The sequence below is a fragment of the Polynucleobacter brandtiae genome (genome assembly GCF_002797575.1).
GTDB classification, from domain to species: Bacteria; Pseudomonadota; Gammaproteobacteria; order Burkholderiales; family Burkholderiaceae; genus Polynucleobacter; species Polynucleobacter brandtiae.
Map to the genome: position 1 here is coordinate 458,178 of NZ_PGTX01000001.1, position 230,686 is coordinate 688,863.

Genomic DNA, 230,686 nt, shown 5'->3' on the forward strand with positions numbered 1-230,686 from the left:
CAGCACCGCCTGGCAATGAAGAGCTTGCCCCACAAGCAACATCCACATCGATACCACTACTTTTTGAAACAACTAAACGATCGCCCGTGTAGCAGTCATTTGAAGTAATGTGCAGGGCATCTGAAGTCCAAGTTGTTAAACCAATCAAACGCTTCAACGTCTCGTAATATTTACTCTCACTAGCCTGATTGCGGGAAGCCATTGCCGCTCTACCGATAGCTTGGATAATTTGAGGTTTTGCATCTCTAGCTCTTAAAGCAAAGGCCTCTGCACGTAATTGACTGGGATTCTTTTTAACTTCTGGAACCAAAGCGGCAAATATTTTTGGGAAATCTTTAAAGAAGTCCATAACATCAGTAAGACGCCATAAATTACCACTAGCTAACATCGAACCGAAGATCGATCCAGCAGAAGTTCCAACAATCACATCTGCATTACTTAAATCCAAGCCTTTTTTGCGAAGCGCATGAAAGTAGCCCGTATACCAAGAAATCAAAATAACTCCACCGCCGCCAAACGCGATTCCACGAGCTTTACCAATCCCAGGGGCTGGCATATAAGGAATGGGGTGGGCCAATCCATCATTCCATCTCACAGTTGATTCCTTAGCTAATTTAGCTTCATAAGCACCGACTGACTCAATCGTAGCTACAGAAGGCGTTGAAGATTGCGCAAGGGTAGCAGTGCTAGCTACCGCAGCAGCAGAAACAACAGCGGAGGTCTTTAAGAAAGTGCGGCGGGATGATGTAGTCATACTAGCTTTCAGTATTTTTGATTATTAAAGAGTGGATGTATTAATGTTTATAGCTATGATGCTTTTCTTTGATCCATGCGCCCAAGGCAATCGTCGCTAAAAGGCATAGACAAATTGACGGCAATGAGACTCGCTGAATCAGGGTCTCAAAAAAGTTCATATTGTTATGGCTTTAATTTAATACTGAATGACTAGAATAATATTAAAAATTTGCTGCTTATGCAGCAGGCGCTCATTTTCAATTGCTCGATTTTCCGCGAATCATCCTAAAGCTGCAGGCCCCCTCCGGAACCAAAATTCATGCCTTGAGCTGATATTTATCGGCATTTCTTACTTTTTTGGGGCTCAAATACTGCTCCAGCGGACTAAGTGCTTTAATGAGGACAAGCGTAATTAAGGAGCCTAACTATGACGGACCAATCCAATGTAGAGCACTCAGGAAAAGTAGAGCCTGAAAAATCATCTTGTACATCAGACGATACTGCTGGGGCCAAATCTGAGAAGCATACGACTAATCGCCCCCAAAATATCGCCAAGAGTAAGCGTGAAATCATGGAAGACCTTAGTCGTGAGCGGTTTCCCTGGGAAGAGTAAGTTCTGGGACGCTCAATAAATCTTTTACTGTGCATTGAGATCACTTTGTACTACGCACACCATACACACCATACACATCATTACCTTGGTTGATCTAGCTTGCCTCTCGATGCCATAAGCGCTTGCTATCTTGCCGCCACAATTGAAGTTCCATTTGTTTCGGGTTTGATTTGGATGGAAATTGCCACGTTTGAGCACCAGTAGCAGGAGTTTGATAGAACGGAATATTCATGCTTTGGTATCGGGCTATAACCGTTGGGTGTGGATGCCCATAGCGATTACGATACCCATTTTGCGCAAATGCCACGTCGGGACTTAGTGCCATTAAGAGTGCTTGGGATGACGATGTTTTACTGCCGTGATGAGGTGCCATGAAAATCACCCTTTTATCCCTTAAGCCATTGAGCGCTGCTTGAGTTAAGCGCTCCGTTATTTCTGCCTCACCCTGCTTTTCTACATCACCCGTTAACCAGAGCGAGCTTGTTTGGTTACGCACCTCAAGAACGCAACTAACTTCATTGGGCTTTCTAGGATGCTGATCTTCAAAAACTGCATCCTTGTTTGGATGCCAAATATGAAAGTCCACTCCATCCCACGACCATTGTTGACCAAAGCGACAGGGGATCGCAGTGATATTTTTGTCTTTTAAATTTGCAAGCAAAGGATTTGTACTCGGCAAGGATCCCATCATTGAGTCAAAAGTAATGTCTTTCAGTACAGAAGCGGCGCCTCCAATATGGTCGCTATCACTATGGCTAATCACCATGCGATCAATATGATCAATACCCCTGCCCCTTAAATATGGCAGGATGATTCTTTGGCCCGCATTATCTTTTCCCTGAATGGGTCCAGTGTCATAGAGCAATCGCTTCGTTTTGGTTTCAATGAGGACGGCAGTGCCTTGACCAATATCGAAGACCGTGGCTCGAAAATCTCCGCGGGCTAGATTCAGATTGTCTGCCGGCTGAATACCTAAGCTAAGACACAAAGCGATTCCAGCGCCTCTAGAATTCATGCTACCTTGGATCGCTCCTGGACGAATCGCAATAACAATACCGATAGCTGACAGCATCATTGCCCACCACGCAGGTTGAGTAGACCAAGCTACTGCCCATTTCCAATGAGCCATCCAGGCAAGCATGATGGCCAAGTACTCCATAGTCATATGAGCTGGCATCAATAACCATTTACCAATGATGTCCGGTAGTAATGCGCCGGCGATCGCTAGTGGTGTCACGATATAACTCACCACCGGGATCGCAATCGCATTGGCCAACGGAGAAACGATGGATACTTGGTAAAACCAATACAAGGTTAGCGGCAAGAGTGCAATAGTGACAACTGCCTGTACACGACAAGCCTCTCTTATGGCTTGAGTCATTCTATGACACCAATTGAGCTCTAACTCTCTGCCGGTAGGTAAGCCTAACAAGCCATCCGAATCCTGCATGGCATACAAAATGGCTGCTACTGCGCCAAATGAAAGCCAAAAACCCGGTGTATATGGTGCCATCGGGTCAATTAATAGAACAAATGCTAGCGCCCACCACCAAATATCAAATGACCTGGGGTTTCTGCCCGTCCAAAGAGCGAAGGCAACAACACCCACCATATACATGGTTCGTTGTGCTGGAATCTGAAAGCCTGCCAACCAGGCATAGACAAATGCGGTTAAAAACCCAACGGCAGCAGCAACCTTTCCAACTGGGATTAGTAGTGGCAACGTTCGGCGACGCCACAAAAATGCCGCCACCATCGCCCCAAATCCAGCTAGCATCGTTACATGTAATCCAGAGATAGAAATCAGGTGCCCAATTCCGGTGGCATTAAATACCCGCCAGTCGTCTTGTTCAATAGCATTTTGATCGCCCATTACCAAGGCAGAAATCACACCGCTATAACGAGCATCTTTAGGTAATAGACGTTTAATTTTTTGTCTCAGCCTCCAACGTTGATACTCCATCGCTAGAGAGAATTCGGTGAAGCCAATGTCCTTAGCCATTGTCAGATCGCCCGAGCGCACTGAACCACTCGCACCAAAGTCTTGATGAAAAGCCCAGCGCTCAAAGTCAAAGGTATAGGGATTTAAGCTGCCATAAGGGCGCTTGATCTTGACCTTAAAGCTCCAGCGCTGGCCAGGGATCAGCTCTGGGATATCCTGAGGATTTCGCCAGGCAGGCTGCCAACTCAGATAAATCTGCCTCGGGAAAGAGGCTACCACTTCGCGACCTAAAGCCGCCCTATCGACCTCAAAAGAAAACTTAGCGCCGAGCACACTACTTTGAGGGAGGGCATTTACTCGCCCCTCTATATTCAAATCCTTGCCCTCAAGCTCAATGGAAAGAATATTGTTCAAGCGATTCTGCGCATACTGAGCATTCCAAGCAAAGCCCAGAGTGACAAAAAGAATAATGCCAATCACTTTCTTTATTTTGATAAGCTTGCTGAATAACAGCGTAGTTACACAAATTAAAGCAATACATCCACACAACGCAGGCCAGCCATCAGGTACTGCAGATAAAAATAGTAGTAGCGATCCCCCGGCAATGAACGCCGTAATATAGATGCGCAAGTACTTAAGAGGCTATTGAAATATTGGGGATATTACTGCTAGCTGGATGATTTTTCATCAGCATCGACCAACGCGGTAATGCTTGCATAGCATTTCCCCAGACTGCCGCTGAAAATGCCGGTTCACTTATTCCACGTATCTCTGCTAATTGCTGAGCAATTCTGGGTAGTAAGGCGGGCTCATTAAGGCTGCCGCCCTCTTCACGTAACCATGCTGGTGGAATATCCGGTGCATCTGTTTCAGTAACAATACTTTCCAGCGGCAATTCTGCCAAGAGTCTTCGAATTTGCAAAGCACGCTCGTAGGTTGCGGCCCCTCCAAATCCGAGCTTAAATCCAAGCTCGATGAATTGCTCTGCCTGTTGATGGCTGCCGTTAAAGGCATGCGCGATTCCGCCAGGTACTTTCCTTTTACGCAAGGCTTTTAAAATGGCGTCTTGCGAGCGACGCACATGCAGAACGACTGGCAACTGAAATGCCTGCGCTAAGTCTAATTGCTCATGAAAAAAATACTCTTGTCGCTGAGGGTCAAGACCCGCTACAAAGTAATCGAGCCCAATTTCTCCGATACCTACAAATCGAGGGTCTGCCATCGATTGCTCAATGTGTGATTTGAGCAAGGAAATATCACTCTCGTGAGCTTGCCCAATATATAAAGGGTGAATACCTAAGGTAAAAACCAAACCAGGAATTTGATTGCCGTAGTCCTTAGCCAATTGCCGGTTGTGATTGCAATCAGATACTTGAACCGTCGGCACTAACAGTGCTTTCACTCCTTTTTCCGCAGCGCTAGCGATGATCTGAGGGATCCTGTCTTTAAACTCAGGCGCATCTAGGTGGCAGTGGGTATCTACCCAAGAGAGGGCATCGCTCATTGCGAGAATGGCTTGAGTACTCCACGCTCTAAATGCAAAATCCGATCGCACCGTTTCGCACGCACTGGATCGTGCGTCACTATGACAAAGGCAGTCCCTTGCTCTCTGGCAATATCCAACATTAAATCAAATACGCCATCGGCAGTTTCAGTATCCAGATTGCCGGTCGGCTCATCCGCCAAAACACAGGACGGATTGCCCACTAAAGCTCTAGCAACCGCTACCCGCTGACGCTCTCCACCTGAGAGTTCGCCAGGGGTATGTTGTACCCTTTTTGCCAAACCTACTGCAAGCAGCATTCGATTTGCACGCTCCATCGATTCGTCGTTGCTCAGTCCACGTATCCGCAAAGGCAGTGCAACATTCTCTACTGCGCTAAATTCATCTAAGAGATGATGAAATTGATAAATAAACCCTAAGCTTTGATTGCGTAAGGTATCCATTTTTTTAATGGATAAATTCTGTAAATTTTCTCCAGCCAAAAAAACCAATCCAGCACTCGGTGCGTCTAAGCCACCTAACAAATGCAATAAAGTACTTTTGCCAGAACCAGATGAGCCCACAATAGCTACCTTCTCAGAGGCCCTTACCTCTAAGTCAATATCTTTGAGCACCTCTACTGCAGTAGCGCCTTTGCCATAAATCTTCGCCAATCCTTGGGCATGGAGAACCGATTTGCTGACCTGATTGGTTTTATTTGTAGGGCTATTCATAACGCAAAGCCTCCGCAGGCTGAACTTGAGCAGCTCTTCGGCTGGGGTACAAAGTAGCTAAAACTGAGAGGCCAAATGCCATTAAGCCGACTGTCACCACATCGGATAAGCGCACATCAGATGGTAGTTCACTAATAAAGTACACATCGCGCGGTAAAAAACGAACTCTAAAGATGGCTTCGATTGCAGGTACGATGACATCAATATTGAGGGCAATCAATAAGCCTAGTCCTACACCCGCCAAAGAGCCTAGAAGACCAATCGCTAAACCCTGCACTAAGAAGATACGCTGAATGAGTCCTGGGCTCGCACCCATCGTTCTCAAAATGGCGATATCTGCCTGCTTCTCGTTAACCGTCATGACTAGAGTCGAAACTAGGTTAAATGCAGCCACGGCAATTATCAAAGTCAAAATGATAAACATCATTTTTCGCTCGGTTTGAACAGCTGCAAACCAATTGCGGTTTGACCTGGACCAATCCGTTACCCACAATGCCTGAGGAACCACTTGAGCCAAATCAGAGGCTACCTGCGGGGCTAGCTGCATATCATCAATCTTTACCCGCAAACCAGAAGGATCTTGGAGCCGCAACAAAGCCGCAGCGTCTTTCCAATGCAGGATGGCTAATGAACTATCGTATTCATAATGACCGCTATCGACAATGCCCACTACTTGCAACGTTCTCATTCTAGGCATAGCACCTGCAGGGGTTAAATCACTTTCAGGAACGATGAGATTAATGCGATCGCCTTTATGTGCACCAACCATATTGGCTAGCTGTGCCCCTAGCACTACACCAAAGGCGCCAGGCTTAAGATCATCAATACTGCCCACAACAAATTGCTTAGGCAAATCAGACACCTTACCCTCTTCACTCGGAAGCACGCCCCGAATGGATACACCACGCATGACGCTATCACGACTTAATAAACCTTGAGAGCTCACCATCGGAGCTACCCCAATTACATGTGGCTGGGATGCGACTTTTAGCGCCAAAGGCTCCCAATCATGAAGGCCATCAGGCGCTGAAATTTCTACATGAGAAAGCACTGACAGCATGCGATCTCGCACTTCTTTCTGAAACCCATTCATCACAGAAAGAACCACAATCAAGGCGGCAACCCCCAGGGCAATGCCTGCAGTTGATATTCCAGAAATAAAAGATAGGAAGCCATCACGCTTACCCACGCTCTTACGACGCTTAGATCGGGTGTAACGAAGGCCTATTTCCAGCTCAATGGGGAGTCTCAACATAGCTACAGTTTAGACAATCAAATGGTTAAATGGATGGATTCTGTAAATGCCACCTAAAATCAAGGGAATGACTGCGAATATCCCTCCAAATCCCAACCCCTTAAAGCAGGCAAAACGTCGCTTTACCCTCATGATTTCCGGAGAGGATGGCTCTGATTCGGGTATTGAACCCAAACAGCATCAGGACAGCCCGCCTGCTGGACTTCCCCAAGAGCGCTTTTTATTAGGAGATAAGCTGGCGATTGCCCCCGTTTTACTGTTGGGGCAAAGCAACTTAACCCTAGATCCTGATCAGATCATCGCTTGTTTACAGCCAGTACACCTTCATGCCACGCGTGATCATTTGATTTTGATGGCTCAAAGTCAGATAGATCTGACACCGGATGAATCTGCTGCGCTCCTAAAAGAAGCCTTATCCTTGATTGAAGCAGATTTTCAGGCGGCAGTCTTGTTTCAAGGGCAGCATGCTTGGTTCATTCCAGCCGGGCCATTCGCCAGCTTAGCCACCCACTCGATTGATCAGGCCCATGGTCGGAATATTGACTGGTGGATGCCGCGAGATACCCATGAATCAGGAATTGCTAAGCTATGGCGAAAACTCCAAAATGAAATTCAGATGCTATGGCACATAGGCTCAGTGAATGAAGAGCGAACGCAAAAGGGATTACCCAGCATCAATTCCTTGTGGATCAGTGGCATTGGGAAATTACAAGACGTTACCGCACCCGATTGTCTACAACATGCCTCATCCCTTTATGGCGATCATCCACTCCTGGCCGGTCTAGCCAAACACCTGGGTATTCCTCATGAATCGAATGGGCATTTCTCTAGGTTAGTAAATTTAGAGAGTGCCGGAAATATATTTGCATGGGTTAATAAACCGCAAGAGCTTTGGCATGACTTAAGTGATGCATTATTAAATCAAAACCTATTCGAAGTAGAGATCATTGACTTTCCTACCGGTAAACCTAGACAACGAATCATTACCGCACGAGATCTTCATCAAAAGACTTGGGCCTTTTGGAAAAAGCGGACACCGTTGAGTTGGCAGGCAATCGTTTCAGGACAAACATCATGAGTCTATTTTCTCAGCGCCCTTTTTCTGATCGTACCTCGACTTGGTTATCACAAAGTGGATTACACCCCTTGGTTGCCCGATTATTTGCAGCTCGTGGTGTAGAAAAGCCAGAAGAGCTATCCCTCGATCTCAAGCAATTACTCTCACCAGTTGAACTTCAAAACTGCATCAGCACTGCAACCCTATTAGCCGATATTCTGGAGCGAAAAGAACCTATGCTGGTAGTAGCTGATTATGACTGTGATGGGGCTACTGCCTGTGCTGTTGCGGTACGAGGCTTAAGGATGCTGGGTGGCAGTAATACCGCCATTCAGTTTCTAGTACCGAACCGTTTTACGATGGGTTATGGCTTAACCCCTGAAGTTGTTGACTTGGCAGCTTTACAAAACCCCAAACCCAAATACCTCATTACCGTTGATAACGGTATTGCCAGCGAAGCCGGGGTAGATCGGGCCCGTGAACTTGGTATGGAAGTCATTGTGACAGACCACCATCTACCTGGTGATCGCTTACCCAAAGCCATTGCAATCGTCAACCCCAATCAACCAGGCTGTACATTCCCAAGTAAGGCACTTGCCGGTGTGGGCGTGATGTTTTATTTACTCGTGGCATTGCGAGCAGAATTACGCAAACGAGGTCAATTTACAGTTGAGACTCAACCCAAGATTGAAAATTTATTAGATCTAGTTGCGCTAGGTACAGTGGCCGATGTTGCCCAATTAGATCGCAATAATCGCATCTTAGTTTCTAATGGATTAAAGCGCATTCGCGCCGGTGCATCACAGCCTGGAATTGCTGCACTCTTTCAGGCGGCAGTGCGCGATCCCCGAAAGGCTGGGGCATTTGATCTAGGGTTCGCAATCGGTCCTAGACTGAATGCTGCAGGACGGCTAGCAGATATGACTTTGGGTATTCGCTTACTACTGAGCGACAGTCAAGACGAATCCATCAGCCTTGCCCAAGAGTTAGATCGCATTAATCGCGAGCGTCGTGTTATTGAATCCGGCATGCAAGAAGCGGCATTAGCACACCTAGCAGAAGACCAGATTGCTGGCACGATGGCTGATCGCAACAGTATCTGCCTTTGGAATCCGCAATGGCATCAAGGTGTTGTAGGTATTGTGGCCTCCCGCCTAAAAGAGCGATTTAATCGCCCCGCTCTCATATTTGCCCCAGCCGATGGTGCCGCGGGCGAGGAATTGCGGGGTTCTTGCAGATCGATTAACGGTTTTCATCTGCGAGATGCGCTAGATATTGTTTCAAAGCGTGAGCCAGGGCTTATTCTCAAATTTGGCGGTCATGCGATGGCAGCGGGTCTCAGTATTCGAAAGGCTGATTTTGAGCGGTTTGACACTGCATTTCAGAAGGTTGCCATTGAGCTGCTCAGTGATGAGTTACTTGAGCGTCGCTATATTCATGATGGAGCCCTAGATCCATCGGAATTTACTACTGAAATAGGAGATCTTCTCGCCGAAGAAATCTGGGGTCAAGGCTTCCCCCAACCCATTTTTTATGGCCAATTCGAGATCGTCCAGCAAAGCCTGATGAAAGAAAAGCATCTGCGTCTTCAACTACGTCCCATCGGCGATGTTCAGTCAACCAGCAAGCCCTTTACTGGTGTCTGGTTCAATCACACGGCACCCCTGCCAGCGCAAGCAAGGCTAGCTTACCGCCTAGTAACTGATCGCTTTCAAGGTCAAGCTCGGGTGCAACTCATGATTGAGGCTCATGACGAAGGCTAGGTAACAATAACGCCCTTATAATTGAGGCATGGAAGCCGAACAACTCAATAGTATTTCAAATACCCTCTCTGATCTGCTCACGCGTGAGCAAGCACTTCGGGGGTATCTTTGACTTCGAAGTAAAGTCACGCCGACTTACTGAAGTCAATTCCATCCTGGAAGATCCCACGATCTGGGATGACCAAAAAAAAGCGCAAGCCCTCGGTAAGGAAAAAAAATTACTAGATGGCGTAGTTTCCACACTTACTACCTTAAATAGCAATATCACTGGCGCCATTGAATTATTCGACATGGCTAAAGAAGAAAGTGATTTCGATACCATTGGTGCAATCGAGACCGACGTTCACAGCTACAGCAAAATTGTTGGTGACTTGGAGTTCCGCCGAATGTTCCACAATGAGATGGACCCTTGCAGCTGCTTTATCGATATTCAAGCTGGTGCAGGTGGAACCGAAGCCTGTGATTGGGCCAGCATGCTATTTCGCCAATACTTAAAGTATTGCGAGCGCAAGGGCTACAAAACCGAAATCCTAGAAGAGTCAGATGGCGATGTTGCCGGCATCAAAAGCGCCACGATCAAAGTCGATGGTGAGTATGCATATGGGCACCTGCGCTCAGAAACTGGCGTACATCGCTTAGTTCGTAAATCGCCCTTTGATTCCTCCAATGGTCGTCACACCTCCTTTGCCAGTATTTATGTCTACCCTGAAGTGGATGATTCGATTGAGATTGATGTCAACCCAGCTGATATCCGTACCGATACCTATCGCGCCTCTGGCGCTGGTGGTCAGCATATTAATAAAACCGATTCCGCCGTTCGCTTGACTCATCTACCAACCGGAATTGTGGTGCAGTGCCAAAACGACCGTAGTCAGCATCGTAATAGAGCAGAAGCAATGACAATGCTGAAGTCACGTCTTTATGAGCATGAAATGCAAAAGCGCCGCGTTGAGCAAGATAAACTCGAAGCCAATAAAACAGATGTAGGTTGGGGTCATCAGATCCGCTCATATGTTTTAGACCAAAGTCGCATTAAAGACTTGCGCACCAACGTTGAGATCTCGAATACTCAAAAAGTATTGGATGGTGATCTTGATGCTTTTATTGAAGCCAGCCTGAAACAAGGCGTTTAATTTATTTCCTGCTACTAATGACCAATATGAACGACCAAGTCACCCCTAATACCTCGCCTGAACCAGCAGATGAAAACCATATTATTGCCGAGCGCCGTGAGAAGTTAGCAAAGCTTCGTGAAGGTGGCATTGCTTTTCCAAATGATTTTGTGCCGAGCCATTTGGCTGCAGATCTTCATGCTCAATTTGACAGCCTTACTAAAGAAGAGTTGGCTGAAAAAGGGATACACGTCAAAGTTGCTGGCCGCATGGTTCTTAAGCGCGTCATGGGAAAAGCCAGCTTTGCAACGATTCAGGATCGCAGTGGGCAGATACAGTTCTATATTAGTGATGAGATCAGCGGTACGGATGTTCATGGCGCTTTTAAGCACTGGGATATGGGTGACTTTATTGCCGCTGAGGGCAACCTTTTTAAAACCAATAAAGGCGAACTTTCAATTCAATCTAGTAATCTACGCCTACTCAGCAAATCTTTGAGACCTCTACCGGATAAGTTCCATGGCCTATCGGATTTAGAGACTAAGTATCGTCAACGCTACGTTGATTTAATCGTCAACCCAGAAAGTCGCAATACCTTTAGAGCACGCAGTAATACGATTGCATCATTGCGCCGTCATATGCTGGACGCTGATTTCATGGAAGTAGAAACTCCTATGTTGCACCCAATACCTGGGGGAGCAACAGCCAAACCATTTATTACTCACCACAATGCTTTGGATATGCAGATGTACTTACGTATTGCGCCCGAACTCTATCTGAAGCGCTTGGTTGTTGGTGGTTTTGAGCGCGTCTTTGAAATTAATCGAAACTTCCGCAATGAAGGCGTTAGCCCACGTCACAATCCTGAGTTCACCATGATGGAGTTTTATGCGGCTTATACAGAGTACCGCTGGCTCATGGATTTCACGGAGAACTTGATTCGCTCAGCAGCAATAGATGCGCAAGGCACTGCCGTATTGACTCACCAAGGTCGCGAACTTGATTTGAGCAAGCCCTTTCAACGCCTCACTATTACTGAGGCTATCCTCAAATATTGCCCACTTTCCAATAAGTCGTATGAAGCTGTCCAACTTGAGGATATGGCATTTATTCGTAATGAATTGAAAAAGGGAGGCGAAAATCCAGATAGCCCAACGCTTAAAAACGCAGGTATCGGCGCACTCCAATTAGCCCTTTTTGAATTGGTTGCTGAGTCTCATCTCTGGGAACCTACTTATATTGTTGATTACCCGATCGAAGTGAGTCCACTAGCACGTGAGTCAGATACACGCCCTGGTGTTACAGAGCGCTTTGAGTTATTTATTACCGGCCGTGAAATTGCCAATGGCTTCTCAGAATTAAATGATGCCGAAGATCAAGCAAATCGTTTTCGCAAACAAGTTGCTCAAAAAGAAGCTGGTGACGAAGAAGCAATGTACTTTGACCATGACTTTATTCGCGCACTAGAGTACGGCATGCCCCCAACTGGTGGTTGTGGCATCGGCATCGATCGCTTAGTAATGCTTTTAGCTGATGTGCCCAATATTCGTGATGTGATTTTATTTCCGCATTTACGTCGCGAGGAAGAATAAAGGCAATCATCACAGTACCGTTTCTCAAAACTACAGTGCAAGAGACCGTACAAAAAAAGCCGCACAATATGCGGCTTTTTTGTTTACTTTATTAACTGACTAGTTAAAGTACTGGGTACAGTTTTTGATCATCACTGTCAATGACCGTCACGTTGACCGGAATGCCAAGATTCACACTAGACGAGACGGTACAGAAATCTTGAAACTGCGCTAACACGCGATCAAGGTTTTCCAGGGCTGTACCAGGCACCCCGATACGAATTTCTACATCAATCGCCAATATACGAAGGCGATTTTGATCGTTTCGTCCAATATCACAACGGGCCTTGGTTTCAATCGGCTCAGGATTTTGTTTGAATTTTCGCAAGGCAAATAACAAAGAATCCGATAAGCAATTGGCCACACCAGCTAATAAGAATTGTGATGGCGTTGCCCCCTGAGATTTTCCTAAAGGGGGTGGCTCATCCCCATAAATAGGGCTCTGCTCCTCATCGAAATAGATCGCAAACTGATAATCACTTTGCTGCACTAGTCGCACTGATGGCGTGTCACTCATAAAAACTCCAGTCGTAAAAATGTCTCAATAAAGATACGGAATCAGTTTTTTAGTACTTGCTTTGTAGCTCGCGTATGCAGGAAATCGATCTATCAACCAAAGCTCTTCCCGCCTCGCTTTTATGTCAAATAACACTCCTAGTCCGATGACATACGCTAAGATAAAAATATTGGGAAATAAGCAAAGCCAGGCCACCGCTGCTAGGATCACCCCAAAATATAATGGATGTCGAACAAAACGATATAAGCCGGACTGAACGAACTGAGCATCGTCCCTAGGGCAAGGTAATGGAGTAAGGTTCTTCCCTAAATTAATAGCAGCAATCGGCATAATGACAAGGGAGAGTAGCGCGACCCCAATCCCCACAGAATATAGGGCCAGTAAGGCAGTCTGATTTTCGATCAACAAAAATCCGCGAGGACCAAAGAGTATGAGGCCAATTAAGATAACTTGAATAATGACATACCAAGCACCTCGCTCAAATATGGATTGAGAGCCTACTAAATTCATGAATACCACCTGAAAAGAGAATGTCTCAGTCTAGACTGTTTTTAATAAGGCAGGGCAGTATCGAAGCTTTCGTCAAAATTGCTGTCGCCTTGCGATAGAACATGCTGAGCAATCAAGAAGATTCCAGAAAGGAAGCTCAAGCACACTAGCAAGCCAAAAGCATGATATTCGTTCAGACCACTCTCATTGAGGGCCTCTAGATACCTGCCGCCATCTAAAGCCAGGTGAGTGGATAGGCTAATTAACGCCAAACCTAGAAATAATTGGGCTATGGTGAAAAAGAGGGGCTTTGGAGTAGCAGGTTTTGTAATCATCAAAATTCCTTAAGTGCGTTCATTTAAGTGCGTTTATGCATTCATCATAGGGAATGAACGCCACCCTGTAAAAGACTCCTTTTTTATAAGCTCAATTCTTTTATATCTAAAGAAATTTGCCAAGAATGAGGATAATTAGATCTTTGTCACCACCGATCATCACTTATGGCTGCCTATCACTCCGAATCCGTTCTTACTGTAAATCATTGGAACGACACACTTTTTAGCTTCACTACCACCAGAAACAAGGGCTTACGCTTTCGTAGCGGCCATTTTCTGATGATTGGCCTGGAAGTAGAAGGTAGACCATTGGTTCGCGCTTACAGCGTAGCTAGCCCGAATTATGAAGAGCATTTAGAGTTTTTGAGTATTAAGGTTCAGGATGGTCCCCTTACCTCACGCCTGCAAAAAATTCAGGTGGGCGACCCCATTTTGGTGAGCGAGAAATCGGTTGGCACCCTAGTGATCGATGACTTGAATCCCGGAAAGCATCTCTATCTTTTTAGTACGGGCACTGGTTTAGCGCCATTTATGAGCATTATTCGTGACCCAGACACCTATGAAAAATTTGAGAAGGTGGTACTGATTCATGGAGTACGCTTGGTAAGTGAGTTGGCATATGCTGATTACATTAAGCATGAACTCACTCAAGATGAGTACTTGGGCGAGCTCATCCGTGAAAAACTCATCTACTATCCGACAGTGACTCGAGAGGCATTCACCCATACGGGTCGCCTAACTACCGCCATCGAATCAGGTCAACTGTTTAAGGATATCGGCTTGCCACCCCTAGACCCAGCGGTAGATCGAGCCATGATTTGCGGTAGCCCCTCTATGCTCAAAGAAACCGCTGCAATGTTAGATACAAAGGGTTTCAAGGTATCGCCAAGCTTGGGGCATTTGGGGGACTATGTCTTCGAACGTGCTTTTGTGGAAAAATAACTTTCTCTATCCGCCAGCCTTTTCCTCAATATAACTAACGGTAATGAAGTTATATTTTTATAATCCTTGCGAATGTAGACAGTACTTGATAAATTGTTACTAATGTTATTTTTATCGAGGAAGTGAGATGTCCCCAGTTCGCGAGCATTACAACCCGCTCATTACTAAGCTTCTGCGCGAACATGATAGCCTCCCGCATGATCAAGTGATTGAGCGAAAAAGCTTTCAGCGACGTATTTTGTTTCTGATGAATACAATTAAGATGCAAGAATTGGAAGATTCGTATGCCTAACACCAATTTTTTTACTCAGATTAGTTCTCAGCCGAAATAAATCCACTACGATTTGGCATCCTCACAAGTGGTAATGAGTGAGCGTCGATCACTTCATCTTTGGTGATAATCTGATTCATATACAAAATATAAGCGGTAGCCTCATAAACTTGCGTATTACTCAATGATTGCGGTGCTTGATGTGGCATGGCCCTTCTGACATAATCAAAAATAGTTGTTGAATAAGGCCAAAAACTACCAACGGTCTTAATTGGCGTATTTGTGTTTAACCCACCCCCGCCAACCAGCCGATTTGCTGGACCGCCCTGACCTTTATCGCCGTGACAGGACGCACATTTTTGCTGATAAAGCTTCTCACCAGATTTAGCAGTTCCTGAACCAGGCGGAAGACCGGCTCCAGTTGGGCTGATATCAATATTCCATGCTTGAATTTGATTCTCAGAAATTGTCTTTCCAAGACCTGTCGACTTTCCTTGATAGTAAGAATTGTTTCCGCAAGCTATTACTAGGCTTATTATAAAAATTACCAAAGCACTACGAATCATTGAATTAGCGGCCATTTGTGATTTCCCCGCTTGCAGCTACGCGCCAAGGTTGAATCGCGTTATTGTGGTAAAAAGTGTTGGGGCTTTTATCTTTTAATAAAGCTTCCATAGATGGCTGGATATCGCCATTAGAGTCAAATGCACGGCTCATCAATACCCCCGGAGTGCCATCCCAAATCCAAGGATAACGAAAGCGCACTAAAGACTTATCCAAAACCGGCTCTTGCAATGTGGCAACATCCCAAGATTTCCCACCATTCGTTGAAACCTCTACTTTTTTTATTCCGCCTTTACCGGACCAAGCAATCCCTGAAATTTCATAAAATCCTTTAGACTTTAATTTCATCATTCCCGATGGCTGAGTGATGACAGACTTTACATCCATCGCAAAGGTAAATTGAAGTGCCTTACCATCCGCCCTTAAATCAGTATATGCAGAAGTTTCCTCCCGGGTTTGCCAAGGCTCGGCGCCTAATTTGATTCTTCGGAGCCACTTAATGCTCATATTTCCCTCATACCCTGGCAAGAAGAGCCTCAAGGGATAACCTTGTTCCGCCCGCAGCATTTCACCATTCTGAGCATAAACGAGTAAGGCATCATCCATCATTTTTTTCATGGGAATGCTTCGGGTCATCGCTGCACCATCAGCACCCTCAGCTAAAGCCCATAAAGCGCCCGGCTGAATACCGGACTCTTGAAAAATAGTGGATAAGCGAACACCAGTCCATTCGCAACAAGATAGCAGCCCATGAATTTCTTGTGCAGTTTTCCCGCTAGCCTTCTTAAGCTCAGCCGCACTATTACCAGAACACTCTAGAAAATAAATTCGTGACTCCGATGGAAATCGAACAATATCCTCCATCGTTAAAATTAGAGGTTTATCAACCATCCCATGAATCACTAATTGATGATGATCCGGATTGATATCAGGAACACCTGCATGATGCCTCTCAAATACTAAGCCATTAGGCGTTATGATTCCATGTAAGTTTTGCAATGGTGTTCTGGAGCCAGTTAAGAATGTGGGTGCAGGCGACGGAAGCACACGAACCACACTTTTTTCATACCTTGATGGCAACCCATATGGGGGATTAATGAAGGTCGAGCCTTGCGTCTTTGTCCATGGGTCAACCTCTAAAAATTCAGCCTTCGTATTTTGAGCTAAAGATGTTTTAGCTGTTAACGTAGCGCCCACTCCAGCAGTAATAGCAATAGAATTTTTTAAGAAGTTGCGGCGATTAGAAAAATCTCTCTGACCAGACATAAGCGATCCATCCCTCACTATTGATTTAATTTACTCTAAATCTATTACTAACAGCATAGCGTTAAAGTCCTGCCAATAAGTTGTTTTATATTATGTTCAGAACAAAAAATAAGCCAATTGCAGCAATAAATAGGGTTTCCACTAGCAACATTACTACTGGCTGCCAACCTAATTGGGCAAGCTCCTGAAAGTTAGTTTTCAGCCCCGCTGCTGCAATTGCAATTACCAGCATCCAGCGCGAGACTCCGCCAATAGAATGCGTAATAGAGGTTGGCAAAATTTGCATAGACGCTACTATTGATAGAGCGACAAATCCTAGCAAAAATGTGGGGATCAAACGTAGACTTCCCCAGCCCAGTGTATTGGTTGATTTTTGCGTTCCAAAGAATATTGAAATCACTAATACGACAGGTAGTAATAAAGCGACGCGAAATAGCTTCACTACGGTTGCAACATCTCCAGCCTCTGGGCCAAATAACATTCCTGCAATCATAACTCTAAACAGATTCGAAGTATTGCCAAGCTTGAAGCACTTAAATGACTGTGTACTTAAATGCGCTTCTGTGAAGGAATGGTAAGGCACTTGGGTAGAGCCCAAGCATTATTACTCGGCTACCGGTCTTTTTCCCGATAAAAATTGGGGGCACTAAAACTCTGCTGTACAGGCATTACCTCCAATTTATTAATACTAACGTGAGTAGGTAAATTTGCAGCCCAGAAAATAGTTTCGGCCATGTCTTCGGCAGATAGCGCCTTAATACCGTCATATACCTTTGCCGCCCTCTCATCATCCTTCAGTCTCACATTAGAAAACTCTGTACCTGAGATCATTCCGGGCTCTATAGATGAAACACGCAGTGCAGTATTAGCTAATCCAGCACGCAAATCTGAGCTGTATTCGTGAACGAATGCCTTGGTACTGCCATAAACATTTCCACCTGGGTAAGGATAGGTCCCGGCAACAGAACCGACATTAAAAATGTGGCCATGATTTCGTTCAATCATCCCTGGCAATACTTCATTGGTAATATTTATTAAGCCCTTAATATTGGTATCAATCATCTGAAACCATTCAAGCAGCTCAGCCTTATATGCAGGCTCCAGTCCAAGTGCAAGCCCTGCATTATTCACTAGAATCTGAATGCTCTTAAACTCAGCAGGAAGATGCGCAAGAAATTCTGCTACTGATAAATAGTTCGTAACATCCAACTCAGCTATAAGAAGATTAGACTTCTGATCCTCAGGAGTGGCATCGCGAAGCTCAATGAGTCGCTCGAAACGACGTCCAGTGGCAATAACTTTATAACCCTCGGCAAGAAAACGAGAGGCTACTGCCTTTCCTATACCAGAACTTGCTCCTGTAACTAAGACTACTGAATCTCTTTCCATGGATAAATTAACTTTGTAAAAGATATATACGTTACTAAAAAGTCTCGCCTAGTTTATGGACGGAAGCCAGGTAGCTAATTGTGGAAAAATTAACAGCAGAATAACCGCAAAGACCTGCAACAACATAAATTGTGACATCCCAGCATAAATATCAGTTATTTTCCAAGTTGGGGCAACGCCTTTTAAAAAATAAGCCGAGAGTGCGACCGGGGGTGAAAGCCATGCAGTTTGAAGCGTAACAGCCACAAGCGTACTAAACCAAATTAAATCAATACCAGCAGCTTTAATAATTGGCAGAAATATAGGGACTACGATCAAGACAATTGGAACCCATTCCAGTGGCCATCCTAGCAGAAAAATTAAAAGTAAAATCAAAATGAGCATCGCCATCGGTGGAAGCGGCAAAGAGGCGAGAAAATTGGCAATCATGTCAGCACTACCAAGCCTAGAAAATACTGCGCCAAATAAATTTGAGGTAGTAACTAGTAACAAAATCATACTTGAGACCTGCAATGACTGCATCACACAGTTTTTGATCTTAGCAATAGACATTCTTCCGGACAGTGTGGTCAGGAGAAACGTTGCCACACATCCAACTGCACCTGCATCAGTTGGAGTGGCTATACCTGCAAGAATGACGCCAAGTGTCGCAAGTAAGACAACGATTACTGGTGCAATTCCAATCATCAAATCAATCAAAACTGGCTTTAGTGATACTGCCCTCATCTCTAATGGTAGCGCAGGTCCCAGAGCGGGATTAATCCAGCAGCGAACCATACAGTAAGCAGCAAAAAGAAATGCCAAAAGTAATCCAGGAAGAACCGCTGCAGCAAAAAGATCTGTAGCTGGTACGCCCACTACCGGACCCATAACAATCAGCATCACTGATGGAGGAATCAAAATACCAAGTGTTCCACCTGCTGTGATTGCTCCTGCTGACATGCGCGTGTCATAACCGCTTTTAATCATTGACGGTGCAGCCATTACTCCTAGCAAGACAACGGATGAACCTACAATACCCGTTGCAGCAGCAAATATAGTGGCAGTAACAATTACTGCCAAATAAAGAGAGCCCCTCAGACCCCCAAAAAGTTGCTGAATCGAGTAGAAAAGGCGCTCCATAATTCCAGATTGCTCCAGCAAAAACCCCATAAAAAGAAAAAATGGGATCGCTGCTAAAACGCTGTCCTGCATTACTGATAAAGTTTGTAAGATTGCAAGATCGAATACAACTGGTCCAAGAGCTATAAACCCCATTACTATACTAACTGCGCCGAGAGTAAAGGCTATTGGAAACCCTATGAATATGGCGCAAAGTAATACGCCAAGACCAATAATTCCCAAAATTTGCTGGTCCATTTATTAACTTTCCTGTTTCGTGGCTAAAGGCCATTGATTTAATTTAATTGCCACAATACATTTACAGACTTCCGATATTCCTTGGATGCTCAGTAAAAAACCTGTTAATGGAAGAGTCATCATAAATGGCCAAGTAATAGCCATCCAAGGGCTTGAAACAAATCGTTCGTCATTAATAAATGCCTGATAAAAATACTCCCATCCCACTAGCGTGAAAATAAGCGTAAAGGGGAAAAAGAGGAATGCATAACACGCTAAATCAACCATTGCCTGAGTTTTATGGCTCCAGGCGTCGTAAAACATATCAGTACGTATATGCCCTTTATTTTTTAGCGTGTAACTTGATCCCAGCATAAAAAAAGCGCCATAGAGCATGAATGTCATGTCGTAAGCCCAAATAGTAGGGGCTCCAAAAATATATCTAGCTACGACTTCATATGCCAAACTCAGCACCATAGGAATAATCATCCATCCGACGATATTCCCCGAAATTGTCGTAATGTAATCTATCTTTTTTGATACAGCAATTAAATTAAGGTTAATGTCAGACACTTATCAGCTCCATTTAAAAAAGGTGGAAATATCCACCTTTTTTTTAAGTCATAAAAAACTTACTACTTCTTGCCGCCTACAACCGTCGAGCCAATGTTGTAGTAGAGACCATTGATTTGGGTCCAGTAAGGGACCACTATCCCGGCAAATTTTTTCTGAGAGTCTAAGACCTCTTTGAAAAAAGCATTTTTCTCTGATTCACGGGCATACACAACAGTTGTTGCTGTTTGAAAAGCGGTGAAGAACTCCTTAGGAGTGTCATGAACTTTTACCCCATGGTCTTTTTTTAGTTTTTCAAGTGCAATAGCATTGCGGTATACGTTGAATGTATATGTTTCAGCTATGGTTGCTGAAACTGCAGTTTCAACAATTACCTTTAAATCGGCCGGTAATTTATCCCAGAAGGTTCTATTGATTAAAAGCTCTGCAACGTCTGTTGATTGATGCAAGCCCTGGAGATAGTAGTGCTTAAATACATTTTGGAAACCTAAAATCATATCGTCTGCAGGTCCAATCCACTCAGCTGCATCGATTACCCCTCTTTGCGCCGCAGGAACAATTTCAGCACCAGGCATAGAAACAGTTGTCAAACCCATTTCTTTAAATATCTCCGCAGTCAATCCTGGAGGGGATCGGTATTTCATGGGCTTCATATCAGCAATTGAATTAATTGGCTGCTTAAACCAGCCAAATGGGTCTGGACCCATGGGCTGAATCATGAAGGGCTTAATATTCTTTTTAAGAACCTCAGTAAAGAGTCTATCGTAGAGCTGATCACCGCCGCCATTTTTAAGCCAAGACATGTGTGAAACTTGATCCAAGCCCACGCCTGATCCGGATGCTGGGTTAGAGAAAAGTGCAGCAGCTGAGTTTTTTCCAGACCAGTAGTGGGTCCAAGCAAAACCACCATCTACAACCCCCTTATCAACGGCATCGAGAATTCCAAAGGCTCCAACTACAGCCCCATCTGGTAGGACCTCAACCTTAAGGCGACCGTTTGACATCTTGTCGACACGATCCCCAAAATTTTTCATTAGCTCATAGTAGATGCTGGCAGATGGAACGCCAGCTTGAATTTTCATTTTTATTGGGGATGACTGTGCAAATGGGGCCCCACAAAACATACTGGAAAGGACTGCGACTGCTGCCACACGTTTTATAAATTTCATCATCACTTCAAACTCCTTTTTTATTTAAGCCAACACACTTATTTACGGCAAAGAAAGAACATTTAGAAAGTAGAGCAGGCTAATTAATTTTCTTTTTGTAGACTTACACGAAATATAAATTAACACACAAATTGGAATATAAAGTATCATCTGATGAAATGATTTAAGTGTTTACCCTTAAAAAGCATTCAATATCAAAATAACGTCACTCAATGCCACAAAAGCTCTCCCGCATAAGCCCTCCCTCGGAAATATTTGAGGATTCGACTAAATCTAGCATGGCTGAGAAAGTCCTCTTAATCTTGGAAACCATCGCCCAATCTGAGTTCCCGCTTACCCTAGAGGCTATTTCTACCAGCAATGGCTTGGCTAAACCAACTGCTTTTAGGTTGTTAAATACACTGGTGGCACAAGGTTTTATAGAGCGTGACCCCAATGGAAGACGCTTTCAGCCCAGTGCAAAGTTGAGATTGATTGGAATTAATATTTTGTCAGTCGACTCTATCCGATCCCAACGTGTAGCGGTCATGAGGCGCCTTGTAGAGGAAATAGGTGAAACCTGTAATTTTAATATTCTCGATGGCAATAAAGTGATGTACCTAGATCGAGTTGAGACTAGCGCACCTATTCGCCTTCATATCGATGTGGGTACCCGAGTTCCTCTTCACTGCACTGCGAGTGGAAAATTATTTCTCTCTGGAATGACAGATCTACAAGTGAGAAGCTCCCTGGGAAATGAGCCATTTCAAAGGCATACTCAGAAAACACTGACTAGCTATGAGGGGCTATTTCGCGAATTAGAAAAAATTCGCATAGATGGTTATGCTCTTGATGAATCAGAATTCTTGGACGGATTTATTGGGATAGCGGTGCCCATTACTAATTTAAAAAATAAAACCTTTGCCACAATTACTGCGCATGGACCGGCACCACGTATTCAATTAAACCCTATTGATTTTTATGTCGCGCCTTTAAAACAAGCTGCTGATGATATTCAAAATACTTTATCTGAATCCAACGTCTAACCTATCCAGAGGATCTATAAAATTTCTAATCCCGTCATCATTACCGTAGCAATGACTGGCGCAATCCCCCGCAAAAAGGACTGTCCCGGCCCACTAGTAAAAACCTCAGAACAAATTGAAGAAATCCATAAATCTTTTGAGGCTGGCGCTTCCTTAGCGCACATTCACGTTCGAAATCCTGATGAAAGCCCTAGCTCGGATCCGGATCTGTATGCAATTGTGCAAGCAGGTATTCAAAAGCACTGCCCTGGAATAATTGTGCAATTCTTAACACGAGGACGCGGACGTGATCAAGCGGCACGAGGCGGAATGCTTTTTCATAGGCCAGACATGGCCTCACTAGCAACGGGTTCAGTCAATTTTCCAAATGGAATTTATGAGAATCCGCCAGATTTTGTTGATGGGCTGGCTAGTGAAATGTTGAAATATGAAACTAAGCCCGAAATTGAAATCTTTGACTTAGCGATGCTTTATAACGCAGCGAATTTAGTTGAGAGGGGCCTTCTAAAGGCGCCTGTTCACATTCAATTTGTTATGGGTATACCAAACGCAATGCCTGCCAGATGCTCCATTCTAGAGTTCTTGATTTCAGAGTTAAAAACAGTGATGCCAGACGCTACATGGACAGCTGCTGACGTAGCTCGCCATCAATTAACAGTCAATGAGTGGACTCTTGAGCTAGGAGGTCACATCAGAACTGGTCTTGAAGACAATATGCGTTTTAATAAAACGCGCTTGGCAAGGGACAATACTGAGCATGGAGCCCACGCTGCCTCCTTGGCTCCCACATATGGGCGTACGGTTGCAAGTGCAGCGCAGGCACGTGAAATTCTTGGACTTAGAAAGCATTAAAATCGAATGAAAAATCAATCCTTCAATTACATCATCGTAGGTGGAGGCTCTTCTGGCTGCGTTCTAGCAAATCGTCTATCAGAAGACCCTAAAAATTCAGTATGTCTTATTGAAGCCGGACCTAAAGATCGCTCACCATGGATTCATTTGCCAATCGGTTACGCAAAAACCATGTGGGATCCGAAGCTAAATTGGAAATTCCAAACTGAACCAGATCCCGGAATGAATAATCGCCAAATTTATTGGCCCAGAGGAAAAACATTAGGTGGATCAAGTTCTATTAATGGTTTAATTTTTATTCGCGGTCAAAAGGAAGACTATGATGGCTGGCGCGACCTTGGTAATCCGGGCTGGGGATGGGATGATGTGCTGCCCTACTTTAAAAAGGCTGAAGGTAATGATCGCTTAGGTGAACCACTGCATTCTCAAGCAGGTCCTCTAAAAGCCTCATCTATACCGAAAAAACACCCCCTTGTAGAGGCATTCAAAAAAACTGCCAACCTCATGGGCATACCCAGTACAGATGACTTTAATAATCTCACGCAAGAGGGGGTGGGTTACTATCAACTTACCACTAGCAAAGGATTTCGTTGTAGTACTGCGGTGGCCTATCTTAAGCCTGCTAAGACACGTCCAAACCTAACGATTCTGACAAATAGCCAAGCATGTAGAGTTCTTTTTGAAAATAAAAAAGCGATTGGCATTGAAATAGTTTGCAAAGGAATTAAACAAATCATTCATGCGAGCCATGAAGTAATTCTGAGTGCTGGAGCGATTCAAAGTCCACAAATTCTACAACTATCCGGAATTGGTCCATCTAAACTTTTAAATCAATTTAATATTCCAGTAATTCAGGATCTTCCTGGTGTCGGTGAAAATCTACAAGACCATCTTCAATACCGCTTAATTTATGAGCTTAACCAACGTATTTCCACCAATGACCAGCTGTCATCTTGGTTTGGACAATTAAAGATGGGTCTAGATTGGTTATTATTTCGCGGCGGCCCTCTCTCAATCGGCATCAATCAGGGCGGCCTCTTCACTCGCGTAATGGCCGATTCTAAAACTCCTGATATTCAATTCCACTTAGCCACTTTATCGGCAGAAATGGCAGGGGGTAAGGTACACCCTTTCTCTGGGTTTACTATGTCGGTATGTCAATTGAGACCAGAATCTAGAGGGCATATTCGAATTCAGTCCGCAGACCCCCTAGTACCGCCAAAAATGCTTGCTAACTATCTCGAAACGCAATATGACCGAGATACCAGTATTGCCGCAATCAAATTCGCTAGAAAATTAGCGCAATCTGAACCTCTTCGCTCTCTCATTACTAGGGAAGTAAAGCCTGCTAATGTTGAATCGGATGCAGAAATTTTAGAATTCTGTCGAAATAGTGGTGCCACAATATTTCATCCAACTGGCACCTGCCAAATGGGTCCAGATAGCAATCCTATGGCAGTCCTAGACGCGCACTTACGAGTACGGGGTGTTGAAGGATTACGAGTGGTTGATTGCTCAGCGATGCCCACTCTTCCTTCTGGAAACACTAATTGGCCTGCTGTAATGTTAGCTGAAAGAGCATCAGATTTAATATTAGGAAAAGTAGGTGCTAATTAATGCATTACTTCGTGTTCTCAATCATTGGAATAGCGACTGGGTTTTTAATGGCTATTTTTGGCATTGGTGGTGGTGCTTTTATCGTTCCAGCTTTAGATGTCGCATTTTTAATTGTGCCCAACTTATCACATCCACCTTTCCAGCTGATTGTCATTGGAAGTTTATGTACTATCGTGATTGGCTCGCTACCAAGGGCAATCAAAGTGGTTAGCGGGCATCAATCAGAAAGAACAACTGCTACCATTCTGATATTGAACGCGCTTCCTTTTATTTTATTAGGCAGTTTTCTGGCAACTCAACTGACAGACAACATTCTTCGCCTAGGGTTTTCAGTGACTATAGCCGCTATTGGTATATGGACACTCATTGGCAAATCACCCACTATCAAGAATTCAGAAAGTATACAAAAATATTCGCCCTGTAAACTTGTTGTAGTTGGAGCGATATCTGGAATTTCATCCGCACTATTTGGATTGGGTGGAGCAACCCTTCTAATGCCCTTGCTAACAATGTGGGTTGGCTTGCCCATCAGTCTCTGTGTAGATATATCTATTTTATTTGTATCAGTAACATCGATAGTAAGCCTAGTTACCTTAAGCTCTGCTTGGATTGGAGTTCATGGGGCAAATAGCATTACCCCTGAAATAATTACCCTTATCCTCATTCTAGGAATCAGTGCAGCAATCACGCAAATAATTGCAGCAGGAAAATTAGTTAAGATGAACAATCAACTAAGACAGAAATTACTCGGAGGCTACCTTATTATTTTGTCTTTATGGGTCATAGCTCGTGCGCTTATTTAAGTATTTTGTAAAACTAAATCCAGTAATTTTAAGCGCTGCACCTTGCCTGAGGGGCCTCTTGGTAGCTCATCCATAAATAAGATGGTTTTAGGAGTTCTAAACTTTCCTAGCTCCTGTAAGCAAAAAGTGCGCATCTCCTCTTCTGAGCAATTCATATCTGGTTTTAAGATAATACAAGCCATAATTTCTTGACCATAATTTTTATCAGGAATGCCAACCGCAGCTACATCTAATACCGCAGGATGTTTCAAAATAACTTCATCAATTTCTCGAGGAGCTATATTTTCGCCCCCTTTAATAATTAATTCTTTCAGACGCCCGGTAATAAAATAAAAACCTTGTTCATCACGCAGTCCTAAATCACCGGTTTTAAGCCAGCCCTCACTATCAAAGGCCTTAGCAGTTTCAGCCTCCGCTTTGTAATATGCATCCAAAACATTCCCGCCACGTAAGCAGATCTCGCCAACAGTATTATTTTCGAGCATCATTCCACTAGGGTCTATTACCTTTGCCTCAACTCCGCACGGTAAACCTGGGCTGCCATAACGCCTACTTTCATCATGGGGATTACAAAATACCATTGAAGCAGATTCGGTCATACCCATACCTTCAATCACAGTAATTCCGAACAAATTCTCGAACTCATGATGGTGCTCAGGTGGGAGGGGTGCAGATGCTGAACGCCCAAAACGAATGTGCTGCAGATCTTCACGAGAGGGTATCTTACCCCCACTTTTTGCAGCATTAATTAAATAGGCAATAATTGTGGGGACCATATTGATCCAAGTACAACGATATTCTATTGCGAGATTCCACCAATTTGATGCCGAGAAAGAGTGTGGCGCTACAACTGCTCCACCTGAAACAAAAGGAGTGATAGTAGAAATGACTTGACCATTGATATGGTAGATGGGCAGTGAGCTCAGAACAGTATCGGCCTGAGTTAAAGAGTGCCAAGCCGCCATTGATCGAGCGGCATGCAATAAATTAGCGTGGGTAAGCAAAACACCTTTTGGTGTTCCGGTAGTCCCAGATGTGTACATTAGTAATGCTGGTTGAGAAGATCTCACATTTGGAAGAACGCCCTCCTGACAATCCATAAATGGTCCGACTGGGGCATCAGGGTCCAACTCAACTACAACAAACTGTCTCTTAGTTTTTTCTAAGGCAGCAAATAAGCTAGTTTTTTTGTCGGGCGAGTAAAACAAGAGCTCAATATCACTGTGATCTAAGACCCAAGCCAATTGATCTATAGGTGCTAATAGGTTAAGGGGAGTAATTACTCGACCACATGACATTGCCGCAATAAATATCGTGGATGTTTGGCGACCATTTTGCATAAACAAGCCGACGTGCCCATGCTCACTAATACGTGATTGATCTAACCAAGTTGAAAAGCAGCGCGCTTCTTTTGCCAGTTGTGCATAACTTAAAGTTACCTTTGTCTCAGGAGCAAATAAAAAAGTTTTACTCCCCTGAATTTTTTCCCAATGCAGCAACACCTCACCCAAACTATGGCAAGCAATAGTCATGATCGTCTTTTTTAAATTTTAGCAATTGCTAAACAGGTAGTTATAAATAAAGAATTAAGACTGAGGAAAACGGCTGAAATACCCTTTAAGCAAATCCTCTACCTTGGGAACCTTCTCAGCAATCGGTCTAACCACCCTAGTAATATTAAGATAATGACGATAGGTCATATTGTCGGAGAAATTATTTTTCCCCCAAGTACCACACCCCATAGACAGAGAAAATGGCAGGCCATTCTCAAAACTACCCCCTGTTGCAACAGTGTGGGCTTGATTAACAATAATACGCGCGACGGGCAATTGCTGGGCGAGTGAGGCTGCACGACTCTCCATGATATCTCCAGATTGAGAGGTATGAAGTCCAACAGAGTGTCCTGCACCTTGGAAGGAGTACACATTAGAAATTAATGATTTTGCTGACTCAAAATTTTCTACTTTCCACACAGTGAGGACTGGACTAAGTTTCTCTCCAGAAAATGGCGCTGAGGGGCCAAAACCTTCTTCCTCAACCATAAAAAATTTAGCTGATTTTGCCTTAGGATTTTGTAATTGAGCTCGCTCTGCTATAACAGCTGGACTCTGGGCAGTTAGAGTAGATGTTAACTTACCGTTATAAAACATGACTTCATGCAAGCGTTTTTTATCCGCGACATCCAGCATTAGTCCACCAACAGCCTCTAAAGCAGCGATTGCTTGGTCATATACAGGGGCACAAATAACCACACCGTTTTCACTAGAGCAACTGGTTGCATTGTCAAAAGTCTTTGATATTAAGATCTTATTTGCCGCACTAGCTAACTCTGCATACTCATCGATGATAACTAAGACATTACCAGCCCCAACACCAAACGCAGGTGTACCGCAAGTGTAAGCAGCTCGAATATTTGCTTGTGAGCCCGTAGCAACCACTAGGTCTGCTAGACGCATTAATTCATTTGTAGAGTCTTTTGTAATAGGGGAAGGTAACATTTGCACTAAATCACGCGGGGCATTTACCTGATCAAGCTGGTGATGCACAAATTCTAAGAGTCGTGCACAGGTCGACATCCCCTTAGGAGAAGGTGCAACTACTACAGCATTACGACATTTCAAGGCATTCAGAATTTTATTAATAGGAGTGGCTCCCGGATTCGTGGAGGGTGTAATAGCGGCAACTACACCAACTGGGCGGCCATACTCCGTCAGTCCTGTCTTTAAATCTTCAGAAATTACCCCAACTGTCTTAGCATGACTTAAGTCCCTAACAAGACCCAGTGTTTTGCGAAAGTTTTTCTTAAACTTGTCTGCAACATCACCAAGTCCAGTATCCTTAACTGCTAACTCTGCAAGCTCTTGATTGCGCTTGGGCTCTAAAATTGCCCATGCGACTGCTTCTACTACTAAATCCACCTGCGCTTGGCTAAATTGCTCATAAACCTTCTGGGCTGCACGCCCTTTCTCAACAATGCTTTCTACTGGTGTCATGGCTTTTCTTTGTTAGGAATTTCTTTTGGGGTTGCAGTAAATTATTCGGCTTTGATGCTGGCTTCTTTAGTTACTTTTTTCCATTTAACTAGTTCTTTTGTAACTATCGTACCCAGTTGAGCTGGAGTGCTGCCTACTGCTTCTGCGCCTTGCGCAATCAGTTTTTCTTTGACGTTTGGCTCAGATAAAACTTTGATGGTAGCTTTATTCAGCCTATCGACAATAATCTGGGGGGTTTTTGCTGGCACAAACATAGCGTACCAAGAGTCCACCTCATAATCCTTAAAGCCCAATTCGGCCATTGTTGGTACTTCCGGAAAAACTGGGGAACGCTTCACTGTTGATACAGCCAGGGCACGTAACTTGCCAGTCTTAACATAATTAGCTGCTGCTGGGATTGACACCCATAACAGCGGAACCTGCCCTGCAATGACATCTGTAATTGCAGGGCCACCGCCTCGATACGGAATATGCATCATATTTACGCCTGCAGAGTTGGCCATCATTGCTCCGGCCAAGTGTCCTGGAGAGCCATTACCTACAGATGCATATGAAACTGCATCCGGTTTGGTTTTAGCCATATCAATCACTTCTTTAACTGTCTTAGCTGGAAAATCTGGGTTGGCCACTAAGATCTGCGGTAGTGAGGCCACCAAAGATACCGGCAAGAAATCTTTTTCAGTGTCAAATGCCAACTTTGGATAAATAGCCGGATTGATTGTGTGTGAAGAAAGAGTAAACAGAACTGTATAACCATCCGCTGGCGACTTTGCTGCAATGTCAGTTCCAATGGAGCCGCCTGCCCCACCCCGATTGTCAATAATAACTTGCTGCCCCAAAGCTTGACTTAAGGGCTCTTGCATAATTCGCGCAATGACATCAGTCCCACCACCAGGTGGATAAGGCACGATAAATTTTATGGGCTTAGTTGGCCAAGCCTGAGCATTAACAGCCTGAATAAAACCAAATGAGAGCACCCACACAACAGTAGCGACCAGTATATTGTTTATACGCATGACCTTATCTCCTTTTGAGTTATGTACTAGACTTATATTAGTCTTTTTTATGTACTTTACAAAGGATATTCCATCTTACTGAACGGAACAAGTTGTTTCGTATTAGTAAAAATACTTACATTTTTCCTTTTAATAACTGCTTAACTCCATTAGAATGAACAAAACGACACAATTCATGAGATCTAAAACCCATGCTTGATTTAGAAGTTAACGACCAGTTTGATGTAGCAAGAAGGGATGCTTCTAGTGAAAACTCCTCAATGCTTAAGGGGGTCGTCATTCTAGAGGCCCTAGTTGGCTTAAAACAACCGGCAACCCTAGCCCAGCTAATGGTAATTACAGGGATGCCAAAGGCCTCCCTTCATAGGACATTGGCTATTTTTGAAGAAGCAAGTTTGGTCGCCAGAGAACCCGGGGGAAGAACGTATGCCCCCGGCCAGCGTTTATCAACGCTAGCAATATCCACGCTTACCCATGATTCAGCCTCTGCAATAAGACATACCATCCTACGAAAGCTAGTGTCAGACCTCGGGGAAACTTGCAATCTCGCGGTTCTTAGGCGCGGTGAACTGTTTTACCTCGACAGAGTTGAAGCAAATTGGGCCCTACGCTTACATTTGCCTCCGGGAACAGTGCTGCCACCCCATTGCAGCGCAAGTGGAAAACTTTTACTGGCCTTCAAATCTGCGGATGAACGCTCTAGAATTCTAGAAAATTTACCTCTTGAACAATTTACTCATAGAACAATCACCGATCATCATTTGCTAGAGTCTGAGCTTGAGAGGATTGTTTCTACAGGCTATGCTGTTGATAATGAAGAATATGTTTTGGGTGTTTCCTGTGTTGCCGTTCCAGTCCGAGACTCCATGGGTGAAGTTGTAGCAGCTATTGCGGTTCATGCTGCTACAGCAAGACTCCCCCTCAATCAGGCAATGGAGCATATCCCTAAACTCAAAGAAGCTGCAGCGCAAATTTCTCGAACACTGTCTTAATTAAGTGTTGGAGCGATAACCTTCAAGGATTGAACTCAAAGTGGAATACCCCCTATTAGAAAAAATCATCGAGGAGGCTAAGGGCGATCTCCCTTTAGGAGTAGTCTATCCCCTAAGCATTCCCGCCTTAGAGACGGTTGCCGAACTCATTAAAAAGAGTTTATGTAGCCCCGTTTTAATTGGCCCAATAGGCCCCATCTTGGAACTTGCTGCGAGCGCCAAAATTTCACTTGATGGCGCACTAACGGTAGACACACCCGATGACCCAATATTGGCAACTAAAAAAGCAGTCGAAATGGTGAAAGATGGGAAAGTATTAGCCTTAATGAAAGGCTCCCTACATACCGAGGAACTCATGGGGCCGATTGTTAGTAGGGATGGATTGCGCACAGACAAGCGTATTAGTCATCTCTTTTTATTTGAACTAACTCACTACCATAAGCTAATTGGAATAAGCGATGCAGTTGTCAACATTGCGCCCAATGCTGCACTCAAACGTGAAATACTATTCAATAGCTTAAGCGCTCTCAAAAAACTGGGGATAAGTAATGCCAAGGTAGCCTTGATTGCGGCAACCGAAGTGATTAACCTGGCAATGCAATCGACTACTGATGCAAAAGAAATCGTTGACGAGCATCTAACTAATCCTATTTTTCCTGGGGCAATCATTGAAGGCCCATTTGGTTTTGATAACGCCATCTCAGCGGAATCAGCTAAGATTAAGGGAATTTCATCCCAGGTAGCTGGCGATCCAGATTTACTTTTAGTCCCCGACCTACAGGTCGGAAATATTCTTTATAAATCCTTTGTTTACATGGCGGGAGCTGAATGTGCTGGAGCAATTCTAGGCGCTCAAGTTCCTATTGTCCTGACCTCTAGGTCTGACTCTGTTTTTTCAAGAGTTGCATCTACTGCGATGGCTATTCTTCTTGCTAAAAATCTAAATTCTAAGTAAAACTATGTTCAAAATATTTTCCAATGAACCTGTACATGATCCTATTAAGAATACAGCGCCAACTACTGAAATAAAAAAGACAACTTGCTACATGTGTGCTTGCCGCTGTGGAATCAGGGCGCATCTTCGAGATGGTGAATTAGTTTATATAGATGGAAATCCTGATCACCCACTTAATCAGGGTGTCATTTGCGCTAAAGGATCTGCTGGAATTATGAAACAGAAGTCTCCGGCACGCATTACCCAGCCACTCCTAAGAAAGGCGGGTAGTGAAAGAGGTAACGGAGAATTTGAAGCAATTAGCTGGGATAAGGCATTTGAAATACTGACAGAACGGTTAGCAAAGATTCGCGCTAGCGACCCTAAAAAGTTTGCCCTCTTCACTGGCCGCGACCAAATGCAGGCGCTAACCGGTTTATTTGCCCGGCAATTTGGCACACCAAACTATGCAGCACATGGAGGATTTTGCTCGGTGAATATGGCAGCAGGCATGATCTACACAATCGGTGGTAGCTTTTGGGAATTTGGTGGGCCCGATTTAGATCAAGCAAAGTTATTTGTAATGATTGGCACTGCTGAAGACCATCACAGCAACCCAATGAAGATTGCTCTCTCTAAATTTAAAAGAGCAGGCGGCCGCTTCATTTCAATAAATCCGGTGCGTACAGGCTATTCAGCGATTGCAGATGAGTGGATTCCAATTAAACCGGGCACAGACGGCGCCTTATTCATGGCCCTCATGCATGAGTTAATCCGACTAGAAAAATATGATGCGGCTTTTTTAAAGCGCTACAGCAACTCATCCCAACTCGTATGTATGGATTCAGGGCCTGAAGAAGGGCTATTCTTGTATGACCCAGACTCAGACCCACTGAATAGCGACTTACCCCATAACAAATACATATGGGATGAAATATCTCAAAGTGCAAAACCTTGCTTCGCCAAGGAAACTTTACCTACATTGGTGGGTGAATATGTGATGGGCCCTGGTCCACATGAAGGCAAAAAAGTAGTGCCCGCATTCGAACTACTCAGAAGACAAGTTAGCGAAACAAGTCCTGAATGGGCTGCAGCTATTACCGGTATTTCAGAAGAAAGGATCCGTAAGCTTGCACTTGAAATGGCTGATACTGCTTTTGGTCAAGAGTTTGAATTGCCAATCCCTTGGACTGACTCATGGGGTGAAAAACATAACTCCGTCACGGGTAGGCCAGTAGCATTTCATGCTATGCGAGGACTATCTGCGCACTCTAATGGCTTCCAAACAACTCGAGGTCTAGCTGTATTGATGTCCTTACTTGGCACCATTGATCGCCCTGGAGGCTTTCGGCATAAAGCACCCTATCCAAGACAAGTACCTCCGAATGCAAAGCCACCCTCTTCTGAGAATGATATTAAGCCTAACACTCCTCTTGCTAAGCCACCGCTTGGCTGGCCAACTCAGCCGGAAGATCTGGCTCTAGATTCTCAAGGCAAGCCATTGCGAATTGATAAGGCCTATTCCTGGGAGCACCCATTAGCAGCCCATGGCTTAATGCATAACGTGATTACAAATGCAGTGAAGGGTGATCCCTACTCTATCGATACATTGATGATTTTCATGGCTAATATGTCCTGGAATTCCACCATGAATACGATGGAAGTTCGGGAGCATCTTAATTCTAAAAATGAAGATGGTGAATTTAAGATTCCTTTTTTAGTCGTCTGCGATGCATTTCAATCCGAAATGGTGGATTTTGCAGATTTAGTTCTGCCAGATACAACCTATCTTGAACGCCATGATGTCATGAGTATGTTAGATAGACCTATTTCAGAATTTGATGGCCCAGTGGACTCTGTACGAATTCCTGTACTAGAGCCCCTAGGAGAATGTAAGCCATTTCAAGAGGTCTTAATTGAACTGGCCTCACGTTTAAAGTTTCCGGCATTTACAACTGCTGAAGGAGCGAGAAAGTTTAAAGACTATCCGGACTTTATTACTCGCTTTCAAACTGCACCTGATTCAGGTATTGGATTTCTGGGTGGCTGGCGTGGTGAGAATGGAGACAAGCCACTAAAAGGTGAGCCCAACCCCAATCAGTGGGAAAAGTATGCTGAGAACAATTGTGTTCATCAATATCACATGCCCCCAGAGCATCAATACATGCGAAATTGGAATAAGGGATACCTTGATTTCTCCAAGGAAAATGCCCTACGACAAAAAAATGACCCCATCATGATTGCTGTCTATTCCGACATCTTACAAAGATTCAGACTAGCTGCTACTGGTAAGCGTCCAGGAGCACAACCTCCTGAGCACCTAAAGGCGCGCATCTTTAAATATTTTGATCCGCTCCCCTTTTGGTATCCCCCACTTGAAGATGAAGTAACTGACTTAAATAAATTCACTCTGAATGCCATCACGCAACGTCCGATGGCGATGTATCACTCATGGGACTCACAAAACGCCTGGTTAAGACAGATACATAGCCATAACTATTTATATGTCAATACGCAAACCGCCTTAGCAGCCGGCATTGCAGATGGGGCATGGATGTGGATTGAATCCCAATGGGGTAAGGTGAAATGTATGGCAAGACATTCAGAGGCAGTTGATCCAGGCACAGTCTGGACTTGGAATGCCATAGGTAAGGCGGAATCTGCTTGGAGTCTTAGCAGTGATGCTGATGAGTCCAAGAAGGGATTTTTATTGAATCACCTAATTACAGAAGAACTCCCTTTAGGTGGCTTTACTGTGAGTAATTCTGATCCGATCACTGGACAAGCTGGCTGGTATGACGTCAGAGTTCGATTAGCCCCTGCAGATGAAAATGAGCCTAAAGAGACATGGCCGCAAGTAAAAGCTTTTGAAGTGCCAGGAATGTCGCTTAAAAAATCCGGAGGAAATCTATGAGTGCCAATAAACAACTTGCCCTCGTCATTGATCTCAATGTCTGTGTTGGATGTCATGCCTGTGTAACGTCCTGCAAAGAGTGGAATACCTCTGGGTCAGCCGGTCCATTGACAGACCTCAATGCCTATGGCGCCAGCCCTAGTGGTACTTTTTTTAACCGCGTACAAACCTTTGAAGCTGGAACCTTCCCAAATACTCAAACTGTACATTTTCCAAAGTCTTGCTTGCATTGTGAGGAGCCGCCTTGTGTGCCAGTTTGCCCTACCGGCGCTAGCTATAAGCGCAAAGAGGATGGAATTGTATTGGTTGATTATGACAAATGCATAGGCTGCAGCTACTGCTCTTGGGCTTGCCCCTATGGTGCTAGAGAACTTGATCAAGAACGCCAAGTAATGACAAAGTGCACCCTGTGTGTGGACAGAATTTATAGCGAAACCTTACCCGAATCTGAAAGAAAGCCTGCCTGCGTGATGGCTTGCCCAACTAGTGCCCGTATTTTTGGTGATGTACATGATCCCGAGTCTGATGCAAGTAAAGCAATTAAAGAACGGGGTGGGTATGCGTTGATGCCAGAATGGGAAACCCAACCAGCAAATCACTATCTACCGCGCTCGATTATGGAAACTATTGAAGCAGCAAGGAATGACAACTAATGCGTCCACAATTTTCAATCATTATTTTTACAACCCTTGCAGGCATGGCTCAAGGCCTGCTATTTTTTTTAGCCTTATTCAGTTTGAATGCTGAACCTATTTCGAGCTCCTTTTTAACTAATCTTGCCTTACCCATTGGGCTTGGACTTCTCATTCTGGGTTTAGTAGCATCTATCTTTCATTTGGGGCGGCCTGAGCGTGCTTGGCGTTCAGCAACGATGTGGCGTACCTCCTGGCTGTCAAGAGAGGTAATAGTCTTGCCGGCATTAATGGTTATTACTTGCCTCGCTTATTTTTACGCCTACCTCAATCAAGTTCCGCAGTGGCTTTGGATCGCCCTCTTAATCTCTACGGTTATTCTTTGGATTTGTACCGCCAAAATCTATCAGTGCATACGTTTTATCCAAGAATGGTCACATCCTTCGACTATGAGTAACTTTATACTTTTGGGCATGAGCTCAGGGTTCATTTTGCTCGAACTACTCTTAGCTCTTTGGGGCGAACCTATGAACGGAATTAGTAATAGTAGTTTATCGATTCTTGCCTTTATCCTCTTATTCATATCACTTAATCTCAAGCTATGGATCTGGCGCCGCAATAAAGGCTTGAAGCCTGTCTCCACCTTGGCTTCAGCTACTGGCATCAAAGGGAATCCTATTCGTCAAACATCGATGGGATTAATGGGCGGAAGCTTTAATACTCGAGAATTTTTTCATCATCAAACGGATCGGGTCATCAGTAACATTCGTAAAGTGATTCTCTTATGCGCCTATGTTTTGCCGATGATTCTCATCGCCAGCACTATTAGCAACCCGAACACCTCACTGATTGCCCTATCCTTATTCATTAATGTTATCGGCTTACTTGCTGAAAGATGGATGTTCTTTGCTGAGGCAAATCACCCACAAAACCTCTATTACCAAAGAGTCTCATGAACAACAACTTACTATGATGAGTCAATTTGCAGAACAACTCATTCATGGTAGAACCCATGTATCCCCTAAAAGACTGGGGAGTCCAGGCCCTAATCTAGCGCAAAAAGAACAAATCTTACTAGCAGCAAATGCGGCTCCCGATCATGGAAGGATGGTTCCATGGCGCTTTGTAGAAATTGGGGAAAGTAGTCGGGCTCTTTTAGGCGAGGTATTTTATCAATGCCTACTTGAGCGAGATACTGATGCCACTTCAACTCAGTTACAAGAAGCAAGAGATAAAGCATTTCGAGGGCCACTCCTCTTACTGGCTATTGCAAACTATCAAGACTCCAATATTCAAATCAGCAAGCAAGAGAAATTAATTTCATTAGGATGCGCTATTCAGAATATCCTTTTGAGCGCTAATGCGCTAGCTTTTGGTTCTGGACTATCTAGTGGCAAAGCACTGCAGAGCCACAGAATTCGGATACTTTTTGAACTCTCTAGTGAAGAAGAACCCATCTGCTTTATTACGATCGGTACAGTGCTTAAAGAGAAGTTGGGTCGAGCTCGCCCAAGCTTAGCTGACTACTTCTCTATTTTTTAATAGATTAAATAAAAAAACCCAGCTAGGCTGGGTCTTTTAAATTCAAATAATTGAAACTTAAACGTAATCCTTATATTTATCTAAGAACCGTACAGGCTTCGACAATGCATCACGGCGGAAGGGGTCACCCAATTCACGAGTACACATAATCTCAATCACACAGGTCTTACCCTCGTTCATTTGCATATCAACCGCCTTCTTAAGTGCAGGGCCCACTTGATCAAGCTGATCAACAATAATTCCCTCAGCACCCATGGATTGGGCCATAGTAGCAAAACTTGGACTCTCTAATTCGCCAGCAACAAAGCGCCGGTTATAAAAATCAACCTGATTCTTTTTCTCTGCACCCCACTGACGATTATGGAATACAACTGCTGTTACTGGAATGTCATGACGAACTGCAGTCAAAATTTCCACCATACTCATAGCCCATGCACCATCGCCAGCATAAGCAATCGCAGGACGTTCAGGAGCGGCAGCTTTAGCACCAATCACTGTAGGCAATGCATAACCGCAATTACCAAAGCTCATCGGAGCTAAAAAGCTTCTTGGTTTTTCAAATCGCAAATAACTGTTAGCTACTGAATTGATATTACCAATATCGGTTGATACCATCACATCAGCAGGCATTGCTTTTTCAAGTTCACGCAACACTTGACGTGGATGTAAGTAAGTTCCACCAGTTGGTGTTTTTTCTTGCTTTTGCTCTTCAATCATATCCAAGCTGAAGGAATCTTTTTCATGGGTCCACTCATCTAGCTCTTTTTCCCAAGCAGCCTTCTCTGAGGCAATCGTTTTTGCACGGTCCGCTTTCGAAGAATCGCAGGCCAAAGTCTTACCATCTAAGCGTTTGGTTAAGGCAATTGCAGCGGCCTTAGCATCACCACAAATACCTACAGAAATCTTCTTAACTAAGCCTAACATTTTATTGTCAGCATCAATTTGAATAATCTTGGCATTCTTAGGCCAATAGTCCATGCCATGTTGGGGCAAAGTTCCAAAAGGCCCAAGGCGTGAGCCCAATGCAACCACCACGTCAGCCTGGGATATTAACTTCATTGCCGCTTTAGAGCCTTGGTAGCCTAGAGGGCCGCACCATAAAGGGTGACTGGCTGGGAAAGAGTCATTATGCAAGTAACTATTCACCACCGGGGCGCCAAGTCTTTCAGCCAAGGCTTTACATTCTTCAACCGCATCACCCATAACTACGCCACCACCAGAAATAATCACTGGAAATTTTGCATTAGCTAATAGCTCAGCCGCTTCATCCAAACTCTTTTCGCCACCATGACCGCGATCCAAGCGATTTGGCTGCGGAATCTCCACTTCAATTTCCCCGTAAAAGTAATCACGAGGAATATTTAACTGGGTTGGACCCATCTCTGACATAGCGCGATCAAAGCAGCGGCCCGTAAATTCAGCCATTCTTTTTGGGTTATTTACATGTCCCTGATATTTAGTGAACTCTTCAAACATCGGCAATTGATTGGCTTCTTGAAAGCCACCTAAGCCCATACCCATCGTTCCCGTTTCTGGCGTGATCATTACAACTGGGGTGTGCGCCCAATAGGCCGCCGCAATAGCTGTAACGCAATTACTAATACCAGGACCGTTCTGTGCAATCACCACACCATGACGACCACTAACGCGCGCATAGCCATCAGCCATGTGGGCACCGCCCTGCTCATGAACAACCGGAATCAAGCGAATACCTGCAGGGGCAAAGATATCCATTGCATCCATAAAAGCGGAACCCATAATTCCAAAGATATCTGTCACCTGATTAGCGGCCATTGTTTCCACAAAGGCTTCAGATGGGGTCATTTTTTGGGGGCCAACAGGTAATTTAGCGCCAGACTGGGACATAAAGCTCTCCTAAATATTCGATTAAATGGAACGATTTGTTCTACAATATTGATAATAATGGTGTTATTTTGTTAAAGTCAAGCATATAAACTCCAATCTGGAATATATTTCACAAGATATTAAGACCTCTAAAAGTAGATAAGATGACTGAAAGCCCTAGTTCACACAATTTAACTCATGCCCAGCCAGATCTCTTGGTTGGACTGCACACTATCTTCCCGGAATGTAAAAGCTACGCTGATTTTCAAATTCCGGTTTTTAGCCAGTTATCCGATCTTGTTCCACCTGTGGACCCGGCTTATCAATTAAATCCTGAAGCTACCCTAGCTATTCTGGCTGGCTTTGCCTTCAATAGGAGGGTAATGCTCCAAGGAATGCACGGTACCGGTAAATCTACTCATATAGAGCAGGTGGCTGCGCGTTTAAATTGGCCTTGTTTACGCATCAACCTCGATGGACAAATTACCCGTATGGACCTGATTGGCAAGGATACGATAATCCTCGCAGACGGAAAGCAGATTACCCGCTTTCAAGAAGGCTTAATTCCTTGGAGCTTACAGCGCCCGATTGCACTGATTTTGGATGAATATGATGCAGGTCAGCCTGATGTGATGTTTGTGATTCAACGCATGCTTGAGCGAGAAGGAAAACTCACCCTCTTAGATCAAAATAGAGTGATCGAACCGCATCCTGCATTTCGGATATTCGCCACTAGTAATACTGTTGGACTAGGGAATTGGAATGGGCTCTATCAAGGAACCCAACTACTCAATCATGGCCAAATGGATCGATGGGACATTGTTGCTGCCCTTAACTATCTTGCGCCGCAGGAGGAACAAAAGATCCTATTATCGAAAGTCCCAGAACTTTCCCCTGAACAATCGGAACAAATGATTGCTCTTGCCAATCTCACAAGGGCGGGTTTTGAGGCCGGGGACCTCTCCACTCTCATGTCCACTAGAACCCTGATCACCTGGGGCGAAAATTGGCGCATCTTTAAAGATTTTCATCTAGCATTTGCCTTAGCATTTTTAAATAAATGCGAAGCAGAGGAAAAGATATTGATTGCTGAATATTTCCAGAGGTGCTTTGCTGTAGAGCTTCATCCAGATACAACATTAAATCAATAAACTACTGATCAAGCGTGCAAACCCAAAATCATCAGGATTTCGAAGAACAAAAGCAATATGGCGCGATGATCAGGTCGTTGTCAGGTGATATGAGCGCCCAAATTAGAGACTGGAGATTATTTCATCGAGGTGCGCCATTTGATTCAATCGCGCCCCACCTCCAGCTTGAGAATTTAAAGGCTACCTGGTCATATCCACGCGGGCTTATTGATGGCATCGCTTTACGCTTACGATATTCCGACTCAGATTTACACAAATTGCTAAGTCCGACAGGAATGGTTGAGTCACTAATATTTGAAGTGCTGGAGCAGCTAAGAGTTGAAAGTATTTGCCCAAAAAGTCTTAAGGGGAGCAGGCAAAATATTCAGACTCAGTTTATGTCGTGGACACAACAATTTATCGCTACGGGTGGGGTCGAAGGCAGTATTGGACTTTTACTAATTACCGTCTTTTCAACGGTATGGATGAAGCTTAATGGCCAAGAAATGCCACATCTGATACAAGATATAGTGGAGTCTACACGTGCAGGAATAGCCGACAGCATCGGGCATTTACTCGTCGCACTCAAAAAATATCGTCAGGATCAAACGGCTTACTCAAAAGTATCTATCGAGGTAGTGAGGTTAGTTGCTCAATTTATTGAAGAGGAATATCGAGATAATCCCAGCATTCGGAGTAAGCGAAAAAAACAAAGTTCCTCACTATTACAGATCGAATGGATTCCTCCAAATACGGAAAAAAACCAAGCATATCGTGCAGTTCTTGGCCAATCCTCATATGAAAAAAATCTCTATCTAAGACAAGCCCTCAATAATTATCATGTTTATGACGATACTTATGATATTGAAATTGAAGCCCAGAAAAAAATTCGACCTGCTCAATTAGCTATTTACCAAGAAGATTTAAACAAGGCACTCAGTTCTGAAAATATTCCATGGGCAAAACTAACCCGCCACTATCAGCAGCTTTTTTCAACACGTATTTACAACAAGTGGAGGGTGACAGAAGCTGAAGGGTTAATTGATCGGAGATACCTTATTCGAGCTGCAACTTCACCATTACAGCCGATACTGCATAAGCAGCCTTACCAATACCCAAAGCCAAAGGCAAAATTTACCCTTTTGATCGACTGCTCAGGATCTATGAAGGAACAGCGTATTCAGATTGCCTGCTGTGTCGATGCTTTAGTCAGAATTCTAGATCAAGCGCATATACAAACTGAAGTTTTAGGATACAGCACTAGGGCCTGGCAAGGCGGCAGACCTTTTAAGGCGTGGAAAAAAAATGGTCAGGAAGCAAACCCAGGACGACTTAATGAACGTGCCCACTGGATCTTCAAGAATTTTCATACGAGCTGGCGGCGATCAAGATCAGGAATAGCCGCTCTATTGAGGCCTGAAATCTATACAGAGAGTGTTGATGGTGAAGCACTGCTATGGGCAGCAGAACGCTTACAAAAAAGTGATGTTGGACAAAGCTCAAATAAAAAACTTATTCTCTTTTCCGATGGCTGTCCAATGGATCGAGCCACCATTGAAGCGAATGGCGATGAGTTTCTAAAGAATCACTTATTAAAAGCCATTGCTTGGTGCGAGCAGCAGCATCTAGAATTGTGGGGATGTGGAATAGGAGAGGAATTGCGGCCCTACTTCCAAAATAGATTAAGCTGGACTAATGACGCTTTCACTTTATCGAAAACTTTACAACATTGGGCTTATGAATTCAAAACAACATCCATGGCATGAAGAATTATTGCGGATTTGGATGGTGCTGAATAAATAGTTATCCAGGAAGTGAGATATCTTCAGTTCATGAGCATCAGCGCTCGAAATTCATTAGGCTACTGCGTGAGCATAACGGCTTTAAGCAAACTGAAAGACCGACAGACCTAGTAAATTTTTTTGTATTAATCTCAGCATAAAAACTAAACAACCAGTTCACTAAAATACTCATGCTGATCGGTATTCAGGGTAGATATGCGCCATTCCAATGGTTCATCCTGAATACCAAGCGCAACACGGCGAATAACCAGCACAGGGCTATCAGGCCTAACTTCGAGCCATTCACCATACTGTTTTCCGGCCAATCCAGCCCTTAAGCGTTCATTACTTTTCACTACAGTTTGGTCAAATTTCATTTGATACATCTGGTAGATACTACCCTCACGATAAATAAAATCAGCACGTGTCAGATTCTTAAACCGATTTTTATCTAAAGTAATGTGGTCAATCATGACGCACTGCCCCTCTAAGGAGAGGCGATTAGTAATCCTCCAAACAGGTGAGCCTTCTTTGATCCGCAACTTCATAGCCTCTTCTTTACTAGCTATTGCGCTATTGAGTGAGACCAATTCAACCTGAGGATTAACTTTTTTATCTACATCATGCTTCACAACATGAAAAAAATAATACAACAGTCTTTTTAAATCGTGTTCAGCAACATAAGTACCCCTGCCTTGGCGACGAACCACAATACCCTCTGCTACCAACTCATCTACTGCTTTACGCAGAGTTCCTATCGATACATCGAGCTCTTTTGATAAATCTTTTTCAGCTGGCAAGGCCTGCCCCATCAAAAATCGACCCCTGACCAGATCTTCGGTGATCTTTTGCTTTACTTCTTGATAAGCGGTCAGGGATTTCATTTTTAACTTAAGCTGATTCGTACAAACGAGTTAATACAAACTCACGGTGACCCAGAATCTCGGAAGCCGTTAGCTCACCATCAGCAGTGCGCTGTAAGCAATCCAACAACTTGTCACCCGCCTCATCCATATTTTCTTCACGACGTAAGAGACCAGATACATCCACGTCGATATGCTCGCCCATAGTGCGAACTGTTTTAGGATTGGCACAAATCTTGATCACGGGAAGAATAGCATTGCCAATCACGTTACCCTGCCCCGTTGGGAAGAAGTGCGCTGTAAAACCAGCTGCTGCGCATAATGTCACCATCTCCGCAGCTGCTGAAGAAGAGTCCATAAAGTGTAGGCCGCTTATTTTGGGCTCTTCACCCTTTTCAAGTACGCTATCGACAATACATTTTTTACCAATTTTTTGAATATTGCCTAAAGCTTTTTCTTCGATCGTAGTTAAACCACCGGCGATATTACCTTTAGTTGGCTGTGAATCAGATAAGTCACTGGTTTTATGACGCTCAATCACATCCTGATAACGATCAAATACCTCGCGGAATTTTTTCTTTATTTCAGGAGTGCGGCAACGTGCTTCCACTAAATGCTCACCACCAGTAAGCTCAGTAGTTTCACCGAAGACTAATGTAGAACCAATTTCATACAGCTTGTCGAAGGCATCACCAACGGATGGATTTGCACCACAGCCTGAAGTAGTATCCGACTCACCACACTTAGTCGATACCCATAACTCTGACAGAGGGGCAGCAACTCGTTTTTGCTTAGAAGCGTGCTTGACCATGTTGTAAGCAGATTTGCTGGCAGAGGCAATGGTTGATGTGTCGCCATTCCCTTCAATCCAGAAACCTTCCACAGGCTTACCAGATGCCTTAATACCATCAACAACGATCTTAGTCCACTGCGGCTCAATACCAATCACAACGACAGCGGCAACGTTCGGATTGCAACCTGTACCGATCAAAGTACGGAAATGCAAATCTAAGTCGGCACCAAACTGCAAACGGCCGTAGGAATGAGGAATAGCCATAGTACCCTTGATGTTATTGGCCACTGCTTCACACGCAGCATTAGATAAGTCATCTAAGGGCAAAATTAATACATGGTTACGAATACCCATGCGGCCATTCTCACGGCGATAACCTAAGAAGGTTGCGTCTTTCAAATTATTCATTTCTTATCTTTCTCAATGAGTGGGGGATTACAAGCTTGGATTACCAACGCTTTGTTTTTACATTTTGGACATGCAGGTGCTCGCCTTTTTTAATTGGGGCTACTACCTTGCCAATATCAACGCCGTATTTGATGATCGTGTCACCAGTTTTGAAATCGTTCAGTGAAATCTTGTGGCCAATCGGAATATCACTTTCTGACTTGATGTTTAAGGTGAGGTCTCCATCCATAACCCAACCAATTAAGTCAGCCCCCGCTTTTACCCCTTCAACTACTACTACTCCTACGCCATCTGCTGGCTCATGCACGACAAAATGGATCATTTCCTTCTCCTCTTCAATCTCGTTTTTAGAAACTACCCAGTCCAAGACTGGCGGATGCCAGCCTGAATTTCCTCTACAACTACATCTGAAATGGTGATGCCCTGTTTCAAACCAGACTCTCGCTGATGAAAACGACGCTGCCCCGGTAAACGAGTTCCCGCATCCGCCGCTAATGTTTGCAAAAAATTATGCATCTTGCTAGCAAATATGCCGGGGCCTGCTAAGCCTGCATCAATCGTAAGAATTAACTGTCCGATACGAGGGCGATTTCCTTTTGCATCAAAGAATGAGTCAGCCTCATAAGAAAACTGGCTACCTGAAAGTCCAACTACTAGTAACTCAATAATGAGGGCCAGTAATGCACCTTTGTCCCCACCCATTGGTACCATCAAGCCCTTTAGCCCTTGCTGCGGATCAGTGGTTGGCTCGCCTTCAGCAGTTAATGCCCAACCCTCAGGGATTGATTCGCCCTTTTTAGCGGCAATTAATAGCTTGCCTCGAGCAACAGCAGACAAAGACATATCCACTACTAAGGGATTACCTCTCCCGGTCGGAAAAGCTGCAGCCAAAGGATTGGTGCCAAATATAGCTTTGGATCCGCCAACCATTGGCATCGCTGCTGGCGTATTGCCAAATAGTAAGGAAATATAACCAGCACGGGCTGCAGCCTCTACATAGTGGCCAGCTACACCAAAATGATGACTGTTGGTGACGGCAACTAACCCAACGCCCGATTTAGAAGCTAAATTGACAGATAAGTCCGTTGCCAAACGAAGTGCTGGAAACGCTAAGCCATCACCAGCGTCAACTAACGCTGCAGATGACTTAAAGGTTTTCACTTTAACTTTAGGGGCCAGCTCCACTCTTCCATTTTTGGCATGAGCAGCATATTGCGAAACTCTTGATAAACCATGTGAGGCCAATCCATCGAGTTCAGCTAGGGCTAAAAATTGGGCAGTTTGATGAGCGGTCTTTGCACTGATGCCTGCAGACCGCAGACCCGTTTCGGCCAATGCGAGCAATTCTGAATAAGCTAAATGCATGGTTGCAATCTTATTAAAGACACGACTCCGTAAACCCGCATAAAACACAGGGTTTCTAGGCCTTGACTTGAGGTAGCTTTAGAGGTCAAAATAGATGACATATTTGAATCATATAGATGATTTAGATAACATGCAATACCCTAGTAGCAGTAAAACTCAATTCATGATGAAATGCCACGAATACAAAGTGGCACTCATAAAAAATTGGGGGAGACAGTGTTGATGCATATACATACAACTATTCAATATAAGTAGTGCATATTTTTTGATGTTAAAGCGACTAAGATACAAAGGTCACACACCCACTGGAGACACCTATGTTTAAAACAAAGAAGCATCAACTCGGTAGACGAATTGTTTTATTAGCGGGAGCGCTTGCCCTCACAATGCCCTTCCTAGCTAATGCCCAATCATGGCCAACAAAACCCATCAAGCTGGTTATTCCATTTGCAGCTGGAGGTACCACTGATATCTTAGGGAGGCTACTGGCGCAGCAACTCACAAAAGACTTGGGGCAAAATGTTATTGTAGAAAATAAAGGGGGCGCTGGGGGTAATATCGCCGCTGAATTTGTTGCGCAATCCTCTGCAGACGGCTACACCATCATGCTGGTTTCTGGAAGCATGCTGACAGTAAACCCCAATCTATATAAGAAACTGCCAGTGAACTACAGTAAAGATTTTGTCAATATTACCAATGTCGCCAGCGGTCCTATGCTGCTATCAGTCAGTGGTAAGATTCCCGTAAAAAATCTAAGTGAGTTTATTACTTACGCAAAAACTAAAGATCTTAATTTTGGATCTGCAGGCATCGGCAGCCAGGTCCATATGGCCGGTGAAAATCTGACATATTCCGCTAATATCCCTGCAACACATGTTCCATACAAAGGTGAGTCAGCTGCAATCAATGATCTTGTTGCAGGACAAATTGACTTTATGGTTGGTAACCTTACAGCAGCAACTGGATTTGCAAAAGCAGGTCAAATTAAGCCCATTGCTGTTACTAGCGCAAAGCGAGTCAAGCAATTACCTGATGTGCCAACTGTTGCAGAAAGTGGTATTCCAGGATTCGAAACTACCGGTTGGTTTGGTTTAGTGGCTCCCGCCAACACGCCCAAAGTAATCACAGATAAGATTTATGATGCCACTGTAAAAGCAGTAAATTCAGAGGCGATGAAGAAGAGCCTGGATCTTAATGGATTAACTCCAGTAGTTAGCTCTCAAAAAGAGTTTGATGCACAGATAAAATCTGAGTCAGCGAACTGGGAAAAAGTGATTAAAGGTCGCAATATTAGCGCTCAATAATTACTTTCTTCACGAAAAATAGAAAGCGAGGATTTATCCTCGCTTTTTTTACTCAAAGAGTGTTGAAATCCTGCAAGCCCAATTAGTCAAACATCAATACATTACATCAGCTGCTTTAAAAGCAGCATCGATCCCGAGAAAAGTAAAATCATACCGACTGAACGCTTCATTGCGGTCTGGCTTAACCTTTTATGAAACCTGGTCCCCGCAGCAATCCCCAGAAATAATGGCACCATCATCGTTGCTGCCAAAACCAATACATCCCAAGTCAGAATTAAATCTACGACCAACATAAAAACTAGCCGCAAAAAAGTAAGCATAAAAATAGCAAATGCCATTGTCGCGCGGAGTACTTTAGGACTCCCAATGCGCATTCCTAAATAAGAGACATAAATAGGTCCGCCGGTCGCAAATAAAGCGGTAAAAATACCGCCAGCAATACCGAAAGGTAATGCCCACCAACGGTTAATTACTGTATGCGTCAAGGATGACTTTTGCATCAAAATACGAAAACCATTACCTGCCGCAAAGATACCCAGGGCAAGCAGTAAAGGTTCGCTTGGCGATTTAATTAAGAGAATGATTCCTAGTCCCATGCCCACTAATGTGAATGGGACTAGCCAAATCAACTCTGACTTATTTGCATCGCCAGAGACTTTCCTCCCTAAATATAAAGATGCGCAAATATCCATAATGACCATCATCGGTACAACAGTCTTTAATGGGTACAGTTGCACAAGCAGTGGCACTGCAACGATAGAAGAGCCAAACCCAGACACACCAAAAATAAAATAGGCGCTGAAAATGATCAGCACAGAAAGTACTAGCGGTAAGGGGTGTAGAATCTCAAAAATAAGATAGCACCATCATTAGGGCTGCCAACAGTTAAACAATTTCTTCTACTAATATCGTTTCGCCTGGTTTCACCATGGTAAATAACACCGGCCTTTTCTCGATACTCAGAGTACTGTCTCGTAGTTGTACTGCTGTGAAATAAGAGCGCTCTAGAGATCCAGGCTCAGGAAAATCTTCCCGATAATGCGCCCCCCGTGAATTCTCGCGAACCAATGCCGCCTCTGTCACTGTCTTGCTGACTAAAATTAAGTTACGTAGATTCATCCAGTCTTGCCACGTGAGGTTATATGCGCGATCAATATCTCCCACTCCCATCTGACCGAGTGACTGATCTAGCTCATCTAATTTCATTTGAGCACGCAATAAGCTCTCCCGTGTTCGAGAGATACCCACGTCGGTCCACATACATTCTGCAAGTTGGTCACGAATCGATTCAATATCACCTGGAGCTCTCAAAAGCGGAGCCTCATGCGCTTGGATGCTGGCAATGACTTCGCTCATGTTGCATGGGGCTAGGGATTGGTTGGTAACCCACTTTGCCATTACATCTCCAGCAATACCACCAAAAACAGTAGAATTGGCAACTCCGTTACCACCCAAGCGGTTTGCGCCATGTACGCCACCCGTATCCTCACCGGCAGCAAAGAGACCCGGCAGGTCGGTACTGCAGTCAGGGCGAAATACAACACCACCCATCATGTAATGCGCGGTAGGAACTACCTCCACCAAATCTTCAGCAAGATCAAACCCACTATCAGCGCAGCGTTCAACCATTCCTTTAAATAATTTACGGACAGTTTCTGGACCTAAATGACTCATTTGAATATAAACACCACCATTCGGCGATGATCGACCTGCACGAATTTCTGAATTAATAGAGCGCGAGACAATGTCACGGGTAGCCCGCTCATTGCGGGAATCATAATGACCCATAAAACGCTCTTGATCACCATTGAGTAAATATCCACCGGCACCACGCAGACCTTCCTCAAGAACGGTACCAGTCATTCGTGTACCAGGCCCAGCCAACAACCCTGTTGGGTGAAATTGAACCATCTCCATATCTCGCAAAACTAATCCTGCACGCAAGGCCATAGCCAAACCATCGCAACTCTTATCTCCCGATGGTGTATGGTATTTATACATTGTTGGTCCACCGCCTGTTGCAAGCAAGACGGCTTTAGCTCGCACTAAAGTAAATTGACCAGTTTGCATATCAATCATCAACACTCCAGCTAATGATTTACCATCAGCGCTATGAATTAATTCCACTGCGCGATATTCCTCAAGCCGATGAATACCTCTGGCCCAAACCTGCTCTGCCAGGCGATTAATAATTTCAATACCCGTTAGATCCCCCTTGTGGACCGTCCGATCAAAAGTTTGTCCCGCAAAGGCTTTTTGGTGAATCGTGCCATCAGGATTTCGATCAAAAAAGCACCCCAATTCATTTTCTAGCTCTCGAATACGCTCAATAGAAATATTGGCCAATGTCCAGGCAAGCTCTTGATCACATAGCCATTTCCCACCCTCAATTGTGTCCATAAAATGCCGCTCGACCGAATCACCTTCAGCAAGCGCTACGTTATAGCCACCCTGCACCATACGTGTACAACCGCATTTACCTAGCAGCCCTTTGACAGCAATCGTAATATGCAAATCAGGGTTAGTCTGATGAGCATGGAGGGCCGCAAATAGACCAGCGCCACCAGAACCCAAAATAAGAATATCTGTCTCTAAAGTCTTAATATTAGACACAGTGCTCATGATGGAATCCCCAGACTTTTAAGAACTTCAACAGCATTGCGAGCAACATCACTTTTAACTTCCTGATAAATACTTCCGCCATGACTATCCATTGCCACTAGTAATGGCCCAAAATCTTTAATCTTGAAACGCCAAAGGGACTCTGGATTAAGGTCATCCATATCTACATCCTCAATTTGCTCTATCCAAGTAGTTTCTAATGCAGCTGTACCACCGATGATTGCAAGGTAAACACCACCCAACTGCGCAAATGCATCAGCAGAAGCCTCCCGCATTCCACCCTTGCCAACAATCATACGAACACCATTTTGCGTCATGAGCGGCCTTGTAAATCGCTCCATCCGATCAGAGGTTGTTGTACCAATACAAATAGGCTGATAGCCAGCCGGAAATTCTGCACACACTTCAACTTTACGAACATTAGGCGCTGTATGAATCACTGCATGGCCCGATAAGTCAAACTTCGTCTTGCGTCCATGATCAAATAAATGAATCTGAGTTGCGTCCCGAATACCAAATAAAGTGTTTTGTAAAGTGACGGTGTCATTAATCTTCAAACGGCGAATACTAGCTTCGCTTACCGGTGTAGAGAGGTTGTAGTGAGCCATATTCTTTCCTAAAAACCGTAACTAACACCATCAGGCGTAAAGGTAGCGCGCGCGCGTCTTGCAGAGTGACATTGCATATTCACGGCAACTGGATTCATAGTGATGTGGGTTGCAGCTAACTCAACATGCACAGCGAATGCAGTACCATCACCACCGAGACCCTGAGGGCCAATACCTAAGCGATTGACCGCTGCACTGAGTTCTTGCTCTAATTTTGCACCCTCTATATCAGTGCATGCGCTACCAAGCGGTCTTGTTGCAGCTCGCTTAGCCATAGCAACACATAAATCCGATGTTCCACCCACGCCAACCCCAACAATTGTAGGCGGGCAAGTTTTTCCACCAGATGCCACTACACTCTCAATAACGAAAGCTTTCACTCCCAGAATTCCTTCAGCAGGAATAGCCATCTTCAAATAAGAATTATTTTCTGAGCCACTCCCCTTCGGAATCATTTCAATTTCAACAGACTCATCATCGTCACTAAAGTCAATATGAATTGCCGGCATATCAATACCGCAAGAAGTATGATTATTTTTGCGCGTAATGGGATGAACTACTGATGAACGCAGAGGATACTCTGTCGTGGCACGTTCACACCCTTTACGAATAGCCGCCTTTAAGGCAACACCATCAAAGTCCACATTACGACCAATCTTAACGTTATAAATAGGCAAACCCGTATCCTGGCACAGTAAGTTGTCCTCCCGCTCAGCTACGGCAATATTGGTCACCATAGTCTGTAGCACTACCTGGGCACGGCTATCCGACTCTGACTTATTCAGTCGATCAATCCCTAATTTGATATCGTCTGGGAGTATTTTGAGGGCCCGAATATACAGCTCTTTACAAGCCTCTTCGACTACTTTCATTTGTAGCTGCATCATATTTCCAATCAGTTTGCTAATGCTAAAAATAGAATTCCCGATAGAATAGACATCACAATCGCTGCCTGAGTCCATCCCTTGCGTAACCCGCGCCATGTACCAAATTCAATGATCAACAAGCGCACACCACCAATTAAATGGATCGTCAGGAGAGTGACTAATCCCCATTCACCGACTTTAATAATCCAAAAGTCAGTCAGTTTTAAATAACGATCAAATTCATCTGCGCCATATAGTGATTGTGAGAGCAAAAAGAAGTGAACGGGTAGAAAGCAAGCAAGCAGTAGCCCAGAAACACGATGTGCCATATAAATAAAATAAGACGAGTGGGACTTAGCGCGACGATCTAGGGTTGGCCTACTCCTCATTGGCCGACCCCGCCTGAAAAGACTCCCACTACTGCAGTTGTTCCCAGCGTCATGATTAGTAAAGCTAAGATCCAGGGGAAAATTTCTACTTTTGAAGAATATGGAAAATTTTCCCGCAAAATATTAGCCAAACCAATCGGAGCATGAACCAGGCAAGCCAATACAAATACCTCATAGAAAATAGCAAAAATCCAATTACCTTGAGTTCGCCCTAATATTTCACCCGCAGTAAGGCCGCCCCGAATCGCATAGAACATGATTAGTAAGTGGATGACAACGCATAGGCCTAAAACCATTGCACTGATACGCTGTGCATACCATAGCTTTGCTTGCAAAATAGTTGAGCTCATAACTTACCCCACTTACTGCCACGCACTGCAGCTCTTGCTACAAGCTTTTTTAGACCAGAAATACCAGCAGTTGGCGCCAACTGTTTTGGGCAGCGCTCCGAACAACTTCCATGGGTGTGACAAGTATGGCAACCTGCATCCCCCGCTACAGCGCGCAATCGATCTAGCTGTTGCACATCACGCACATCGTTCGTCAATGTCCAGGCACGATTGAGTGCCGCTGGCCCCAAATAATCGGTACGGCTAGCAACAACATCACATGATGCATAGCAAACTGCGCAGCCAATACATTCAATCCCGGCATTTGCCAATTGACGCTCTTCAGAATCAGGCTTGACTTGAGCAAAATCGTCAAAGCGTGTTTGCTCACCTTTAAAGAATCCCACAGCACCTTTCCATTTATTAAAAAACTCGCGCATATCAGTCGCTAAGTCTTTTATGACAGGCAGGTTGTTGAGTGGGGCAATCTCTAATGAGTCGCCCTCAACAATTTTCGCCACATGTGTTCTACAGGTCCAACGGGCAACACCATTGACTGTCATTGCGCAGGATCCACACATACCCACCCTGCATGCAAATCGGTAGCTCAGCGTTGGGTCAAGCTTCCTCTGAATATAGGTCACTACATCTAGGACGGTTTGATTGGAATTGCGCGGTACCAGGTATTCCACAAATTCACCCTGATCGGTGCCACGCCAGACATTCACTTTGAGATTGGATTCAGACATAGACAAATTATATCGATATACAGTAAAAAATAAATCGAATATAATTTTCTTTGAGATAAAGAATTTATTTATATAAAAAGAGTACCTACCCCTTTCAAGCCCATGTCCAGCATTCGAGTTCTCAAAAATTTCTTAGCGATTACCCGCCACAAAAGTGTAGCTGCAGCTGCCCGTGAGATTGGTTTGACGGCAGCAGCAGCTGGCCAGCAGCTTCAACAATTAGAGTCCGATGTTGGTGTGACGCTATTTGACCGAACAAAGCGCTCTCTTATTCTCAATCACCAAGGAAGGGCTCTGGTCGAACCCATTCAAGAAATTGTGGCTCGATATGAGTCTCTGGGGTCAAACTTCAAATCAGATTTAAGCGGCACACTGGTTCTAGGGGCGCTTGTATCTACACTGATGGGAGCCTTTGGTAGCACCTTAAATCAATTAAAAAAGCAATATCCAAATCTGGAAATCAAGCTGATTGCTGGCTTATCTAACAATTTTTTAGATCAACTCATTGAGGGAGCACTAGATGCCGCTATTGTTACCGAGTCTCCGTATACCTTACCCCAGAACATACAGTGGACCGAACTCTATACCGAGCCCATGATTCTGATTTATCCAAACTTCAAGAGCAAAGCTAGGCGCATACCTCGAGAACTATCAAGCGAATTGCCCTTTATTCGCTTTGAAAGAAACACCTGGACCGGTCACCTCGTAGATCAGACGATCAAAGCAAATAAGCTAATTATTCAAGAAAGTATGGAGCTGAACTCCGTTGAGGCGATTATCGAACTGGTTCGACAGGGTCACGGCTTCTCCGTCGTTCCAAAACTTGCCAATATTGCCTGGGAAGATGATCGCCAATTAGCAATATCACCACTTTCTGGAAAAACAATCTTCAGAAAAGTAGGTTTACTAGAGCGTAGAAAACACTCTCGTCAAAATATGACGCAAGAAATTAAAAGGCTCTTTCTAGAGCAGTTCATTGCGAAAGAGGCGCATCTTACATAGACTCAGGGGTGAGTATTCATAAAAAATTGGCATCAATACGAGTTTTAATCTACCGACATCGATATTGCTCCGAGAAAAAACGGATCAATGTTTTAGCCGCTCGCTCTTGATTAAATTGAGAATGGCTCTGGTTCCAGGTCAAAAACGCCTGCAAGATTGCTTCTCTCGTACCAGATTCTGAAGAGAGACAGATGTTCGGCTTGAGCTGAGGATTGCGATTAGCTAAGTAGGATTGATAAACACCCTCCCCAAATCCAAAACAGAAGTTTTGCGCATCAACATCATTTAGATCTTTACAAAGCGCTACTAGAGCTTGAGTGGAAGCATCATTCTTAGGTAAATTCACTTGAGAAAATACACTAGAGTAAGGAGCTATCCCTACTCCCAGCATTACTACTAGCAACATCATTCGAACTTTATTCATGGGTAATGCCTTCTTCGGTTAGCGTCTAAATCCACCCATATGACCGCCGCCAAATCCACCTCGGCCACCATATCGACTATCGGCAAAACGATCATTTCGAGCCTGAGCTCTCATGGCGTTTTCTTGTGCAGCTTCTCGATCAATGTTCGGGTTAGCTCGATCTTGCTGCTGATCATTACGCGCCTCCTGATTCAGACGATTCGCTTGCGCTTGCTCTTGGGATGTTGCATCCTTTTGAAAAGCAGTGTTGGCCTTCTGATCGGCTGACTTTAAATCTTGCCGATCCTGAGGAGTGGCATTGTTTTTCCAATCATTGAGTAAGCGTTGTTGATTCTGAATGCTACTGGGCCCAATTAAACCTCTAGAGGATCGTGCCGATGCGTTGGTGTTGTTCACGTTAATCGTGCCACTTGACCAGCTCGGTGTTGACCAAAATGACTCTCCAACAGCGAGACCCAAACCAAATGACATAGCGCCCCATGCTGGATTGTAAGCAGGGTAAGGAGGATACTCAGGATAGGGCCATGCACCATAAACTACCGTAGGGTTATAGCTTGGCACATACACAACTTGTGCATTAGCGGGAAGAATTAAGATGTTACCGCTAGCATCTACGCTAACTGTCATTTGCTGATTTGATTTTAAAGTTCCCGCTTGAACAGCGCGTTTACGTAAAATCTGAACAGCCTGCATCGTATCTGCGGCCTGTAATTTATATGCATTGCCCAGATTTTGAGTCCATTGCAATTGACTTCCCATCATATTGAAGGCCTGTGGAAAGGAAATCAACGATTTAACACTGTCGTTCCATGACTGCGCCTTCAGGGCATTTTGTAAAGCTGAGCCACTCAAACCAGAGTTACCTCTTCGCCAGTTATAGGCTTCAGCCACCTCAAGTGGATAAGTAGACGCCAGCAGCATTAACGATAGCAATGAGTCTGGGTAAAGTGCAATCGGAGAAACTAATGACTGTAATTGGGCAGAAGATATTCGTTGCGGAGTGCTGTCAAAGGCAGCGCTCTGGGTATAAGCCTGCGGAAAGGAGGCACTCTGAGAATAGGGATCACTGTTACCAGTACAGCCAACAAAAAAAGCCGTGCTAGCAATCAAAAATCCTATTTTGAGTTGAGTCTTCATAAAGAACTGGGCCCCACTATGTTCAATACTGCTGGTTAGTGATTTTCTTTAGCGTGATTGATGGAGTACTTTGGAATCTCAATCACTAAATTTTCACGGGCAACGATGGCTTGACAAGATAGGCGAGACTGTGGATTGAGGCCCCACGCACGATCTAGCAAATCCTCTTCATTTTCGTCAGGCTCATTCAGACTCCTATACCCCTCTTTAACAATGATGTGGCAAGTAGTGCAGGCACAAACCATGTCGCAAGCATGCTCAATAGGGATATTATTCTCTAGCAAAGCCTCGCAAATAGAAGTTCCCGGCGTCACCTCGAGGACTGCACCTTCAGAACAATATTCACTATGAGGTAATACAACAATTTGGGTCATGATTCTTTTCTATTAAATTTCAGTAACATTTTTACCAGCCAATGCTTTTTGAATGCTCGCATTCATACGCATCTGGGCAAACTCATCGGTAGCCTTTGCGGCATGATCGACCGCCTTGCGGACTACTGCACTATCGACCTCATTATTCAGGATATTCTGTAATGCAGCCATCTCCTGATCAATCGCTATTTGCTCTTGAACACTGAGCAAAGCACGATCACTGTTAAGCGCTGTTTGTACCGCATCCAATAAACGTTGCGCATTGACCTGCTCTTCACGCAGAGACCGAGACAAAAGATCTATCTTGGCAGAGGCAAAACCATCCTGCAACATTCGAGCAATCTCCGCATCCGTCAGGCCGTAAGATGGCTTAATATCAATCGAGGCCTGTATACCTGAGCCCTGCTCCAATGCGCTCACTGACAGCAATCCATCGGCATCAACCTGAAACGTAACTCGAATGCGAGCAGCGCCGGCGGCCATTGCCGGGATGCCTCGTAATTCAAACTTACCTAAGGATCGGCAGTCTTGCGCTAACTCACGCTCACCTTGCACTACAGCAATCGCTAGAGCAGTTTGACCATCCTTAAAAGTAGTAAAGTCTTGCGCACGCGCAACAGGAATTGGCGTGTTACGAGGAATAATTTTCTCAACCAATCCACCCATCATCTCAATACCAAGAGAAAGTGGAATGACGTCCAATAAAAGCCATTCATCATCCTTGCTTTGATTGCCGGCCAATAAATCAGCTTGCATCGCTGCTCCCAAGGCGACCACCTGATCGGGGTTTAAATTATTCAAGGGCTTTGTACCGAACAGCTCACCAACAGCGCGCTGCACCTGGGGCATGCGTGTAGCACCGCCAACCATGACAACGCCCTTCACTTCATCAACCTTCAAGCTTGCATCGCGAAGTGCTTTTTTCACTGCAACCAATGTTTTTTGAATTAAATGCTGCGTAATTTCAAAGAATTGAGCCTGACTAACGCCTACATTCACAATCGTACCGTCAGTCAATGTTTCATACACGCGCGCCAAGGGATTGTGACTTAACTGTTCTTTTGCATGCTGGCAAGACAACAACAACCTACGATGATCCTGAATCGATAGTGGTGGAAGTTTAGCTTGCTCAATCACCCAACAGTAGAGGCGATGATCAAAATCATCACCGCCCAAAGCCGAATCACCACCTGTAGAGAGCACTTCAAATATGCCTCTATTCATTCTCAAAATGGAGATATCAAATGTTCCCCCACCTAAATCATAGACCGCATAAATACCTTCCGAGGCATTATCTAGACCATAAGCAATTGCAGCGGCGGTTGGCTCATTTAGCAAGCGTAGCACTTCGATACCCGCTAATTTGGCAGCATCTTTTGTAGCCTGTCGCTGCGCATCATCGAAATAAGCCGGCACCGTGATGACGGCGCCGACAATATCATCATCAACCGAATCCTCTGCTAACTGACGCAAGCGCGCTAGTATTTCTGCGGAGACTTCAATCGGGCTTTTATCCCCGGCCACTGTTCGCAGCTTTAACATTCCAGGCTCATCTACAAAATCGTAAGGAGCACTCTCAATATGCTCGACATCGGCAATGCCGCGCCCCATCAATCTTTTTACTGAGGCAATCGTGTTCTTCGGATCGCTGACAATACTATCTAGGGCCTCGAACCCGGCCTGCGTTCTTCCGCCCGGAAGATAGCGCACTACCGAAGGCAGTAGTTCTCGGCCTTGCGCGTCTGGAAGCACCTTAGGTAAGGCGTCTCGCACAATCGCTACTAAAGAATTCGTAGTACCTAAGTCGATACCGACAGCGATTCGGCGCTGATGCGGGGCTAATGATTTACCAGGTTCGGAGATTTGTAATAAGGCCATGAAGAATTCTGTTTAAAGCTATACCAAGGCCGAGATAGCATCATCTAACTCGATGGCAAACTTATCAATAAAAAGAAGACCGCGAAGTAATTCAGCGGCATGTTCGAAGTTCTTGAAGTCATCAATCGCTTGAGTTACTTTCAAGAGGGTTATTTTTTTGGACTCCTCCACCTCAAGCATGAGTGCTTCCAATGCCGGCAAGTCTTCAGCTTGCTCATCGAGTTGCTCACGCCAGTCCATTTGCTGCATTAAAAAGGCCGCCGGCATCGCCGTATTGATCTCTAAATGGGCATCGACACCATGGAGTAAGCAAATATATAGCCCACGCTGGATAGGATTTTTGAGTGTCTGGAGAGCAGTATTGGCAAGTGTAGCCATTTGCATCGCCAGCCTCTGCTCTGTATCACTGCCACGAGCATGACGGTCAGGATGTACTTCTTTTTGGATGGCCAGATACCTCTGATCCAACGAAGCTAAATCCATCTTGAATTGCTGCGGCAGACCGAAAAAACGAAAGTAGTCGTCAGACGCGGAAAGATTCGCCACAACCACACTCATCTTTGACATTTGGGTTCTGGAACTTGAAGCCCTCGTTCAAACCCTCTCGCACAAAATCTAATTCAGTACCATCTAAATAAGCCAAACTTTTCGGGTCTACAAAAACTTGAATTCCATGAGATTCAAACATGGTGTCTTCGGGAGCAGCATCATCAACGTACTCCAACTCATAAGCTAAACCAGAGCAACCTGTAGTCCGAACGCCCAAGCGAAGACCACACCCTTTTCCGCGCTTATCCAAATTACGCTGAACGTGTTTCGCCGCTTTATCAGTAAGGGTAATAGCCATATTGAGAACCTAATTTTTACTCATTGTTTACCAAACAATTACTGAACGGGATGCTTTTCTTTGTAATCGGCAACTGCCGCCTTGATAGCATCCTCAGCCAAAATGGAGCAGTGGATTTTTACAGGGGGTAGTGCTAATTCTTCTGCAATCAGTGAGTTCTTAATCTCTAATGCCTGATCCAAGGTTTTACCCTTAACCCACTCTGTAACCAAAGAGGAGGAAGCAATTGCAGAACCACATCCGTAGGTCTTAAACTTTGCATCTTCGATGATGCCCTGATCATTAACCCGGATTTGGAGTTTCATGACATCGCCACAAGCAGGTGCGCCAACCATGCCGGTACCAATGTTGTCATCCGCCTTGGAGAATGAACCGACATTGCGGGGGTTTTCATAATGATCAATTACTTTGTCGCTATAAGCCATGATATTTCCTTATTAACTGTTCTATATTTCTATTAAAAGCCGATTAATGTGCAGCCCATTGAATGGTGCTGAGATCAATGCCATCCTTAAACATTTCCCACAACGGTGAAAGCTCTCTTAATTTGGCGATCTTCTCTTTCACCAGTTTGATTGTGAAGTCCACTTCCTCTTCCGTAGTGAAGCGCCCCAAGGTAAAGCGAATCGAACTATGCGCTAACTCATCATTACGGCCAAGCGCACGCAAGACATAGGAGGGCTCTAAGGAGGCTGAGGTACAGGCAGAGCCAGAAGAAATTGCTAAATCTTTAAGCGCCATCAACATCGACTCACCTTCAACATAGTTAAAACTAATATTGAGATTATGGGGAACACGATTATCCATATCGCCGTTGACATACACTTCTTCAATATCTTTTAAGCCAGCTAATAAACGATCCCGCAAAGCACGGATGCGTTTATTTTCTTCAGCCATTTCAATACGAGCGATACGGAAGGCTTCGCCCATACCCACAATTTGATGCACTGCCAAAGTGCCAGACCGCATACCGCGCTCATGACCGCCACCATGTATCTGAGACTCAATCCGAATGCGGGGCTTACGACGGACAAATAAAGCACCCATTCCCTTTGGACCGTAACTCTTATGGGCTGAGAAGCTCATTAGATCGACTTTGGTGTTTTCTAAATCAATCTCAACCTTACCGGTAGCCTGCGCTGCATCAACGTGCAAAATAACGCCACGCTCACGACAGAGCTCACCAATTGCAGGTATGTCTTGAATGACACCAATTTCGTTATTGACATACATTACTGAAGTCAAGATGGTTCCCGGTTTCATTGCCGCTTTGAGTTGCTCAAAGTCAATCAAACCATTGGGTAGCACGTCTAAATAGGTCACTTCGAAACCTTCGCGCTCTAGGTCGCGACAAGTGTCTAGTGTGGCTTTGTGCTCAGTCTTGACGGTAATGATGTGATTGCCGCGATCTTTGTAAAAGTGAGCAGCGCCTTTCAATGCCAAATTAATACTTTCAGTAGCGCCGCTGGTCCATACGATTTCTCGTGGATCGGCGTGTACCAATTGCGCCACTTCTGAACGCGCCCACTCAACAGCCTCTTCCGCTGCCCAGCCATAAGCATGACTCCGAGACGCTGCGTTACCAAACTGCTCGCGCAGAAAAGGCATCATCTTATCCACGACACGGGGATCGATTGGGGTGGTGGAGGAATAGTCCATGTACACAGGAAAGTGTTTTGGACTAAACATCGGTATCGATTGCTGAGGAATGTCTTGTGGTGCGTTCATGATTGGCTTATGGGTTAGATGGTTAGGGCTTTACTAGGTTTAATTGCTCAGCTTAGCCAAATTAAAAACAGAATTAATTAGGGGCCGCTTGGGAGCAAGCTCTTTCTTAACTGAATGTGCTGGGGCTGATTTTTGAGCCTTTGCACCTTCAACTTTAATTTTCTTGTGTCGCATGTCTTGAATCACTATGCCGCGACCCTCTTGCTGTTGAACAAGATCATTCAGAGATACTGAACTGAGATACTCAACCATCTTGGAGTTCAGATTCGTCCAAAGATCATGGGTCATGCAGTGGCCATGGTTTTCTTCATCAGACTGGCAATTACCCTTACCGCCGCACTGGGTGGCATCGAGCGGCTCATCGACCGCAACAATAATGTCTGCAACACTGATCTCTTCGGACTTGCGGGCTAGGGTATAACCGCCGCCAGGGCCACGGGTACTCTCGACGATGTTAAATCGGCGCAACTTTCCAAATAACTGCTCTAAGTAAGAAAGAGAAATCTTCTGTCGTTGGCTAATTCCAGCCAAAGTAACAGGTCCGTGCGCTTCACGGAGGGCTAGATCAATCATTGCGGTTACTGCAAAACGACCTTTTGTTGTAAGTCTCATATGGCACCTTGGTAATGGATTGTTATGGACAGCTAACAGCCAGGTGGGTAATACCCGACCATTCCACTCAACTTTATCATAAACCACACAAATTTGCAAGGGGTTAATATCTTTAGCCCTAGCTAGACACTATCCCTAGATCTGGCACCAAAAGCCATCTCCTTAACTTTGGTCAGGCGATCTCGAGTGCTGGCTGCCTTTTCAAACTCAAGATTTTTAGCTTCCGTGTTCATTTGCTTCTCTAAGCGCTTGATTTCACTGGAGAGATCTTTTTGGGTCATGTCCTCATAGTGCGCGCGCTCTTGCTCTACCTGCATTTCTGTACGCTTTTCTTTTACGTCATAAACACCGTCAATAATGTCCTTGATGCGCTTCTTGACCCCACGAGGCACAATGCCATTCGCTTTGTTAAAAGCCACCTGCTTTGTTCTGCGGCGGTCGGTCTCATCCATAGCCCGCTGCATAGAATTCGTAATGCGATCGGCATACAGAATTGCCTTGCCGCGAACGTTGCGCGCTGCCCGTCCAATCGTCTGAATTAAGCTGCGCTCAGAACGTAAGAAACCTTCCTTATCGGCATCCAAGATGGCGACAAGGGAAACCTCAGGAATATCTAAACCTTCTCGAAGTAAGTTAATACCCACCAAAACATCAAACACACCCAAACGTAAATCGCGCAGAATTTCTACGCGCTCGACAGTATCGATATCAGAGTGCACATAGCGCACCTTCACGCCATGATCGGATAAATAGTCTGTCAACTGCTCTGCCATCCGCTTTGTTAAGACCGTCACCAGGACCCGCTCATGCACCTTAACTCGTTCATGAATTTGACCAAGTAAATCATCTACCTGCGTACTAGCTGGTAGGACCTCAATTTGAGGGTCTACTAATCCAGTCGGTCTTGCTACTTGCTCAACTACTTGTCCAGTATGCGTATTTTCATAATCCGCTGGGGTAGCGGATACAAACATGGTCTGACGCATTTTGGTTTCAAATTCAGAAAATTTCAGTGGCCGGTTATCCATTGCTGATGGCAGCCGGAATCCAAATTCAACTAAGGTTTGTTTACGTGATTTATCACCGTTGTACATTGCATTAAGCTGCCCAATCAGAACATGGCTCTCATCTAAGAACATCAGCGCATCATTAGGCAAATAGTCTACTAACGTAGGCGGTGCCTCACCTGGCATGGCCCCTGACAGGTGACGAGAGTAATTTTCAATCCCTTTACAAAAGCCAAGTTCATTGAGCATTTCTAAATCAAAACGAGTACGCTGCTCAAGACGTTGCGCCTCTACAAGCTTGCCATCTTTCACAAACTCATCTAAACGAAGTCGTAATTCAACCTTAATTGTCTCGATAGCTTTTAAGACGGTATCGCGAGGGGTCACGTAGTGCGAACTTGGATAGACCGTAAAGCGCGGAATCTTTTGGCGAATTTTGCCTGTCAACGGATCAAAGAATTGCAAGCTTTCGATTTCATCATCAAATAACTCAACGCGAACTGCTAACTCATTATGTTCGGCTGGGAAGATATCAATCGTATCGCCGCGCACTCGAAATACACCCCGCTTAAAGTCCATTTCATTTCGATCGTATTGCATCGCAATTAAACGCATCAAAATATCACGCTGACTCATCTTGTCACCGGGACGCAATGTCATCACCATACTGTGATAGTCGCCAGGGTTGCCAATGCCGTAAATTGCCGATACGGTTGAGACAATAATGACGTCGCGTCGCTCTAATAAACTCTTTGTGGCCGAGAGTCGCATTTGCTCAATATGTTCATTGATGGACGAGTCCTTTTCAATAAATAAATCGCGCGTAGGAACGTAAGCCTCAGGCTGGTAATAATCGTAATAACTGACAAAGTACTCAACTGCATTTTTGGGAAAGAACTCCCTAAACTCACTATATAGCTGCGCAGCCAAGGTCTTATTTGGAGCAAAAATAATGGCAGGTCGACCTGTTCTGGCGATCACATTGGCCATCGTGAAGGTTTTGCCCGAGCCAGTAACACCCAATAGCGTTTGAAAGGTCAGGCCATCCTCTATTCCAGCTACCAATGCATCGATTGCGGCTGGCTGATCGCCTGCAGGCGGAAACGGTTGATAAAGATGAAAAGGGGAATCGGGGAAGGAAACGAACTTTGCAGGATCGAGGTCGTGACCTGCTTCACCTAAGGGGTCAGCCTGTATGGTGGATTGGGCTTTGGGGGCTAACGCACTTTCTGTCTCTACAGAGGATTTTTTAGGGTACTTTGGGGGCATCTCAGCTATTATTTCACTTGTGGCTTTTAGCTACAGCGAATTTTTCACAAACAATGATTTTGCCGTTTTTATGAAGAAATAGCTAAACCTGATGCCAAAATACCAAGATTGAAATAAATTCTATCGACTTCAAATCGATAAAGCATTGATTTAAATACTTATTTAACCCTGAACACCTACTTACTGACCTCCCAATGACCTTGTTTGCCTCCGTCCAGCTAGCCCCTAAAGATCCTATTTTTGGCCTTACCGAAGCCTATGTCGCCGATCAACGTGCAGATAAAGTGAACCTGGGTGTGGGTGTGTACTACACGGACGAGGGCAAAGTGCCACTTTTAAAGGCGGTAATTAAAGCGGAAGAGTCTATTGTGGCTAAGCGCTCCCCGCGCGGCTATATTCCAATTGAAGGACCAAATCCTTACAACAGTGCAGTCCAAAACCTCTTGTTTGGCGCTGAGTCTGAGCTAATTAAAGCGGGTCGTGTCGTAACTGCTGAATGCTTGGGCGGTACGGGTGCATTGCGTGTTGGCGCTGACTTTATTAAACGCCTGAACCTAAATGCGCCTTGCGCTATCAGCAACCCTACTTGGGAAAACCACCGCGGTATTTTTGAGTCCGCGGGTTTTGAGGTACTGGAGTACGCTTACTTTGACGGAGAGACTCGTGGTGTCAATTTTGATGGCATGGTCAAATCGTTAGAGTCATTTCCACAGTTCACTACTGTATTACTGCACGCCTGCTGCCATAACCCTACCGGGGCTGATATTACTGAGGCGCAGTGGCATCAAGTGATTGCTATTTGTAAAGAAAAACAGCTTATTCCTTTTCTGGATATGGCTTATCAAGGGTTTGCGGATGGCATCGAGCAGGATGGCATAGCAGTACGTTTATTTGCTGACTCTGGCATGTCTTTCTTTGTCTCTAGCTCTTTTTCTAAATCATTCTCACTCTACGGTGAGCGCGTAGGCGCCCTCTCCATCGTGACTCAAAGCAAAGATGAGTGCACTCGCGTGCTATCTCAGTTAAAACGAGTCATTCGGACGAACTATTCCAATCCCCCAACTCATGGTGCTGCTATTGTGGCGGCCGTGCTCAATTCGCCTGAGTTGCGTCAACTCTGGGAAGATGAATTAGCCCAGATGCGCGATCGTATTAAAGCAATGCGCCAAGGACTCGTTCAAAAGCTGGTTGCCGCTGGGGTAAAGCAAGATTTTGCTTTCATCGAAAAACAGCGTGGTATGTTTTCTTACTCCGGCTTAACCGCAGAGCAAGTAGAGCGTTTACAGAAGGAGGATGGCATTTATGCCCTCTCCACTGGTCGCATTTGCGTAGCCGCCCTCAATACACACAATATTGACAAAGCTGCAGTCGCAATAGCCCGCGTTTTAGTCTAAACAGCAGTTACACTGAGCCATACCAGGAGACAACATGCTATATCAACTACATGAATTTCAGAAATCCTTGTTAGAGCCAGTGAGTTCATGGGCACGCGCTGCCTCTGCTGCTTTTATAGATGCCTCTAACCCAGCTTCAAAAATTCCTGGCTCTGAAAGATTGGCCGCTGGCTATGAACTGCTTTACCGTCTAGGTAAAGACTATAAGAAGCCTGAATTTGGTATTCGCTCAGTGCATGCACACGGACGAGATGTTGCTATTCATGAAATCGCTACCGTCACTAAACCATTTTGTAAATTAATTCGCTTTAAGCGCTTCTCTGATGATGTGGAAGTAATTAAGAAGCTTAAAGAGGATCCCGTTGTTTTAGTTGTGGCTCCGATGTCTGGCCATCACTCCACCTTACTACGCGACACCGTGCGTACCTTATTGCAAGATCACAAGGTCTACATTACCGATTGGATCGATGCCCGCACTGTACCCCTTGAAGATGGTGAATTTGGTTTAGATGACTATGTACATTATGTGCAAGAATTTATCCGCACCATTGGCGCGGAAAACCTTCATGTAATCTCAGTTTGTCAGCCTACAGTTCCGACTTTAGGAGCTATTTCTTTGATGGCTACTGCTGGTGAGAAAACTCCAGCATCCATGATCATGATGGGCGGCCCAATTGATGCTCGTAAGTCTCCAACGGCAGTGAACGACTTGGCAGACCAAAAATCATTTGAGTGGTTTGAGAGTCATGTTATTTACAGCGTCCCACCGAATTACCCTGGTGCAGGTCGTAAGGTCTACCCTGGCTTCTTGCAGCACACTGGCTTTATGGCCATGAATCCAAAAAATCATATGCAATCTCACTGGGATTACTTTCAAAATCTAGTGCGTGGAGATGAGCAAGATGCTAAAGCACATATTCGTTTTTATGATGAGTACAACGCTGTCCTTGATATGGATGCGAAGTTTTACCTAGACACGATCAAAATAGTCTTTCAAGATTACGCCTTGCCTGATGGCAAATGGAAAGTGGCAGGTAAATTAGTAAAGCCTGAAGATATTACCGAGACTGCCCTGCTCAGTATCGAAGGTGAGTTAGATGATATTTCTGGAAGCGGCCAAACACGCGCCGCCCATGCACTTTGTTCGGGTATCACTAAGCCCAATAAAGATCATTACGAGGTTGCTGGGGCTGGGCACTATGGCATCTTTGCTGGTCGTCGTTGGCGTGAAAAAGTGTACCCAAAAATTAAATCGTTTATTCGTGAGCACCAGACTGTTCAGAAGAAAACGAGAGCGCGGCCGCCAAAGCTAGAAGGTCAGAAGTCTGCATAAACTAGCAGCGCGACCTAAGGGTCGCGTTTCTAGTTCTAGGGCATTCAGAAAAATATGCAAAGCCAGCAACAGCTTACACTTGCTGATCGTCTCGAAAATCTGTTACCACAGACCCAGTGCACTAAATGCAGCTACCCCGACTGCAGGGGGTATGCTGAGGCCTTGGCCTCAGGTGAGGCCCTACCTAACCGATGTCCACCAGGCGGTGTAGAAGGCATCAAGCGCTTGTCTGAGGTGCTGGCACCCATATATCCTCAGGCTACTTTTAAGCTCAATCCAACGATCGATACTGACTGCGGATTAGAACGCCCCAGAACCATTGCTTTGATTGATTCAAGTACGTGCATCGGTTGCACGCTCTGTATTCAGGCTTGCCCTGTTGATGCGATTGTGGGGGCTTCAAAACAAATGCATGTAGTCTTGAGTGATTGGTGTACTGGCTGCGACCTCTGTATTCCACCCTGCCCAGTTGACTGCATCACTATGATCGATGTCACTGGCACCCAGACTGGATGGGATGCCTGGTCTGTACCATTAGCCGACATAGCGCGCAGCCGTTACCATGCCCGTGAAACGAGATTAGATCGCGAAGAGCGAGATAATGATGCACGTCTTGCCAAAAAAGCTGCGGCTAAATTAGATGAAATCAATGCGCAATCCCCTCGGTCTGAAGAGGCAAAACAAGAGCAAGAGCGCAAGCGTGCAATCATCGCTGCAGCTATTGCGCGCGCTCAGCAAAAGTAATCATGAATCCCGAAAAGCGACAGGCCTTTTTTGAGCAACTCAGGGCGAACAATCCCAACCCAGAAACTGAATTGGAATACAGCTCGCCGTTTGAACTCTTGATTGCGGTATTGCTATCCGCACAAGCAACCGATATTTCAGTAAACAAAGGTACAAGGGGGCTATTTAAGATCGCCAACACTCCGCAAGCACTATTGGACTTAGGCGAAGCGGGGGTCAAGCCTTTCATCCAGCATATTGGATTATTTAATGCTAAGGGTAGACACATTCAAGAGACTTGCCATTTATTAGTAGAGCGATATGGCGGTGAAGTTCCACAAGTTCGCGAGGAATTAGAATCCCTTCCAGGCGTAGGAAGAAAAACGGCGAATGTTATTCTCAATACGGCCTTTGGACATCCGACCATGGCAGTAGACACACATATCTTTAGAGTATCTAATCGTACGGGCTTAGCGCCAGGAAAAGATGTTGTGAAGGTTGAAGAGCAACTACTAAAGCGTATACCTAAGGAGTTTTTACAAGACGCACATCATTGGCTTATTTTGCATGGGCGATATACCTGCAAAGCACGTAACCCTGAATGCGAGCAATGCATTGTCGAACCCCTTTGCAGCTTTAAGCAAAAAACTGGCAAAGGAAAAGTACGTGGCCATATTTAATCCGACACGGGAAGAGGTGCGGCGTTTTTTCTGTGACACCTGGAAAAAGAAAATAGAAAATCAGATTCTGGCACCGATGGAAATGATTGCTAGCGACTGGATGATCCAACATCCCGAATATCACACTTTGTTACTAGACCCAGAGAGCGCTGTAGAGCAAGACTACACACCAGAGCGTGGGGAAACAAATCCTTTTTTACATCTCTCGATGCACTTATCCATTAGTGAGCAAATCTCTATTGATCAGCCGCCTGGGATTAAAGCAATCTCGGCACAGCTTTGGAAGAAACTAGGAACAGAGCATGAGTCTCAACACGCCATCATGGAATGTTTAGGGCAGGTAATGTGGGAGACGCAACGCGAGGGTCAGCCCCTTAGTCCCGAAAGATATCTCGAAGCACTAAAAAAATTGGTTTAGCGTAATGCTGTAATCGCAGATTTAACAGCCGCCGATAGATTCTTTGCTAAGAGCTGACGCGCTTCAATTGCAGACGCTGATGTTTCCTGAATCCGTTGCGACCACACTGATCCCGGAAAGAAAGCATCATCCCTATAACGGGGGATCACATGCCAATGAATGTGGGGCACCATATTCCCCAAGGCAGCTAAATTGACCTTATCTGGCTTCATTACATGACGAATCGCCTCCTCTACCGCAAAGACCAGAGTCATTAAGTGCTCACGCTCTCCATAGCTAAGATCCGTCATCTCAGCGACGTGGTGATTCCAAATGACCCTACAAAATCCAGGTAAGTCTGCGTCGTTTACCAAGAATACCCGGCAGTCATCCCCACGCCAAATTAACTCACCCTCTTCGGATGAGGGAACTACTTTACAAAGGGGGCAAGTATTCATAGGCAGAATGTATATGAAAAAGGCACCTAAGTCACTCTTATGGAGTTATTTAGGTGCCGATAAACACTAAAACTAGGGGATGTACTAAGTTAGTGGAACTGCTCTTCTTCTGTTGAGCCTGTCAAAGCGGTTACTGAAGATTTACCGCCCTGTATTACAGTCGTGACATCGTCAAAGTAACCGGTGCCTACTTCTTGTTGATGCGAGACGAATGTATAGCCCCGGTCACGCGCTGCAAATTCGGGCTCTTGTACTTTTTCAACATACGCTGTCATGCCACGCTGCATATAATCTTGAGCCAAATCGAACATGTTGTACCACATCGAATGAATACCAGCGAGGGTAATAAATTGATACTTGTAACCCATTGCACCTAATTCGCGTTGGAATTTAGCAATCGTTGCATCATCTAAATTCTTCTTCCAGTTGAAAGAGGGTGAGCAGTTATACGCCAGCATCTTGCCAGGAAATTTAGCGCGAATGGCCTCTGCAAACTCTCGAGCAAACTCTAGGTCGGGAGTGCCCGTCTCGCACCAGACCATATCGGCATAGGCAGCGTAAGCTAAACCACGGGAAATAGCCTGATCCAAGCCCTTGCGTGTTTTATAGAAACCCTCTGGAGTGCGCTCTCCTGTTAAGAATGGCTTATCGTTTGCATCGTAGTCAGAGGTTATTAAGTCAGCAGCTTCAGCATCTGTTCTAGCCAAAATAATGGTTGGTACACCCATAACATCCGCAGCTAAGCGAGCTGAAATCAATTTTTGAACTGACTCTGCTGTTGGCAATAAGACCTTACCGCCAAGGTGACCACACTTTTTTACTGATGACAGCTGGTCTTCAAAGTGAACCCCTGCAGCGCCCTGCTTAATGAGCGCCTTACTGAGCTCAAAGGCATTCAGTACACCACCAAATCCAGCCTCAGCATCCGCTACGATAGGAGCGAAATACTCTATATAGCCGGCATCCCCCTTCTGAATTCCTTTGGCCGTTTGAATCTCATCAGCACGCTGAAAGGAATTATTAATCCGCTCAACCATCTTGGGAACAGAATCTACTGGATAGAGTGATTGATCTGGGTACATTGCAGCAGAAGAATTGCCATCAGCAGCAACCTGCCAGCCTGACAAGTAAATCGCCTGAACACCGGCTTTGACCTGCTGCATTGCTTGACCGCCAGTCAGAGCACCTAAGCAATTGACATAAGCCTCACTGTTGACTAAGTCCCACAATCGTTCAGCCCCATGTTTGGCCAAAGTGTACTCAATCTTTAATGAGCCCCGCAGGCGAACAACATCCTCAGCGGTATAGCCACGAGTGATGCCCTTCCAGCGGGGATTGGTATCCCAATCCTTTTGAATTGCTGCAATTTCTGCTTTGCGATCTGCCATGGTTTTCTCCCTAAATTAAACAAAATATTGAGACGGTGAGTCTTATGTCTTATATAAGAGTTTATATAGAAAACAACGGCATGCAAGATTTATATTGAGACTTGTTAAGATTTAATAATCCAATAAAATCAATAACTTAAAATAAATATTTTATAATGTGGAAATCGGGATCAACAGGTGAAACGTTTCCCTGTGACAGCTAATAAAAAAGTTTTAACAGCAGAAATGCTTTTTCATGTTATGAAATTAAGCGACTGACTGAGCTTTAAGGGCCGTCATAGTGGCCACCTTAAATCCAGTCAAGATAATCATCAGCTGCAGCAATGCCACGCCCACAAATAGCAATTTAGGTAAACCGGCGTCTAAGAAGACGCCAAATAGCAGCGGACTAAGAGCGGCGCCTAAATCAATTCCGGAATACACAATGCCATAAACTCTGCCAGATGCCCCCGCTGGAGTAGCGGTACGAATCATCAAATCTCTTGAAGGTGCAGCAATACCCAAGCCAGCACCGATAACAATAAAGGGGATGACAATGCCATCAAAGGGAACCCACCCTGTCGCCAACAATAAACCCATCAAAATACTACTCGTAAAGCAGATGGTGATGATGCGCTCCGGATTGGCAAAACGCTTAGCAAAATAACCACCCAGCAGCATCCCACCGGCTCCGCCCAAAGACATTAGTGTCAAAAAATAATTACCCGCACTGACAGGTAGCCCATAGATTTGAAAAAGAGCACTCGGGGCAAATGATTGCATGCCGGTAGTGGCTGACATACTAAAGAAAAAGAAAATCCAACACAGCCATACGGCAGGTAGCTTCAGAAAAGCAAAAGTAGTCAGCGCCCCAGTACCAGGGTTTGCTGCAGCATGAGTAGCCGCAGATTCTGCTTGGCGCTCTTTTACATTGTCAATGAGCCGTTCACGGCTTAACCACAGCACTAAGAGTATTAACGCCTCTAGAACCGCAGCGGATAAGAAGGCCATTCGCCAGTCAGCAAGGGTTGCCATTGCAACCATAAAGGCTGGGGCGGCAGCCCAGCCCAGATAACCGGTTACGCCATGAATAGAGTACGCATAGGGTAAATTTGGCGGGGAAATTTTATGATTGATTAAGGTGTAATCCACCGGGTGAAAAATACCATTACCGCTACCAGCAATCACTGCCCCTATCACCAACATAGCATACCCATTACTTTGTGAGTAAGTTAATGCAGCAAGGGCAAGTAGCCCAACTCCAATAAACAGCACTGGGCGAGCGCCTATACGATCTACCAAAAATCCAGAAGCTGCCTGAATGATGCAAGAGACGACAAAGAAAATCGTCATCAACAAACCTAGCTCTGCATAACTAAAGCCAAACTCTGCTTTAAGCCATGGGAACATCGGCGGTAAAATTAAATGAAAAAAATGGGAACTGCCGTGTGCCAAGCTGATTAAACCAACTACTCGGACATCACTGGCACGCCTTATTTGTAGCGCATCAATCATGTGCCGAGTTTACTACCGATTACTTAGTGAAGATAAAGTCACCCTTTTGATCGACATCGACTGGCACGGTATCTTCAGGACCAAACTTCCCCTCCAAAATCATCTTCGAGACAGGGTTCTCAATATATTGCTGAATCGCTCTTTTTAGCGGCCTTGCTCCAAACACCGGATCAAATCCTACTTCTGCAATCTTTGCTAAGGCCGCATCGGTAACATCAAGATGCATATCGATTTTCGCAAGCCGGTCAGACAAGTTTTTAAGTAAGATCTTGGCGATATTGGCGATGTTTCCCTTATCTAGACCGTGGAACACAACGATCTCATCAATACGATTGAGAAACTCTGGACGGAAATGCGTTTTTAGCTCTTCAAAAACTGCATCTTTTATCGCAATCTGTTTCTTACCGACCATAGACTGAATCAGATGCGAACCGATATTACTAGTCATCACAATCACAGTATTTTTAAAATCGACTGTGCGCCCCTGACCATCTGTTAAACGACCATCATCTAGTACTTGCAGTAGTACATTGAATACGTCAGGATGCGCCTTCTCAATTTCATCAAACAAGATGACGCAGTAAGGATGGCGTCGCACCTTCTCCGTTAGGTAGCCGCCCTCTTCATAACCTACATAACCAGGAGGCGCTCCGATTAAACGCGCAACACTATGTTTCTCCATAAACTCACTCATATCAATGCGAATGAGGTGCTCTTCGCTATCGAATAAGAAACCAGCCAAAGCCTTACAAAGCTCGGTCTTTCCTACGCCTGTTGGCCCCAAGAATAAGAATGAGCCATAGGGACGATGCTCTTCAGCAAGACCCGCACGTGAACGACGGATTGCATCTGATACCGCACGAATAGCCTCTTCTTGGCCTACTACTCGGTGATGAAGTAACTCCTCCATCTTGAGTAATTTATCGCGCTCACCCTGCATCATTTTGGATACCGGAATACCGGTTGCACGGGAAACTACCTCAGCAATTTCTTCTGCCCCTACCTGAGTCCGCAACAGCTTATTTTTAATTACGCCATCTTTGCTGCTGTTGGCCTCTGCAGCAGCGGCAGATTTCAGCTTAGCCTCTAGCTCTGGCAATTTAGCATATTGCAATTCAGCAACTTGCTCCAGCTTGCCTGCACGCTGTAGCTTCACTATATCTGCGCGTACCTTTTCAATTTCTTCCTTGATGTGTGCTGCGCCTAAGACGGCACCTTTCTCTGCTTTCCAAATCTCTTCTAAATCAGCATACTCAGCACCTAAGCGCTGAATCTCATCTTCAATTAGCGCTAAGCGTTTTTTAGAGGCATCATCTTTTTCCTTCTTGACAGCCTCACGCTCAATCTTCAGTTGAATGAGACGACGCTCTAGCTTATCCATAACTTCTGGCTTAGAGTCAATCTCCATACGAATACGCGAGCCTGCTTCATCTATTAGATCAATCGCCTTATCGGGCAAGAAGCGATCTGTAATGTAACGATGAGAAAGCTCAGCAGCCGCCACAATTGCCGGATCAGTGATTTCAATACCATGATGAAGCTCATAGCGCTCTTGCAAGCCACGCAAGATCGCAATCGTTGCTTCTACAGTAGGCTCTTCCACCATGACTTTTTGGAACCGACGCTCCAAAGCTGGGTCTTTCTCAATATATTTACGATATTCATCCAAGGTAGTGGCGCCAATGCAATGCAATTCACCACGAGCCAGGGCAGGCTTGAGCATATTGCCCGCATCCATAGCGCCATCGCCCTTACCAGCCCCCACCATCGTATGAATCTCATCAATAAAGATAATCGTGCGACCCTCATCTTTAGCAACATCGCTTAACACTGCTTTCAGGCGCTCCTCAAACTCACCACGATATTTAGCGCCCGCCAAAAGTAGCGCCATATCCAATACGAGGACACGCTTTTCTTTTAGGGTTTCAGGAACTTCACCATTAATAATCCGCTGCGCTAAACCCTCTACGATCGCAGTTTTGCCAACCCCAGGCTCGCCAATTAATACGGGGTTATTTTTGCCGCGACGTTGCAATATCTGAATGGTGCGACGAATTTCATCATCCCGGCCAATCACTGGATCCAACTTACCCAAGCGTGCTCGCTCAGTTAAATCCACTGTATATTTTTTAAGGGCCTCACGTTGTCCTTCGGCATCTGCACTATTCACTGATTCTCCTCCGCGGACTACATCAATAGCCGCCTCTAATGATTTACGATTCAAGCCGCTTTCACTCGCAATCTTGCCAAGCTGACCCTTATCGTCGGCCACTACCAATAAAAATAGTTCGCCCGCAATAAACTGATCACCGCGTTTCGTGGCCTCTTTTTCACACAAGTTAAACCAATTGCCTAAGTCACGGCCAACCTGCACTTCGCCGTTTGTACCCTGCACTTCAGGAAGATTATTAATCAGCCTCTCAGAAGCTTTTTCTAGACTGGCTACATTGACACCGGCACGGGTGAGCAAGCTTTTTGCGCCACCATCAGAATCCCGCAGCATGGCGATGAGCAGATGCGCTGGTTCGATAAATTGATTATCTTTAGACAGGGCTAAGCTTTGTGCCTCACTAAGCGCCTCTTGAAATTTAGTAGTGAACTTATCTATTCTCATTTGGATTCCTTATTGGATCTGTAGATATCTACCTATAGAATATAAGGACATTATTGAAAATTTCAAGTGTTTTATCCTATTTAAAAGCGAATTTAACCCTACCTTGACTTGGCTTGTTTATCTTTTAGAGTGCGCTGATGGCAGTTATTACGCCGGCATTACCAATCGCCTGGAGCATCGACTAGAGGCCCATAACTCAGGTGAGGGAGCCCGCTACACCCGTTCACGTCGGCCAGTGACGGTGATAGCAACCCAGACTCACTCGGATCGATCTGAGGCCTCTAAGGCAGAAGCAAGATTAAAGCGTTTACCTCGTTCCCAGAAGCGGGCGTTTTTCGAGACCTAAATTTAGCAGGCGCTTGATTTTTCCAAGTAAGCACCAAAACTAAAGATCGAGTTTGGTCCAAGTGGCACTTGCTCCACTTTCTTGAAGGTGGTTTTAACAACCCTTTGCACTTCACCCTTAGCCAATTTTTCAGGCGTAGTCTTAGGGCTGATAAACGCTTGACGTTCTGGTACAGACTGCATGTCACTAAAGCGAGGAACATAGTCCTTGATTGCAGATGACAGAGTAACGTTAGCCATGCAACTAAGCATGTAAGCTTCCAAAGATTGATAAAGTTCGCTAGCAATATCGCATGCCTCAACCTTACGTTTTTTGATGTAATTCATTGCCAAAACAACATCCTTGATGGTCACCATTCTAGGGTCTTGCAGCAAGATGTAGCCCCCACGACGTCCCTTGGTGCCCTTCACTATTCCAGCCGCACGTAGTGCGCTCAGTAAGAGCTCTATTCTGCTGATCGACAGATTTTGTCGTTGGGCTAGCTCCAATCCAGTAACGGGCCTAGCACTGTTTGAATGAGAGGCAATATCAACCAAAGTATTGAGGGCTGCCTTTACTGCTGTTGTGATGTCCATATTGAATTTGTCGAAAATGTGAGATTAATTAATAAAGGTGAATCTAATCACTAGATTGAAGTATGGAACTAATTTCTTCCAGTTGCTGAGCCTGCCCTAGTAACCCTTTTCAGATGATGGTTTGCATGCGATTAAGCCAGACGAGGTCTTAATTCAGATATCAACATTCTCAAAGGCTCTGGCCGCAAGAACTGACCTAACTCAACCCGTTGCTCTGATTGCTCGATATAAAACACCTTCTGGTGTTCTAGCGGAGGAATCACTCTAGCCCATTGCGTATTGAATTCAAAGCAGGTTTCTTTGTAGGCAATAAATTTTTTGACTATTAAGCGAGTTCCGCTGATTTCAATCTCTTCAAAATCGAGCGCATGTCGGCAATAAATTAAAAATCCGACCGTTACTGCAGTGATTTCAATAGCTGTAAACACCAAAATCATTTTTACCCCAACGAGAAAAAATCCGATGCCAACCGTCAAGGAGAGGCAGACCAGCACTAAATAAAATTGCAGCAACTGACGGGGGGACAATGCGCAATTGCGTCGCATTCGCCAGATTTTCATTTCATCTCACTCGCTGGTACTGGGTTTAGTGTGGTCGCTAACTGGAAGAGGCACTTTTCATATTTCTGGCTTTCTCGATTTGATCAGCGCTACGTTGCTGAAAGTCAACCATCGAGTGATGCCCCATTTGATAGCAAGGACAGTGCTTTCCTAAAATCCAACGAGCTAGCTTAATACGTAATTTTTGAATCATGTTGTTCTCCAAATCAAATAAATTATTTAGTAGGTCAATTAGCCTTAGTAGAGTCATTTACCGAGGGGGGCTCAACGCTATTGCTGTCCTTCATGATGAGCTTTGGTGCACTCATTTTTTCCCCATCCCAAATCTGGCCGCACCAGCACTCTCCTGCATCATTAATAATGCATACGCCCGATCCACAACAAAATCCTGCCGGTGCCTTCATCATTAACCTCACTAAACCTTAAAATAAACAATTAAGTCTATTCTAGAGTTTTTATCCAATTCCTGCTCTTACCCGCCCTAACGAATGAATACACCAGATTTACCCTTTGAAGATCTAGGCTCTAATAGCTTGATATCCGTATTAACAAGGGATGGCCAAGCACACTACCTCAGCGCAATCTTCCCTCAAGACCAATCTAACGAGTTACTACAGATACTCATCAGGTCTGTTTTATGGCAGCCAGATCAAGTCATGATGTTCGGTAAAGTAGTGACGACTCGCAGAAAAGTGGCATGGATAGGAGATCCTGATTGCAGTTACACCTATTCCGGAATTGAACGTCAGCCTCAAGCCTGGACCCCAGCCCTATTATTGATTAAAGCAAAAGCTGAGGCGCTGTCGGGATGTCAATTTAACTCCTGTCTAGCTAACCTTTACCACAGCGGCGATGAAGGTATGGGCTGGCACAGTGATAATGAAAAAGAATTAGATTCCAATATGCCAATCGCTTCATTTAGTCTTGGCGGAAGAAGAAAGTTTGCCTTTCGTCATCGAGAGGATCAAGAAACCGTTTCTTTATTTTTAGAGAATGGCAGCTTGCTGATCATGCACCCCCCGATTCAGGAATACTGGCGCCATAGCCTATTAAAAACTAAGACACTGGTGGCTCCCCGAATTAATCTGACATTCCGAAAAATACAGTTAGCTTAATAAATGACTAGTCTTTTGGCTTTAGTTTTACGGCTTTAGTTTTTCGGCTTTATCCCATTTAGCGATTGCAGCGTCATCGGACACTCGGGCATCCACCCATCGACCACCCTCAGGTGTCTCTTCTTTTTTCCAAAAAGGAGCGTCGGTCTTGAGGAAATCCATAATGAACTCACAGGCTGAAAAGGCTTCGCCTCGATGTGCGCTAGTTACTGCTACCAAAACGATCTGATCTTCCGGTAGTAGCGGGCCCACACGATGAATAATTAATGCTTTACGAATATCCCAACGCGCACTTGCTTGCGTAACGATGTCTTCAAGGGCTTTTTCAGTCATCCCGGGATAGTGCTCTAGCGTCATGCCTCGCACCTGGCTGCCGTCATTCATATCTCTGACGGTGCCTAAAAAAGTAACTACTGCACCCACCTGAGGATCATTTTTACGCAATGCTGAGATTTCACCAGTAAGGTCAAAGTCTGCCTCCTGAATACGAATGATGGCCTCTGACATCCTAGCCGCCAGTCACTGGGGGAAAGAAAGCTACTTCAGCCCCCTCCTCCAAAGAGGTAATGTCATTGACCATTTGCTGGTTCAGGGCACAACGAATCACTTTGTTACTCGCTAGTACCTCAGACCAAGGGTCACCGCGAAGTATTAAAAAGGCTCTTAAGTCTGCAATCGTTTTGATATTGTCAGCAACGGTAATACTTTCTTCTGAGAGGCCAAGGCCTTCACGTAAAGAGGCAAAGAATCGTAATTGGATTTTCATGGAAAAGATTGGGGCTGGGGTAGGCGTCGAGGGTAGGAGTCGAAGTTTGGCTAAGTCAGTAGTGCATTAAATGGAATGTACTTGACCATATCACCAACCTGAATCGTCTGACCCGGCGGGCAATCAAGTAACCCATCGCCCCACGAGGCACTGGTAAGCACCCCAGAGCTCTGATTAGGAAACAAATCTAAGCCACCCTGGTCATTGATTTTTACGCGTAAGAACTCATTACGACGATCAGCCTTGGGCCAATTAAAATCAGCGCGCATAGGATAAGACTGCGGTGTCACTACTGGGCGCCCTTGAAGCCTTAAAATAAAGGGCCTTACAAACAATAAGAAGGTGACAAAGCTGGAAACTGGGTTGCCCGGCAAACCCATAAACCAAACCTCACCACCATCTGGCTGACCCGACTTACGTACCGCACCAAAAGCCAAAGGCTTACCTGGCTTAATCGCGATTTGCCATAAATCTAAACGGCCTTCAGCGCTGACTGCTGGCTTAATATGATCTTCCTCGCCAACCGATACGCCGCCTGAAGTAATGATCAAATCATGATCCTGACTTGCTCTTCGCAAAGCTTCACGAGTAGCCTCAAGACGATCTGGAACGATACCCAAATCCGTTGGCTCACATCCCAGCGATTGAAGACAAGCTAATAAAGTATCGCGGTTAGAGTTATAGATACCACCTGGCTTGAGCGGCTGTCCAGGAAGCGATAGCTCATCCCCTGTAAAAAAAGCGGCTACCTTCACGCGGCGCTTGACGTCCAAGTGAGTTAAACCAGCGGAAGCTGCTACACCCAACTCTTGAGGACGCAGAAAAGTACCTGCAGTAAGTGCTGTTTTCCCTGCCGTGAGATCTTCACCACGACGCCGAATCCACTGACCAGCCGTTGGTGCGATGGTTACCTGAACCTGATCTGAATGGGTTTCAAGGATGATGCAGTCTTCCTGCATCACTACTGCGTCGGCACCCGAGGGTATTGGGGCGCCAGTAAATATCCTAGCAGCAGTGCCGGGAGTTAATTGAATCCCCACGGACCCCGCAGGAATACGCTGCCCAATTTTGAGCATGCTTCCTGGTATTGCGGTATCAAAACTACTCACTGCGTAGCCGTCCATGGCAGTGTTATCGACTGGCGGTACATCCACTAAGCTATTAACGTCTTGCGCAAGAACTCGACCCAAAGCCGATTGCATCGCAACGGATTCTTGCTCTTCTACAGGCTTAGCATGTGACAGAAGATGCTCCAAAGCCTCATGGGCAGTCAACATCGGGGGCTTTTTGGTCATGGGCTAATAAGTAAACTGGCTTACTAAATTAATCGAGGTGCGTCGCAAGGAATGTTTTAACTTGATTGACATCTGCATCTATATTTTCGACCCGCTGAGGCTTAGACTTAATGTCCTTAAATGCTTCTGGGCACTCGGCAGGGCGACCTAAAGCAATCTCAATTGTTTCTTCAAACTTAATAGGAAGTGCCGTTTCCAAAACAATCATCGGAATCCCGGGCTCTAGGTAGTCTCTTGCGACTTTTACACCATCGGCAGTATGCGTATCAATCATGATGTTGTATTGCTGATCTACATTTCGAATTGTATCTAGGCGATTTTGATGCGTGCTTCGGCCAGATTGAAAACCATACTGCCCCATCTCTTGAAAAATAAGCTCTTGGGAAATATCAAAGCCGCCAGCGGTATCCACTTGCTTAAACATCGCCGCGGTTTGTGCACCGTCTTTACCAACGAGATCAAACACAAAGCGCTCAAAGTTACTGGCCTTAGAAATATCCATTGATGGACTTGAAGTGTGGAGGGTCTCCGCTGACTTTCGTGCGCGATACACGCCAGTACTAAAAAACTCATTCAGTACATCGTTTTCGTTGGTGGCTGCAACTAAGTGAGCGATTGGCAATCCCATCATACGGGCAATATGCCCTGCACAAATATTGCCAAAGTTTCCTGAGGGCACCGTAAACGATACTTTTTCTGAACTTGATTGAGTAGCTAGCAAGTAACCCTGGAAGTAATACACTACTTGCGCAACAACACGGCCCCAGTTAATCGAGTTAACTGTGCCAATTCGATACTTTACTTTAAAGACATGATCGTTACTAACGGCTTTAACAATGTCCTGACAATCATCAAATACACCGGCAACTGCCAGGTTAAAAATATTGGGGTCTTGCAAAGAATACATTTGCGCAGATTGAAACGCGCTCATCTTGCCGCGAGGTGAAAGCATGAAAACATTCACCCCTTCCTTGCCGCGCATAGCATATTCAGCTGCACTACCGGTGTCACCAGAGGTGGCGCCCAAGATATTCAGTTTTTGTCCTGAGCGCTTCAAGGCATACTCAAAAAGATTGCCAAGCAACTGCATCGCCATATCTTTAAAAGCTAAAGTAGGTCCATTAGAAAGGCTTAATAAACCTAGGCGAGTACCGCCCTCTTCTCCCAGCCAATGTAAAGGTGAAATATCTTTTGCATTGTCCGCTTTACGTCCATTGCAATAGACTTGCTCTGTATAGGTCTTACGCAATAGAGCGCGTAAATCCTCTTCAGGGATGTCATCACAATACAAGCTTAATACTTCGTATGCTAAGTCTGCGTAAGTCAAGCTTCGCCATGAGTCTAATTGTGCTGGGCTCACTTGTGGGTATTCCACTGGCAAGTACAAACCTCCGTCTGGGGCTAAGCCACCAAGCAGTATTTCTAGGAAGGATTGCTGTGGGCTATTGCCTCGGGTAGATTGGTAACGCATGTTTTGTAATCAATCTTTTTTATGACAAATTTTCTAAACGGATCTTAATGACCTCACCCGCTACTGTTTTCAGGTTCTGAATTTCAAGAATAGCTGCCAACATATGCTTTTCTTTAGTCTCGTGCGTCAGCGCTACTAGATCAGTTTGACTTTCACCTTCATCTGCCTCTTTTTGCAATAGAGCATCAATCGAAATATTGTGGGAAGCTAAGATCTTAGTGATGTCCGCCAACACACCCGCCTGATCAGCTACGCGTAATCGCAGATAGTAGCTGGTAGTAATTTCACCCATTGGCAAAACGGCAATATCGCGCACAGCATCTGGCTGGAAGGCTAAATAAGGAACACGGTGCTCAGGGCTTGCACTGTGCAAACGGGCAATGTCTACAAGGTCAGCAATCACCGCTGAGGCGGTCGGCTCTGAGCCAGCACCCTTGCCGTAGTACAAAGTAGTACCTACAGCATCACCAAATACCTGTACTGCATTCATCGCGCCCTCAACGTTTGCAATTAAACGCTTGGTTGGAATGAGCGTGGGATGAACCCTGAGCTCTACACCAGTTGAAGTTTTCTTAGCGATCCCTAATAACTTAATGCGGTAACCCAACTGTTCAGCATATTTAATATCGATCGCGTCTAACTTCGTAATACCTTCCACATGTGCTTTTTCAAATTGCATCGGAATACCAAAAGCAATCGCACTCATGATGGTCGCTTTATGGGCAGCATCTACACCTTCAATATCAAAAGTGGGATCTGCCTCTGCATAACCAAGGCGTTGAGCCTCTTTAAGGACAGTTGCAAAATCTAAACCTTTGTCACGCATCTCTGACAAAATAAAGTTAGTAGTGCCGTTAATGATGCCGGCAATCCACTCGATGCGATTTGCAGTGAGGCCTTCGCGTAGCGATTTAATAATCGGAATCCCGCCAGCCACTGCCGCTTCAAATGCCACCATCACGCCCTTAGCATGCGCTGCTTTAAAGATAGCATTACCGTGAACGGCAATCAGAGCCTTATTCGCCGTAACGACATGTTTGCCTGCTGCAATCGCTTCTAGCACTAAGTCTTTGGCAATACCGTAGCCACCGATAAGCTCTACAACAATATCTATTTCAGGGTTATTAATGACTGCACGCGCATCACTGACTACTTGAGCGTGGCCCTGAACCAATGCTTTTGCGCGCTCGACATTCAGATCGGCAACTGTGTGAATTCGGATACCGCGACCTGCACGACGCACGATTTCTTCTTGATTACGCTCCAGCACTGTAAATACGCCAGCACCTACAGTACCAATGCCTAATAGGCCTACTTGAATCGGTTTCATAATGCCTTTGTTGCTGTTGAGCTAGCCGCCTTGCGACTATGTTTTTGACGATAACGCTCCAGAAAACGTGCAAGACGACCTATCGCCTCTTTCAGCACATCCTCATGGGGCAAGAACACTAAACGAAAGTGATCTGGTTTGCTCCAGTTAAATCCGGAACCCTGCACCAGTAGCACTTTTTCTTCTTTAAGTAAGTCCGCAATAAATTGCTGGTCATCTTCAATTGGATACATTTGCGAATCAAGCTTGGGGAATAAATACAAGGCAGACTTTGGCTTCACACAAGTGACGCCCGGTATTGCGGTAATGAGTTTCCAGGCAAGATCGCGCTGCTTCGCTAAGCGACCACCTTCAGCCACTAAGTCATTAATGCTTTGATAGCCACCTAAAGCCGTTTGAATCGCATACTGGCCAGGAACGTTGGCACAAAGACGCATAGATGAGAGCATATTCAGACCCTCAACATAGTCACGAATCATTTCTTTATCGCCCGAGACAACCATCCAACCAGCGCGATAGCCGCAGGAGCGATAATTTTTGGATAAGCCATTAAAGGTAATGGTGACAACATCGGTAGATAACGACGCTAAAGAAACATGCTGCTCTTGGTCATACAACATCTTGTCGTAAATCTCATCAGCGAACAAAATCAAATCATGCTCGCGGGCAATTTCCGTAATTTCTTTTAGAACCTCAGTAGAGTAAATGGCGCCCGTTGGATTGTTAGGGTTAATCACCACAATCGCTTTAGTGCGAGGGGTAATCCTCTTGCGCAGATCAGCTAAATCGGGCGCCCAATCTTTTGACTCATCACAGAGATAGTGAATCGGTGTACCACCAGACAAGCTGACTGCAGCAGTCCATAAAGGGTAGTCAGGGGCTGGCACCAACACTTCATCGCCAGTGTTAAGCAATGCATTCATTGCCAGAACGATTAATTCAGAAACGCCATTACCGGTGTAGATATCATCCAAAGTCACGCCTTGAATGCCTTTTTCTTGGCAATAATGCATGATTGCCTTGCGGGCTGCAAAGATTCCCTTGGAATCGGAGTAGGCTGAGGCATTACCCAAATTACGGATCATGTCTAGCTGGATCTCTTCAGGAGGATCAAAGCCAAAAACACCTACATTGCCGATGTTTAATTTAATGATCTTATGACCCTCTTCTTCCATACGCTGCGCAAGCTCCAGCACAGGTCCACGGATGTCATAACAGACGTGATTGAGTTTTTCGGACTTGAGGATCGGTTTCACAATAAATTAAGAGATAAGTTCTTGAAATCTAGATAAAAACAGCTAGCTATAATCCTACAATTATGACAGAGAGTCCCTTATGAAGCTTCAATCAGACCCCCATTCCGGTATTAATACTATTACCGGTTACGGTGATGGCTATGTAGAGATCAATAAGGCCCCATACAGTCATGCGGTTTTAGTCAGCTCAGGCGGGGGCATATTGGATTGGCCGGTCACTACATTTGATGACCTCACTGCAGCTGATTTCTCTCAAATGGCTGGTTTGAAGCCTGAATTAATCCTGATTGGTACCGGCAAACGCCAGCGCTTCCCTAAACCAGAGCTCCTAAAAACACTTATTGACGCCAAAATTGGTTTTGAAGTGATGGATTCTCAGGCAGCCTGCCGAACCTACAACATCTTGGTAGGTGAAAGCCGCCAAGTGCTATTGGCACTGATTGTGGAAGCCAACTAATGCAATTTGGCCAAAGCAGGCAATCTGCCGTCTTCAATCCAGCAACCCTCTTGATACTGGTTCTGATCTACGGCTTGCTATGGTTCGGGACCCTCAATTATCGCCACCTCATCCCCTCTGATGAAGGCCGCTATGCTGAAATTGCACGAGAGATGCTCGTGACGGGCGATTGGGTTACCCCTAGGTATAACGGCTACAAGTATTTTGAGAAACCCCCCCTCCAGATTTGGGCTACTGCCGCTGCATTCAATCTTTTTGGAATCGGTGACTGGCAAGCTCGACTTTGGACCGCACTTACTGGTTTTCTCACAATCCTATTTATCGGCTTCACAGGTGCCCGCATCTTTAGCCCTCGGGCGGGCTATTTAGCGGCACTCGTACTGGCATCAAGCCCAATGTGGGTCATCAGCGGTCATGTGAATTCCTTGGATATGGGGCTTTCAGCGTTTTTGGTCGCCGCTTTGTGCAGTCTTTTGTTGGCTCAGACTTCTGCCCATCAGCACGCTCGTCGAAATTGGATGTGGGCTTGCTGGGCATTTATGGCGCTAGCAACGCTCTCTAAGGGGGTAATTGGTGTAGCTATCCCAGGCATGGTTTTTGTTTTTTACTCCATTACGGCATGGGACTGGAAAATTTGGAGGCGCCTTCATATTGTTAGTGGGGTATTACTGTTTCTCGTGATTACCGCACCCTGGTTTGTATTGATTGCGCAGCGCAATCCAGAGTTTTTAGAGTTCTTCTTTATTCATGAGCACCTGCAACGTTTTACGCAAACAGCTCACAGCAGAACTGGCCCGATTTACTACTTTCTCCCCTTACTTCTGCTGGGATTTTTGCCGTGGATAGCCCAAATTCCTGGATCCATTACGCAGGCATGGCAAGAACGCAATCGCGAGTTCTCTAGTGCTTGGTTGTTAACTTGCTGGTTTGTCGTCATTCTTGGATTCTTTAGTATTTCTCAATCCAAGCTTCCCGGTTACATCATCCCCATCTTCCCAGCCTTAGCCCTCATGGTGGGCAATAGGTTAGATCGTCGCTTGGGTCTAAGCAAAGGACTCGGGCTGCCTTGGCAAGTGCAAACCCTGTGCTTTGTTGCTCTGGGTGGCGTTGGATTTTTCTTCTTAGGTGAGGTTGGAAGACAAGCCAGGCCTGATGAAGTTGAGTCATATGCTCAATATACCTACTGGGTTGTTGTGGCACTGATCACGCTAATGTCATTTAGTTTGCTGGCATTCGCACAAAGTAAGCGAAATAGCTTGGCCAGTATCAGCAGTTTTGCGAGTGGCTTTTTCTTGTGTGCTCTGATTGCGGGTACAGGGCACGAAGCTCTGGGGCGCGCTGTCTCTGGGATCGACTTAGTGAAGCAGGTGAAAGCGGGCATACCGGAAAATACGAATTTCTATTCCGTCAGAATCCTAGATCACACAGTGCCATTTTATTTAGGCAAGACCATGATCATGGTGGAGTTTTCAGATGAGCTTACATTTGGCGTACAACAGCAACCTAATTTATGGATGCCAACACTAGCATCATTTATTGAGCGCTGGAAAGAAGATGTAACCGCTTATGCATTGATGGTTCCCGAGCAATATACAGAATTGCAAAAACTCAATGTACCGATGCAAGAGGTGGGTAGAGACTCGCGGCGAGTAATTGTGAAGCATCCCGAAGCTGTTAGCCCTGCTCAATAATTCAATCAGAAAGCTCGCCATGTCGAATCACGAAAAGACACTTCTCACTACCCCCTTTATCCCATTTACTAGGCCACATTTCAATCAAGAGACAATCGATGCCGTTGCTGAAGTACTACGCTCAGGCTGGGTTACTTCTGGCCCTAAATTAGCAGAGTTTGAAACGGCCTTGAGTGACTACTTTGGCGGGCGTCCCGTACGTTGTTTTGCCAATGGCACGGCTACGATGAAAATTGCGCTTCAGGTAGCTGGTATCGGGCCGGGTGATGAAGTCATCACTACCCCAATCTCATGGGTTGCCACCTCAAATGTGATTCTCAGTGTTGGAGCAACGCCAGTATTTGTAGATATTGACCCTGTGACCCGCAACATTGATTTAAATAAGGTAGCGCAGGCGATAACCCCCCAAACACGCGCCCTCATGCCAGTCTATTTGTCAGGACTGCCCGTTGATATGGATCAACTGTATGGCCTTGCAAAAACGCATCAGCTACGGGTAATTGAAGATGCAGCGCAAGCATTTGGATCGCAATGGCATGGACAGAAAATCGGGGGCATCGGTGATCTGGTGAGCTTTAGTTTTCAGGCAAATAAAAACTTATCGACCATTGAGGGAGGTTGCCTCGTGTTTAATAGCGTTGAAGAAGCCAAGCTCGCCGAAAAGTTTCGATTACAGGGTCTTACTCGCCAGGGTATTGACGCAATGGATGTAGACGTGTTGGGCGGTAAAGATAACCTTACTGACGTTAACGCCGTGATTGGCTTGCATCAACTTTTAGAGCTACCCAAATTTCAAGCAAGAAGAGGCGCTCTAGCCCGCCAATATTTTGATGCAATTCGTAGTGAACTAAAAGCCGCTAGTTTGGAGAGCCTCTCCTTAGAACTGCCGGTAGAAAACTTTAGCGATACAAACTGGCATATGTTTCAGGTCGTGTTGCCGCTAGAGCAACTACAAGTGGATCGCGCACAAGTGATGACTGATCTGAAAGACCTCGGTATCGGTACCGGCGTTCATTACCCTGCTATTACTGGATTTACACTCTACAAAAATCTGGGCTATCAACTTAGTGATACTCCGATTGCACAGCGTATCGGTCGCTCCATCTTGACTCTGCCCCTCTTTCCTGGAATGGCCGATGAGGACATCGGCCGCATAGCCGCTGCTCTGGTTGGTATTTTGAAGAAATACGCAAATAAGTAAGCGCTGAGACGGTGAATTCTTCAGAATTCAGTGGAGCTACCAAGATCAGGCAAAATTGGGGGATGACTGCAAATTTAGCGACCCAAGCGAGCAATCCCGAACTGAGCATTGTGATCCCCGTATATAACGAGGAGGATGGCTTACAAGCACTCTTTGACCGCCTATACCCCGCCCTTGATGCTCTTGCCTCTAAACGCAATCTTGCCTACGAAGTTGTTTTTGTCAACGATGGCAGCAAAGATCGTTCGGCGGGAATTCTAGCCAGGCAAGTCGAGCTTAGGCCTGATGTAACTCGCGCTGTGCTTTTCTATAGCAACTTTGGCCAACACATGGCGATCATGGCCGGCTTTGAATATGCCCGCGGTCAATACATCATTACCCTAGATGCTGATCTGCAAAATCCTCCCGAAGAGATTGATGCTCTTACCCATGAGCTACTGAATGGCCATGATTATGTAGGCACCATTCGCGCCGATCGCCGAGATAGTTTTTTTAGAAAAATTGCTTCACGTGCAATGAATCATTTACGTGAAAAAATTACCCGCATCACAATGACCGACCAAGGCTGCATGTTGCGTGGCTATAGCCGACGTATTGTTGACCTCGTTCGGCAATGTGATGAAAGTAATACCTTTATTCCGGCACTCGGCTATACCTTCTCCGCTAATCCCAAAGAGATTTCCGTTAAACATGAAGAGCGCTTTGCCGGAGAATCCAAGTACAGCCTTTATCAATTGATACGCTTGAACTTTGACTTGGTCACTGGCTTTTCCGTGATGCCACTGCAAATCTTTTCTATTTTAGGTATGTTGCTAGCCATGGCCGCTGGTAGTCTCTTCATCCACTTACTCGTACGCCGATTTATTCTAGGTGCTGAGGTGGAGGGGGTCTTTACCTTATTTGCTCTAACCTTCTTTTTGATTGGCGTCATGCTATTTGGCTTAGGCTTACTCGGTGAATACATTGGCCGCATCTATCAACAAGTACGACAGCGCCCCCGCTATGTTGTGCAAACTGTTTTAGAGAAAAAATAATTGCGCGCAGTCGTTTTTGCTTATCACGACGTTGGCGTCAATTGCTTGAAGGCACTCATTGCAGCAGGCGTTGAGGTAGGCCTAGTTATTACGCATCAAGATGATCCCGATGAAAATATTTGGTTTGGGAGTGTTATCGCACTCTGCCAAGAGCGGCATATTCCTTATGTCACGCCAGAAGCGAGCGAACTAAAAAAGCTTATTCCGCAGATTACTGCGTTGGCTCCGGATTATGTATTCTCTTTTTATTATCGATACATGATTCCGGCAGATATTTTAGTTTGCGCCAAGATTGCCGCCCTGAATATGCATGGCTCCCTACTCCCAAAATACCGAGGACGAGCGCCAGTCAATTGGGCTATTTTGCATGGTGAAACCCAAACTGGTGCCACGCTACACATCATGGAAACCAAGCCGGACGCGGGCGATATTGTTGGTCAATCTGCGGTAACTATTGGGCATGATGAAAACGCTACTGAAGTGTTTAGCAAGGTGAGTCAGGCGGCAGTAACGGTTCTCAAGCAAGTGCTGCCGGAACTCATGCAAGGCCAAGTTCCAAGAAAACGCAATCTCCTGTCCCAGGGCAGTTATTTCGGTGGCCGCAAGCCCTCTGATGGTCAAATTTTGTGGACGCAGACAGCTAAACAGATACATGATCTCGTCAGAGCTGTCGCCCCACCCTATCCAGGTGCTTTTACAGACTGGCAAGGAAGAACGATGATTGTTGCCAAAACAAGCCTGGAGGGGCCTTTTCCAGCCAAGCTAGATCTTGGGACGCTCGGCATCCAAGTGGTTGATAATCAAGCATTCGGCGTTTGTGGTGACCAAAGATCGATAGCAATATTAGAGTGGTTTCCCAGCAAAATACATTAGCTTAAAACGAGGCAGTAAAAATGAAAAAAGTACTCATTCTTGGTGTAAACGGCTTTATTGGACATCATCTATCTAAGCGCATCCTAGAGACAACCGATTGGGATGTGTACGGTATGGATATGCAAAATGATCGCCTTGGTGATCTAGTCAACCATCCACGTATGCATTTTTTCGAAGGTGACATCACGATTAATAAGGAATGGGTTGAGTATCACATTCGTAAGTGCGATGTGATCTTGCCCTTGGTGGCTATTGCTACGCCCGCTACTTATGTTCAGCAGCCATTAAAAGTATTTGAACTCGATTTTGAAGCCAACTTACCTATCGTTCGTTCAGCAGTGAAGTACAAAAAACATTTAGTTTTTCCATCTACATCTGAAGTTTATGGCATGTGTGAAGATGGTGAATTCGATCCCGCTGAATCAAATATGGTTTACGGCCCCATCAATAAACCGCGCTGGATCTATGCCTGCTCCAAGCAGCTAATGGATCGGGTGATCTGGGGTTATGGCATGGAAGGATTGCGCTTTACGCTCTTCCGCCCATTTAACTGGATCGGCCCCGGCCTCGATAGCATCTACACTGCCAAGGAAGGCTCCTCACGTGTCGTCACTCAGTTTTTAGGTCACATTGTTCGTGGCGAGCCCATTAACTTAGTAGATGGCGGTGCCCAGAAGCGCGCCTTTACCTTCATTGACGATGGTATTGATGCATTAGTGCGCATTATCGATAATAAAGATGGTATTGCTAACGGCAAAATCTACAACATTGGTAATCCAAAAAATAATTTTTCTGTTCGTGATCTCGCCAATCAAATGTTAGCGATTGCACGCAGTATTCCAGAATATGCAAAGACGGCAAATGATGTCAAGATTTTAGAAACAACTTCAGGCGCTTACTATGGCGAGGGTTATCAGGACGTACAAAACCGAGTACCCGCTATCGACAACACCATAAATGAACTTGACTGGACGCCAACTACCTCCATGGACGATGCCCTCAAGAATATTTTTGAAGCTTATCGAAACGATGTAGAAAAAGCACGCCACCTAGTCGATAACGAATAAGTACACTGGTTTATGGCAAAAATTGCACTCAAGGTTGATGTTGATACCTTACGCGGCACTAGAGAGGGCGTCCCTAATTTAGCGCGCACCCTCAAGCACTTTGACCTGAAGGCTACCTTTCTATTTAGTCTGGGACCAGACCATACCGGTTGGGCGCTTAAGCGGGTCTTTCGTCCAGGATTTTTAAAAAAGGTTAGTAGGACCTCTGTTGTTGAGCATTACGGCATTAAAACACTGCTTTATGGCGTTCTGCTCCCCGGTCCCGATATCGGCAAGCAAGCGGCCGATGAAATGCGCGCAATCGATTTAGCTGGGCATGAAACCGGAATTCATACCTGGGACCATACTGCTTGGCATGATGCCGTCCGCAATAAAGATGCCCATTGGACAACAACCCAAATGCAAAAAAGCTGGGATCGCTTTGTCAAGATCTTTGGGCATATACCCGCTACCTATGGCGCTGCCGGTTGGCAAATGAATGAAGTCGCATTTGAGCAACTCGATCAATGGGGACTGAAGTACTCCTCCGATGGAAGATCTGCACCCAATCTCATGCCTTATCGCTTGATGCTGCCATCGGGTAAAGCGAAGCATGTACAGTACCCAACCACCTTACCAACCTTTGATGAGCTTATTGGAATTGATGGCGATAACGCGTTTGACGCTGTTCAAAAACTATTGAAGATCACCCAAAGCAATCCAAATGATCAAGTATTCACCCTGCATGCCGAGCTTGAGGGGCAGAAATTATTGCCCGCATTCGAGCAGCTATTGGCGGGCTGGTTAAATCAAGGGCATGATCTAGTCACGGTAGGAGAGCTTCACCAGTCTTGGGAAGCGACTAAGCAACTTGATAAACTCGCCGTTCAACCGGTCACCTGGGGTGAGATTGCCAATCGAAGCGGTGAGCTGATTTTGCAAGCCGCTTAAGTTACAGTAAAAATATAACGTTAGAAAAAATTAAAGAAGGAAATCATCATGACTGTAGAAATTGGCAAGCCAATGCCTCCATGCGCCATTCCAGCAACGTCGAATCTAACCTTTACGCCAGATTCCGCGAAAGGCAAGAAGTTAGTAATCTATTTTTATCCTAAAGATATGACGCCAGGATGTACGGCCGAGTCCGGTGAATTTCGAGACAACATCGAAGCCTTTACTCAAGCTAATACTTTGATCGTTGGCGTTTCTAGAGACACCTTAAAATCTCACGAAAATTTTCGCAGTAAGTTAGAGCTGCCTTTTGAGTTAGCTGCCGATACAGAAGAAATCCTATGCCAACTTTTTGGCGTTATGAAAATGAAAAATATGTATGGCAAGCAGGTACGCGGCGTTGAGCGTAGCACCTTCCTCTTTGATTCCTCTGGCACTTTAGTGAGAGAGTGGCGCGGCCTTAAGATTCCTGGACATGTGACAGAGGTATTACAAGCAGCTCAAGATGCAAATTAATTTTTACACTAATTTAATCTAGGGCACTTGCAAAGACCATAATTTCGGGTAAAGTGAGTTACATGCACCGAACGCGATTGGAAAGACCGGTAATCCGCTCAACTCAGCAGCTTGAACACAATAGTACGAGCCTGATGAACTACCCCCTCCGCTTAATCGATTTTTTTAATGTAAGTTTCACTACAAACCGTCACTGCAATTTGCATGACGGTTTTTTCTTCTAGGAGATCTGCATGCCATTACCCCCCATCCCCACACAAATTGCTGGTCAAGTTAAGCTGAGTGCAAAGGACACTCCTAATTTAAAGAAGCCTCCTGCTCCTGCCAAAACTCTGGTGATGGAGAGTGACACTTCGGCTTGGACGAATGGTGATGAAGATTTTTCTGAAGCAGAAGTATTACTTGAGCAAATAAAAAATGATCAACGATCCCTACGAGCAGAGGGCGCTGGAAATAAACCCGTCATTGCTCCAGAAAAACAAAGGCGCATGACTCGCTCCGGACCTCCAAGTCTGTTTGTCCTAGATACCAACGTGCTCATGCATGATCCAAGTTCCTTGTTCCGCTTCTCTGAGCATGATCTATTTCTTCCGATGACCACTCTGGAAGAATTAGACAACCACAAAAAAGGAATGACTGAGGTTGCCCGTAATGCCCGTGCTGTCAGCAGGTCACTAGATCAGCTGGTATCCGGGACAAGCGGCACACTAGATGAAGGTATCCCACTCAATAAGTTAGGTAACCAAGATGTTTCAGGCCGACTATATTTTCAGACTAAGTTAACGACGTTGACATTACCAGAGGGTCTCCCCGAGGGTAAGGGTGACAATCTCATTCTGGCAGTAGTGAGCGAGCTTCAAAAAACACGTAAAGGGCAAGAGGTAGTGCTGGTATCCAAAGATATCAATATGCGCATCAAAGCACGAGCCCTAGGATTGCCGGCAGAGGACTACTTTAACGACCAAGTTCTTGAAGATCGTGACTTAATGTACTCCGGCGTTTTGGTACTTTCAGCAGACTTTTGGCCAAAGCATGGCAAAAATATGGAAAGCTGGGCTGATGGAAAATCTGGCACGATGTTTTACAGAGTGACTGGCCCTACCGTTCAAAGCATGCTGGTCAATCAGTTTGTTTACCAAGAAAATCCAGATGGCACTACACCCTTTTATGCCCAGGTACGGGAGATCAATGGCAAGACTGCGTTACTACAAACTTTGAAGGATTTCTCACACCAGAAAAATAATGTCTGGAGTGTGACAGCACGAAATCGTGAGCAGAACTTTGCGATGAATATTCTCATGAATCCTGAGGTAGACTTCGTTACATTGCTTGGTCAAGCAGGCACCGGGAAAACACTTCTTGCATTGGCAGCAGGTCTCGAGCAGGTCTTGGATAGCAAGCGCTATAACGAAATCATCATCACGCGTGCAACTGTCCCCGTTGGGGAAGATATCGGCTTTCTACCGGGCACCGAGGAAGAGAAGATGCAGCCTTGGATGGGTGCGTTTGATGACAACCTTGAGGTCCTACAGCGTAATGAAGATAATGCTGGTGAATGGGGTCGCGCTGCTACCCAAGAACTCATTCGCTCACGCATTAAAGTAAAGAGCATGAACTTTATGCGCGGCAGGACTTTTGTAAGCAAGTTTGTCATTATTGATGAAGCGCAAAATTTAACGCCAAAGCAAATGAAAACCCTGGTAACCCGTGCTGGCCCTGGAACTAAGATTATTTGCCTCGGAAATATTGCGCAGATTGATACGCCTTACCTCACGGAAGGCTCTTCCGGTCTGACCTATGTGGTTGACCGCTTTAAAGGTTGGCGTCATGGCGGTCATGTGACTCTGGCGCGTGGTGAGCGTTCACGCCTAGCGGATCATGCTGCTGACGCACTCTAAGCAAGCCTTCTTATGCCGCACTCTTATCGGGTGCGGCATTTTTATTGGGCTCCTATTTGGAATTCAAGGCTGTAGCTCATTCAATGCCCGCTCCAATGCCAGCAAGGTTAGTCAATTTAAGCAAGACGCTAGCGTTGGAACGGAGGATATTTCTATTGCTGCGGTAGGCTTGGTGGGTGTCCCCTATCGATATGGGGGAAACAATCCTAAGGCAGGATTTGACTGTAGCGGTCTTATTGCTTACGTTTACAACAAATCAGCGAACATTAAACTGCCTCGCACTATTCAGGAGATGAGCAGCAAAGGCAAAAGTGTCGACAATCAAGCCCCTGCACCAGGTGACCTCATCTTTTTTAATACAACGGGTGAAAAATACTCCCATGCCGGAATTTACGTAGGGCAAGGCCGATTTGTACATGCACCAAGCGCAGGTGGCACCGTTCGACTTGAATACATTACATCCCCATATTGGGCCGCTAGATTTACGGAAGCTAGAAGACTCTCTACTCAGTAATCAAAAAAGCCTCACATTTTTGCGAGGCTTTTTTACGTAACATTAGTAGATATTTTAAAAGGGTTCGTATCCACCGCTAGAGTAGCCGGTAGATCCTGCCGCTAAATTATCGAACTTGGTGTAAGGGCCTTGCCAACTTAAGCGCACTGTACCAATCGGACCATTACGCTGCTTGCCAATAATGATCTCTGCCATCCCTTTATCAGTTGTGGTGTCTGGGTGATACACCTCATCACGATAGATAAACATAATTAAGTCGGCATCCTGCTCGATCGCACCCGACTCGCGCAAATCAGACATGATTGGCCGCTTATTGGGGCGCTGCTCAAGACCGCGATTTAACTGTGACAAAGCAACAACCGGGCATTGCAATTCTTTTGCCAGGGATTTGAGGGAGCGTGAAATCTCAGAGATTTCTGTTGCACGATTCTCAGAACCCGATCCACTCATGAGCTGCAAGTAGTCAATGACAACAAGGCCTAGCGTGCCACCAAAATTACGAGCAATCCGGCGCGCTCGCGCGCGTAACTCTAAACTCGATAAAGCGCCAGTCTCATCAATCAAAATTTGGGTATTGCTGAGTCGTGCGATCGCATCCGTAACGCGCGGCCACTCATCATCCTGCAATTTACCCGTTCGCATTCTGCTTTGATCAACGCGCCCTACAGAGCCCAATAAACGAGAGGCAAGCTGCTCACCTGACATCTCCATCGAGAAAACCACTACTGGTAGACCTTCGGCCAAGGCTACGTTCTCTGCAATATTCAGGGCGAACGCCGTTTTTCCCATGGAGGGTCTTCCAGCAACAATGACGAGGTCACCTTTTTGCAGGCCGCTCGTTTGTTTGTCTAGGTCAATAAAGCCGGTGGCAATACCAGTGATGTCGCTGCCACCTTGACGATTGTAGAGCTCATCAATACGAGCAACAACGGTTCTTAAAAGAGGTTCGATTTCGAGATAGTCAGCTTTGCGACTACCCTCTTCACCAATTTGCAAAATACGGGACTCAGCCTCATCCAACAGCGTTCTGACTGAACGCCCTTCGGGGACAAATGCAGAGTTAACAATGTTGTCAGATACTTCAATCAGGCGACGCAGAATACTGCGATCACGCACAATATCGGCATAACCTTTAATGTTTGCGGCACTTGGTGTGCTTTGCGCAAGGGAGTTCAGGTAATCGATCCCGACCAAATCACCACCCTGTTCAGACTTCACAGCCTCGTGAACAGTAATGACGTCAGCAGGATGATTATCACCAACCAAACGCTGAATGACCTTATAGATCAAAGCATGTTCAGGGCGATAGAAATCTTTGTCGGTTAACACTCCACCCAGGCGATCCCAGGCTGCGTTATCGATCAGTAGACCGCCGAGCAAAGATTGCTCAGCTTCTACAGAATGTGGCGGTACTTTTAAAGCCTGAATGACTGGATCCCCAGACCCCATCATGCCGGAATTGGGCATAAGGGGACGGGTGCGGGATTCAGCCATGAGGCTAGCTTACTGATTAAAAAATTACGCTTGCTCACCAACAACACGAATAGTGATGTCGACCACAACGTCGGTATGAACTCCAACTGCTACAGGGTGATCACCAACCATTTTTAATGGGCCAGTAGGCATACGTACAGAGGCCTTTTCAATCACAAAGCCTTTTGCTTTTAAAGCATCAGCGATGTCATGATTGGTTACAGAACCAAATAAACGACCGTCGACACCCGCTTTTTGACGAACCTCGAGAACTAAGTCTTTGAGCTTCGTGCTGACCACTTGCGCGGCAGCTAATTTCTCAGCAGCTAATTTCTCTAACTCAGCGCGACGAACTGCAAAATCAGCAATGGCTGTTTCAGTAGCACGACGGGCTTTGCGTTGAGGAATTAGAAAGTTGCGAGCGTAACCATCTTTAACGCGAACGATGTCGCCAAGGTTGCCCAAGTTGATTACTTTTTCTAGAAGAATGATTTGCATTGAGGGCTCCTAATTATTTCTTGTGTTGATCGGAGAATGGCAATAAAGCCAAGTAACGGGCACGCTTAATAGCAGTGTCTAATTGACGCTGATATTTTGCTTTTGTGCCTGTTAAACGTGCAGGAGTAATCTTGGCGTTTTCGCCAATGAAGTCCTTCAATGTATCGACATCTTTGTAGTCAATCTGCTCTACACCAGCAACAGTAAAACGGCAGTAACGCTTACGCTTGAACAATGGGTTCTGAGCTGGTTTCTTTTTGAAATCGGGTTTCTTTCCAAACGCCATGGTGATTTCCTCTTTAATTTTTCAATTGAATATGGGTGATGTGGAAAACTAGTCTTTGATTGCGTAGAGACTTTGGTGCTAAAAATCCTTCAAATACTGCCTGGGCTCCTAAATCCATTTGCTCTAAACCCTTTTGTATTGGGCCGATTGCTATGGCTTCAACGTTCATCTGAATTTTCCTAGCTACTCCTACTTCGCTAACTTCGCCGCTATGTTCTAACTGGCAATGCATGACGGGTATTCCGGCTGGGGTAAATCGAATGGCGTCTTTAGATACCAAGAGTGCAGTAAGGCTGAAATGATTCAAAGCCGCTCCAATACTCTGATTCGCTCTCTAATCCTTGTCTTCCTCTTCAAATTTCTAACTTAAGCCGCTGCTGCTGCAGTAACTGCAGGAGCTTCGGTTTGGGCTGATTTGCGCGCTTCTTCACGATTCACTTCTTTCATCATGATGGAAGGCTCAGTTTCAGCTTTCTTCGTCTTGATGATGAGGTGACGCAAAACAGCATCGTTAAATTTGAATGCATGCTCGAGCTCATCCAGTGTTTTCTGGTCGCACTCAATATTCATACAAACGTAATGGGCTTTAGCAAGCTTATCAATCATGTAAGCCATCTGACGACGACCCCAATCTTCGATACGATGAACCTTGCCACCGGCTGCCGCTAATGTCGCTTTGTAGCGATCAATCATTGCAGGCACTTGCTCGCTTTGGTCCGGGTGGACGATAAAGACGATTTCATAATGACGCATCAAACACTCCTTAAGGATAAAGTCACCTGGTGTTGTTACTCATTTCTGATGGTTGTGAAATGAGCGCCAGTGTGACAAGGTAGTAACAAATTGTAGGTATTTCTTACAACGAATTAACTGCATTGTTACTGCATATTTACTGCTATTTTTACTGCCTTACTGAATTACTGGTAAGCCCGCTATTCTAGCAAAAAAATCTTGCCAAGTCAGGCCTTTTCCCTCTATTTTTGCTTGCTTTGCTGCATAGAGCGCCAATTGCAAGGCAATTCTGGCTCTCGGAGCAGAAAGCGCCCCTGAGGCCATGCATCCCGCTAAATCTATTTCCGGAATGTTAGCTAAAGTATGCCCAGCCCCCGTCCTACTTGTTCTGACTAAGGCAACTTGTTTTAAAAGAGCCTCCTCTAGAGGGATTTTCCAAGCATCGTGAACCCCCCCTGATCCCGAGCCCGCCAGTATCAATCCCTCAACCCGGCTGGTTAGCCAGTGATTAATCGTTTGACTGCGGGCACCGGCATGACTAGTCAAAATCTCTACCCAAGGCCAATCACCCGCGCCAGGGATCGGAAAATCTTCAATCCAGGCAGCCTGAACTGCCCTCACTCCAGAAAGCCATGAGGGGTTAATCAGGTTTACAGCGCTAGAAGGGGAGCTCTGTATGGGGGCATTCAAGGCCGTAGCATGGCGTTTTGCTAAATCCATCGCCAAGCAACCACGCCCACTGATCACCGCATAAATTCCGCCAGGACAGTTCTCTGGCGGGGTAGATGCCCACCCTAGGGCATCCAGCAGATTAGATGGTCCATCAGCATGTGGTGCGTTACCGGGAAGCATAGAGCCAGTAATAATCACCCTCTTACTTTGCTTAAGCGCTAATTTTCCACATGTCGCCTGAAGAAATAGACCCGTCTCTTCCATCGTATCAGTGCCATGAGTAATGACTATCCCCTTTACTGCGGCGTCAGTGAGGGCCTGCTGAACCACTAAACCAAGCTCTGTCATAAGCTCTTCGCTCATATTTCGGCTGTTGATGTTAGCGACTTGGCGAGCAATCAGCTTTAGATTTTCAGGAACAGCCTGTTGAACCTGACCTACTAGATCCTGAATATCGACCTGTCCAGCACGATATTGCAAGGGGTTCTGCTCAGGGTTAGGGGCAATCCCTGCAATAGTGCCTCCCATGCCCAAAATCAAAATATGGGGAGATTGCTCAGTATTTGGTGAATGTAGACTCATATCGCATTATCTTCCGCTTCTTCCCCTCTAAACTCCTTGAATTATCAAATTGTGCTGTATACAATCCCAGTATGGACATAAATACAGTTGAATTTACTGAGGAGCTGACTGCCCTCCCAAAGCTAACTTCACGCCAAAGTCAGATTTTGGACTTAATTACTAATGCCATTGATGAAGGCGGCTCCCCACCTACGCGCGCAGAAATTGCCAATCAACTAGGTTTTGCATCGGCTAACGCGGCCGAGGAACATTTACGTGCCTTGGCAAAAAAAGGCTATATCGAACTGACCCCAGGAACCTCTCGTGGCATTCGGATTCCACAGCGCTTTAATCAATCGCACAATCCTAATAAATATCGCCAGATGTCTTTGCCCTCTGGCGCGCTTCAACAACTCACACTCCCCCTTATTGGTCGTGTTGCTGCAGGCTCTCCCATCATGGCCATCGAGCATATTGAAAAACAAGTGCCGATTGACCCAAGCTTGTTTAGCAAGGGCGCAGACTACTTGCTGAAAGTTGTCGGAATGAGCATGCGTGACGCAGGGATTTTGGATGGCGATTACTTGGCAGTAAAGAAAACTACCGAAGTTCGTAATGGCGATATTGTTGTTGCTCGCCTAGACGATGAAGTTACCGTCAAACGTTGGAACCAAAAGCAAACTGCAGGTGGCATGGTGGTAGAGCTACAAGCTGAAAACCCCGACTTCAAAAATATTCTCGTCGATAGCCGGCAATCTAATTTTGCTATTGAAGGACAAGCAGTTGGGTTAATTCGGGCTGGTGGGCTATAAGCCGTGGACCCTAAACAAAAGGCCTCTTAGTGAGGCCTTTTTCAATTGCGGGGAAAAGTTACTTTTTAATCGGTGCAATCACATTGGCATTTTTAGGCGATGCGGTAATGGTGATGATGGTCTTTGGACCAGCAAAAGAACCCTCAGTCACTTCCACTGTAGATGTGCGATCGCCTTTAGTAAAAACCAAAATACTAGTCTTAGACTTCACCGCACTAATCGTCGTCCAACCTACCTTGGGATATTCCGCCTGAAAGAAGGCGTAAATGTCTGTGGGAGATTGCACGCCCGACAAAACAACTCGACCCACCCAACTATCGCCGCGCCCAATAATCAGGGAATCAGAGCCAATAATCCTGGATGCCGCAGGTAAGGGCATATCACCCAAAAGTTGAGCTTGAATTTCTTGTACTTCACTTGGAGTGCCCGTTGGTGAGTCGCCTGAGGATACGCATGAAGGCAGCAAAAATAAAGATGCCGCTATTGCTGCAATGAATTTGAGTCGGCGTATTTGAATCATGCTCTCGCTCCAGTAAAAAAATTGACGAAATACTTGGCATAAAATATTTTAGGTGAAACATCATCACCGCCAAACTGCATCACTGGAGGCGCGTGAGGGAATCGAACCCCCGTACGAAGCTTTGCAGGCTCCTGCCTAACCACTCGGCCAACGCGCCAGAAAACTAAAATCAAAAATGGGAAGCTTTTCAGGGCTTCCCATCGAACTTGGAGCGGGAAAGGAGGTTCGAACTCCCGACCTATACCTTGGCAAGGTATCGCTCTACCAGCTGAGCTATTCCCGCATAACAGGGCAACAGTTTAACAAACAATTGGCTAAAGGTCACTAATACTTGCAAAGACCAGCAATATTAGACCTACATTATTTGCTAGAGCCTTTTATAAATTGAGGCAACGGCCTTTATTGGGCTTTATCAATCAGCTGAGGCAAAGCCTTCTTCAGGTAATAGAACATCGACCAAAGCGTTAAAAAAGAGGCAATCCAGATAAGCCAAGTCCCCAATCGGGCGCAATCTAGCCAACCAAATAAAATGTCATTTAGCAGTAAAAAAGGAATGGCAATGAGTTGTGCGGTCGTTTTCAACTTCCCCACCAGATGAACCGCAACACTTTTTCCAGCCCCCAAGAGCGCCATCCACTCCCGAAGGGCAGAGATGGTGATTTCACGTCCGATAATAATGAGGGCTACCCAGACCTGAACGCGATCCATATTGAGCAGAACTAATAGCGACGCAGCAACGATGAGCTTATCCGCCACAGGATCAAGAAATTGACCAAACGCAGACTCCTGCTTCATACGGCGCGCCAAGAAACCGTCCAACCAATCAGTCAGCGCAGCGAACACAAAAATAACCGTGGCAACAATATTTTTCTCAAGGGGAGAAAGCCAGCTATTCGGAAGATAGAACACTGCAACCAAGAGCGGGATTGCGGCAACGCGCAACCAAGTAAGCGCAATAGGTAGATTAAAGGGCATGGCTAAAGGATAAACCAATCGGCTGGCCTGAGGAAGTCAATGTAGCTGTCGATAAATTTGCCCAGCCAAGGCTGTAGATATGCCTTCGACACCAGCCAGTTCCTCAATCGTGGCATTAGATACACCGCGTAGCCCTCCAAAGCGGGCGAGCAGCTTCTGTCGACGCTTTGCACCAATACCCTCAATTTCCTCTAACTGAGAAACCGTTCTGGCTTTTGCGCGCTTCGCCCTCATCCCTGTAATAGCAAAGCGATGGGCCTCATCTCGAATTTGGGCAACCAATAATAAGGCGGGGCTATCAATACCCAATTCTAGAGATTTACGGCCGTCAGCAAATATTAAAGTTTCTAAGCCGACCTTACGCCCCTCCCCTTTGGCAACACCCATAATCAAACTAATGTCCATACCGAATTCAGAAAGTACTTGTCTTGCCATCTCTACCTGACCTTTACCTCCGTCTACCAGAATGACTTGAGGCAATTTCTCAACCGGCAATTCCTGAAAGTTAGCATAACGGCGCTGCAATACTTGACGCATCGCTGCGTAGTCATCGCCAGGCGTGATGTCATTAATGTTAAAGCGACGGTACTCACTATTTTGCATCGTATTTTTTGCATACACCACGCAAGAGGCTTGCGTTGCCTCGCCTGAGGTGTGACTTATATCAAAGCATTCAATTCGAAGCTGCTCTAGACTTTCTAACTCGAGCCCCAAAATATCAGCCAATGATCTTGCTCTGGCTAATTGACCGCCAGTCTCTACTAGCCGTTTAGCGATAGCAATCTTGGCATTCCCCTCTGCCATTGAAAGCCAGTGACGCCTCTGCCCTTGAGGTTGATGCAAAAACGTAATGCGCTTACCCGCCTGCGCATTCAGAAGATCATGTAAGCTTTCTGGTGGCACCTCATCCAATACCATCCCATCATCGCCTGCTCTTTGTAAAGGATGATTCAAAATAAGGACTGGGGGTATGAGATTGGCCGTAGCTTCGCTATCATCTACTTTGTCCTCTAAATAATGCTGAGCAATGAACGCTTCTAAAATTTCTGTGGGCGGCGGCAACTCACCAGCTTGGGAGCGTAAGCCTTTGGGGAAATAAGCACGATCACCTAAGTGACGCCCGCCTCGAATCATGGCTAAGTTCACGCAAACTACACCCTCCATTTGCGCAACGGCAATTACATCTACATCGCCCTCGCCATCGGCTACCGTATCCATCGATTGTTGCTGTAAGACACCAGAGAGATCAGCAATACGATCTCTCAAGACTGCAGCCATCTCAAACTCCATTGCTTCGCTGTAGACGTGCATTTCTTTTTCAAGCTCAGACAAGACTCGACCGTGATCTCCCTTTAGGAAACGACTTGCTTGCGCTACATCCTGGCCGTATTGCTCAACACTCAAGCGCCCTACGCAAGGTGCACTACAACGATGAATTTGGTGCAACAAACAGGGGCGACTGCGGTTCTTAAATACTGAATCTTCACAGGTGCGCAGGCGAAAAACTTTTTGTAAAATTTGCACGCTGTTACGTACCGCCCATGAATTCGGGAATGGCCCGAAATATTGATTCCGTTTGTCAATCTTTCCTCGATAAGAAGTTAACCTTGGAAATTGATGCCCTGTTAACATCACATACGGATAAGATTTATCATCTCGGAATAAGATATTAAAAGGCGGAGCCAACTCCTTAATGAGATTGTTTTCAAGAATTAATGCTTCTGTTTCTGAGCGTGTTACCGTAGTTTCATAGCGAGCAATTTTGCCCACCATTAGCTGAATACGGGGTGAAAGCTGCGTTCGCTGAAAGTAGCTAGAGACCCGTTTTTTGAGGTGGCGGGCTTTACCGACATACAAAATATGTCCCGCTTCATCAAAGAAGCGATAGACCCCCGGTAATCCGGGTAGCCGTTTAACATCCTGATAAAGGGTTTCAAAAAGCGAATTACTCATGCGTTGGGATATTTTCTGTCAAATCGTCGATAACTATGGTGATGCTGGTGTTTGCTGGCGTCTAGCGAGAAGCTTAACAAGTCTTCACAGCCAAGAGGTGCGTATTTTTTGTGACGACCTGCAAACTCTTAATTTACTCGCTTCTGGTGTAGATGAGCAACTTAAACGATCAATCCAATTACTACCCTGGGAAGCAAGCTTAGATCATAGTCGCCACCCCATTATTGCGCCCGATATTGTTATAGAGGCTTTCGGATGCAAATTACCCGAGCGTTATATCGCGGGTCTTCTCATTGCTCCCAAGAAGCCCATCATTATTAATTTAGAGTATCTCAGTGCCGAACCTTGGGTGGTGGATTTTCATGGGAAAGCTTCTCCTCAGGCGCACGGCCTTTCCAAGTATTTTTTCTTTCCAGGCTTTCAGACGAATGCCGGCGGTATTTTGCTCGATCCCATTCCAAAGCTACCTGAATTAGTTAAAGCACCCATACCGCAAAGCCTTAAACAAAGCTGGTCACAATTACGGCCCAATACCAGACGGATTAGCGTCTTTTGCTATCCTAGCGCCCCCTTACTAAAGTGGCTAAGCGACCTTGGGACACTGGGTGAAAACGTAGATATTGTCTTGACACATGGTCAGTTAGAGCAATTAAGGCTGAGTGCCGGCAACACCATCACACTCCCCGATTGCCTCAAACTGATTTCCATTCCTTTTGTATCCCAAGATGAATACGACTGGGTGCTCTGGCAATGTGACTTCAACATCGTTCGAGGGGAAGATTCCTTTATTCGGGCGCAACTAGCAGGCAAGCCCTTTATATGGAACATCTACCCACAAGAGGATCGCGCACATGAAGTCAAACTGTCCGCTTTTCTGGATTTGTATTTAAAGGAGAGTCAGCCAGATCTGAGAATCACCATTACCGCTGCCATGACATGGGCCCTACCCAGCCAGTGGATGCACTCCCAAGAGCCCTGGAGCATCCATGCGCAGGCTTGGCGTGCTGATTTACTGAGAAAACAGGCTGATGGCGGTCTAACTGCCCGTCTACTAGGCTTTGTAGCCTGATCTTCTGCAGATTAGGCCACTGGGCGGTTACAATCTTGTTTTTGATATAAACCGCAGATCATTTACTCTGCAATCAGGACTAGCACGATGAAAACAGCACAAGAACTCCGCGTAGGTAACGTAGTAATGATCGGCACTGATGCCATGGTCGTTTTAAAAGCAGAATATAGCCGCTCAGGCCGCAACTCTTCTGTTGTGAAAATGAAGTTTAAAAACTTACTTTCCGGAGCGCCAAACGAAGGCGTGTTTAAAGCGGATGATAAGTTTGACGTTGTGATCCTTGATAAGAAGGAGTGCACCTACTCTTACTTTGCAGATCCAATGTATGTCTTTATGGATACTGAATACAACCAGTACGAAGTGGAATCTGATTTTATGGGTGATGCATTGCATTACCTAGAAGAAGGTATGCCATGTGAAGTTGTGTTCTATGAAGGTAAGGCTCTTTCTGTAGCGATGCCAAACTCTTTGGTTCGTGAAATCATTTATACAGAGCCAGCAGTCAAGGGCGACACTAGCTCAGGCAAGGTATTAAAAACAGCAAAATTAGCTACAGGCTATGAATTGCAGGTGCCTTTATTTTGCAACACTGGCGATAAGATCGAAATCGATACTCGTACCGGCGAATACCGTAGTCGTGCCAACTGATCAGTAACGCTTTAACTTATCAGTAAAAAGCCCGGCGTGCCGGGCTTTTTTTATGCTGTATTGCTTATCGACTATTAATTACTGAATAAGCTTGAGCTGCTTTAGTAGGCCCTTAGCGTGTTGGTACTCAGCCTCCTTCTGTAGAGGACTCCATAATAGCGCTGAAGATTGAGGCATTAGACGATTTAAACGAGTCATCGACTCAGCTTGCTTTGCTTTTGTCACCGTGAGCTCATTGAGTAATTGATCGGCGAGATCGGGACGGTTACAAATGAGCACTGCATCACACCCAGCATCAAGCGCTAATTGGGCACCTTTTACAACAGAGCCCGCAACACTAGCGCCCTCCATCGATAGATCATCACTAAAGATCACCCCCTCAAATCCCAAGTCTTGACGTAGTACAGAATGCAACCAAACCTGAGAAAATCCAGCGGGATGTTTATCTACCTTTGGATAAATCACATGCGCCGGCATGACAGCCGACAAACTTAAATCTAACCAGTCATAGGGTTTGGCATCATCGTTGAGGATCTCATTTAATGAACGCTCATCGACTGGAATCGCTACATGAGAATCGGCCTCCGCCCAGCCATGGCCCGGAAAATGCTTTCCACAATTGGCCATGCCGCCCAAGCGTAAACCTTCATTAAGGCTTTTAGCCAAGGCAAATACAATTTGTGGATCACGACTAAAAGCCCGATCGCCGATGACTGCACTACGACCAAAATCCAAATCCAAGACTGGGGTAAAGCTAAAGTCCACACCACAGGATCGCAATTCAGAAGCCAGAACATAACCACAAGCAGTAGCTGCAGCCATTGCAGTAGCTGCAGATTGAGCAGGATGGATACCTTTAGTCTTGATCGACCACAAATCACCTAATCGACGCATTGCTGGTAAATGGGTAAAACCATCAACCCTACAACGCTGTACCCGTCCACCCTCATGGTCAATCGAGATCAATACATCGGGGCGTAAACTTTTGATCTGTGCCGTCAGCCTACTCAGCTGCTGACGATTAGCAAAGTTTCTACCAAATAAAATAACGCCACCAGTCAGAGGATGTTTTATGCGGCCGCAATCCTCTGCATTCAGTTCAAGACCCATGACATCTAGGGTAATGGGGCCCGGCTTCATATTAGATTTACTCATTGATGATCTTCAATATTAAAGTAGTTGCTTATTTTTGCTTATTTTTGAATCACGATGACATGCGCAATCGCCATATCAAGCTCATCACTAACGGTTACCTGAGCCTCCCAATTACGCTCTTGCATAAATATTGCTAGGGCTCCTCGGTAAGAGGTGATCGGTTTACCACTAGGCTCATTGAGTGTTTGCAGTAACCGCCATGCCATAGGCATTCTCATACCTAGCCCAATAGCCTTGGAGAAAGCCTCCTTAGCAGCAAAGCGTGTAGCTAAAAAAGCAATGCCTCGTTTATGATTTCTACTAAGACGCTGTTTGAAGACGATCATCTCATCGGGCCCCAATACCTTTTCAGCAAGACGCCCTTGAGTTCGATCATAAGCGGCCTGAAGGCGTTCAATTTGCAAGATATCTGTACCAATACCAATAATCATGGGGAGATAAAAATCCGTTAAGCGTGCGCGCGGCCTTGGGCCATGAGTAACGCCATATCCGTAATCGCCTTTTGCCAACCCTTGAACAAGGCCTCGGCAACAATAGCATGTCCAATATTGAGCTCCGATAGCTCTTGAATACCTGCCATAGGGATTACATTACCCTCATGCAAACCATGCCCGGCATTAACCCTCAAACCAATACTCACACCAAACTGCGCAGCTTTACGAATGCGCTCTAACTCCTGCTTCTGTTGATCGCCATTCAAATCCGCATAACGACCCGTGTGTAATTCGACTACAGTAGCCCCCGCATCTTTAGCGGCTTGTATTTGCTTTTGTTCTGGGTCAATAAAGAGGGATACCCGAATACCGGCTGCTTTAAGTTGAGTAGTGGCCGCTTTGACAATATCAAAATGGGTCAACACATCAAGGCCACCCTCAGTAGTGACTTCCTCTCGTTTCTCAGGAACCAGGCAAACATCGTCAGGCCTCACCTCACAGGCAATATGAATCATCTCTGGAGTAACGGCGCACTCTAAGTTCATGCGGGTTTTAATTAAAGGACGTAAGGCCAATAGGTCTGCATCTTTAATGTGGCGACGATCTTCACGCAAATGTAAGGTAATTAAATCGGCTCCTGCTGCCTCTGCCAAACGAGCGGCCTTTAGAGGATCGGGGTAAACAGTGCCCCGTGCGTTGCGCACAGTAGCTACGTGATCAATATTGATTCCAAGCTCTAGCCTTGGGATAGTGGTTGATGTCGTATGCATATCAATAGATTACTAGATTTTCTTGAGGTCAATTAAAATTTGACGGGTTGTCAACACTTGATCTTGCAAATGTAGGCCCAGTAAAAAGCGCATCAGCTGCTTACTCTCAGCAAGAGTATCCACATCAGAAAAGTCACCAACAGCAATGGCCAACAAAGATCTGCCGCTAAGAACAGGCCAATGACCGGGATCATCGCTCTGAGCTGGCCTCACACCACGCTCGGGTTGGTAGACATACTGCTCATTCGATATCGGGGCGCTATTGGTCTCGACACAGCGGTCTAAGGCTGCAGCATAACCCGTCTCCTGGAGCAGGGTTAACTCAAATGGGCGCAGAATTTCCTCTAAGCCCTTGGATTGAAACTCAAGATTAGACAGCGCAGAGATGGTGTCGGTGTAGTGGTCATACAGTCTTTCGTAATCATCTTCACGCGCTAGAAATTTCACCAGCAATTCATTGAGATAAAAACCGCAAAGTAAGGCATCGCCCACTAGAGAGGGGGTGCCACCCACCCACTCTGATTTAGTCAACGTCCTGAGCTCTGATTTACCACTCCAGGAAACTAAGAGAGGCTGAAATCGCTGTAAAACTGGTCGCAATACAGAGTGTGGACGCTTAGCACCTTTAGCAATCAAGGCCATACGACCATACTGCCGTGTAAAAACATCCAGAATTAAACTGGTCTCCTTATAAGGAATGCTGTGCAAGACAAAAGCAGGTTCGTCAGCAACCCGAATAGAAGCCATAGAATTTACTCTAGACCCTGTGCTCGCAATTCGGCGCGGTCATCCGCCCAACCTCGCTTTACCTTGACCCAAGTTTCTAAGAAAACCTTGCCATCAAATAGCTTTTCCATATCGATACGGGCATCGGTAGAAATCTTCTTTAAGCGCTCACCTTTTGCGCCAATAATCATCGCCTTATGACTGTCTCGATCCACCAGGATGGTTGCGGCAATGCGACGCATCTTGCCATCCATCTTAAATTGATCAATCACGACTGAGCTGGTGTAAGGGAGCTCCTCACCCGTGAAACGAAATACTTTTTCACGTAAAATTTCAGCTGCCAGAAAACGTTCACTACGGTCAGTAACCGTATCACCATCGTAAATAGCTTCGCCTTCAGGCAGGTAGCCTTCGAGCACATCAAGTAAGCGCTGAACATCCCCAGGGCTTTTTGCGCTCATCGGAACGATCTCGGAAAACTCACACTTGTTTTGATCCTCATGACCACCAAGATCACTCCATGGCTGGCTCATCTCTTTCATAAAATTGAGCAAGGCTTGATCACGCTCAGAAGGCGTCTGAAAACGACTATTAAATAAATCCAATTTATTAAGCACCAATACCACTGGTAAATCATTAGGCAATAAGCGTAATACTTTTTTATCATCCTCACCAAAGTATCCAGCCTCAACGACATAGCAAGCAACATTGACATCTTGCAATGCAGTTGTCACTGTGCGGTTCAAAGCCTTGTTTAAAGTATTCATTAATCTAGTCTGAAAGCCCGGCGTATCAATAAAGATAAACTGCGCCTCCTCGCGATTCTGAATTCCTAAAATACGATGGCGTGTGGTTTGCGCCTTACGAGAAGTAATACTTATTTTTTGGCCAACCAGGGCATTTAATAAGGTAGATTTACCCATATTAGGACGCCCAACAATGGCGATGGTGCCGCATCTAAACACGATTAGCCCTTCAGCTTAAGATTTAACTGCTCTTCTGTTGCTACTTTTTTTGCTGCATTCTTTTTTGCAGCGCGCGTTTTTTTCGGCTTACCCAACTCTTGTAGCAAGGCTTTCTGTGCCAGCACTAATGCCAATTTTGCAGCAGATTGTTCTGCCGCGCGACGTGAGGCACCATCGCCTTTAACCGATACCTTCAAATTGGGAATTAAACACTCTACCTCGAATTGCTGATTATGTGCTGCACCAGTAGTTCCGGTAACGTTATACGTTGGCAAAGGCAACTGATAGCTCTGCAGACACTCTTGCAACAAAGTCTTGTCATCTTTTCCTAAAGTCTTAGGATCTACATTAGCCAAAATAATCGAATAAAGTCGACGCAAACAGATTTTGGCAGCATCAAATCCACCATCCAAGAAGATTGCTCCGGTAACAGCCTCTAGCGTATCAGCGAGAATAGATGGCCGACGAAATCCGCCACTCTTGAGCTCACCCTCCCCCAGACGTAGATAGTCTGATAGGGACAGTGATTGAGCAATTTCATACAGGGCCTGTTGCTTCACTAAGTTAGCACGTACACGTGAAAGGTCCCCCTCATCTAAATCAGCATAGCGCTCGTAAAGCATTTCTGCGACGACGCAATTGAGAATGGAGTCTCCTAAAAACTCTAAACGCTCATTATTTTTCTTGCTATGGCTGCGATGCGTTAGGGCTTGATTAAGCAATTCTAATTTTTTAAAGGTATAGCCCAGCTGCGCCTGCAAAGGACCAGTTCCCATCACGGCTCGAGCGTTCATCGCTTTACTCAAAGCCACCGATACGACCTAAGTTACCAAGATTGAGCCAAACAAAGAAAGCTCTACCCACAATGTTTTTATCGGGCACAAATCCCCAGTAACGTGAATCAGCGCTGTTGTCCCGGTTATCACCCATAGCAAAGTAATGCCCCGCTGGTACCTTACAAGTAAGACCTGCATTTTGATATTCGCAATTCTCAAACCCAGGAAAACGTTCGGCCGGAAAGCTACCGGCTAGGCGTTCAGGATCATTCAAAATCTCATGCCGATTACCCCCCAAATCCGCGGGGAAGGATTCTGTATAACGCTTGGCATAACGCATGTTTTCAGGATCGAGATAAGATTCACCACCGCTGTACTGCAAAGGCTGACCATTAACTGTTAATCGTTTGTCCTGATAATGGATCGTATCGCCAGGCAGGGCTACAACCCGTTTAATGTAATCCACTGATTCATCGCGGGGGTAGCGAAAGACGACGACGTCACCCCGTTTTGGTGAGCCCAATTCCACTACTTTTTGATTTATCACTGGCAAGCGAATGCCATAGGTGAACTTATTCACTAGAATAAAGTCCCCAATCTGTAAAGTCGGAATCATCGACCCCGAAGGAATTTTGAACGGCTCCACAATAAACGAGCGCAACACAAAGACAGCGCAAATCACTGGAAAAAATCCTGCCGTGTATTCAAGCCACAAAGGCATACGATCGATGCCTACAGCACGTCGTTGCGGGGCGAAGTAAAGTCGATCAGCAACCCAGGCAATACCTGAAATGATCACCAGGATAAATAGAATAAGTGCGAAGTTCATTAGTCGTCTACCTGCAAAATAGCTAAGAAAGCCTCTTGTGGAATTTCCACATTACCAACTTGCTTCATGCGCTTCTTGCCTTCCTTTTGCTTTTCCAACAATTTACGTTTACGGGAGATGTCTCCACCATAACATTTGGCTAAAACATTTTTACGCAAAGCTTTGACGTTTTCACGGGCGACAATATTGCTACCAATTGCCGCCTGAATAGCGACATCAAACATTTGACGAGGAATAATATTGCGCATCTTGGCAACTACTTCACGCCCACGATGCTGACTATTACTACGGTGAACAATCACCGACAGAGCATCGACTCGCTCGCTATTAATCAAAATATCTACCTTCACTACATCGGCTGGTCGATATTCCTTAAACTCATAATCCATCGAGGCATAGCCGCGTGAGATAGATTTCATTTTGTCAAAGAAATCCAATACGATCTCTGCCATAGGCAACTCATATGTGAGTTTTACCTGGCGGCCAAGGTAGTTCATGTCCATTTGTACCCCGCGCTTACCAACACATAATGTGATGATCGCGCCCACATACTCTTGCGGCATGTAAAGATTAACCGTTACTATCGGCTCAAGAATGGTGTTAACTTTGCTCGCCTCTGGCATCTTCGACGGGTTATCCACCAGTGTGACCGAACCATCAGAATGCTCAACCTGATACACCACCGTTGGTGCAGTAGTTATGAGATTCATGCCGTACTGGCGCTCTAAGCGCTCTTGCACAATCTCCATATGGAGTAATCCCAAGAAACCACAACGAAATCCAAAACCTAGGGCTTGAGACACCTCTGGCTCATACAGCAGCGAGGCATCATTTAACTGCAGCTTCTCTAAGGATTCGCGTAACTGATCATACTCACTTGACTCAACAGGATATAAGCCTGCAAATACTTGCGGCTTAACCTCTTTAAAACCAGGCAGTGGTGCTGTGGCAGGGACTCTGCCTTGCTGTCCAGGGGAATGGGTGACGGTATCACCTACCTTAGCGGCTTTTAACTCTTTAATGCCCGCAATGACAAATCCTACTTGGCCAGCAGATAGCTCTGGACGATCAACAGACTTCGGACTAAATACACCGACATGCTCGACTAAATGACTTGAGCCATTTGCCATAAGGGTGATTTTTTCTTTTGTTTTGAGAGTGCCGTTGACAACACGCACCAGCATGACTACACCGACATAATTATCAAACCAGGAATCAATGATCAATGCTTGCAGTGGATCCGTGGGACTCCCCTTTGGAGGAGGGACAAGAGCAATCATTTCTTCAATGACTTCTTGAACGCCTAGGCCCGTTTTAGCCGAGCATGTCACTGCATCTGATGCATCAATCCCAATGACATCTTCAATTTCTTTTTTGGCGCGATCTGGATCAGCCTGAGGTAAATCAATTTTATTCAGTACTGGCACAACCTCAACACCCAACTCTAGAGCCATATAGCAATTGGCAACGGTTTGTGCCTCGACACCTTGACTAGCATCCACTACCAATAAAGCGCCCTCACAGGCAGACAGCGAACGACTCACTTCGTATGAAAAATCAACATGCCCAGGGGTATCAATTAAATTGATGTTGTAAGTGTTGCCATCTTTTGACTTATAGGACAGGGCCGCTGTTTGGGCTTTGATGGTGATGCCACGCTCACGCTCGATATCCATCGAATCCAGAACCTGGGCCTCCATCTCTCGGTCGGAAAGACCGCCACACAACTGAATAATCCGATCGGCAAGCGTCGATTTACCGTGATCAATATGGGCGATGATAGAAAAATTTCGGATTAAATCCATAGCGTCTAAATAGTCATTCAAAAAAACGCTTTTTCAGAACGCACCCCAATGATGCGCTGCAAAAAGTCGTCTTGAGTTGATTGTAATGGGTGGCGCCAAATTGGCGCCAAGCCCATTCTTTTACTTAAAAAGGGTTATTAATACCTATTTTGGCTTAACCGGGATGATTAAGGTGCTATCAGCTCGTCGCACAAAAACAGGTACGGTTTTATTGACGTCCAAACCCTTTAATAGAGCCTCAAATTGCTTAACCCCCGTGATGTCGGTATCTGCAATTCGAATAATCACGTCACCGGGACGGACCCCTCCCCGAACTAGGGGGCCTTCACCTAGGCCAGTGACCTCTACGCCGCCACGAATATTGAGCTCTCGCCTCTTTCCGTCAGATGGCTCTGCTACCGCCACCCCAAGGGTACCAACATTGCCAGTGCCGGAATTTGAGCTATCCGCCTTCTTAAGAGGGCTTTGACCAGCATCCATATCAATGACGCTCACCATTAAGTCCTTCGAAGCCCCTTTGCGCCAAACCTGTACCGCCGCACTGGTGCCAGGCTTTGTCTCTCCGACAGTTCTGGGTAAATCAGTGGACTTAGCAATATCACGCCCATTAAAACTAAGAATGACATCACCCGATTCAATGCCACCAGCAGCAGCCGGGCCGCCTGGCTCGACATTGCGGACATAGGCCCCACGAGGTTTACCTAGGCCCAAGCTTTCTGCGATTTCTTTCGTCATTTCACCTAAAGCCACACCGATGCGGCCACGAGTCATTTTTCCGTTGGAGCGCAACTGATCTGCAACCCGCATTGCCTCATCAATCGGAATCGCAAAAGATATGCCCATATAGCCACCGGAGCGGCTAAAAATTTGAGAATTAATACCGATCACTTGACCAGCAGTATTAATTAAAGGGCCGCCTGAATTACCCGGGTTCACGGCAACGTCAGTCTGAATAAATGGCAAGTAATCGCCTGTATCACGGCTCTTAGCCGACACAATGCCAGCAGTCACGGTATTTTCAAGCCCAAATGGAGATCCAATGGCTAGAACCCACTCTCCCACTCGCACCCTTGAAGAGTCACCTAAAGGTAATCTAGGTAAATCGCGAGCATCAATCTTGAGAACAGCTACGTCAGTGCGCTTATCCATCCCCAATAATTTGGCCTTAAATTCACGTTTATCAGTTAAGGTGACATAAATAGTATTGGCGCCCTCAACAACATGGGCATTGGTCAGAACTAACCCATTAGAGTCGATAATAAAGCCAGACCCAACGCCGCGATCAGACTCTTGTGGCTTGCCAGGGTTGGGCTGTGCTTGCTTCGGTCCCCCTGGTAACCCCGGAATAGGCACACCAAAGAAGCGACGGAAGAATTCCGCTTGATCTTCAGGCATTCCCGGAATACCACCCTGTGATTGCTGGGCAGCCACCTTTTCTGTCACGCGAATATTCACCACTGCAGGGCTAGCTCGCTCAACGAGATCAGCGAAATCGGGTACAGAGACCCTCGACACCTGCGCGAAGGAGGAGGAAACCATGGGGATTTGCCCAAAGCTGACGATAACTAAGAGCGCAATTAAGTACTTTTTCATAATGCAATAGGCCTACTTGGTAAAAACCAGTAATGAATCAATGTATTAAGGAGACAACCTAAAGTAGATATTAGGTCAATTTGCCGAAAATCAAGGTGCCGTTAGTACCCCCAAAGCCAAAGTTGTTTTTAACGGCATGTTCAATTTTCACGTCACGAGCGGTGTTGGCGCAGTAGTCCAAATCACATTCGGGATCTTGATTGAAAATATTAATCGTTGGTGGGGATTTCTGATGATGCAAAGCTAAGATCGTAAATACAGACTCCAACCCACCTGCGCCGCCCAAAAGGTGACCGGTCATAGATTTTGTAGAGTTGATCAAGACCTTCTTGGCATGATCACCAAGGGCCGCCTTGATAGCACCAGTCTCATTTTTATCACCCAGTGGAGTTGATGTACCGTGGGCATTGATATATTGAATTTGATCTGAATTCAGGCTTGCATCACGCATTGCGTTAACCATGCAACGACGTGGGCCATCCATATTAGGGGCAGTCATATGGTATGCATCACCACTCATACCAAACCCTAAAAGCTCACAGTAAATTTTAGCACCGCGTGCTTTGGCATGCTCATACTCTTCAATAACCAGGACGCCAGCACCTTCACCCAAGACAAAACCATCACGGTCTTTATCCCAAGGGCGTGATGCAGTTGCTGGGTCATCGTTGCGAGTAGACAAGGCGCGAGCCGAGGCAAAGCCGCCAACACCCAAAGCAGAAATAGTAGATTCAGCGCCACCAGCAACCATGACATCGGCGTCACCGTATTGAATCAAGCGTGCTGCCAAACCAATGCTATGTAAACCTGTTGTGCAGGCAGTGACTGCCGCTACATTTGGGCCTTTAAGCCCAAATAAAATGCTTAAGTGCCCAGAAATCATATTAATAATGGATCCAGGCACAAAGAACGGGGAAATACGGCGAGGACCACGTGCCAACAATTCAGCACCCGTCGCTTCAATCATTGGCAGACCGCCAATACCGGAGCCAACCATGACGCCAATACGTTCTGCATTTTCTTCTGTGACCACGATCCCACTATCACGGATAGCTTGTGCGCCAGCGGCGATACCAAAATGAATAAACGTGTCCATGTGCCGCGCTTCCTTAGCGGACACATACTCCTCAACATTAAAGTCTTTAACTTCGCCAGCGAAATGCACGCTCAGCGGTGTATGGTCAAACTTAGTAATGGTAGCAATGCCCGACTTGCCCGCAAGGACATTGGACCAAGCTACATCAACAGAGTTACCAACTGGAGAAATCAGACCTAAACCGGTAACAACTACCCGGCGTCGGCCATTTGATGCTGACACAGTATTTGCTTTGAACTAAGCTAGGGAATTAACCCTGAGCTTTGGATTGAGCGAAGTCTATAGCGAGCTGAACTGTAGTGATCTTCTCAGCCTCTTCGTCCGGAATCTCAATACCAAATTCATCCTCTAAAGCCATTACGAGCTCAACAGTGTCAAGAGAGTCTGCACCCAGGTCATTCACAAAAGAAGATTCATTCTTGATGTCTCCTTCAGCGACGCCCAATTGCTCAGCGACGATCTTCTTAACGCGTTGTTCGATGTTATCCATTAAATCCCCCAAGGGTTGTAAAAAAATGATGAAGGAATTTTATCAGCTTGGCGAGCTAAATTAGCAAATCCGCCAAAAAATGACCAAATCTCTAGTTATATTTAGGCTAAATAAAGGCCGCCATTGACATGCAAGGTATTACCAGTGATGTATCCCGCAGCTGGAGAGGCCAAAAATGCCACTGCCTGAGCCACATCCTCGGGGCTGCCAAGGCGCGCTAAAGGGATATTGGCCTTCAGGGCATTTTGCTGCTCCTCACTCAAAGCACGCGTCATATCAGTGTCAATGAACCCTGGGGCTACGCAATTAACCGTGATATTGCGGCTACCGATTTCGCGAGCTAAAGCACGAGTCATACCAGAAACACCTGCTTTGGCAGCGGCATAATTCGCCTGCCCAGGATTACCCATATGACCAACAATCGAGGTGATGTTAATAATGCGACCCGTACGCGCCTTCATCATCGGCCGCATCACTGCTTGGGACAAACGAAACACAGCGCTTAAGTTGGTATCAATGACATCGGTCCACTCTTCGGCCTTCATTCGCATAGCCAATTGATCACGAGTAATGCCCGCGTTATTGACCAAAATACCAATTCCACCAAAATCCTTCACGATCAAATCAATGATGGCTTCACATGCCTTTGGATCCGTAACATTCAATACTTCGCCCCGGCCACCGCTCGCTTGTAAACGGGCGTTGATCGCTTTAGCCCCATCCTCCGAGGTGGCTGTACCAATCACTTTAGCACCGCATTTCACAAGCTCATCTGCAATCGCCTGACCAATACCACGCGATGCGCCAGTTACTAGTGCAATTTGTCCGCTTAAATCGAGATTCATTTTTTGTCTTTCGTTCTTACTGAATGATTATTTCACTGCTGCTAGCGCATCATTGAGGCTAGTCTCATCAAACATTGGTATACCGATAGCCTTGTCATTAATACGCTTAGTTAAGCCTGCCAGTACTTTGCCAGGTCCACATTCCATCACTTGAGTCACGCCCTGCTGCACCATCGCATTAATCGTTTCATGCCATCTCACCGGCATCGCAGCTTGGCGCACCAAGGCATCCTTGATAGCATTAACATCCTGCAACGTTTGCACATCCACATTATTGATAACTGAAATGGTAGGCGCCTTAAACTCAACATTGGCCAGATAGGCTTTGAGCTTTTCAGAGGCTGGCTGCAATAAAGATGAATGAAAAGGGGCTGAGACAGGCAAGGGCAGCGCACGCTTTGCACCGGCTGCTTTTAATAACTCACAAGCCTTGGCAAGCGCATCACTACCGCCAGCGATTACTACCTGCCCTGGCGCATTAAAGTTTACCGCCTCAACTACTCCGCCAGAGAGCGCCGCCGCTTCTGCGCAAAGAGTGCTCACGATGGCATCATCTAGGCCCAGAATTGCGGCCATACCGCCTGTACCCACTGGCACTGCCGACTGCATAGCTTCAGCACGAAAGCGCACTAAAGGTACGGCATCTTTAAACGAAATAACACCAGCTGCAACCAAAGCGGAGTATTCACCGAGGCTATGCCCTGCGACTATTTTAGGGATCGCGCCACCAGCGGCCAACCAAGCACGATAAAACGCAATTGCTGCCGTGAGCATGACGGGCTGTGTATTGGTAGTTAAAGCCAAGGTTTCTGCCGGACCTTCCGCAATCATCTTTGCAATATCTTCACCCAAAGCTTCAGAGGCTTCTTGTAGGGTGGCACGCACTTCAGGACGGCCAGAGATTGAATTGAGCATTCCAACAGCTTGGGAGCCTTGGCCTGGAAATACAAAAGCAAATGTCATGGGATCAGTCGCCAAGTTTTATGAGTAGTTATGTAAATAAATAAATCGAACGAAGCTCTTTAATACTTAACGGCTACGGCGCCCCAAGCAAAGCCACCGCCAACACCCTCTAATAAAAGATGTTGACCGCGCTGAATTTGCCCAGACCGAATACCTGCATCCAGAGCAAGCGGAATAGAGGCGGCCGAAGTGTTGCCATGCTCATGCACCGTCACAATGACCTTATCCATAGACATGTTCATCTTGCGAGCCGTACTCTCCATAATCCGGATATTAGCTTGATGCGGTACTAACCAATCAATCTGCTCTGGCTTGAGATTCGCTTTTTCAAGAACCTCATGGGCAACTTGCTCAAGCACCTTCACTGCCAACTTAAATACTGCGGGCCCATCCATTGTCATAAAAGGAGAGCCGTGCACTTGACCGTGACCAGCACGACCAGGAACACACAAAATATCTCGCTGGGAACCATCCGCATGTAGAGCAGTGGCCAATATTCCAGGCTCAGTAGAAGCTTCCAAGACTACGGCGCCAGCACCATCCCCAAATAAAACTGAAGTAGTACGATCCTCGAAATTCAGAATACGAGAAAATGTTTCCGCACCAAGTACCAATACTTTTTTATAGCTACCGGTACGAATAAATGCATCTGCAATTGCTAGCGCATAAGTAAAACCAGCGCAGACAGCCTGCACATCAAAAGCTGCGCAATAATTGTGAGCGGCTAATTTATCTTGGACAACACAAGCGGTGCTCGGAAATCCACCCAAATGATCCGGAGTCGAGGTTGCCAGGATAATGAGATCAAGATCTGCAGAGGTGCAGCCTGCACTCATCAACGCTGCTTCCGCCGCCTTCACCGCTAAATCACTAGTGAGTTGATTGTCAGCTGCAAAGTGGCGAGCAGCGATACCACTGCGAGTCATAATCCACTCATCGCTCGTTTCAATACCAATCTTTGCTAGGCGCTCGACAAGGTCTTGGTTGCTCACCCGTTGCTCAGGAAGATAGCTTCCTGTTCCCGCTACTCGTGAATAGGTATTCATAACAATCTATCCGTAACAAAAGCCTGCGCAATTCGCTCGACCATACGATTTTTTGCCGCTTCATAGGCGCGGTCCAGAGCAAAACCAAAACTAATCCGATCTGCGGAGCCATGACTTTTGATAACACAACCCCGCAACCCCAATAGTACCGCCCCGTTGTAGCGCCGATGATCTACTCGTTTGCGCACACGCAGCAAAGGCACCATGGCAAAGACAGCCATCAGCTTAGTAAGCCAAGATCGATTAAATTCACTTTTAATCAAACCGCTCATCATCCTTGCCAGACCCTCGCTCGCCTTAAGCACAGCGTTACCCACAAAGCCATCACACACTACGATATCTGTGGTGCCCTTAAAAACATCATCGCCTTCAACATTGCCATAAAAGTTTAAGCTGCTTGCGCGAAGAAGTTCCCCTGTCCGCTTCACAACCTCGTTACCCTTAATCAACTCTTCCCCGATATTCAAAAGGCCAATGGAAGGGTTTTGCTTACCCTCCACCACTTGCACCATCACGTTAGCCATTTGCGCAAATTGCACTAAATGCATTGGCTCACAATCGGCATTGGCACCAAGGTCAAGCATGGTAGTGCCCAAACCTTTTTCATTGGGGATCGCAGCAGCAATGGCTGGGCGATCAACGCCATCTAATGTTTTGAGAATATAACGAGAAATCGCCATCAAGGCGCCGGTATTTCCAGAGGAAATGATGGCATCAGCCACGCCGTTCTTCACTTGCTGTATGGCCACGCGCATTGAGGAGTCTTTTTTGCGGCGTAAGGCTATCTCAATCGAGTCATCCATTAAGACGACTTCGCTAGCGGCAACAATATGAATACGCTCGGTGGGCGCTTTGGGAAATCGATCTAGGGCTTGCCTGATCAAATCAGCATCACCTACTAAGGTGATGTTTACATCAGCATGTTTTTCCAGAAAATCACAACAGGCTGGGACGGTCACAATCAAACCATGATCTCCGCCCATAGCATCGATGGCAAGTGTGACACTCATAAAATCGTGGATTGAAACAATTGATTTGTTTAAGAAAAAAGCGGCTTTAAATGGAGCCGCTTCTATCTTTTAGACTAAAAAATTAGTCGTTTTTTGTTTTCACTACTTTACGGCCACGGTAGTAACCATTAGGTGAGATGTGATGGCGTAAGTGTGCCTCACCTGTTGTGGCCTCAACAGCCGTAGCAGGTGCGGTCAAAAAGTCGTGTGCACGGTGCATGCCACGTTTGGATGGGGATTTTTTATTCTGTTGGACGGCCATATTGAACTCCTAAGCAAGCCGATATTCTAGCATGGAAATTTCAATCAATCTATGATTTTCACTACTTAAAGTCTGTAACTACCGCACCAAAAAATGCCCCTTTAAGAATTTTTCTTCATATTTTTCAATATGTTAAAAGGATTTTCTTGTTTCCCAGGCTTACTCGACTCCTCACCAGAATCCCCAAAAGAAGAGGCATGCGCCTTACAGGCACTATCCGTATGAATAGGGATTAAAGGCAGGGAAAGGAGTATCTCGTCCTCCAAAAGCTCCAAAAGGTCAAAATGCTGGCTGGCCACTAATGGCTCTTGTTGATCGTCCTCCATGGAAAAGGCGTCTGCCTCCTCTTCCGAGGCCACCAAAACAAATTGGCGCGTTTCCAGCAAGTTCACAGCGCAATCTTGAAGGCAACGTTGGCAGATTAAATGAATTCGCCCTTTTAGGCCCAGCTTAAGTACTTGTGATCGCTGTGCAACTGCAGAATCTACAAAATGCGTACTGATATTCCAATTAAATCCATCCCCCGCCACAATAGAGGAGGCCTCATCAAGCAAACGTGGCATTGTTAATATCTCTAAAAAACCAGCCCCCTTGTAAGTCACAGGAGCACAAAAATCTACCCTACGCAAAGCGCTCGGATCTGTAGATAGTTTAACTTGAGGTGAAATTTGATTACGATTCATAGTAAGAGTCTAAATGATGGTCTTAATGAAAGCACCGGAAGTAATGAGTAATTCTGAAAAAAAATTGATATTGGCATCGACCTCAGCCTATCGATACCAACTTCTTGCGCGCCTTGGCATCCCTTTTACCGTAATAGCACCACAGGTTGATGAAACTCCATTGCCTCATGAAAGCACCACAGAACTGGCCTTAAGGCTTGCAATCGCAAAAGCTAAAGCGGTCAGCAAAGATCATCCTCAAGCTTGGGTTATTGGCTCTGATCAAGTGGCCGATCTTTATGGGGCCGCAATCGGTAAGCCTGGAAACTTTGAGCGGGCGTTAGCTCAGCTGCAATTGATGCGGGGTGCTAATGTAACCTTTCATACGGCGCTTTGCCTCATGCATGGTGAATTAGAGACAAGCTTAAATGTCCCAACGGCAGTGAAATTCCGCAATTTGCCTGACCAAACCCTAGAGGCCTATTTAAGGGCAGAAGAACCCCATGATTGTGCCGGTAGCGCAAAATCAGAGGGGATGGGAATCGCTTTACTTGAATTCATCCGCAGCGATGATCCCACTGCGTTGATTGGCCTACCCCTCATTGCTTTAAGCGGCCTTCTTCGTGATGCTGGTTTTTCCATTCCATAAAATCATTGAATCAAAAAACAGGTAAAAAAATAATGGGCATAAGCTTAGGTACTCTTTTTTTAATCCCCAATACTTTGGGAGAGCAAGCGCGAGTAGAGCAATTACCATGGGTACTTCCAAGCGAAACGATTAATCAAGCAGCCAAACTGACCCACTGGATTGTGGAAAATGCTAAAACTGCGCGGGCTTTTTTAAAGGCAGTAGACACGGTGTCACCACTTGCATGCCCAATTCAAGAAATGCAGATGAGTGAGTGGCGTGGAGTTGATCGTAATGCAAAATATGGTGATGCGATCAAGCCCATGGACTTATTAAAGCCCTTGATGGCTGGTAAGGATATGGGCTTGATGTCAGAAGCAGGAGTTCCAGGAGTCGCAGATCCTGGCGCTGAATTAGTTTTAGCAGCGCATAAGCTTGGCGCCAAAGTTAAGCCAATGATAGGTCCCAGCGCCATCCTATTAGGCTTAATGGCTAGCGGCTTAAATGGCCAACGCTTTGCATTCCAAGGCTACGTTCCTCACGATGCACAAGATCGCATTAACAAACTCAAGCAGCTGGAAATTGAGTCAAGAAAATTACAGCAGACCCAAATTTGGATAGAGACGCCTTATCGCAACACGGCCATGCTAATGGCGTGCCTCAATGCCTTGTCACCCCAAACACTACTCTGCCTTGGTATGGACCTGAGCCTCCCATCAGAGATGATTGCGACATTGTCGATTACTGATTGGCGCAGACGTTATCCCAATGAAGCAGCCTGTGCTTCCTTGCAAAACCGGCCAGCAGTATTTTTAATGCTGGCCTAATCGATTTGATCAGGCCATACCTGACTTAGCCCAACTGGGCTGAGCTCGGTTTATTTCAGTCCGTTATTTTTTTGTTACCTTAGATCCGGCGCCCTTAACAAGGCTTTGCCAGCAGAGGCGCCCACCTCGGCACCGAATCTTTTAGCAACTCGTTCTGCAAAGTTTTCTTTCATGGTGTAGTCCAAAATATCTGGGGCCTTAAAGACATCGCGAGCTACCGTATCGACGGTGCCATACCCATCAACTAAGCCCACTTTAATCGCCTGCTCACCATTCCAAACTCGACCTGAAAACATGTCGGGGGTTTCTTTGAGACGATCGCCTCTACCCTCTTTCACCACCGCAATAAATTGCTGATGAATCTCATCGATCATTGCTTTGATCATGTCCACTTGCTTAGGATTTTCCTTAGAGAAAGGATCCATCATGCCTTTATTAGAGCCCGCAGTGATCATGCGACGAGTCACGCCCAACTTATCCATCAGACCTGTAAATCCAAAGCCCTCCATGATGACGCCAATAGAGCCAACTAGACTAGCTTTATCAACCAAAATTTGATCCCCAGCAACGGCTACGTAGTAACCACCAGAAGCACAAATATCTTCTACTACAACATAAAACGGCTTATTGGGATACAGCTTGCGTAAACGATGAATCTCATCATTAATCATTCCCGCCTGAACTGGTGAGCCCCCAGGGCTATTGATACGTAGTACTACGCCTGCACTATTTTCATTTTCAAATGCAGAGGTCAAAGAGGAATTGATATCCAAAGCATTGGCCATTGAGCTTGCAGCAATCTCACCCTCTAAAGTAACTAGTGCAGTGTGCTTCTCAGCACCCATGCCATGCCCAGGTAGACGAAAATCAAAGATCGCAAGAACAACGCCCACAAAAACCAGCAAGGTCAGCGCACGAAAGAACGCCTTCCAGCGACGTGCCTTGCGAGTCTCTTTTAAGTTTTCAAGCAATAAATGCTCAAGGGCTTGTCGCTCCCAAGATTGCTTAGTGCCGTCAGATTGAATTGGATCCATTCCTAATAATTCCTTTTGAACAAACTAGTTAACGGTGAGATTCTGCTTAAGCCAACGGGTCAGTTGCGACACATCATCCACATGGGTCAGTGAGGCCGATTCTTTAAGTATGCTTGGTGGGTGCGCGCCGTACGTTACAGCGACTGCATCAACTCCCGCATTGGCGGCCATATCTAAATCATGGGTGGTGTCGCCAATCATCAACATTCGCCGTGTTGGTACCTGCATCACATCAGACAATTCCAAGAGCATGCCTGGGTGGGGCTTAGAAAATGATTCATCCGCAGTACGAGTCTCATGAAATAAATGACTAATTTGATGATGGTCCAAGGATCGATCGAGCCCCACGCGTGATTTGCCAGTGGCGACGCCAAGCAAATAACCCTCTGCGCGCAGGTCCTGCAGTAACTCGCGGATACCCGAGAATAAATGGAGTTCGTGATCTTTGGCTAGATAGTGAAAACGGAATCGCTCAGTGAGTTTAGGAAAGTGGGCTGGCTCAATCCAAGGAACCGCCCTTCTCAAAGAGTCATGAATTCCCAAGCCAATGACCGAGCTTGCCAGGGTGTCGTCAGGCTCCTTAAAGCCCAAATCACGACATGACTGCTGAATACATTCCACAATCGTTGGCGTGGAATCCATGATAGTGCCATCCCAATCCCACACAATCAGCTCATAACGTCTTTCCGACTTTGTTTTCTCAATCATGTGGCTACTTTAATGGGTTCACTTTTTTCACTAGCGACTTCAAATAACTTCATCATTGCTGCAAATTCCACAGGAAGTGGCGACTCGATTCGCATCTTTTCTCCCGTTCGAGGATGGGTAAAACCAGCGAGGTGAGCATGAAGGTACAAGCGCTTTGATTTAACCACTTTATCTTGATCCTCAAAACCATACTTGTCGTCACCTAAGATGGAATGCCCCAACTTCTGTAGGTGCACTCGAATTTGATGTGTGCGCCCTGTTTTGAGTTGAGCTTCGGCTAGAGTAATGGTGGCATTCTCGCGCTGAAGCGTTTTAATAACCCGTAAAGCCGTGTGACTTGGCAAGCCATCCGGATCAACACGGACGCGACGCTCCCCGTTGGGTAGTAAGTATTTATGCAAAGCGTATTTCAGCTGCATCACCCCTGCTCCCTGAGTAACTTCACCATGGGCTAATAAGTAATACCGCTTGTCAGTCTGACCTTCTCGAATTTGGCGGTGCAACTCCACCAAAGCACTGCGTTTTTTAGCTAGCAGCAAAACACCGGAGGTATCTCGGTCCAAACGGTGTACTAGCTCAATGAATTTGAGTTCAGGACGAGTAATCCGCAAGGTCTCGATGACCCCCAGAGCGATCCCAGATCCGCCGTGGACTGCCAAACCAGCAGGTTTATTAACAATTAATAAAGCGTCATCCTCATACAAAATCGGCATTTTGTCGGAGTAGCCCTGTGCCCTAGACTTGGTTTGAGCAGTATTGACAATCGCCATTTGGGCGGGTTCAGCTATTCGAACAGGTGGAACACGGACAACATCACCTTCGACCAAGCGGGTTGTTGGCTCCGCCCTTTTTTTATTCACCCGCACTTCGCCAGAGCGAATAATCCGATACACGTGGCTTTTGGGTACGCCTTTAGCCCAGCGTAAGAGGTAGTTATCTAGACGCTGGCCAGCCTCTTCGGGGCTGATCGTCTGAAGGTGGACAGCGGGAGCCGTCGGGGAAACTGAAGAAACTGGGGGTTTAGGCCCTAAAGAGTGGGAAATGGGTTCGGATTTCATGATTTATCTCTCTCGCCACCTCGACGAGGGACTTAACAATACCCCATTGTCATTCAACTTGTGCCGTATAATCAATGCTCTAGCTAATTTATATCAGCTTGGATCACAATCTGAACTCAGATTTAGATCGGGGAGCTTGGAGTCGCCCTTAATTGACTCCCGGGGTTGCCCCTCCCCCGTTTAATGAGGCGCAGGGTTGGTGTGCCGTATGCCGCGACCCGCATTAGAAGACAGTTTTTAGGCGCGCGCCTGCATTGATGGCCAAAAGGAGGCCTCTGCGGCGATCGTCAAGTGTGGCACCGGTAAATAACAGTTTGTTCGGTGTGCTAGACAAAGTATGTCTAGGTTTGTTTGATCCACACTCAAAAACCGCTACTGGACCCAGTCCAAAGCGGCATCTAAATTGTCCCTAACGCAGCGCGCAACGACGCACTCCCCACTAGGAGAGTGTTATGAAACGCATGTTATTTAATGCAACTCAACAAGAAGAGTTGCGAGTTGCCATCGTCGATGGTCAAAAACTCATCGATATTGATATCGAAGCTGCCGGTCGTGAACAACGCAAAGGCAATATTTACAAAGGTGTTATCACTCGCATTGAGCCCTCGCTCGAAGCCTGCTTTGTCAATTACGGCGAAGAGCGTCATGGCTTTTTGCCATTTAAAGAAGTTGCCCGCACCTATTTTAAAGAAGGTGTTGATGTTCGTAATGCGTCTATTAAAGAAGCTTTGCGCGAAGGTCAGGAAATTATTGTTCAGGTAGAAAAAGAAGAGCGCGGCCAAAAAGGTGCTGCCCTCACCTCTTTCGTCTCCCTCGCAGGTCGTTATTTGGTGTTGATGCCAAATAACCCCCGTGGTGGTGGCGTATCTCGCCGCATTGAGGGCGAAGACCGTCAAGAGTTGCGTGAAGCAATGTCCCAGTTAGAAGTATCTGAGGGAATGAGCATCATTGCTCGTACCGCCGGTATTGGTCGTGATGCTACTGAACTGCAATGGGACTTAAGTTATCTCATGCAGTTATGGGGCGCCATTGATGAGGCAGCCAAAGGAAATTCGGCACCATTATTGATTTATCTCGAATCTAGTCTAGTGATTCGTGCGATCCGTGATTATTTCCAACCCGATATCGGTGAGATCCTCATCGATACAGATGATATCTATGAGCAAGCCGCTGCATTTATGTCAGTAGTGATGCCGGATAACTTGCCAAGAGTAAAGCGCTATCAGGATGATGTTCCATTGTTCTCACGCTTTCAAATTGAGCATCAAATTGAAACTGCGTATTCACGTACGGTCCCATTACCATCTGGTGGCGCAATCGTCATTGATCATACTGAAGCCCTGGTTTCGGTGGACGTCAACTCCGCGCGCGCTACCCGCGGCTCCGATATTGAAGAAACCGCTACGCGCACTAACTTAGAAGCCGCTGATGAAATTGCCCGTCAAGCCCGTTTGCGTGACTTGGGTGGCTTAATTGTCATTGACTTCATCGATATGGAATCGAGTAAAGCACAGAAAGATGTTGAGAATCGCCTCCGCGATGCCCTCCGTCATGACCGTGCACGTGTTCAGATGGGCAAGATCTCTAAGTTTGGCCTGATGGAAATGTCTCGTCAGCGTTTACGTCCCGCCCTCTCTGAAGGTAGTCATGTAACGTGCCCACGCTGTAATGGCACTGGTCATATTCGCGATACAGAATCTTCTGCATTGCAAGTGCTTCGTATTATTCAAGAAGAGGCAATGAAAGAAAATACTGCTGCCATTCATACACAAGTACCAGTTGAAGTGGCTGCGTTCTTGTTAAATGAAAAGCGCGCAGAGGTCATCAAGATTGAGTCACGCTTTAAAGTGAACGTCTTAATGATTCCTAATAAGCATTTAGAGACGCCACATTACAAACTAGAGCGCTTACGTCATGATGATCCTCGTCTTGACGATCAAAAGGCTAGTTATGTCATGGCCGAAGAAGCTGCGCGCGAACTCGAAACTGATACCGCTGTGAGCCGTAAAGATGCGGAAGTCAAAGCTCGCCCTGAAGCTGCTGTCAAAGGAATTACTCCTAATCAGCCAGCTCCAGTGAGCCAGCCACGCCCTGCTCGCACAGAAAAGATCGCCACTGAGAGTACCGGTGGTTTATTTGGCTTTATTAAGAAACTATTTTCGTCGTCACCAGCACCTGAAGTAAAGCCTGCAGCTAGCGCGCCACGCGGTCGCAATCCAAATAACCGCAATGGCAATAACAATGGCAATCGCAATCGAGGCCGTCGCGGGGAACGCAATGATCGCAGCGAGCGTCCAGCAGATGGCGAAGTAGCCACTGCAGTAGCTAGTGCCGAGGGTACAACTGCTCCGCGCGAAGGTAGGGGGCGTCAAGACGGACGCAACCGTAACGGTAACCGCAACCAAAATAATCCTAAACCAGAAAATCAAGCTGCGGTAACGCCAGCAACAGAAGCAACAGTGAGTTCCGATGCTGCTACAGGCGCAGACGGCGAAGAACGTCGTGGTCGTGGTCGCAATCGTCGTGGTCGCGGTCGTGGTCAACGTGGTGAGCGTACAGAAGGTAGTGTCGAGATAGCCACTACGGCAGCTGCACCAAGTCCCTTCTCAGGTCCGCCTGTAGGAATGGGTGGCGCATCCTCCTCTATGCCAATTCAAAACATTGCTCAAAGCTTTAGCAGCGCCATTGTTGCGCCAACTCAAGTTAAGCAGCGTGCACCAAGAGAGCCGCGTGCTCCACGCCAAAGTAATCGCCCCGCAAATACTGCGGCGCCTACATTGGCTGTAGCGGCTCCAGCACTTGAAGTGATCGTAAAGCCTATGCCTGAACTTCCGAAGGTTGCCTATCAGGCGCTCGAAGAGAAGCCATTGCAAAGTGTTATTGAATCTGCTGGCATGGTTTGGGTTTCAACTGACACCGCCAAGCAAGCTTCAACCCAAGTTGAACCAGAAACCATCAAGCTCGGCAGAGCGCCTAAGCCAGCAGTCAGCTTATCTGCTGCGCCAATGGTTATGGTAGAGACTGGTCCAGAAAACAAGGGTTAAGCCCACTTCTCCAAACTGTCGAGTGTCCCAAAAAGATATCTGACAGTTTGGCAGAAACCCCATTTCAAAGCCATAATTGAGTCATGGTTGAAAAAGTAATCCCCATTCGATTAGATGAAGGCAAAGGTTTGACGCCATCCATTCCAGGACAGCTCCAAACTCCTAATGCCTTCACAAAAGATACTCGCGGACGTCAGTTACGCGACTTACGCATCTCTGTAACAGACCGGTGTAACTTTCGGTGCACTTACTGCATGCCTAAAGAGATATTCGATAAAGACTATCCTTACCTTTCCCATAATGAGCTTCTCAGCTTTGAAGAGATTGCTAAATTAAGCTCGATCTTTGCGACGCTTGGTGTTGAAAAGATTCGACTTACTGGCGGCGAACCTTTACTTCGAAAAAATCTTGAAGTACTGATAGAAATGCTTGCCAAGATTCGCACAGTGGATGATCTGCCCTTGGATTTAACGCTCACTACCAACGGCAGTATTTTGCGCAAGAAAGCGGTTGCGCTTAAGGCTGCTGGACTGCATCGCTTGACCATTAGTCTTGATGGTTTAAATGATGACATCTTCAAAAAAATGAACGATGTGGACTTTCCGGTAACGGATGTATTGGATGGTATTGCCGCAGCCCAAGAAGCCGGCTTTACGAACATCAAAGTTAACATGGTGGTAAAGAAGGGGACAAACGACCAGGAAATTATCGCCATGGCGAGGCACTTTAAAGGAATCGGTATTACGCTTCGCTTTATAGAGTTCATGGATGTGGGTAGCTCCAATGGCTGGGATATGGCACAGGTTCTTCCCTCAAAAGAAGTAGTGGCAAGAATTAATGCAGTCTTTCCAATTGAACCCATTCAAGCCAACTACTATGGTGAGGTGGCTCAGCGCTGGCGCTACTTAGATGGTTCTGGTGAAATTGGCCTGATCTCAAGTGTCACACAGACATTTTGTCACGAATGCACGCGTGCTCGGATTTCTACTGATGGTCAGCTATATCTTTGCTTGTTCGCTAATGAGGGTTTTGACTTCAAAACTCTTTTACGCTCAGGTAAAAGTGATTTAGAAATCGCGAATGCTGTCATGACTACCTGGACAGGACGCAAGGATCACTATTCAGAAATTCGGGGATCTCATACTGCTGAACTTTCTGGCACGCGAAAAGTCGAAATGTCTTACATTGGTGGCTAACGATGTCTAGTCAAAAAATTACTGGATTGATTTTGGCAGGTGGTCGCGCCCAAAGAATGGGGGGTATCGACAAGGGCTTAATCCCCTTTCGTGGCAAACCATTAATTGAATCTGCTATAGAGCGGCTGAAGCCGCAGGTAGACACCATTCTCATTAATGCTAATCGCAACATCACCAAATACGCTCACTATGGTTATCCCGTCATCATGGATGAAACTCCAGATTTCTCGGGTCCGTTGGCAGGTTTCTCTATCGGACTAAAGCACTGTGCAACACCGTACCTATTAACCTCTCCTTGTGACTCCCCGTTATTGCCACTAGATCTTGCAGAGAGAATGCTCACAAAATTGGAAGCGGAGAATCTAGATTTGGTTTATGCCTCTTCAGAGGAGGTCAATGGTAAGGTGTGGGCGCAGCCTGTATTTTGCTTAATGCGTAATACTCTTGAGCACTTACTGAATGATTTTTTGAGTAAAGGTGATCTCAAAATTGACCATTGGTTTAAAGAGGTCTTCAGCGGAACCGTTGTATTTAATGCGCCTCACGCTTTTGCTAACGTCAACACACCCCAAGAGCTCGATGCATTAGAAAAAATATCCTCATGAGCAACGCAAGCCCTGCATCACCAAATAATGCTATTTTGTTAACTGACTCATTGCACGTCGATGAGGCCCGTAAAGCGATTGCCGGATTGGTAACCGAGCTACTTCAAGAGTCCTTAGTGGGTTCCGATTTAACGGCAACCCAATCCGTTCTTTTGGATCAGGCAATGAATCGTATTTTGGCAGTAGATTTACTCTCGCCAATAGATGTGCCTGCAGCCGATAACTCCGCCATGGATGGCTTTGCCTTTAATGGCAATTGTCTGGGCGATGATAGCCAGGACATCACGCTCAAAGTGGTCGGTACGGCTTATGCTGGCAAACCCTTTATTGGGAGTATCGGCCAAGGTGAATGTATAAAAATAATGACAGGTGGCCTAATGCCCCAGGGTTGCGATACCGTCATTCCACAAGAGCTCACTGATACCACCAATACTGCGAGCGATGTGCTCGTGACTTTTAAGCAAAATCAAGTCAGGTGCGGAGAAAACCGACGCTTGCGTGGCGAGGATTTACAAAGTGGTAAGCCTGCGATTTTGGCAGGTCGCTTATTACGGCCATCTGATATAGGGCTAGCAGCATCCTTAGGGATTGACAGCCTCGTAGTTCATCGCAAGCTTAGGGTCGCCATCCTATCCTCCGGTGATGAGCTGCGCCCGCTAGGGCAACCCCTTGATGTCGGAAGTATTTATGACAGTAACCGCTATAGTCTTACCGGCCTGCTCAATAGATTAAATATTGAGATCATCGATTGCGGCATTGTGCGTGATGACCCCAGTGCCCTGAGGACTGCTTTTTCTGAGGCTGCCACAAAGGCAGATGTACTAATTTCATCGGGCGGCGTTTCCGTTGGAGAGGCCGACTACACCAAGCAAATCATGCAAGAGTTAGGAGATGTTGGATTTTGGAAGATTGCCATGCGTCCAGGTCGACCCATGGCTTTTGGAACACTAAAGTCGGTTGGCGCAAAAACTACTGACCGAAAGATTCTCTTCTTTGGCCTGCCTGGCAATCCCGTTGCAGTCATGGTGACTTTCTATCAGTTTGTCCGCTCTGCCCTATTGCAACTAAATGGCGCAAGTCAGACTGAGCCCCCACTAATGCAGGCGATGGCTGAGGCGCCAATTCGGAAAAGACCTGGTCGTACAGAATTTCAGCGAGGCATTTTAGAACGCAGCTTGGATGGCAAACCTACTGTCAGACTGACCGGCAGCCAGGGTGCGGGCATTTTGCGCTCGATGAGTGAGGCGAATTGTTTTGTCATTCTGCATCACGATCAGGGCAATGTAGCTAGCGGAGACTGGGTAGATGTAGCGCTTTTTGACGGACTGCTTTAAGATTGCCCCATTATGAAACTCACTAAAAAAGAACTTGTCTACGTAGACCCAATGCACACCGCCAAAACACTGGTGTTAGTCTATCTCTGCTTCTCGGCACCCATAGTGATACTCGCTCTTTTTGTAGCCTTCATCCGTGATGGTTCAATTCCTGGATTTACTGTGCTGTCAGCTTTAATTTTGAACGCTGTCCTTGGCTTTGCTTTGCTGTGGATTGCCTGCAAAGTATATAACTGGGTTGCGGGGAAATTCGGTGGTATTGAATTGGCTATCCGCGAACTACCAGAAGAAATTGAATCAGACTAAGCTTTAGAAAATACTTCAGTATTAATTAAGCTAGGTGGTTCTTTCCCATCTAGCGCCGCTTGCAAGTTTTCAATTGCAAGATCAACCATTGCTCTGCGTGTTTTTTCTGTAGCGCTGGCAATGTGCGGGGCTAAAACAATATTGCTGCACTTCAGTAACTCTGGATGCACTTGAGGCTCACCTTCGAATACATCAAGGCCAGCGGCAAATATTTTTCCAGCTTGCAGCGCCTGTGCTAGAGCCGAATCATCCACAATACCGCCACGGGCAATATTCACCAAGGTTGCAGTAGGCTTCATTAGCGCAATTTCTGCAGCGCCAATGGTATGGTGATTCTGTGCGGTATAAGGCAATACCAACACAACGTGATCCGCATTCTGTAGCAACGATTCTTTTGCAACGTAACTTGCACCGCAGGCTTTTTCATCCTCTGCAGATAATTGACTACGGTTGTGATAAATCACTTTCATACCAAAACCGAGCGCACGTTTTGCAATGCCCTGCCCGATACGGCCCATACCAATAATGCCTACAGTACTATTATGCAAATCCATCCCCAGTGGATTATTCACAATGGACCATTGATCCCATTTCCCCGCTCTGACCCAATGCTCAGACTCAGTAATTCGCCTTGCAGTAGCCATCAATAAAGCGAAACCGAAGTCTGCGGTTGTATCCGTAAGAACGTCGGGGGTATTCGTTGCCATTACCCCGGCAGCATTCATAGCGGGAATATCAAAATTGTTGTACCCAACTGAAATATTAGCGACCACCTTGAGGTCCTTGGCCAATGCTAGAGCTGAGGCATCAATACGCTCGCTTCCCGTAACTAAGGCTCCCTGAACATCAGAAAGGGCTTTTTGCAAGGCTTCAGCGCTCATAAGCTGATCAGACTGGTTGGAATGTACCTCGTAAAACGCCTCCAATTTGACTAGCGCCTCTGGGAAAATCGCCCTTGCGACCAAAATCTTCGGTTTATGGGCAAGGCTAGTGTTGGTTTGTGTGTTCATAGCGAGACTTTACCTCAAGTAAATTGACCCCTTTGCCTGAAAAATAGGCTGATTCGGCTAAAATTGGGTTTTACAACTTGGCAGTCCATTGATTTTGGGCGCCTCCTATCCGAGCCATCATGACTTACGTTGTTACTGAAGCCTGCATCCGCTGTAAATATACCGATTGCGTAGACGTCTGCCCTGTAGATTGTTTTCGCGAAGGGCCCAATTTCTTGGTCATCGATCCAGATGAGTGTATCGATTGCGCAGTGTGCGTACCAGAGTGCCCCGTCAATGCAATTTATGCCGAAGATGATGTGCCCGGTGACCAACAATCTTTCATTAAGCTCAACGCTGATTTATCGGCATCATGGACATCCATTACCAAATCTAAATCTGGGTTACCGGATGCGGACGAATGGAAAGATGTCAAAAATAAACTTGATCAATTGGTGAAATAAATTGCACTCCCCCATTGAAACCGATGCAGTCATCATTGGTGCCGGTCCAGTGGGGCTCTTCCAAGTTTTTGAACTCGGATTGTTGGAAATAAAAACACACGTCATCGACTCTCTACCCCAGGTGGGTGGTCAATGCATGGAGCTCTATCCAGATAAGCCCATTTACGACATTCCAGCTGTGCCAGTGTGTACCGGTCGCGAGCTCACAAATAATCTCTTAAAACAAATAGAGCCATTCAAACCACAGTTTCATTTAAATCAAGAGGTCTCTACTCTTGAACAACAAACAGATGGCCGATTTAAGATTGTGACATCTCAAGACCAACAGTTTTTGAGTAAAACTGTTTTTGTTGCAGCCGGTGTCGGTGCGTTTCAGCCCCGCACCCTCAATCTTGATGGTATTGAGCATTTTGTAAATAAGCAGGTTTTTTATAAAGTACAAGATCCTGAACAGTTTTCTGGAAAAAAAATAGTGATCTGTGGTGGCGGTGATTCAGCCTTGGATTGGGCCTTATATTTTTTAGGTAAGGCAAAGAGCATTACCTTAATTCATCGTCGCGACGAGTTCAAAGCAGCCCCCCAATCGGTTGCTAAGCTGCGTGAACTTTGTGCTGAGCAACTCATTCAGTTAGAGATTGGCCAAATCACGAGTTATGAATCCGTGGATGGCTTCTTAACTGAAATTTCCGTGACGGGTATCGATGGTGAAATTCATGCAATTGAGCTTGATTCTCTTTTGCTTTTTTATGGTCTATCCCCAAAGCTAGGCCCTATTGCCCAATGGGGATTGGATATTGATCGAAAACAAATTGCAGTAGATACGGCGACTTTTCAAACTAGCACTGCTGGTATCTATGCCGTGGGTGATATTAATATTTACCCCGGGAAAAAGAAATTGATCCTCTCAGGCTTTCATGAGGCAGCCTTAGCTGCTTTTGCGGCAGCAGCCTACCTAGCCCCCGAGAAACTAATCCAATTGCAATACACCACTACCTCGCCAAAGCTCCACAAAGCCCTTGGGGTGAGCCCTCCTACTTTCGGGTAAGCACTTCTTATTACTACCTGATTTAACAAAAGAACCTTATGCATCAATATCACGATCTCATGAAGGAAGTCCTCTCCAAGGGTGTCCCAAAAGCAGACAGAACCGGCACAGGCACTATCTCCGTCTTTGGTCACCAGATGCGCTTTAATTTGGCCGAGGGCTTTCCGATGGTCACCACCAAAAAACTGCATCTCAAATCCATCATTCTTGAATTACTCTGGTTTCTCAAAGGGAGTACTGATAACAACTGGCTCAAAGAGCGTGGCGTCTCTATTTGGAATGAATGGGCTGCTCTTGATGGGGATCTAGGTCCTATTTATGGCTATCAATGGCGTTCTTGGCCTGCGCCTGACGGAAAACATATTGACCAAATTGCAGAAGTTGTAGAGACACTCAAAAAAAATCCGGATTCTCGTCGCATTATTGTATCCGCCTGGAATGTAGCTGATATTCCTCGCATGGCCCTGGCCCCCTGCCATGCATTTTTTCAATTTTATGTTGCCAATGGCAAGCTGTCTTGCCAACTCTATCAACGGAGTGCCGATATCTTTTTAGGTGTGCCATTCAACATTGCAAGCTATGCTTTACTAACCCATATGATGGCGCAACAGTGTAATCTTGAAGTCGGTGACTTTGTATGGACCGGGGGCGATTGCCATCTTTACAGTAACCACTTAGAGCAGGTAGATTTGCAGTTATCAAGGGATTTTTTCCCACTACCTAAGCTCAAAATATTACGAAAACCAGATTCTATTTTTGATTATGAGTTCGAAGATTTTGAAATCGTCGGATATGAATGTCACCCAGCTATCAAAGCGCCTGTAGCTATTTAAGAAAAAAATAATATGACTCAACCAGCCATCTCTATGATTGTCGCCCGCTCCCGCAACCACGTCATTGGCCGAGATAATCAAATGCCCTGGAAAATCTCCGCGGACCTACAGTTCTTTAAAAAAGTAACCATGGGTCACCCAGTTATTATGGGTCGCAAAACCTGGGAGTCCATTGGCCGCCCTCTTCCGGGTCGTCGCAATGTCGTTGTTAGTCGTAATCTAGACTTGCAATTGACGGGTGCTGAGGTAGTCCATTCACTAGATGAAGCACTTAATGGCCTGAGCGAATTTGCGCGCGTATTTGTAATCGGCGGCGAACAACTATTTACTCAAGCATTCCCAAAAGCGGATCGCCTTTACATTACTGAAATTGATATTAATGTAGACGGTGGCGATACTTTCTTTGCGATACCGAATGTATCCGAATGGACGGAGGTCGAGCGCATCCCCGCCTCCGAGGGAGAAATGACCTTTAGTTTTATTACGCTTGATCGAAAATAAATAGCAGTTAGAGGCTCTTTAAAGCTTTTTAGTAAAGCTGTACTGGGCAAAAGCTTGTTCGGCTACGTTGAACCACTGAGCCTCCATGTTTCTGAACACACGATAGTCGTCGAATATTTTCTTAAACTGAGGGTTTTTAATCGCCTCTTCTGCATAGGTTTCCTGAGAAGCTTTAAAGCACGCATCCAAGATGGTGTTATTAAATTTCCGTAATACCGCACCACTTTGAATGAGGCGCTGTAAAGCTGGGGGGTTGAGGGCGTCATACTTGGCACACATATCTGTATGCGCCTGAAAACAGGCAGCCTCCCAGGCAGCTTGATATGAAGGCGGCAAGGTATCCCACTGCTTCTTATTCACTAGAAATGATAGGCCGGCAGCACCCTCCCAAAAGGCGGGGTAATAGTAATTCTTTGCAACCTTAGCCAAGCCTAACTTCTCATCATCATATGGACCGACAAATTCAGCAGCATCAATCGTGCCTTTTTCTAGGGCTGAATAAATTTCTCCAGCAGGTAGCTGCTGTGGAACCACTCCCAGCTTGGCAAGTACTTGACCTGCAAAACCTGCAATACGAAATTTAAGTCCCTTTAAATCCTCAAGAGATTTAATTTCTTTACGAAACCAACCGCCCATCTGAGTGCCCGTTTGACCACCCAGAAAATTTACGATGTTGTAACTCGCATATAGTTCGCGCATTAACTTCATGCCATTACCATGCAGCATCCAGGCAGACTGTTGCCGTGCAGTCATTCCAAAGGGTGCGGCCGTGTCAAAAATAAAGGCGCTATTTTTTCCAATATAGTAATAGCTCGCAGTGTGGCCACATTCAACAGTGCCGTTTTGTACGGCATCTAATACTTGCAATGCTGGCACCACTTCGCCAGCTGCAAATATCTTGACGTTAAATTTTCCATCAGTAGCTTTTCTCAGTGCCGCAGCAAACACCTCTGGCGTACCAAATAAGGTGTCTAAGGATTTAGGGAAGCTAGAAACTAAACGCCAATTGAGGGTTGGCAGGCCTTGTGCAATACCTGGTGCAGATAATGTCGCTGCAGCTGCGCCCGCACCTAAAGTGGCTTTCTTTAAAAAGGAACGTCTTTGCATCTTCTACCCCCTAGTTAATACTGTATTTATTTTTTAATCCCGATGATTTATTTTCCGCCGATCGTCATCGAGCCAATCAAAATAGAGCCGGTTTCTTTCGTGCCCCTGATTAGCGTATCGCTGCCAATAGCCTGAATATCTAACAGCATGTCTCGTAAGTTACCAGCAATGGTGACCTCTTCCACAGGAAACTGTATCTCGCCATTCTCAACCCAATAGCCAAATGCACCTCGAGAGTAGTCACCAGTGACATAGTTGACCCCTTGACCCATGAGCTCCGTGACCAACAAACCAGTACCCATCTCTTTTAATAGCGCTGGTAAGCCACCCTTCGGAGTCTTACGGCTTTGCAAGGTGAGATGATGAGAGCCGCCGGCATTTCCTGTAGTTTCCATACCCAACTTTCGAGCAGAATACGTAGATAAGAAGTAGCCCTGCAAAATGCCTCTATCCACTACCGTACGAGCGGAGGTCTTGACACCCTCCTCATCAAATGGTGAGCTTCCTGTCATGGCCTTGAAATGTGGGTTCTCATGAAGGCTAATATGCTTTGGCAGCACTTGTTTACCTAGGCTATCGAGTAAGAAGCTGGAGCGACGATACAAGGCTCCACCTGAAACAGCCTGCACAAGGCCGCCCAATATACCTGCAGCTAATGGTGCTTCAAAAATAACTGGGCAGCGACGGGTAGATAATGATCTGGCATGCAGCCGTGAAAGAGCCCGTTTTGCGGCATAAATACCAATCGAAGCAGGATCTGCGAGCTCCTTAGGAATGCGGGAGCTGGAATACCAGTCATCCCTTTGCATACGTGATCTTTTACCGGCCTCATTAGCAATAGGGGCGCAAGAGATATAGTGCCTCGAGAATGGATATCCACCCATAAACCCATTACTGGTTCCCATCATAAAATGCGCATGATGAGCAGACACTGAGGCGCCATCACTGTTTTTAATTTGTTTGCTGACTGCAAAAGCAGCACCCTCAGAAACGCGAGCGATCTCAATGGCCGTAGCTGAATCAAGATCCCATGGATGAAATAAATCCAAGTCCAGTGGATGCTTTTCCAATAATGATTTTTCAGCGGGGCCAGCGCAAACATCTTCTGCCGTATGTTGGGCTATATGGTATGCAGCCTCGACCGTTGCTCGTAACGAAGCTTGAGAAAAATCACTTGTGCTTGCATTACCCCGGCGATGCCCCAAAAAGACAGTCACGCCGACCTGCTTATCCAAGCTCTGCTCAATGGTTTCAACCTCTCCCTTACGAACGGTGACCGAGAGACCCTGCCCCTCAGAAATCTCTGCTACCGCATCCGAGGCACCCCTTCTTTTGGCCTCTTTGAGCATGAAATTAATAATTTCTTGAAACTGATTTGATGAGTATGTAAACATGCCCTAATAATAGCTAGAATAGAAACATGATGCCAAATGCAACTTGGATAAGATCCACTCCCAATGAAATTCGAATCGGCTTGATCTCAGCCTCTGATAGGGCAAGTAAAGGCATTTATACGGACGAAGGTATACCAGCCCTGCAGGCCTGGCTCATGAGTGCGCTCAACACCCCCTGCGTATTTCACGAAAGATTAGTGGCAGATGAGCGTGAAGTCATTACGGAAACGATTATTGAGCTCACGGACGAGTTAGGATGCGATTTAATCCTCACTACAGGCGGTACAGGCCCCTCATTGAGAGATGTAACCCCTGATGCCACTATTGACGCGGGAACCCGAGAAATGCCCGGATTTGGCGAGCAAATGCGTCAAATTAGCCTTCGCTTTGTACCTACCGCCATTTTGTCGCGCCAGACTGCTGTCCTACGTGAAATTGAAGGTCACACAGCACTCATTATTAATTTGCCCGGTCAACCAAAATCTATTAAGGAAACCCTTGAGGGCCTCAAAGATCCCGAGGGGAAATCGATCGTTCCCGGCATTTTCGCTGCAATACCCTACTGCATCGATTTGATTGGCGGTCCTTATATCGAAACAAATGAGGCGATCATCAAGGCCTTTAGGCCTAAAAGCGCTATCAAAAAATAACTATGCGAATAAAAAAGGGTTCACCGTTGAACCCTTTTCCTTTGAAGTCGTTTACTCAGGCAGCGGCACAATCCATTTTTCGCGGTAGTACTTCAACTCCTCAATCGATTCCTGAATATCTGCCAAGGCAGTATGGGCCTGGTTTTTAGCAAATCCCTTCACTAACTCAGGATGCCAACGCTTACAGAGCTCCTTTAAGGTGGAGACATCAATATTTCGATAATGAAAGAATGATTCTAATTTAGGCATGTATTTCGCCATGAAGCGTCTATCCTGGCCAATCGTATTGCCGCACATGGGAATGACACCCGGCTTAACGTATTTTTTTAAGAAAGCAATACACTCTGCCTCAGCAGTCGCCTCGTCCAAGGTCGAAGCCTTTACCTTATCAATCAGGCCTGAGCGCCCATGAGTGCCTTTGTTCCAAGCATCCATCTGGTCTAACAGGGCATCATCTTGATGAACCACCCAAACAGGGGCGGTGGCAATCGTATTTAGCTGGGCATCAGTCACTATCATGGCAATTTCTAGAATGCGCTCTTTTTCAGGGTTAAGGCCTGACATCTCCATATCCACCCAAATGAGGTATTCACTGGCTGGCGCTGGCTTTATTGCTGGGGTACTGTTTTTTTCACTCATACTTATAATGATCTCATGACATTCACAATTATTTTTTTAATCGCCTTCATCGCCAGCTTCGGTCTACGCCACTGGTTATCTCAACGTCAAATTCGACATGTCGCACTTCATCGCCATTCGGTCCCCACAGAATTTGCCACCCAAATTACTTTAGTGGAGCATCAAAAGGCTGCCGACTACACAATCGCTAAACTTCGATTGGGTATTTTAGAAAATGGGGTTAGTGCCATTATCTTGATTACCTTCACGCTCATGGGTGGCCTGCAGATTCTCAATATGGGGCTGCTGGAATTATTAGGCGAGGGTATCGCCCAGCAAATTGCCTTACTAATATCCATTGTCATTATTTCTGGAATCATTGATCTACCTTTTTCTTGGTATAAACAATTTTACTTAGAAGAGCGCTTCGGATTTAATCGCATGAACACACGCCTATTTTTTAGCGATATGTTTAAAGGTCTTGGTGTGGGCGGAGCAATTGGCGTCCCATTACTTTGGGTCATTCTGAGCCTAATGGCGCAGGCAGGTGACTTTTGGTGGCTGTGGGCGTGGGGAGTTTTAACTGTATTTAGCCTACTGATGCAGTGGATTTTTCCAACACTGATTGCCCCGATTTTTAATAAATTCCAGGCTTTAGAAGAAGGTGCTTTAAAAACTCAGATTGAGGCCTTATTAAAACGTTGCGACTTTGCAAGCCAGGGTCTTTTCGTTATGGATGGAAGCAAACGTAGTGCGCACGGAAATGCATTTTTTGCCGGCATGGGCAAAGCGAAACGAATTGTATTTTTTGATACCTTAATTGAGAAACTGAACCCCGGCGAAGTTGAAGCAGTACTCGCTCATGAACTGGGTCATTACAAGTGCAAGCACATCCGTAAACGTTTGATGGTTTCATTCGTCCTGAGTTTTGCTATGTTTGCACTATTGGGCTGGGTAAGTACACAAGCTTGGTTCTATAGCGGCCTAGGTGTCACACCTAATCCCAACGGATATAACGGCGGACTGGCGCTAGCCCTCTTCATGTTAGTTTCACCTGTTTTTAGCTTTTTCTTCACTCCACTGTCTAGTTTGGCATCCCGCAAACATGAGTATGAAGCCGATGGATTTGCGGCTGATAAGTCCTCTGCAAGTGATTTGATCTCTGCCCTTGTAAAACTCTATCAGGACAATGCCTCGACACTGACACCTGACCCGATTTATACGGCCTTCTATAGCTCGCATCCACCCGCTCCGCTCCGGATTGCAAACCTCAAGCGATTAAGCTAAGGACCACCAGAGTTAATGGAACAGTTTCATGCGCTCTTAACCGCCTCTTATGGGAGGCATTACTTAGCACAGCGCTTAGTACAAGACGGGCATGGTAATGAATCTCCTGCTGGGGAACTCATCCAGGTAAGCACTCCAGCTAAGCAACATATTGGTGCAGTTGGCGATCGAATGCTATTGGAGATGACCTCCCTAGATCAAGCACGCATCATCCATATTGAGCCAAGAGAAAACCTACTCTATCGATCAGATGCCTTCAAAAGCAAGCTCATTGCATCCAATGTAGATCAAATATTAGTTGTGCTGGCGACGCAACCGGCATTCTCACCCGATCTTTTAGGTAGGGCTGTGGTTGCTGCGGAGACTAATCAAATTGGTTTACACATTCTGCTCAATAAATCTGACCTCAAAGACAATCTAGAGCATGCTCGGAAGATTATTGCGCCTTATGCACGTATGGGGTATCCAGTCACGGAGGTATCAGCCAAGTTTGATGCGGCATCTATCAAAGCTTTACGTCCAGCGATACAAGGCAAGATATCGGTTTTTGTTGGTCAGTCCGGCATGGGTAAGTCTAGCCTTCTAAATGCATGGGTACCTAATGCTGCCGCCATCACTCAAGAGTATTCCGTGCGCTTGGATACCGGTAAACATACAACAACTGCCTGTCGCTATTTTGAGCTACCTGAAGAGTGGGGGCGAGATGCCGGTGGAAAATTAGGGGCCTTAATAGATTCCCCCGGTTTTCAAGAGTTTGGTTTAGCGCATATGTCCGTGAGTGAGTTGGAGCACGCATTTAGGGAATTTAAAGACTATATGGGCAAATGTCGCTTTCATAATTGTGCCCACCAAACCGAACCAGAGTGCGCCATCCGTGCTGCAGTCGATAAAAATGAAATAGCGCCTGAAAGACTGGCGCTATTTAGACAACTTCGTTCTGATTCAAAAACAGCTGATACGCAGATTCAGGGAATCAGCCAAGCCAAAGAGCGGTGGTCAGCATTAGCAATAAAGCCATCCAAGCGATAACCAGGCGCCATACTAGGCCAATCGCGGAGCGCATCGTACGCTCATTCGGCTCTAGCCCCACCTCATAAAAAACAGGCTCTCCAGCCTCAGCCATACGCAATGCTTCATCACTATCGGGCTCACTCATCGGCTCGCCTAAGCGTACGCCTAAGGCACCGCTACCTGCAGCCAAAATAACCGCTGATAAAGAGTCGGACCATTTCTGAGTAAGGTGTCTCCATGCATAAACTGCGCCCTCAAAATTACCCACAATTGCGAAGCCCATGGCAGTAATCCGTGATGGAATCCAATCCAAAACAAAGAAGAAATGTCGAGCCGACTCACTCAAATTAAAATCACCTTTTTCTGACCAGCGCTGAGCCGCAGTATCAGCCAGACGATAGAGCACCACCCCTGCTGGGCCCATTGGCATCATGAACCAAAAGAGAACACCGAATACATGGCGGTGAGATCCGATGATGGCACGCTCTAAGGCCAAAGAAATTACTTCGGCCTCCGTGAGATTGGAAGCATCTAGTTCAGGTCCGTACCACGCTGAGAGAGCGAGACGTGCAGCCGGTAAATCGTGGTTTGTAATCGCCTCATGAACAGCTGTGAAAGAGTGGCTAAATTGGCGAAAACCAAAAAATAGATATGCAATCAATATGTTCCATAAAAATCCTAAGATTGGATAGGTCACCATAAAGACAACATAAAGAGCAAACACCAAAAAGGTCGGCAGAATGAAGGCAACCAAACAGGCCATCCGAGCGCCCACAGGAGAGGCCCCTTGTTCGGTCTTGCCGCCAAACTCACTGGCAACCCAATCTAACCAGCGAATAGAGATGCGCGCAATCCAATGATTGGCGGTAACTGGGCGATATTGCTCAGCGATAAGGGCAAAGAGAATAGAAAAGAAAGTCATGCTTTTAGTAGGTGATAGAGGTTTCGTAACATTCCAGCAGTGGCACCCCAGATAAAACGATTTTCATAGGGCATAGAGTAAAACTGACGACCGCCCAAATCACTCTCCCAGACCCGTACCTGATGATTTGCAGGGTCCATTAAAAAATGTAGGGGCACTTCAAAAACATCTGCCACTTCAAAGGCATTCAATACGTATTCTGCCTGAGGTTTCACTAAACCCACAACTGGAGTGACGCTGTATCCAGAAACTGTTAGGTACTGAGGTAAATGACCAATAATCTCCACATGCTCTCGAAGCAGACCAATTTCCTCTTCACTTTCTCGCAGGGCCGTATCGTAAGCATCAGTATCCCCAGGATCCATACGTCCACCCGGGAAGCTAATTTGACCCGCATGATCATGCAGATGGTCTGTTCTTTGCGTAAGTAATACGGAAAGGCCATCATTCTTTAAAAGCAAAGGCATCAGTACTGATGCCCTAGTCTCCTTGCCAATGGTTTGACGTTTGGAAATAATTCCAGCAGCAATCACATGCCGATTTTCATCAGTGATTTCCGGAATCCATTGCGGAGGTGCGTTAAAGCGCTCCTTGATCACAATAGCGCTCTGAGAATCTAGCGGCACCTTTGGTTGGCTACTACAAACCCGATCGATAGGAACTGCTTTCGCATCAAAACCAGCTGGAGTGGCAATGTTGGCCACCAACTCTAGGGGGTTATCGATTTTAGGCATGGGTTATTTTAAGGCAATAAAAAAGGCAGCCTAGGCCGCCTTTCTATGACACTAAAGCAATTGTTATACCGCTGCTGGAGCGACAACTTTTACCTTACGTGCAGGCAACTTCTCTTTAATACGCGCAGACTTACCTGAACGATCACGCAAGTAGTAGAGCTTTGCACGACGTACATCACCGCGACGCTTAACTTCAATACTAGCGATCAATGGTGAGTAAGTTTGGAATGTACGCTCTACACCTTCGCCAGATGAAATCTTACGAACGATGAAGCTGGAGTTCAATCCACGATTGCGCTTAGCAATCACAACACCTTCAAATGCCTGAGTACGCTTACGTGTACCTTCAACAACGTTCACGCCAACGATGACAGTATCACCAGGAGCAAATGGAGGAAGTACTCGGTTAGCAGTTAGACGAGCAATTTCTTCTTGCTCAATTTTTTCGATCAAATTCATTATTAATCCTTAAACATCTTGTCAGCGTTTAATCCCGAGACTTTCATCAACGGACCAGACAGAGGATGCAGTTAAAACATTTCACTAAATCAGAACATTGACATTTAATTCGACCTTGCAATTACTTACAAAGTACGAAGAAATTGCTCATCTTCACGACTTAGCAACCCATTAGCTCTGGCCGATTTAATTAAATCAGGCCTTAGCCTTAACGTCAACTCTAAAGACTTTTGCCGACGCCAATGTTCTATTTTAGCGTGATGTCCACCTAAAAGCACGTCCGGTACCAACAAATTTTCATATATTTCGGGTCTGGTGTAGTGCGGGTGGTCCAAAAGACCATTAATGAAGCTATCCTGGACTGCTGACTCGCCATCCCCAAGCGCTCCAGGAATAAGCCGAATCACCGCATCCATCATGGTCATTGCTGGCAATTCACCGCCAGAAACTACAAAATCACCCATAGAAAGCTGTAAATCCACATTACGTTCAATGAAACGCTGATCCACTGCTTCATAACGACCGCAAATAAAGGTCAAATTACCCCGACTCAAAATATCAGATGCTATTTTTTGAGAAAAGATCTCACCTTGTGGTGCCAACAAGCAGATTGGCCCGGAAATGATTCCCTGAGCATCATGCGCATCTTTAATCCCATGGATTGTGTCTTCTAGGGGTTTTACCATCATCACCATGCCTGGGCCACCGCCATAAGCGCGATCGTCGACAGTCTTACGGGGATCAGAGCAGAAATCGCGGGGATTCCAGAGGTTCACACTGGCAAGACCGCGCTCGCACGCGCGACCAGTAACACCCCACTGCGTTAAAGCAGTAAACATCTCTGGGAATAAAGTAACGGCATCAAAACGCATAGTGGAAATTGAAACTCCTACCAGTCAGGCTGCCAATCTAATGTGATGAGCTTATTCGGTAAATCTACGCTCTGCAGCACCTCCTTCACGAACGGAACAAGCTGCTTCACTGTTTTTGTTTGCGCATCTCCGATGGAGATGATGCCATGGGCACCATTATCAGCAATATCAATCACCTCACCCAGCTTTTCACCTTGGAGATTGATTGTTTCACAGCCGATAAGATCAACCCAATAATAACTATCGCCCTCTGTTTTTGGAAAGACATCGCGCCCAACCAAAATACGAGCACCTTTTAAGGCTTCAGCCTCATCGCGATCAGTCACGCCATCCAGAGTCACCAATACCGTACCGCTATGCATCTTGGCTTGTTTCACCTTGTACAACGTTAACGATGCTTGCTCCAGGGACGTAGCCACGCCCTCTTGCCTGCGAGGAATTAGGGAAAGCCAAATTGCTTTACTGGATAAAAGGGCTACCGGATCTGAAGAATGAGGGCGAACCTTAATCTGACCCTGCAAGCCCTGGGCGTCTTGAACTACGCCAATCTCAATCAACTCGCTTAGGGAGGGTGTACTCATGATGACTCCACCTCAGCTCCCCAAACGTTACTGCCAGTCGATTCCGCAACCAAATACCCTCTCCTAATGAGAAGGTCTTTGGATATAAAGTCTTTAGACTGCAGGATTATTTTTGATCAAACGCACTACTGTTGGGGAGATCTGTGCACCAACGCCAGTCCAGTAGGTCAAACGGTCTTGAGCAATACGCATTGACTGCTCATTTGCTGCTGCCTGTGGATTGAAATAACCGAGTCGTTCGATAAAGTTCGAGTCGCGACGATTACGTTTATCGGTAGCTACGATGCTATAAAAAGGACGATTCTTTGAACCGCCGCGTGCCAGTCGAATGACGACCATACTTATTCCTTAAAATCTAAAATGAAAACAGGTTCATTACAAACCCAATGAAAGTACTACGAAATCTAGATGTCCAACTGCACATACAAATTAACAAAATAATCGCACGGTATAGCGGGAAACCTCATATTCTAGACGAAAACCCGTGTTGCATCCATCTATTTAAACGCTGATCCATTACAGAGCGTCATATTAACGGATTACTTTTTTCATTAAATCATCATTAGAAACAATAACTTACAAAAAATGTTAGTCAAAATAATGTGTTTTACACCCCCTAGTAATGGCTTAAATAGACTGCTTGTAGCACTGACTTGCGCTGGATTGAGCCTGTTAACGGCCTGCGCAAACGTCATCCCTGCCTGCACAGCCAAAATAAGCCCCCCAAGCAGGGAGCTGCGTAATACGAAGTGGGAGCTAGTCCGCTGGAATTTAGCACCCAATGCCCAGGGTGAAGTGCGCACCCGACAAATCCCTCTGGGTGATAACGGCAACCCGATTCAGATCCAATTTGATGGCAACGGTGAGCGCCTTAGTGGTTCAACTGGTTGCAATCGCTTTACAGCCCGCATTAATGAAGATGCCCGTGGCTTCACACTAGATCAAATTGCCAGTACAAAAATAGCCTGCACCCCTCAACGCATGGAACTTGAAAATGATTTTTTATACGAGTTGAATGATTACCGCTCAATCGTTCGCAATGGTGATCAGCTGCTGATGATTGGCGCTGATCGTGAGGTACTGAGTTTTATACAAAAAAATAATCAGTCTAGGTAAATTACTGCATCATATCTCCACAGAAATTAGAAATCTCCAATGAAAAAATACAAACTCCTTTTTTGCTCCCTCGGATTATTCTTTCCGGGCACTGGTTTAAATTGTCTTTATCTCCAAGGCCTCAGGTCATTCTGGGGTTGGGCGCAGATGCTTTCACTTATTGGCGGCATTGCTGGTTGGCAAATTCTGAAAGAATCACATCTTCACTCTGCCCCAGGCTGGGTCTTAATTACCTTTGGCTTTATTGCTATTGAGGCTAGCTGGCTCACTACTATCGTATTTGGTTTGCGTCCTGATGAAAAGTGGGATGCGCAGTTCAACCCCGGTCTCGAACCGCAAAAAGCAACTCGGTCTGGTTGGCTGGTGGTGCTCACAGTGATCTTTTCACTAGTATTGGGCGTTGGCGTAATGATGACCTTTTTAGCGATTGCATTTGAGCAATTCTTTATCTCCCAATTACAAGAGTCGAGAAAATTGTCGCAGTAAGTAGACTGCTTAGAATTGTTCTACTGCTAACGCATTAGTAGAATGACCACCCTCTAAAATAGAAGTCGCTAGAGACTGTGTTTGCGGAAGTAAATTCTCCGCAAAAAAACGTGCCGTTGCAATCTTGGCATCATAAAAGCTGGGATCCTGATCACGCAGGCGATGCGCTGCCAATAAGGCGCGACTCATCTGCCATGCACCTAGCACCAAACCGCATAAGCGAAGGTAAGCAACACTGCCAGCATATACAGCCTTAGTATCTATTTTTGCATTGCTAACGATATAAACGACAACAGATTCGAATGCTTGGCGAGCGAGCGTGAGCTGTATAGATGTAGCCTTAGCATCTCTAGTGCCCATTTCCATCAAAGCCTTTTCGGTCTGGATAATCTTTCCCGCAAGGAGAATGGCGGTAGCCCCTTTATCCCGCACAGTCTTTCTACCAACCAAGTCATTTGCTTGAATAGCAGTAGTACCCTCATAAATTGTAAGAATGCGTGCGTCTCGATAGTATTGAGCAACGCCAGTCTCCTCAATGAAGCCCATACCGCCATGCACCTGAACTCCTAAACTAGCAACCTCAATGGACATTTCGGTTGAAAAGCCTTTGACAATCGGCACCAGAAATTCATAAATAGCTTGATGCTCTTTTTGCATCAATTCATCAGGGGAGGCATGCTGAATATCGATTGCAGCGGCTGCATAGTATGCCAATGCCCTTGATGCTTCTGTATAGCCGCGCATCGTCATCAACATACGCTTCACATCTGGTTGGTGGATGATGGCAACTGGCTCTGGTGACCCATTGAGATCGCGGCTTTGAACGCGGTCTTTTGCGTATTGCACTGATTTTTGATAAGCGCGCTCAGCAATCGCAACACCTTGCATTCCGACAGAGAATCGAGCGGCATTCATCATCACGAACATGTATTCCAGTCCACGATTCTCTTCGCCCACAAGATATGCAACCGCTCCCCCATGATCACCAAACTGCAACACTGCAGTGGGACTCGCCTTAATACCCAGCTTATGCTCTAAGGAAACACATTGAATGTCGTTACGCTCACCTAGAGATCCATCAGCATTCACCATGAATTTTGGCGCTACAAATAATGAGATTCCTTTGATACCCTCGGGTGCACCTGGCACACGTGCAAGCACTAAATGCACGATATTTTTGGCCATATCGTGATCACCATAGGTAATGTAGATTTTGGTGCCAATAATTTTGTAGCTACCATCAGCCTGCGCAAGCGCACGGGTCCTCACCATAGACAGATCAGAGCCTGCTTGCGGCTCTGTTAAATTCATGGTGCCAGTCCATTCACCTGAAATCATCTTGGGAACAAAGCACTCTTGCAGTACCGAACTAGCAGCAGTCAACAAAGCCTCAATGGCACCATCGGTCAGCATTGGGCATAAGGCAAATGACATATTTGCTGAGTTCACCATCTCGAAGCATGCTACCGAAATTAGTCTTGGCAATCCTTGACCGCCAAACTGAGCTGGGTGCACAACCCCTTGCCAACCGGCCATCCCAAATTGAGAAAAGGCCTCTTTAAAACCAGGGGTCGTACGCACTTCTCCGTCTTGCAAGGTACTGGGATTTTGATCGCCAGGCCAATTGAGGGGGGCAATAACATCTTGATTAAATTTTGCCGCCTCCTCTAAAATCGCCGGCGCTAAATCAATATCAATACCTGCTTGCTCGTACTGAGGGTAGCCTACTACCTCTGATAAACCGGCCAGTTCATTCATTACAAATAGCATGTCTTTAACTGGGGCTACATAAGGCATGGGCACTCCAATAGTTTAGGTAAGCGTGGCAATCAATTCAGGCACGGCAACATTGAGGTCTGCAACAAGGCCATAATCAGCAACACTAAAAATGGGTGCCTCTGGATCTTTATTGATAGCCACAATTACCTTAGAGTCTTTCATGCCAGCAAGATGCTGAATCGCCCCAGAAATTCCAACAGCGATATAAAGCTGTGGGGCAACGATCTTGCCCGTCTGACCCACTTGGTAGTTATTGGGTACGTAACCAGCGTCGACGGCCGCACGTGATGCTCCAAGTGCAGCGCCTAACTTATCAGCTAAGGGGGCTATGAGCTCTTGATACTTATCGCCAGATCCTAAGCCACGTCCACCAGAAACAATAATCTTGGCGGCAGTTAACTCAGGTCTATCCGATTTGGTAAGCTCACGCCCTACAAAGCTAGACCGTCCTGCATCAGCAGTTACGACCTGACTCTCAATAAGCGCAGATCCTCCAGAAGCAACTGCTGGATCAAAACCCGTAGTTCTCACGGTAATGACTTTAATCGGATCGCTAGACTGAACCGTCGCTATAGCATTGCCCGCATAAATCGGACGCTCGAAGGTATCGCTGGCAACTACCTTTGTAATATCAGACAGTTGAGCAACATCCAATTTAGCAGCAACTCGAGGCAATACATTTTTTCCATTGGCAGTTGCAGGAGCAAGAATGTACTCGTATTGATGTGCGATCGCTAAAATTTGAGCAGCTAAAGGTTCGGCCAACTGATCGGCCAATCTCACATCATCGACCTGGATCACCTTACGAACACCCAGAATTTGACTAGCCGCTTGCGCTACTGCGGTGGCCCCATTTCCCGAAACTAGAATATCTACTTGTGGTGAACACTGTAAAGCAGCCGCTACCGCATGCAGTGTCGCCACTTTGAGGGAACTATTATCGTGTTCAGCAATAACAAGAGCAGTCATTTAAATTACCTTCGCTTCATTTTTAAGTTTATCAACCAATGCAGCAACATCCGCAACCATCACGCCAGCAGAACGTTTTGGTGGCTCCTCGACCTTAATCGTCTTTAAGCGTGGGGCAATATCAACACCCAGATCTTCAGGCTTCGTAATCTCTAAAGTTTTCTTCTTGGATTTCATAATGTTGGGCAACGTAACATAACGTGGCTCATTTAAACGCAAGTCAGTAGTAATGACTGCCGGCAACACCAAGGAAATAGTCTCTAATCCACCATCTACCTCACGAGTCACACTGACCTTACCATCGGCAACCACTACCTTTGAGGCAAAGGTGGCTTGCGGTACATCCAATAAGCTAGCCAGCATCTGACCCGTTTGATTGCTGTCATCATCAATCGCTTGTTTGCCTAAGATCACAATTTGCGCCTGCTCTTTTTCAACCAGCGCTTTTAGAATCTTAGCTACCGCCAAGGGTTGTAATTCAGCATCCGCCTCAACCAAAATTGCGCGATCCGCCCCGATCGCTAAAGCAGTACGCAGGGTCTCTTGGCACTGAGTAGTACCAGCAGAAACAACAACAATCTCAGTTGCGATCCCCGCCTCTTTTAAGCGCACCGCCTCCTCTACTGCGATCTCATCAAATGGGTTCATACTCATTTTGACATTCGCAATGTCCACGCCGGTGTTATCTGACTTCACTCGAATTTTGACGTTGTAATCTACAACGCGTTTTACTGCTACCAAGATTTTCATCGTTTATTCTTTACTTTGGAGGTTATTTCTTTATTTTATCCGCCTATGACGATCTTAGGCTAGACATCAATTGCCGAGGCAGAACCCGCTCGTTTACGTAACTCGAATTTTTGAATCTTCCCAGTCGAAGTCTTTGGGAGCTCACCAAAGACTACTGCCCTGGGCACTTTAAAGCCAGCTAAATGCTGCTTGCAATGTGCCACAATATCAGCAGCGGTCACCTTCGCACCCGCTTTAATTTCCAGGAATGCGCAGGGTGTCTCACCCCACTTTGGATCTGGCTTAGCCACTACCGCAGCAGCCATGACTGCGGGATGACGATATAAGACATCTTCCACCTCAATCGATGAGATATTCTCGCCGCCAGAAATGATGATGTCTTTACTGCGATCCTTAATTTTGACATAACCATCAGGATTCATCACCGCTAGATCACCTGAATGAAACCAGCCGCCCGCAAAGGCCTCTTTGCTTGCCTTCTCATTCTTAAGGTAACCCTTCATGGCGATGTTTCCCTTAAACATAATTTCACCCATAGTCTCACCATCGGCAACTACAGGCTCTAGCGTTATGGGATCAAGCACTGCAATTGCTTGTTGCAGATGATAGCGAACGCCTTGGCGAGCGTTCAGACGCGCTCTCTCGCCAATCTCCAGGTCATCCCAATCCTCTTGCTGAACACAAACTGCGGCTGGGCCATAGGTCTCGGTTAGACCATAGACATGCGTTAAATCAAATCCTAATTTTTCCATTCCTTCAATAATGGATGCAGGGGGTGCAGCTCCAGCAATTAAACCTTTAACCCCAGCAGGAACTCCCACCTTTAGTGCGTCAGGTGCATTGACTAGCAAGTTATGAACAATAGGAGCAGCGCAGTAGTGCGTAACTCCATGAATCTTAATTGCAGAAAAAATATGTTCCGCATCAACCCGGCGCAAACAAACATTGACACCAGCGCGTGCGGCAACCGTCCATGGAAAGCACCAGCCATTGCAATGAAACATTGGCAAAGTCCATAAATACACAGGGTGTTTATTAATATCCCAGTCTAAAATATTAGAAATCGCATTGATCGCAGCCCCCCGATGATGGTAAACCACACCCTTTGGATTGCCAGTAGTGCCTGAGGTGTAATTAAGGCAAATGGCTTGCCACTCGTCAAACGGCATTAGCCAGACAAATTGGGAGTCCCCGGTATCTAAAAACTGCTCATAGGTCAGCGATCCTAAACGCTCTCCTGGGACATCGAACTCTTTTTCTTGTGCATCAATAACCATGAAATCGCGACCACTGTCACGCTTGGCAATCTCCAATGCTTTTTTCATGACATCCGCAAACTCGGGATCCACAATGACGACTTTAGCCTCACCGTGATTTAACATAAAGGCAATTGATTCCGGATCAAGACGGGTATTGAGCGCATTTAATACTGCACCTGCCATTGGCACTCCAAAATGAGCCTCTATCATTGGTGGCGTATTGGGAAGCATTACTGCCACTGCGTCACCCACACCAATACCCTGTTTTTGTAAGGCGCTGGCTAAACGACGGCAACGCTCATAAGTCTGACTCCAAGTTTGGCGCAAGTTGCCATGAACAACTGCTAAGCGATCTGGATAGACCTGAGCAGAACGCTCCAAAAACAAAATAGGGGTAATGGGCGTGTAATTTGCAGCATTACGCTCTAAACCTTGCTCAAAGATATTTGCCATTCGCACCCCTATTATTAAATTACTTTATCTCTAAAAATCTAGATGATGAATCCCTCAGATATCAGCAAGCGCCTTCACATGTGCCACCACACTACGACCCAAAGCAGATAAGTTATATCCTCCTTCTAGGCAACTGACAATGCGACCTTGAGCATATTGGTTCGCAACCTCCTTGAGCTTCTTAGTCATCCACGCGTAATCATCTTCCACAAGACCCATTTGACCCAGATCATCCTCGCGATGGGCATCAAAACCCGCTGAAATCATGATCAGCTCGGGCTCAAAATCGCGTAGACGTGGTAACCATTGCTCCTCTACGATCGATTTCACAACATCACCGCGAGTAGATGCTGGTAGTGGAACATTCACCATATTTTTGGCGCCATCTAAACCACTATAAGGATAGAAGGGATGCTGGAAAAAGCTACACATCAATACATTAGGGTCGTTAAAAAATGCTGCTTCTGTACCGTTGCCATGGTGGACATCAAAGTCAATAATTGCCACCCGCTCGATTCCATACTCCTGCATTGCGTAACGGGCTGCTACAGCAACGCTATCAAAAATACAAAACCCCATAGAACGCGTTGGCTCAGCATGATGGCCTGGAGGACGAATAGCACAAAACACATTCTCTACCTCGCCCTTCATGACAGCATCCACACCAGCAATCGCAGCGCCTACTGCGCGCAGAGCGGTATTCCAAGTATGTGGATTCATAATGGTATCGCCATCAAGCATGTGATAACCACTAGCCGGTGCGCACTCTTTAACAAAAGCAATATGATCTTGGCTATGCACCAATTCGAGCTGATCTTCGGTTGCCAGTGGTGCCTCTAGGTGCTCAAGGAAGCCATCCACTCCACTACGAATCAATTGATCATTAATCGCCTGAATGCGCTCTGGGCACTCGGGATGATGAGCGCCCATCTCATGTTTGAGAAAATCAGGGTGAGTTATGTATCCTGTAGTCATTACTTAAAACCCTTCATTGCGACAACATCATTTTTTGATTGAATAAAAGCCATTGAATACCTACCTACTCGCCATCCAATGAATGCTCGTTTCCTCTACTCCGCCTCAATACTGCTCTTAGTGGCGGGCTTAATCTCCTGCTCAAGTGTTCCCACCCAAGAGGCAAAACCTCAGAAGCCTATCGTAAACCAGTCTGAGGATATCGCCTCCGAGTCTCGTCTTACCCAAAATCTCAGTCAATTACTAGCTCAAGTGGCTCAAAATCAGGCCATTTCCTTATCGGCGCTTGAATCTGGCTTTTCTGATGTTAAAACTATTCCGTCTATTAGAAAATTGGTATTACCCCCATCTGGTACCTTTAAAAAGAATTGGCTTGCTTATCGCAAACGCTTTGTAGAACCGATTCGCATTAATGCCGGCAGAGTCTTTTGGGAGCAACATCAAGCGTTCCTATCCAAAGTTGAGCAGGAATATGGGGTACCGGCTGAATTGATTGTGGCCATTATTGGTATTGAAACGATCTATGGGCGACAAACGGGCAGCTTTCGTGTGAAGGATGTGCTTTTTACACTGGCCTTTAATTACCCAGATACCCCCAACAAAGCAGCACGAGAGCAATTATTCAAAGATCAACTGCAGGAGTTGATTTTGCTGTGCTGGTCTGATGCAGGGGGTGGGCGAGTAATCAAAAACAATAAGTCAGAGGTGAATTCAAATCGTTTTGATAGCTGCCTTAATCAAAACAGCTCCTATGCGGGCGCCATCGGATTACCTCAATTTATGCCCAGCAGCATCCGTAGCTTTGCAGTAGATGGGGATGGCGATGGGCGTATTGATCTGAAGCAAAGTCCAAGGGACGCAATTGTCAGCGTGGCGAACTTTATGAAAAAGCATGGATGGCAAACGGGAATGCCCATATCCTTCCCAATTAAAGAGTCAGGCATAGACTCAGCTAAATCTCTTGCTGATGGCGAGCCCGTTCTGAAATACACCGTTCAAGAACTGATCGATAAAGGCATTCTCAGCAGCAATAGGGGTGACTTACAGGCTGGTGGTGTAGAGCCTCAGAGCAAAGCGCTGATTGTTGATTTACCCTATCCAGATAAAGAGGGAAATGATCAGGTGCAATATTTTGTCGGCTTAAATAACTTTCTGACAATCGTTCAATATAACCGCAGCTATTTTTACGCACAAAGTGTTGCAGATTTTGCAGAGGCACTGGGATATAAAAATCAAAGCGTAGTGCCAGCTATCCTTGACCAAAAATACTCGAAAGGCACCAAGGGAGAGTCTCTGACTAATCCAGCAATATCACATCCTAAGAAAAATAAAGCAAAGAAAAAAAAGCAGATTTAGGCTGGGAAAACCCCTGTCGAGAGGTAACGATCACCGCGATCGCACACAATAAATACGATGGTAGCGTTTTCCACTTGACGCGCTATTCTTAAGGCAACAACCAACGCACCTCCTGCGGAGATTCCACAAAAAATACCTTCTTGAGCAGCCAGACGACGCGCCATTTCTTCGGCATCGGCTTGCGACACGTACTCAATCTGATCAACCCGATCACCCTCATAGATTTTAGGTAAATACTGGGGCGCCCATTTACGAATCCCTGGTATTTGAGAGCCTTCTTCAGGTTGCGCGCCAATAATCTGAATGTCGGGATTCATGGACTTGAGGTATGTAGATACACCAGTAATCGTGCCCGTAGTGCCCATAGAAGAAACAAAGTGAGTCACTTGCCCATCGGTATCACGCCAGATTTCTGGGCCAGTGGTTTCAATATGAGCCCGAGGGTTATCAGGGTTAGCAAATTGGTCTAGCAATCTGCCTCGACCTTCTTTTTGTAACTGTAAGGCATAGTCCCTGGCAAATTCCATACCCCCAGACGCTGCGGTCAGAATTAACTCAGCCCCATAGGCGGCCATACTTTGTCTACGCTCGATGCTTTGATTCTCGGGCATAACCAAAACCATCTTATAACCAAGCATTGCGGCAGTCATGGCCAAAGCAATACCTGTATTACCACTGGTAGCCTCGATTAATGTATCACCTGGCTTAATATCGCCACGCTCTTGAGCGCGCATGATCATCGACAGCGCAGGTCGGTCCTTTACCGACCCGGCTGGATTATTACCTTCCATCTTTCCTAAAATCAGATTATTTCGAGATTCATTTTCAAGGCCAGGAATGCGCTGCAAACGAACTAGAGGGGTATTCCCCACGGTCTGTGAAATAGTCAAATAAGAAGGTATGCTCATGAACCTATTTTAGCCATAAGCAGACTTAAGCATCAGATAGGCTAATTTCGACGATTTGGAACGCCTCGATCCGAACTATTACGAGAACCGTTTTGGCTGCGTGAGCCCCGTCTAGTAGAGCTTGTGCCCTCTTTAACGGTACGGCTATTAGGCTCACGAAAGGAGCCTGGTGCCTCAATAGTTAAACCGTTGTCCACCATTTTTTCCACTGATTTCATACCAATGCCACGAACCCGCTTTTGTAGATCATTGGCATCTTGAAAATGTCCCCCATCCAATCGCTCAGCAATGATTGTTTTTGCCTTAGACGGTCCGATGCCTTTGATACTTTCCAGTTCCGACTGGGTCGCGGTATTGACGTTGATCGGCGTAGCACCGCTTAAACCTGAAACTGCCAACATTACTGAAAATACTAATGCCTGCAAAAGACCGTGGGCGTTGCCAAAATTTAATGATCGACTCATTCTCTCTCCATCTGTGAATAAAAAATCCACTTGCAGAAATTGCAAGTGGATCAGTTAAAACGAGTACAAAGAGAAATTGTTGACTACTTTTACATCACGAAAGAGGGCTTGCTAAGAAATCAGCATTGGCTGACAGCCAAGTAATATAGCGACTGACACCCTGCTCCACATTCAAAAAGGGTTCGCCGTAGCCCGCAGCTCGCAACTTTGTTAAATCCGCCTGAGTGAAGCACTGATACTTTCCTTTGAGCGCCTCCGGAAAAGGAATGTACTCAATTGCCTTTTCTTTGACTAAGTCCTCTAAGCTTGCAGCCTTTACTTGATTGATCTTACGCATGGCATTAGCTACCGCATGTGCCACATCATTAAAAGGTTGCGCATGACCACTACCAAGGTTAAAAATGCCACTAATTTCAGGGTGATCTAAAAAGTATAGATTAACCTTAACAACATCCTCTACCGAGACAAAGTCGCGGCTTTGCTCACCAGCAGCATAACCACCGTACTCACCAAACAGCTTCACCTGACCATTAGCCTTGTACTGGTGATATTGGTGAAAGGCTACCGAAGCCATACGACCTTTGTGCGACTCTCTAGGTCCGTATACATTAAAGTAACGAAAACCCACTACCTGTGCAGTATTAGACTTTTCGGCAAAACGCTTACGCATTACTTGATCAAATAAAAACTTTGAGTAGCCATAAATATTGAGCGGTTTCTCATGTTCACGACTCTCGACAAATACGTCGGAGCCCCCATAGGTTGCTGCTGATGAAGCATATAACAGCTGTACTTTTTGCTCCGTACAAATATCTAGGAGATCCATGGTGTAGCGAAAGTTATTCGCCATCATGAAAATTCCATCCGTTTCCATTGTGTCTGAACAAGCCCCCTCATGAAACACCGCCTTAATCTTGCCCAATCTACCGCTTTTGAATGCCTCTAAAAACGCATCTTTATCTAGATAGTCAATAATGTCTAAATCAGCGAGGTTGCGGTATTTGTCTGCAGGTCGCAAATCATCGACGGCAATAATATTTTTTTCACCACGAGCATTAAGAGCCTGAACAATATTGGCACCAATAAACCCAGCAGCACCGGTTACGATAATCGTCATTGCAATTCCTCTGAAGTCACTGTGGCAGTCCCCAATTTACCGACCACAATACTACCCGCACGATTGGCTAGAGCCATCGCTCTTTCTAGTGGCCACTGAGCCGCTAAAGCGACTGCTAGCGTAGCAATCACCGTATCACCAGCCCCGGATACATCAAACACTTCGCGTGCCTGCGCCTTGACATGACTAACGCCTGCTTCGGTATAAAGGCTCATCCCCTCTTCAGAGCGCGTCAACAATAAAGCCTCGAGATCTAAAGATCGACGTAGGGCCTGCGCTTTTTGCGTAAGCTCTTCTTCACTTGACCATCGACCAACCACTTGACGAAGTTCGCTGCGATTTGGGGTTAACACGGTAGCCCCACGATATTTAGCATAGTCGTCACCCTTGGGGTCAACTAGGATCATTTTCTTCTGAGCACGCGCCTGTTTAATCATGAGAGCCACCTGACCTAGCGCACCTTTGCCATAGTCAGACAAAATAACGACATCTGCATTACCTACTAGCTTTTCGTATCGCTCTAATTTATGGGCTAAGGCTGCCTCACTAGGTACCTCCTCAAAATCTAAGCGAATCAGCTGTTGCTGCCTAGCAATTACCCTTAACTTCACAGTCGTTGGAACCTTGGGATCGATTTCTAGCTGACTATCGACATCGCTCGACTGTAGTAATTCGGAAATACGCTTGCCCGCCTCATCATCACCCACTACGCCCAAGATAGTGGTCTGAGCACCTAGCGCGGCTACGTTACGGGCAACGTTAGCGGCTCCACCTAAGCGCTCATCTATCTTGCCTACTTGAACCACCGGCACTGGTGCTTCTGGTGAAATACGACTGGTATCGCCAAACCAATAGCGATCTAACATTACGTCACCCACCACCAGTAACCGGGCTTTAGAAAATTGTTCTGGGTTTGCTTTTTCCACGAGGTAACTTATTTTTTCTGAATGTTCACTAAATACGAATGGATTAATTATGACGACCAATACCCTGATACTCAATACCTAATTCTTGCATAGCTTGAGGCTCATAGAGATTTCTTCCATCGAAAATAATTGGGCTCTTTAATTTAGCCTTCATAAGATCAAAATCTGGACTTCTAAATGCCTTCCACTCCGTCACAATGACCAAAGCATCACAGCCTTCCACAGCAGACATTGGGTCATCAATCAAAGAGACTCTTTTCAAGCCATCTGGATTGCCTGCAAAGTCCAATTCCAGACAATGTTTAGCTTCTGGCATCGCAACTGGATCATGAGCTACTACGTGGGCACCACGCTTGACCAACTCTTGAATAATGACTCGGCTAGGCGCTTCACGCATATCGTCAGTATTCGGCTTAAATGCCAAGCCCCACAAAGCAAACTTTTTCCCCGAAAGATCTTTACCAAAGCGTTTTTCGATCTTCTCAACCAAAATATATTTCTGGGCTTGATTGACTGCTTCGACAGCATCTAGAATTTTGAGATCTCTGCCGTACTCAATTGCTGTTTTGCTAAGGGCCAATACATCCTTTGGAAAGCATGAGCCGCCATAACCTGTTCCTGAATACAAAAACCCATGACCAATACGAGAATCTGAGCCAATTCCTTGGCGGACAGCTTCAATATCAGCACCCACTAAATCAGCTAAGTTAGCCAACTCGTTCATAAAAGAGATGCGTGTTGCCAGCATGGCGTTAGCGGCATACTTGGTCAACTCTGCACTTTTTACATCCATGTAATAGGTGCGCTCATGATGACGATTAAAGGGGGCATAGAGTTTGCGCATCTGCTCTTTGGCGCGTACGCTTGCAGGTGTATTTTGAGTACCAATCACAATGCGGTCAGGCCGCATAAAGTCCTCTACTGCCGCACCTTCTTTCAAAAATTCTGGATTTGAAACGACTGAACATAGATCTGACGATAAATGACGTTTCGTCAACTCTTCTACAATGGCTGCAGTGACCTTTTCAGCAGTGCCTACAGGAACTGTAGATTTATCGACGATTACCTTTGGGCTAGTCATATGACGTCCAATATTGCGCGCTGCCGCTACTACATACTGCAAATCTGCTGATCCATCCTCATCAGGGGGAGTACCTACCGCAATAAATTGAATGTCGCCATGAGCAACTGAGGCGGCAATATCAGTAGAAAACTGCAAGCGACCTGCAGTACGATTACGCTCGATCATTTCTTTGAGACCAGGCTCATAAATAGGAACACCACCCGAGTTTAGTATTTCAATTTTTTTAGGATCCACATCCAAACAAAAAACATGATTACCCTGCTCCGCTAGACAAGCGCCAGTGACTAAACCAACGTAACCGCTACCAATGATTGTGACTTTCAAGATATCTCCAAGTGTTTAAGTATCTGAGCTTTAATTACATTGAGGGTCCACTGGGTACAGCGCCCTCATTACGTCTTGGTGAATAAGCCTCCCAATGGTTGCAACCTGGGCATTGCCAATAAAAACGTCGTGCACGAAAGCCGCAATTACCGCAGGTATAGCGAGCCAGACTAGTCGTACGTTGTTTCAATAAACTCAGTGTCGCTACTAAATCAGAAATTCTTTCTGGTGTGCCATTACTCTCAGCTAACATCAAGCGAGTCTCAGCTAACTTAGACAAAGCACTCAAGCTAGGTGCATATTGCATTACATCCACCAACATAGCCTCAGCAGCTTTAGCACCCCGAATTTGGGTCATATGCTTTTGAACAATATCTAGCAATTCGCCAGACGCCTGAGTTTTTAGTAGCGCATCCAACACACTTAATCCTTGCTCCGCCTTATCCAGGCTTGAGTGTGCGGCCATCCAGCGATCTGCCAACAAATGCATGTACGCAGGATGGTTGGCCGCTATAACACTCCAAGCCTCTATTGCTTGCGCTGGACGTTCAAGCGCCATGAAGTAATCGCCTCGTAAGATCAATCCGCGAGCATGATTAGGCACTGCCTGCAGTGCCAGTGCGATGGTTTGCTCAGCCTCAGATAAATCTTTCCGTCTAAGCGCCTCCTGACCTATCTCGCAATAAAACTGAGCAATTTCAACGCGGTGTGGTTTGCCCTGCAAACTCTCTAGCTCACTTGCAGCAACAATTGCCTTGTGCCACTCGCGCTCGATCTGATACATCTCCAATAAGCTCTCTTTGGCGGGGGCGGAAAACTTACCTTCGCCCACACGATTTAAAGAGGCCTCCGCCCGATCCAATAAGCCCGCTCTTAAAAAATCACGGCCTAGCTCGTATGCAGCGTGATCACGATCTCGCGGCTTTAAATCATCACGATTCGCAAGGTGCTGATGCACCCGAATCGCACGCTCAGTTTCACCGCGACGGCGGAATAAACTTCCCAAAGAAAAATGTAACTCAATTGTTTCAGGGTCGAGCTGTGCAATCTTGACCAGAGTCTCAATAGCTTGATCAGGCTGCTCATTTAATAAAAGACTCAAACCTTTAAATGTGGAACGTTGTTGTCGCATCCGCTCACGCTCATCCATACGATTTTCAAGACGCAAATCCCAACGTGATGCTAGCCATCCGATGCCAAATAATATCGGCAGTATTAACAGCCATGAGGTAGCGATCTGAATCATGACTCAACGGCTCAATAAAAAAATGGCCCGAACGGACCACTGGGTGAATGTAACGCGGCTAACCACCAGAACCCTCTTTGGGGCTCACTTGCTTAAGCGGCTTGTAATCAACACGCTCGCGAAGTTCTTTACCAGGCTTAAAGTGGGGAACTCGCTTCTCTGGGATGAGTACTTTCTCACCAGATTTAGGATTACGCCCAGTACGCGCGGGACGATGATGCAACACAAAACTACCAACACCACGTAACTCAATACGCTTACCTTCGGCCAAGGCATGAGTCATGGTGTCCAATAAAGTCTTTACAGCCAACTCGACATCCCTAGGCAGCAACTGGGGAAACTGCTCCGCCAAACTCTCTACCAACTCTGAGCGAGTAATTGCTTGTTGCTCTTGATCTGACATGGTCTATCAATGACAAAACGCCGCTCCCTACAAAGGAAGCGGCGATCTTGATTTAGCCCTTACTGTCCATCTTTGCTTTTAACAAAGCACCCAAGTTGGTTGTGCCGGACTGCGCATCACCCTGGAGCTTGCTCATTGCATCTTGCTGGTCAGTACTGTCTTTTGCTTTGATTGAAAGATTGATCACGCGTGATTTACGATCAATATTAATGATCATGGCAGTAACACTATCGCCCTCTTTCAATACATTGCGTGCATCTTCAACACGATCGGTTGAGATTTCTGAAGCACGTAAGTAAGCCTCAACTTCATCAGCCAAGTGAATGGTTGCGCCCTTAGCATCAACTGCTTTTACAGTGCCAGTAACGAGGCTACCCTTGTCACTCACTGATGTGTAGTTGTTGAATGGGTCACCAGACAATTGCTTAATACCAAGAGAGATGCGCTCTTTCTCAACATCAATGGCCAATACCGTAGCTTCGACTTCATCACCCTTTTTGTATCTCTTAACAGCCTCTTCTCCTGGCTCATTCCATGAAAGGTCTGAGAGGTGAACCAAGCCATCGATACCGCCAGGCAAACCAATGAATACACCAAAATCAGTGATCGATTTGATTGCACCGGTGAGTTTGTCACCTTTTTGCTGGCCACGTGCAAACTCATCCCATGGATTTGCTTTGCACTGCTTGATGCCCAAGCTAATACGACGCTTATCTTCATCAATATCCAGAACCATCACTTCAACTTCAGTTCCTAGTGCGGTTGCTTTGCTTGGAGCAACGTTCTTGTTTGTCCAATCCATTTCGGAAACGTGTACCAAACCTTCGATACCACTTTCGATTTCAACAAACGCGCCGTAATCAGTCAAGTTAGTTACCTTGCCGAATAAGCGAGTATTTGGTGGGTAGCGACGAGCGATACCAACCCAAGGATCATCACCAAGCTGCTTCACACCGAGTGAAACACGGTTCTTCTCTTGGTCGAACTTCAAGATCTTTGCGGTAACTTCTTGACCTACAGTCAACATCTCGCTTGGGTGACGCACGCGACGCCATGCCAAATCGGTAATGTGCAGGAGGCCATCGATACCACCCAGGTCAACGAATGCGCCGTAGTCCGTAATATTTTTCACGATACCTACAACAACGCTACCTTCTTTAAGGTTAGACATCAACTTCGCACGCTCTTCACCTTGGCTAGCTTCTACAACCGCGCGACGTGACAACACTACGTTGTTACGCTTACGATCAAGCTTGATAACCTTAAACTCCATGGTCTTGCCTTCATAAGGAGTTGTATCCTTAATTGGGCGCGTATCTACGAGTGATCCAGGCAAGAATGCGCGGATGCCGTTAACCATGACAGTCAAGCCGCCTTTAACCTTACCAGTAACAGTACCAGTAACGATTTCCGCCTGCTCGAGTGCCTTTTCCAAATTCATCCATGAAGCCAAACGCTTAGCTTTGTCACGGGAAAGGATGGTGTCGCCATAGCCGTTTTCAAGTGCGTCGATCGCAACTGAAACGAAATCACCGGGAGCTACTTCAATCTCGCCAGCGTCGTTATGGAATTCTTCAACAGGAATAAACGCTTCAGACTTTAAGCCAGCGTTAACAACGACGAAGTTATGGTCGATGCGAAGGACTTCAGCCGAAATAACTTGGCCGGTCTTCATATTCGATCGGGTTAATGATTCTTCAAATAATTCTGCAAATGATTCAGACATGTATATTCACTTTGTGCCGCCAGAAGATCCGACGGGTTAGGTTATAAAAGCCTTAAGAAACACGCTAAATTAGATAATCGCGTTGTAGAGTTTCTAAAGACACCAAAACTACTGCTTTACTACACACTGCTTTACTGCAAACTGCTTTACTGCGAACTGCATTACACACTACTCAAGCAACCTAAGTTTGATACCAGCCTAAGACCGCCTGAACTGCTTGATCTATCGATAGTTCTGAAGTTTCCAGCACTTTCGCGCCCTCCGCGACTGCAAGAGGTGCAGTTCCTCGACTGCTATCTCGAGCATCACGCTCTTCTAAATCGCTCAATAAGTTAACTAGTTTAGCAGGAATTCCCTTAGCTATCAATTGCTTATGTCGACGTTCTGATCTGGCTAGCACCGTTGCGGTCAAAAAAACCTTGAGCGTTGCGTCAGGGAAAATCACCGTTGCCATATCTCGCCCATCAGCTACCAGGCCTGGGGACCGTCTAAAACCATGCTGAACAGCCACCAGGGCATCTCTTACTTCGGGGTGAACGGCAATCTTAGAGGCCCGCAAGCCTACCTCCTCAGTACGGATTGCCTCCGTCACATCTTCAGCATTTAGCAAAACTCGACCATTTTTAAATGAAATAAGCATTTTTTGGGCTAAAAAGCCTAATTCAGGGCCATTTTCGGGGTCAATTGCTGCTTTTTGACTACCCAAGGCAACTAAGCGATAGAGCGCCCCACTGTCCAAATAATGAAAGCCTAGCTTTTCAGCCACCAGGGATGCAACCGTCCCTTTTCCAGAGGCTGTTGGGCCATCAATTGCAATCACTGGGGCTAAGTTCATGGCAATAAAGGTGTTAACTGACGACCACAGCAAATTCTGCAAAATAAGCGGGGAAGGTCTTGGCAACACAATCAGGATCGTTAATCTTCAGCGGATTTGGTCCAAAAGCCGCTAAAGAGAAGCACATTGCCATACGATGGTCATCGTAGGTATCGATGCCCTCTGGCGGTGATCGCCAATCAGCCAGGGTCATGGGAGCTTCTACTTCGATATAGTCATCCCCCTCTTGAACTACTGCCCCTAATTTTTTAAGCTCTTTTGCCATTGCTGCGATACGATCCGTCTCTTTCACGCGCCAACTGGCAATGCCATTCAAGCGCGTTTTTCCCTCTGCAAATAGTGCGGCAACAGCAAGCGTCATTGCCGCATCGGGAATTTCAGTGCAATTGATCGTAATGGCATTCAGTTTGCCACTGGCATTTTGAACACCAGCAACCTCAATCCAACCATCACCTGCAGTAATTTTTGCCCCCATAAGTGCCAATGCATCGGCAAAAGCAACGTCGCCCTGAATACTGTCGCTACCAACCCCCAGCACCCGGACAGGTCCACGACCAATTGCCCCTAATGCCAAAAAATAGGATGCAGAAGAGGCATCGCCTTCAACCAGTATCGCTCCAGGGCTTTGATAAACGGCACCCGATGTATTTGCGGGAATGACAAAAGATTGTGCATCCGGGCAATCTACGAGTACTCCAAATCGAGCCATTAATTTAAGGGTAATCTCGATATAAGGACGAGAAATCAGCTCGCCAATGACTTCAATTCTGACTGGCTCTTTTGCCACCAAAGGCAAAGCCATCAGCAGCGCCGTCAAAAACTGACTAGACACATCGCCGCGCACTTTCACAATATCTTGGATATTAATCTGGGATGTAGAAATTTGGATGGGCGGATAACCAGCCTGTAACTCATAAGTAATTTCTGCGCCAATTTGACGTAGCCCGTCCACCAAATCACGAATAGGACGCTCATGCATTCTGGCTACGCCTGATAGGCGGTAGTTACCACTTTGCATGGCCAATGCTGCCGTCAACGGCCGGATAGCAGTCCCTGCATTGCCCATCAAAAGATCTGCCTCGCGTACTGGAAATTGGCCACTACACCCCTTAATAATGCAGATGTGGTGATCCTGGTCTGTCACTGAAATACCCAACTGACGCAAGGCGTTTCGCATCACTTTCGTATCGTCCGCATCTAATAAATTATGGAGTGTAGTAGTGCCAGAGGAAAGGGCCGCTAACAATAACGCTCGATTGGAAATGCTTTTTGAACCAGGCAAAACAATCTCGCCATGCGCATGTCTAAATGGACCGATCTGAATACTAGAAGAACTGCTCATTAAAGGGTATCCAAATCTTGACGGGCCTGACTTGCTTTTTTGAATAACTTTTCAATAGCGGCGCCGTCGTTTTCAGCAATTAATTGGCGCATATGGCCAACAACTAATAAGTACTGATCAAGCTCTTTTAGAATTGAAGTGCGATTCCCCAGGCAAATATCCCGCCACATTTCAGGGCTAGAAGCAGCAATGCGAGTGAAATCTTTAAAGCCAGCGCCAATATGCTCTAACTTTTGATCTACGTCTTCTGAATTAATGATGCTCACCATCAAGGCATAAGACAAGATGTGCGGCAAGTGTGACACTGCTGCATAGATCGCATCATGCTGCACACAAGAAATCTTTTTTACCCGTGCGCCGACTGACCTCCAAAAGCCCTCAATCAGATCGGTGTCCTGCAGTGAGTTTTCTTGCAATGGGCAAATGATAGTTTGCTTATCCTGAAATAAATCAGCCTTAGCAGCATTAGCACCATGCTGTGCCCCACCAGCAATTGGATGTGCTGGAACAAACTGGCAAGCCTTCTTACCTAAAATTTCTTTGGCTGCCAGAATCACATCCCCTTTGGTGCTGCCAGCATCAGTCAACATTGTCCGAGGCTGAAGATGGGGCTCCATGATTTCAAAGGCTGCTCGCATTTGTGCAACGGGAACGCAAAGCACAATCACATCAGATTGTTTAGCGGCCCCTACAAGATCAACCACTTGATCGATTGCACCCATCTTCAGGGCTCGCTCTGTATTGGCTGTACTACGCCCAACCCCTAATACCGTATTGACAACACCTGCTTGTTTCAAAGCCAAGCCAAGTGAGGCGCCAATCAGACCAACGCCCACAATAGTGACGGTTCCGTAGTTAACTTTTGAATTCATCACCGTCATCCAGTCAGTACTTTATTCTGCGCGACGATATCCCGCAACGCATGAATAAATGCCGCGTTTTCCTCTTGTAGTCCGATCGAAATTCGCAACCACTGTGGCAAACCATAATTTCCTACCGGCCGGACGATGATTCCACGTTTTAACAATTCTAGATTCATGCGATTACCTGCGTCATCGTCATCACCTACTTTGACTAAAACAAAGTTTCCAGCCGAGGGAAGATAAGACAGATCAAGGGCATCAAATGCCTCGGTCAACTGAGCTAAGCCAGCACGATTAAGCTCAAATCCTTGCTGCAAAAATTCTACATCCTGGAATGCGGCAATTGCTGCAGCTTGCGCAAGGCTATTAACGTTAAATGGCTGACGTATGCGATTGAGTAAATCTGTCAGCGGAGGCTGCGCTACTCCGTAACCAATACGCAAACCAGCTAAACCATATGCTTTAGAAAAACTACGCGACAGGATCATATTAGGAAAGCGCTTGATCCAAGCAATAGCATCGTAACGTTGCTCTACAGGCAGATACTCGTTATATGCCTCATCTAAAACCACCACAACGTGTGCTGGTACTGCCAGCAGGAATGCTTCAATTTCTTGAGCGCTCAAGTAACTGCCGGTAGGATTATTGGGGTTTGCAACGAACACCAGCTTTGCCTTATCACCAGAAGCCTCAATAGCGCTTAGCATGGTAGGTAAGTCATGGCCATAGCTAGCTGTTGGGGCAACTTCAATCGCTTTTGCGCCAACGGCTTGGGTTGCTAGTGGGTAAACCGCAAAGGCATGTCGCGAAAAAATAACCTCATCACCAGCTTGCGCGACAGCACGAGCCGCCAACTCTAAAATATCGTTACTGCCATTGCCTAAAGTTACCCAGCCCGAGGGAACTCCAAGACGCTCAGACAGTACTTTTTTTAATTCAAAACCATTGGAGTCAGGGTAACGACCCAAATCACCAGCAGCCTTGAGCATTGCCTCTTGCGCGGACTTCGGCATACCAAGAGGGTTCTCATTCGAAGCAAGTTTGACAATTTTAGCTTCATCCAAACCATACTCCCGAGCAACCTCACTAATAGGGCGCCCTCCAACGTATGGCGCAATTGCCTGAATATGTTTTAAACCGAGCTTAGTTGTCATGATAGAAATAGATCGCTTTTGTTCTCACTCAGCGCTTACACAGAATGCGGATACGAACCCAGGTTTTTATAAAAGGCTGCCATTGCTTTTAATTCATTCAAAGCTTTGCTTACTTTTGCATCCTCAGCATGGCCAGCCACATCAATATAAAAGTGATATTCCCAAGTGCCCTTACGTGCAGGCCGAGACTCAAATCGATTCATCGAAACTCCATGCTTTGCAAGAGGCTCCAAGAGACGATGCACAGCACCAGGCTGATTATCGACTGACAGCACTAAGGAAGTTTGATCCTGACCAGTGGACTGACATGCGTAGTGACCAATGACAACGAAGCGTGTACGGTTATGGGGATCATCTTGAATTTGCGAAGCTACTACCTGCAGCCCATAAGCTACTTGCGCAGGAATACCTGCGATTGCTGCCAAACTAGGATCACCCGCTGCCATGCGCGCTGCCTCTGCATTACTACTTACTGCTTGACGCTTAAGATGAGGTGCATGTTCACTCAACCATTGTTGGCACTGAGCCAAAGCTTGGGCGTGAGCACAAACAGTAGTCACCCCATTTAATTCTCCAGTCGCCGTTAATAAATGATGATGGATGGGTAGTACTAACTCGCCACTAATGCGCATAGTAGAGTCTAAAAGCAGGTCTAGCGTTCTTGAAACAGCACCTTCACTAGAATTCTCGACAGGCACAACACCAAATTGGGCTGCGCCCTTCTCAACCGCCCTGAATACTTCATCCAAACTATTGCAAGGAAGGCCCGCTATGGAGTGACCAAAATAAGTCTGTGCTGCTTGCTCTGAAAATGTGCCAATCGGCCCAAGGTAGGCAATAGTCTGGCGAGCTTCCAGAGCTCTACAGGCCGACATCACTTCGCGCCATATTGCAGCGATACCGTCTGGTAGCAAAGGGCCTTGATTGGTCTCTTGCAACTTCGCTATTACCTGACGCTCGCGCTCTGGCCTAAAGACGGGCGAGGCAAAGCCCCCTTTAATATGACCAACTTCTTGCGCAGCTTGAGCGCGCTGAGTCAGCAACTCTAAGATCTGCGCATCTAATGCATCAATCTTGTCGCGAATAGGCGCTAAGCGCTGTTCTTCAGAGCTCACTTTTGAATTCATTAAGCACGCCTTTCAAAGTCACGCATAAATTCCACTAGAGCTTGCACACCTTCTAGTGGCATCGCGTTATAAATACTAGCGCGCATACCGCCAGCCGCTTTATGGCCCCGCAAAGCAACCAACCCTGCAGCATTTGATTGCGCCAGAAATGCTGCATTGAGGCTTTCATCTTTCAAGAAAAAAGTTACGTTCATTCTGGATCGATATGCCTTAGTGACTCGATTCTCATACAAGCTGCTTTGATCCAAAAAGCTATAAAGTAAATTTGCTTTTTCTTGATTTTGTTTTTCTATTGCTTGCACGCCGCCTTGCGCTAGCAACCACTTAAAGCCAAGACCAGCCATATAAATAGAAAAGGTAGGGGGCGTATTGAGCATCGATTGCGTAGCAGCCTGCTTTGACCAATCCCAAATAGATGGCGTGATGCTCATGCTGTGACCCATTAAATCTTTACGTACGATCACAATCGTTACGCCAGACGGACCAATATTTTTTTGAGCGCCACCAAACCACACTCCGCATTTGGTGACGTCTATTTCACGGGAGAGAATATTGCTAGAAATATCAGCAACCAACAACCGACCACCGACTTCAGGCACCCCCGGAAACTCTACGCCACCGATAGTCTCATTCGCACAGTAATGCACATAGGCAGCATCATCCGATAGCGACCAGGAAGCTTCATCAGGAATCGTGTTAAATATTTCCAGCGCCGAGGTAGCGGCTAAATGTGCCGCTCCATATTTTTCAGCCTCTTTATAAGATTTTTCTGACCAGATCCCTGTGACCAAAAAATCAGCTTTGGGGCCGTTCTTTCCAAGTGCCATTAGATTCATTGGTATGGCGGCATTTTGACCTAAACCACCCCCTTGAAGAAGCAAAATCTCATATGAATCTGGGATGCCCATCAAGGTGCGCAGGTCATGCAACACCTCTTCGTAAAGCGCCATAAACTCTTTACCGCGGTGACTGACTTCCATGACGCTGGCACCCAAGCCTTGCCAATTAAGCATCTCGCTAGCAGCCTGCTTTAGTACCACCTCCGGTAAAGCCGCAGGCCCCGCAGCAAAGTTAAAAATACGGCGGTCAAACGTCATGATGAATTATTTACCCCTAGGCCAACGCAGATTAAGCATCACCGGCCTCGTTGGAAGCGGTATCAATCATTGGATCTGCAGAAATTTCTCCCTCTTGGGCATCATCTAAATCATTTTCATCATCTGAATCGCCTTCAGCAATGCGCTGTAAGCCAGACAAACGCGTGCCCTCATCCACATTAATCAAGGTAACCCCTTGAGTTGCGCGACCCATCTCACGAATTTCAGAAACGCGTGTGCGCACCAAAATACCGCCAGTGGTAATCAGCATGATCTGGTCTTCCGGGGACACTAATGCAGCAGCGACTACTTTACCGTTTCGGTCTGAGGTCTGAATAGCGATCATGCCTTTTGTTCCGCGGCCATGGCGAGTGTATTCACCAATTGGGGTGCGCTTACCGAAACCATTTTCCGTTGCAGTCAGAACACTATTTGGAACGGCGCTCTCATTAGTTTCGCCAGCTGTTGCTTCAGCACCAGCACCAGCACCAGCACCAGCACCAGAAACTACAGCATCATCAGTTGCCTCTGCTGGAGCAACCAGCATAGCGATGACTTGGTGGCCCTCACCCAAATTCATACCACGTACACCACGTGCTGTTCGACCCATTGGGCGAACATCATTCTCATCAAAGCGTACTGCTTTTCCGGCATCCGAGAACAACATCACGTCATGCTTGCCGTCCGTAATAGCAGCACCAACCAAAAAGTCATTTTCATTTAAATCTACAGCAATGATTCCGGCTTTGCGAGGGTTTGAAAAGTCAGACAAGCGAGTCTTCTTTACAGTTCCTAAGCTGGTAGCCATAAAGACATACTGATCATCCTGATACCCCTTGATTGGAAGAATCACTGTAATCTTTTCACCCTCAATTAAGGGGAACATATTCACGATAGGCTTACCACGCGAGGTCCGGCTACCCTGAGGGACTTCCCAGACCTTGAGCCAATACATACGGCCACGATCCGAGAAACACAAGATGATGTCGTGCGTATTAGCGACAAAAAGTGTCTCAATCCAGTCTTCATTTTTAGTTGCGGCAGCCTGCTTTCCGCGACCACCACGCTTTTGCGCACGGTACTCACTCAGCGGCTGACTCTTCATGTAACCCGTATTGGAAAGAGTGACCACCATATCTTGCGGAGTAATCAGATCTTCTGTGAACAGCTCTGTCGCATTCATCTCAATAAATGAGCGTCGACCGCTATCTCCACCAGCAATACCAAACTCAGCTTGAACTTCCTTTAATTCGGTTTCAATTACCGAAGTAACACGCTCGGGCTTTGCTAGTAAATCAAGTAAGTCAGAAATTTCTTCCATCACCACTTTGTACTCGTTGACAATCTTGTCTTGCTCAAGACCTGTCAAGCGTTGTAAGCGCATTTGTAGAATTTCTTGCGCCTGACTATCTGACAGGCGATACAAGCCAGTCGTCTGCATTCCATACTCTGGTAGTAGACCCTCTGGTCGATAGGCATTGCGGCCGCCTGGAGTATCTGTCTCTGCGCGTGCTAACATCTCACGCACCATGGACGAATCCCAGGCCTGACTCATTAAGCCACTCTTGGCTACAACAGGATTAGCAGCTGCTTTAATGATGGCGATGAACTCATCAATATTGGCTAAAGCAACCGCTAAGCCCTCGAGGACATGACCTCGCTCACGTGCTTTGCGTAACTCAAAAATAGTGCGGCGAGTAACGACTTCGCGACGATGCTGCAAGAAGTACTCGAGCATTTGCTTGAGGTTCAACAGGCGTGGCTGGTTATCTACCAACGCCACCATATTCATACCGAAGTTATCCTGCAGCTGAGTGCCCTTATATAAATTATTAAGCACTACTTCAGGCACTTCTCCACGCTTTAGCTCAATGACCACGCGCATGCCTGACTTATCAGACTCATCACGCAAATCAGAAATACCTTCAATCTTCTTCTCATTGACCAACTCGGCAATGCGCTCAAGCAAGTTCTTCTTGTTCACTTGGTATGGCAACTCATCAACGATGATGGATTGACGTGAGCCTTTATCCAGATCTTCAAAGTGGGTTTTGGCCCGCATTACCACGCGACCTCGCCCAGTGCGATAACCCTCGCGCACTCCTTGAACGCCATAGATAATCCCGGCAGTAGGAAAATCCGGAGCTGGAACAATCTCAATCAGCTCATCAATCGTGCAATCTGGGTTGTGCAACACATATAGACAGGCTGTAACTACCTCATCTAAGTTATGGGGTGGAATGTTGGTCGCCATGCCGACTGCAATGCCTGAACTGCCATTAATGAGCAAATTAGGTACTTTTGCAGGAAGAATCAAGGGTTCCCGCTCGCTACCGTCGTAGTTTGGCCCGAAATCGACTGTTTCCTTGTCTAGATCAGCAAGTAACTCATGAGCAATCTTACGCAGGCGAATCTCGGTATATCGCATCGCGGCGGCATTATCACCATCCACAGAGCCAAAGTTACCCTGTCCATCAACCAGCATATAGCGCAATGAGAAGTCTTGGGCCATCCGAACGATGGTGTCATACACCGCAGAGTCGCCATGGGGATGGTATTTACCAATCACATCGCCAACTATACGAGCAGATTTCTTGTAAGCGCGGTTCCAATCGTTGTTTAATTCATACATCGCGAATAAAACACGTCTGTGGACTGGTTTTAGGCCATCACGTACGTCTGGTAAGGCTCTGCCGACGATCACGCTCATTGCGTAGTCCAGATAGGACCTTTTCATTTCGTCTTCGAGGGATATTGGTAGTGTTTCTTTAGCGGCTTGTTCCATTTATAAATAATATCATTTTGATGACTGCTAGCCCCTATGCTAATATTCTGACAGTTTGTAAGAAATTGAGATGTGTCGCTTTGCAGTTATTTGCTTCAAAGTAGGGCGAATTACATTTAAGTTTGACTTTAATTAAAAGAGATTTTTGAGGACAAAAATGAACAAAACCCTAAAACTGATGCTTGCTTCTGTTATTACCGTTTCTGCTTCTGCAGCAATGGCTTCTGATAACTGGGTAAACAGCTCTAATTTGAATTGGAAGAACGGCGACGGCACATTGTGCTGGCGTGACAACAACTGGACTCCCGCAACTGCTTCTGCAAATTGCGATGGCTGGTTAGCCCCTAAAAAAGCTGCTGCTGCCCCTGCAGTAACTCAGAGCAAAATCACTTTACAAGCTGATACTTTGTATGATTTTGACAAAGCCACATTGAAGCCAGAAGGCAAGGCTACTTTAGATAAAATCGCTAAAGACTTAGGCAAGATCAAGTTAGAAGTAATTATTGCTGTTGGTAATACCGACAGCGTTGGTACAGATGCTTACAATATGGCCCTAGGTCAGCGTCGTGCTCAGTCCGTTAAAGCTTACTTAGTAAGCAAAGGCGTTGATGGTAGCCGTGTTTACACAGAATCAAAAGGTAAGAGCAACCCAGTTGCAAGTAATGCAACTGCTGAAGGTCGCTCCAAGAACCGTCGTACCGACATCGAAGTTGTTGGTACAGCCGCTGTTAAGTAATTCTTTTTACTTGTAAAAAAGCCCGCTTCTGCGGGCTTTTTTATTTCCGCTATATTCGTATTTCACTCTCCTTCGCCAAAGGCATCAATCACTATGAACGTCGATCAGTCAGAAATCGCTAAATTTAGTGCTCTAGCACACCGTTGGTGGGATCCCAATAGTGAATTTAAACCACTGCATGCCATCAATCCCCTGCGCCTGAATTGGATTAAGTCTATTGTCGACCTTCAAGGCAAGCGGGTTTTAGATGTGGGCTGTGGTGGCGGCATTTTGGCTGAATCCATCGCTCAGTCCGGCGCTCAGACATGCGGCATTGATTTATCTGAAAGAGCCCTTAAAGTTGCTGAGCTCCACGCTCTAGAGGTTGGGGCAAGTCTTCTGTATCGCGCTATATCTGCTGAAGCATTGGCTGAAGAGGAGCCAGAGCAGTATGACGTTGTCACTTGCATGGAAATGCTGGAGCATGTTCCGGATCCCGCATCCGTAGTCAAAGCCTGTGCAAAGCTGTGCAAGCCCGGTGGTACCCTGTTTTTTAGCACCCTTAATCGCAATCCAAAGTCTTACCTATTTGCCATTATTGGCGCTGAATACATCCTCAGAATGCTGCCCAAAGGTACCCACGAATACGCAAAATTCATTAAACCTTCAGAGTTAGTCTCATTTACTCGCCAGGCTAAGTTAGAGATGCTACAAATGAAAGGGATGAGCTACAACCCCTTCACTCAAGTCTACAGTTTGGGTGCTGATGTTGATGTTAATTACATGGTTGCCGTGCGCAAATGACTGACAGGCTAATCAGCCCTTACAGCGGGGTATTTTTTGACCTTGACGGCACCCTAGCTGATACCGCGCCGGATCTAGTTGCGGCCGCCAATCAACTCCTCATTGCGCGTAAGCTCGAACCCAAACCTTACGAATTACTTCGTCCAAGAGCCTCCGCAGGAGCCAGAGGTCTTATTTTCGGGGCATTTGCTATGGGTACGGATCACCCGGACTTTAATGCCCTGCGCGATGAATTTTTCAGTAATTATGAAAAAGCGCTCCTTGTTAACAGCAAATTATTTGATGGGATAGCCCATTTACTGGACCAGTTGGATGCTGCGCAAACACCTTGGGGCATTATCACCAATAAAAGTGAACGATTTACCAAGCCCTTGACTGATCTGATGGGATTGCGTCAGAGAGCCGTAGCGACAATTTCAGGGGATACCACACCCTACTCAAAACCCCACCCAGAACCTATCTTGCATGCCGCCAGAATCGCTAATGTCGACCCTACAAAGGCTTTGTATGTTGGAGACGACATTCGAGACATCGTGGCAGGCAGGGCGGCGGGTATGAAAACCATTGCAGCGGCCTATGGCTATTGCGGATGTGATGAACCTCCGCAGGAATGGGGGGCGGATTATTTAATTGAGCACCCGAGTGAACTAATGCAAATCATCTATCCCAGCAGGGATATGACCTCAATTTAAAGATATCCAACAAATTGAGATCGAAAGCCTTAAAATAGAATATCCAATGCTTTCACTCTGGGGCCGACATGGTTTCGACGTGGGTTACGAAGCATCAAGGGCATACCGAGGACCCGTTATCTCGTAAATCAATGGGAATGTAATAACTGCAAACGACGAACGTTTCGCACTAGCCGCTTAATTGCGGTTGCCCCTGAACTGATTCTCTCTTGGGTCAGGTAGCGCAAGCTACATCAGGGTCATTTACAAGAGATAAGATTATTTCGCGTCACGAGGAATAGTTCGAAAATTTAGTGAATCGCCAGCGTGGAACATGTCAGTCTGTGACTAGCTAGCTAAATTAAATGATATGACTAAGTATGTAGAACTTGTTGTAGAGGATTTGCGGACGCGGGTTCGATTCCCGCCGGCTCCACCATTTTGTAGTACGTAACAGTCTAACGCCACCCACCAGGGTGGCGTTTTTCTTTATAGATAAAGGCCTGCACGTCCATTGTGGTCTTTCTTAATTCATCTGTAGCCAAAACTGCTGGGGGTATTATTGGGGGTATTCTTGCGAAATCGAACTGAGGAAAAAACATGGTTGGGGGTATCAATGGAAGGCTTACAGATAAAGGGGTTCGCAGTTTTGTGAACCGCGCAGCCACAGGGGATAAGCTCTCAGATGGACCCAGCCTTTATTCATCACTAAAGCCAATGGTGCTACTTGGCGAATTAAATATCGCATTGCGGTTAAATTTGTTTGACCATCAAGCTTAAATCGATCCTTTCTATACCCAACCTTTAGCAGCATATCGTCAGGCACTTCAAACTCCAGACATACTGCAGCATGCTGCTCTGCATAATGGGACCATAGCAATGGTGACTTATAGTCCTCCGAAAATGAAATCATTCCATATTCAGCAGTAATTTTATTATGCTGTCTTGCATGAAATACTCTCATAGCAGGATCCCTTAGATTGAATCCAGACAACTCAAATGGGTCGTTTAATTCAAAAAAATTGGCAGTTTTAGGCGCATGTTGCGAACAGCTACTTTCGACTACTTAGCAGGTGTAAATTTATAAACCATCATTGCTTGGTTACCCCGCCATTGAAAAACGATTGGTTATTGTTGTACAACGCCCTTCAATCAAAAAAACAATTTGGGCAATGATGGGGTGACTCCAACCCTTGGACTCAAATTTAGCCTGTAGTTCTTTAGCCAAATTGGGTAGTTCACTAGCAATCTCCAGCACTCTTCTTTTTAGTTGAGGCGCACCCAACTGGGCCGCTTCAGCCATCTGCACCCAATGACGTGCATGCAATTCATCAAAGCGATATTTACTACCAATCTTCATAGCCATATTGGCACTCAGATCTGAGTAGACCGCCGTTGATAAAACATCATAAAGTGGGGCCAATTGAATTCCGCTTTGACTGTAGAGCAATGAAAAGTTCTTTGCATGAGCATCGTTATTGCCTACTAGGCAGTTAAAAATAATGTAATCCAGTAATCGCAATAAATTGGGAGCACTTGGAGTGGTTACTTTTCGAACCAGTGCAAATCCATCGGCAATGCTTGGGCCACCCTCATTCTGATATTTGAGCTCAGGCGCAACACCCAAGGCCTGACAGAAGTCCTCTTGATGCAATCGCCTTAACTGCCCATCTTCTAGAAAACGGTCATAACGCTCTACCAATAAGAATGTTTTATCTTTTGCGCGACCTATCTTGGTAGCGGCAGCATCAAACTTTAACTCCCTAGCTAGAGCAAGACAAAATGCTTCGTTATAGACACTGCCATCAATGCCTGCTATTTCAGGCTTGAGAATGTACGAGCTTGGGATATTGTTTTTCGGCAGACCAATTTCAAAATGATTCAGGTCATCCTTGACTGGCACCTCCCTAACAACCACTGGCAGCTTCTCTTGAGCTCCAGCAAGCGAAAGTCTTAAGCCAGACTCTCCAGCAAGTAAGGGTCGCTTAGGTAGCTTCTCAAGCACCGCAAGTAATTGATCCTCATCTAGCCACTCTATAGACTCACTTGCATGCGCCTCTGCTGGTGGTATTTGACCAGGCTCTAACAAAATCAAAGCACCTGCACACTCACCCCCAATGCCATCCAATAATGCAAAGTCATTCTTACTCGATACTTTTAAGATGTTTGCGACTGCAGCGCGTTTATCACCCTCAGGCAATAGTCCAGCAAAAAAAGGTTTTGCGACTTTATCTTCAAAGGGCTCGGCACGTAAGGGCAGAGATTGAGAAAGCGGCTTAGCTTGGCTTGATTCCAAGCACTCAGGCAGGTACCGAAAAGATAGGTAACCTGCGTCCTGAGTGAGAACTCCTACGCACTCGCCAAAAAACCAAACATTTAGCTCTCGAACCATTAGCGCACTTCTTCTTGTTTATTGCTAATGAAGGAATCCATACCATCCATACTTAATACACCGCCCAAGGCCTGAATCACCCTCAGAATATTTTCTAATCTGAGGGTAGATTTACCAGCCTCCAACTCAACGATGAACCTGACCCCCACATTGGCAGCCAGTGCCAGTTGCGGTTGAGTTAGTTTCAAGCGCTTGCGTGTCTCACGCACCAAGCGGCCTAGATCTAGAGAGTTTTGAATTTGTGTACTCATATTTATTTCCTTATCGGGAAATTTTACTGTAATCTGCCTATTTTTTCAACATAATTTCCTGATCGGGAAATTTATTGAATTATTGCTTGAATTATAGGCATATATTCCCGATCGGGAAATATCATCTTACCTAACTTCTACTCACCCATAAGAGTCGAAGCCCTCTAGTTTTACGAAGAATATGCGGATTTACTGACAATAACATCAATTATTAGCAGTTTTATTGACATATCACCTTCGATTGGTGACATGTCATCAATACCTTAAATCCCCATGTTGCCCAAATGGTGAGTAATCCGATCCATGGGATTACCTGCACAAGCCAATGGCGCCACCACCTCTCAAGTTCAAGCCTAAATAGGCGAACGTTATGATTTGCAAGACTAGGGGGTCAGCCTTTAGATTGCCTTATAGATGGACTCAATTATGATTTGCCACTGCTCAGGTTGAATGGTTTGCACGAGGACCTACATATAAAACGGTTCTACATATATTTGCTAAAACAGACAGCCTTATCAATCTGATCGATTTCATCAGAGCAGGCATTTAAAGTCTTGAGCATTTATAACTTTGCCTCTGATACTGACCCTAATTAACCTCACCCACCAGGATGGCGTTTTACTTTATGGATAAAATAACGTCAATTAACTGCCTAGCCTGGTCAACACTTTGGTATTTTGCCCACCATTTTTGCCGCCCTTAAAAAATCAAAGTCGATACCCTGATCTGCTTGAGTAACGGTATCTAAAAATAATTTAAGGTAGCCGCGCTCTGCAGTAGGCTCAATAATCGGATTATCTTTTGTGCGTTGCTCCAGCTCTTCATTCGATATGAGTAAGCTGATCTCACGGTTTTTCACGCTTAACCGGATAAGGTCGCCATTCTTTACCTGCGCCAAGGGCCCGCCAATAGCAGCCTCTGGAGTGACGTGCAAAACGATTGTTCCAAAGGCGGTACCACTCATACGCCCATCTGAAATTCTCACAATATCTTTGACGCCAGCACGCGCCAACTTCAGTGGAATGGGAATATATCCCGCCTCTGGCATACCAGGTGCACCTTTAGGGCCAATATTTTTTAAGACCAAAATGTCATCGGCTGTTACATCCAACTCAGGACTATCAATTCGGTTTGCCAGGTCTTCCGAATTCTCAAAGACAACTGCGCGCCCCTCATGCTCCATCAATCTTTCATCAGCAGCAGACTGCTTGATGATGGCTCCCCCAGGCGCTAAATTACCATGCAATACAGCAATACTGCCGCGAGGATAAATCGGGTTATCTAACTTGCGCACGACGTCCTGCTTGAAGCTTGGTGGCGCTGCATCAATCTCTTCGCCTAAAGTACGGCCAGTGACTGTCATTGCATCGAGCTTTAATAAGGGCTTAAGTTCGCGCAAGAGTGTAGTCATACCACCTGCATCATGGAAATTTTCCATGTAGTGATCACCTGAAGGCTTGAGGTCTACCAATACTGGGGTTTCATTACCCATTCTATCGAGGGCATCCAAGTCAATCTCAAGGCCCATACGACCTGCAATGGCAGCCAAGTGAACAATTCCATTGGTTGATCCGCCGATAGCCAAAAGAACACGCATCGCATTCTCAAATGCATCCGCAGTCAGCACTTTGTCGATAGTGACACCATCTTTAGCCATTTGCACAGCGCGAGTGCCCGTCTCTTCAGCAATACGAATGCGATCTGCGGTTACTGCAGGTGGAGTTGCCCCACCGGGCACTGTCATCCCCAATGCCTCAGCAATACAAGCCATCGTACTGGCGGTACCCATCACAGAGCAAGTTCCCACGCTCGCAACAAGCTGATCATTTACCTCATCTTTTTCTACTTCATCAATCTCACCTGCGCGAAACTTACCCCAATAGCGGCGGCAGTCAGTACAAGCTCCAACACGCTCACTACGATGTGAGCCTGTCAACATAGAGCCAGTAATTAGCTGAATAGCGGGAAGCCCAGCAGATGCTGCACCCATCATCTGCGCAGGAACCGTTTTGTCACATCCACCAATCATGACAACGGCATCCATTGGCTGAGCACGCAGCATTTCTTCCGTATCCATCGACATCAGATTGCGTAAATACATACTGGTTGGAGCGGCAAAACTTTCATGAATCGAGATTGTCGGAAAATCCATCGGTAATCCACCGGCCAACATCACACCACGCTTTACTGCCTCAATTAATTGCGGCATATTGCCATGACAAGGATTGTATGAGCTACCCGTATTAATGATGCCAATGACAGGGCGATCAAGCGCACTATTGGTAAAGCCTGCACCTTTAATAAACGCTTTACGCAAAAATAAAGAAAATCCTTTATCACCATAGCTTGTTAAGCCCTTACGTAAACCACTTGCAGGGGCTATTTTTTGCTCTGAGTTATCTTTTTTATCTTTGCTTGTCATGGCATATTCTTTGCTTTTAAAATAAACTTACTCGGCCTTAATATCAGCCTCTTTAATTACTTTTTCCCAGCGCTTAACTTCTGCGGCTAACAACAATGCAGATTGCTTTGGATTGGTTGGTGCAGCAGCATAAACACCCTGCTTTAAGAATGCTTCCTTAACTTCTGGATTAACTAGCAGTGTAGCAATCACTGCATTCAATTGGTTGATGATGGCAACGGGTGTACCTACCGGAGCTAACACACCAAAAGTAGAACTTACCTCCAAAGCAGGCATGCCCGACTCAGCGGTAGTAGGCACATCCGGCAGCATTGAAATTCGCTTAGATGTAGTCACCGCTAGTGGACGTAGCTGCCCCGCGTTAATAAAAGGCAATGCAGCAGGAACGGTTTCCACCATCATATTGACCTGTCCCGCCACTAAATCCGTCATGGCCGGGCCACTACCTTTATAGGGAATGTGTGTGATTTTAATTTGCGCCTCTTTTTGGAAAATCTCTGCCCCCATACGTTGTGGCGCACCAGCACCAGATGAAGCGTAATTGAGCCTATCGGGATTAGCTTTTGCATAATCAACTAAGCCTTTTAATGTCCTTACTGGGACATTAGGATTAACGACCACGACCAACGGAACAGAGCCTACGATCATGACAGGAGTAAAGTCCTTCAGAATATCGTAGCGCAGTTTTCCTTTTTCTAACGTAGCCATAGTTGAATGGGAGGTAACCGCACCCATTAGAAGTGTGTAGCCATCAGGGCTCGACTTCGCTACTGCTTCTGCCCCAATGTTACCGCCAGCACCCCCACGATTATCTACAAGCACTTGTTGGCCCAATGCGTCGCCCAGATTCTTAGCCAGAATACGGCCGATAACATCTGTAGCGCCGCCTGGAGGATAAGGAACAATTAGCTTAATTGGCTTATCCGGATAAGCCGCATGAGCCACTCCATTTAATCCAATGACTAAGGCGCAATATAGGATGATGCGACCAGCCTTACTAAATGAGAAAGTAAACATTTTGTCTCCAGTTGATATCATTATTTTTATAAGCTCAATATACTAAACTTTAGCAATCAAAATACTTGAGCAAACTCAACTTTAACTACATTATGGAAAAAAGCCATGTCTAGCAACGTTCAACCATTTCACCTAGCTTTTCCAGTAAATGACCTAGAAGCAGCCCGCCATTTTTATGGGGAAACTCTAGGCTGTGATGAAGGTCGAAGCTCTGAGGAGTGGATTGATTTTGACTTTTTTGGCCACCAACTTGTTGCTCACCTTGCACCAGAAGAGTGTGGGCACGCAAGTGCAAATGAAGTGGACGGGCAACAGGTGCCTGTAAAACACTTTGGAGTTGTGTTAACAATGCCAGACTGGCATGCTCTAGCCAAGCGCTTACAAGCCGCTAATATGAAATTCATCATCGAGCCACAAATTCGCTTTCAGGGAAAAGTGGGCGAGCAGGCAACGATGTTTTTCTTGGATCCTGCTGGTAACGCATTGGAGTTCAAGGCATTCGAAGACCCAAGTCAACTATTTGCTAAATAAACTAGGGCGAGGAAATCCGAGGATCCCTCACCTCCCCAGATAATATTTCAGAAGAATTGATAACTCATACCCGCCTGAAAATTCAAAGGTGCGCCCGCAAAAATACCATCTGGACTTCTACTGTAAATAAAGCGCTTATTAAATAAATTATTAATCACTCCAAACACTTTCCAATGTTTGTTGACCGCATAATTTGCAGTCCAGTTAACCGTAACTACTGCAGGTATCTCGCCTAAGGTGCCAATAGTATTAGATGCCACCGTATTTGCTGAATCAGGAAACTGTGAATCAATGTAGTTCACGCTGAGCAAGGTGTTAAATCCATTGCGCTGATAATTTAATCCTAAATTTGAAATGAGTTTAGGTGTGTAGGGTATGCGCTTACCATCCACTCCAATAGAAGAGCTACCAACATACTTTGCAACGGGAATATAGGTTGCATTACCATTGACACTCCATCCGGCACCCAACAAAAGTCCCAATGCCAACTCGGCACCCTGATGTAAGCTTTTTCCACCATTGGCTTTGTTGATCCCCATTGCTAAGCTTTGATTCACAATCTGATTGCTGAAGTTCATACTAAAAACTGCAGCGTCATAAGTAAAGCTTGGATTTTTTCCCCTTAAGCCTAATTCCATATTGGTCGATCGCTCAGGATCCAGCTGCTGATCAACCCCCTGCTCACTGACTGCAGTAGCAAGTTGTGCAGGAGCAAATCCCTTGTAGATGCTGGAATACAACTGAAGATCAGGAGTCACTTGCAGGGTGGCGCCAATCTGCGGAATTGTTTCTACATTTTTGGCGCCACCGCTTTTTTCAGTAAGCACGTTATTTCGGGTCTGGTTATAGCTTTCTACCCGTATGCCCGGAATTACAGCAAAATCTTTAGTGATTAAAAACCGATTCTGGGCATATAACGCGACTGAATTTGCCTTATTTTCTTCGTGAGTAGTAATTCTTCCTGATCTAGCCAGGCTAGTCGATGCCAACATCTGATTGGACTGCGTCTCAGTATGCAATCGCACTCCGAGCTCCGCCTCATTTCGAAGGCCAAATGCTTTAAATGCATGCATGAGACGAGAATCTATACCCAACATCTGAAACTCTCGATTACGTCCGAACATACATTCGGAGCTGCCGTTGCATGGCTTAAAAATAGTCCCGTCAGCCGAGCGAGAGCTGATACTCTGGCGCCAAAAATCACGCCCCAGCTTACTCCAATAGACTAATGTATTGAGTTTGGCATCAGGACTCATATCCCAAGAGTGATTTAAATCCACCGCATTTCTCTGAGTAACAAAACTATCGTTTGGTGCAGGATTTGATGATGTTCTATTGTTATATTGATTGGGCCTCAATCCTACATAAGAAATATTAATATCATTATCGTAATGAGTGTATTTCAAGCTCATCCATTGATTTTTGGCAATACTCATGCCGCCCTTAAAAAGAATGTCGGTCATCTCATACCCATTACTCTGATAACTATTCGATTCAGACTTAATTACATTCAGACCAGCAATAGCGCCATTGGATTCCGATTTACCGCCAGCCTCAATTTGCGCTAAGCGATACCCATAGTTACCAGCTTTAGCAGTTACTTTAAAACCCTCTTCCGGTGTTTTAGTCAGATAATTAACAACACCGCCAATATTGGACGGGCCATACTGCAACCCAGATGCACCCTTTAATACCTCAATACCACTCATCCGATCTACCGGTGGGCTGTAATAGGAGGCGTTGGAAATAAATAAACTGGGGTGTATCGGCGCACCATCCTCTAAAAGTAATACTTTTTGACTTCGACCTGGATTCAACCCCCGAATGCCAATATTTGGAATTGCGCCAAGAGCACCCTCATCACCTCGAACATGGACTCCAGGAACGGTCTTTAAGGCATCTTGCAATGAAAGTGGCTGGAGAATTTCCAACTGCTTTTGATTGATGATGTCGACTGTCCCCGGAATTTTTGATAGCGCATTTACTTCTTTACCCACAATATCAATTCTAGGCAGATCCATTTCCTGAGCATTGGCGCATGTCAATGCCGAGCATCCAAGGGCCAATGCCAATCTTGGTGCCCATGCTAATTTCTGTAACTTCATATGCAATCTCCAGTGATAAAAATAAAAAATCGCTGGCTATTGGCATATCAATATACTTTTTGCTGGCTAAAAATAAATTTAAAATTATTTAGTCAAGATAAGCTTTCTTAGCTTGGTAATACTTAGCTGATACCTGTGACCCTCATGCAGAATGATGATCGATCGATCGTTTCCCATTAGAGAGGTACTTTGGATTACCCTACCCCAAGTATCTTTAGACGCATTAGATGTTACTTTCAATGCGGGTATGTTATGACTCAACTTAGGTCTCCAGGGTAAAGTGGATTGGGAGGCGATAACACTCGGGGGTACCTGATCCTCTCGACCCTAAGGTAGAAAATCTCCACTCTTTGATTGTTTCTAAAGCAGCATGATCTAGCCGTGAAAATCCTGAGCTTTTCACTAATGTAAGCCCGTCAACTAAGCCCTGGTGATTGATGCACATCTTTAGCTCAACAAAGCCCTGTTCACCCATACGCCTGCTAGCTATCGGATAAGGTGGCTGAGGATTTGCCAGAATGCCACGCTGACTCAATGGGATATTAGTGTTTGAGGAGATTGCTGGCGCAGTAGACTCTGCCACAACATCTACAGTTGGGCTAGTAGATTCTATTTTTTGATGACTAAAAGCCATCGGCGCACCGAACACCTTAGTAGCGCGATCGACCGATTGTTTAATTCGTCGATTTTCAGGAGACGACCTTAAAGCGCTCTTTGAAGAATTCTCTCGAGTAAGACCCAAAGAAATGACTTGTTCTGTGAACTTATCTACGCCACTATTTTTAAATGATGCAGCAAACCCCAAAATACTCAAGTGAATTGCAGTAACAACCGCAATCAGAGTGATTGAGGTATCACCATTAAAAGCACTACTCCAATACCTTAACAACGTCATACCTACGCCCGCCCTACATAGTTTTAAATGATAATGATTCTCATCTATTTTATGCAAAGCAATCGATATAAACAACCCTTCTTAAAAAGAGGATGTAACACTGGGATGCTAATTACTTAGTCGCTAAGCGCCATAGTGAAGTTACTTCAGCCGCTCTAGCAGCATGGAGCCGATCAGTTTCATCGAATACTTTCTGATGTTTTGCCTTTGTGTCACTCCTACTAAGTACTTTTAATCCTGCCTGCTCAATCCACTCCAATAGCTCTGCTCGAGTCCTCAACCCTAGATGCTCAGCAAGGTCGGACAAAATCAGCCAACCCTCACCCCCGGGGAATAGATGCTCTTTTAATCCATTAATGAAACCCTTAAGCATCTGACTTCCAGGATCATAGATAGAACGCTCTAAGGTGGAGCTAGGTCGGGCTGGTAACCATGGGGGGTTACATACAATTAATGAGGCTCTTCCCTCAGGAAATAAATCGGCCTTAACAACGTTGACTTGATTTGCTAAATTCAAGCGCTCAATATTCTCTTTAGCACAGGCTAGCGCGCGATCATCCAAATCTGTAGCAATAATTTTTTGCAATCCACGCATATTTAAAATGATGGATAAAACCCCGCTACCAACACCAATGTCAAAAGCAATCGATTCCACATCAAGTGCTTTAGGTAAGGGTGCATCACAAACCAATTCAATATACTCGCCACGAATGGGAGAAAAAACACCATAGTGGGGATAAACAAAAACTGCCTCACCATTTTCATCGGCAAGGACAGGCAAACCATTTTTGCGCCATTCATAAGCACTGATTACTCCCAAGAGCTCTCGCAAGGAAATAACATACGCCTGAGCAGAAGCGCCATACGCCTCAAGACATGCCTGAGTTACGACCGGCGCCCGCCTCAAAGGGATCGTGTGCTCAGAAGTACATTCAATCAATATCATCCCCAAAATGCGAGCACGCTGGGATTGCGTAAGGCGATGTAAATTGAAGGTGTCGAGGGCAAACTGTTGAGCAGTCTTCTCAACATTGGCGACAATACTCTTATCTGCTCGCTTTGATTTTTTTGAAGGCCTATCAACGCGTCTTACTAACGCTTGTAGTAGCTGACGGGCATTTTGAAAATCACCCCGCCACAAGATCGCAGTACCCTCACAAGCTAGGCGATAGGCAATATCTGCAGTTAGCGTGTCATCCCCAAGAACTACTTTTTTATGGGGTGCTATGCCATTTTCAGAATGCCAAAGAGCTGTCTGTATTTGGTCGCCCTCTTCCCATTGGATAGAAGCATCTTTAGTCATAAATTATCCAGGAGGGTGATCCTCCGGATTGACATCTAAGGCAATCAGAAAACGAGAGACCATGTTGTAGGCTGCAATCACGGTTACTAACTCTACTGTATCCGTATTGCCAAGGGTAGCTTGCAGCCTTTTCATTAAAGCGCTGTCGACTTGAATATTGCGCGTCATCTGAAAAGTTAAGGCTGCAGCATCTTGCTCTATTGGGCTAAAGCATTCCGCTGGAAAGCTAGTCTGTCCAATAAGGCGCAATGCCTGCACCTGCTCTTCTGTACCACCCGCCTGAATAAATGGTGGCGCATGATGAAAAAACTCATACTCGGCACCGTTTAGTACCGCAACCCCACACATAGCTAGTTCACGCAACTTAGGATCTAGGGATAGATTGTTGCGAATCTCGCCAATAAAGTGATTCCAGCCTTCGGCAATCGGGGTGCTATGTAACAGCATTCGATCTAGATTGATAAATTGCCCACCGCGCCTTTGGCGAATGGCGGAGACTAGTGCAGCAGGTTCTGCCAAATCCATTGGTTGATAAGGAATTAAACGCTCGTTCATATTTAAATATTTAGTCAGGTGTTAATTAAGGAATGAAGAAATTAAGGGGCTTCTTTAATGTTGTTTTCAATAACAAACTTACCCCATATGGCAATCTGCTTGCCAATGAAATCACGTAAGGTCTCTGGGTTTCCAGCAACAATTTCAATTCCCTGTGATTTCAGTTTTTCAGCAACAGAGGGTGTTTTTAAGGCCTTCGTTACCGCCTGATTCATCGCATTGACAATAGCAGGAGGTGTTTTACCAGGAGCTAAAACTGCCCACCATGCTGGCGCATTAAATCCTGGGAAGCCACTCTCAGCGATAGTTGGTACGTTTGGTAAAGCAGCGGATCGCTTACTGGTAGTAATTGCCAAGGGAATGACACCGCCGCTATCAATGTGAGGCTTGACTAAAAATTCCGAACCAATAGCGAGCTGAACCTGTCCACCTAGAATGTCTTGCATTAGAGGTCCTCCGCCACGATAGGGAATATGGTTCCAGTCAAATCCTGCTTGTTTTGCCAAACGAGCCATTGCCAAATGTCCAAGACTACCAATACCAATTGAACCGTAGCTAAATTGCTTCCCCGCTTTCGATTGATCTACTAGCTGTTTAAAGCTTGTTATGCCAGAACTCTTACTTGCAACAATGACCATAGGCGATGTACCAATTAAGGTTACTGGTGCAATATCTTTAATAGTGTCGTAAGGAAGCCTATCTTTCAAACTAGGATTTACCCCGTGCGTGTCGAACACTACTGCAAAGGTATAGCCATCTGGATCGGCCCGTGTCATTGCAGCAGTCCCAATAACACCAGATGCACCACCAATGTTTTCAACAATCACGTTTTGCTTTAATTCTGCCTGCAAGGCTGGGGCTAGCACTCTAGCCACCTGATCCACAGAGCCGCCCGGGGGGAATACCGCAATTAAACGAATAGGCTTTTGGGTAGGCCAAGTCGCTACTCCAGCACTTTGGGCGCTCACGATTGAGCTAGCAGCCAACAGAACTGAGCCCAAAATCAAGGCTTTTTTAGCCATCTTTATAAAAATCTGCATTGCCCGCATCTCCTTCAGTTAAGTGCCCAAGATTACCACCCTCGCAGCCATCCTGTTCGATAATGGCGGTTGGAGTCAAAATAAAACAATCATGAAACCCATCCTGAACATTGCAGCCTATTTATTTGTGAGCCTAGATGGATTGACGGAGCTACGCAGTGCAATACTTGCCGAGTGCAATTCCCGCCAAATTAAAGGCACCATCTTATTAACTGGGGAAGGAATCAACCTGTTTTTGGCTGGCAAAGAGCTTGAATTGCATAATTTTTTAGATTGGCTAAAGACAGACGCCCGCTTTAGCGCTTTGCAGACTAAGGATAGCTGGTCTGAAGAGCAGCCGTTTAAAAAGATGCTCGTCAAAATAAAGAATGAGATTATTCGCATGAATCACCCCACGATTCGTCCTGAAGAAGGTAGAGCTAATTTCATTACACCCCAAAAATTACGAGAATGGCTTGATCGGGGAACTGATGATTTGGGACGCCCAGTGGTAATGATTGATACCCGTAATGCATTTGAGGTGGAATACGGCACCTTTGAGAATGCACTGCATTTCAACATTAGTAAATTTACAGAGTTTCCCCAAGCAATCACGGCTCAAAAAGAGGCTTTATCCGACAAAACATTAGTGAGCTTTTGCACCGGGGGAATACGCTGTGAAAAATCAGGCCTCTATATGCGCGAGATTGGGATGCAACATAGTTACCAATTAGAAGGTGGCATCTTAAAGTATTTCGAGGAAGTGGGCTCTGCACACTACAGCGGTACCTGTTTTGTTTTTGATGAACGAGAGTCACTGGAGCCCAATTTAAAATCGATCCCGATTGAACAGTCCATTCGAAAAAAATTAAAGTCCTAAAACAGCAAAGCAAGTCTTAAATTAAGAAGCTTTTTATGCCGCAAGAAAATGTAGCAACAGGAGTAGAATTTGCTTCACAATTAAAAAAATAGTACCAATACACCAAGGCTCGAGACATGCCCAATCACCCCCATCGGATAACACCCTCTTCAATACTCCACGCTATTTTTATAAGCCTAGGCTTCATTAGCCTGGGGGCAACTGCGCAGACTGCTCCTGTAGCGTATCCCATAAAGCCAATCAAGCTGATTGCTCCTGTAGCTGCTGGTGGAGGCCTCGATAATCTCGCACGTGCTGTAGCAGAAAAACTATCACGCTCGCTTGGGCAAACTGTTGTAGTAGAAAATATTGGCGGTGGTGGTGGCACGATTGCCTCACAAGCCGCGGCAAAAGCACCAGCCGATGGATATACTCTGATGGTTGCCTATGTCGGAAGTCACGGGACCAATCCCGCCGTCCGAAAGCTGCCTTACGATGCCATTAAAGACTTTAGCCCAATCGGAATGATTGGTGCGACGCCGAATGTAATCATCATTAATCCCGAGCTACCGGTTAAGAATTTCAAAGAATTTGTTGATTACGCCAAAAAAAATCCTGCTAAATTAAGCTATGGTTCTGCTGGTCCTGGAACACTCACCCATCTTGGAGTAGAGCAACTCAAAATTGCCACTGGCATTTTTATGGTACATGTTCCATATCGTGGGGTAGGGCCAGCCTACACTGACCTTCTGGCAGGACAGACCCAAGCCATGTTTCCAACGCTATTTGCAGCACTCCCTTACATTAATTCCAATCGCGTAATAGGTCTAGCCCTAACAGGATCAAAACGTAGCCCTGCGGCACCCAGCATTCCAACATTTAAGGAGCTAGGCTATAACGGCTTTGATGGTCAGCAGTGGTATGGCATCGTGGGTCCAGCCAACTTGCCGCCCGCTATTGTTGCCAAACTCAACGCTGAGCTCAATAAAGTACTTGCTCTTCCAGATTTCTCAGAAAAAATGACCAATGAGGCCATGACGCTCATGCCGATGACGCCGCCACAATTTGCAAATTACATTAAAGAAGATATCGCACGATGGGCAAAAGTAGCTAAAGACCGTCACATTGAAATTGATTAATAACCCACTCTATTTTTAATAACTACCTCCATCGCTAACAGGAAAAATATGTCTCAAGTAATCGCAACTGCTGCTGATTTAAACGCTCCACCAGTCACTAAAATTCTCGCTGAATTTGTAACATCACACCCCAGTCAAGGCTGGACAGCAGAAGTTGATCATGAGGCACATCGCACCTTTTTGAATTGGTTAGGCTGCGCTATTGGCGCAACTCAGCATGAGAGTGTTGAGTCCTCTTTAGCTGCCATTCGTGAATTCCAGCCAGCCCCGCAGGCTAGTATTTTGGGTCGCAAAGAGAAGGTAGATATGGGTGGTGCAGCCCTAGTTAACGGCATCAGCTCACATACCTTTGACTTTGACGATACCCATCTCAAAACGGTCATTCATCCTGCTGGTCCAGTGGCATCGGCAATATTGGCGCTCGGGGAACATATTAATGTGAATGGCCGCCAACTGATTGACTCCCTTGTTTTGGGGATTGATGTAGCCTGTCGTGTTGGTAATGCAATGTATCCGGATCACTATCATCGCGGCTGGCATATTACTGGCTCCACCGGTATGCTGGGATCAGCAGCGGCTTGCTCTCGATTGATGGGTCTTGATCTACATAAAACGACCATGGCATTAGGGATTGCCGCATCTCAGCCAGTAGGTATGCGTGAACAGTTTGGCACGATGACTAAGCCATTCCATCCTGGTGGTGCTGCTCGCGCTGGACAGCTGTCCGCTCTATTAGCAAAGCATGGCTTTACAGCAAGCCCAAAGGCATTGGAAGCTGGGCGTGGTTTTATGCAAACTGTTTCCACTAAGTGTGACTGGGCAGAAATTGACCGTGAACTTGGCACATCATTTGAGATTTCACTCAATACCTACAAACCATTTGCCTGTGGCATCGTGATTCATCCTGCGATTGATGCTTGCGCTCAGTTACGCGCCCAAGGGGTGAAAGCGGACGATGTCGAGCGGATTGAACTAAGAGTACATCCATTGGTATTGGAGCTCACTGGCAAGAAAACGCCTAAGGATGGACTTGAAGGGAAGTTCAGTGTCTATCACGGCTGTGCGGTTGGATTAATTTTTGGTCAAGCTGGCGAAGGTGAGTATGCAGATGACATTGTGAATCGTGCCGATGTCATTGCTTTGCGAGCCAAAGTAAATGCGACAACCGATACTTCTATCAGTGAAGCATCTGTAGACGTAAAAGCAATTATGAAGGATGGTAAAGAGGTTCATATTTTCGTGAAAAATGCGATCGGGTCGGTAGAAAACCCAATGAGTGATGCCCAGCTTGAACAAAAGTTCACCACCTTGACTGAGCCCGTGATTGGCAAAGAAAAAACCCGTCAACTGATTGCCGCTCTCTGGCAATTGGGTAGCGCCTCTGATTTAAGGCAAATCTTGCAACTCTCCACACCTGATTAATTCACTATATAACCATACAGAACTGGCCTATGTCTTCACTACCTAATATCGTCATCCTTGGAGACTATGAACGTGCTTTACGTCGCTTCTCGCAATGGGAAACGTTAGATCAAAAATCTAACCTAACCATCCATCATGAACCGTTACGCGACGAAGCTTTGTATGAAGCGGTTAAGGAAGCTGATGCTATTGCTATCGTTCGGGATCGCTCTCCTTTTGATGAGGCAATGATTGCCCGATTACCAAGGCTCAAATTCCTGATGTTTACTGGTGAACGTAACGGCACGCTCGATGCTGCAGCACTTGTCTCCAGAAATATTCCGATGGCATGCACACCAGGCGGCCCGTCAAAAGAAACTACGGCTGAGCTTACTTGGGCCTTAATTTTGGCTGCCTCCAAGAATTTAATCAACCAAACATCGCTGATTGGAAATGGTGGTTGGCGTAATGAATTATCAGTACTGCCGATGCTGTCAGGGCAGCGTCTTGGCATCATGGGCTTGGGCGCTATCGGTAGCAAAGTAGCCAGAGTAGGTCATGCTTTCGGAATGGAGGTAGTAACCTGGAGCCCGCGCATGACTCCTGAGCGTGCTGCCGCTCAAAATGCTATCTCTGTTAGCTTAGATGAATTACTAAGTACCTCCAAAGTAGTCACCCTCCATTTAGTCGCGGGGCCCGGAACTAAAGGCATTATCAGTGCCGATCAATTGGCTTTGATGCGCCCAGATTCCATTCTAGTCAACACTTCAAGATCGGCGCTGATCAATATGTCAGACTTAAGCATTGCACTGCAAAAGGGCTCTCCTGCCAAAGCTGCAGTAGATGTATTTGACGTTGAGCCTCTGCCGGCTAACGACCCCTTGCGCAATATGCCTCATTTATTAGTCACGCCACACCTCGGCTTTATTGCAGAGCCTATTTTTGAAGCATTCTCTCAAGGCATCACCCAGACCCTAAATGCCTGGCTCGAACAAAAACCCGTTCCACATCCTTTCAAACCCTAATTAATTAGTCTTCTCATTTTTGAAAACACTCACCCCCGCCCAACTGTTTATTAGTTTTAGTAAGATCGGCATGTCTGGTTTTGGCGGGGTTCTTCCTTGGGCGCGGCGAACCCTAGTGGAGCAAGATCAGATTCTGAGCTCAGAAGAGTTCAGCGCCATTCTTGGGATATGCCAAATTGTTCCCGGCCCCAACATTGTTAATCTGGCTGTCTGTGTTGGATCCCGCTTTGCTGGAGCTAAAGGTGCACTCGCAGCAGTATTAGGGTTAACTTTGGGTCCAGTTTGTTTAGTGCTACTTCTGGCCCTGCTCTACGAGCATTACAGCTACCTAGATTCTGTAAAAGGCGTTCTGCGTGGTATTTCTGCTGTAGGCGTAGGTTTAATTGCCTCTACAGGACTAAAGATGTTGCGTGATGAGTTGCAATATCCCGCCATGTTGTTAGTGGTGGCTATCACTGTGATCGCAGCAAGCTATTTTCATCTCGGTCTTGGCTGGGTGGTTCTCATTGCCGCTCCATTGGCTATATTTTTAGCCCACAAGAAAGCCTCTAGGTAATGGGTATTTTGCTTGGCTTATTTTTCAAGCTCTCCGCTCTTTCTCTAGTTGCCTTTGGGGGGATCAATGCCCTACTTCCAAGTCTATTAGACTTAACAGTAAATCAAGAACGTTGGGTTGATGTACAAACCTTTGCTGACTATTTTGCTATTGCTCAAGCCGCTCCTGGACCTAACTTCATGACAGTCACCCTAATAGGTTGGCATGTTTATGGTGTTCTGGGGGCATTTCTGGCAACTCTTGCGATCGCCTGGCCATCATCAATTTTGATTTATTTTCTTCAGCGCTTCATCACCAATATGCATGACGAGCATCGAAAGAAAGTCATTCAGTACGGAGCTGCAGCTCTTGCTATTGGACTCGTGCTAACTTCGGCATGGCAGATTGCCTTACAAATTAACCACACTGATGCCGCCTACATTCTCACCATACTCACCATTGGATTAACCATCTTTACTCGCTGGCACCCCCTCTATTTGATAGGACTAGGTGCACTTTTAGGACTGTTCGGTTTTATATGAAAATCTTCCGCCTGTTTTTTATTGCAATCACCGCCTTTACTCTAATGATGTCAAGTGCGGTCATTTCGCAAACTAACTACCCCAATAAACCAATTAATTTAATCGTGCCTTACGGTGCAGGGGGCAGTGCAGACTCTCGCAGTAGGCAATTAGCCCAGAAAATGAGTGTCATTCTCAAGCAGCCAATCATTATTGATAACAAGCCTGGTGCGGGTGGAAACATCGGTACGGAATTTGTTGCTAAGGCTGCTCCTGATGGCTATACGATTGGTATGGGTAACTTTGCACCATTAGCAGTGAATAAAACCTTATTTGGTAATTTGCGTTACGACCCAGAAACAGATCTCAGCCCTATTATTCTGATAGAAAAGGGGCCGCTCATTCTGGTGGTCAACCCCAATTCGCAATACAAAACGATTCAAGATATTGTTGCAGCCGCTAAAGCTAAGCCTGGCACCCTAACATTTTCCTCTGGGGGAATTGGTGGAAGCCATCAACTCTCGGCCGAACTCTTTATGCAAAATACAGGCATTCAGATGATCCACGTACCTTATAAAAGTGGCTCTGCAGGACTAACCGATCTGATGGCCGGCAATGTCGATATGATGTTTGATCAGATGTATTCCGCAGTACCCAGCATTAGGGCTGATAAGCTGCATCCCATTGCTATCACTAGCAAAAAGAGATCACCCCTCTTTCCGAATCTACCTAGCTTTGCTGAAGCGGGTTTTCCTAAGGTTGAAGTGCTCAATTGGCAAGGCTTTATCGCACCTGCCAAAACACCAAAGGCCGTTATTGAAAAACTCAATGCCGCTGCCAATGAAGCCTTAAAGGATCCTCAACTGAGAGAGCTAATGCTCTCTCAAGGCAATGAAATCGGCGGAGGAACCCCTGCCGACTTTGCCGCGTTAATTAAGTCTGAAGCTGCTAAGTGGAGCGCCGTAGTCAAGGTAGGAAATATCAAGCCCTAGCAAATCACTCGTAGCTTGCAGCTACTTCAATACGCCTATTTCAGAGCTTGGTAAGTCAAAATACCGGCAAAGGTTAATGCGAAGGATCCAATTAAATTAAACAGAGTTGTGGCGAGTGCCCACGTAACCTCACCACGCTGCATTAAGCCGACCACTTCGGCAGAAAAACTGGAAAAGGTGGTTAGACCGCCTAAAAAACCAGTAATGACAAGTAGCCTCCACTCAGGAGATAAATGCGCATTATTTCCAAAGAACGCTACTGCAATACCAATGAAATAGCCACCCACTAGATTGGATATCAACGTACCCAAAGGCAGTGCTGAAGCAGTTCCTAAAGTAGCACCTACAGTCACTAGATTGAATCCAGCCCTAAGCAAGGCGCCGGTACCGGCTCCGAAAAAAATTGCAACCAGAGATAGCCACATACTTAATGTCTTATTGAAAAGTTAAATCAGTGCTGGCTTAGGACAGGGTAGGACATACCGCTGTTGCAGGTAAAAACTAGCCGAATACGTAACCAATATGAGCGGCAACCAGTGCAAACAAAATAGCCAAACTCGTTGCAACTGCCAACATCACAATGAGGGTAATGATTTTTTTATTGATCTCGTCTTTCGACTCTTTATGCCATTCGTTCATGCTGAATCCTTATTGAATATATTCATTAACGGACTAATTATCCACTATCGGCCTCGACCAGCCTTACGCATCATGGCTTTTCCACCACCAAATCCAGCCTGAGGCCTGCCACCAGGGCCTGATGGGCCCTTTGGAGCCGGAGGACGTGCAGCAGGCTTAGCCAGCGTTACCTTAGCCGGGATTTTTGATTCTGGTTTTTTCTCATCAGTCACTTTATTCACTCCTGTAGATATCATATTGTCATGATTACTGACTATTCTATCCAAGCTGTCGCCATTAATGCGATTCCCTTGATTTTTGCCATTACAGTTCATGAGGCGGCCCATGGCTATGCTGCCCGAAGACTGGGTGACAATACTGCCTATTTATTAGGCAGGGTGAGCCTAAACCCTGCAAAGCACATCGATCCTGTGGGAACCATTCTGATTCCGTTAACACTGCTATTAACTGGCTCCCCCTTCTTGGTGGGCTATGCCAAGCCAGTACCTGTGCGCTTTGACAAACTAAAGAATCCCAGAATTGATTCGATTTGGGTGGCCTTAGCCGGCCCAGGCTCCAACTTTATTCAGGCACTGATTTGGGCAATATTACTCATTACACTCTTTGGGCTGGGGGTAAATGAACCTTTCTTAGTTTCCATGTCTCAGGCCGGCATCAGCTGGAACCTTGGTTTACTAGTGTTTAATCTGTTTCCACTGCCCCCTCTTGATGGTGGCCGAATTCTCGCTGGACTGTTGCCAGCTCGCCAATCGATCGCCCTGGGGAAGATTGAGCCTTGGGGCTTCTTCATCGTACTAGCGCTAGTATTTACCGGAGTAATTGGAAGCTTCTGGATGGAGCCTCTAATAGGGTTTTTTAAAGGTGTTATCTACCTAATAACGCTACCCTTACAAATGCTGCTGTAGCAACATCATTCAGTAGTATGCTCAATTAGCTCATGACCTTGTTGAGCTAAAGCCCCATAACTTCATTTAGGAGTAAACGTGAAATCACAAAAAACTATCCTAGTAGTAACGATCGCTACTTTAGCAGCGGCATCCAGCCTTGCTTTTGCCCAATTTAAAAAGCCTGAAGATGCCATAAAGTATCGTCAGAGTGTTTACACAGTAATGGCCAACTCCTTTGGCAAAATTGGTGCTGTGGTAAAGGGTGAAACGCCATACAACAAAGATGAGGTTGCCAAGAATGCAGCGATCGTAGCTACACTATCGGCTTTGCCATGGCAGGCGTTTGGCCCCGGTACTGAAGGTGGTAACGCATTACCAGTAGTCTGGTCAGATAACGCGAAGTTCAAATCCGCTAGTGAAAAAATGCAGCTCGCTATTGTGAACCTAAATGTAGCTGCACAGTCAGGTGATCAGGAGGCAATCAAAAAGGCTTTTGGTGCGGCTGGCCAAACATGCAAGAATTGTCATGATGACTTCAAGAAAAAATAATTAACGCGTGATGAAATAGCCCAAGATAACGCCAATCAGACTAAGCACTAGCAAGGCTGTACCGCGTTGCCAGGCCCCATCTTTAGAATCTTGACCTAAGCTAGCAGGCAGATACTTTGCCTCTTCGCTTGGGTCAATTTCTTTATCGCCAAACAGCATCGGCTTTATGAGGCTCTCATGTCTAAATCGTTGATAGTAAAAAATAGCGCCTAGGTGCACCCCAATCAATCCCAATAAAACTACATCATTCCAATGATGTATCGAATTGAACATCGCAACAGTAGCGTTGGAAACATATTTTGCAAAAGGCCCCTCAAACAGAATATCGTCGTTCGAAAATAGACCAGTTACCGCTTGAAGCCCAATCGAGAAGATTAAGGCAAGCACTGATAAAGAGCCTAAAGGATTGTGACCTAAAACTGCCGGCGATTGGCCTTTCAGATATCGATATAAGCCCCGAGGGCTCGGAACAAAACTAACAAAGCGGGCATGATGAGAGCCAAAGAATCCCCAAAGTATTCTGAAAATAATCAACGTGAGAATGCAGTAACCCGATAGAGCATGCAACGCCATCGCATCACCACCAACATTTACTGTAACAAAGCTGATAATGATGAAAATAAGCAAAGCCCAGTGAAATAGGCGGATAGGCAAATCCCAAATACGAATGATCTTCTTCATTCCCTAAGGATAAATCATGAATGCCTTGTAAAATAAGAGAATTCATGAATCCCAGCAAAGCTTTTAGAACCCTATTATTCTACCGCGTTGGCGCAACACTGAGCTACCAGATCACGATGGTCGCTGTAGGCTGGCATATTTATGAAATTACCAATAGCGTCATATCTTTGGGCCTCATTGGTCTAGCCGAACTCATTCCCTACTTTGCCTTAGCGCTTTACCCTGGGCATGCAGTTGACCATTACTCTAGAAAATGGATTGCTGCAATTGCTTGCATGATTCATGTGGCTGTCGCTTTATTTTTAACGGCTATTGCATTGGGCTACTTCTCGCCACCCATCCCACTGATTTATACCGCAGTCGCTTTCATTGGCGTTGGCAGAGCCTTATTAAGACCCTCTTATCAAGCATTATTTGGACAAATCATTCCCCGTGATCAACTGACCCGATACACCGCCTATGCATCATCTGCCTTTCAAATTTGTGTTGTAACAGGCCCCGGATTGGGTGGCATCATGATTGGTTTTGCAGGCCTAGAATAGACTTACCTGCTAGCTGCTCTATGCGGAGTATTTGGCCTGTATGGGATTACCTTTATCAATGTTGCTCAAGAAAAAACGAATGATTCATCTCATCAGTTTTTAAAAAGCTTTTTGGAAGGCTTTCATTACGTTAAAAAGCATGAGCTCATACTAGGCATCATGGCATTGGATATGTTTGCTGTACTGTTCGGCGGCGCCGTCTCGATCTTGCCCGCCTTTGTGAAAGAAGTACTCAATGCTGCCCCAGAAACACTTGGCATCTTAAGATCAACCCCTGCAATAGGCGCTGTTATCACTGGGATCTATTTAGCCAAACGGCCTATTCTCACTGACTCAGGGAAGTATCTCTTTATATCTGTTGCCGGGTTTGGTTTGGCCATTATTGCTTTTGGCCTATCGAGTAGTTTATGGCTCTGCGCCCTCTTTCTAGGTATTTCAGGTTGCTGCGATTCAGTGTCGGTAGTCATTCGCGGCAGCATTATGCAGCTAACCACACCCGATCATATGCGCGGCAGAATTAGTGCAATCAATGGCATCTTCATTGGCTCCTCAAACGAATTAGGGGCTCTTGAATCTGGTATAGCTGCGAGTCTCATAGGTCTGGTGCCATCTATTATTTTTGGTGGTGTTGCAACTATCGCAGTAGTTGCCATCACCTATCAACTTGCCCCCCACCTCAGAAAACTAAATCTCAAAGATATTACTTAGTTCAGTCGATAGGGCCTCAGTCACTCCATCATTTAATTTCAGGTAGCTCTTTTTGAATAATCTGAAGACCGGCACGAAGAATGTCGTCGTAACGCTTGCGCTCTACCTTAATTGATTCGGAAGTCCAGGGGAAAAATCCTTCACTAGTTTTCATACCTAGCTTGCCACTGGCCACACGCTCACTTAAGCACTTAGCAATGTTAGGTGAATTATTCAAGGAGGGATAGATGCTGGCTCCTGCTGCACCATGAATCTCAAGACCGGCATGGTCACGCTGCATCACTGGACCCGCGGCGAGGTAGCGAAAGCCAAAACCAAAACGTACCGCCTTATCAATGTCTTCTAGCGTAGCAATTCCAGCGTCTACCATTGAAAAAGCTTCACGCGATAAAGCATGTTGCAATCGGTTTGCTAAAAAACCGGGCAAGTCCTTTTTTACAGTTACAGGCACCATGCCACAGGCTGTCATGAGTCTAGATAAACTTTCACCAACCATTGGGGAAGTTTTTTCGCCATAAACTACCTCAACGCAGGGTACCAAATGGGCGGGCATAAAAAAATGTAGGCCAATCATCCGAGCAGCCGTTTTTAAACCACGCGCGATTTCACTAATCGGAAAGCTGGAACTGTTGCTTGCAAGCACTGTCTCGGGCTTAGCTAACTTCTCTAATTTAGCAAAGAGCGCTTGCTTAATATCAACGCGCTCAGGCACGCATTCAATCACTAAATCAATATCTGACCAATCGACCTCTTCTAGGGAGCCTGCAACAGATAGTAAGTGGATGCGATGCTCATAACCTAGATCACTCAAGGTATTGGCAAAATAATCAGGTAAAAGTGCTCTGCGCTCTGTTGTAGGCTCAACAACCTGCACTGCGCAACCCCCCCGTGCGCAGACAGCGGCGACATCGGCACCCATCGTCCCGCCGCCGACAATCACAACCTTCGTTTCTGCTGGGGTAAATAACATCTGATTTCTCCTTGAATATTTAAATAAGACTATAAATCCTCTTACAATGATTTGATTATTTCAATAAAAAAGTAAGCGAGACATGATCCCCGTCAATTCTGTACTACAGGTTGGTCAATTTCCAGACGTTATGCAGGCAGAAATTGACAAACGACTCAAGACTATTAAGTTAGTTGATCCTGAGGGAAAGCCACCGGCAGGCAACTTCACCGCAATACTGACTCGCTCCAATACCGTCATTCCCCAATCTCTTCTTGAGCAAGTTACTAGCATTCAAATGATTGCTACTTGTGGGGTAGGGTACGACAACCTTCCCTTAGCCTATCTCAAACAAAAAGGCATTAAGGCTAGTAATACGCCAGGCGTTTTAAATGATGCCGTTTGTGAACTAGCCATTGGCATGCTGTTTGGACTTTTACGTCGCATCCCGCAAGCGCAAGAGTTTGTCCAAACAGCGGCATGGGCTAAGGCGCCATTCACGATGACCACTACCTTGGCCGGTAAGTGTGTTGGTATTGCTGGTATGGGTCGAATTGGACAGGATCTAGCTAGACGCCTCGAGCCCTTCAAGGTCAAGATTGCATACACTGGGCCAAACCAAAAGAACATCCCTTACGAATACCACCCTTCCATTGCTGAATTAGCGCTGGCTTGCGACGTGTTATTTCTTGCATGCCCTGCTAATCCTGAGACAGAAAAAATGATTGATTCCCAAGTACTGGCAGCACTTGGGTCAAAGGCTTACCTTATTAATATTGCACGCGGCAGTGTTATCGACGAAGCCGCCCTTTTAGTTGCGCTGCAACAAAAAGTAATCGCTGGAGCAGCGCTTGATGTCTTTGAAAATGAACCCAATCCCAATCCTGAGTTGTTAAAACTCGATAATGTCTTACTGACACCCCATATCGGCAGCGCCACATTCGAAACCAGACAATTAATGACAAATTTAGCACTAGATAACTTGGAAGCTTTTTATAATCAACAGACACTTCCAACCGAAGTAACTAATTAACCCGGAATAAATATGACTATGTCCCCGCATCCCTCCACACTGCCTGCAGTGCTCTCACCCGTTTTAACCCCCTTTACATTAGACGGCAATCCTGATGCAAAAAAATTACTCAAGCAATGTCAATGGCTTGAATCCAATGGAGTAGGACAGGCCATCTTCGGTACGAACTCCGAAGCAAACTCCATGTCTGCACCACAGAAAATGAGTACCTTAACTGCCCTGGTAGAGGGCGGCCTCAATCCAGCACACATGATGCCGGGTACTGGTGCTACGTCGATTGATGCCACAGTCAACATGACTCGCCACGCCGTTGAGCATCAATGTGCGGGTGTGTTAATGCTGCCCCCGTTCTACTACAAAGATGTCACTGATGATGGTTTGTTTGCTTACTTCTCAGAAGTCATCCAAAAAGTTGGTGATACGCGATTACAAGTTTATATTTACAACATCCCGCCAGTAACCAAAATTAATTTAAGCCTCTCCTTACTAGAGCGCCTAACAAAAGAGTATCCAAAAACGGTTGTCGGAATGAAAGATAGTTCCGGTGATTGGGCCTATACAGAGTCGGTGATTAAGCTCTTGGCTCCATCGGGTTTTCGAGTTTATGCTGGCAGCGAAGTGTTTTTAATGCGTGCCTTGCGCGCAGGCGGCGTAGGCTGTATCTCCGCTACAGCTAACGTAAACCCTAAGGCCATTGCAGAATTAGCATCGCATTGGCAAGAATCTGATGCAGATCAACGTCAGGCTGACCTAGATCAAGTACGCTCCATATTTGCTCAATACCAAATGATTGCCGGGATGAAAACCGCTGTTGCCAGTTACAGTAATGATTCTGAGTGGTTACGTGTAAGACCACCACTCATGCAATTGAGCGCAGAGCAACAAGCGAAGTTGCTTGGAGAGCTCAAAAGTATTAACTTTAGTATGCTGGGCCTTTAATTCAATAGACGCACTATAGGAGACAACTATGAAACTATTAAAAATCATTGCCTTATCCCTTTCAATACTTTGGGGAAGTGCTCAGGCACAGAATATTTCGATTGCAACTGGTGGTACAGGCGGCGTTTATTACCCAATGGGTGGTGGACTCGCAGCCTTACTTTCAAGTAAGGTGCCAGGAATGGCTGCAACAGCAGAGGTCACTGGAGGTTCCGTTGATAACCTCAACCTCATCGGTACTGGCAAGCCCTATGTTGGCTTTTCAATGGCTGATGCCGCAAAAGATGCTCAAATCGGCGAAGGTAAGTTTGCAGGCAAAAAAGTAGATCTGCGCACCCTAATGATTCTGTATCCCAATCTAATGCATGTTGTCACCGTTGAATCTACAGGCATTAAGTCAATGAAAGATCTTAAAGGCAAGCGCATTAGTACTGGCGCCCCTGGAAGCGCAACTGAAGTGATGGCCTTTCGCTTACTTGAGGCTGCCGGTCTAGACAAAGACAAAGATGTTAAGCGTGAACGTTTAAGCGTAGCGGAATCTGTCAATGCAGTAAAAGATCGCAAGATTGATGCCTTTTTCTGGGTTGGTGGGCTGCCTACCGCAGCAGTGACTGACCTAGCCAATAGCCCTGGTATGAAAATTGTGATGGTTGATACTTCTGCTGAAGTACCTGCAATGAATAAGAAGTATGGAAATCTGTACTTTGCTGCTGATATTCCAAAAGAAACCTACAGCGGTATGGGTAAAACTAATAAGGTCGCTGGCGTTGCTAACATTCTTGTTGTAAACGCTAATATGCCAGAAGCAGAAGCTTACAAAATTGTTAAGGCCGTATTTGATAACAAAATTGATTTGGTGCGCACCCATGCTGAGTACATTAACGTGACTCTAGAAAATCAAAAGCTGAAATCCTCACCAATTGATTTTCATGCGGGCGCTTTAAAATACTTTAAAGAAAAGAACGTTAAGGTCAATTAAGCGATAGAACGTATTAGCAATGCACCAGTAATAACAAGAGTGGGTATGTCCCACTCTTTTGATTTAATAGACTTACAAATACAAAAAAATAGGTAGAGACATGACTCAATCCGTGATTGATAACGAAACACAAGAAAAATTAGATGCCTTCATCAAGCAAGAGGAGGGAGACTCAAACGACTACAAAGGTCTTTTGGCAAAGTTTATTACTCTGGTAGCGGTTGGCATGTCCCTATTCCATCTTTATGCTGCTTACTCAATTGTTCCAACGCATCAGCTACGCGTCATTCACGTCGCCTTGGTTCTTTTCTTAGTATTTCTGAGCTTTCCGATAGCTGCCCGTTTTAAAAATCGTTTGATGTGGTGGGATATCGTATTTGCAATTGGGTCGGTATTTATCGCTTACTACATTCTGAGTGGTGGCGATGATTTGATGGATAGAAATACGGCACCCAACTCCACTGACGTCATCATCGGTGTTGGTTTAATTGCATTGATTTTAGAAAGCGTGCGAAGAACCAATGGCATGATTTTGGTCGGCGTAACCGCCCTTTTCTTACTCTATGCTGTATTCGGCAATTACTTGCCAGCACCCTGGACCCATAAGGGATATGAAATTGATCGTCTAGTAGGCTACATGTTTATGACGCTTGAGGGTATCTATGGAACAGCGGTGGATGTCTCCGCCACCCTCATTATTCTCTTCACCATTTTCGGCGCCTTCTTACAGTTCACTGGCGCTGGTAAGTTTTTCATCGACTTCTCTTTTGCAGCTATGGGTGGAAAATCCTCTGGCGTAGGAAGAACTATCGTCATGTCTTCGTTCTTACTCGGCGGCCCCTCTGGTTCAGGAGTGGCGACTACAGTCACTGTTGGCTCTGTAGCAGCACCCATGCTAGAAAAAGTAGGCTACGAAAAAAATGCTGCGGGTGGCTTGCTAGCTGCAGGTGGCTTAGGCGCTATTATTTCCCCGCCAGTACTGGGTGCAGCCGCATTCTTAATTGCTGATTTCTTAAAGATATCCTACCTAGATGTGTTGCTGATGGCGACCATTCCAACTATCTTGTTCTATCTTGGCTTATTTGTCATGGTAGAAATTGATGTGCGCAAATATGGCATGAAGAGCATTCAATTTCATGCGGCTGAAACTGCTTGGCAGCTGACCAAAAAATACTGGTTTCATTTCTTTTCACTCATTTCGATCGTCGTTTTTATGCTGTTCGGCTTCTCACCAGTTATGTCTGTATTTTGGGCGACAGTGGTTTCGGCCCTCTCTAGCATGCTGCGTGAAGATACTGCCATTATTCCTTGGGCCTGGTTTAAGGGTAAAGAGCCAATACTTGCGGGTCTCTACAACTCAAACCTTACTAAGTCATTAGCATCAGGCTCTACTGGTGTACTCGCAATTGCAGCCACCTGCGCTGGTGCAGGCCTCATTGTGGGTACTGTCACACTCACCGGTCTAGGCTTGAAGTTCAGTTCTATCGTCATTCAGTATGCTGGCGGCTCGTTGTTGCTTACTGCCATCTTCACTGCCTTAGTAGTTTGGGTGGTCGGGCTCGCAGTTCCGGTAACGGCGTCTTACATCATTTGCGCTGTTATCGCTGCGCCAGCGTTAATTAATTTGGGCGTTCCGGCATTTGCTGCTCACATGTTTATTTTCTACTACGCAGTACTGTCTGAGGTTTCTCCTCCAACAGCACTCTCTCCCTTTGCTGCCGCAGCGATCTGCAAGGGGAACCCCTACAAAACTACCCTTCAGACATGGAAATATGTTGCACCAGCTATCTTGGTGCCGTTCATGTTTGTTCTAGATAAGTCCGGGGTTAGCCTTTTGTTGATGGGCTCAACAGCCGCCCTTGAGCAGGCAAATTGGCTGGAGATTGCTTGGATCTCGTTCACGGCTGTAGTTGGCATCATCTGCTTAGCTGGTGGCCTGCAGGGTTGGTTTATTGAGAAGACGAAAATCTTCGAACGCGTAATCATGGTGGCCGCTGGAGTGGCGCTTGCCTATCCTTCAACTGAGGCTGACATAATCGGGTTTGTAGGTTTTGGATTAGTGCTCATCACCCAGACAATGACTCACTTTAAACTGAATCCTCGATCGACCTAATTTGTGACGCCAAGTAGATTGGTGCAAAAAAAATCCCGCACATTGAGGCGGGATTTTTTTATTGGCACATTGATCACATCACTTTTGTCCAAGCAGCTTTACCCGCATATTTTTTAACCGCAGCTTCATCAAACTCGAATCCTAAACCAGGGGTCTTATGTAGGATAAGATCCCCATTTTTAAAAGTGAGTTGCTTATTAATTAATCTACGGAAGTTCAACACTTGGTCATCTAAGAAAAATTCCACAAAACGGGCATTAGGAGTAGCGGCTACTAAAGGAGCATGTAAATCATGCATCCAATGTGGGCAGACGGTGACCCCCTTTACATCCGCATAGACTGCGATACGGCGCCACTCGGTAATGCCCCCACATACGGCTGCATCAGGCTGCAAAATAGCAGCACCGCCAGTGTCAATAAGCTCTCTAAAGCGCCAACGGCCTGCCTCCATCTCACCAGTAGCCACGTTAATAGTGGTTTGACGGGCTAGGGCTGCGTGAAGATCTATTGCATCCGGGGAAAATGGCTCCTCAATCCAATAAGGGTTGTATTGCTCGAAACGACGGATGTATTCCAGGGCAGTAGGTAAATCACGCCATGCATTATTGGCATCGAGCGTGAGTAATACGTCGTCGCCTACGGCCTTACGAGCTGCTTTAACGCGCGCTTCTTCCTCTCTTGGGGATAGGCGGCCTGTTTTCATTTTGACGGCTTTAAAGCCCTGATTTACGTAGGTCTCCATCTCCTTACCTAACTTAGCCGGGGTCTTCCCATCTAAATAGTAGCCACCACTGGCATATGCAGGAACACGATCATCCACCACGGAGCCTAAGTATTGATGCAGTGGTAATTTGGCGGCGCGGGCATTTAAGTCCCATAGCGCCGTATCTAAGATAGAAATACCCCGCATCACCACCCCAGATCGGCCCTGCAAGATAGATTCGTCATACATTTCCATCCATAAGCCCTCACTACGATGACTGTTTTGGCCAATTAATTTGGGCGCTAATAGTTGCTCAACGGCAACTTTAGCTACATCACCGCCTGCGCTACCAACATAGCAAAATCCGATGCCCTCATTACCATCTTTACCACGCACTTTTACCAAACAATAATGACGCTCAGAAACTGTACGAGTAGAAAAAGATGTGACCTTATCTAACGGAATAGCCACTGCTGCTACGGATACTGACTCAATAATGGGCATGACATCTCCTGTATGTAATAAAAATATTGTATCGAGAACTTTTTTAACTCGAGATTAAACTAAACAATAGTAATTGCTGCGTTACAACATAAATATCAAGAAAAAGATCCACAATATTGGATAATTGGCGTGTGGAAAAAATAGTTAGAAATTCATGTCCTTTTTGATAAAAGCGCTCAACGTTACTGGGCTGATTTTCGTCGGACTAATCATGCTGTCCGAATCTGTGCTTGTATCTAGCGCTCAAGCACAGCAAGCAAATCCGGCAACCCAAAAACGAAAAGCGCCCCAAGTAAAGCAAAAAGCCGCATCAACCGTACAGAGTGGCATCAAATTCAAAGATAGTTTCATCGACAAATCCTCCAAAAGTATGAGTCTAAATCCCGAGCTGTTTAAGCGGGTAGATGGTCAATATAGTAGAGAAGAGGGTGATAACTTTGATTACCGCATACAACGCGGATGTATGCAAAGGAGCTTTAATGAGAGTAATTTACCCGCCAATATTGGTGTAGTGGATCGCTCCTTTAATGAATTCTTCAAGACTCAATCCAAAGGATTCTTCGACCGTATGCGCGGCAACTGCATTCCCTATGCTCTTGCTTTAGGAGCTCGAGATCGCTTTGAATCGCTCAGCATCATGAATGGCCCCTTGCAGGATTCAAAAACAGAAGTTTGGACATTTACACCCTCTGTAGCAGGTGGATTTCTAATTCAACAAGACTCCTTAAAGGAAGAATCTAAACGCTTTACAGAGATTCAAATTCCACTAAATGATGTTTTATATGATCCCAAAAAAGTCGGCGATCAATTACCAGTTGAGCTTGTGTGGGAATTAAATTCCGTCATCAAGCAAATATACCCTGAAGAGAATAATGCTCTTGAAAATACAAGAAGCATTGTTCGCCTCATCGTGGACTTTGGAGACAAAGAGCGCTGGGCACAAATTTGGGCTGCCGAGATTATTGACCCCTCTTCTCAGGAGATATTTTCTAGCGCTTTTTGGGTCGCTCGCAGCGACATCCCTGGAGGCTTCTATACTGCCAGCGGAGAATCTATCGAGCGCACTTTTTGGACCAACCCCTTAAGTTATCGACGTATATCGCGCGGTGTTGGAAGCGTGCGAGCATCCAGTAAAAAGGTGGCAGCGCCAAAAAATGGAACGGCGCCTGTAGTGGCGCTCCAACAGCGTTATCGCGCTCATATGGGAATTGACTACTCCGCACCAATAGGAACCCCGATTTTTAGTGTCGCGACCGGTAAGGTTGTTCATCTGGGCTACAGCGGTGCATTTGGCAATCTCATCATCCTAGAGCATCCAGGCAATTACCGTACTTACTATGCCCATTTGAGTAACTACAACCCAGAACTTGCCATTGGTAACGAGGTGAGACGCGGATTAGAGATTGGATACGTCGGGTCAACGGGTCGATCCACCGGCCCTCATCTCCATTTTGAGCTCAGAAAAGATGGGGTCTATGTAGACCCTTATAGTCCTAAAACTCAATTAGATTTGTGGAATATGCGTGATAGCGACAGCGGCCTACTCACCCGAGAAATATTACTACTCGGTACGCCCATCAAAAATTAAAGCAACATACATGAACCAAAAAAAGTGCAATAAAAAAGGGATCGTCAAGGATCCCTTTATCTTAAGCGCTTAGTCAACCTAACTTAGCACCAATACAGGTAACTTAGCGTGCACGATAACCTGGTGTGCCTCGCTACCCAGCAATAGACCCTTAATGCCCGTTCGCTTATGTGACGCCATCACAATGACGTCTGCTTTAGCTTTCTTGGCGGCATCCAAAATACCTTCAGATAAATCACTATTAGAAATATGTACAGTGTTTACCTTAATACCCGCACCCAATAAAGCAATCGATTTTTTGAAAACATCCGTGGCAAATGCGGCGCACACCTTTTGATGATCCTTCTGAGAAATACCGTAACCCATCGTGCTGTCCGAGTAAACCATAGGTGGCGTAGGATCTGAAACATAGGTTAGAGTAATTGCTGCTTTATCCGATTTAGCAAGCGCAGCTACTTTTTTGAGTGATTTTTTACTCACATCTGAACCGTCAACCGGTACTAATAAGTGCTTAAACATAATGACTCCTGTTAAATTGTAGGAAGTTGCTTCGTTTCATCATAAACCTTATTGCTTTTCTGTAAAGCGATAAAAAGGAGACAGAATTGGTCAAGTACTTCGTGGTGTATTTTTCTTTTCTCATATCGCTACTGGTAATCGATTTGATTTGGTTGCTTGGTATTGCCAAGAATTTATATCGCGCTGAAATGGGCTCATTAATGGCCCCAGAGCCAAGACTTCTAGCAGGTCTCGGTTTTTATCTCCTCTACGCCCTTGGCGTGACTATCTTTGTAACTCTTCCGGCTCTATCAAAACAGTCCTGGATCTACGCATTGCAGTATGGCGCGCTATTTGGGTTCTTTTGTTATATGACTTACGACCTCACAAATTTGGCTGTCATCCGTGACTTTCCAATCCGCCTGGCATTGATCGATATTGCTTGGGGTGCCAGCGTTACCGCTTCATCGGCCGCGATTGCTTATTGGATAGGTAGTCGAGTCAATTAAGTACACCTCAATAAATGAAGCCCTTTTCCCCTAAGTTATTGAATGCATTTAAGGAATACAACCGCTCTCTGTTTACAAAAGACCTCTTAGCCGGCTTGACAGTTGGTGTAGTTGCACTGCCGCTAGCAATGGCTTTTGCAATCGCCAGCGGACTAAAACCAGAGGCAGGGATCTTTACTGCAATTATTGCTGGCGGGCTTATCTCTCTGCTAGGTGGTAGCCGCGTTCAGATTGGAGGGCCTGCTGGGGCTTTTATTGTGCTCCTATATGGCATTGTTGAACAGTATGGTATTGCCAATATGCTATTGGCTACCGCAATGTCTGGCGTATTTTTATTTCTGATGGGACTATTTCGACTCGGAACATTAATTCGCTTTATTCCAGTGGCGGTCATTATTGGGTTTACAAATGGTATTGCAGTCTTAATTGGCTTATCCCAAATAAAAGAATTTTTTGGTCTGAAGATAAACAATATGCCTGCAGAATTCTTTGCATCTATTCAAGCCATATATTCTGCTGCTGAAACGTTTAATCAAAGCGCCTTGATGATATCCCTCTTCAGTTTAGCGATATTGATTTCATGGCGGATTTTTCAAAACCATTTAGGCTACTTGCGCCATTTACCTGGAACAGTGGTTGCTATGACTGTAGCCACTATTCTGACAAGCTCTCTTAATTTACCGATTGATACGATTGGTAGTCGTTATGGCGGTATTCCAGCGGGTTTACCAACCTTTCAATGGATCTCTATCAGCTTTAGTACAGCCCAGTTTTTAATTATCCCTGCAGTCACCCTTGCCCTACTTGGGGCCATAGAATCGCTTTTATGCGCACGAGTTGCCGACAGTTTAATTGAGGATCGTCATGACTCAAATCAAGAGTTAATGGCTCAAGGTATTGCTAATTTTACAATTCCCTTCTTTGGCGGTATGCCAGCAACGGGAACTATTGCAAGAACAGTCACCAATATACAGAGTGGAGGCAATACGCCTATTGCTGGGATCGTACATTCCATCACTCTACTCATTATTATTTTATTTGGCGCTCCACTTGCTCGAGATATTCCCTTGGCTACTCTAGCCGCAATCTTGATTTTTATTGCCTGGAATATGGGTGAGTGGAAAAAATTAATCGATTTAAAACAATTTCGACTACCTTACCGAATGATCATGTTGAGTGTGTTTTTTCTCACCATTGCAATGGATCTCACAGTTGCCATTCAGGTAGGACTGCTCTTAGCTTTCATTACCTTTATGTACAGAATATCAAGCCTAACCCGCTATGAGAACGCTAATCCAGCAGACTTTCCGATCCCAGCGCTATATCAAGAGAAAGTTACTGCGTTACGCTTGTACGGCGCAATCTTTTTTGGAGCAGTGAAGTTATTAGAAAAAATAGAGGCAGATCTATCCGCTGAGATATTAATCTTAGACTTCAAGAACGTCATCTATATTGATTCATCAGGTATCGATGCAATTCTTGAGCTTGAAAAAGTCTGTAAAAATAAAAATATACGGTTAATTATTTGTGAGCTCGCCTATCAGCCCTTTGAGATGGCAATGCGTGGCGGTTTACTTACAAGATTACCAAAAGAAAATTTTTACTCCACGCTTCAATTAGGTATTGCTGCCGTTACGCACTAAGTTAATGATCGATCCGATGCTCGTTGGACCCCCAGCCATTCCGACGCTCATAGATCACAAAAAGTACCCCCCAGATAACAATAGCCACATAGGCCCACACCCAAGATATCTGCGAGGTACGCGAACCTGTAAGGTCAAGTACAAAACCAAATATTGCAGGCCCGAATAGCCCCCCTCCGAAACCCATTAAAGAATGTAGGCCCATTGCTGCACCTTTGATGTTCTCTTTTGCACTTGTTACTAAGCCTGCCGTTAAGGTAGCAGAATCGGCCATGATAAAAATAGAGTGCCCTGTTGCTAATGCCACAATTAACCACCATGGCTGGCCAGTTGATGCGGCTAACGCAACGCCAAATAAAGCGCTAGTAAGCATCACTATACAAATCCATTTTTGACGGCCAATTTTTAAAGCAATTTCGTTGCCAATAATCGACGCAGGCACGCCAAAGAAATTAATTACCCCGGCTAGAGTTGTAGCGGTTAATAAAAAAGAGTCGCCCGAAACTAAAGCGCAGAATGCAAAAAAAGCCACAATCCAGCTACGTGATGCGAAAAGCTCGACCGTATGCGCGGTGTAACCAAAAATGAAACCTGATGCAGTTTTATCTTGTAAAACCAAGCGCCACTTATCTATTGGAAAAATATCACTCAAGCGAATCTGAAATGGACCCTGCCATTTTTCATGAGTTAGTGCTGGAATGAACAACAACACAATCAACAGCGCAGTAAGTGGACCTAAAGAAATCAATCCAAATACATATCGCCAACCAAGCGTATTTAAAATCCACCCAGAAATCAAATAAGAAAAGCCGGTGCCAATACCAAAAAATGCCGTGTAAAAAGCAATATGCCGAGTAAGCTCACCTGTTTTAATCCGATCGGAGAGTATCTTCAGGCCCGGCATATATGTACCCGCTAATCCAGCACCATTTAAAGCCATGAAAAATAGTGCCGTCCAAAAGTCGTGGGCCAAAAGAGCCATGCCCATCAATCCACAAGCAGCAGAAATGCCACCAATGAGATATACCTTTTTTGCATCGACCCGATCTGTCAATGCGGTAGCTAGCGGCACCATCAACATATAACCAAAGAAAAAGGCGCTCGCAATCAAGCCTGACTGCAAGTTACTAAGACGCCATTCATCTTGCAGAGTAGTAAGCACTACGGCATAGCAAGCAAAACCCAATAAAGCGCATGTTTGCGCCATCAGCATAAAAGGGGTGTAATTACTTGACTTAAAACGCATTAGGCTTTTTATCAACGCTGACTATTGACTATGATTTGGAGAATCTTGAAAGCCATTAGATCGAAAGGTAAGCACCAAGGTATCGCGATGACCATGGGCTCCAATTGGCTGTATAGGAGTAGATTCATGAATCATTTTTTCATCATTCATGAGCAATACAGACCAAGGCTTCGCTAATGTAAACCTTAAACCAACAGAGCCATTAGCCTCAAAGATGCGAGTCTCTCCACCTTTGACGTTCACTCTATCCACCAAAAAGACAGCAACAAAATCTACCCCATCGCGATGTGCACCCTCCGGTGTGGGCCGACCAATTCCATCGGTAGTATCAATCCTAAATTGATGCGCCTCTACAAACCAGGTTTTAACTGGCTTGATCCCACTTAAAATATGGGCAATACCTATGAGTAATGATTTCCAGCTTGGATTATTGATCAGCGCTGATTGTGTTGGCTCAAACCAGCGCTCGATACCCCCGTGCAGGGCATTATAGTTAAGCGACTGCCAGTGGGCGCGGTGAGGAACGATGGCAAGGGCGTCATTCGTAATCTCATAACTAACATGGCGGCGAAAACGGTATCTACCGCCATCCTTTAAATAAGGATCACGCGGCAAACCCTCCCAAAAGGAGTTCAAATTTAATAAATCAGTCAGTGACACCCCTGCAATCTTTGCAACTTCCTCAGGTGACACAATTGCATAGCCATCGCCTCGCAATGATCGGGCAATTTCTCCAACAGGAGTTAGGGGGGGCGAAAGACTTAAAGAAGACATTATTTCATTTTAGAGCATCACCCACTAAATCATTACTTAAGGATTTAAATTAAGGCGGTTCCGCACATCACCAACATGCCCCTTTAGGTCGTAAAGCTCCTTAGCATCTAGCATAGAGACTTGGATTTGACCTACCCTCCTCTCGATATCCTCTAAATCTCGGTAATTCTGCTGCTTTAATTCCGGTTTGAGGGCATTTTTATCAATCACCTTTAATTCCTCATACACCCGGGAAAGCTTAAGCCGAAGAAACAGATTTTTGATAGCAGGAATGTAAGTAAACAAGGGAATTAAAATTACCAATAGAGGAATCACGATTTTTGCGAAGCGCCCAATCCAGACTGCCGTCCAAAATGGTAAGTGACGATGTAAAAAGGACGGTCCGTCTTTGAGATAAATCTCAGCATCTGAATGGACAGGAAAATCTAGACCAACCCCAGAGGGGAAGTCTCCGGGTCTTTGAAGATAGGCGTAAGACTTTAAAATATCATAAGTCTCACCCAAGAGTAAGGTCACCAATGCTGGGCTCACATTGTCCCTGCCCACTAAGGTAGCAGTTGCAGCCAATACCTCGATATCTCGCCTTGGAATATCTTGAGCAATACTCAGGACCCCTCTAGGAACCCTGACCTTAGATAAGTAAGGGAGCTGATGCAAATAGGCGTCTGCCTGCTCAAAGTCCATTAGACGAATATCGGGAATTTGGTAGAATTTTTTCAACAGTGGTGCCTCAGCAGCGCTGACTAAAAAAACAACGTCTAATTCTCCATTACTAAACTTTGTTAACGCCTCATCTGGCCTTAATTTTTCAGCATAGAAATCATCGATACTTAATCCGCTGACCCTCATAAGCTCGCTCGTTAAAGCCAAGGTACCACTCCCCTCACTGCCAATAGATACGCGCTTTCCCTTCAGCTGACTTAATAAAGTGAAGCGACCACTTTCTTTTTTAAATGCTGACTCTCGATACCAGACCCATATTGGCTCATAAAAAATGCCTGCAATAGAAACGAGATTAGAGTGCTTCGCGATATCAGCTACGCCGCCCTGGACTATTGCAAAATCTACTCCTGAGTTTGGATCCTCTAATAAGGCAACATTATCCTTTGACCCGCCTGTTGTTTTCAACGTCAGTGAAACTCCCTCGCCTGAAAGTTGATGCTGGAGTTTTTTGCCAAACGCTTGATATAGACCCTCTGGAAAACCCGTCGCCAACTCAATTGCTCGAGGTGGGGGAGGAACCAAAATCCAAAGGACGGCGAAAAGGAGCCCGCCTAAAAGCAAGGTAGCTATCCCAATCACCGCAGGGTTGTAAATATTTTTACGTATAAGATTCATCGGAAGTCTTCTCTTTTTGCCATTATGCCCCTGACCTACTCATCAACCCCATAATCAATTTGCATAAAAATAATCGCGATAAGATAGGCGTTTTAGAAACATGTATAGGAAGATCATGACACGCCCTTTTAATAAAGTCGCGCTGATTACTGGTGCTGGAACGGGTATTGGTAAGGCAGCGGCAAAAGCACTCTTACAAGGTGGTTTTCAGGTGGTGCTCACCGGTAGAAACCTCACTCGCCTGGAGCAGGCAATGCAAGATATTGGCGGAACAGAGAAAAACTGCCTTATTCATCCCGCTGATGTCGGAAAACCAGAAGATGTAAAACTATTGTTTTTGGAAATTCAAAACTACTTTGGGCGTATTGATGTGCTGTTTAATAATGCCGGCGTTGGGGCTCCCGCCATCCCAATGGAAGAGTTAAACTATGAGCAGTGGATGAATGTGGTTAGCGCCAATTTATGCGGAGCCTTTCTTTGTTCGCAAGAAGCAATTCGAATGATGAAGGCGCAATCCCCGCAAGGCGGCAGAATTATCAACAATGGCTCTATTTCTGCACATGCACCTCGTCCTATGTCTGCCCCTTACACCGCCACAAAACATGCGCTTACGGGTTTAACCAAATCTATTGCTCTGGATGGACGTGCATTTAATATTGCCTGCGGCCAAATAGACATCGGCAATGCGGGCACAGAGATGACAATCCCGATGGCAGCCGGTATTTTGCAGGCTGATGGCTCAAATCAAGCCGAGCCACTAATGGATGTAGATCACGTAGGTCAAGCGGTACTCCATATGGCTCAATTACCACTGGAAAGCAATATTCTCTCAATGACCATCATGGCCAGCAAAATGCCTTTTGTAGGTCGAGGTTGATTAAGGGCGCACTCGATCGACTACCAACTGAACATTAGAGGAGCCTACCTTCACGGTTTTAGCTGTAGAGATCAAATCCCCAGCTTCTGGCATCGCCATACCGGTTTTAGAAATACGTACCTCGACCACTACCTCTGCTAATGCAGAAATCAGCGTATTCGGGCTCATTGCTAAAGCGTCATCTAATAGGTAATTCATCGGGAATGTCGTGAGGGGCGCCCTCAAAACAGCAACCGGCATACGCTCACCCGGTTTACGAGCAATCACCATTAAAACATCCCCTGATTTGAGCTGGGATTTCAATTCGGGGGCTATCGATATACTTCCACTGATACCCTTAAGGCCTGCCATAGGAACGGGAGTGGGGGTAGATGCAGGAGGAAGCCTGCCTTTTAAACGGGCTTCTGCGATCGACTCCGCAATACCACGCGCCTCATCAGAAGTCGGCGGCAATTGTTTGGCTAATTTCTCCCAAGACTGTATTGCGCCAGAGTAGTCTTGCGCACCAAAAGCAGCCGTTCCAGAGAGCCATAAGGCTAGCAAGTTATTTGGGTCGAGTGCCAGTGCTTTGTTAATCAACTGGATTGGCTTACCAGCGAAGCTTCCATTGGCGTTACTTGCCAGTGCATCTGCATAGTCTGCCAATAACTGTGGGTCGGAGTCTATGTAAGAACCAGCACGAGCATAAGCATTCACGGCATCTTGATTGCGACCCAAAACACGATAAGAGCGCGCTAACATAGCCCACCCCTTTAAATTGTCCGGCTCTTTTTCTAGCTTCGTAGCAAACTCATTCACCATCTTTTCAACAGACTCTTGATTCATCGGCTGTTGAATCTTTTGCTCGGCAACACGAGTAGCTTCGCCTAGTACAAAGTAGAAGCCGATTGAAAGTAGCGCTACAAAAATACAAACACCAACGATGGTTTTTTTAGGGGACCGAACTGTCGCTAAATCATCAGCTACTTCAGTATCCTGAAAAAGACGCTGGCGCATTTCAGCATGAGTTTGCTCATAAATCACCTCATCCACAACACCAGCCAATCGCTCGGCCTCTAATTTATCCAATTCTTCACGATAAATTGAAGCATTCATCTGCCGACGCGAAGTTCCCTGCTCTAGGCCCCAAAAGAAAAATGGACGCAAAAGCAGCGCTAAAACCAAAATCAATAAAAGAAAAGCAGCAATTAAAAAACTAGTCATGGGGACTTTCAGAAGAGCTGGATTTTACATTCTTAAGCAGCGCATCAATGCGGCGATTCTCTTCAGCAGAAAGTGTCGCGCTCGGTACGCTTTGATTTCTGCGTCGCAAATAAAGAATAAGCCCCATAATACCCAGCAGCAAAATGGCAAAAGGGCCTATCCACAGCAACCAAGTAATAGGCTTAACCGGTGGGCGATACAACACAAAATCACCGTAACGCTCTACCATGAAGCTTCGTATCTGATCATCCGTCTTGCCTTCTTTAACCAGAATACGAATCTCACGGCGTAAGTCATTTGCTAAATCCGAGCGTGATCCTGCAAGCGATTCGTTTTGACATACTAAACAACGCATTTCCTCGGAAATTGAGATTAATCGCTGCTCAGTGACTGGATCATCCGCCAGCGGAACAGCATCTGTAGCCAATGTAGGGTTCACGGTGCAAAAAGCCATGAATACAAAGATAGCTGAGACAAACAATGATTTCATCGCGATTTAAGCTCAGCCAATAAGGGGATGATTTTTTGATTGAGCACTTGTGTGGTTACTGGCCCAATTTGCTTAAAACGAATGATGCCTGCCTTATCGATAATGTAAGTTTCAGGAACACCATAGACACCATAGTCGATACCCACACGGCCGTTGCCATCAAACGCAGATAGCGTATAGGGATCACCCTGACGAGCAAGCATAGCCAATGCATCATCTCGCTTATCTTTATAGTTCAAACCAATTAAGGGTGCTAGCTTTAATTTGCCTAGCTCGACCAATGCTGGATGCTCTTCGCGACAAGCAACACACCAAGAGGCCCAGACATTCAATATCCAAACTTGACCCTTCATACTTTCTGGAGAGAAGGTATTTTTAGAGTTCGCAAGTTGAGGTACCTCGAAGGCAGGGGCTAATTTTCCAATTAAGGGTGAGGGTACCTCTTGCGGATCACGATTTAAACCAACCGCTAAAAATCCAACCAAAATCACAAACAACACAAAAGGAATAAGAAATTTAGCTTTCACACAGACGCCTTACGCCATTTCATGCGATAGCGCTTATCGGACATCGCCAACATACCGCCTAAAGCCATCAATAAACACCCGCCCCAAATCCAATCTATGAAAGGCTTGTAGTACACCCTCACAGCCCAGGCCTTGTCATCTAACTCTTCACCAAGTGATACGTAAATATCACGCGTTAAACCAGCATCAATTGCAGCCTCGGTCATAGGCATCGTAGACGAAAAGTAACTTCGTTTTTCAGGATATAAGGTCGCCTCTAACTGCCCATTGCGCATCAATAAAAAAGTACCTTGCATTGCTTTGTAATTAGGTCCTGGAACAGCAGCAACCCCTTGCAACTGAATTTGATAACCGCCTACGCTCACAGTTTCTCCGGCGTGCATCTTCACATCTTTTTCTTCTTGGTACCCACCCACCATCGTGACACCAATAACAAAAACAGCGATACCTAGATGGGCAAGCTGCATTCCCATAAATGAGCGGGTCGGTTTACCCACTTTTGCTTGACGAATCCATTGCAGCACACCAGATGCAATCACCCAAAATGCCAATAAGAATCCCAAGCTAGTGAGCCAGGTAAAGGAGCCCATTATTAGTGGAATCAATACCGCTGCAATGACTGCCACTAAAGCGGCAACCCATAAACGCTTGATAACGGTCAACAGATTCGAGTTTTTCCAACTCGTCCAAGGGCCAATTCCCATTAACACCAGCAAAGGAACCATGATGGGAACAAAGACACTATTGAAGTAGGGAGGGCCTACAGAGATCTTGCCTAAGTGCAAAGCATCAATCAACAAGGGGTATAAAGTACCCAGAAGAATAGATGCTGCAGAGACTACTAAGAAGACGTTCCCTAGCAAGATAAATGTTTCTCGGGAAGTGAGGCTGAACTTGCCACCCAGCGTACTTTTGGGGGCACGCCATGCGTACAGCGCTAATGATGACCCAACCACTAGCACTAGAAAAATCAAAATAAATACACCCCGTCTAGGGTCAGTTGCGAAAGCATGCACTGAGGTCAAGACCCCAGAGCGCACTAAAAATGTTCCCAGTAATGACAGTGAAAAAGCACAGATGGCCAGCAAAACGGTCCAGCTCTTAAATCCACCCCGCTTCTCGGTGACTGAAAGGGAATGTAAAAGGGCCGTACCTACTAACCAAGGAATGAAGGAGGCATTTTCCACGGGATCCCAAAACCACCAACCACCCCAACCTAATTCGTAATAAGCCCACCATGATCCCAGCGCGATACCTAGCGTTAAAAACACCCAAGCCGCAGTGGTCCAGGGGCGCGACCAACGCGCCCAAGCAGCATCTAGCCTGCCAGAAAGCAAAGAGGCAATCGCAAAAGCGAAAGCAACTGAAAATCCAACATAACCCATATAAAGCATAGGTGGATGAAATATGAGGCCCGGATCTTGCAAGAGCGGATTTAAAGATCGCCCATCTTGCGCCGCAGGAAAAAGCCGTTCGAACGGGCTCGATGTCGTGATGATGAATAGCAGTAGGCCGGTGATAACCAGGCCTAGAACTCCAATGACCCGCGCAACCATAAAATCATCCAAGGATTTTGAGAGTTGTGCCACCAAAATAGTCCAAGTCGATAGCAAGAAAACCCACAGCAATAAAGAGCCCTCGTGACCACCCCAAACTGCTGATAGTCGATACATCGTAGGTAGCTGTGAATTTGAATGCTCTGCAACGTACAGGACAGAAAAATCATTCACGTAAAAACTCCATGACAGAGTCACGAAAGCAATTGCCAATAATAAAAAAACGGTTTGTGCCGCTGGCCTAGCCAGCATTAACCACTCACGTCGACCTTGGTGCGCCCCTACCAAAGGTAGTACCCCTTGAATAATCGCAACACATAAAGCCAGTATTAATGCGTAGTGACCAAACTCAGTAATCATGGTTTACTTCCATTTTTTTGAGCTTGCTCAAGCGCATGCTTTGCCTCAGGAGGCATATAGTTCTCATCATGCTTAGCAAGTACCTCGCTAGCAACAAATTGCCCATTGGCATCCAATCGTCCTTGAGCCACGGCACCCTTACCTTCTTTAAATAAGTCAGGCAGAATACCGGTGTAAGCAACCGGTATATCCTTAACCATATCGGTAATCACAAAATGAACAGTCAAGCCGTCGCGTTTTACTGACTGCTCCTTCACCATTCCGCCAATCCGAAAAGCTTGTCCTTGGGGCGCTTTGCCTGCGGCTACCTCGCTTGGGGTAACAAAAAGAGCAATATTGCTATTGAGCGCATTTAGAATCAAAACTGCTGCCAATACAACGGCAATTAGCCCGCCAATAATGATGGCAAAACGCTTATGTCTTGGCTTTAATGTCAGACTCACTTTGCACCCTCTAAATCCAATTGCTCAGCCAACGCTTCACGTTGAAGCCTTCTCACAACCGCTTGATGACGCGCATGAACAGTCAAGGGCTCAATCAAAAAAACCAGGGCGCTCACACCAAAGCTTGACCATACATAAAGGGCATAACCCCCCATTGCGAAGAACTCAGATGAACTATTCCACATCAACGCACTACCCCGTTTAGTTGTTTTACCCAAGCAGTATGAGCCTCACGCTCCAAAATGATGGCGCGTACACGCATTAACCCTACTGCAATTGAGTACATCCAAAGACACAAAGCCATTAAGAGCATTCCCCACAGCATGGTTTGGGCCATCGCCGGCGCTTTAGTTAAAGACACCGATGCACCTTGATGCAAGGTATTCCACCACTTCACTGAAAAGTAAATAATGGGGATATTTACCACTCCAACCAAGGCCAAAATAGCTCCAGCCTTATCTGCGCGACGAACATTGTCAATAGAGGCCTGCAAGGCAATAAAGCCTAGATATAAGAATAAAAGAATTAACTCCGAAGTTAAGCGGGCATCCCATACCCACCAGGCCCCCCACATTGGCTTGCCCCAGAATGCGCCAGTCCATAAAGAAAGAAAAGTCATCCAAGCGCCAATCGGTGCAAGTGCCTGCGCCATCATTGCGGATAAACGGGTATTAAAAATTAAACCTAAACCAGCCCACGCAGCCATCGCTAGATAGATCACCATAGACATCCAGGAAACCGGTACATGAATAAAAATAATGCGATAGCCTTGACCCTGCACCGCATCAACTGGAGCAACAAAAAAACTAATCCACAAACCTGCGACGCCAAAAATAATTGTGAGTACCCAAAACACAGGAATTAGTTTTCCGGCCAACGGATAGAAGGTACTTGGACTGGAGAATTTAAACCAACTAATCATCTGTTTTGTACGCACATTATTTGCATTCATTATTCAATCGCAATTTTTACAGCATTAGCGCTAACCCAAGGCACAAACGCCAGCGCCAAAATCAATAAGGCGCCCAGTAGCGAGAAATATCCTGAAATATCCATTCCTGCACTGTTGGAGTAGACCGCACCAGCACCAAAAATTAATACAGGAATATAGAGCGGCAGAATAATAAGACTCATCAACACACTTCCACCCCTTACCCCCAAAGTTAATGCAGCGCCAATAGAGCCCACCAATGATAAAACAGGTGTACCCAAGAGGAGGGCCGCCATTAATACCTTGATAGAGTCGAAATCCAGACCAAACTGGATACCAATGAGGGGGGCGAGCAAGACCAGGGGTAAACCAGCCACAAGCCAATGGGCAAAAATCTTCCCAAACACGAGGCCGGAGAAAGCATTGGGTGATAAGACCAATTGCTCTAGAGTCCCATCAGCGTAATCCGCCGCAAACATTCTCTGAAGCCCTAATAAGGTCGAAAGTAAGGCTGCAACCCAAATTACACCTGGTGCAATTTTTTTCAGCAGCACGGCATCGGCACCAATACCTAATGGAAATAGGCTTGTCACAATGACAAAGAAAAAAAGTGCTGTTAACGCCTCACTTTTACGACGCATTACTAAAAGAAGGTCACGCCGAATAATGGCAATCAAAGCATTCATAAATCCAGCACCCGTAAACCAGGTATCTCTATATGCTGATGACTAGTAAAAACGACTAGCCCATTATTTTTGAGGTGCCCCGCAATTAACTGCTGCAGTTCTTGAACGGCAGCAATATCCAACGTATTGAATGGCTCATCCAAAATCCAGATGTCGGCCTTCCTAGACACCATTCGTGCCATCAAGACCCGCTTTTTCTGTCCGGCTGATAAACAACTCACCGGAAGATCTGCGCGAGCCCTCAAACCAAATTGATACAGGGCCGCAAGAGCATCTTTTTCTGTCAGCTTAAGGTCATCAATGGCCGCATACATCAATAAATTTTCAAGCGATGTGAGATCTTCTTTGAGCGCATCGCGATGACCCAGAAATAGTAGCTGGCGACGGTATGACTGCGCCTCATCCTGAATTGGCTTGCCCGCCCAGAGAATTTCTCCAGACTCAGGGGTAGATAAGCCAGTCAGTAAACGCAGCAGGCTCGTTTTCCCCACACCATTTTCACCGCGAATGTGCAAACATTCGCCAGCAGATAGGGTCAAACTCAGGTCTGTGAACAACTCACGATTCCCTCGGATACAGGTAACGCCACGAGCCTCTAATTGAGGCAAGAGAGCGCTGGGGAGAAAGGGTGTAGTGGCTGTCATTGAAGTAATTGGCCTGAATCAATCACCCCAAGCAAAGTTCGAGAGCCCTTGGAGGCTGTCAAACCGCCTAAAACAGTAATTTAACAAGAAAACTTGTTATAATTCAATAGCTTATACCATTATAAGCCAAATTTCTTAAAAGCTTCTATTCTGGCTGAATACCGGCACTTTTAATAATCTTGCCCCAGCGCACAGACTCTTTGTTCTGAAATACCCCAAAAGCTTCTGGGGTCATCGCGTAGTACTTAGCCCCTTCAGACTCTAGCTTTTTCTGAACCGCCGGTTGCTGCATAATTTTGCCAACCTCAGCATGCAACTTCCGCACAATACTGGGAGGAGTGCCAGCGGGTGCAAATAAGCCAATCCAGTTTTTGACATCAAAACCAGGAAGCGTTTCACTGATCGTAGGTAAATCTGGCATCGATGCATCCCTACTTGCCCCTGTCACCGCCAAACCTCTCAACTTGTCACTTTTTACGTATGGAAGAATTGTAGGCATCGTAGCAAACATCAATTGGGTCTGCCCACCGATTAAATCGGTAATAGCTAACGCATTTCCCTTATAAGGGATATGGGTCATATCTACCTTAGCAGCGAGTTTAAAGACCTCTCCCGCCAAATTACTAGCCGTACCAATTCCACCAGAGCCATAAGAGACCTTGCCCGGATTTGCTTTTAAATAGGCGATCAGTTCACCAACACTCTTTACTGGCAGGCTAGGATTCACGGCAAGTAAACCCTCGGCATCGAGTACAAAAGCCACCGGTACAAAATCCTTAAGCGGGTTGTAGGGCATATTTTTAACAAGATAAGGGTTAACGGCATGCGTGCCAATACTGCCCATGATTAATGTATAGCCATCTGCAGGTGACTTTGCAACAAAGTCAGCGCCTATGTTGCCACCGCCGCCTGTTTTATTCTCCACAATTACCGGCTGACCGAAGGCTTCACTCAAGCCTTGAGCAATAATCCTGGAAAATCCATCCGCAATTCCACCCGTGGCAAACGGAGAAACAATCTTTATTTGACGATTAGGGTACTGATCAGTCTGAGCGAATGCTAGATGGTAGCTAAAGAGGTATAGCGCCAATGCCAATCCACAAAGCAGTGTATTTTTTTTCATTTTCAATCTCTATCGATTATTGATTGATGGAGGCTACTGATACGCCCCGAACATCATGCTTTTGAATCAGGTTGGATACAAAACCAGAGGTAATCCACTCTGCTACGCAGGCATTTAAAAATGCAATAGACTCCAAATGGGCTTTCTTGGTAGATATCGCTTGCTGTATTCCAGTAAATTGACCGGGCAAAATACGTGATCCGGGTAGATTTTGGGAGACAGTGACCAAGCCCGTTGTTAAGCCCGCCAATGCATCTAACTTTTCAAGATCAAATAAGGCATTGCTGGCTGCTAAGCTATCAGCATGAATTAGACTAGCATTGCGAAGGTTGCGCTGTAGCCAAAGGTCATAAGCACTATTACGGAATGAAGCAATACGAACACCGGGTTGATCGACTTGAGATAGCTTTGTAATGCTAGAACCTGCTGGTACTAAGTAAGTTGCCTCTAACTCGACATACGCTGAAGTAAACGTGACTAATTTCGCGCGCGCGGGATCTGACCCCACCAATGCAATGCCACATTTTTCAGTCGCCGCCGACTCGACTACCTCATCCTGCGTTTTATAACCCAATAACTGGAGAGGAACACCAAGACGCTCTGCGACGGCTCGGCACATATCAGGCGCAATCCCAGTCAGCTCACCATCTGAAGATTGTCCAGTGACTAGCAAAAAGTTACCTAAGTAAACAGAGGCGCACAGGACGCCATTGGGTGCTAGCTGAGCTAGCACCTGTGGTGATATTGAAGTCAAAGAGATCCTCTTTTAAAAATCGATCTACTTAAAATTGAACGGTCTGACCTTCGGTCATTGGAATGATTTTGATGGCACTTCCCTTCATCGCCTCTTGAAACTCAGCCAAAGTGCCCTTGGCAAGTGGATTGGAGTTGTAGTGCATTGGAATGACCATTTTTGGCTTGACCCATGTACGCAAGGCATATGCAGCATCATCCGGAGCCATTGTGAAATTGCCACCAATAGGAATCATCACTAAATCGGGCTTGTAGTATTCGCTAATAAATTTCATATCTGCAAATAATCCCGTATCACCCATGTGCCAGATCTTAAAACCGTTTTCCAGTTCAATGATGTATCCCATAGCCTCTCCTGCTGGATGAGATTCTAATTTTTCAGTTGCTGGATTTTTCCAAACCAATAGCGACGAATGTTCTGCTTGAACAGCGGTCACCTTAATACCCGGCAAGGGGTTTACACGCCCCGTTTTATTAAAACGAAAACCCAAATCTGCAGGCAATATACCCAACGTAATAAGAGGGGTCACCATGTCAGCTGGGCCGTATAACTTGGTGTTATTTAACTTTGCCAGCGCTGGAGCATCGCCGATATGGTCTACGTGGGCATGCGTCACTAATAACAAATCAACTGGGCCGATGGCAGCCAGATCATTTTTATACATCGGCGGAGTTTTAGGGCCTCCCGTGATCCAAGGATCAATCAAGATTATTTTTCCATTCGGGCTCTTAACCCGAAATCCCGCTTGTCCAAGCCATAAAACATCAACGCTGTTAGCAGTATTCGCCTTCGCAGCTGTTTGAGCGTGCACACTCACATTTAGCCCAAACAGTATTAGTGAAACTAGCCCTACTATTAGGGCCTTAAATTGACGAAAAACGTGCATCAAATTCTCCAAGTATTCATTGATACTGAAACTATAGCTCAGAAAAAGTAGCTCTCATTTTGTGGCACTGCACCAATACAAAACATCAAGTGCCCGCTCTTTGTAAATGAATGAGCCTCGCAAAAGCGAGGCTCATGGGTTGCTATCAGCAGCAGTACACTACCGCCGAAAAATACTAAGGCGCAATAACTATCGCCCCAACAATTTTTCGACTCTCTGCAGCCTTATGTGCTTCTGCGGCTTGCTCCAAAGAAAATCTAGCTCCAATTTGTACCTTAACCCTACCTTGGGCAATTGCATCAAATACTGCGCGAGCGTTTTCCTGCAGCAGTTCAGGGGTGGCGTTATGGGGAAAAACTGACGGCCTTGTTAGGAATAAACAACCTTTTTTGTTCAGAATCTCTGGCTGAATTTCTGGCGCAGGGCCAGAGGCTGCACCAAACAAAGCTACCGTACCAAATGGAGCGGCGCAGTCAAGTGATCCCAAGAAGGTCGTTTTTGCAACCGAGTCATAAACAACATTAGCCTTACGACCACCAGTTGCTTTGAGAACAGCATCGACCCAGTCAGGTTTTGAGTAATCGACTACGGCATCACAACCCGCTTCCTTAGCAGCGGAAAACTTAGCCTCTGATCCTACAGTACCGACTACAAAGGCGCCAAGAGACTTTGCCCAGCCGGCCAATATTTGACCAACACCACCAGCAGCAGCGTGAACTAAGACCACATCACCTGACTTAACGGGATATGTTTTTTGAACCAAATATTGCGCTGTCATTGCTTTAAAAAATACAGTAGCCGCAATTTCATCTGAAACACTATCCGGCACTGAAACTAATTTATCGGCAGCGACATTGCGTGCACTGGCATAGGCACCAATACCGGCGTTCATATACACGACACGATCGCCGATCGAGAAGCGCGTCACACCTTCACCGATTGCCTGAACTACGCCAACTGCCTCATGACCCAAACCAGTAGGTAGGTCCAAGGGATACATGCCCGAGCGCTGGTACACATCAATGAAATTAAATCCAATAGCCGTTTGACGAAGTTGTACCTCACCTTTACTAGGAGCAGGCAGCTCTTTGTCAATTAACTGGATCACGTCGGCGTTACCGAGCTCTGTAAGACTAACAATTCGTGCAGTGGTCACAAGTTACCTTATTATTTTGAAAAAATTATCTTACTGTAACTGAGGATGAAACAGCATCTTCATCCTCTACTATGGCCCACGTACTATCACCTAGTTTTTTTACCGCCATAGAATAGGTCCAAGCATCTGGAATGCCACATGTCCACTCATGAGGACCGCTTTGAATTAACAAGTTAACCCCATTGCGATTATCTAAATAGAGGTGGTAAGTTTTACCATGAATAGGGTTAAAACCATATTTAGCGCTGTGAACCATTTCGGTAGCATCCAACCTTGCCTGAAGAGAGCGTGCCTGCTTCATCAGCACTTCCGCTTGCTCCATAATGCGGTCGTATTCAAGCTTAGCGTTTTGGCGGGCGACATTGACGGCCTTATCTTTTTCTTCGACTACTTTAATAGGCGCGAAAACAGGAGCCCCTACTTCCATGGGGTATTCAATGCCAGCATGCCTTGCTGGATCTTTATCTTCAATTCTCATACAACCCTTAAAGCATTAATTAACGTGCCTGAAGTGTGACACAAAACCAGAAAATTCGCCCTGATTGCTGCCCAAATTGGGCTATACGGAGTCTAAATTCGCTAAAAGCGCCTTAGCATGGATCTGGATTGCTTTTTGATCAGGCTCGCTTATTCTGGCAAGGTTAGCCGTCATAAGCCGTGTTCGGGGGCTAGCCTCAAACTGCTTGCGATGCTTGATCAAAAAATTCCAATACAGATTGGTCATCGGACAGGCAGTTTCACCAAATCGAACATCAGGCTTGTAGTGGCATGAGTCGCAATAATTACTCATTCTTTTAATGTACGCACCGCTGGCTATGTAGGGCTTGCTAGTGAAGCGCCCGCCGCTGGCAAATAAAGCCATACCGGCAGTATTCGGTAGTTCCACCCACTCGATTGCGTCAATATAAATTGCCAGGTACCAATCACAGACCTCTTTAGGTAATATCTCGGCCAGTAAAGCAAAGTTACCAGTAACCATCAAACGCTGAATGTGATGGGCATACCCATACTCCAGCGTCTGTCCGATTGTTGCTTTCATACAATGCATCTTGGTATCGCCACTCCAATACCAAGCAGGTAATTTATTTTGGTGCTGATAAAAATTATCTTTCGCCATCTGCGGCATATCTAGGTAATACATGCCACGCACAAATTCTCGCCAACCTAAAATTTGACGAATAAACCCTTCGACAGTAGCGATATCGAGATCATATTTCTTCCAAGCACCCAAAACAGCGCTAATGACCTCTCTAGGGTTCAGTAATTTCAAATTGAGTGAGCTCGATAAGAGGGAGTGCCAACCAAAAGGAGTGCCTGTCCACATGGCATCCTCATGAATCCCAAAGGTAGCTAAGCGATGCTCAACAAAACACTGTAGCGCTTGAAGGGCTTGTTTCCGAGTCACTGGCCACTGAAAATTGGCCAACGATCCCGGATGATCCGGATAGCGCTTTTCAACTTCAGCAAGCACCCCCCTGGTGATGTCATCGGGATCGAATAGCTCTGGAGGATTAATTAAACCTGGGCCCTTTTTTGGGAAAGGCTTGCGATTGTCCTTATCGAAATTCCATTGACCGCCCTCTGGGTTTCCTTCGCCGTCTACTAATATCCCGTGTTTTTTACGCATTAAGCGATAAAAATACTCTAGCCTCAGCTCTTTTTTGTTAGCAACCCAGGCGCTAAACTCTTCACGAGAGCAATAGAAGTGGGTATCTTCTTGCATCTCTAGCTCTATCCCGACCTCAGAAGCTACTGCTTCAATTGCCTGTTTCAGTCGCCACTCACCAGGCTCTACACAAATAAGATGAGTAAATTTGCCTTTTACTAACTCTACTTTAAGATTTTCAGCAATCGTCTTGGTGGATTGCTTGATATAAATCAGAGACAGGCCTTGCTGCTCGAGCTGCTTTGCAAAATGGCGCATCGCCGACACAAACAAGGCAATCTTGGCCTTATGAGACCAAACATACTGAGCCTCATTAGCGGACTCCACCATTAATATCGCATCAACGGCAATATCGATGTTTTTGAGAGCTGGACTGGCAATATCGAGCTGATCACCCAAAATCAATATAAGTTTTTTAGACACTATTTTTTTCAAAGCACTCTTTCAGAGGGATCGGCAGGCAATATAGGTTGCAATCATGATCAATACATTAGCGCTTATAAAAACTCAAAGTCACTTCGCCTAGATCAATTCCAAACTTACTCATTTTTGCTATGTTAATCATGACCTTAGGTGTAACGAGATACATCCAGTCATTAAACTGCACGTGATAAATCGAGTTATCCACTGGCAAAGCAAGAGTGTAAGACCAATGTAGAGCATTTCCAGATGACTCGCCAAGCGCCTCACCAATAACATCATCAGCCTTACCAACAAACTTTCCTGGCGCCGTTTCTGTCAAAGTCCAAATACGTTTTTGCTTTGTGCCATCTGAATATTCAAAACTTTCATCCAAAATACCCACTTTTTTACCATCAACTATTTTCCAACTTGCCTGCATGAGTACAGTAAATCTTTTTTGAACTGCACCACTGCGATCTGTAAAGATTCCATAAGCATCAATCGTGCCATTAAAGTATTCACTCAGTTCAAGGACGGGTTTTTCATTGGCATACTGAGCTACCTGGGGTGAAGAACATGCCCCAAGGGTAAGCGCCAAAAGAAATCCCACTAAGGCTTTTGCGGCAGTGGCGGTAAAATTCATTTAACAAGCTCCTGAAATTAATGTGGGTGGGCAACCTTTTCCGAGTAATTCCGTCCTCAGTTTTGGAACGCTCGTTTTTGAATCGAGCCAAATACCAAAAAAAGCTTTTGAAAAATCAACCCCTGCAATCTGGGCAATTTTTTTTCCATCATGAAAAAAGATAGTACCTTGCTTAGGGGTATAAACAGCCGTCAGCGACTGGCCGGATTCTATATTGGGTAAAACAGCTGCTAGCTCTTTTCCCCAGGCGCTGGCTTGAGCTTCAGGAATACCAATATTTTTCATTTCATCAACAGTGCGGCTAGCAATAGCAGTACCTTTAAAAGACTTTTGATACTGGATATCTAAGGCAAATTCCGAAGAGTCTTTTGCCGAGGATCTATATAGAGTCGCATCGTATACATGAAGACCCCAAAAATTTAGACGTCCAGACCCCTGCGTTTGCGCTTGCGAAATAGCACTTTCAATATGGGCAGCTTCTCCAGCAAAGCTATGGGGCACCACAACTGATAGCGCCAATAATAAGCTTGCCATTCTTTGTAAAAAGATTTGCATTTTTTTAGCCCCTTTTCTTGTTGGCTAACCATAAAGCAGGTGGCCCTAGTACCCCTGAAATTGTATGTCGGTATTTTGCGAAAAATCGATATCCCACATTAAGTACAGGGCGCAAAGTCGGCCTAGAAAATAACCAGGCTAAGGTTGGTAGATTAGCCCTTTGATAGGCTGCCACAAATACGTCGACACCATTAATTAAGGTGCCATCCTCAAATTGGGCATACATAGATGCCAATGCTTGTTGGCAACTGATGCCGATTTCTTTTTCAGAATATTGCTCAGAGTTAATATCTACAAAACTCAATAAGCCAGCGTGATTTCGTCCAGACAAAAATACAATTTCTGCCTGGCATAAGGGGCATAACGCATCATAAAACAAGGTCAACTTTTTCATTACACTCATTTATGTTTATATTGGGTTGCGCAATAGGCACGCGTAACTAGCTTACTTCTCAGCGCGACATGCTTAGTCGATCTACCGGTAACCCTCTTACGCCACAAGTTAAAGGAACTACGCTTTAACTCCCTGCGCATGACTGCAATGACCTGGGGCTCAGAATATCCAAAGTTCTGCTCTATGGCGTCAAAGGGAGTGCGATCCTCCCATGCCATCTCAATCATTCTAGATAGATCGGCTTCGGAGAGCGATTTTGGCATCTGGTTTGTCATCTAGCAAGTTTAAGACTTATTCAATAAACTGGTTGGAGCTGGCTTTACTCGTTTACATCTTTTTTTAAGCCTCACTTATGCCCTTAGTCACCAACCCCTTTCGCGCCTTAATTATTGGGTCTTCTGGAACCATTGGATCAGCATTTCTTGAACTTTTAGAAAATGACCCTAACTGCACCGAGGTTGAAGGCATCCACCGGAACTCTGCCTGTCCAATTGACTATCAAGATCTCAGCACTATCGAGCTTGCTGCTACTGCTTTATCCTCTAGCGCTCCATTTGGACTCATCATCAACACGATTGGCCTTTTGCACTCCTCCGAATGGATGCCCGAGAAAAAGCTCGGGGATCTTCAGGCGGAACAGTTGCAAAATCTGATGCAAGTAAATGCCATAGGCCCTAGCCTCACCATCAAAGCCTTCTCCAAGCTGCTAGATCCCGCAGGGGCAGTGATGGCCACTCTATCTGCCAAGGTTGGCAGTATCGAAGATAACCGTTTGGGCGGCTGGTATAGCTATAGGGCATCGAAGGCTGCATTAAACATGTTGATAAAGACGGCCTCCATTGAATTTAGTCGGACAAAACCAAACACCGCTTTAATTGCGCTTCACCCGGGTACGGTGAATTCGAGGCTATCAAAGCCATTTAAAGGGGAGCAGCTAGGAAGGCCGCCCTTAGAGGCTGCTCAAGATATGCTCCATGTTTTGCTTTCTCTAAAAAAGGAAGATTCAGGTACGTTTATTAGCTATTCAGGAGAAAGGTTGCCTTGGTAGGCTGTCAAATATATGAAATCACTCTTTTTATCCCTCACTACACTGCTATTTTTACAAAGCACTGCTACGCTAGCCCAATTACCATTAGCTGATGCCCTCAAAGATGGTCAGCATGTTCTTTTAATGAGACATGCCGATGCTCCCGGCTATGGAGATCCAGCAGGCTACCAACTCAATCAATGCGCCACTCAGCGTAATCTTGGAGAATATGGGCGTAAACAGGCAAAAGCAACCGGAGTCTGGCTTACCACCCAAGGGATTGATCAAGCTAAAGTCTTCAGTAGTTCATGGTGCCGCTGCCTTGACACTGCCACCCTTCTAGATAAGGGTGCCGTTATTAAGGAGGCTGCTTTAGGCTCATTCTTTGATGATATGAGTCAGTCCAAAAAACAAACCCACGATTTAGCTAAACTCATTGCGCAGGAACAGCGTAATCACCCCAACACACCCATCATTATGGTGACCCATCATGTCAATATTCAATCCTTCACGGGTACCGTTGTGAACTCTGGTGATATGGTTTTAGTTAAAGTGGATCGCAATGGAAAAGCCCTATCTCATAAGCTATACCCAAGCCCCTGATTAACCGGATCATCCGACCTCATTACCAATTAAGAAAGTTTTTTATGCAATATGACTCCCCATCGAATGTTCTTGGCCAGCCATTGGTGCCCTGCTCTTTTGAGCCGCTGACTGGCTTTTTCAGAGACGGCTGCTGTAAAACCAATGAGCAAGATTTAGGAAGTCATCTGGTATGCGCCATTGTCACCAATGATTTTCTTCAATTTAGTCTCAAGCGGGGTAACGATCTCATTACCCCTAGGCCTGAATACCAATTTCCTGGCCTGATAGCGGGGGATCAATGGTGCCTTTGTTTGAATCGCTGGATTGAGGCATTAGAAGCAAACTGCGCCCCTTTGATCAAGCTCGAAAGCACGCATGCGAAGGCGTTGGAGAAAGTTTCACTAGAAGTGCTTGAGCAATATGCTGCTGTAGCAGAAATCTAAGAAAAGATACGCTCAGCGCCAGTGCTCTTGGTAGACTCCATGGGGGTCGTGGTCACGCATTTGTTTCACAACATTAAATGGTCTACCGCCCCGTGGGTCAGTGCCTCTACCGGCAATATAGAGCCAATTTCCCTGGTTGCTGTAGACGTCGTAGTCAATTAGTTGCGCTTCAAACCAAGCTGCCCCCGCTCGCCAGTCTCCATCCATGTCATAAATCCAATAGCTGGCAACGACTTGACGCAAGCGATTAGATAAGTAGCCAGTTCGCTCTAACTCATGCATGCCCGCATCAATTAGCGGTTGACCTGTATTTCCAGAAGTCCATTGTCTGTATTTTAAGGAATCGAATGGTTTTGTGGTTTGCTTGCTTAGGCCTTGTGCGCGGTAGAGTTTCTTGCCATACTTAAAATGAATAAACCGGAAATAATCTCGCCACAATAATTCAAACCAAAGCCAGTACGTACCTTCATTTGCACCAAATTGCGTTTCATACACAGCAAGCTCTGAGGCAATCACCCGAGCAGAAATACAGCCTGAAGCTAGCCAAAGTGAAAACTTACTAGAAAAATCTTGACCCATCAACTGGTTGCGGGTCTGCTTATAGCTATCCGGAAAACGGAGCTCAAGATAGCGCTTTAAATGAAGCATTGCCGCCTCTTCGCCACCTGGATAACCGGTGTTGACTAAAGGTGGTGAGGTGGATGGCAACGCTTTATCTCCAATGGCATCAATCGATTGAGGCAACGGAGGGCATGTCGCAGGCTCAGGAATTGGCTCAGCGTTTCGTAATTTAACAGCCTCCACCTCGCGGCGAAACTGAGTAAACATATCTGGCATTGCCTCTAGATCAAATGGCAAATCCTGAGGGCTCAACATGCTAGACTGCCAAAATTCGTTTACCTCGATACCTAGATCCTGAAGAACTGCTACCTGATCAATTTCTTGAGGTGCCTCAATCTGCTCGCAGTAAATCGCCTGTGCTGACATTACTTTTGCAAGCTCCGCCAACACCACTTCAGGCCTACCCTCGTACTCCAATAAATCAGATCCCAATCCCCGTAATTGCCGCCTCAGTTGATCCAACGATTGCCTAACAAACTCCTGACGATGATGGCTTACTCTTTTAAAACCATACTCGTTTAATTCGTTATTAGAGAGCTGATGAATATAGACGGGCAAAAGAGAATCTGCAGCAAGACAAGCTTGAGTAAATGCTGGGTTATCGGAAAGACGCAGGTCATTTCTAAACCAATAAATCAATACTTTCATTTACCATCTCCAAATTGAGGATTACTAGACTTTTTCATACGGCAAGCCTCGGAACAATACTTCACCTCTTCCCAGTTTTTTGCCCAGGACTTTCTCCAAGTCATTTCCCTTGCGCAAACCATGCAGGGCTTGCTAGGCAAAGTAGATTTGTTTCCCTTAAATCCTAGTTTTTCAGCGCGTGTCATACCTACCTATTAAAAAACGAATAGACTCATCTTCTTATACAAAATCAGAGACCTCGTTGAAAGCTTTCTATACCGACCACTATGTTTTACCACTTCCACCGGGGCACCGCTTTCCGATGGAAAAATATAGCCAACTTCGGAATCTGGTTTCTCAATTACCAGGGGTTTCTCTTAAAGAGGCACCAGCAATTACAGACACGCAAATTCTCTATGCTCATGATGCTAGCTATCTGATGAAGATCATTAAAGGCGAACTCAGCCCCCTGGAGCAACAAGAAATTGGCTTCCCTTGGAGTTTAATGATGGTGGAGCGTTCGCGTAGATCTGCAGGTGCCACCTTAGCAGCTGCAAAAGTTGCACTCAAGGAGGGTATCGCCGTAAACCTTGCGGGGGGAACCCACCACGCCTATCGTAATAAAGGCAGCGGATTCTGCGTCTTTAATGACTCAGCCATTACCGCACGAGCACTACAAAGAGAAGTGAATACCAATTTAAGAATCGCAATCATCGACTTAGATGTACATCAGGGAAATGGTACGGCCGCTATTCTGAAAAACGATGCTTCTATTTTTACTCTCTCGCTACATGGGGAAAATAATTTTCCATTCATAAAGGAAGTTGGTGACCTAGATATTGGTTTGCCTGATCAGTGTCAGGATGATCAGTATATGGTAGCTCTACATCACAGTCTTGCTTTACTGGATGCTCGATTTAAACCTGATTTTATTATTTACCTCGCCGGCGCAGATCCCCATGAAGGAGATCGGCTAGGGAAGCTCAGTATTAGCAAAGAAGGTATGCGCCTTAGAGATCAATGCGTTTTTCAATACGGTCTTGATCGACAGATTCCCATTGCCTTCAGTATGGCCGGTGGCTACGGAAAGGAGATTCACTCTACCGTAGAGATTCACCTTCAAACGATTCAAACAGCACTGCACTTCCATCAAGCCAACTAGCTGACTAGCAACCAAGCAATAAGAGGGAATACATTATTGCGGATAACGCTGAGAAAAATCGCATCATCCCATACTTATTCATCGAGTTTTAATATTCCACCTTGAGAAATCATGCAGGTGGATTTTTGTGATTAGATTTTCTAGGATCCCAATATGTCTGCATCTCAATAAACAAAAATGAAGCAGACCAAGTAATGAGAATAAATCCCGTAAGAGCCTCTACACCAGTTAAATATCTCAGATAACCCTGAGCCACAATCTCTCCATAGCCCAGCGTTGTAAAGGTAACAAAGGATAAATAAGCACAATCGAGTATTAGGCCATGACCAGAAAGCTCGCCCATCAGATTTCCCATCATCGGAAACTGTAGGGTAAAAAAGTATCCGAGTGCAAAAAGCCAAATTTCGAACACATGTGCAATAAAGATGGCACCCACTCCCAACAGCACCCTAAACCGAGGAGCAAAGTGAGCGACCTTGGGAAGATTTTTTCCTAATCTGAAAAGCACTTTATAGTGGAACAAAATAGCAATCAGTGCCAATGAACCATTAATAATGAAGGCAGAAAGAATCAGCATTATTAAGAAATTCCCCATTTTTCAGGGGAATCAAATTTTAGCCAGTAATGCTGGTATCGCCTTTAAGGGCGTCTACTTTAATAAAGTACTTTTTAGCATAAGCCAATAATTGACCATCAGTAGAATGATCCACCGTTTCTATGCCAACTACGCGATCCGCAGTGTCATGGTCATGCTTCGTAGCATGCTTCATTAAATCGAGCTTAGCAGAGCCTGGTCCAACGATGAGAATTTCTTTAGATTCTTTTACCGCCTGAATGACTTCATGCAAATACACTTGATCTGGTTCAGCACGCGCACCAGAAACATTGCCGCTTTTGTGGTGAACATTTTTATGAGTTGATCTTGTTTTAATTACTTCACTCTCACTTGCAGTGGGATTAAAGTAAATAACATGGGCTTCTTGGTGATCGATCCAAATTACTGAGTGATTAAATGACATATGCTCTTTCTAAAAAGTAACGTAACCCATTGTAACTACCGGATGACCGAATCTGAATCAAAGCCCATTTTTATTTAAGCACACTTTGGTGGATGACGAAGTGCTTCAACATAGGGTGGCGCAGAATGTAAATTGCAATTTAAGCCGGCTTTAATCATTTGGCCAGGCACTTCGTGCCCGACAATATTGGGGAGCTCTCTTGCGATATCCAGCAATCTGGGGATGTCGATGCCGGTATCAAAACCCATCTCATCGAGCATATAAATAGCATCTTCACTAGCAATATTTCCACTGGCGCCTGGCGCGTACGGGCAGCCGCCGAGCCCACCTAATGATCCATCAAAGCGGGTAATGCCTGATTGAACGGCTGCCAGGACATTTGCTAAACCCATTCCTCGAGTATTGTGAAAATGAAACGTCAGTTGTAGGTTTGGCAATTGCTGCTGAAGGGACTCCGCCATTCTGATCACCTGGGCTGGATTGGCCATACCCGTAGTATCGCAAATCGAGAGTCCACGCACGCCTAAGGCAGCGAATCGATCGGCATACTCCTCTATTACTGATTGAGCTACATCACCCTCCATAGGGCAGCCAAAACTGGTTGAAAGAGATACATTAATAGGCGCTCTAGCTCCGACATGCCGAATGACCTCAGACAAAGCAGCAAAACTTTTTTCTCTCGTCATGCGTAAATTAGCTAGGTTATGCGTTTCTGAAGTAGACATCACTAAATTCAACTCATCTGCCTTAGCTTCTAAAGCGCGCTCTGCTCCCCGAAGATTGGGAACCAATACTGAGTACTCAACACCCGATACCCGTTCAATTCGGCCCATTACTTCTTCAGCGTCCCTGAGCATCGGAATGGCCTTAGGCGAGGTAAATGAAGTCACCTCAACCTTGGCAAAGCCACAATGGCTTAATTCATTAACAAGCTTGATTTTTGCTTCCGTGGGAACAAAGTTTGACTCCATCTGAAAGCCATCCCTAGCAACGACGTCATTGAAATAAATTCTTTTTTTCATAATAAGTAACTAAATGAGAAACTAGGTAAATAGCCCAGTGATTGAATCGATTAGCATTTAAAAGCAACACCACGTTGCTTTAAGGCGGCAATTTGAGCGGGATCTAAACCAATCTCTTGCAAAACAGTATCAGTATCTTGGCCAATATTGGGCGCAATAGTCTTGATCGATCCAGGTGTCCGTGAAAGCTTCGGGATTACGCCCGGAACTTCTAAGGCACTGCCATCAGCCATCTGAATAGACGCAATGTTACCCCGAGCTCGGTAGTGGGGGTCCTTAGCAATATCAGCAACAGTATAAATACGGCCCGCTGGAACAGAGGCAGAGTCAAGCATCTCTAATGCCATATCTGTCGATACTGTTCTAGCCCACTCCCCAATAGCTAAATCTAACTCTAAGACTCGCTTTACCCTGCCTTCGTTATTTTTTAATTGTAGATCGCTGCCTAGGTCATCTCGACCAATGACTTGCATGAGACGCTTAAAGATACTGTCGCCATTACCGGCAACCAAAATATAGCCCCCATCTAAGCAGAGGTAAGCATTAGTGGGTGCAATTCCAGGTAACGCACTACCAGCAGCTTGCCTAATCTCACCAAAAGCACTGTACTCAGGCAAGAGGCTTTCCATACAGTTAAAGACCGCCTCATAAAGAGCGACATCAATAATCTGCCCTTTGTTACTACGGTGCCGCTCTTGCAGGGCTAGCAAAATACCAATCACACCGTGCAGCGAGGCTAAGGTATCGCCAATACTGACCCCCACTCGAACAGGCACTCTGCCAGGCTCGGCAGTGAGATAACGCAAGCCCCCCATAGCTTCTGCAACCACACCGAATCCGGGCTTATCTCGGTATGGTCCAGTCTGGCCATAACCACTAATTCTGAGGACGATTAATTGAGGATTAAGCTCGAGTAATTGATTGGGATCTAGACCCCATCCCTCTAGGGTGCCGGGGCGAAAGTTTTCAATTAAGACATCGGCCTCTTGAACTAAGGTTCGAACAATCGCCTGCGCTTCAGCCTGCTTTAAATCCAATGAAAGAGAGCGCTTATTACGGGACTGTACTTGCCACCATACAGAAGTTCCATCCTTTAATAAGCGCCATTTACGCAACGCGTCACCTACTGTTGGAGGTTCAATTTTGATAACATCAGCCCCAAAGTCACCCAAAGTTTTAGCGGCAAAGGGTCCGGCGATCAACTGCCCCATCTCGATGACTTTTAATCCAACTAAAGGCTCCATCACACTCTCTTATAAGCTCGTTTTAATTGGTAGCTTAATTTCATTACCAAACCTCGCGATATCAATTCATATTCATTTTATACAG

Annotated in this window: 241 protein-coding genes, 2 tRNA genes, 1 other RNA gene and 2 pseudogenes (1 of these 246 running past the window's edge); 85 read left to right on the forward strand and 161 right to left on the reverse strand. The window is 45.7% G+C overall.

Annotated elements, in window-relative coordinates:
* A protein-coding gene (locus tag B0G85_RS02370; RefSeq protein ID WP_100378827.1) for a patatin-like phospholipase family protein crosses the window boundary here: on the reverse strand, positions 1–754 show its 5' portion. The gene continues 353 nt to the left of window position 1, outside the view; only the first 754 of its 1,107 coding nucleotides appear in the window; its start codon is at positions 752–754; its stop codon lies beyond the left edge, outside the window.
* A 408-nt stretch (positions 755–1,162) separates the two neighbouring features.
* Here B0G85_RS02370 and B0G85_RS02375 point away from each other — a divergent pair, with 408 nt between their 5' ends.
* Positions 1,163–1,348, forward strand: coding sequence for a hypothetical protein (locus B0G85_RS02375; protein WP_100378828.1), 186 nt, complete (start codon positions 1,163–1,165; stop codon positions 1,346–1,348).
* A 94-nt stretch (positions 1,349–1,442) separates the two neighbouring features.
* Here the strand turns inward: B0G85_RS02375 and B0G85_RS02380 are convergent, their stop codons facing one another.
* From B0G85_RS02380 to B0G85_RS02395, 4 genes are read right to left on the reverse strand one after another with little or no spacing between them, the layout of a single operon-like run.
* The gene (locus B0G85_RS02380) at positions 1,443–3,920 is read right to left on the reverse strand and encodes a DNA internalization-related competence protein ComEC/Rec2 (protein WP_232725901.1); all 2,478 of its coding nucleotides are present in this window, start codon (positions 3,918–3,920) and stop codon (positions 1,443–1,445) included.
* 4 nt (positions 3,921–3,924) lie between these two features.
* A complete protein-coding gene (locus B0G85_RS02385) occupies positions 3,925–4,794 on the reverse strand; it encodes a TatD family hydrolase (protein ID WP_100378829.1) in 870 nt (289 codons plus the stop codon).
* The gene (locus tag B0G85_RS02390; protein ID WP_100378830.1) at positions 4,791–5,507 is read right to left on the reverse strand and encodes an ABC transporter ATP-binding protein; all 717 of its coding nucleotides are present in this window, start codon (positions 5,505–5,507) and stop codon (positions 4,791–4,793) included. Before B0G85_RS02390 ends, B0G85_RS02385 begins: the two co-directional genes overlap by 4 nt.
* Positions 5,500–6,759 (reverse strand): lipoprotein-releasing ABC transporter permease subunit, encoded by a 1,260-nt coding sequence (locus tag B0G85_RS02395; protein WP_232725930.1) that lies wholly within the window; start codon positions 6,757–6,759, stop codon positions 5,500–5,502. Before B0G85_RS02395 ends, B0G85_RS02390 begins: the two co-directional genes overlap by 8 nt.
* Before the next feature lie 49 nt (positions 6,760–6,808).
* On the opposite strand from B0G85_RS02395, the gene B0G85_RS02400 reads away from it, so the two are divergent.
* From B0G85_RS02400 to lysS, 4 genes are all read left to right on the forward strand, one after another.
* Positions 6,809–7,840: a hypothetical protein gene (locus B0G85_RS02400; protein ID WP_100378832.1), complete on the forward strand. Its 1,032-nt coding sequence runs from the start codon at positions 6,809–6,811 to the stop codon at positions 7,838–7,840.
* The gene (gene recJ / locus B0G85_RS02405) at positions 7,837–9,582 is read left to right on the forward strand and encodes a single-stranded-DNA-specific exonuclease RecJ (protein WP_100378833.1); all 1,746 of its coding nucleotides are present in this window, start codon (positions 7,837–7,839) and stop codon (positions 9,580–9,582) included. Before B0G85_RS02400 ends, recJ begins: the two co-directional genes overlap by 4 nt.
* 28 nt (positions 9,583–9,610) lie before the next feature.
* Positions 9,611–10,715 (forward strand): peptide chain release factor 2 gene (gene prfB / locus B0G85_RS02410; RefSeq protein ID WP_157799266.1). Its coding sequence is split into 2 segments (ribosomal slippage): positions 9,611–9,691 and positions 9,693–10,715, totalling 1,104 coding nucleotides; the frame shifts between segments, so codons are not numbered across the junction.
* 26 nt (positions 10,716–10,741) lie between these two features.
* Positions 10,742–12,286, forward strand: coding sequence for a lysine--tRNA ligase (gene lysS / locus B0G85_RS02415; protein ID WP_100379152.1), 1,545 nt, complete (start codon positions 10,742–10,744; stop codon positions 12,284–12,286).
* Positions 12,287–12,389: 103 nt separating this feature from the next.
* Here the strand turns inward: lysS and B0G85_RS02420 are convergent, their stop codons facing one another.
* From B0G85_RS02420 to B0G85_RS02430, 3 genes are read right to left on the reverse strand one after another with little or no spacing between them, the layout of a single operon-like run.
* A complete protein-coding gene (locus tag B0G85_RS02420) occupies positions 12,390–12,842 on the reverse strand; it encodes an OsmC family protein (protein ID WP_100378835.1) in 453 nt (150 codons plus the stop codon).
* A 24-nt stretch (positions 12,843–12,866) separates the two neighbouring features.
* The gene (locus B0G85_RS02425; RefSeq protein WP_100378836.1) at positions 12,867–13,352 is read right to left on the reverse strand and encodes a methyltransferase family protein; all 486 of its coding nucleotides are present in this window, start codon (positions 13,350–13,352) and stop codon (positions 12,867–12,869) included.
* Between the two features lie 41 nt (positions 13,353–13,393).
* Positions 13,394–13,666 carry a hypothetical protein gene (locus B0G85_RS02430; protein ID WP_100378837.1) on the reverse strand — a complete coding sequence of 91 codons (273 nt, stop codon included), beginning with the start codon at positions 13,664–13,666 and terminating at the stop codon, positions 13,394–13,396.
* A 165-nt stretch (positions 13,667–13,831) separates the two neighbouring features.
* Between B0G85_RS02430 and B0G85_RS02435 the strand changes: the two genes are divergently transcribed.
* A complete protein-coding gene (locus tag B0G85_RS02435) occupies positions 13,832–14,608 on the forward strand; it encodes a ferredoxin--NADP reductase (RefSeq protein WP_100378838.1) in 777 nt (258 codons plus the stop codon).
* A 127-nt stretch (positions 14,609–14,735) separates the two neighbouring features.
* Positions 14,736–14,900, forward strand: a complete 165-nt coding sequence (locus B0G85_RS10315) for a hypothetical protein (RefSeq protein ID WP_198508724.1) — start codon at positions 14,736–14,738, stop codon at positions 14,898–14,900.
* Between the two features lie 20 nt (positions 14,901–14,920).
* Here B0G85_RS10315 and B0G85_RS02440 read toward each other — a convergent pair whose 3' ends face one another.
* From B0G85_RS02440 to B0G85_RS02470, 7 genes are all read right to left on the reverse strand, one after another.
* Positions 14,921–15,460 (reverse strand): c-type cytochrome, encoded by a 540-nt coding sequence (locus B0G85_RS02440; protein WP_232725902.1) that lies wholly within the window; start codon positions 15,458–15,460, stop codon positions 14,921–14,923.
* A complete protein-coding gene (gene soxC, locus B0G85_RS02445; RefSeq protein ID WP_100378839.1) occupies positions 15,450–16,709 on the reverse strand; it encodes a sulfite dehydrogenase in 1,260 nt (419 codons plus the stop codon). Before soxC ends, B0G85_RS02440 begins: the two co-directional genes overlap by 11 nt.
* An 85-nt stretch (positions 16,710–16,794) precedes the next feature.
* Complete coding sequence (locus B0G85_RS02450; protein WP_255408122.1) at positions 16,795–17,292, reverse strand: putative sulfate exporter family transporter; 498 nt, start codon at positions 17,290–17,292, stop codon at positions 16,795–16,797.
* A 29-nt stretch (positions 17,293–17,321) separates the two neighbouring features.
* Positions 17,322–18,098 carry an SDR family NAD(P)-dependent oxidoreductase gene (locus B0G85_RS02455; protein ID WP_100378841.1) on the reverse strand — a complete coding sequence of 259 codons (777 nt, stop codon included), beginning with the start codon at positions 18,096–18,098 and terminating at the stop codon, positions 17,322–17,324.
* A gap of 48 nt (positions 18,099–18,146) precedes the next feature.
* Entirely contained in the window at positions 18,147–19,457 is a 1,311-nt protein-coding gene (locus B0G85_RS02460) for a TRAP transporter large permease (protein ID WP_100378842.1), read from the reverse strand.
* A 3-nt stretch (positions 19,458–19,460) separates the two neighbouring features.
* Positions 19,461–20,009, reverse strand: a complete 549-nt coding sequence (locus B0G85_RS02465; protein ID WP_100378843.1) for a TRAP transporter small permease subunit — start codon at positions 20,007–20,009, stop codon at positions 19,461–19,463.
* A 62-nt stretch (positions 20,010–20,071) separates the two neighbouring features.
* Positions 20,072–21,178: a TRAP transporter substrate-binding protein gene (locus B0G85_RS02470; protein WP_232725903.1), complete on the reverse strand. Its 1,107-nt coding sequence runs from the start codon at positions 21,176–21,178 to the stop codon at positions 20,072–20,074.
* Between the two features lie 278 nt (positions 21,179–21,456).
* Here B0G85_RS02470 and B0G85_RS02475 point away from each other — a divergent pair, with 278 nt between their 5' ends.
* The 4 genes from B0G85_RS02475 to B0G85_RS02490 are packed head-to-tail and all read left to right on the forward strand — an operon-like array spanning position 21,457 to position 25,475.
* Entirely contained in the window at positions 21,457–22,203 is a 747-nt protein-coding gene (locus tag B0G85_RS02475) for an IclR family transcriptional regulator (protein ID WP_198508677.1), read from the forward strand.
* A gap of 21 nt (positions 22,204–22,224) precedes the next feature.
* Positions 22,225–23,055, forward strand: a complete 831-nt coding sequence (locus B0G85_RS02480; RefSeq protein WP_100378846.1) for a 3-oxoadipate:acetyl-CoA acetyltransferase — start codon at positions 22,225–22,227, stop codon at positions 23,053–23,055.
* Between the two features lie 6 nt (positions 23,056–23,061).
* On the forward strand, positions 23,062–24,672 hold the full coding sequence (locus tag B0G85_RS02485) for a GMC family oxidoreductase (RefSeq protein ID WP_100378847.1): 1,611 nt from the start codon (positions 23,062–23,064) through the stop codon (positions 24,670–24,672).
* The gene (locus B0G85_RS02490) at positions 24,672–25,475 is read left to right on the forward strand and encodes a sulfite exporter TauE/SafE family protein (protein WP_100378848.1); all 804 of its coding nucleotides are present in this window, start codon (positions 24,672–24,674) and stop codon (positions 25,473–25,475) included. The genes B0G85_RS02485 and B0G85_RS02490 overlap by 1 nt, the downstream gene beginning before the upstream one ends.
* Here the strand turns inward: B0G85_RS02490 and B0G85_RS02495 are convergent.
* From B0G85_RS02495 to B0G85_RS02505, 3 genes are read right to left on the reverse strand one after another with little or no spacing between them, the layout of a single operon-like run.
* Positions 25,472–27,007: an AMP-binding protein gene (locus B0G85_RS02495; protein WP_100378849.1), complete on the reverse strand. Its 1,536-nt coding sequence runs from the start codon at positions 27,005–27,007 to the stop codon at positions 25,472–25,474. The two genes, B0G85_RS02490 and B0G85_RS02495, sit on opposite strands and share 4 nt — an antisense overlap.
* 54 nt (positions 27,008–27,061) lie before the next feature.
* A complete protein-coding gene (sauS, locus tag B0G85_RS02500; RefSeq protein WP_100378850.1) occupies positions 27,062–28,468 on the reverse strand; it encodes an acylating sulfoacetaldehyde dehydrogenase in 1,407 nt (468 codons plus the stop codon).
* 41 nt (positions 28,469–28,509) lie between these two features.
* Positions 28,510–29,484 carry a tripartite tricarboxylate transporter substrate binding protein gene (locus tag B0G85_RS02505; RefSeq protein WP_100378851.1) on the reverse strand — a complete coding sequence of 325 codons (975 nt, stop codon included), beginning with the start codon at positions 29,482–29,484 and terminating at the stop codon, positions 28,510–28,512.
* Positions 29,485–29,675: 191 nt separating this feature from the next.
* On the opposite strand from B0G85_RS02505, the gene B0G85_RS02510 reads away from it, so the two are divergent.
* From B0G85_RS02510 to B0G85_RS02535, 6 genes are read left to right on the forward strand one after another with little or no spacing between them, the layout of a single operon-like run.
* Positions 29,676–30,476 carry an IclR family transcriptional regulator gene (locus B0G85_RS02510; protein WP_100378852.1) on the forward strand — a complete coding sequence of 267 codons (801 nt, stop codon included), beginning with the start codon at positions 29,676–29,678 and terminating at the stop codon, positions 30,474–30,476.
* Between the two features lie 40 nt (positions 30,477–30,516).
* The gene (locus B0G85_RS02515) at positions 30,517–31,431 is read left to right on the forward strand and encodes a bifunctional enoyl-CoA hydratase/phosphate acetyltransferase (RefSeq protein ID WP_232725904.1); all 915 of its coding nucleotides are present in this window, start codon (positions 30,517–30,519) and stop codon (positions 31,429–31,431) included.
* 4 nt (positions 31,432–31,435) lie between these two features.
* Positions 31,436–34,324 (forward strand): molybdopterin oxidoreductase family protein, encoded by a 2,889-nt coding sequence (locus B0G85_RS02520; RefSeq protein WP_100378854.1) that lies wholly within the window; start codon positions 31,436–31,438, stop codon positions 34,322–34,324.
* Positions 34,321–34,977 carry a 4Fe-4S dicluster domain-containing protein gene (locus tag B0G85_RS02525; RefSeq protein WP_100378855.1) on the forward strand — a complete coding sequence of 219 codons (657 nt, stop codon included), beginning with the start codon at positions 34,321–34,323 and terminating at the stop codon, positions 34,975–34,977. Before B0G85_RS02520 ends, B0G85_RS02525 begins: the two co-directional genes overlap by 4 nt.
* Positions 34,977–35,912, forward strand: coding sequence for a dimethyl sulfoxide reductase anchor subunit family protein (locus B0G85_RS02530; RefSeq protein ID WP_100378856.1), 936 nt, complete (start codon positions 34,977–34,979; stop codon positions 35,910–35,912). The genes B0G85_RS02525 and B0G85_RS02530 overlap by 1 nt, the downstream gene beginning before the upstream one ends.
* A 13-nt stretch (positions 35,913–35,925) precedes the next feature.
* Complete coding sequence (locus B0G85_RS02535) at positions 35,926–36,498, forward strand: nitroreductase family protein (RefSeq protein ID WP_100378857.1); 573 nt, start codon at positions 35,926–35,928, stop codon at positions 36,496–36,498.
* A gap of 57 nt (positions 36,499–36,555) precedes the next feature.
* Here the strand turns inward: B0G85_RS02535 and xsc are convergent, their stop codons facing one another.
* Complete coding sequence (gene xsc / locus B0G85_RS02540) at positions 36,556–38,364, reverse strand: sulfoacetaldehyde acetyltransferase (protein WP_100378858.1); 1,809 nt, start codon at positions 38,362–38,364, stop codon at positions 36,556–36,558.
* Between the two features lie 143 nt (positions 38,365–38,507).
* On the opposite strand from xsc, the gene B0G85_RS02545 reads away from it, so the two are divergent.
* Positions 38,508–39,494, forward strand: a complete 987-nt coding sequence (locus tag B0G85_RS02545) for an AAA family ATPase (protein WP_100378859.1) — start codon at positions 38,508–38,510, stop codon at positions 39,492–39,494.
* A 14-nt stretch (positions 39,495–39,508) separates the two neighbouring features.
* On the forward strand, positions 39,509–41,239 hold the full coding sequence (locus B0G85_RS02550) for a cobaltochelatase CobT-related protein (protein ID WP_100378860.1): 1,731 nt from the start codon (positions 39,509–39,511) through the stop codon (positions 41,237–41,239).
* A 179-nt stretch (positions 41,240–41,418) separates the two neighbouring features.
* Here the strand turns inward: B0G85_RS02550 and B0G85_RS02555 are convergent, their stop codons facing one another.
* From B0G85_RS02555 to B0G85_RS02570, 4 genes are read right to left on the reverse strand one after another with little or no spacing between them, the layout of a single operon-like run.
* The gene (locus B0G85_RS02555) at positions 41,419–42,138 is read right to left on the reverse strand and encodes a GntR family transcriptional regulator (protein WP_100378861.1); all 720 of its coding nucleotides are present in this window, start codon (positions 42,136–42,138) and stop codon (positions 41,419–41,421) included.
* A 7-nt stretch (positions 42,139–42,145) separates the two neighbouring features.
* Positions 42,146–43,318, reverse strand: a complete 1,173-nt coding sequence (locus B0G85_RS02560; protein ID WP_100378862.1) for a UxaA family hydrolase — start codon at positions 43,316–43,318, stop codon at positions 42,146–42,148.
* Positions 43,319–43,358: 40 nt separating this feature from the next.
* Positions 43,359–43,640, reverse strand: a complete 282-nt coding sequence (locus B0G85_RS02565) for a flagellar biosynthesis protein FlgA (RefSeq protein ID WP_100379154.1) — start codon at positions 43,638–43,640, stop codon at positions 43,359–43,361.
* A gap of 32 nt (positions 43,641–43,672) precedes the next feature.
* A complete protein-coding gene (locus tag B0G85_RS02570; RefSeq protein WP_100379155.1) occupies positions 43,673–44,683 on the reverse strand; it encodes an Ldh family oxidoreductase in 1,011 nt (336 codons plus the stop codon).
* Between the two features lie 317 nt (positions 44,684–45,000).
* Between B0G85_RS02570 and B0G85_RS02575 the strand changes: the two genes are divergently transcribed.
* Positions 45,001–45,987, forward strand: coding sequence for a Bug family tripartite tricarboxylate transporter substrate binding protein (locus B0G85_RS02575; RefSeq protein WP_100378863.1), 987 nt, complete (start codon positions 45,001–45,003; stop codon positions 45,985–45,987).
* A 101-nt stretch (positions 45,988–46,088) separates the two neighbouring features.
* Here the strand turns inward: B0G85_RS02575 and B0G85_RS02580 are convergent, their stop codons facing one another.
* From B0G85_RS02580 to B0G85_RS02610, 7 genes are all read right to left on the reverse strand, one after another.
* Positions 46,089–46,802, reverse strand: a complete 714-nt coding sequence (locus B0G85_RS02580; protein ID WP_157799268.1) for a sulfite exporter TauE/SafE family protein — start codon at positions 46,800–46,802, stop codon at positions 46,089–46,091.
* 70 nt (positions 46,803–46,872) lie between these two features.
* Complete coding sequence (locus B0G85_RS02585) at positions 46,873–48,609, reverse strand: L-aspartate oxidase (protein WP_100378865.1); 1,737 nt, start codon at positions 48,607–48,609, stop codon at positions 46,873–46,875.
* Positions 48,606–49,217 carry a fumarate hydratase C-terminal domain-containing protein gene (locus tag B0G85_RS02590; protein WP_100378866.1) on the reverse strand — a complete coding sequence of 204 codons (612 nt, stop codon included), beginning with the start codon at positions 49,215–49,217 and terminating at the stop codon, positions 48,606–48,608. The genes B0G85_RS02585 and B0G85_RS02590 overlap by 4 nt, the downstream gene beginning before the upstream one ends.
* An 8-nt stretch (positions 49,218–49,225) precedes the next feature.
* Positions 49,226–50,104 carry a fumarate hydratase gene (locus B0G85_RS02595; protein ID WP_415836274.1) on the reverse strand — a complete coding sequence of 293 codons (879 nt, stop codon included), beginning with the start codon at positions 50,102–50,104 and terminating at the stop codon, positions 49,226–49,228.
* An 8-nt stretch (positions 50,105–50,112) separates the two neighbouring features.
* Positions 50,113–50,472 carry a succinate dehydrogenase, cytochrome b556 subunit gene (sdhC, locus tag B0G85_RS02600; RefSeq protein WP_100378868.1) on the reverse strand — a complete coding sequence of 120 codons (360 nt, stop codon included), beginning with the start codon at positions 50,470–50,472 and terminating at the stop codon, positions 50,113–50,115.
* Positions 50,469–50,822 (reverse strand): succinate dehydrogenase, encoded by a 354-nt coding sequence (locus tag B0G85_RS02605; protein WP_100378869.1) that lies wholly within the window; start codon positions 50,820–50,822, stop codon positions 50,469–50,471. Before B0G85_RS02605 ends, sdhC begins: the two co-directional genes overlap by 4 nt.
* The gene (locus B0G85_RS02610) at positions 50,819–51,550 is read right to left on the reverse strand and encodes a succinate dehydrogenase/fumarate reductase iron-sulfur subunit (protein ID WP_100378870.1); all 732 of its coding nucleotides are present in this window, start codon (positions 51,548–51,550) and stop codon (positions 50,819–50,821) included. Before B0G85_RS02610 ends, B0G85_RS02605 begins: the two co-directional genes overlap by 4 nt.
* 102 nt (positions 51,551–51,652) lie before the next feature.
* On the opposite strand from B0G85_RS02610, the gene B0G85_RS02615 reads away from it, so the two are divergent.
* On the forward strand, positions 51,653–52,552 hold the full coding sequence (locus B0G85_RS02615; RefSeq protein ID WP_100378871.1) for a LysR family transcriptional regulator: 900 nt from the start codon (positions 51,653–51,655) through the stop codon (positions 52,550–52,552).
* Positions 52,553–52,601: 49 nt separating this feature from the next.
* On the opposite strand, the gene B0G85_RS02620 is transcribed toward B0G85_RS02615, so the two are convergent.
* From B0G85_RS02620 to uvrB, 10 genes are all read right to left on the reverse strand, one after another.
* Entirely contained in the window at positions 52,602–52,976 is a 375-nt protein-coding gene (locus B0G85_RS02620) for a Rap1a/Tai family immunity protein (protein WP_100378872.1), read from the reverse strand.
* A gap of 18 nt (positions 52,977–52,994) precedes the next feature.
* Positions 52,995–54,113 carry a DUF3300 domain-containing protein gene (locus B0G85_RS02625; protein ID WP_100378873.1) on the reverse strand — a complete coding sequence of 373 codons (1,119 nt, stop codon included), beginning with the start codon at positions 54,111–54,113 and terminating at the stop codon, positions 52,995–52,997.
* 35 nt (positions 54,114–54,148) lie between these two features.
* Entirely contained in the window at positions 54,149–54,487 is a 339-nt protein-coding gene (gene fdx, locus B0G85_RS02630) for an ISC system 2Fe-2S type ferredoxin (protein WP_100378874.1), read from the reverse strand.
* Between the two features lie 12 nt (positions 54,488–54,499).
* Positions 54,500–56,365: a Fe-S protein assembly chaperone HscA gene (gene hscA / locus B0G85_RS02635; RefSeq protein ID WP_100378875.1), complete on the reverse strand. Its 1,866-nt coding sequence runs from the start codon at positions 56,363–56,365 to the stop codon at positions 54,500–54,502.
* Positions 56,366–56,383: 18 nt separating this feature from the next.
* Positions 56,384–56,932, reverse strand: coding sequence for a Fe-S protein assembly co-chaperone HscB (hscB, locus tag B0G85_RS02640; RefSeq protein ID WP_232725905.1), 549 nt, complete (start codon positions 56,930–56,932; stop codon positions 56,384–56,386).
* Positions 56,889–57,212 carry an iron-sulfur cluster assembly protein IscA gene (iscA, locus tag B0G85_RS02645; RefSeq protein WP_100378877.1) on the reverse strand — a complete coding sequence of 108 codons (324 nt, stop codon included), beginning with the start codon at positions 57,210–57,212 and terminating at the stop codon, positions 56,889–56,891. The genes hscB and iscA overlap by 44 nt, the downstream gene beginning before the upstream one ends.
* Before the next feature lie 38 nt (positions 57,213–57,250).
* A complete protein-coding gene (iscU, locus tag B0G85_RS02650; RefSeq protein WP_100378878.1) occupies positions 57,251–57,637 on the reverse strand; it encodes a Fe-S cluster assembly scaffold IscU in 387 nt (128 codons plus the stop codon).
* A 43-nt stretch (positions 57,638–57,680) separates the two neighbouring features.
* Positions 57,681–58,940: an IscS subfamily cysteine desulfurase gene (locus B0G85_RS02655; RefSeq protein WP_100378879.1), complete on the reverse strand. Its 1,260-nt coding sequence runs from the start codon at positions 58,938–58,940 to the stop codon at positions 57,681–57,683.
* Positions 58,941–58,979: 39 nt separating this feature from the next.
* Positions 58,980–59,552, reverse strand: a complete 573-nt coding sequence (locus tag B0G85_RS02660; protein ID WP_100378880.1) for a Fe-S cluster assembly transcription factor — start codon at positions 59,550–59,552, stop codon at positions 58,980–58,982.
* Between the two features lie 122 nt (positions 59,553–59,674).
* The gene (gene uvrB / locus B0G85_RS02665) at positions 59,675–61,828 is read right to left on the reverse strand and encodes an excinuclease ABC subunit UvrB (protein ID WP_232725906.1); all 2,154 of its coding nucleotides are present in this window, start codon (positions 61,826–61,828) and stop codon (positions 59,675–59,677) included.
* A gap of 194 nt (positions 61,829–62,022) precedes the next feature.
* On the opposite strand from uvrB, the gene B0G85_RS02670 reads away from it, so the two are divergent.
* The 5 genes from B0G85_RS02670 to B0G85_RS02690 are packed head-to-tail and all read left to right on the forward strand — an operon-like array spanning position 62,023 to position 66,376.
* On the forward strand, positions 62,023–63,222 hold the full coding sequence (locus tag B0G85_RS02670) for an amino acid aminotransferase (protein ID WP_100378881.1): 1,200 nt from the start codon (positions 62,023–62,025) through the stop codon (positions 63,220–63,222).
* Positions 63,223–63,256: 34 nt separating this feature from the next.
* Complete coding sequence (locus B0G85_RS02675; RefSeq protein WP_100378882.1) at positions 63,257–64,555, forward strand: polyhydroxyalkanoate depolymerase; 1,299 nt, start codon at positions 63,257–63,259, stop codon at positions 64,553–64,555.
* Positions 64,556–64,609: 54 nt separating this feature from the next.
* Positions 64,610–65,299 carry an electron transport complex subunit RsxB gene (gene rsxB / locus B0G85_RS02680; RefSeq protein WP_100378883.1) on the forward strand — a complete coding sequence of 230 codons (690 nt, stop codon included), beginning with the start codon at positions 64,610–64,612 and terminating at the stop codon, positions 65,297–65,299.
* 2 nt (positions 65,300–65,301) lie between these two features.
* A complete protein-coding gene (nth, locus tag B0G85_RS02685; RefSeq protein WP_100378884.1) occupies positions 65,302–65,958 on the forward strand; it encodes an endonuclease III in 657 nt (218 codons plus the stop codon).
* Positions 65,951–66,376 (forward strand): DUF1841 family protein, encoded by a 426-nt coding sequence (locus B0G85_RS02690; protein ID WP_100379157.1) that lies wholly within the window; start codon positions 65,951–65,953, stop codon positions 66,374–66,376. Before nth ends, B0G85_RS02690 begins: the two co-directional genes overlap by 8 nt.
* Here the strand turns inward: B0G85_RS02690 and B0G85_RS02695 are convergent.
* The 4 genes from B0G85_RS02695 to clpB all read right to left on the reverse strand — a co-directional run bounded on the left by B0G85_RS02695 (position 66,373) and on the right by clpB (position 72,309).
* Complete coding sequence (locus B0G85_RS02695; protein WP_100378885.1) at positions 66,373–66,813, reverse strand: HIT family protein; 441 nt, start codon at positions 66,811–66,813, stop codon at positions 66,373–66,375. The genes B0G85_RS02690 and B0G85_RS02695 overlap by 4 nt on opposite strands.
* Before the next feature lie 89 nt (positions 66,814–66,902).
* The gene (aceA, locus tag B0G85_RS02700) at positions 66,903–68,201 is read right to left on the reverse strand and encodes an isocitrate lyase (protein WP_100378886.1); all 1,299 of its coding nucleotides are present in this window, start codon (positions 68,199–68,201) and stop codon (positions 66,903–66,905) included.
* A gap of 246 nt (positions 68,202–68,447) precedes the next feature.
* Positions 68,448–69,695 carry an MFS transporter gene (locus B0G85_RS02705; RefSeq protein ID WP_100378887.1) on the reverse strand — a complete coding sequence of 416 codons (1,248 nt, stop codon included), beginning with the start codon at positions 69,693–69,695 and terminating at the stop codon, positions 68,448–68,450.
* A gap of 19 nt (positions 69,696–69,714) precedes the next feature.
* Positions 69,715–72,309, reverse strand: coding sequence for an ATP-dependent chaperone ClpB (clpB, locus tag B0G85_RS02710; RefSeq protein WP_100378888.1), 2,595 nt, complete (start codon positions 72,307–72,309; stop codon positions 69,715–69,717).
* A gap of 103 nt (positions 72,310–72,412) precedes the next feature.
* Here clpB and B0G85_RS02715 point away from each other — a divergent pair, with 103 nt between their 5' ends.
* Complete coding sequence (locus B0G85_RS02715; protein WP_100379158.1) at positions 72,413–72,655, forward strand: GIY-YIG nuclease family protein; 243 nt, start codon at positions 72,413–72,415, stop codon at positions 72,653–72,655.
* 2 nt (positions 72,656–72,657) lie between these two features.
* On the opposite strand, the gene B0G85_RS02720 is transcribed toward B0G85_RS02715, so the two are convergent.
* From B0G85_RS02720 to B0G85_RS02730, 4 genes are all read right to left on the reverse strand, one after another.
* On the reverse strand, positions 72,658–73,230 hold the full coding sequence (locus tag B0G85_RS02720) for an RrF2 family transcriptional regulator (RefSeq protein WP_100378889.1): 573 nt from the start codon (positions 73,228–73,230) through the stop codon (positions 72,658–72,660).
* Positions 73,231–73,361: 131 nt separating this feature from the next.
* Positions 73,362–73,790 carry a DUF2244 domain-containing protein gene (locus B0G85_RS02725; RefSeq protein ID WP_100378890.1) on the reverse strand — a complete coding sequence of 143 codons (429 nt, stop codon included), beginning with the start codon at positions 73,788–73,790 and terminating at the stop codon, positions 73,362–73,364.
* A 37-nt stretch (positions 73,791–73,827) separates the two neighbouring features.
* On the reverse strand, positions 73,828–73,983 hold the full coding sequence (locus tag B0G85_RS10235; protein ID WP_157799269.1) for a hypothetical protein: 156 nt from the start codon (positions 73,981–73,983) through the stop codon (positions 73,828–73,830).
* Positions 73,984–74,017: 34 nt separating this feature from the next.
* On the reverse strand, positions 74,018–74,197 hold the full coding sequence (locus B0G85_RS02730) for a hypothetical protein (RefSeq protein ID WP_100378891.1): 180 nt from the start codon (positions 74,195–74,197) through the stop codon (positions 74,018–74,020).
* Positions 74,198–74,278: 81 nt separating this feature from the next.
* On the opposite strand from B0G85_RS02730, the gene B0G85_RS02735 reads away from it, so the two are divergent.
* Positions 74,279–74,905 carry an alpha-ketoglutarate-dependent dioxygenase AlkB family protein gene (locus B0G85_RS02735; protein WP_100378892.1) on the forward strand — a complete coding sequence of 209 codons (627 nt, stop codon included), beginning with the start codon at positions 74,279–74,281 and terminating at the stop codon, positions 74,903–74,905.
* Between the two features lie 27 nt (positions 74,906–74,932).
* Here B0G85_RS02735 and moaE read toward each other — a convergent pair whose 3' ends face one another.
* From moaE to B0G85_RS02765, 6 genes are read right to left on the reverse strand one after another with little or no spacing between them, the layout of a single operon-like run.
* Positions 74,933–75,412, reverse strand: coding sequence for a molybdopterin synthase catalytic subunit MoaE (gene moaE, locus B0G85_RS02740; protein ID WP_100378893.1), 480 nt, complete (start codon positions 75,410–75,412; stop codon positions 74,933–74,935).
* Between the two features lies 1 nt (position 75,413).
* Entirely contained in the window at positions 75,414–75,671 is a 258-nt protein-coding gene (gene moaD, locus B0G85_RS02745) for a molybdopterin converting factor subunit 1 (protein ID WP_100378894.1), read from the reverse strand.
* A 50-nt stretch (positions 75,672–75,721) separates the two neighbouring features.
* A complete protein-coding gene (locus tag B0G85_RS02750; protein WP_100378895.1) occupies positions 75,722–76,966 on the reverse strand; it encodes a molybdopterin molybdotransferase MoeA in 1,245 nt (414 codons plus the stop codon).
* Positions 76,967–76,994: 28 nt separating this feature from the next.
* Positions 76,995–78,437: a threonine synthase gene (gene thrC, locus B0G85_RS02755; protein WP_100378896.1), complete on the reverse strand. Its 1,443-nt coding sequence runs from the start codon at positions 78,435–78,437 to the stop codon at positions 76,995–76,997.
* A gap of 19 nt (positions 78,438–78,456) precedes the next feature.
* On the reverse strand, positions 78,457–79,767 hold the full coding sequence (locus B0G85_RS02760) for a homoserine dehydrogenase (RefSeq protein WP_100378897.1): 1,311 nt from the start codon (positions 79,765–79,767) through the stop codon (positions 78,457–78,459).
* On the reverse strand, positions 79,764–81,023 hold the full coding sequence (locus tag B0G85_RS02765) for a pyridoxal phosphate-dependent aminotransferase (protein ID WP_100378898.1): 1,260 nt from the start codon (positions 81,021–81,023) through the stop codon (positions 79,764–79,766). Before B0G85_RS02765 ends, B0G85_RS02760 begins: the two co-directional genes overlap by 4 nt.
* 79 nt (positions 81,024–81,102) lie before the next feature.
* On the opposite strand from B0G85_RS02765, the gene B0G85_RS02770 reads away from it, so the two are divergent.
* From B0G85_RS02770 to B0G85_RS02815, 10 genes are all read left to right on the forward strand, one after another.
* Positions 81,103–81,480, forward strand: coding sequence for an Mth938-like domain-containing protein (locus tag B0G85_RS02770; RefSeq protein ID WP_100378899.1), 378 nt, complete (start codon positions 81,103–81,105; stop codon positions 81,478–81,480).
* Complete coding sequence (locus B0G85_RS02775; protein ID WP_100378900.1) at positions 81,480–83,171, forward strand: glycosyltransferase family 39 protein; 1,692 nt, start codon at positions 81,480–81,482, stop codon at positions 83,169–83,171. Before B0G85_RS02770 ends, B0G85_RS02775 begins: the two co-directional genes overlap by 1 nt.
* A 19-nt stretch (positions 83,172–83,190) precedes the next feature.
* Positions 83,191–84,372 (forward strand): DegT/DnrJ/EryC1/StrS family aminotransferase, encoded by a 1,182-nt coding sequence (locus B0G85_RS02780; RefSeq protein ID WP_100378901.1) that lies wholly within the window; start codon positions 83,191–83,193, stop codon positions 84,370–84,372.
* A gap of 62 nt (positions 84,373–84,434) precedes the next feature.
* Positions 84,435–85,406, forward strand: a complete 972-nt coding sequence (locus B0G85_RS02785; protein WP_100378902.1) for a glycosyltransferase — start codon at positions 84,435–84,437, stop codon at positions 85,404–85,406.
* The gene (locus B0G85_RS02790; protein WP_100378903.1) at positions 85,407–86,279 is read left to right on the forward strand and encodes a formyltransferase; all 873 of its coding nucleotides are present in this window, start codon (positions 85,407–85,409) and stop codon (positions 86,277–86,279) included.
* Between the two features lie 20 nt (positions 86,280–86,299).
* The gene (locus tag B0G85_RS02795; protein WP_100378904.1) at positions 86,300–87,346 is read left to right on the forward strand and encodes a bifunctional UDP-4-keto-pentose/UDP-xylose synthase; all 1,047 of its coding nucleotides are present in this window, start codon (positions 86,300–86,302) and stop codon (positions 87,344–87,346) included.
* Between the two features lie 12 nt (positions 87,347–87,358).
* Positions 87,359–88,276 carry a polysaccharide deacetylase family protein gene (locus tag B0G85_RS02800; protein ID WP_100378905.1) on the forward strand — a complete coding sequence of 306 codons (918 nt, stop codon included), beginning with the start codon at positions 87,359–87,361 and terminating at the stop codon, positions 88,274–88,276.
* A gap of 48 nt (positions 88,277–88,324) precedes the next feature.
* On the forward strand, positions 88,325–88,792 hold the full coding sequence (locus tag B0G85_RS02805) for a peroxiredoxin (protein ID WP_100378906.1): 468 nt from the start codon (positions 88,325–88,327) through the stop codon (positions 88,790–88,792).
* 233 nt (positions 88,793–89,025) lie between these two features.
* Positions 89,026–90,690 (forward strand): PhoH family protein, encoded by a 1,665-nt coding sequence (locus tag B0G85_RS02810; RefSeq protein ID WP_100378907.1) that lies wholly within the window; start codon positions 89,026–89,028, stop codon positions 90,688–90,690.
* Positions 90,671–91,204 carry a C40 family peptidase gene (locus B0G85_RS02815; RefSeq protein WP_100378908.1) on the forward strand — a complete coding sequence of 178 codons (534 nt, stop codon included), beginning with the start codon at positions 90,671–90,673 and terminating at the stop codon, positions 91,202–91,204. The genes B0G85_RS02810 and B0G85_RS02815 overlap by 20 nt, the downstream gene beginning before the upstream one ends.
* Before the next feature lie 54 nt (positions 91,205–91,258).
* On the opposite strand, the gene dnaB is transcribed toward B0G85_RS02815, so the two are convergent.
* From dnaB to B0G85_RS02845, 6 genes are all read right to left on the reverse strand, one after another.
* A complete protein-coding gene (gene dnaB / locus B0G85_RS02820) occupies positions 91,259–92,698 on the reverse strand; it encodes a replicative DNA helicase (RefSeq protein WP_232725907.1) in 1,440 nt (479 codons plus the stop codon).
* 24 nt (positions 92,699–92,722) lie between these two features.
* Positions 92,723–93,175 carry a 50S ribosomal protein L9 gene (gene rplI / locus B0G85_RS02825; protein ID WP_100378909.1) on the reverse strand — a complete coding sequence of 151 codons (453 nt, stop codon included), beginning with the start codon at positions 93,173–93,175 and terminating at the stop codon, positions 92,723–92,725.
* 13 nt (positions 93,176–93,188) lie between these two features.
* Positions 93,189–93,461 carry a 30S ribosomal protein S18 gene (rpsR, locus tag B0G85_RS02830; protein ID WP_011902267.1) on the reverse strand — a complete coding sequence of 91 codons (273 nt, stop codon included), beginning with the start codon at positions 93,459–93,461 and terminating at the stop codon, positions 93,189–93,191.
* A 13-nt stretch (positions 93,462–93,474) separates the two neighbouring features.
* Positions 93,475–93,768: a primosomal replication protein N gene (priB, locus tag B0G85_RS02835; RefSeq protein WP_100378910.1), complete on the reverse strand. Its 294-nt coding sequence runs from the start codon at positions 93,766–93,768 to the stop codon at positions 93,475–93,477.
* Positions 93,769–93,827: 59 nt separating this feature from the next.
* On the reverse strand, positions 93,828–94,214 hold the full coding sequence (gene rpsF / locus B0G85_RS02840) for a 30S ribosomal protein S6 (RefSeq protein ID WP_100378911.1): 387 nt from the start codon (positions 94,212–94,214) through the stop codon (positions 93,828–93,830).
* Positions 94,215–94,370: 156 nt separating this feature from the next.
* A complete protein-coding gene (locus B0G85_RS02845; RefSeq protein WP_100378912.1) occupies positions 94,371–95,447 on the reverse strand; it encodes an asparaginase domain-containing protein in 1,077 nt (358 codons plus the stop codon).
* Positions 95,448–95,518: 71 nt separating this feature from the next.
* Between B0G85_RS02845 and lexA the strand changes: the two genes are divergently transcribed.
* Complete coding sequence (lexA, locus tag B0G85_RS02850) at positions 95,519–96,238, forward strand: transcriptional repressor LexA (protein ID WP_100378913.1); 720 nt, start codon at positions 95,519–95,521, stop codon at positions 96,236–96,238.
* Positions 96,239–96,296: 58 nt separating this feature from the next.
* Here the strand turns inward: lexA and B0G85_RS02855 are convergent, their stop codons facing one another.
* The 5 genes from B0G85_RS02855 to uvrC form a co-directional block, all read right to left on the reverse strand.
* Positions 96,297–96,758, reverse strand: a complete 462-nt coding sequence (locus B0G85_RS02855; RefSeq protein WP_100378914.1) for a hypothetical protein — start codon at positions 96,756–96,758, stop codon at positions 96,297–96,299.
* An 83-nt stretch (positions 96,759–96,841) separates the two neighbouring features.
* A tRNA-Cys gene (locus B0G85_RS02860) sits at positions 96,842–96,915 on the reverse strand.
* Between the two features lie 50 nt (positions 96,916–96,965).
* Positions 96,966–97,041: transfer RNA gene (locus B0G85_RS02865), tRNA-Gly, on the reverse strand.
* 116 nt (positions 97,042–97,157) lie between these two features.
* On the reverse strand, positions 97,158–97,733 hold the full coding sequence (pgsA, locus tag B0G85_RS02870; RefSeq protein WP_100379160.1) for a CDP-diacylglycerol--glycerol-3-phosphate 3-phosphatidyltransferase: 576 nt from the start codon (positions 97,731–97,733) through the stop codon (positions 97,158–97,160).
* Between the two features lie 36 nt (positions 97,734–97,769).
* Positions 97,770–99,686 (reverse strand): excinuclease ABC subunit UvrC, encoded by a 1,917-nt coding sequence (gene uvrC, locus B0G85_RS02875; RefSeq protein ID WP_100378915.1) that lies wholly within the window; start codon positions 99,684–99,686, stop codon positions 97,770–97,772.
* Between uvrC and earP the strand changes: the two genes are divergently transcribed.
* Both earP and efp read left to right on the forward strand, forming a co-directional pair.
* Positions 99,685–100,755, forward strand: a complete 1,071-nt coding sequence (earP, locus tag B0G85_RS02880) for an elongation factor P maturation arginine rhamnosyltransferase EarP (RefSeq protein ID WP_100378916.1) — start codon at positions 99,685–99,687, stop codon at positions 100,753–100,755. The two genes, uvrC and earP, sit on opposite strands and share 2 nt — an antisense overlap.
* An 87-nt stretch (positions 100,756–100,842) precedes the next feature.
* Positions 100,843–101,403, forward strand: a complete 561-nt coding sequence (gene efp, locus B0G85_RS02885; protein WP_100378917.1) for an elongation factor P — start codon at positions 100,843–100,845, stop codon at positions 101,401–101,403.
* Positions 101,404–101,481: 78 nt separating this feature from the next.
* On the opposite strand, the gene nagZ is transcribed toward efp, so the two are convergent.
* The 17 genes from nagZ to B0G85_RS02970 form a co-directional block, all read right to left on the reverse strand.
* The gene (nagZ, locus tag B0G85_RS02890) at positions 101,482–102,558 is read right to left on the reverse strand and encodes a beta-N-acetylhexosaminidase (protein ID WP_100378918.1); all 1,077 of its coding nucleotides are present in this window, start codon (positions 102,556–102,558) and stop codon (positions 101,482–101,484) included.
* 38 nt (positions 102,559–102,596) lie between these two features.
* Complete coding sequence (gene acpS / locus B0G85_RS02895; RefSeq protein WP_100378919.1) at positions 102,597–102,989, reverse strand: holo-ACP synthase; 393 nt, start codon at positions 102,987–102,989, stop codon at positions 102,597–102,599.
* A gap of 17 nt (positions 102,990–103,006) precedes the next feature.
* Positions 103,007–103,762 carry a pyridoxine 5'-phosphate synthase gene (locus tag B0G85_RS02900; RefSeq protein WP_100378920.1) on the reverse strand — a complete coding sequence of 252 codons (756 nt, stop codon included), beginning with the start codon at positions 103,760–103,762 and terminating at the stop codon, positions 103,007–103,009.
* A 12-nt stretch (positions 103,763–103,774) separates the two neighbouring features.
* The gene (gene recO, locus B0G85_RS02905) at positions 103,775–104,509 is read right to left on the reverse strand and encodes a DNA repair protein RecO (protein ID WP_100378921.1); all 735 of its coding nucleotides are present in this window, start codon (positions 104,507–104,509) and stop codon (positions 103,775–103,777) included.
* Positions 104,510–104,514: 5 nt separating this feature from the next.
* On the reverse strand, positions 104,515–105,411 hold the full coding sequence (era, locus tag B0G85_RS02910) for a GTPase Era (RefSeq protein WP_232725908.1): 897 nt from the start codon (positions 105,409–105,411) through the stop codon (positions 104,515–104,517).
* Between the two features lie 44 nt (positions 105,412–105,455).
* On the reverse strand, positions 105,456–106,229 hold the full coding sequence (rnc, locus tag B0G85_RS02915) for a ribonuclease III (RefSeq protein ID WP_232725932.1): 774 nt from the start codon (positions 106,227–106,229) through the stop codon (positions 105,456–105,458).
* A gap of 22 nt (positions 106,230–106,251) precedes the next feature.
* Complete coding sequence (lepB, locus tag B0G85_RS02920) at positions 106,252–107,058, reverse strand: signal peptidase I (protein WP_100378923.1); 807 nt, start codon at positions 107,056–107,058, stop codon at positions 106,252–106,254.
* Positions 107,058–108,863, reverse strand: coding sequence for a translation elongation factor 4 (gene lepA, locus B0G85_RS02925; protein ID WP_100379162.1), 1,806 nt, complete (start codon positions 108,861–108,863; stop codon positions 107,058–107,060). The genes lepB and lepA overlap by 1 nt, the downstream gene beginning before the upstream one ends.
* Before the next feature lie 144 nt (positions 108,864–109,007).
* Positions 109,008–110,456 (reverse strand): DegQ family serine endoprotease, encoded by a 1,449-nt coding sequence (locus B0G85_RS02930; protein WP_100378924.1) that lies wholly within the window; start codon positions 110,454–110,456, stop codon positions 109,008–109,010.
* A gap of 70 nt (positions 110,457–110,526) precedes the next feature.
* Positions 110,527–111,774, reverse strand: a complete 1,248-nt coding sequence (gene fabF, locus B0G85_RS02935; RefSeq protein ID WP_100378925.1) for a beta-ketoacyl-ACP synthase II — start codon at positions 111,772–111,774, stop codon at positions 110,527–110,529.
* A gap of 28 nt (positions 111,775–111,802) precedes the next feature.
* Entirely contained in the window at positions 111,803–112,042 is a 240-nt protein-coding gene (gene acpP / locus B0G85_RS02940; protein ID WP_071464736.1) for an acyl carrier protein, read from the reverse strand.
* 101 nt (positions 112,043–112,143) lie between these two features.
* The gene (fabG, locus tag B0G85_RS02945) at positions 112,144–112,887 is read right to left on the reverse strand and encodes a 3-oxoacyl-ACP reductase FabG (RefSeq protein WP_100378926.1); all 744 of its coding nucleotides are present in this window, start codon (positions 112,885–112,887) and stop codon (positions 112,144–112,146) included.
* A 27-nt stretch (positions 112,888–112,914) separates the two neighbouring features.
* Positions 112,915–113,850, reverse strand: coding sequence for an ACP S-malonyltransferase (gene fabD / locus B0G85_RS02950; protein ID WP_100378927.1), 936 nt, complete (start codon positions 113,848–113,850; stop codon positions 112,915–112,917).
* 59 nt (positions 113,851–113,909) lie between these two features.
* Positions 113,910–114,896, reverse strand: a complete 987-nt coding sequence (locus B0G85_RS02955) for a beta-ketoacyl-ACP synthase III (RefSeq protein WP_100378928.1) — start codon at positions 114,894–114,896, stop codon at positions 113,910–113,912.
* Positions 114,893–115,906, reverse strand: a complete 1,014-nt coding sequence (plsX, locus tag B0G85_RS02960) for a phosphate acyltransferase PlsX (RefSeq protein ID WP_100378929.1) — start codon at positions 115,904–115,906, stop codon at positions 114,893–114,895. The genes B0G85_RS02955 and plsX overlap by 4 nt, the downstream gene beginning before the upstream one ends.
* An 82-nt stretch (positions 115,907–115,988) precedes the next feature.
* Positions 115,989–116,168 carry a 50S ribosomal protein L32 gene (gene rpmF, locus B0G85_RS02965; protein ID WP_011902241.1) on the reverse strand — a complete coding sequence of 60 codons (180 nt, stop codon included), beginning with the start codon at positions 116,166–116,168 and terminating at the stop codon, positions 115,989–115,991.
* Positions 116,169–116,269: 101 nt separating this feature from the next.
* Positions 116,270–116,851, reverse strand: a complete 582-nt coding sequence (locus tag B0G85_RS02970; RefSeq protein WP_100378930.1) for a YceD family protein — start codon at positions 116,849–116,851, stop codon at positions 116,270–116,272.
* 13 nt (positions 116,852–116,864) lie between these two features.
* On the opposite strand from B0G85_RS02970, the gene B0G85_RS02975 reads away from it, so the two are divergent.
* Both B0G85_RS02975 and B0G85_RS02980 read left to right on the forward strand, forming a co-directional pair.
* Positions 116,865–117,479 carry a Maf family nucleotide pyrophosphatase gene (locus tag B0G85_RS02975; RefSeq protein WP_232725909.1) on the forward strand — a complete coding sequence of 205 codons (615 nt, stop codon included), beginning with the start codon at positions 116,865–116,867 and terminating at the stop codon, positions 117,477–117,479.
* Between the two features lie 32 nt (positions 117,480–117,511).
* On the forward strand, positions 117,512–118,285 hold the full coding sequence (locus B0G85_RS02980; RefSeq protein WP_100378931.1) for an SAM-dependent methyltransferase: 774 nt from the start codon (positions 117,512–117,514) through the stop codon (positions 118,283–118,285).
* Positions 118,286–118,359: 74 nt separating this feature from the next.
* Here B0G85_RS02980 and sppA read toward each other — a convergent pair whose 3' ends face one another.
* Genes sppA through B0G85_RS02995 form a run of 3 tightly spaced genes read right to left on the reverse strand, consistent with a single transcriptional unit; the run spans position 118,360 to position 121,085 of the window.
* Complete coding sequence (gene sppA / locus B0G85_RS02985; RefSeq protein ID WP_100378932.1) at positions 118,360–119,319, reverse strand: signal peptide peptidase SppA; 960 nt, start codon at positions 119,317–119,319, stop codon at positions 118,360–118,362.
* 24 nt (positions 119,320–119,343) lie between these two features.
* Positions 119,344–120,027, reverse strand: coding sequence for an HAD-IA family hydrolase (locus B0G85_RS02990; protein ID WP_100378933.1), 684 nt, complete (start codon positions 120,025–120,027; stop codon positions 119,344–119,346).
* Positions 120,024–121,085 carry an RluA family pseudouridine synthase gene (locus B0G85_RS02995; RefSeq protein WP_100378934.1) on the reverse strand — a complete coding sequence of 354 codons (1,062 nt, stop codon included), beginning with the start codon at positions 121,083–121,085 and terminating at the stop codon, positions 120,024–120,026. Before B0G85_RS02995 ends, B0G85_RS02990 begins: the two co-directional genes overlap by 4 nt.
* A gap of 452 nt (positions 121,086–121,537) precedes the next feature.
* On the opposite strand from B0G85_RS02995, the gene B0G85_RS03000 reads away from it, so the two are divergent.
* The 5 genes from B0G85_RS03000 (at position 121,538) to B0G85_RS03020 (ending at position 127,570) form a co-directional block, all read left to right on the forward strand.
* Positions 121,538–124,129 (forward strand): Rne/Rng family ribonuclease, encoded by a 2,592-nt coding sequence (locus B0G85_RS03000; protein WP_100378935.1) that lies wholly within the window; start codon positions 121,538–121,540, stop codon positions 124,127–124,129.
* An 83-nt stretch (positions 124,130–124,212) separates the two neighbouring features.
* Positions 124,213–125,325 (forward strand): GTP 3',8-cyclase MoaA, encoded by a 1,113-nt coding sequence (gene moaA, locus B0G85_RS03005; RefSeq protein ID WP_100378936.1) that lies wholly within the window; start codon positions 124,213–124,215, stop codon positions 125,323–125,325.
* Between the two features lie 2 nt (positions 125,326–125,327).
* Positions 125,328–125,930, forward strand: a complete 603-nt coding sequence (mobA, locus tag B0G85_RS03010; RefSeq protein ID WP_100378937.1) for a molybdenum cofactor guanylyltransferase MobA — start codon at positions 125,328–125,330, stop codon at positions 125,928–125,930.
* Positions 125,927–127,264, forward strand: coding sequence for a molybdopterin molybdotransferase MoeA (gene moeA / locus B0G85_RS03015; protein ID WP_100378938.1), 1,338 nt, complete (start codon positions 125,927–125,929; stop codon positions 127,262–127,264). The genes mobA and moeA overlap by 4 nt, the downstream gene beginning before the upstream one ends.
* Before the next feature lie 12 nt (positions 127,265–127,276).
* Positions 127,277–127,570 (forward strand): hypothetical protein, encoded by a 294-nt coding sequence (locus B0G85_RS03020; protein ID WP_100378939.1) that lies wholly within the window; start codon positions 127,277–127,279, stop codon positions 127,568–127,570.
* Here B0G85_RS03020 and B0G85_RS03025 read toward each other — a convergent pair.
* Positions 127,567–128,580 (reverse strand): 2-hydroxyacid dehydrogenase, encoded by a 1,014-nt coding sequence (locus tag B0G85_RS03025; RefSeq protein ID WP_100378940.1) that lies wholly within the window; start codon positions 128,578–128,580, stop codon positions 127,567–127,569. The genes B0G85_RS03020 and B0G85_RS03025 overlap by 4 nt on opposite strands.
* A 119-nt stretch (positions 128,581–128,699) precedes the next feature.
* Here B0G85_RS03025 and fdxA point away from each other — a divergent pair, with 119 nt between their 5' ends.
* Genes fdxA through B0G85_RS03045 form a run of 4 tightly spaced genes read left to right on the forward strand, consistent with a single transcriptional unit; the run spans position 128,700 to position 131,402 of the window.
* Positions 128,700–129,023 carry a ferredoxin FdxA gene (gene fdxA / locus B0G85_RS03030; RefSeq protein ID WP_100378941.1) on the forward strand — a complete coding sequence of 108 codons (324 nt, stop codon included), beginning with the start codon at positions 128,700–128,702 and terminating at the stop codon, positions 129,021–129,023.
* Between the two features lies 1 nt (position 129,024).
* Positions 129,025–130,068, forward strand: coding sequence for an NAD(P)/FAD-dependent oxidoreductase (locus B0G85_RS03035; RefSeq protein WP_100378942.1), 1,044 nt, complete (start codon positions 129,025–129,027; stop codon positions 130,066–130,068).
* Between the two features lie 38 nt (positions 130,069–130,106).
* Positions 130,107–130,901, forward strand: coding sequence for a thymidylate synthase (locus B0G85_RS03040; protein WP_100378943.1), 795 nt, complete (start codon positions 130,107–130,109; stop codon positions 130,899–130,901).
* Positions 130,902–130,913: 12 nt separating this feature from the next.
* Positions 130,914–131,402 carry a dihydrofolate reductase gene (locus B0G85_RS03045; RefSeq protein WP_100378944.1) on the forward strand — a complete coding sequence of 163 codons (489 nt, stop codon included), beginning with the start codon at positions 130,914–130,916 and terminating at the stop codon, positions 131,400–131,402.
* 18 nt (positions 131,403–131,420) lie between these two features.
* Here B0G85_RS03045 and B0G85_RS03050 read toward each other — a convergent pair whose 3' ends face one another.
* Both B0G85_RS03050 and pmbA read right to left on the reverse strand, forming a co-directional pair.
* Positions 131,421–132,509: a TRAP transporter substrate-binding protein gene (locus B0G85_RS03050; protein ID WP_100378945.1), complete on the reverse strand. Its 1,089-nt coding sequence runs from the start codon at positions 132,507–132,509 to the stop codon at positions 131,421–131,423.
* A 47-nt stretch (positions 132,510–132,556) separates the two neighbouring features.
* Entirely contained in the window at positions 132,557–133,903 is a 1,347-nt protein-coding gene (pmbA, locus tag B0G85_RS03055; protein WP_100378946.1) for a metalloprotease PmbA, read from the reverse strand.
* Positions 133,904–133,929: 26 nt separating this feature from the next.
* On the opposite strand from pmbA, the gene mog reads away from it, so the two are divergent.
* Complete coding sequence (gene mog, locus B0G85_RS03060) at positions 133,930–134,553, forward strand: molybdopterin adenylyltransferase (protein ID WP_415836275.1); 624 nt, start codon at positions 133,930–133,932, stop codon at positions 134,551–134,553.
* A gap of 51 nt (positions 134,554–134,604) precedes the next feature.
* On the opposite strand, the gene orn is transcribed toward mog, so the two are convergent.
* Complete coding sequence (gene orn, locus B0G85_RS03065) at positions 134,605–135,192, reverse strand: oligoribonuclease (RefSeq protein ID WP_100378947.1); 588 nt, start codon at positions 135,190–135,192, stop codon at positions 134,605–134,607.
* A gap of 15 nt (positions 135,193–135,207) precedes the next feature.
* Here orn and B0G85_RS03070 point away from each other — a divergent pair, with 15 nt between their 5' ends.
* Both B0G85_RS03070 and rsgA read left to right on the forward strand, forming a co-directional pair.
* Positions 135,208–136,458: a M48 family metallopeptidase gene (locus tag B0G85_RS03070; RefSeq protein WP_100378948.1), complete on the forward strand. Its 1,251-nt coding sequence runs from the start codon at positions 135,208–135,210 to the stop codon at positions 136,456–136,458.
* A 15-nt stretch (positions 136,459–136,473) separates the two neighbouring features.
* A complete protein-coding gene (rsgA, locus tag B0G85_RS03075) occupies positions 136,474–137,487 on the forward strand; it encodes a ribosome small subunit-dependent GTPase A (RefSeq protein ID WP_100378949.1) in 1,014 nt (337 codons plus the stop codon).
* Here the strand turns inward: rsgA and B0G85_RS03080 are convergent.
* The 6 genes from B0G85_RS03080 to rpsP all read right to left on the reverse strand — a co-directional run bounded on the left by B0G85_RS03080 (position 137,432) and on the right by rpsP (position 141,376).
* Positions 137,432–138,391, reverse strand: coding sequence for a CobD/CbiB family protein (locus tag B0G85_RS03080; protein ID WP_100378950.1), 960 nt, complete (start codon positions 138,389–138,391; stop codon positions 137,432–137,434). The two genes, rsgA and B0G85_RS03080, sit on opposite strands and share 56 nt — an antisense overlap.
* Positions 138,388–139,125: a CoA pyrophosphatase gene (locus B0G85_RS03085; RefSeq protein WP_100378951.1), complete on the reverse strand. Its 738-nt coding sequence runs from the start codon at positions 139,123–139,125 to the stop codon at positions 138,388–138,390. Before B0G85_RS03085 ends, B0G85_RS03080 begins: the two co-directional genes overlap by 4 nt.
* 63 nt (positions 139,126–139,188) lie before the next feature.
* Positions 139,189–139,584 (reverse strand): 50S ribosomal protein L19, encoded by a 396-nt coding sequence (gene rplS, locus B0G85_RS03090; protein ID WP_100378952.1) that lies wholly within the window; start codon positions 139,582–139,584, stop codon positions 139,189–139,191.
* Between the two features lie 125 nt (positions 139,585–139,709).
* Positions 139,710–140,456: a tRNA (guanosine(37)-N1)-methyltransferase TrmD gene (gene trmD, locus B0G85_RS03095; protein ID WP_100378953.1), complete on the reverse strand. Its 747-nt coding sequence runs from the start codon at positions 140,454–140,456 to the stop codon at positions 139,710–139,712.
* Positions 140,457–140,473: 17 nt separating this feature from the next.
* A complete protein-coding gene (gene rimM, locus B0G85_RS03100; protein WP_100378954.1) occupies positions 140,474–141,037 on the reverse strand; it encodes a ribosome maturation factor RimM in 564 nt (187 codons plus the stop codon).
* Positions 141,038–141,130: 93 nt separating this feature from the next.
* Positions 141,131–141,376, reverse strand: coding sequence for a 30S ribosomal protein S16 (gene rpsP, locus B0G85_RS03105; RefSeq protein ID WP_100378955.1), 246 nt, complete (start codon positions 141,374–141,376; stop codon positions 141,131–141,133).
* Between the two features lie 261 nt (positions 141,377–141,637).
* Between rpsP and B0G85_RS03110 the strand changes: the two genes are divergently transcribed.
* Both B0G85_RS03110 and B0G85_RS03115 read left to right on the forward strand, forming a co-directional pair.
* On the forward strand, positions 141,638–142,153 hold the full coding sequence (locus B0G85_RS03110) for an META domain-containing protein (protein ID WP_232725910.1): 516 nt from the start codon (positions 141,638–141,640) through the stop codon (positions 142,151–142,153).
* A gap of 39 nt (positions 142,154–142,192) precedes the next feature.
* Positions 142,193–142,639 (forward strand): hypothetical protein, encoded by a 447-nt coding sequence (locus tag B0G85_RS03115; protein WP_100378957.1) that lies wholly within the window; start codon positions 142,193–142,195, stop codon positions 142,637–142,639.
* Between the two features lie 9 nt (positions 142,640–142,648).
* Here B0G85_RS03115 and B0G85_RS03120 read toward each other — a convergent pair whose 3' ends face one another.
* Genes B0G85_RS03120 through B0G85_RS03140 form a run of 5 tightly spaced genes read right to left on the reverse strand, consistent with a single transcriptional unit; the run spans position 142,649 to position 148,824 of the window.
* Positions 142,649–144,436, reverse strand: coding sequence for an acyl-CoA dehydrogenase (locus B0G85_RS03120; protein ID WP_100378958.1), 1,788 nt, complete (start codon positions 144,434–144,436; stop codon positions 142,649–142,651).
* Between the two features lie 15 nt (positions 144,437–144,451).
* Positions 144,452–145,387 (reverse strand): electron transfer flavoprotein subunit alpha/FixB family protein, encoded by a 936-nt coding sequence (locus B0G85_RS03125; RefSeq protein ID WP_100378959.1) that lies wholly within the window; start codon positions 145,385–145,387, stop codon positions 144,452–144,454.
* Positions 145,388–146,137 carry an electron transfer flavoprotein subunit beta/FixA family protein gene (locus tag B0G85_RS03130; protein ID WP_100378960.1) on the reverse strand — a complete coding sequence of 250 codons (750 nt, stop codon included), beginning with the start codon at positions 146,135–146,137 and terminating at the stop codon, positions 145,388–145,390.
* 59 nt (positions 146,138–146,196) lie between these two features.
* Positions 146,197–147,849, reverse strand: coding sequence for an acyl-CoA synthetase (locus B0G85_RS03135; protein ID WP_100378961.1), 1,653 nt, complete (start codon positions 147,847–147,849; stop codon positions 146,197–146,199).
* Between the two features lie 54 nt (positions 147,850–147,903).
* On the reverse strand, positions 147,904–148,824 hold the full coding sequence (locus B0G85_RS03140; protein ID WP_100378962.1) for a histone deacetylase family protein: 921 nt from the start codon (positions 148,822–148,824) through the stop codon (positions 147,904–147,906).
* Between the two features lie 78 nt (positions 148,825–148,902).
* Here B0G85_RS03140 and B0G85_RS03145 point away from each other — a divergent pair, with 78 nt between their 5' ends.
* Positions 148,903–150,180 carry a lytic murein transglycosylase gene (locus B0G85_RS03145; RefSeq protein ID WP_100378963.1) on the forward strand — a complete coding sequence of 426 codons (1,278 nt, stop codon included), beginning with the start codon at positions 148,903–148,905 and terminating at the stop codon, positions 150,178–150,180.
* On the opposite strand, the gene cysM is transcribed toward B0G85_RS03145, so the two are convergent.
* The 15 genes and pseudogenes from cysM to gyrA form a co-directional block, all read right to left on the reverse strand.
* Complete coding sequence (gene cysM, locus B0G85_RS03150) at positions 150,177–151,088, reverse strand: cysteine synthase CysM (RefSeq protein WP_100378964.1); 912 nt, start codon at positions 151,086–151,088, stop codon at positions 150,177–150,179. The two genes, B0G85_RS03145 and cysM, sit on opposite strands and share 4 nt — an antisense overlap.
* Positions 151,089–151,129: 41 nt before the next feature.
* Complete coding sequence (locus tag B0G85_RS03155) at positions 151,130–151,552, reverse strand: ComEA family DNA-binding protein (RefSeq protein ID WP_100378965.1); 423 nt, start codon at positions 151,550–151,552, stop codon at positions 151,130–151,132.
* Between the two features lie 94 nt (positions 151,553–151,646).
* Positions 151,647–152,669, reverse strand: coding sequence for an ADP-glyceromanno-heptose 6-epimerase (rfaD, locus tag B0G85_RS03160; protein ID WP_100378966.1), 1,023 nt, complete (start codon positions 152,667–152,669; stop codon positions 151,647–151,649).
* On the reverse strand, positions 152,666–153,595 hold the full coding sequence (rfaE1, locus tag B0G85_RS03165; protein ID WP_100378967.1) for a D-glycero-beta-D-manno-heptose-7-phosphate kinase: 930 nt from the start codon (positions 153,593–153,595) through the stop codon (positions 152,666–152,668). Before rfaE1 ends, rfaD begins: the two co-directional genes overlap by 4 nt.
* 43 nt (positions 153,596–153,638) lie before the next feature.
* Positions 153,639–155,003: a UDP-glucose dehydrogenase family protein gene (locus tag B0G85_RS03170; protein ID WP_100378968.1), complete on the reverse strand. Its 1,365-nt coding sequence runs from the start codon at positions 155,001–155,003 to the stop codon at positions 153,639–153,641.
* Between the two features lie 34 nt (positions 155,004–155,037).
* The gene (lapB, locus tag B0G85_RS03175; RefSeq protein WP_100378969.1) at positions 155,038–156,249 is read right to left on the reverse strand and encodes a lipopolysaccharide assembly protein LapB; all 1,212 of its coding nucleotides are present in this window, start codon (positions 156,247–156,249) and stop codon (positions 155,038–155,040) included.
* 106 nt (positions 156,250–156,355) lie between these two features.
* Positions 156,356–156,652 (reverse strand): annotated as a pseudogene (locus tag B0G85_RS03180) (integration host factor subunit beta); the annotation flags it as partial.
* A 52-nt stretch (positions 156,653–156,704) separates the two neighbouring features.
* Positions 156,705–158,378 (reverse strand): 30S ribosomal protein S1, encoded by a 1,674-nt coding sequence (gene rpsA / locus B0G85_RS03185; RefSeq protein WP_100378971.1) that lies wholly within the window; start codon positions 158,376–158,378, stop codon positions 156,705–156,707.
* Between the two features lie 181 nt (positions 158,379–158,559).
* On the reverse strand, positions 158,560–159,213 hold the full coding sequence (gene cmk, locus B0G85_RS03190) for a (d)CMP kinase (RefSeq protein WP_100378972.1): 654 nt from the start codon (positions 159,211–159,213) through the stop codon (positions 158,560–158,562).
* 13 nt (positions 159,214–159,226) lie between these two features.
* Positions 159,227–160,555 (reverse strand): 3-phosphoshikimate 1-carboxyvinyltransferase, encoded by a 1,329-nt coding sequence (gene aroA, locus B0G85_RS03195; RefSeq protein WP_100378973.1) that lies wholly within the window; start codon positions 160,553–160,555, stop codon positions 159,227–159,229.
* Positions 160,555–161,427 carry a prephenate dehydrogenase gene (locus B0G85_RS03200; protein ID WP_415836276.1) on the reverse strand — a complete coding sequence of 291 codons (873 nt, stop codon included), beginning with the start codon at positions 161,425–161,427 and terminating at the stop codon, positions 160,555–160,557. The genes aroA and B0G85_RS03200 overlap by 1 nt, the downstream gene beginning before the upstream one ends.
* A gap of 5 nt (positions 161,428–161,432) precedes the next feature.
* Entirely contained in the window at positions 161,433–162,572 is a 1,140-nt protein-coding gene (gene hisC, locus B0G85_RS03205) for a histidinol-phosphate transaminase (protein ID WP_100378975.1), read from the reverse strand.
* A gap of 35 nt (positions 162,573–162,607) precedes the next feature.
* Positions 162,608–163,699, reverse strand: a complete 1,092-nt coding sequence (gene pheA / locus B0G85_RS03210; RefSeq protein ID WP_100378976.1) for a prephenate dehydratase — start codon at positions 163,697–163,699, stop codon at positions 162,608–162,610.
* Positions 163,699–164,796, reverse strand: coding sequence for a 3-phosphoserine/phosphohydroxythreonine transaminase (gene serC / locus B0G85_RS03215; protein ID WP_100378977.1), 1,098 nt, complete (start codon positions 164,794–164,796; stop codon positions 163,699–163,701). The genes pheA and serC overlap by 1 nt, the downstream gene beginning before the upstream one ends.
* Before the next feature lie 31 nt (positions 164,797–164,827).
* Positions 164,828–167,581 carry a DNA gyrase subunit A gene (gyrA, locus tag B0G85_RS03220; RefSeq protein WP_100378978.1) on the reverse strand — a complete coding sequence of 918 codons (2,754 nt, stop codon included), beginning with the start codon at positions 167,579–167,581 and terminating at the stop codon, positions 164,828–164,830.
* A gap of 157 nt (positions 167,582–167,738) precedes the next feature.
* Between gyrA and ompA the strand changes: the two genes are divergently transcribed.
* The 4 genes from ompA (at position 167,739) to ssrA (ending at position 170,210) form a co-directional block, all read left to right on the forward strand.
* Positions 167,739–168,317 (forward strand): outer membrane protein OmpA, encoded by a 579-nt coding sequence (gene ompA, locus B0G85_RS03225; RefSeq protein ID WP_100378979.1) that lies wholly within the window; start codon positions 167,739–167,741, stop codon positions 168,315–168,317.
* Between the two features lie 93 nt (positions 168,318–168,410).
* The gene (gene ubiG, locus B0G85_RS03230) at positions 168,411–169,100 is read left to right on the forward strand and encodes a bifunctional 2-polyprenyl-6-hydroxyphenol methylase/3-demethylubiquinol 3-O-methyltransferase UbiG (RefSeq protein ID WP_100378980.1); all 690 of its coding nucleotides are present in this window, start codon (positions 168,411–168,413) and stop codon (positions 169,098–169,100) included.
* Positions 169,097–169,792, forward strand: coding sequence for an HAD family hydrolase (locus B0G85_RS03235; RefSeq protein ID WP_100378981.1), 696 nt, complete (start codon positions 169,097–169,099; stop codon positions 169,790–169,792). Before ubiG ends, B0G85_RS03235 begins: the two co-directional genes overlap by 4 nt.
* Positions 169,793–169,851: 59 nt before the next feature.
* Positions 169,852–170,210: a transfer-messenger RNA gene (gene ssrA, locus B0G85_RS03240) on the forward strand.
* Positions 170,211–170,396: 186 nt separating this feature from the next.
* Here ssrA and B0G85_RS03245 read toward each other — a convergent pair.
* The 5 genes from B0G85_RS03245 to B0G85_RS03265 all read right to left on the reverse strand — a co-directional run bounded on the left by B0G85_RS03245 (position 170,397) and on the right by B0G85_RS03265 (position 175,853).
* A complete protein-coding gene (locus tag B0G85_RS03245; protein ID WP_100378982.1) occupies positions 170,397–170,735 on the reverse strand; it encodes a hypothetical protein in 339 nt (112 codons plus the stop codon).
* Between the two features lie 138 nt (positions 170,736–170,873).
* Entirely contained in the window at positions 170,874–172,163 is a 1,290-nt protein-coding gene (locus B0G85_RS03250) for a type II toxin-antitoxin system HipA family toxin (protein WP_100378983.1), read from the reverse strand.
* Complete coding sequence (locus B0G85_RS03255) at positions 172,163–172,414, reverse strand: type II toxin-antitoxin system Y4mF family antitoxin (protein WP_100378984.1); 252 nt, start codon at positions 172,412–172,414, stop codon at positions 172,163–172,165. The genes B0G85_RS03250 and B0G85_RS03255 overlap by 1 nt, the downstream gene beginning before the upstream one ends.
* A 661-nt stretch (positions 172,415–173,075) precedes the next feature.
* The gene (locus B0G85_RS03260) at positions 173,076–174,836 is read right to left on the reverse strand and encodes an IlvD/Edd family dehydratase (RefSeq protein ID WP_100378985.1); all 1,761 of its coding nucleotides are present in this window, start codon (positions 174,834–174,836) and stop codon (positions 173,076–173,078) included.
* A 27-nt stretch (positions 174,837–174,863) separates the two neighbouring features.
* Positions 174,864–175,853: a Bug family tripartite tricarboxylate transporter substrate binding protein gene (locus B0G85_RS03265; protein WP_100378986.1), complete on the reverse strand. Its 990-nt coding sequence runs from the start codon at positions 175,851–175,853 to the stop codon at positions 174,864–174,866.
* 105 nt (positions 175,854–175,958) lie between these two features.
* Between B0G85_RS03265 and B0G85_RS03270 the strand changes: the two genes are divergently transcribed.
* Entirely contained in the window at positions 175,959–176,384 is a 426-nt protein-coding gene (locus tag B0G85_RS03270; protein WP_100378987.1) for a VOC family protein, read from the forward strand.
* Positions 176,385–176,431: 47 nt separating this feature from the next.
* Here the strand turns inward: B0G85_RS03270 and B0G85_RS03275 are convergent, their stop codons facing one another.
* From B0G85_RS03275 to B0G85_RS03300, 6 genes are all read right to left on the reverse strand, one after another.
* A complete protein-coding gene (locus B0G85_RS03275; protein ID WP_100378988.1) occupies positions 176,432–178,489 on the reverse strand; it encodes a TonB-dependent receptor family protein in 2,058 nt (685 codons plus the stop codon).
* Between the two features lie 84 nt (positions 178,490–178,573).
* Complete coding sequence (hemP, locus tag B0G85_RS10445; protein ID WP_369405926.1) at positions 178,574–178,750, reverse strand: hemin uptake protein HemP; 177 nt, start codon at positions 178,748–178,750, stop codon at positions 178,574–178,576.
* A 1-nt stretch (position 178,751) separates the two neighbouring features.
* On the reverse strand, positions 178,752–179,384 hold the full coding sequence (locus B0G85_RS10345; RefSeq protein ID WP_232725911.1) for an energy transducer TonB: 633 nt from the start codon (positions 179,382–179,384) through the stop codon (positions 178,752–178,754).
* A gap of 112 nt (positions 179,385–179,496) precedes the next feature.
* A complete protein-coding gene (locus tag B0G85_RS03290; RefSeq protein WP_100378989.1) occupies positions 179,497–180,687 on the reverse strand; it encodes a 50S ribosomal protein L11 methyltransferase in 1,191 nt (396 codons plus the stop codon).
* A gap of 3 nt (positions 180,688–180,690) precedes the next feature.
* Positions 180,691–181,242, reverse strand: coding sequence for a carboxymuconolactone decarboxylase family protein (locus B0G85_RS03295; RefSeq protein WP_100378990.1), 552 nt, complete (start codon positions 181,240–181,242; stop codon positions 180,691–180,693).
* Positions 181,243–181,283: 41 nt separating this feature from the next.
* Complete coding sequence (locus tag B0G85_RS03300; RefSeq protein ID WP_100378991.1) at positions 181,284–182,282, reverse strand: tripartite tricarboxylate transporter substrate binding protein; 999 nt, start codon at positions 182,280–182,282, stop codon at positions 181,284–181,286.
* Positions 182,283–182,304: 22 nt separating this feature from the next.
* On the opposite strand from B0G85_RS03300, the gene B0G85_RS03305 reads away from it, so the two are divergent.
* The 7 genes from B0G85_RS03305 to B0G85_RS03335 all read left to right on the forward strand — a co-directional run bounded on the left by B0G85_RS03305 (position 182,305) and on the right by B0G85_RS03335 (position 188,733).
* Positions 182,305–183,141 (forward strand): sulfurtransferase, encoded by an 837-nt coding sequence (locus B0G85_RS03305; protein WP_232725912.1) that lies wholly within the window; start codon positions 182,305–182,307, stop codon positions 183,139–183,141.
* 116 nt (positions 183,142–183,257) lie between these two features.
* Positions 183,258–184,259: a Bug family tripartite tricarboxylate transporter substrate binding protein gene (locus B0G85_RS03310; RefSeq protein WP_100378992.1), complete on the forward strand. Its 1,002-nt coding sequence runs from the start codon at positions 183,258–183,260 to the stop codon at positions 184,257–184,259.
* Positions 184,260–184,307: 48 nt separating this feature from the next.
* Positions 184,308–185,681: an MmgE/PrpD family protein gene (locus B0G85_RS03315; protein WP_100378993.1), complete on the forward strand. Its 1,374-nt coding sequence runs from the start codon at positions 184,308–184,310 to the stop codon at positions 185,679–185,681.
* A 29-nt stretch (positions 185,682–185,710) separates the two neighbouring features.
* On the forward strand, positions 185,711–186,685 hold the full coding sequence (locus B0G85_RS03320) for a D-2-hydroxyacid dehydrogenase family protein (protein ID WP_100378994.1): 975 nt from the start codon (positions 185,711–185,713) through the stop codon (positions 186,683–186,685).
* 19 nt (positions 186,686–186,704) lie between these two features.
* Entirely contained in the window at positions 186,705–187,241 is a 537-nt protein-coding gene (locus tag B0G85_RS03325; protein WP_100378995.1) for a chromate transporter, read from the forward strand.
* Entirely contained in the window at positions 187,241–187,762 is a 522-nt protein-coding gene (locus B0G85_RS03330) for a chromate transporter (RefSeq protein ID WP_100378996.1), read from the forward strand. Before B0G85_RS03325 ends, B0G85_RS03330 begins: the two co-directional genes overlap by 1 nt.
* Entirely contained in the window at positions 187,759–188,733 is a 975-nt protein-coding gene (locus B0G85_RS03335) for a Bug family tripartite tricarboxylate transporter substrate binding protein (RefSeq protein WP_100378997.1), read from the forward strand. Before B0G85_RS03330 ends, B0G85_RS03335 begins: the two co-directional genes overlap by 4 nt.
* A 35-nt stretch (positions 188,734–188,768) precedes the next feature.
* Here the strand turns inward: B0G85_RS03335 and crcB are convergent, their stop codons facing one another.
* The 3 genes from crcB to B0G85_RS03345 all read right to left on the reverse strand — a co-directional run bounded on the left by crcB (position 188,769) and on the right by B0G85_RS03345 (position 189,608).
* Complete coding sequence (crcB, locus tag B0G85_RS03340; protein ID WP_100378998.1) at positions 188,769–189,158, reverse strand: fluoride efflux transporter CrcB; 390 nt, start codon at positions 189,156–189,158, stop codon at positions 188,769–188,771.
* A 76-nt stretch (positions 189,159–189,234) separates the two neighbouring features.
* Positions 189,235–189,372, reverse strand: a complete 138-nt coding sequence (locus tag B0G85_RS10320) for a hypothetical protein (protein WP_198508680.1) — start codon at positions 189,370–189,372, stop codon at positions 189,235–189,237.
* Positions 189,373–189,416: 44 nt separating this feature from the next.
* The gene (locus B0G85_RS03345; protein ID WP_100378999.1) at positions 189,417–189,608 is read right to left on the reverse strand and encodes a hypothetical protein; all 192 of its coding nucleotides are present in this window, start codon (positions 189,606–189,608) and stop codon (positions 189,417–189,419) included.
* A gap of 6 nt (positions 189,609–189,614) precedes the next feature.
* On the opposite strand from B0G85_RS03345, the gene B0G85_RS03350 reads away from it, so the two are divergent.
* Positions 189,615–190,277 carry a site-2 protease family protein gene (locus B0G85_RS03350; RefSeq protein WP_100379000.1) on the forward strand — a complete coding sequence of 221 codons (663 nt, stop codon included), beginning with the start codon at positions 189,615–189,617 and terminating at the stop codon, positions 190,275–190,277.
* 78 nt (positions 190,278–190,355) lie between these two features.
* The gene (locus tag B0G85_RS03355; RefSeq protein WP_198508681.1) at positions 190,356–190,808 is read left to right on the forward strand and encodes a c-type cytochrome; all 453 of its coding nucleotides are present in this window, start codon (positions 190,356–190,358) and stop codon (positions 190,806–190,808) included.
* On the opposite strand, the gene B0G85_RS03360 is transcribed toward B0G85_RS03355, so the two are convergent.
* Positions 190,809–191,489, reverse strand: a complete 681-nt coding sequence (locus B0G85_RS03360; RefSeq protein ID WP_100379001.1) for a cytochrome b/b6 domain-containing protein — start codon at positions 191,487–191,489, stop codon at positions 190,809–190,811.
* Between the two features lie 44 nt (positions 191,490–191,533).
* On the opposite strand from B0G85_RS03360, the pseudogene B0G85_RS03365 reads away from it, so the two are divergent.
* A pseudogene (locus B0G85_RS03365) lies at positions 191,534–192,739 on the forward strand (MFS transporter).
* 28 nt (positions 192,740–192,767) lie between these two features.
* Here the strand turns inward: B0G85_RS03365 and B0G85_RS03370 are convergent.
* Entirely contained in the window at positions 192,768–193,709 is a 942-nt protein-coding gene (locus B0G85_RS03370) for a 3-hydroxyacyl-CoA dehydrogenase family protein (RefSeq protein ID WP_100379002.1), read from the reverse strand.
* Between the two features lie 82 nt (positions 193,710–193,791).
* Here B0G85_RS03370 and B0G85_RS03375 point away from each other — a divergent pair, with 82 nt between their 5' ends.
* From B0G85_RS03375 to B0G85_RS03390, 4 genes are all read left to right on the forward strand, one after another.
* Positions 193,792–194,721, forward strand: coding sequence for a 2-hydroxyacid dehydrogenase (locus B0G85_RS03375; RefSeq protein ID WP_100379003.1), 930 nt, complete (start codon positions 193,792–193,794; stop codon positions 194,719–194,721).
* Positions 194,722–194,733: 12 nt separating this feature from the next.
* Positions 194,734–195,660, forward strand: a complete 927-nt coding sequence (locus tag B0G85_RS03380; protein WP_100379004.1) for a dihydrodipicolinate synthase family protein — start codon at positions 194,734–194,736, stop codon at positions 195,658–195,660.
* 28 nt (positions 195,661–195,688) lie between these two features.
* Entirely contained in the window at positions 195,689–196,639 is a 951-nt protein-coding gene (locus B0G85_RS03385; protein ID WP_100379005.1) for a TAXI family TRAP transporter solute-binding subunit, read from the forward strand.
* A 100-nt stretch (positions 196,640–196,739) separates the two neighbouring features.
* A complete protein-coding gene (locus B0G85_RS03390; protein WP_100379006.1) occupies positions 196,740–198,752 on the forward strand; it encodes a TRAP transporter permease in 2,013 nt (670 codons plus the stop codon).
* Between the two features lie 73 nt (positions 198,753–198,825).
* Here the strand turns inward: B0G85_RS03390 and B0G85_RS03395 are convergent, their stop codons facing one another.
* Positions 198,826–199,959, reverse strand: a complete 1,134-nt coding sequence (locus tag B0G85_RS03395; protein ID WP_100379007.1) for a mandelate racemase/muconate lactonizing enzyme family protein — start codon at positions 199,957–199,959, stop codon at positions 198,826–198,828.
* A 211-nt stretch (positions 199,960–200,170) separates the two neighbouring features.
* Here B0G85_RS03395 and B0G85_RS03400 point away from each other — a divergent pair, with 211 nt between their 5' ends.
* Entirely contained in the window at positions 200,171–201,547 is a 1,377-nt protein-coding gene (locus B0G85_RS03400) for a M23 family metallopeptidase (RefSeq protein WP_232725913.1), read from the forward strand.
* A gap of 78 nt (positions 201,548–201,625) precedes the next feature.
* Here the strand turns inward: B0G85_RS03400 and B0G85_RS03405 are convergent, their stop codons facing one another.
* The gene (locus tag B0G85_RS03405) at positions 201,626–202,066 is read right to left on the reverse strand and encodes a universal stress protein (protein ID WP_100379009.1); all 441 of its coding nucleotides are present in this window, start codon (positions 202,064–202,066) and stop codon (positions 201,626–201,628) included.
* A gap of 86 nt (positions 202,067–202,152) precedes the next feature.
* Here B0G85_RS03405 and B0G85_RS03410 point away from each other — a divergent pair, with 86 nt between their 5' ends.
* Together B0G85_RS03410 and B0G85_RS03415 are read left to right on the forward strand one after the other, a co-directional pair.
* On the forward strand, positions 202,153–202,554 hold the full coding sequence (locus B0G85_RS03410) for a DUF2177 family protein (protein ID WP_100379010.1): 402 nt from the start codon (positions 202,153–202,155) through the stop codon (positions 202,552–202,554).
* Positions 202,555–202,568: 14 nt separating this feature from the next.
* Positions 202,569–204,197 (forward strand): SulP family inorganic anion transporter, encoded by a 1,629-nt coding sequence (locus B0G85_RS03415; RefSeq protein ID WP_100379011.1) that lies wholly within the window; start codon positions 202,569–202,571, stop codon positions 204,195–204,197.
* 1 nt (position 204,198) lies between these two features.
* Here the strand turns inward: B0G85_RS03415 and B0G85_RS03420 are convergent, their stop codons facing one another.
* From B0G85_RS03420 to B0G85_RS03430, 3 genes are read right to left on the reverse strand one after another with little or no spacing between them, the layout of a single operon-like run.
* On the reverse strand, positions 204,199–205,410 hold the full coding sequence (locus tag B0G85_RS03420) for an MFS transporter (protein WP_232725914.1): 1,212 nt from the start codon (positions 205,408–205,410) through the stop codon (positions 204,199–204,201).
* A 54-nt stretch (positions 205,411–205,464) separates the two neighbouring features.
* Complete coding sequence (locus B0G85_RS03425; RefSeq protein WP_100379013.1) at positions 205,465–206,217, reverse strand: 2OG-Fe dioxygenase family protein; 753 nt, start codon at positions 206,215–206,217, stop codon at positions 205,465–205,467.
* A gap of 36 nt (positions 206,218–206,253) precedes the next feature.
* Positions 206,254–207,555, reverse strand: coding sequence for a TAXI family TRAP transporter solute-binding subunit (locus tag B0G85_RS03430; protein ID WP_100379014.1), 1,302 nt, complete (start codon positions 207,553–207,555; stop codon positions 206,254–206,256).
* A gap of 115 nt (positions 207,556–207,670) precedes the next feature.
* On the opposite strand from B0G85_RS03430, the gene B0G85_RS03435 reads away from it, so the two are divergent.
* Complete coding sequence (locus B0G85_RS03435) at positions 207,671–208,432, forward strand: SDR family oxidoreductase (RefSeq protein WP_100379015.1); 762 nt, start codon at positions 207,671–207,673, stop codon at positions 208,430–208,432.
* Here B0G85_RS03435 and ccmI read toward each other — a convergent pair whose 3' ends face one another.
* The 19 genes from ccmI to B0G85_RS03530 all read right to left on the reverse strand — a co-directional run bounded on the left by ccmI (position 208,433) and on the right by B0G85_RS03530 (position 223,126).
* Positions 208,433–209,635, reverse strand: coding sequence for a c-type cytochrome biogenesis protein CcmI (gene ccmI, locus B0G85_RS03440; protein WP_100379016.1), 1,203 nt, complete (start codon positions 209,633–209,635; stop codon positions 208,433–208,435).
* Positions 209,628–210,125 carry a cytochrome c-type biogenesis protein gene (locus B0G85_RS03445; RefSeq protein ID WP_100379017.1) on the reverse strand — a complete coding sequence of 166 codons (498 nt, stop codon included), beginning with the start codon at positions 210,123–210,125 and terminating at the stop codon, positions 209,628–209,630. Before B0G85_RS03445 ends, ccmI begins: the two co-directional genes overlap by 8 nt.
* A complete protein-coding gene (locus tag B0G85_RS03450) occupies positions 210,122–210,652 on the reverse strand; it encodes a DsbE family thiol:disulfide interchange protein (protein WP_100379018.1) in 531 nt (176 codons plus the stop codon). Before B0G85_RS03450 ends, B0G85_RS03445 begins: the two co-directional genes overlap by 4 nt.
* Complete coding sequence (locus tag B0G85_RS03455; protein ID WP_100379019.1) at positions 210,649–212,568, reverse strand: heme lyase CcmF/NrfE family subunit; 1,920 nt, start codon at positions 212,566–212,568, stop codon at positions 210,649–210,651. Before B0G85_RS03455 ends, B0G85_RS03450 begins: the two co-directional genes overlap by 4 nt.
* Positions 212,565–213,005 (reverse strand): cytochrome c maturation protein CcmE, encoded by a 441-nt coding sequence (gene ccmE / locus B0G85_RS03460; RefSeq protein ID WP_100379169.1) that lies wholly within the window; start codon positions 213,003–213,005, stop codon positions 212,565–212,567. Before ccmE ends, B0G85_RS03455 begins: the two co-directional genes overlap by 4 nt.
* Positions 213,006–213,007: 2 nt before the next feature.
* Positions 213,008–213,196, reverse strand: coding sequence for a heme exporter protein CcmD (gene ccmD, locus B0G85_RS03465; RefSeq protein ID WP_100379020.1), 189 nt, complete (start codon positions 213,194–213,196; stop codon positions 213,008–213,010).
* Positions 213,196–213,963: a heme ABC transporter permease CcmC gene (gene ccmC / locus B0G85_RS03470; protein ID WP_439650394.1), complete on the reverse strand. Its 768-nt coding sequence runs from the start codon at positions 213,961–213,963 to the stop codon at positions 213,196–213,198. Before ccmC ends, ccmD begins: the two co-directional genes overlap by 1 nt.
* Positions 213,963–214,628 (reverse strand): heme exporter protein CcmB, encoded by a 666-nt coding sequence (ccmB, locus tag B0G85_RS03475; RefSeq protein ID WP_100379021.1) that lies wholly within the window; start codon positions 214,626–214,628, stop codon positions 213,963–213,965. The genes ccmC and ccmB overlap by 1 nt, the downstream gene beginning before the upstream one ends.
* The gene (gene ccmA, locus B0G85_RS03480) at positions 214,625–215,272 is read right to left on the reverse strand and encodes a cytochrome c biogenesis heme-transporting ATPase CcmA (RefSeq protein WP_100379022.1); all 648 of its coding nucleotides are present in this window, start codon (positions 215,270–215,272) and stop codon (positions 214,625–214,627) included. The genes ccmB and ccmA overlap by 4 nt, the downstream gene beginning before the upstream one ends.
* Positions 215,273–215,417: 145 nt before the next feature.
* Positions 215,418–216,395 carry a Bug family tripartite tricarboxylate transporter substrate binding protein gene (locus B0G85_RS03485; RefSeq protein WP_100379023.1) on the reverse strand — a complete coding sequence of 326 codons (978 nt, stop codon included), beginning with the start codon at positions 216,393–216,395 and terminating at the stop codon, positions 215,418–215,420.
* 16 nt (positions 216,396–216,411) lie between these two features.
* On the reverse strand, positions 216,412–217,149 hold the full coding sequence (locus tag B0G85_RS03490) for a transporter substrate-binding domain-containing protein (protein ID WP_198508682.1): 738 nt from the start codon (positions 217,147–217,149) through the stop codon (positions 216,412–216,414).
* 28 nt (positions 217,150–217,177) lie between these two features.
* Positions 217,178–218,035 carry a metal-dependent hydrolase gene (locus tag B0G85_RS03495; RefSeq protein WP_100379025.1) on the reverse strand — a complete coding sequence of 286 codons (858 nt, stop codon included), beginning with the start codon at positions 218,033–218,035 and terminating at the stop codon, positions 217,178–217,180.
* Positions 218,036–218,210: 175 nt separating this feature from the next.
* Positions 218,211–219,191 carry a quinone oxidoreductase family protein gene (locus B0G85_RS03500; RefSeq protein WP_100379026.1) on the reverse strand — a complete coding sequence of 327 codons (981 nt, stop codon included), beginning with the start codon at positions 219,189–219,191 and terminating at the stop codon, positions 218,211–218,213.
* Positions 219,192–219,216: 25 nt separating this feature from the next.
* A complete protein-coding gene (locus tag B0G85_RS03505) occupies positions 219,217–219,669 on the reverse strand; it encodes a DUF2452 domain-containing protein (RefSeq protein WP_100379027.1) in 453 nt (150 codons plus the stop codon).
* A gap of 81 nt (positions 219,670–219,750) precedes the next feature.
* A complete protein-coding gene (locus B0G85_RS03510) occupies positions 219,751–221,280 on the reverse strand; it encodes a cryptochrome/photolyase family protein (protein WP_198508683.1) in 1,530 nt (509 codons plus the stop codon).
* Between the two features lie 67 nt (positions 221,281–221,347).
* The gene (locus B0G85_RS03515) at positions 221,348–221,902 is read right to left on the reverse strand and encodes a DUF3833 domain-containing protein (RefSeq protein ID WP_100379028.1); all 555 of its coding nucleotides are present in this window, start codon (positions 221,900–221,902) and stop codon (positions 221,348–221,350) included.
* Positions 221,903–222,457 (reverse strand): chalcone isomerase family protein, encoded by a 555-nt coding sequence (locus B0G85_RS03520; protein ID WP_232725915.1) that lies wholly within the window; start codon positions 222,455–222,457, stop codon positions 221,903–221,905.
* 4 nt (positions 222,458–222,461) lie between these two features.
* Entirely contained in the window at positions 222,462–222,851 is a 390-nt protein-coding gene (locus tag B0G85_RS03525) for a thiol-disulfide oxidoreductase DCC family protein (protein ID WP_232725916.1), read from the reverse strand.
* Positions 222,852–222,856: 5 nt separating this feature from the next.
* On the reverse strand, positions 222,857–223,126 hold the full coding sequence (locus B0G85_RS03530) for a TIGR03643 family protein (protein WP_100379029.1): 270 nt from the start codon (positions 223,124–223,126) through the stop codon (positions 222,857–222,859).
* 77 nt (positions 223,127–223,203) lie between these two features.
* Between B0G85_RS03530 and B0G85_RS03535 the strand changes: the two genes are divergently transcribed.
* The 3 genes from B0G85_RS03535 to B0G85_RS03545 are packed head-to-tail and all read left to right on the forward strand — an operon-like array spanning position 223,204 to position 224,906.
* Positions 223,204–223,899, forward strand: a complete 696-nt coding sequence (locus B0G85_RS03535; RefSeq protein WP_100379030.1) for an SDR family NAD(P)-dependent oxidoreductase — start codon at positions 223,204–223,206, stop codon at positions 223,897–223,899.
* 12 nt (positions 223,900–223,911) lie between these two features.
* Complete coding sequence (locus tag B0G85_RS03540) at positions 223,912–224,481, forward strand: histidine phosphatase family protein (RefSeq protein WP_100379031.1); 570 nt, start codon at positions 223,912–223,914, stop codon at positions 224,479–224,481.
* Between the two features lie 44 nt (positions 224,482–224,525).
* On the forward strand, positions 224,526–224,906 hold the full coding sequence (locus tag B0G85_RS03545) for a DUF2237 family protein (RefSeq protein ID WP_100379032.1): 381 nt from the start codon (positions 224,526–224,528) through the stop codon (positions 224,904–224,906).
* 12 nt (positions 224,907–224,918) lie between these two features.
* Here B0G85_RS03545 and B0G85_RS03550 read toward each other — a convergent pair whose 3' ends face one another.
* Together B0G85_RS03550 and B0G85_RS03555 are read right to left on the reverse strand one after the other, a co-directional pair.
* Entirely contained in the window at positions 224,919–226,175 is a 1,257-nt protein-coding gene (locus B0G85_RS03550) for a DASH family cryptochrome (protein WP_100379033.1), read from the reverse strand.
* The gene (locus B0G85_RS03555; protein WP_100379034.1) at positions 226,172–226,360 is read right to left on the reverse strand and encodes a DUF2256 domain-containing protein; all 189 of its coding nucleotides are present in this window, start codon (positions 226,358–226,360) and stop codon (positions 226,172–226,174) included. The genes B0G85_RS03550 and B0G85_RS03555 overlap by 4 nt, the downstream gene beginning before the upstream one ends.
* Positions 226,361–226,416: 56 nt before the next feature.
* Here B0G85_RS03555 and B0G85_RS03560 point away from each other — a divergent pair, with 56 nt between their 5' ends.
* A complete protein-coding gene (locus tag B0G85_RS03560; protein WP_198508687.1) occupies positions 226,417–227,316 on the forward strand; it encodes a histone deacetylase family protein in 900 nt (299 codons plus the stop codon).
* A 109-nt stretch (positions 227,317–227,425) separates the two neighbouring features.
* Here the strand turns inward: B0G85_RS03560 and B0G85_RS03565 are convergent, their stop codons facing one another.
* From B0G85_RS03565 to B0G85_RS03580, 4 genes are all read right to left on the reverse strand, one after another.
* The gene (locus B0G85_RS03565; protein WP_198508688.1) at positions 227,426–227,893 is read right to left on the reverse strand and encodes a potassium channel family protein; all 468 of its coding nucleotides are present in this window, start codon (positions 227,891–227,893) and stop codon (positions 227,426–227,428) included.
* Between the two features lie 37 nt (positions 227,894–227,930).
* Entirely contained in the window at positions 227,931–228,335 is a 405-nt protein-coding gene (locus B0G85_RS03570) for a translational machinery protein (protein ID WP_100379037.1), read from the reverse strand.
* A 74-nt stretch (positions 228,336–228,409) separates the two neighbouring features.
* Positions 228,410–229,357 (reverse strand): hydroxymethylglutaryl-CoA lyase, encoded by a 948-nt coding sequence (locus tag B0G85_RS03575; RefSeq protein ID WP_100379038.1) that lies wholly within the window; start codon positions 229,355–229,357, stop codon positions 228,410–228,412.
* A 50-nt stretch (positions 229,358–229,407) separates the two neighbouring features.
* Positions 229,408–230,601 carry a CaiB/BaiF CoA transferase family protein gene (locus tag B0G85_RS03580; protein ID WP_100379039.1) on the reverse strand — a complete coding sequence of 398 codons (1,194 nt, stop codon included), beginning with the start codon at positions 230,599–230,601 and terminating at the stop codon, positions 229,408–229,410.
* Positions 230,602–230,686 lie beyond the last annotated feature (85 nt).

Coding starts and splice junctions, on each gene's coding strand:
- rpmF (WP_011902241.1), bottom strand. CDS start 116,168: ATGGCCGTCCAACAGAATAAAAAATCCCCATCCAAACGTGGCATGCAC.
- B0G85_RS02810 (WP_100378907.1), top strand. CDS start 89,026: ATGCCATTACCCCCCATCCCCACACAAATTGCTGGTCAAGTTAAGCTG.
- rsgA (WP_100378949.1), top strand. CDS start 136,474: ATGGAACAGTTTCATGCGCTCTTAACCGCCTCTTATGGGAGGCATTAC.
- B0G85_RS03140 (WP_100378962.1), bottom strand. CDS start 148,824: ATGACTACAGGATACATAACTCACCCTGATTTTCTCAAACATGAGATG.
- B0G85_RS02605 (WP_100378869.1), bottom strand. CDS start 50,822: ATGAGCTCAACTATTTTGCAAGCAAAGCTATGGTATGCACAGCGTATC.
- moaD (WP_100378894.1), bottom strand. CDS start 75,671: ATGAAAATCCAATTACGATTCTTTGCCTCTTTACGTGAAGGCCTTGGC.
- B0G85_RS03330 (WP_100378996.1), top strand. CDS start 187,241: ATGGGTATTTTGCTTGGCTTATTTTTCAAGCTCTCCGCTCTTTCTCTA.
- B0G85_RS02975 (WP_232725909.1), top strand. CDS start 116,865: ATGATGGTCTTAATGAAAGCACCGGAAGTAATGAGTAATTCTGAAAAA.
- B0G85_RS03000 (WP_100378935.1), top strand. CDS start 121,538: ATGAAACGCATGTTATTTAATGCAACTCAACAAGAAGAGTTGCGAGTT.
- B0G85_RS02455 (WP_100378841.1), bottom strand. CDS start 18,098: ATGGAAAGAGATTCAGTAGTCTTAGTTACAGGAGCAAGTTCTGGTATA.
- B0G85_RS03495 (WP_100379025.1), bottom strand. CDS start 218,035: ATGCACGTTTTTCGTCAATTTAAGGCCCTAATAGTAGGGCTAGTTTCA.
- ccmB (WP_100379021.1), bottom strand. CDS start 214,628: ATGAATGCTTTGATTGCCATTATTCGGCGTGACCTTCTTTTAGTAATG.
- B0G85_RS03120 (WP_100378958.1), bottom strand. CDS start 144,436: ATGCCTTATGTAGCCCCAGTTAAAGACATGCTATTTGTAATGAATGAA.
- fabD (WP_100378927.1), bottom strand. CDS start 113,850: ATGACATTTGCTTTTGTATTTCCAGGCCAAGGCTCCCAAGCTGTTGGA.
- rpsF (WP_100378911.1), bottom strand. CDS start 94,214: ATGCGTCATTATGAAATCGTCTTTATCGTCCACCCGGACCAAAGCGAG.
- B0G85_RS02470 (WP_232725903.1), bottom strand. CDS start 21,178: ATGAAATTTATAAAACGTGTGGCAGCAGTCGCAGTCCTTTCCAGTATG.
- rplS (WP_100378952.1), bottom strand. CDS start 139,584: ATGAATTTGATCGAAAAAATTGAGCAAGAAGAAATTGCTCGTCTAACT.
- B0G85_RS02535 (WP_100378857.1), top strand. CDS start 35,926: ATGATGAGTCAATTTGCAGAACAACTCATTCATGGTAGAACCCATGTA.
- B0G85_RS03125 (WP_100378959.1), bottom strand. CDS start 145,387: ATGACTGCTCTTGTTATTGCTGAACACGATAATAGTTCCCTCAAAGTG.
- B0G85_RS03155 (WP_100378965.1), bottom strand. CDS start 151,552: ATGAGTCGATCATTAAATTTTGGCAACGCCCACGGTCTTTTGCAGGCA.
- B0G85_RS02430 (WP_100378837.1), bottom strand. CDS start 13,666: ATGATTACAAAACCTGCTACTCCAAAGCCCCTCTTTTTCACCATAGCC.
- B0G85_RS02585 (WP_100378865.1), bottom strand. CDS start 48,609: ATGAGCACTGTGTCTAATATTAAGACTTTAGAGACAGATATTCTTATT.
- B0G85_RS03420 (WP_232725914.1), bottom strand. CDS start 205,410: ATGCTGATGGCGCAAACATGCGCTTTATTGGGTTTTGCTTGCTATGCC.
- B0G85_RS03545 (WP_100379032.1), top strand. CDS start 224,526: ATGCAATATGACTCCCCATCGAATGTTCTTGGCCAGCCATTGGTGCCC.
- rimM (WP_100378954.1), bottom strand. CDS start 141,037: ATGAGTACACCCTCCCTAAGCGAGTTGATTGAGATTGGCGTAGTTCAA.
- B0G85_RS02970 (WP_100378930.1), bottom strand. CDS start 116,851: ATGAATCGTAATCAAATTTCACCTCAAGTTAAACTATCTACAGATCCG.
- B0G85_RS02555 (WP_100378861.1), bottom strand. CDS start 42,138: ATGAAATCCCTGACCGCTTATCAAGAAGTAAAGCAAAAGATCACCGAA.
- moeA (WP_100378938.1), top strand. CDS start 125,927: ATGAGCAACGCAAGCCCTGCATCACCAAATAATGCTATTTTGTTAACT.
- B0G85_RS02400 (WP_100378832.1), top strand. CDS start 6,809: ATGCCACCTAAAATCAAGGGAATGACTGCGAATATCCCTCCAAATCCC.
- B0G85_RS02385 (WP_100378829.1), bottom strand. CDS start 4,794: ATGAGCGATGCCCTCTCTTGGGTAGATACCCACTGCCACCTAGATGCG.
- B0G85_RS02610 (WP_100378870.1), bottom strand. CDS start 51,550: ATGTCTGAATCCAATCTCAAAGTGAATGTCTGGCGTGGCACCGATCAG.
- ompA (WP_100378979.1), top strand. CDS start 167,739: ATGAACAAAACCCTAAAACTGATGCTTGCTTCTGTTATTACCGTTTCT.
- acpS (WP_100378919.1), bottom strand. CDS start 102,989: ATGATTATTGGTATTGGTACAGATATCTTGCAAATTGAACGCCTTCAG.
- B0G85_RS03455 (WP_100379019.1), bottom strand. CDS start 212,568: ATGATTACTGAGTTTGGTCACTACGCATTAATACTGGCTTTATGTGTT.
- hisC (WP_100378975.1), bottom strand. CDS start 162,572: ATGACAACTAAGCTCGGTTTAAAACATATTCAGGCAATTGCGCCATAC.
- dnaB (WP_232725907.1), bottom strand. CDS start 92,698: ATGGCTGAATCCCGCACCCGTCCCCTTATGCCCAATTCCGGCATGATG.
- B0G85_RS02815 (WP_100378908.1), top strand. CDS start 90,671: ATGCTGCTGACGCACTCTAAGCAAGCCTTCTTATGCCGCACTCTTATC.
- nagZ (WP_100378918.1), bottom strand. CDS start 102,558: ATGAGTAAATCTAATATGAAGCCGGGCCCCATTACCCTAGATGTCATG.
- B0G85_RS03575 (WP_100379038.1), bottom strand. CDS start 229,357: ATGAAAAAAAGAATTTATTTCAATGACGTCGTTGCTAGGGATGGCTTT.
- B0G85_RS02615 (WP_100378871.1), top strand. CDS start 51,653: ATGTCCAGCATTCGAGTTCTCAAAAATTTCTTAGCGATTACCCGCCAC.
- nth (WP_100378884.1), top strand. CDS start 65,302: ATGAATCCCGAAAAGCGACAGGCCTTTTTTGAGCAACTCAGGGCGAAC.
- B0G85_RS03515 (WP_100379028.1), bottom strand. CDS start 221,902: ATGAATTTTACCGCCACTGCCGCAAAAGCCTTAGTGGGATTTCTTTTG.
- fabG (WP_100378926.1), bottom strand. CDS start 112,887: ATGAATCTCGATTTAAGCGGACAAATTGCACTAGTAACTGGCGCATCG.
- B0G85_RS03570 (WP_100379037.1), bottom strand. CDS start 228,335: ATGTCATTTAATCACTCAGTAATTTGGATCGATCACCAAGAAGCCCAT.
- B0G85_RS02795 (WP_100378904.1), top strand. CDS start 86,300: ATGAAAAAAGTACTCATTCTTGGTGTAAACGGCTTTATTGGACATCAT.
- B0G85_RS03245 (WP_100378982.1), bottom strand. CDS start 170,735: ATGAGAGTATTTCATGCAAGACAGCATAATAAAATTACTGCTGAATAT.
- moaE (WP_100378893.1), bottom strand. CDS start 75,412: ATGTCAGAGGCCATCATTCGTATTCAGGAGGCAGACTTTGACCTTACT.
- ccmC (WP_439650394.1), bottom strand. CDS start 213,963: ATGAATGCAAATAATGTGCGTACAAAACAGATGATTAGTTGGTTTAAA.
- B0G85_RS03290 (WP_100378989.1), bottom strand. CDS start 180,687: ATGACTAAAGATGCTTCTATCCAATGGGAAGAGGGCGACCAAATACAG.
- B0G85_RS02425 (WP_100378836.1), bottom strand. CDS start 13,352: ATGAATTTAGTAGGCTCTCAATCCATATTTGAGCGAGGTGCTTGGTAT.
- B0G85_RS02530 (WP_100378856.1), top strand. CDS start 34,977: ATGCGTCCACAATTTTCAATCATTATTTTTACAACCCTTGCAGGCATG.
- B0G85_RS03535 (WP_100379030.1), top strand. CDS start 223,204: ATGCCCTTAGTCACCAACCCCTTTCGCGCCTTAATTATTGGGTCTTCT.
- aceA (WP_100378886.1), bottom strand. CDS start 68,201: ATGGCAGATCGCAAAGCAGAAATTGCAGCAATTCAAAAGGATTGGGAT.
- B0G85_RS03265 (WP_100378986.1), bottom strand. CDS start 175,853: ATGTTTACTTTCTCATTTAGTAAGGCTGGTCGCATCATCCTATATTGC.
- B0G85_RS10235 (WP_157799269.1), bottom strand. CDS start 73,983: ATGATTCAAAAATTACGTATTAAGCTAGCTCGTTGGATTTTAGGAAAG.
- B0G85_RS03260 (WP_100378985.1), bottom strand. CDS start 174,836: ATGACAAGCAAAGATAAAAAAGATAACTCAGAGCAAAAAATAGCCCCT.
- B0G85_RS02625 (WP_100378873.1), bottom strand. CDS start 54,113: ATGAAGACTCAACTCAAAATAGGATTTTTGATTGCTAGCACGGCTTTT.
- B0G85_RS02570 (WP_100379155.1), bottom strand. CDS start 44,683: ATGCATTTAGCTTATTCAGAATTGCTCGCATTGGCCGAAACGGGTCTG.
- xsc (WP_100378858.1), bottom strand. CDS start 38,364: ATGTCCCAGTCTGGCGCTAAATTACCTGTTGGCCCCCAAAAAATGACC.
- cysM (WP_100378964.1), bottom strand. CDS start 151,088: ATGAGCATACCTTCTTATTTGACTATTTCACAGACCGTGGGGAATACC.
- serC (WP_100378977.1), bottom strand. CDS start 164,796: ATGACGTTTGACCGCCGTATTTTTAACTTTGCTGCGGGGCCTGCGGCT.
- sdhC (WP_100378868.1), bottom strand. CDS start 50,472: ATGAGGAGTAGGCCAACCCTAGATCGTCGCGCTAAGTCCCACTCGTCT.
- B0G85_RS02620 (WP_100378872.1), bottom strand. CDS start 52,976: ATGAATAAAGTTCGAATGATGTTGCTAGTAGTAATGCTGGGAGTAGGG.
- uvrC (WP_100378915.1), bottom strand. CDS start 99,686: ATGAGTAATTCGCTTTTTGAAACCCTTTATCAGGATGTTAAACGGCTA.
- B0G85_RS03270 (WP_100378987.1), top strand. CDS start 175,959: ATGTCTAGCAACGTTCAACCATTTCACCTAGCTTTTCCAGTAAATGAC.
- B0G85_RS10345 (WP_232725911.1), bottom strand. CDS start 179,384: ATGACGTTGTTAAGGTATTGGAGTAGTGCTTTTAATGGTGATACCTCA.
- B0G85_RS02785 (WP_100378902.1), top strand. CDS start 84,435: ATGACTGCAAATTTAGCGACCCAAGCGAGCAATCCCGAACTGAGCATT.
- iscA (WP_100378877.1), bottom strand. CDS start 57,212: ATGGCTATTACCCTTACTGATAAAGCGGCGAAACACGTTCAGCGTAAT.
- fdx (WP_100378874.1), bottom strand. CDS start 54,487: ATGACCCAAATTGTTGTATTACCTCATAGTGAATATTGTTCTGAAGGT.
- B0G85_RS02900 (WP_100378920.1), bottom strand. CDS start 103,762: ATGCATACGACATCAACCACTATCCCAAGGCTAGAGCTTGGAATCAAT.
- ubiG (WP_100378980.1), top strand. CDS start 168,411: ATGAACGTCGATCAGTCAGAAATCGCTAAATTTAGTGCTCTAGCACAC.
- B0G85_RS02720 (WP_100378889.1), bottom strand. CDS start 73,230: ATGGACATCACAACAGCAGTAAAGGCAGCCCTCAATACTTTGGTTGAT.
- B0G85_RS03045 (WP_100378944.1), top strand. CDS start 130,914: ATGACTCAACCAGCCATCTCTATGATTGTCGCCCGCTCCCGCAACCAC.
- B0G85_RS02375 (WP_100378828.1), top strand. CDS start 1,163: ATGACGGACCAATCCAATGTAGAGCACTCAGGAAAAGTAGAGCCTGAA.
- B0G85_RS03565 (WP_198508688.1), bottom strand. CDS start 227,893: ATGCTGATTCTTTCTGCCTTCATTATTAATGGTTCATTGGCACTGATT.
- rnc (WP_232725932.1), bottom strand. CDS start 106,229: ATGGGAACTGGTCCTTTGCAGGCGCAGCTGGGCTATACCTTTAAAAAA.
- B0G85_RS03555 (WP_100379034.1), bottom strand. CDS start 226,360: ATGACACGCGCTGAAAAACTAGGATTTAAGGGAAACAAATCTACTTTG.
- B0G85_RS03485 (WP_100379023.1), bottom strand. CDS start 216,395: ATGAAAAAAAATACACTGCTTTGTGGATTGGCATTGGCGCTATACCTC.
- B0G85_RS03135 (WP_100378961.1), bottom strand. CDS start 147,849: ATGGCAAATATCTTTGAGCAAGGTTTAGAGCGTAATGCTGCAAATTAC.
- B0G85_RS03540 (WP_100379031.1), top strand. CDS start 223,912: ATGAAATCACTCTTTTTATCCCTCACTACACTGCTATTTTTACAAAGC.
- B0G85_RS03430 (WP_100379014.1), bottom strand. CDS start 207,555: ATGAATCTTATACGTAAAAATATTTACAACCCTGCGGTGATTGGGATA.
- gyrA (WP_100378978.1), bottom strand. CDS start 167,581: ATGGAACAAGCCGCTAAAGAAACACTACCAATATCCCTCGAAGACGAA.
- B0G85_RS02845 (WP_100378912.1), bottom strand. CDS start 95,447: ATGAGTCTACATTCACCAAATACTGAGCAATCTCCCCATATTTTGATT.
- B0G85_RS03040 (WP_100378943.1), top strand. CDS start 130,107: ATGCATCAATATCACGATCTCATGAAGGAAGTCCTCTCCAAGGGTGTC.
- sppA (WP_100378932.1), bottom strand. CDS start 119,319: ATGGATCCAATTCAATCTGACGGCACTAAGCAATCTTGGGAGCGACAA.
- B0G85_RS02780 (WP_100378901.1), top strand. CDS start 83,191: ATGTCGAATCACGAAAAGACACTTCTCACTACCCCCTTTATCCCATTT.
- B0G85_RS03110 (WP_232725910.1), top strand. CDS start 141,638: ATGTGTTTTACACCCCCTAGTAATGGCTTAAATAGACTGCTTGTAGCA.
- B0G85_RS03080 (WP_100378950.1), bottom strand. CDS start 138,391: ATGACTTTCTTTTCTATTCTCTTTGCCCTTATCGCTGAGCAATATCGC.
- hscA (WP_100378875.1), bottom strand. CDS start 56,365: ATGGCCTTATTACAAATCTCCGAACCTGGTAAATCATTAGCCCCGCAT.
- ccmD (WP_100379020.1), bottom strand. CDS start 213,196: ATGTGGAATAGTTCATCTGAGTTCTTCGCAATGGGGGGTTATGCCCTT.
- B0G85_RS03235 (WP_100378981.1), top strand. CDS start 169,097: ATGACTGACAGGCTAATCAGCCCTTACAGCGGGGTATTTTTTGACCTT.
- B0G85_RS02705 (WP_100378887.1), bottom strand. CDS start 69,695: ATGATTGATGCGCTACAAATAAGGCGTGCCAGTGATGTCCGAGTAGTT.
- rplI (WP_100378909.1), bottom strand. CDS start 93,175: ATGCAAATCATTCTTCTAGAAAAAGTAATCAACTTGGGCAACCTTGGC.
- B0G85_RS02730 (WP_100378891.1), bottom strand. CDS start 74,197: ATGATGAAGGCACCGGCAGGATTTTGTTGTGGATCGGGCGTATGCATT.
- B0G85_RS03020 (WP_100378939.1), top strand. CDS start 127,277: ATGAAACTCACTAAAAAAGAACTTGTCTACGTAGACCCAATGCACACC.
- B0G85_RS03200 (WP_415836276.1), bottom strand. CDS start 161,427: ATGAATTCAAAAGTTAACTACGGAACCGTCACTATTGTGGGCGTTGGT.
- B0G85_RS02655 (WP_100378879.1), bottom strand. CDS start 58,940: ATGAACGCACCACAAGACATTCCTCAGCAATCGATACCGATGTTTAGT.
- B0G85_RS03425 (WP_100379013.1), bottom strand. CDS start 206,217: ATGTCTTCTTTAAGTCTTTCGCCCCCCCTAACTCCTGTTGGAGAAATT.
- B0G85_RS03405 (WP_100379009.1), bottom strand. CDS start 202,066: ATGTTTAAGCACTTATTAGTACCGGTTGACGGTTCAGATGTGAGTAAA.
- B0G85_RS03115 (WP_100378957.1), top strand. CDS start 142,193: ATGAAAAAATACAAACTCCTTTTTTGCTCCCTCGGATTATTCTTTCCG.
- B0G85_RS03050 (WP_100378945.1), bottom strand. CDS start 132,509: ATGCAAAGACGTTCCTTTTTAAAGAAAGCCACTTTAGGTGCGGGCGCA.
- B0G85_RS03320 (WP_100378994.1), top strand. CDS start 185,711: ATGTCTTCACTACCTAATATCGTCATCCTTGGAGACTATGAACGTGCT.
- B0G85_RS02775 (WP_100378900.1), top strand. CDS start 81,480: ATGCAATTTGGCCAAAGCAGGCAATCTGCCGTCTTCAATCCAGCAACC.
- iscU (WP_100378878.1), bottom strand. CDS start 57,637: ATGGCTTATAGCGACAAAGTAATTGATCATTATGAAAACCCCCGCAAT.
- B0G85_RS02930 (WP_100378924.1), bottom strand. CDS start 110,456: ATGAAAAAGTACTTAATTGCGCTCTTAGTTATCGTCAGCTTTGGGCAA.
- B0G85_RS03345 (WP_100378999.1), bottom strand. CDS start 189,608: ATGATATCTACAGGAGTGAATAAAGTGACTGATGAGAAAAAACCAGAA.
- B0G85_RS02725 (WP_100378890.1), bottom strand. CDS start 73,790: ATGAAAATCTGGCGAATGCGACGCAATTGCGCATTGTCCCCCCGTCAG.
- B0G85_RS03580 (WP_100379039.1), bottom strand. CDS start 230,601: ATGGAGCCTTTAGTTGGATTAAAAGTCATCGAGATGGGGCAGTTGATC.
- B0G85_RS03360 (WP_100379001.1), bottom strand. CDS start 191,489: ATGAAGAAGATCATTCGTATTTGGGATTTGCCTATCCGCCTATTTCAC.
- rpsA (WP_100378971.1), bottom strand. CDS start 158,378: ATGTCTGAATCATTTGCAGAATTATTTGAAGAATCATTAACCCGATCG.
- B0G85_RS03380 (WP_100379004.1), top strand. CDS start 194,734: ATGACTATGTCCCCGCATCCCTCCACACTGCCTGCAGTGCTCTCACCC.
- B0G85_RS03315 (WP_100378993.1), top strand. CDS start 184,308: ATGTCTCAAGTAATCGCAACTGCTGCTGATTTAAACGCTCCACCAGTC.
- B0G85_RS03145 (WP_100378963.1), top strand. CDS start 148,903: ATGAATGCTCGTTTCCTCTACTCCGCCTCAATACTGCTCTTAGTGGCG.
- plsX (WP_100378929.1), bottom strand. CDS start 115,906: ATGAGTGTCACACTTGCCATCGATGCTATGGGCGGAGATCATGGTTTG.
- B0G85_RS02980 (WP_100378931.1), top strand. CDS start 117,512: ATGGGCATAAGCTTAGGTACTCTTTTTTTAATCCCCAATACTTTGGGA.
- era (WP_232725908.1), bottom strand. CDS start 105,411: ATGGGTAAATCTACCTTATTAAATGCCCTGGTTGGCCAAAAAATAAGT.
- ccmI (WP_100379016.1), bottom strand. CDS start 209,635: ATGACTAGTTTTTTAATTGCTGCTTTTCTTTTATTGATTTTGGTTTTA.
- lysS (WP_100379152.1), top strand. CDS start 10,742: ATGAACGACCAAGTCACCCCTAATACCTCGCCTGAACCAGCAGATGAA.
- hscB (WP_232725905.1), bottom strand. CDS start 56,932: ATGTCAAAGATGAGTGTGGTTGTGGCGAATCTTTCCGCGTCTGACGAC.
- orn (WP_100378947.1), bottom strand. CDS start 135,192: ATGAGTGAAAAAAACAGTACCCCAGCAATAAAGCCAGCGCCAGCCAGT.
- B0G85_RS02770 (WP_100378899.1), top strand. CDS start 81,103: ATGAAGCTTCAATCAGACCCCCATTCCGGTATTAATACTATTACCGGT.
- B0G85_RS03525 (WP_232725916.1), bottom strand. CDS start 222,851: ATGAAAAAGTTGACCTTGTTTTATGATGCGTTATGCCCCTTATGCCAG.
- B0G85_RS02595 (WP_415836274.1), bottom strand. CDS start 50,104: ATGATGCAGCTACAAATGAAAGTAGTCGAAGAGGCTTGTAAAGAGCTG.
- B0G85_RS02695 (WP_100378885.1), bottom strand. CDS start 66,813: ATGAATACTTGCCCCCTTTGTAAAGTAGTTCCCTCATCCGAAGAGGGT.
- lepA (WP_100379162.1), bottom strand. CDS start 108,863: ATGGATTTAATCCGAAATTTTTCTATCATCGCCCATATTGATCACGGT.
- sauS (WP_100378850.1), bottom strand. CDS start 28,468: ATGACACCAGTAGAAAGCATTGTTGAGAAAGGGCGTGCAGCCCAGAAG.
- B0G85_RS02485 (WP_100378847.1), top strand. CDS start 23,062: ATGAAAAATCAATCCTTCAATTACATCATCGTAGGTGGAGGCTCTTCT.
- B0G85_RS03335 (WP_100378997.1), top strand. CDS start 187,759: ATGAAAATCTTCCGCCTGTTTTTTATTGCAATCACCGCCTTTACTCTA.
- B0G85_RS03025 (WP_100378940.1), bottom strand. CDS start 128,580: ATGAACACACAAACCAACACTAGCCTTGCCCATAAACCGAAGATTTTG.
- B0G85_RS02420 (WP_100378835.1), bottom strand. CDS start 12,842: ATGAGTGACACGCCATCAGTGCGACTAGTGCAGCAAAGTGATTATCAG.
- B0G85_RS02670 (WP_100378881.1), top strand. CDS start 62,023: ATGACCTTGTTTGCCTCCGTCCAGCTAGCCCCTAAAGATCCTATTTTT.
- B0G85_RS03445 (WP_100379017.1), bottom strand. CDS start 210,125: ATGAAATCATTGTTTGTCTCAGCTATCTTTGTATTCATGGCTTTTTGC.
- recO (WP_100378921.1), bottom strand. CDS start 104,509: ATGGCTTCTATTCGGGTTGCTGACGAACCTGCTTTTGTCTTGCACAGC.
- crcB (WP_100378998.1), bottom strand. CDS start 189,158: ATGTGGCTATCTCTGGTTGCAATTTTTTTCGGAGCCGGTACCGGCGCC.
- B0G85_RS02575 (WP_100378863.1), top strand. CDS start 45,001: ATGTTTAAAACAAAGAAGCATCAACTCGGTAGACGAATTGTTTTATTA.
- lexA (WP_100378913.1), top strand. CDS start 95,519: ATGGACATAAATACAGTTGAATTTACTGAGGAGCTGACTGCCCTCCCA.
- B0G85_RS02440 (WP_232725902.1), bottom strand. CDS start 15,460: ATGGCCGCTAATTCAATGATTCGTAGTGCTTTGGTAATTTTTATAATA.
- ccmA (WP_100379022.1), bottom strand. CDS start 215,272: ATGACAGCCACTACACCCTTTCTCCCCAGCGCTCTCTTGCCTCAATTA.
- B0G85_RS02955 (WP_100378928.1), bottom strand. CDS start 114,896: ATGAATACCTATTCACGAGTAGCGGGAACAGGAAGCTATCTTCCTGAG.
- B0G85_RS03390 (WP_100379006.1), top strand. CDS start 196,740: ATGACTCAATCCGTGATTGATAACGAAACACAAGAAAAATTAGATGCC.
- B0G85_RS02990 (WP_100378933.1), bottom strand. CDS start 120,027: ATGATTGAGAAAACAAAGTCGGAAAGACGTTATGAGCTGATTGTGTGG.
- B0G85_RS02660 (WP_100378880.1), bottom strand. CDS start 59,552: ATGAGACTTACAACAAAAGGTCGTTTTGCAGTAACCGCAATGATTGAT.
- thrC (WP_100378896.1), bottom strand. CDS start 78,437: ATGCGTTACCAATCTACCCGAGGCAATAGCCCACAGCAATCCTTCCTA.
- B0G85_RS03435 (WP_100379015.1), top strand. CDS start 207,671: ATGACACGCCCTTTTAATAAAGTCGCGCTGATTACTGGTGCTGGAACG.
- B0G85_RS02995 (WP_100378934.1), bottom strand. CDS start 121,085: ATGAAATCCGAACCCATTTCCCACTCTTTAGGGCCTAAACCCCCAGTT.
- cmk (WP_100378972.1), bottom strand. CDS start 159,213: ATGAACTTAGCCCCAGTGATTGCAATTGATGGCCCAACAGCCTCTGGA.
- B0G85_RS03300 (WP_100378991.1), bottom strand. CDS start 182,282: ATGCAGATTTTTATAAAGATGGCTAAAAAAGCCTTGATTTTGGGCTCA.
- uvrB (WP_232725906.1), bottom strand. CDS start 61,828: ATGCCCCCAAAGTACCCTAAAAAATCCTCTGTAGAGACAGAAAGTGCG.
- efp (WP_100378917.1), top strand. CDS start 100,843: ATGAAAACAGCACAAGAACTCCGCGTAGGTAACGTAGTAATGATCGGC.
- earP (WP_100378916.1), top strand. CDS start 99,685: ATGCGTTGGGATATTTTCTGTCAAATCGTCGATAACTATGGTGATGCT.
- rsxB (WP_100378883.1), top strand. CDS start 64,610: ATGCAAAGCCAGCAACAGCTTACACTTGCTGATCGTCTCGAAAATCTG.
- B0G85_RS10315 (WP_198508724.1), top strand. CDS start 14,736: ATGTCCCCAGTTCGCGAGCATTACAACCCGCTCATTACTAAGCTTCTG.
- B0G85_RS03550 (WP_100379033.1), bottom strand. CDS start 226,175: ATGAAAGTATTGATTTATTGGTTTAGAAATGACCTGCGTCTTTCCGAT.
- aroA (WP_100378973.1), bottom strand. CDS start 160,555: ATGAGCAGTTCTTCTAGTATTCAGATCGGTCCATTTAGACATGCGCAT.
- B0G85_RS03350 (WP_100379000.1), top strand. CDS start 189,615: ATGATTACTGACTATTCTATCCAAGCTGTCGCCATTAATGCGATTCCC.
- B0G85_RS02390 (WP_100378830.1), bottom strand. CDS start 5,507: ATGAATAGCCCTACAAATAAAACCAATCAGGTCAGCAAATCGGTTCTC.
- B0G85_RS02735 (WP_100378892.1), top strand. CDS start 74,279: ATGAATACACCAGATTTACCCTTTGAAGATCTAGGCTCTAATAGCTTG.
- B0G85_RS02460 (WP_100378842.1), bottom strand. CDS start 19,457: ATGGACCAGCAAATTTTGGGAATTATTGGTCTTGGCGTATTACTTTGC.
- B0G85_RS02435 (WP_100378838.1), top strand. CDS start 13,832: ATGGCTGCCTATCACTCCGAATCCGTTCTTACTGTAAATCATTGGAAC.
- B0G85_RS03130 (WP_100378960.1), bottom strand. CDS start 146,137: ATGAAAATCTTGGTAGCAGTAAAACGCGTTGTAGATTACAACGTCAAA.
- B0G85_RS03415 (WP_100379011.1), top strand. CDS start 202,569: ATGAAGCCCTTTTCCCCTAAGTTATTGAATGCATTTAAGGAATACAAC.
- B0G85_RS02525 (WP_100378855.1), top strand. CDS start 34,321: ATGAGTGCCAATAAACAACTTGCCCTCGTCATTGATCTCAATGTCTGT.
- B0G85_RS02675 (WP_100378882.1), top strand. CDS start 63,257: ATGCTATATCAACTACATGAATTTCAGAAATCCTTGTTAGAGCCAGTG.
- B0G85_RS03295 (WP_100378990.1), bottom strand. CDS start 181,242: ATGAACGAGCGTTTAATTCCTTATCAACCAATGGATTTGGCAGAACCT.
- rpsR (WP_011902267.1), bottom strand. CDS start 93,461: ATGGCGTTTGGAAAGAAACCCGATTTCAAAAAGAAACCAGCTCAGAAC.
- rfaD (WP_100378966.1), bottom strand. CDS start 152,669: ATGACGATTATCGTAACCGGTGCTGCTGGGTTTATTGGTGCCAATATT.
- B0G85_RS02565 (WP_100379154.1), bottom strand. CDS start 43,640: ATGATCCATTTTGTCGTGCATGAGCCAGCAGATGGCGTAGGAGTAGTA.
- B0G85_RS03395 (WP_100379007.1), bottom strand. CDS start 199,959: ATGCCCATTATTGAGTCAGTATCCGTAGCAGCAGTGGCTATTCCGTTA.
- B0G85_RS03530 (WP_100379029.1), bottom strand. CDS start 223,126: ATGACAAACCAGATGCCAAAATCGCTCTCCGAAGCCGATCTATCTAGA.
- recJ (WP_100378833.1), top strand. CDS start 7,837: ATGAGTCTATTTTCTCAGCGCCCTTTTTCTGATCGTACCTCGACTTGG.
- pgsA (WP_100379160.1), bottom strand. CDS start 97,733: ATGCCCTTTAATCTACCTATTGCGCTTACTTGGTTGCGCGTTGCCGCA.
- B0G85_RS03275 (WP_100378988.1), bottom strand. CDS start 178,489: ATGAAGTTACAGAAATTAGCATGGGCACCAAGATTGGCATTGGCCCTT.
- B0G85_RS03385 (WP_100379005.1), top strand. CDS start 195,689: ATGAAACTATTAAAAATCATTGCCTTATCCCTTTCAATACTTTGGGGA.
- B0G85_RS02545 (WP_100378859.1), top strand. CDS start 38,508: ATGACTGAAAGCCCTAGTTCACACAATTTAACTCATGCCCAGCCAGAT.
- B0G85_RS02805 (WP_100378906.1), top strand. CDS start 88,325: ATGACTGTAGAAATTGGCAAGCCAATGCCTCCATGCGCCATTCCAGCA.
- B0G85_RS02750 (WP_100378895.1), bottom strand. CDS start 76,966: ATGACCAAAAAGCCCCCGATGTTGACTGCCCATGAGGCTTTGGAGCAT.
- clpB (WP_100378888.1), bottom strand. CDS start 72,309: ATGAGAATAGATAAGTTCACTACTAAATTTCAAGAGGCGCTTAGTGAG.
- B0G85_RS02760 (WP_100378897.1), bottom strand. CDS start 79,767: ATGAAACCGATTCAAGTAGGCCTATTAGGCATTGGTACTGTAGGTGCT.
- lepB (WP_100378923.1), bottom strand. CDS start 107,058: ATGAACTTCGCACTTATTCTATTTATCCTGGTGATCATTTCAGGTATT.
- B0G85_RS02800 (WP_100378905.1), top strand. CDS start 87,359: ATGGCAAAAATTGCACTCAAGGTTGATGTTGATACCTTACGCGGCACT.
- trmD (WP_100378953.1), bottom strand. CDS start 140,456: ATGCGTTTTGATGCCGTTACTTTATTCCCAGAGATGTTTACTGCTTTA.
- mobA (WP_100378937.1), top strand. CDS start 125,328: ATGTCTAGTCAAAAAATTACTGGATTGATTTTGGCAGGTGGTCGCGCC.
- B0G85_RS02560 (WP_100378862.1), bottom strand. CDS start 43,318: ATGAATAATTTGAAAGACGCAACCTTCTTAGGTTATCGCCGTGAGAAT.
- rpsP (WP_100378955.1), bottom strand. CDS start 141,376: ATGGTCGTCATTCGACTGGCACGCGGCGGTTCAAAGAATCGTCCTTTT.
- B0G85_RS03520 (WP_232725915.1), bottom strand. CDS start 222,457: ATGCAAATCTTTTTACAAAGAATGGCAAGCTTATTATTGGCGCTATCA.
- B0G85_RS02520 (WP_100378854.1), top strand. CDS start 31,436: ATGTTCAAAATATTTTCCAATGAACCTGTACATGATCCTATTAAGAAT.
- B0G85_RS03255 (WP_100378984.1), bottom strand. CDS start 172,414: ATGAGTACACAAATTCAAAACTCTCTAGATCTAGGCCGCTTGGTGCGT.
- pmbA (WP_100378946.1), bottom strand. CDS start 133,903: ATGTTTACATACTCATCAAATCAGTTTCAAGAAATTATTAATTTCATG.
- pheA (WP_100378976.1), bottom strand. CDS start 163,699: ATGAATTCAAAAGTGAGCTCTGAAGAACAGCGCTTAGCGCCTATTCGC.
- soxC (WP_100378839.1), bottom strand. CDS start 16,709: ATGTCTGGTCAGAGAGATTTTTCTAATCGCCGCAACTTCTTAAAAAAT.
- B0G85_RS03310 (WP_100378992.1), top strand. CDS start 183,258: ATGCCCAATCACCCCCATCGGATAACACCCTCTTCAATACTCCACGCT.
- B0G85_RS02475 (WP_198508677.1), top strand. CDS start 21,457: ATGGCTGAGAAAGTCCTCTTAATCTTGGAAACCATCGCCCAATCTGAG.
- B0G85_RS02505 (WP_100378851.1), bottom strand. CDS start 29,484: ATGCGTATAAACAATATACTGGTCGCTACTGTTGTGTGGGTGCTCTCA.
- moaA (WP_100378936.1), top strand. CDS start 124,213: ATGGTTGAAAAAGTAATCCCCATTCGATTAGATGAAGGCAAAGGTTTG.
- B0G85_RS02590 (WP_100378866.1), bottom strand. CDS start 49,217: ATGGCTCACTACAACCTCTCTACACCGGTAAGCGAAGCTAGTATTCGC.
- B0G85_RS03370 (WP_100379002.1), bottom strand. CDS start 193,709: ATGTTATTTACCCCAGCAGAAACGAAGGTTGTGATTGTCGGCGGCGGG.
- B0G85_RS03085 (WP_100378951.1), bottom strand. CDS start 139,125: ATGCCTAAAATCGATAACCCCCTAGAGTTGGTGGCCAACATTGCCACT.
- B0G85_RS03400 (WP_232725913.1), top strand. CDS start 200,171: ATGCTGTCCGAATCTGTGCTTGTATCTAGCGCTCAAGCACAGCAAGCA.
- mog (WP_415836275.1), top strand. CDS start 133,930: ATGATGCCAAATGCAACTTGGATAAGATCCACTCCCAATGAAATTCGA.
- B0G85_RS03250 (WP_100378983.1), bottom strand. CDS start 172,163: ATGGTTCGAGAGCTAAATGTTTGGTTTTTTGGCGAGTGCGTAGGAGTT.
- B0G85_RS02495 (WP_100378849.1), bottom strand. CDS start 27,007: ATGACTATTGCTTGCCATAGTTTGGGTGAGGTGTTGCTGCATTGGGAA.
- lapB (WP_100378969.1), bottom strand. CDS start 156,249: ATGATTCAGATCGCTACCTCATGGCTGTTAATACTGCCGATATTATTT.
- fdxA (WP_100378941.1), top strand. CDS start 128,700: ATGACTTACGTTGTTACTGAAGCCTGCATCCGCTGTAAATATACCGAT.
- B0G85_RS03375 (WP_100379003.1), top strand. CDS start 193,792: ATGATCCCCGTCAATTCTGTACTACAGGTTGGTCAATTTCCAGACGTT.
- acpP (WP_071464736.1), bottom strand. CDS start 112,042: ATGGATAACATCGAACAACGCGTTAAGAAGATCGTCGCTGAGCAATTG.
- B0G85_RS02490 (WP_100378848.1), top strand. CDS start 24,672: ATGCATTACTTCGTGTTCTCAATCATTGGAATAGCGACTGGGTTTTTA.
- B0G85_RS10320 (WP_198508680.1), bottom strand. CDS start 189,372: ATGAACGAATGGCATAAAGAGTCGAAAGACGAGATCAATAAAAAAATC.
- B0G85_RS03505 (WP_100379027.1), bottom strand. CDS start 219,669: ATGAGAATTGAAGATAAAGATCCAGCAAGGCATGCTGGCATTGAATAC.
- B0G85_RS03070 (WP_100378948.1), top strand. CDS start 135,208: ATGACATTCACAATTATTTTTTTAATCGCCTTCATCGCCAGCTTCGGT.
- B0G85_RS02855 (WP_100378914.1), bottom strand. CDS start 96,758: ATGATTCAAATACGCCGACTCAAATTCATTGCAGCAATAGCGGCATCT.
- B0G85_RS02510 (WP_100378852.1), top strand. CDS start 29,676: ATGCTTGATTTAGAAGTTAACGACCAGTTTGATGTAGCAAGAAGGGAT.